This is a genomic window from Pseudomonas sp. LBUM1656 (genome assembly GCF_059716065.1).
In genome coordinates this window covers 2,294,468-2,523,050 of sequence record NZ_CP166800.1, presented here as the reverse complement: position 1 = coordinate 2,523,050, position 228,583 = coordinate 2,294,468, and the positions used below count along the sequence as shown (strand labels likewise).

Annotated in this window: 213 protein-coding genes, 3 tRNA genes and 2 pseudogenes (2 of these 218 cut by a window edge); 101 read left to right on the top strand and 117 right to left on the bottom strand. The window is 58.8% G+C overall.

Annotated features, from left to right (window positions below; all coding sequences use genetic code 11):
- The 3 genes from ACA072_RS11425 to ACA072_RS11415 all read right to left on the bottom strand — a co-directional run.
- Positions 1-680: the 5' portion of an HvfC family RiPP maturation protein gene (locus ACA072_RS11425; protein WP_497624385.1), read on the bottom strand. The gene continues 79 nt to the left of window position 1, outside the view; the window shows 680 of its 759 coding nt (coding positions 1-680); its start codon is at positions 678-680; the stop codon falls past the left edge of the window.
- Between the two features lie 3 nt (positions 681-683).
- Positions 684-1,511 (bottom strand): HvfB family MNIO-type RiPP peptide maturase, encoded by an 828-nt coding sequence (locus ACA072_RS11420; protein WP_497624384.1) that lies wholly within the window; start codon positions 1,509-1,511, stop codon positions 684-686.
- Between the two features lie 144 nt (positions 1,512-1,655).
- Entirely contained in the window at positions 1,656-2,990 is a 1,335-nt protein-coding gene (locus ACA072_RS11415; RefSeq protein ID WP_497624383.1) for an acetamidase/formamidase family protein, read from the bottom strand.
- A gap of 435 nt (positions 2,991-3,425) precedes the next feature.
- On the opposite strand from ACA072_RS11415, the gene ACA072_RS11410 reads away from it, so the two are divergent.
- Together ACA072_RS11410 and ACA072_RS11405 are read left to right on the top strand one after the other, a co-directional pair.
- A complete protein-coding gene (locus ACA072_RS11410; protein ID WP_497624382.1) occupies positions 3,426-4,472 on the top strand; it encodes a class I SAM-dependent methyltransferase in 1,047 nt (348 codons plus the stop codon).
- A 220-nt stretch (positions 4,473-4,692) separates the two neighbouring features.
- The gene (locus tag ACA072_RS11405) at positions 4,693-5,523 is read left to right on the top strand and encodes an NAD-dependent protein deacetylase (protein ID WP_497624381.1); all 831 of its coding nucleotides are present in this window, start codon (positions 4,693-4,695) and stop codon (positions 5,521-5,523) included.
- 121 nt (positions 5,524-5,644) lie between these two features.
- On the opposite strand, the gene ACA072_RS11400 is transcribed toward ACA072_RS11405, so the two are convergent.
- On the bottom strand, positions 5,645-6,547 hold the full coding sequence (locus ACA072_RS11400; protein WP_497624380.1) for a LysR family transcriptional regulator: 903 nt from the start codon (positions 6,545-6,547) through the stop codon (positions 5,645-5,647).
- Positions 6,548-6,698: 151 nt separating this feature from the next.
- On the opposite strand from ACA072_RS11400, the gene ACA072_RS11395 reads away from it, so the two are divergent.
- The 3 genes from ACA072_RS11395 to ACA072_RS11385 are packed head-to-tail and all read left to right on the top strand — an operon-like array spanning position 6,699 to position 9,289.
- A complete protein-coding gene (locus ACA072_RS11395) occupies positions 6,699-7,397 on the top strand; it encodes a CoA transferase subunit A (protein ID WP_131063187.1) in 699 nt (232 codons plus the stop codon).
- Between the two features lie 33 nt (positions 7,398-7,430).
- Positions 7,431-8,096, top strand: coding sequence for a CoA transferase subunit B (locus ACA072_RS11390; protein WP_010455523.1), 666 nt, complete (start codon positions 7,431-7,433; stop codon positions 8,094-8,096).
- 11 nt (positions 8,097-8,107) lie between these two features.
- Positions 8,108-9,289: an acetyl-CoA C-acetyltransferase gene (locus ACA072_RS11385; protein WP_497624379.1), complete on the top strand. Its 1,182-nt coding sequence runs from the start codon at positions 8,108-8,110 to the stop codon at positions 9,287-9,289.
- A 270-nt stretch (positions 9,290-9,559) separates the two neighbouring features.
- On the opposite strand, the gene ACA072_RS11380 is transcribed toward ACA072_RS11385, so the two are convergent.
- Entirely contained in the window at positions 9,560-10,162 is a 603-nt protein-coding gene (locus ACA072_RS11380) for an NADPH-dependent F420 reductase (protein WP_497624378.1), read from the bottom strand.
- Between the two features lie 112 nt (positions 10,163-10,274).
- Here ACA072_RS11380 and ACA072_RS11375 point away from each other — a divergent pair, with 112 nt between their 5' ends.
- Positions 10,275-11,168, top strand: coding sequence for a LysR family transcriptional regulator (locus ACA072_RS11375; RefSeq protein WP_497624377.1), 894 nt, complete (start codon positions 10,275-10,277; stop codon positions 11,166-11,168).
- Positions 11,169-11,286: 118 nt separating this feature from the next.
- Here ACA072_RS11375 and ACA072_RS11370 read toward each other — a convergent pair whose 3' ends face one another.
- From ACA072_RS11370 to ACA072_RS11360, 3 genes are all read right to left on the bottom strand, one after another.
- Positions 11,287-12,606, bottom strand: coding sequence for an Nramp family divalent metal transporter (locus tag ACA072_RS11370; protein WP_497624376.1), 1,320 nt, complete (start codon positions 12,604-12,606; stop codon positions 11,287-11,289).
- Positions 12,607-12,683: 77 nt separating this feature from the next.
- A complete protein-coding gene (locus ACA072_RS11365) occupies positions 12,684-13,208 on the bottom strand; it encodes a DUF3833 domain-containing protein (protein WP_462026706.1) in 525 nt (174 codons plus the stop codon).
- A 10-nt stretch (positions 13,209-13,218) separates the two neighbouring features.
- Positions 13,219-13,752, bottom strand: coding sequence for a chalcone isomerase family protein (locus tag ACA072_RS11360; protein ID WP_497624375.1), 534 nt, complete (start codon positions 13,750-13,752; stop codon positions 13,219-13,221).
- A gap of 164 nt (positions 13,753-13,916) precedes the next feature.
- Between ACA072_RS11360 and ACA072_RS11355 the strand changes: the two genes are divergently transcribed.
- The 4 genes from ACA072_RS11355 to ACA072_RS11340 all read left to right on the top strand — a co-directional run bounded on the left by ACA072_RS11355 (position 13,917) and on the right by ACA072_RS11340 (position 17,304).
- Positions 13,917-14,711, top strand: coding sequence for a hypothetical protein (locus ACA072_RS11355; protein WP_497624374.1), 795 nt, complete (start codon positions 13,917-13,919; stop codon positions 14,709-14,711).
- Between the two features lie 56 nt (positions 14,712-14,767).
- Positions 14,768-15,691: an aromatic amino acid exporter YddG gene (gene yddG, locus ACA072_RS11350; RefSeq protein ID WP_497624373.1), complete on the top strand. Its 924-nt coding sequence runs from the start codon at positions 14,768-14,770 to the stop codon at positions 15,689-15,691.
- Between the two features lie 81 nt (positions 15,692-15,772).
- Entirely contained in the window at positions 15,773-16,447 is a 675-nt protein-coding gene (locus ACA072_RS11345; protein ID WP_497624372.1) for a glutathione S-transferase family protein, read from the top strand.
- A 269-nt stretch (positions 16,448-16,716) separates the two neighbouring features.
- A complete protein-coding gene (locus ACA072_RS11340; RefSeq protein ID WP_497624371.1) occupies positions 16,717-17,304 on the top strand; it encodes a hypothetical protein in 588 nt (195 codons plus the stop codon).
- A gap of 3 nt (positions 17,305-17,307) precedes the next feature.
- Here ACA072_RS11340 and ACA072_RS11335 read toward each other — a convergent pair whose 3' ends face one another.
- The 3 genes from ACA072_RS11335 to ACA072_RS11325 form a co-directional block, all read right to left on the bottom strand.
- Positions 17,308-18,024, bottom strand: coding sequence for an alpha/beta hydrolase (locus tag ACA072_RS11335; protein WP_497624370.1), 717 nt, complete (start codon positions 18,022-18,024; stop codon positions 17,308-17,310).
- A gap of 183 nt (positions 18,025-18,207) precedes the next feature.
- The gene (locus ACA072_RS11330; protein ID WP_497624369.1) at positions 18,208-19,320 is read right to left on the bottom strand and encodes a succinylglutamate desuccinylase/aspartoacylase family protein; all 1,113 of its coding nucleotides are present in this window, start codon (positions 19,318-19,320) and stop codon (positions 18,208-18,210) included.
- 235 nt (positions 19,321-19,555) lie between these two features.
- Positions 19,556-20,335, bottom strand: a complete 780-nt coding sequence (locus ACA072_RS11325; protein ID WP_497624368.1) for an ABC transporter substrate-binding protein — start codon at positions 20,333-20,335, stop codon at positions 19,556-19,558.
- A gap of 245 nt (positions 20,336-20,580) precedes the next feature.
- On the opposite strand from ACA072_RS11325, the gene ACA072_RS11320 reads away from it, so the two are divergent.
- Positions 20,581-21,216, top strand: a complete 636-nt coding sequence (locus ACA072_RS11320) for a type 1 glutamine amidotransferase (RefSeq protein WP_497624367.1) — start codon at positions 20,581-20,583, stop codon at positions 21,214-21,216.
- A gap of 111 nt (positions 21,217-21,327) precedes the next feature.
- Here ACA072_RS11320 and ACA072_RS11315 read toward each other — a convergent pair whose 3' ends face one another.
- The gene (locus ACA072_RS11315; RefSeq protein ID WP_497624366.1) at positions 21,328-21,762 is read right to left on the bottom strand and encodes a rhodanese-like domain-containing protein; all 435 of its coding nucleotides are present in this window, start codon (positions 21,760-21,762) and stop codon (positions 21,328-21,330) included.
- A gap of 101 nt (positions 21,763-21,863) precedes the next feature.
- Here ACA072_RS11315 and ftrA point away from each other — a divergent pair, with 101 nt between their 5' ends.
- Positions 21,864-22,838: a transcriptional regulator FtrA gene (gene ftrA, locus ACA072_RS11310; protein ID WP_497624365.1), complete on the top strand. Its 975-nt coding sequence runs from the start codon at positions 21,864-21,866 to the stop codon at positions 22,836-22,838.
- A gap of 118 nt (positions 22,839-22,956) precedes the next feature.
- On the opposite strand, the gene cobF is transcribed toward ftrA, so the two are convergent.
- Complete coding sequence (gene cobF, locus ACA072_RS11305; RefSeq protein ID WP_497624364.1) at positions 22,957-23,712, bottom strand: precorrin-6A synthase (deacetylating); 756 nt, start codon at positions 23,710-23,712, stop codon at positions 22,957-22,959.
- Entirely contained in the window at positions 23,709-24,272 is a 564-nt protein-coding gene (locus ACA072_RS11300; RefSeq protein WP_497624363.1) for a histidine phosphatase family protein, read from the bottom strand. The genes cobF and ACA072_RS11300 overlap by 4 nt, the downstream gene beginning before the upstream one ends.
- Positions 24,273-24,613: 341 nt before the next feature.
- Between ACA072_RS11300 and ACA072_RS11295 the strand changes: the two genes are divergently transcribed.
- The 8 genes from ACA072_RS11295 to ACA072_RS11260 all read left to right on the top strand — a co-directional run bounded on the left by ACA072_RS11295 (position 24,614) and on the right by ACA072_RS11260 (position 32,815).
- Positions 24,614-25,468, top strand: a complete 855-nt coding sequence (locus tag ACA072_RS11295) for a MurR/RpiR family transcriptional regulator (protein ID WP_497624362.1) — start codon at positions 24,614-24,616, stop codon at positions 25,466-25,468.
- Between the two features lie 2 nt (positions 25,469-25,470).
- Positions 25,471-26,115, top strand: a complete 645-nt coding sequence (locus ACA072_RS11290; RefSeq protein ID WP_497624361.1) for a cysteine hydrolase family protein — start codon at positions 25,471-25,473, stop codon at positions 26,113-26,115.
- Positions 26,112-27,443, top strand: a complete 1,332-nt coding sequence (locus tag ACA072_RS11285) for a glutamine synthetase family protein (protein WP_497624360.1) — start codon at positions 26,112-26,114, stop codon at positions 27,441-27,443. The genes ACA072_RS11290 and ACA072_RS11285 overlap by 4 nt, the downstream gene beginning before the upstream one ends.
- A complete protein-coding gene (locus ACA072_RS11280; protein WP_497624359.1) occupies positions 27,427-28,179 on the top strand; it encodes an N-formylglutamate amidohydrolase in 753 nt (250 codons plus the stop codon). Before ACA072_RS11285 ends, ACA072_RS11280 begins: the two co-directional genes overlap by 17 nt.
- Before the next feature lie 56 nt (positions 28,180-28,235).
- The gene (locus ACA072_RS11275; protein ID WP_497624358.1) at positions 28,236-29,585 is read left to right on the top strand and encodes an APC family permease; all 1,350 of its coding nucleotides are present in this window, start codon (positions 28,236-28,238) and stop codon (positions 29,583-29,585) included.
- Positions 29,586-29,704: 119 nt separating this feature from the next.
- Positions 29,705-30,721 carry an arginine N-succinyltransferase gene (locus ACA072_RS11270; RefSeq protein ID WP_497624357.1) on the top strand — a complete coding sequence of 339 codons (1,017 nt, stop codon included), beginning with the start codon at positions 29,705-29,707 and terminating at the stop codon, positions 30,719-30,721.
- Positions 30,722-30,782: 61 nt separating this feature from the next.
- Complete coding sequence (gene astA / locus ACA072_RS11265; protein WP_497624356.1) at positions 30,783-31,817, top strand: arginine N-succinyltransferase; 1,035 nt, start codon at positions 30,783-30,785, stop codon at positions 31,815-31,817.
- Between the two features lie 128 nt (positions 31,818-31,945).
- Entirely contained in the window at positions 31,946-32,815 is an 870-nt protein-coding gene (locus ACA072_RS11260) for an isocitrate lyase/PEP mutase family protein (protein WP_094471765.1), read from the top strand.
- Positions 32,816-33,045: 230 nt separating this feature from the next.
- Here the strand turns inward: ACA072_RS11260 and ACA072_RS11255 are convergent, their stop codons facing one another.
- Positions 33,046-34,119: a diguanylate cyclase gene (locus tag ACA072_RS11255; RefSeq protein ID WP_497624355.1), complete on the bottom strand. Its 1,074-nt coding sequence runs from the start codon at positions 34,117-34,119 to the stop codon at positions 33,046-33,048.
- A gap of 195 nt (positions 34,120-34,314) precedes the next feature.
- Between ACA072_RS11255 and ACA072_RS11250 the strand changes: the two genes are divergently transcribed.
- The 3 genes from ACA072_RS11250 to hglS all read left to right on the top strand — a co-directional run bounded on the left by ACA072_RS11250 (position 34,315) and on the right by hglS (position 38,406).
- Positions 34,315-35,769, top strand: a complete 1,455-nt coding sequence (locus ACA072_RS11250; protein ID WP_497624354.1) for a flavin-containing monooxygenase — start codon at positions 34,315-34,317, stop codon at positions 35,767-35,769.
- 22 nt (positions 35,770-35,791) lie between these two features.
- Positions 35,792-36,739: an alpha/beta fold hydrolase gene (locus ACA072_RS11245; protein WP_497624353.1), complete on the top strand. Its 948-nt coding sequence runs from the start codon at positions 35,792-35,794 to the stop codon at positions 36,737-36,739.
- 281 nt (positions 36,740-37,020) lie between these two features.
- Positions 37,021-38,406 carry a 2-oxoadipate dioxygenase/decarboxylase HglS gene (gene hglS / locus ACA072_RS11240; RefSeq protein ID WP_497624352.1) on the top strand — a complete coding sequence of 462 codons (1,386 nt, stop codon included), beginning with the start codon at positions 37,021-37,023 and terminating at the stop codon, positions 38,404-38,406.
- A 164-nt stretch (positions 38,407-38,570) separates the two neighbouring features.
- On the opposite strand, the gene ACA072_RS11235 is transcribed toward hglS, so the two are convergent.
- Positions 38,571-39,248, bottom strand: coding sequence for a type 1 glutamine amidotransferase domain-containing protein (locus ACA072_RS11235; RefSeq protein WP_497624351.1), 678 nt, complete (start codon positions 39,246-39,248; stop codon positions 38,571-38,573).
- A gap of 7 nt (positions 39,249-39,255) precedes the next feature.
- Positions 39,256-39,390 carry a hypothetical protein gene (locus ACA072_RS11230; RefSeq protein WP_497624350.1) on the bottom strand — a complete coding sequence of 45 codons (135 nt, stop codon included), beginning with the start codon at positions 39,388-39,390 and terminating at the stop codon, positions 39,256-39,258.
- Positions 39,391-39,664: 274 nt separating this feature from the next.
- On the opposite strand from ACA072_RS11230, the gene ACA072_RS11225 reads away from it, so the two are divergent.
- The 16 genes and pseudogenes from ACA072_RS11225 to ACA072_RS11150 all read left to right on the top strand — a co-directional run bounded on the left by ACA072_RS11225 (position 39,665) and on the right by ACA072_RS11150 (position 57,220).
- A complete protein-coding gene (locus tag ACA072_RS11225) occupies positions 39,665-40,180 on the top strand; it encodes an Hcp family type VI secretion system effector (RefSeq protein WP_033058787.1) in 516 nt (171 codons plus the stop codon).
- Positions 40,181-40,311: 131 nt separating this feature from the next.
- The gene (locus tag ACA072_RS11220; RefSeq protein WP_497624349.1) at positions 40,312-42,354 is read left to right on the top strand and encodes a type VI secretion system Vgr family protein; all 2,043 of its coding nucleotides are present in this window, start codon (positions 40,312-40,314) and stop codon (positions 42,352-42,354) included.
- A complete protein-coding gene (locus ACA072_RS11215) occupies positions 42,347-43,225 on the top strand; it encodes a DUF4123 domain-containing protein (RefSeq protein WP_497624348.1) in 879 nt (292 codons plus the stop codon). Before ACA072_RS11220 ends, ACA072_RS11215 begins: the two co-directional genes overlap by 8 nt.
- Positions 43,226-43,399: 174 nt before the next feature.
- Entirely contained in the window at positions 43,400-46,840 is a 3,441-nt protein-coding gene (locus ACA072_RS11210; RefSeq protein WP_497624347.1) for a toxin VasX, read from the top strand.
- The gene (locus ACA072_RS11205) at positions 46,833-47,882 is read left to right on the top strand and encodes a DUF6708 domain-containing protein (protein WP_497624346.1); all 1,050 of its coding nucleotides are present in this window, start codon (positions 46,833-46,835) and stop codon (positions 47,880-47,882) included. The genes ACA072_RS11210 and ACA072_RS11205 overlap by 8 nt, the downstream gene beginning before the upstream one ends.
- A complete protein-coding gene (locus ACA072_RS11200) occupies positions 47,882-48,943 on the top strand; it encodes a DUF6708 domain-containing protein (RefSeq protein ID WP_497624345.1) in 1,062 nt (353 codons plus the stop codon). Before ACA072_RS11205 ends, ACA072_RS11200 begins: the two co-directional genes overlap by 1 nt.
- 12 nt (positions 48,944-48,955) lie before the next feature.
- Entirely contained in the window at positions 48,956-50,008 is a 1,053-nt protein-coding gene (locus ACA072_RS11195; RefSeq protein WP_497624344.1) for a DUF6708 domain-containing protein, read from the top strand.
- 27 nt (positions 50,009-50,035) lie between these two features.
- Positions 50,036-51,130, top strand: coding sequence for a DUF6708 domain-containing protein (locus ACA072_RS11190; protein WP_497624343.1), 1,095 nt, complete (start codon positions 50,036-50,038; stop codon positions 51,128-51,130).
- Between the two features lie 81 nt (positions 51,131-51,211).
- Positions 51,212-52,306, top strand: coding sequence for a DUF6708 domain-containing protein (locus tag ACA072_RS11185; RefSeq protein ID WP_497624342.1), 1,095 nt, complete (start codon positions 51,212-51,214; stop codon positions 52,304-52,306).
- A 110-nt stretch (positions 52,307-52,416) separates the two neighbouring features.
- Positions 52,417-53,606, top strand: a pseudogene (locus ACA072_RS11180) (RHS repeat-associated core domain-containing protein); the annotation flags it as partial.
- On the top strand, positions 53,579-53,980 hold the full coding sequence (locus ACA072_RS11175; RefSeq protein WP_497625061.1) for a hypothetical protein: 402 nt from the start codon (positions 53,579-53,581) through the stop codon (positions 53,978-53,980). The pseudogene ACA072_RS11180 and the gene ACA072_RS11175, both read left to right, overlap by 28 nt.
- 135 nt (positions 53,981-54,115) lie before the next feature.
- Positions 54,116-54,445, top strand: a complete 330-nt coding sequence (locus ACA072_RS11170; protein WP_497624341.1) for a hypothetical protein — start codon at positions 54,116-54,118, stop codon at positions 54,443-54,445.
- A 503-nt stretch (positions 54,446-54,948) separates the two neighbouring features.
- Positions 54,949-55,452 (top strand): hypothetical protein, encoded by a 504-nt coding sequence (locus ACA072_RS11165; protein ID WP_497624340.1) that lies wholly within the window; start codon positions 54,949-54,951, stop codon positions 55,450-55,452.
- An 81-nt stretch (positions 55,453-55,533) separates the two neighbouring features.
- Positions 55,534-56,004, top strand: a complete 471-nt coding sequence (locus ACA072_RS11160) for a hypothetical protein (RefSeq protein ID WP_497624339.1) — start codon at positions 55,534-55,536, stop codon at positions 56,002-56,004.
- 340 nt (positions 56,005-56,344) lie between these two features.
- A complete protein-coding gene (locus tag ACA072_RS11155; protein WP_497624338.1) occupies positions 56,345-56,668 on the top strand; it encodes a hypothetical protein in 324 nt (107 codons plus the stop codon).
- Positions 56,669-56,722: 54 nt separating this feature from the next.
- Positions 56,723-57,220: a hypothetical protein gene (locus tag ACA072_RS11150; protein WP_462026667.1), complete on the top strand. Its 498-nt coding sequence runs from the start codon at positions 56,723-56,725 to the stop codon at positions 57,218-57,220.
- A 101-nt stretch (positions 57,221-57,321) separates the two neighbouring features.
- Here the strand turns inward: ACA072_RS11150 and ACA072_RS11145 are convergent, their stop codons facing one another.
- The 9 genes from ACA072_RS11145 to ACA072_RS11105 form a co-directional block, all read right to left on the bottom strand.
- Positions 57,322-58,143 carry a VanW family protein gene (locus tag ACA072_RS11145; RefSeq protein ID WP_497624337.1) on the bottom strand — a complete coding sequence of 274 codons (822 nt, stop codon included), beginning with the start codon at positions 58,141-58,143 and terminating at the stop codon, positions 57,322-57,324.
- 351 nt (positions 58,144-58,494) lie between these two features.
- Entirely contained in the window at positions 58,495-59,079 is a 585-nt protein-coding gene (locus ACA072_RS11140; RefSeq protein WP_497624336.1) for a hypothetical protein, read from the bottom strand.
- 86 nt (positions 59,080-59,165) lie between these two features.
- The gene (locus ACA072_RS11135) at positions 59,166-59,339 is read right to left on the bottom strand and encodes a hypothetical protein (RefSeq protein ID WP_178082312.1); all 174 of its coding nucleotides are present in this window, start codon (positions 59,337-59,339) and stop codon (positions 59,166-59,168) included.
- 11 nt (positions 59,340-59,350) lie between these two features.
- A complete protein-coding gene (locus ACA072_RS11130) occupies positions 59,351-59,593 on the bottom strand; it encodes a hypothetical protein (protein ID WP_497624335.1) in 243 nt (80 codons plus the stop codon).
- 127 nt (positions 59,594-59,720) lie between these two features.
- Positions 59,721-60,776, bottom strand: coding sequence for a lipocalin-like domain-containing protein (locus ACA072_RS11125; protein WP_497624334.1), 1,056 nt, complete (start codon positions 60,774-60,776; stop codon positions 59,721-59,723).
- Positions 60,766-63,237: an ABC transporter permease gene (locus tag ACA072_RS11120; RefSeq protein WP_497624333.1), complete on the bottom strand. Its 2,472-nt coding sequence runs from the start codon at positions 63,235-63,237 to the stop codon at positions 60,766-60,768. Before ACA072_RS11120 ends, ACA072_RS11125 begins: the two co-directional genes overlap by 11 nt.
- Position 63,238: 1 nt before the next feature.
- Positions 63,239-63,907 (bottom strand): ABC transporter ATP-binding protein, encoded by a 669-nt coding sequence (locus tag ACA072_RS11115; protein ID WP_497624332.1) that lies wholly within the window; start codon positions 63,905-63,907, stop codon positions 63,239-63,241.
- Between the two features lie 103 nt (positions 63,908-64,010).
- Positions 64,011-67,304, bottom strand: a complete 3,294-nt coding sequence (locus ACA072_RS11110) for a hypothetical protein (RefSeq protein WP_497624331.1) — start codon at positions 67,302-67,304, stop codon at positions 64,011-64,013.
- A 185-nt stretch (positions 67,305-67,489) separates the two neighbouring features.
- Positions 67,490-69,187 carry a sulfatase-like hydrolase/transferase gene (locus ACA072_RS11105; protein ID WP_497624330.1) on the bottom strand — a complete coding sequence of 566 codons (1,698 nt, stop codon included), beginning with the start codon at positions 69,185-69,187 and terminating at the stop codon, positions 67,490-67,492.
- A gap of 388 nt (positions 69,188-69,575) precedes the next feature.
- Here ACA072_RS11105 and ACA072_RS11100 point away from each other — a divergent pair, with 388 nt between their 5' ends.
- The 17 genes from ACA072_RS11100 to ACA072_RS11020 all read left to right on the top strand — a co-directional run bounded on the left by ACA072_RS11100 (position 69,576) and on the right by ACA072_RS11020 (position 88,375).
- Positions 69,576-70,928, top strand: a complete 1,353-nt coding sequence (locus tag ACA072_RS11100) for a UDP-glucose dehydrogenase family protein (protein ID WP_497624329.1) — start codon at positions 69,576-69,578, stop codon at positions 70,926-70,928.
- Complete coding sequence (locus ACA072_RS11095) at positions 70,925-71,983, top strand: NAD-dependent epimerase (protein ID WP_497624328.1); 1,059 nt, start codon at positions 70,925-70,927, stop codon at positions 71,981-71,983. Before ACA072_RS11100 ends, ACA072_RS11095 begins: the two co-directional genes overlap by 4 nt.
- Positions 71,980-72,726, top strand: a complete 747-nt coding sequence (locus ACA072_RS11090; RefSeq protein WP_497624327.1) for a sugar transferase — start codon at positions 71,980-71,982, stop codon at positions 72,724-72,726. The genes ACA072_RS11095 and ACA072_RS11090 overlap by 4 nt, the downstream gene beginning before the upstream one ends.
- A complete protein-coding gene (locus ACA072_RS11085) occupies positions 72,727-73,374 on the top strand; it encodes a CpsD/CapB family tyrosine-protein kinase (protein ID WP_497624326.1) in 648 nt (215 codons plus the stop codon). It begins immediately after the preceding gene.
- 22 nt (positions 73,375-73,396) lie between these two features.
- Positions 73,397-74,422, top strand: coding sequence for a polysaccharide biosynthesis/export family protein (locus tag ACA072_RS11080; protein WP_497624325.1), 1,026 nt, complete (start codon positions 73,397-73,399; stop codon positions 74,420-74,422).
- A gap of 17 nt (positions 74,423-74,439) precedes the next feature.
- On the top strand, positions 74,440-76,032 hold the full coding sequence (locus tag ACA072_RS11075) for a GumC family protein (protein ID WP_497624324.1): 1,593 nt from the start codon (positions 74,440-74,442) through the stop codon (positions 76,030-76,032).
- Positions 76,029-77,117 (top strand): glycosyltransferase family 4 protein, encoded by a 1,089-nt coding sequence (locus ACA072_RS11070; RefSeq protein WP_497624323.1) that lies wholly within the window; start codon positions 76,029-76,031, stop codon positions 77,115-77,117. Before ACA072_RS11075 ends, ACA072_RS11070 begins: the two co-directional genes overlap by 4 nt.
- Positions 77,114-78,481: an O-antigen ligase family protein gene (locus ACA072_RS11065; RefSeq protein WP_497624322.1), complete on the top strand. Its 1,368-nt coding sequence runs from the start codon at positions 77,114-77,116 to the stop codon at positions 78,479-78,481. Before ACA072_RS11070 ends, ACA072_RS11065 begins: the two co-directional genes overlap by 4 nt.
- Positions 78,478-79,446, top strand: coding sequence for a glycosyltransferase family 2 protein (locus tag ACA072_RS11060; protein WP_497624321.1), 969 nt, complete (start codon positions 78,478-78,480; stop codon positions 79,444-79,446). Before ACA072_RS11065 ends, ACA072_RS11060 begins: the two co-directional genes overlap by 4 nt.
- Positions 79,439-80,575, top strand: a complete 1,137-nt coding sequence (locus ACA072_RS11055) for a glycosyltransferase (protein WP_497624320.1) — start codon at positions 79,439-79,441, stop codon at positions 80,573-80,575. Before ACA072_RS11060 ends, ACA072_RS11055 begins: the two co-directional genes overlap by 8 nt.
- A gap of 12 nt (positions 80,576-80,587) precedes the next feature.
- Positions 80,588-81,589 carry a polysaccharide deacetylase family protein gene (locus ACA072_RS11050; RefSeq protein WP_497624319.1) on the top strand — a complete coding sequence of 334 codons (1,002 nt, stop codon included), beginning with the start codon at positions 80,588-80,590 and terminating at the stop codon, positions 81,587-81,589.
- The gene (locus ACA072_RS11045) at positions 81,586-82,890 is read left to right on the top strand and encodes a lipopolysaccharide biosynthesis protein (RefSeq protein ID WP_497624318.1); all 1,305 of its coding nucleotides are present in this window, start codon (positions 81,586-81,588) and stop codon (positions 82,888-82,890) included. The genes ACA072_RS11050 and ACA072_RS11045 overlap by 4 nt, the downstream gene beginning before the upstream one ends.
- Positions 82,887-84,806: a hypothetical protein gene (locus tag ACA072_RS11040; RefSeq protein ID WP_497624317.1), complete on the top strand. Its 1,920-nt coding sequence runs from the start codon at positions 82,887-82,889 to the stop codon at positions 84,804-84,806. The genes ACA072_RS11045 and ACA072_RS11040 overlap by 4 nt, the downstream gene beginning before the upstream one ends.
- Positions 84,807-84,892: 86 nt before the next feature.
- Positions 84,893-85,582, top strand: coding sequence for an N-acetyltransferase (locus ACA072_RS11035; protein WP_497624316.1), 690 nt, complete (start codon positions 84,893-84,895; stop codon positions 85,580-85,582).
- A gap of 4 nt (positions 85,583-85,586) precedes the next feature.
- Positions 85,587-86,804: a GNAT family N-acetyltransferase gene (locus ACA072_RS11030; protein ID WP_497624315.1), complete on the top strand. Its 1,218-nt coding sequence runs from the start codon at positions 85,587-85,589 to the stop codon at positions 86,802-86,804.
- A complete protein-coding gene (locus ACA072_RS11025) occupies positions 86,776-87,567 on the top strand; it encodes a ChbG/HpnK family deacetylase (protein WP_497624314.1) in 792 nt (263 codons plus the stop codon). The genes ACA072_RS11030 and ACA072_RS11025 overlap by 29 nt, the downstream gene beginning before the upstream one ends.
- Before the next feature lie 115 nt (positions 87,568-87,682).
- Positions 87,683-88,375, top strand: coding sequence for a GNAT family N-acetyltransferase (locus tag ACA072_RS11020; RefSeq protein ID WP_497624313.1), 693 nt, complete (start codon positions 87,683-87,685; stop codon positions 88,373-88,375).
- Between the two features lie 293 nt (positions 88,376-88,668).
- On the opposite strand, the gene ACA072_RS11015 is transcribed toward ACA072_RS11020, so the two are convergent.
- On the bottom strand, positions 88,669-89,475 hold the full coding sequence (locus ACA072_RS11015; protein WP_497624312.1) for a class I SAM-dependent methyltransferase: 807 nt from the start codon (positions 89,473-89,475) through the stop codon (positions 88,669-88,671).
- Between the two features lie 179 nt (positions 89,476-89,654).
- On the opposite strand from ACA072_RS11015, the gene ACA072_RS11010 reads away from it, so the two are divergent.
- Positions 89,655-90,041 (top strand): hypothetical protein, encoded by a 387-nt coding sequence (locus ACA072_RS11010; RefSeq protein ID WP_497624311.1) that lies wholly within the window; start codon positions 89,655-89,657, stop codon positions 90,039-90,041.
- 3 nt (positions 90,042-90,044) lie between these two features.
- Here the strand turns inward: ACA072_RS11010 and ACA072_RS11005 are convergent, their stop codons facing one another.
- The 5 genes and pseudogenes from ACA072_RS11005 to ACA072_RS10985 form a co-directional block, all read right to left on the bottom strand.
- Entirely contained in the window at positions 90,045-91,472 is a 1,428-nt protein-coding gene (locus tag ACA072_RS11005) for a sigma-54-dependent transcriptional regulator (protein ID WP_497624310.1), read from the bottom strand.
- Entirely contained in the window at positions 91,441-92,934 is a 1,494-nt protein-coding gene (locus ACA072_RS11000; protein WP_497624309.1) for a sensor histidine kinase, read from the bottom strand. Before ACA072_RS11000 ends, ACA072_RS11005 begins: the two co-directional genes overlap by 32 nt.
- A 102-nt stretch (positions 92,935-93,036) precedes the next feature.
- Positions 93,037-94,068 carry an SCO family protein gene (locus ACA072_RS10995; RefSeq protein WP_497624308.1) on the bottom strand — a complete coding sequence of 344 codons (1,032 nt, stop codon included), beginning with the start codon at positions 94,066-94,068 and terminating at the stop codon, positions 93,037-93,039.
- Positions 94,069-94,094: 26 nt separating this feature from the next.
- Positions 94,095-94,394 (bottom strand): annotated as a pseudogene (locus tag ACA072_RS10990) (copper oxidase); the annotation flags it as partial.
- Between the two features lie 184 nt (positions 94,395-94,578).
- On the bottom strand, positions 94,579-96,027 hold the full coding sequence (locus ACA072_RS10985) for a sensor histidine kinase (RefSeq protein ID WP_497624307.1): 1,449 nt from the start codon (positions 96,025-96,027) through the stop codon (positions 94,579-94,581).
- Positions 96,028-96,319: 292 nt separating this feature from the next.
- Between ACA072_RS10985 and ACA072_RS10980 the strand changes: the two genes are divergently transcribed.
- The 4 genes from ACA072_RS10980 (at position 96,320) to ACA072_RS10965 (ending at position 101,947) form a co-directional block, all read left to right on the top strand.
- A complete protein-coding gene (locus tag ACA072_RS10980) occupies positions 96,320-97,666 on the top strand; it encodes a hypothetical protein (protein ID WP_497624306.1) in 1,347 nt (448 codons plus the stop codon).
- 35 nt (positions 97,667-97,701) lie between these two features.
- Complete coding sequence (locus ACA072_RS10975) at positions 97,702-99,948, top strand: Ig-like domain-containing protein (RefSeq protein WP_497624305.1); 2,247 nt, start codon at positions 97,702-97,704, stop codon at positions 99,946-99,948.
- Positions 99,949-100,009: 61 nt separating this feature from the next.
- On the top strand, positions 100,010-100,471 hold the full coding sequence (locus ACA072_RS10970) for a curlin (protein WP_497624304.1): 462 nt from the start codon (positions 100,010-100,012) through the stop codon (positions 100,469-100,471).
- Between the two features lie 27 nt (positions 100,472-100,498).
- Positions 100,499-101,947 (top strand): curlin, encoded by a 1,449-nt coding sequence (locus ACA072_RS10965; protein ID WP_497624303.1) that lies wholly within the window; start codon positions 100,499-100,501, stop codon positions 101,945-101,947.
- Positions 101,948-103,124: 1,177 nt separating this feature from the next.
- On the opposite strand, the gene ACA072_RS10960 is transcribed toward ACA072_RS10965, so the two are convergent.
- From ACA072_RS10960 to ACA072_RS10865, 20 genes are all read right to left on the bottom strand, one after another.
- Positions 103,125-103,991 carry a CsgG/HfaB family protein gene (locus ACA072_RS10960; protein WP_497624302.1) on the bottom strand — a complete coding sequence of 289 codons (867 nt, stop codon included), beginning with the start codon at positions 103,989-103,991 and terminating at the stop codon, positions 103,125-103,127.
- Between the two features lie 32 nt (positions 103,992-104,023).
- Positions 104,024-104,443, bottom strand: coding sequence for a curli assembly protein CsgF (locus ACA072_RS10955; RefSeq protein WP_497624301.1), 420 nt, complete (start codon positions 104,441-104,443; stop codon positions 104,024-104,026).
- Positions 104,440-104,832 carry a curli production assembly/transport protein CsgE gene (csgE, locus tag ACA072_RS10950; RefSeq protein WP_497624300.1) on the bottom strand — a complete coding sequence of 131 codons (393 nt, stop codon included), beginning with the start codon at positions 104,830-104,832 and terminating at the stop codon, positions 104,440-104,442. The genes ACA072_RS10955 and csgE overlap by 4 nt, the downstream gene beginning before the upstream one ends.
- Positions 104,829-105,368 (bottom strand): type II secretion system protein, encoded by a 540-nt coding sequence (locus ACA072_RS10945; protein ID WP_497624299.1) that lies wholly within the window; start codon positions 105,366-105,368, stop codon positions 104,829-104,831. Before ACA072_RS10945 ends, csgE begins: the two co-directional genes overlap by 4 nt.
- On the bottom strand, positions 105,343-105,717 hold the full coding sequence (locus tag ACA072_RS10940) for a type II secretion system protein (protein ID WP_042932745.1): 375 nt from the start codon (positions 105,715-105,717) through the stop codon (positions 105,343-105,345). The genes ACA072_RS10945 and ACA072_RS10940 overlap by 26 nt, the downstream gene beginning before the upstream one ends.
- A gap of 3 nt (positions 105,718-105,720) precedes the next feature.
- Complete coding sequence (locus tag ACA072_RS10935; protein WP_497624298.1) at positions 105,721-106,194, bottom strand: type II secretion system protein; 474 nt, start codon at positions 106,192-106,194, stop codon at positions 105,721-105,723.
- A 2-nt stretch (positions 106,195-106,196) separates the two neighbouring features.
- Positions 106,197-108,032: a secretin GspD/PilQ domain-containing protein gene (locus ACA072_RS10930; protein WP_497624297.1), complete on the bottom strand. Its 1,836-nt coding sequence runs from the start codon at positions 108,030-108,032 to the stop codon at positions 106,197-106,199.
- Positions 108,029-108,547: a hypothetical protein gene (locus tag ACA072_RS10925; RefSeq protein WP_497624296.1), complete on the bottom strand. Its 519-nt coding sequence runs from the start codon at positions 108,545-108,547 to the stop codon at positions 108,029-108,031. Before ACA072_RS10925 ends, ACA072_RS10930 begins: the two co-directional genes overlap by 4 nt.
- A complete protein-coding gene (locus ACA072_RS10920; protein ID WP_461958248.1) occupies positions 108,547-109,095 on the bottom strand; it encodes a GspMb/PilO family protein in 549 nt (182 codons plus the stop codon). Before ACA072_RS10920 ends, ACA072_RS10925 begins: the two co-directional genes overlap by 1 nt.
- On the bottom strand, positions 109,082-109,627 hold the full coding sequence (locus ACA072_RS10915; protein ID WP_497624295.1) for a PilN domain-containing protein: 546 nt from the start codon (positions 109,625-109,627) through the stop codon (positions 109,082-109,084). Before ACA072_RS10915 ends, ACA072_RS10920 begins: the two co-directional genes overlap by 14 nt.
- Before the next feature lies 1 nt (position 109,628).
- Positions 109,629-110,432, bottom strand: a complete 804-nt coding sequence (locus ACA072_RS10910) for a hypothetical protein (protein WP_497624294.1) — start codon at positions 110,430-110,432, stop codon at positions 109,629-109,631.
- Positions 110,413-112,119 carry a GspE/PulE family protein gene (locus ACA072_RS10905; RefSeq protein WP_497624293.1) on the bottom strand — a complete coding sequence of 569 codons (1,707 nt, stop codon included), beginning with the start codon at positions 112,117-112,119 and terminating at the stop codon, positions 110,413-110,415. Before ACA072_RS10905 ends, ACA072_RS10910 begins: the two co-directional genes overlap by 20 nt.
- An 84-nt stretch (positions 112,120-112,203) precedes the next feature.
- Positions 112,204-112,737: a response regulator gene (locus tag ACA072_RS10900; RefSeq protein ID WP_497624292.1), complete on the bottom strand. Its 534-nt coding sequence runs from the start codon at positions 112,735-112,737 to the stop codon at positions 112,204-112,206.
- A gap of 221 nt (positions 112,738-112,958) precedes the next feature.
- Positions 112,959-113,912 (bottom strand): peptidylprolyl isomerase, encoded by a 954-nt coding sequence (locus ACA072_RS10895; protein ID WP_497624967.1) that lies wholly within the window; start codon positions 113,910-113,912, stop codon positions 112,959-112,961.
- 14 nt (positions 113,913-113,926) lie between these two features.
- Positions 113,927-115,477 carry a cytochrome c/ABC transporter substrate-binding protein gene (locus tag ACA072_RS10890; RefSeq protein WP_497624291.1) on the bottom strand — a complete coding sequence of 517 codons (1,551 nt, stop codon included), beginning with the start codon at positions 115,475-115,477 and terminating at the stop codon, positions 113,927-113,929.
- 9 nt (positions 115,478-115,486) lie between these two features.
- Positions 115,487-116,110 carry an SCO family protein gene (locus tag ACA072_RS10885; protein ID WP_497624290.1) on the bottom strand — a complete coding sequence of 208 codons (624 nt, stop codon included), beginning with the start codon at positions 116,108-116,110 and terminating at the stop codon, positions 115,487-115,489.
- Positions 116,107-116,763, bottom strand: coding sequence for an SCO family protein (locus tag ACA072_RS10880; RefSeq protein ID WP_497624289.1), 657 nt, complete (start codon positions 116,761-116,763; stop codon positions 116,107-116,109). The genes ACA072_RS10885 and ACA072_RS10880 overlap by 4 nt, the downstream gene beginning before the upstream one ends.
- Positions 116,764-116,776: 13 nt before the next feature.
- Positions 116,777-118,729 carry a YncE family protein gene (locus tag ACA072_RS10875; protein WP_497624288.1) on the bottom strand — a complete coding sequence of 651 codons (1,953 nt, stop codon included), beginning with the start codon at positions 118,727-118,729 and terminating at the stop codon, positions 116,777-116,779.
- Positions 118,730-118,876: 147 nt separating this feature from the next.
- A complete protein-coding gene (mnxG, locus tag ACA072_RS10870; RefSeq protein WP_497624287.1) occupies positions 118,877-124,711 on the bottom strand; it encodes a manganese-oxidizing multicopper oxidase MnxG in 5,835 nt (1,944 codons plus the stop codon).
- Positions 124,712-125,142: 431 nt separating this feature from the next.
- Positions 125,143-125,751: a lytic transglycosylase domain-containing protein gene (locus ACA072_RS10865; protein ID WP_131059650.1), complete on the bottom strand. Its 609-nt coding sequence runs from the start codon at positions 125,749-125,751 to the stop codon at positions 125,143-125,145.
- A gap of 195 nt (positions 125,752-125,946) precedes the next feature.
- Here ACA072_RS10865 and gspG point away from each other — a divergent pair, with 195 nt between their 5' ends.
- The 3 genes from gspG to ACA072_RS10850 all read left to right on the top strand — a co-directional run bounded on the left by gspG (position 125,947) and on the right by ACA072_RS10850 (position 128,319).
- Positions 125,947-126,381, top strand: coding sequence for a type II secretion system major pseudopilin GspG (gene gspG, locus ACA072_RS10860; RefSeq protein WP_462026603.1), 435 nt, complete (start codon positions 125,947-125,949; stop codon positions 126,379-126,381).
- Between the two features lie 15 nt (positions 126,382-126,396).
- The gene (locus tag ACA072_RS10855; RefSeq protein WP_497624286.1) at positions 126,397-127,584 is read left to right on the top strand and encodes a type II secretion system F family protein; all 1,188 of its coding nucleotides are present in this window, start codon (positions 126,397-126,399) and stop codon (positions 127,582-127,584) included.
- Between the two features lie 150 nt (positions 127,585-127,734).
- Complete coding sequence (locus ACA072_RS10850; RefSeq protein ID WP_497624285.1) at positions 127,735-128,319, top strand: hypothetical protein; 585 nt, start codon at positions 127,735-127,737, stop codon at positions 128,317-128,319.
- A gap of 152 nt (positions 128,320-128,471) precedes the next feature.
- On the opposite strand, the gene ACA072_RS10845 is transcribed toward ACA072_RS10850, so the two are convergent.
- The gene (locus ACA072_RS10845; RefSeq protein ID WP_461958234.1) at positions 128,472-129,368 is read right to left on the bottom strand and encodes a LysR family transcriptional regulator; all 897 of its coding nucleotides are present in this window, start codon (positions 129,366-129,368) and stop codon (positions 128,472-128,474) included.
- Positions 129,369-129,588: 220 nt separating this feature from the next.
- Here ACA072_RS10845 and ACA072_RS10840 point away from each other — a divergent pair, with 220 nt between their 5' ends.
- Together ACA072_RS10840 and ACA072_RS10835 are read left to right on the top strand one after the other, a co-directional pair.
- On the top strand, positions 129,589-130,614 hold the full coding sequence (locus ACA072_RS10840; RefSeq protein ID WP_497624284.1) for an alpha/beta hydrolase: 1,026 nt from the start codon (positions 129,589-129,591) through the stop codon (positions 130,612-130,614).
- 246 nt (positions 130,615-130,860) lie between these two features.
- Positions 130,861-132,297, top strand: a complete 1,437-nt coding sequence (locus tag ACA072_RS10835) for a mechanosensitive ion channel domain-containing protein (RefSeq protein ID WP_497624283.1) — start codon at positions 130,861-130,863, stop codon at positions 132,295-132,297.
- 228 nt (positions 132,298-132,525) lie between these two features.
- Here the strand turns inward: ACA072_RS10835 and ycaC are convergent, their stop codons facing one another.
- From ycaC to ACA072_RS10795, 8 genes are all read right to left on the bottom strand, one after another.
- Positions 132,526-133,152 (bottom strand): isochorismate family cysteine hydrolase YcaC, encoded by a 627-nt coding sequence (gene ycaC, locus ACA072_RS10830; protein WP_497624282.1) that lies wholly within the window; start codon positions 133,150-133,152, stop codon positions 132,526-132,528.
- Between the two features lie 68 nt (positions 133,153-133,220).
- The gene (locus ACA072_RS10825; protein ID WP_497624281.1) at positions 133,221-135,059 is read right to left on the bottom strand and encodes an amidohydrolase; all 1,839 of its coding nucleotides are present in this window, start codon (positions 135,057-135,059) and stop codon (positions 133,221-133,223) included.
- Positions 135,056-135,649 (bottom strand): antibiotic biosynthesis monooxygenase, encoded by a 594-nt coding sequence (locus ACA072_RS10820; RefSeq protein WP_497624280.1) that lies wholly within the window; start codon positions 135,647-135,649, stop codon positions 135,056-135,058. Before ACA072_RS10820 ends, ACA072_RS10825 begins: the two co-directional genes overlap by 4 nt.
- The gene (locus ACA072_RS10815) at positions 135,642-136,058 is read right to left on the bottom strand and encodes a DoxX family protein (RefSeq protein WP_497624279.1); all 417 of its coding nucleotides are present in this window, start codon (positions 136,056-136,058) and stop codon (positions 135,642-135,644) included. Before ACA072_RS10815 ends, ACA072_RS10820 begins: the two co-directional genes overlap by 8 nt.
- Before the next feature lie 334 nt (positions 136,059-136,392).
- Positions 136,393-138,147: a hypothetical protein gene (locus tag ACA072_RS10810; protein ID WP_497624278.1), complete on the bottom strand. Its 1,755-nt coding sequence runs from the start codon at positions 138,145-138,147 to the stop codon at positions 136,393-136,395.
- Positions 138,148-138,319: 172 nt separating this feature from the next.
- Positions 138,320-138,679, bottom strand: a complete 360-nt coding sequence (locus ACA072_RS10805) for a DUF6124 family protein (RefSeq protein WP_497624277.1) — start codon at positions 138,677-138,679, stop codon at positions 138,320-138,322.
- Between the two features lie 1,020 nt (positions 138,680-139,699).
- Positions 139,700-140,620 (bottom strand): LysR family transcriptional regulator, encoded by a 921-nt coding sequence (locus ACA072_RS10800; protein WP_497451076.1) that lies wholly within the window; start codon positions 140,618-140,620, stop codon positions 139,700-139,702.
- Positions 140,621-140,654: 34 nt separating this feature from the next.
- A complete protein-coding gene (locus ACA072_RS10795; protein ID WP_497624276.1) occupies positions 140,655-141,647 on the bottom strand; it encodes an MBL fold metallo-hydrolase in 993 nt (330 codons plus the stop codon).
- A gap of 207 nt (positions 141,648-141,854) precedes the next feature.
- Here ACA072_RS10795 and ACA072_RS10790 point away from each other — a divergent pair, with 207 nt between their 5' ends.
- The gene (locus ACA072_RS10790; protein ID WP_497624275.1) at positions 141,855-142,295 is read left to right on the top strand and encodes a helix-turn-helix domain-containing protein; all 441 of its coding nucleotides are present in this window, start codon (positions 141,855-141,857) and stop codon (positions 142,293-142,295) included.
- A 194-nt stretch (positions 142,296-142,489) separates the two neighbouring features.
- On the opposite strand, the gene ACA072_RS10785 is transcribed toward ACA072_RS10790, so the two are convergent.
- The 3 genes from ACA072_RS10785 to ACA072_RS10775 form a co-directional block, all read right to left on the bottom strand.
- A complete protein-coding gene (locus ACA072_RS10785; RefSeq protein ID WP_497624274.1) occupies positions 142,490-143,932 on the bottom strand; it encodes a catalase in 1,443 nt (480 codons plus the stop codon).
- Positions 143,933-144,007: 75 nt separating this feature from the next.
- A complete protein-coding gene (locus ACA072_RS10780) occupies positions 144,008-144,832 on the bottom strand; it encodes an alpha/beta fold hydrolase (protein WP_497624273.1) in 825 nt (274 codons plus the stop codon).
- Complete coding sequence (locus ACA072_RS10775) at positions 144,829-145,440, bottom strand: flavodoxin family protein (RefSeq protein WP_497624272.1); 612 nt, start codon at positions 145,438-145,440, stop codon at positions 144,829-144,831. The genes ACA072_RS10780 and ACA072_RS10775 overlap by 4 nt, the downstream gene beginning before the upstream one ends.
- 421 nt (positions 145,441-145,861) lie before the next feature.
- Between ACA072_RS10775 and ACA072_RS10770 the strand changes: the two genes are divergently transcribed.
- Entirely contained in the window at positions 145,862-148,714 is a 2,853-nt protein-coding gene (locus ACA072_RS10770) for an ATP-binding protein (protein ID WP_497624271.1), read from the top strand.
- On the opposite strand, the gene ACA072_RS10765 is transcribed toward ACA072_RS10770, so the two are convergent.
- Positions 148,679-150,163, bottom strand: coding sequence for an ATP-binding protein (locus ACA072_RS10765; RefSeq protein WP_497624270.1), 1,485 nt, complete (start codon positions 150,161-150,163; stop codon positions 148,679-148,681). The genes ACA072_RS10770 and ACA072_RS10765 overlap by 36 nt on opposite strands.
- Positions 150,164-150,346: 183 nt before the next feature.
- On the bottom strand, positions 150,347-151,297 hold the full coding sequence (locus ACA072_RS10760) for a GlxA family transcriptional regulator (RefSeq protein WP_497624269.1): 951 nt from the start codon (positions 151,295-151,297) through the stop codon (positions 150,347-150,349).
- A 351-nt stretch (positions 151,298-151,648) separates the two neighbouring features.
- Between ACA072_RS10760 and ACA072_RS10755 the strand changes: the two genes are divergently transcribed.
- A complete protein-coding gene (locus ACA072_RS10755; protein ID WP_497624268.1) occupies positions 151,649-152,371 on the top strand; it encodes a pirin family protein in 723 nt (240 codons plus the stop codon).
- 160 nt (positions 152,372-152,531) lie between these two features.
- Here the strand turns inward: ACA072_RS10755 and ACA072_RS10750 are convergent, their stop codons facing one another.
- Complete coding sequence (locus tag ACA072_RS10750; protein ID WP_497624267.1) at positions 152,532-153,407, bottom strand: LysR family transcriptional regulator; 876 nt, start codon at positions 153,405-153,407, stop codon at positions 152,532-152,534.
- Between the two features lie 112 nt (positions 153,408-153,519).
- On the opposite strand from ACA072_RS10750, the gene ACA072_RS10745 reads away from it, so the two are divergent.
- Both ACA072_RS10745 and ACA072_RS10740 read left to right on the top strand, forming a co-directional pair.
- Positions 153,520-154,734 (top strand): YbfB/YjiJ family MFS transporter, encoded by a 1,215-nt coding sequence (locus ACA072_RS10745; RefSeq protein ID WP_497624266.1) that lies wholly within the window; start codon positions 153,520-153,522, stop codon positions 154,732-154,734.
- A gap of 156 nt (positions 154,735-154,890) precedes the next feature.
- Positions 154,891-155,889, top strand: coding sequence for an NAD(P)H-quinone oxidoreductase (locus ACA072_RS10740; protein WP_497624265.1), 999 nt, complete (start codon positions 154,891-154,893; stop codon positions 155,887-155,889).
- Here the strand turns inward: ACA072_RS10740 and deoC are convergent, their stop codons facing one another.
- Positions 155,890-156,573 (bottom strand): deoxyribose-phosphate aldolase, encoded by a 684-nt coding sequence (deoC, locus tag ACA072_RS10735; RefSeq protein ID WP_497624264.1) that lies wholly within the window; start codon positions 156,571-156,573, stop codon positions 155,890-155,892.
- A 127-nt stretch (positions 156,574-156,700) separates the two neighbouring features.
- Here deoC and deoR point away from each other — a divergent pair, with 127 nt between their 5' ends.
- Positions 156,701-157,465 (top strand): DNA-binding transcriptional repressor DeoR, encoded by a 765-nt coding sequence (deoR, locus tag ACA072_RS10730; RefSeq protein WP_497624263.1) that lies wholly within the window; start codon positions 156,701-156,703, stop codon positions 157,463-157,465.
- Here the strand turns inward: deoR and ACA072_RS10725 are convergent.
- Genes ACA072_RS10725 through rbsK (ACA072_RS10715) form a run of 3 tightly spaced genes read right to left on the bottom strand, consistent with a single transcriptional unit; the run spans position 157,458 to position 160,815 of the window.
- Entirely contained in the window at positions 157,458-158,516 is a 1,059-nt protein-coding gene (locus ACA072_RS10725; RefSeq protein ID WP_497624262.1) for an aldose 1-epimerase family protein, read from the bottom strand. The genes deoR and ACA072_RS10725 overlap by 8 nt on opposite strands.
- Positions 158,513-159,844, bottom strand: a complete 1,332-nt coding sequence (gene fucP, locus ACA072_RS10720) for an L-fucose:H+ symporter permease (RefSeq protein ID WP_497624261.1) — start codon at positions 159,842-159,844, stop codon at positions 158,513-158,515. Before fucP ends, ACA072_RS10725 begins: the two co-directional genes overlap by 4 nt.
- A gap of 44 nt (positions 159,845-159,888) precedes the next feature.
- On the bottom strand, positions 159,889-160,815 hold the full coding sequence (gene rbsK, locus ACA072_RS10715; RefSeq protein ID WP_497624260.1) for a ribokinase: 927 nt from the start codon (positions 160,813-160,815) through the stop codon (positions 159,889-159,891).
- Positions 160,816-161,161: 346 nt separating this feature from the next.
- Here rbsK (ACA072_RS10715) and ACA072_RS10710 point away from each other — a divergent pair, with 346 nt between their 5' ends.
- On the top strand, positions 161,162-162,115 hold the full coding sequence (locus ACA072_RS10710; protein ID WP_497624259.1) for an alpha/beta hydrolase: 954 nt from the start codon (positions 161,162-161,164) through the stop codon (positions 162,113-162,115).
- Here ACA072_RS10710 and ACA072_RS10705 read toward each other — a convergent pair.
- From ACA072_RS10705 to ACA072_RS10695, 3 genes are all read right to left on the bottom strand, one after another.
- A complete protein-coding gene (locus ACA072_RS10705; protein ID WP_497624258.1) occupies positions 162,087-163,901 on the bottom strand; it encodes an ABC transporter ATP-binding protein in 1,815 nt (604 codons plus the stop codon). The two genes, ACA072_RS10710 and ACA072_RS10705, sit on opposite strands and share 29 nt — an antisense overlap.
- A gap of 167 nt (positions 163,902-164,068) precedes the next feature.
- Positions 164,069-164,428 (bottom strand): DUF6124 family protein, encoded by a 360-nt coding sequence (locus ACA072_RS10700; protein ID WP_497624257.1) that lies wholly within the window; start codon positions 164,426-164,428, stop codon positions 164,069-164,071.
- Positions 164,429-164,830: 402 nt separating this feature from the next.
- Positions 164,831-165,844 carry an AraC family transcriptional regulator gene (locus ACA072_RS10695; protein WP_497624256.1) on the bottom strand — a complete coding sequence of 338 codons (1,014 nt, stop codon included), beginning with the start codon at positions 165,842-165,844 and terminating at the stop codon, positions 164,831-164,833.
- Positions 165,845-166,009: 165 nt separating this feature from the next.
- Between ACA072_RS10695 and ACA072_RS10690 the strand changes: the two genes are divergently transcribed.
- From ACA072_RS10690 to ACA072_RS10675, 4 genes are all read left to right on the top strand, one after another.
- The gene (locus ACA072_RS10690; protein ID WP_497624255.1) at positions 166,010-166,861 is read left to right on the top strand and encodes a 3-hydroxybutyryl-CoA dehydrogenase; all 852 of its coding nucleotides are present in this window, start codon (positions 166,010-166,012) and stop codon (positions 166,859-166,861) included.
- Positions 166,848-167,453, top strand: a complete 606-nt coding sequence (locus ACA072_RS10685; RefSeq protein ID WP_497624254.1) for a TetR/AcrR family transcriptional regulator — start codon at positions 166,848-166,850, stop codon at positions 167,451-167,453. The genes ACA072_RS10690 and ACA072_RS10685 overlap by 14 nt, the downstream gene beginning before the upstream one ends.
- A gap of 143 nt (positions 167,454-167,596) precedes the next feature.
- Positions 167,597-168,010 carry a VOC family protein gene (locus tag ACA072_RS10680; RefSeq protein ID WP_497624253.1) on the top strand — a complete coding sequence of 138 codons (414 nt, stop codon included), beginning with the start codon at positions 167,597-167,599 and terminating at the stop codon, positions 168,008-168,010.
- Between the two features lie 102 nt (positions 168,011-168,112).
- Positions 168,113-168,541, top strand: a complete 429-nt coding sequence (locus tag ACA072_RS10675; protein ID WP_497624252.1) for a YajG family lipoprotein — start codon at positions 168,113-168,115, stop codon at positions 168,539-168,541.
- 104 nt (positions 168,542-168,645) lie between these two features.
- Here ACA072_RS10675 and ACA072_RS10670 read toward each other — a convergent pair whose 3' ends face one another.
- The 3 genes from ACA072_RS10670 to ACA072_RS10660 all read right to left on the bottom strand — a co-directional run bounded on the left by ACA072_RS10670 (position 168,646) and on the right by ACA072_RS10660 (position 171,304).
- Positions 168,646-169,872 carry an RtcB family protein gene (locus ACA072_RS10670; RefSeq protein WP_497624251.1) on the bottom strand — a complete coding sequence of 409 codons (1,227 nt, stop codon included), beginning with the start codon at positions 169,870-169,872 and terminating at the stop codon, positions 168,646-168,648.
- Positions 169,873-169,888: 16 nt separating this feature from the next.
- The gene (locus ACA072_RS10665) at positions 169,889-170,908 is read right to left on the bottom strand and encodes an ABC transporter substrate-binding protein (protein WP_497624250.1); all 1,020 of its coding nucleotides are present in this window, start codon (positions 170,906-170,908) and stop codon (positions 169,889-169,891) included.
- A gap of 180 nt (positions 170,909-171,088) precedes the next feature.
- Positions 171,089-171,304 carry a TOBE domain-containing protein gene (locus ACA072_RS10660; protein ID WP_027921432.1) on the bottom strand — a complete coding sequence of 72 codons (216 nt, stop codon included), beginning with the start codon at positions 171,302-171,304 and terminating at the stop codon, positions 171,089-171,091.
- A 500-nt stretch (positions 171,305-171,804) separates the two neighbouring features.
- Between ACA072_RS10660 and ACA072_RS10655 the strand changes: the two genes are divergently transcribed.
- From ACA072_RS10655 to ACA072_RS10645, 3 genes are all read left to right on the top strand, one after another.
- Complete coding sequence (locus ACA072_RS10655) at positions 171,805-172,008, top strand: hypothetical protein (RefSeq protein ID WP_497624249.1); 204 nt, start codon at positions 171,805-171,807, stop codon at positions 172,006-172,008.
- A gap of 382 nt (positions 172,009-172,390) precedes the next feature.
- Positions 172,391-173,098, top strand: coding sequence for a metallophosphoesterase (locus tag ACA072_RS10650; protein WP_497624248.1), 708 nt, complete (start codon positions 172,391-172,393; stop codon positions 173,096-173,098).
- Positions 173,099-173,211: 113 nt separating this feature from the next.
- The gene (locus ACA072_RS10645) at positions 173,212-173,484 is read left to right on the top strand and encodes a hypothetical protein (protein WP_497624247.1); all 273 of its coding nucleotides are present in this window, start codon (positions 173,212-173,214) and stop codon (positions 173,482-173,484) included.
- A 290-nt stretch (positions 173,485-173,774) separates the two neighbouring features.
- On the opposite strand, the gene ACA072_RS10640 is transcribed toward ACA072_RS10645, so the two are convergent.
- From ACA072_RS10640 to thrS, 12 genes are all read right to left on the bottom strand, one after another.
- On the bottom strand, positions 173,775-173,981 hold the full coding sequence (locus ACA072_RS10640; protein ID WP_497624246.1) for a hypothetical protein: 207 nt from the start codon (positions 173,979-173,981) through the stop codon (positions 173,775-173,777).
- Between the two features lie 89 nt (positions 173,982-174,070).
- Complete coding sequence (locus ACA072_RS10635; RefSeq protein ID WP_497624245.1) at positions 174,071-174,394, bottom strand: hypothetical protein; 324 nt, start codon at positions 174,392-174,394, stop codon at positions 174,071-174,073.
- Between the two features lie 26 nt (positions 174,395-174,420).
- The gene (locus tag ACA072_RS10630) at positions 174,421-174,843 is read right to left on the bottom strand and encodes an RDD family protein (protein WP_497624244.1); all 423 of its coding nucleotides are present in this window, start codon (positions 174,841-174,843) and stop codon (positions 174,421-174,423) included.
- A 180-nt stretch (positions 174,844-175,023) separates the two neighbouring features.
- Positions 175,024-175,100, bottom strand: a tRNA-Pro gene (locus ACA072_RS10625).
- 89 nt (positions 175,101-175,189) lie between these two features.
- Positions 175,190-175,546: a MerR family transcriptional regulator gene (locus tag ACA072_RS10620; protein ID WP_003179985.1), complete on the bottom strand. Its 357-nt coding sequence runs from the start codon at positions 175,544-175,546 to the stop codon at positions 175,190-175,192.
- Positions 175,527-175,829 (bottom strand): integration host factor subunit alpha, encoded by a 303-nt coding sequence (gene ihfA / locus ACA072_RS10615; protein ID WP_002553164.1) that lies wholly within the window; start codon positions 175,827-175,829, stop codon positions 175,527-175,529. Before ihfA ends, ACA072_RS10620 begins: the two co-directional genes overlap by 20 nt.
- A 3-nt stretch (positions 175,830-175,832) precedes the next feature.
- Positions 175,833-178,214 carry a phenylalanine--tRNA ligase subunit beta gene (gene pheT / locus ACA072_RS10610; RefSeq protein WP_497624243.1) on the bottom strand — a complete coding sequence of 794 codons (2,382 nt, stop codon included), beginning with the start codon at positions 178,212-178,214 and terminating at the stop codon, positions 175,833-175,835.
- 26 nt (positions 178,215-178,240) lie between these two features.
- Entirely contained in the window at positions 178,241-179,257 is a 1,017-nt protein-coding gene (gene pheS, locus ACA072_RS10605) for a phenylalanine--tRNA ligase subunit alpha (protein WP_007905876.1), read from the bottom strand.
- Between the two features lie 109 nt (positions 179,258-179,366).
- Positions 179,367-179,723 (bottom strand): 50S ribosomal protein L20, encoded by a 357-nt coding sequence (gene rplT / locus ACA072_RS10600; protein WP_007905879.1) that lies wholly within the window; start codon positions 179,721-179,723, stop codon positions 179,367-179,369.
- Positions 179,724-179,751: 28 nt separating this feature from the next.
- On the bottom strand, positions 179,752-179,946 hold the full coding sequence (gene rpmI / locus ACA072_RS10595; protein ID WP_002553160.1) for a 50S ribosomal protein L35: 195 nt from the start codon (positions 179,944-179,946) through the stop codon (positions 179,752-179,754).
- Positions 179,947-180,005: 59 nt separating this feature from the next.
- Positions 180,006-180,557, bottom strand: coding sequence for a translation initiation factor IF-3 (infC, locus tag ACA072_RS10590; RefSeq protein ID WP_169857083.1), 552 nt, complete (start codon positions 180,555-180,557; stop codon positions 180,006-180,008).
- Positions 180,557-182,479 (bottom strand): threonine--tRNA ligase, encoded by a 1,923-nt coding sequence (gene thrS / locus ACA072_RS10585; RefSeq protein WP_010455934.1) that lies wholly within the window; start codon positions 182,477-182,479, stop codon positions 180,557-180,559. The genes infC and thrS overlap by 1 nt, the downstream gene beginning before the upstream one ends.
- Before the next feature lie 373 nt (positions 182,480-182,852).
- Here thrS and ACA072_RS10580 point away from each other — a divergent pair, with 373 nt between their 5' ends.
- Positions 182,853-183,155 (top strand): hypothetical protein, encoded by a 303-nt coding sequence (locus tag ACA072_RS10580; RefSeq protein ID WP_497624242.1) that lies wholly within the window; start codon positions 182,853-182,855, stop codon positions 183,153-183,155.
- A gap of 290 nt (positions 183,156-183,445) precedes the next feature.
- Positions 183,446-183,658, top strand: coding sequence for a cold-shock protein (locus ACA072_RS10575; RefSeq protein ID WP_007905882.1), 213 nt, complete (start codon positions 183,446-183,448; stop codon positions 183,656-183,658).
- A 72-nt stretch (positions 183,659-183,730) separates the two neighbouring features.
- Here ACA072_RS10575 and ACA072_RS10570 read toward each other — a convergent pair whose 3' ends face one another.
- Both ACA072_RS10570 and ACA072_RS10565 read right to left on the bottom strand, forming a co-directional pair.
- Positions 183,731-184,051, bottom strand: coding sequence for an I78 family peptidase inhibitor (locus ACA072_RS10570; RefSeq protein ID WP_497624241.1), 321 nt, complete (start codon positions 184,049-184,051; stop codon positions 183,731-183,733).
- A 167-nt stretch (positions 184,052-184,218) separates the two neighbouring features.
- A complete protein-coding gene (locus ACA072_RS10565) occupies positions 184,219-184,524 on the bottom strand; it encodes a hypothetical protein (protein WP_497624240.1) in 306 nt (101 codons plus the stop codon).
- A 132-nt stretch (positions 184,525-184,656) separates the two neighbouring features.
- Here ACA072_RS10565 and ACA072_RS10560 point away from each other — a divergent pair, with 132 nt between their 5' ends.
- Positions 184,657-184,869: a hypothetical protein gene (locus ACA072_RS10560; protein WP_497624239.1), complete on the top strand. Its 213-nt coding sequence runs from the start codon at positions 184,657-184,659 to the stop codon at positions 184,867-184,869.
- A gap of 31 nt (positions 184,870-184,900) precedes the next feature.
- On the opposite strand, the gene ACA072_RS10555 is transcribed toward ACA072_RS10560, so the two are convergent.
- The 8 genes from ACA072_RS10555 to ACA072_RS10520 form a co-directional block, all read right to left on the bottom strand.
- Complete coding sequence (locus ACA072_RS10555; protein ID WP_497624238.1) at positions 184,901-185,929, bottom strand: nucleoside hydrolase; 1,029 nt, start codon at positions 185,927-185,929, stop codon at positions 184,901-184,903.
- Between the two features lie 41 nt (positions 185,930-185,970).
- Positions 185,971-186,375 (bottom strand): D-ribose pyranase, encoded by a 405-nt coding sequence (rbsD, locus tag ACA072_RS10550; protein WP_497624237.1) that lies wholly within the window; start codon positions 186,373-186,375, stop codon positions 185,971-185,973.
- Positions 186,372-187,289 carry a ribokinase gene (rbsK, locus tag ACA072_RS10545; protein WP_497624236.1) on the bottom strand — a complete coding sequence of 306 codons (918 nt, stop codon included), beginning with the start codon at positions 187,287-187,289 and terminating at the stop codon, positions 186,372-186,374. The genes rbsD and rbsK (ACA072_RS10545) overlap by 4 nt, the downstream gene beginning before the upstream one ends.
- 24 nt (positions 187,290-187,313) lie before the next feature.
- Entirely contained in the window at positions 187,314-188,333 is a 1,020-nt protein-coding gene (locus ACA072_RS10540; RefSeq protein WP_497624235.1) for a LacI family DNA-binding transcriptional regulator, read from the bottom strand.
- Positions 188,334-188,336: 3 nt separating this feature from the next.
- Positions 188,337-189,314, bottom strand: coding sequence for an ABC transporter permease (locus tag ACA072_RS10535; RefSeq protein WP_497624234.1), 978 nt, complete (start codon positions 189,312-189,314; stop codon positions 188,337-188,339).
- Positions 189,311-190,864, bottom strand: coding sequence for a sugar ABC transporter ATP-binding protein (locus ACA072_RS10530; protein WP_497624233.1), 1,554 nt, complete (start codon positions 190,862-190,864; stop codon positions 189,311-189,313). The genes ACA072_RS10535 and ACA072_RS10530 overlap by 4 nt, the downstream gene beginning before the upstream one ends.
- A gap of 55 nt (positions 190,865-190,919) precedes the next feature.
- Positions 190,920-191,876 carry a sugar ABC transporter substrate-binding protein gene (locus ACA072_RS10525; RefSeq protein WP_497298508.1) on the bottom strand — a complete coding sequence of 319 codons (957 nt, stop codon included), beginning with the start codon at positions 191,874-191,876 and terminating at the stop codon, positions 190,920-190,922.
- A 188-nt stretch (positions 191,877-192,064) separates the two neighbouring features.
- Positions 192,065-192,502, bottom strand: a complete 438-nt coding sequence (locus ACA072_RS10520) for a hypothetical protein (protein WP_497624232.1) — start codon at positions 192,500-192,502, stop codon at positions 192,065-192,067.
- Between the two features lie 345 nt (positions 192,503-192,847).
- Between ACA072_RS10520 and ACA072_RS10515 the strand changes: the two genes are divergently transcribed.
- The 3 genes from ACA072_RS10515 (at position 192,848) to ACA072_RS10505 (ending at position 195,090) form a co-directional block, all read left to right on the top strand.
- Positions 192,848-193,936, top strand: a complete 1,089-nt coding sequence (locus tag ACA072_RS10515; protein ID WP_497624231.1) for an asparaginase — start codon at positions 192,848-192,850, stop codon at positions 193,934-193,936.
- Between the two features lie 169 nt (positions 193,937-194,105).
- Positions 194,106-194,396 (top strand): DUF1654 domain-containing protein, encoded by a 291-nt coding sequence (locus ACA072_RS10510; RefSeq protein ID WP_497624230.1) that lies wholly within the window; start codon positions 194,106-194,108, stop codon positions 194,394-194,396.
- Positions 194,397-194,400: 4 nt separating this feature from the next.
- On the top strand, positions 194,401-195,090 hold the full coding sequence (locus ACA072_RS10505; RefSeq protein ID WP_497624229.1) for an endonuclease: 690 nt from the start codon (positions 194,401-194,403) through the stop codon (positions 195,088-195,090).
- Positions 195,091-195,145: 55 nt separating this feature from the next.
- Here ACA072_RS10505 and ACA072_RS10500 read toward each other — a convergent pair whose 3' ends face one another.
- Together ACA072_RS10500 and ACA072_RS10495 are read right to left on the bottom strand one after the other, a co-directional pair.
- Positions 195,146-196,057, bottom strand: coding sequence for a siderophore-interacting protein (locus ACA072_RS10500; RefSeq protein ID WP_497624228.1), 912 nt, complete (start codon positions 196,055-196,057; stop codon positions 195,146-195,148).
- Between the two features lie 101 nt (positions 196,058-196,158).
- A complete protein-coding gene (locus tag ACA072_RS10495) occupies positions 196,159-196,524 on the bottom strand; it encodes an SPOR domain-containing protein (RefSeq protein WP_497624227.1) in 366 nt (121 codons plus the stop codon).
- Positions 196,525-196,774: 250 nt separating this feature from the next.
- Here ACA072_RS10495 and csrA point away from each other — a divergent pair, with 250 nt between their 5' ends.
- Positions 196,775-196,969 carry a carbon storage regulator CsrA gene (csrA, locus tag ACA072_RS10490; RefSeq protein WP_007938114.1) on the top strand — a complete coding sequence of 65 codons (195 nt, stop codon included), beginning with the start codon at positions 196,775-196,777 and terminating at the stop codon, positions 196,967-196,969.
- 193 nt (positions 196,970-197,162) lie between these two features.
- Here the strand turns inward: csrA and ACA072_RS10485 are convergent, their stop codons facing one another.
- Both ACA072_RS10485 and ACA072_RS10480 read right to left on the bottom strand, forming a co-directional pair.
- Positions 197,163-197,618, bottom strand: a complete 456-nt coding sequence (locus ACA072_RS10485; RefSeq protein WP_497624226.1) for a DUF2214 family protein — start codon at positions 197,616-197,618, stop codon at positions 197,163-197,165.
- Positions 197,619-198,032: 414 nt separating this feature from the next.
- Positions 198,033-198,227, bottom strand: a complete 195-nt coding sequence (locus tag ACA072_RS10480; RefSeq protein WP_497624225.1) for a hypothetical protein — start codon at positions 198,225-198,227, stop codon at positions 198,033-198,035.
- 184 nt (positions 198,228-198,411) lie between these two features.
- On the opposite strand from ACA072_RS10480, the gene ACA072_RS10475 reads away from it, so the two are divergent.
- Positions 198,412-199,977, top strand: coding sequence for a methyl-accepting chemotaxis protein (locus tag ACA072_RS10475; RefSeq protein WP_497624224.1), 1,566 nt, complete (start codon positions 198,412-198,414; stop codon positions 199,975-199,977).
- A 135-nt stretch (positions 199,978-200,112) separates the two neighbouring features.
- On the opposite strand, the gene ACA072_RS10470 is transcribed toward ACA072_RS10475, so the two are convergent.
- Together ACA072_RS10470 and ACA072_RS10465 are read right to left on the bottom strand one after the other, a co-directional pair.
- Positions 200,113-200,289 carry a hypothetical protein gene (locus ACA072_RS10470; RefSeq protein ID WP_497624223.1) on the bottom strand — a complete coding sequence of 59 codons (177 nt, stop codon included), beginning with the start codon at positions 200,287-200,289 and terminating at the stop codon, positions 200,113-200,115.
- Between the two features lie 140 nt (positions 200,290-200,429).
- A tRNA-Val gene (locus ACA072_RS10465) sits at positions 200,430-200,500 on the bottom strand.
- A 51-nt stretch (positions 200,501-200,551) separates the two neighbouring features.
- Between ACA072_RS10465 and ACA072_RS10460 the strand changes: the two genes are divergently transcribed.
- From ACA072_RS10460 to ACA072_RS10450, 3 genes are all read left to right on the top strand, one after another.
- Positions 200,552-201,508, top strand: coding sequence for a tyrosine-type recombinase/integrase (locus ACA072_RS10460; protein WP_497624222.1), 957 nt, complete (start codon positions 200,552-200,554; stop codon positions 201,506-201,508).
- A 621-nt stretch (positions 201,509-202,129) separates the two neighbouring features.
- Positions 202,130-202,834, top strand: a complete 705-nt coding sequence (locus ACA072_RS10455) for a hypothetical protein (RefSeq protein WP_497624221.1) — start codon at positions 202,130-202,132, stop codon at positions 202,832-202,834.
- A gap of 101 nt (positions 202,835-202,935) precedes the next feature.
- Entirely contained in the window at positions 202,936-203,793 is an 858-nt protein-coding gene (locus ACA072_RS10450; protein ID WP_497624220.1) for a hypothetical protein, read from the top strand.
- Positions 203,794-204,326: 533 nt separating this feature from the next.
- On the opposite strand, the gene ACA072_RS10445 is transcribed toward ACA072_RS10450, so the two are convergent.
- Positions 204,327-205,346: an HNH endonuclease gene (locus ACA072_RS10445; RefSeq protein WP_497624219.1), complete on the bottom strand. Its 1,020-nt coding sequence runs from the start codon at positions 205,344-205,346 to the stop codon at positions 204,327-204,329.
- A 521-nt stretch (positions 205,347-205,867) separates the two neighbouring features.
- The gene (locus tag ACA072_RS10440; protein ID WP_497624218.1) at positions 205,868-206,317 is read right to left on the bottom strand and encodes a hypothetical protein; all 450 of its coding nucleotides are present in this window, start codon (positions 206,315-206,317) and stop codon (positions 205,868-205,870) included.
- Positions 206,318-206,381: 64 nt separating this feature from the next.
- Here ACA072_RS10440 and ACA072_RS10435 point away from each other — a divergent pair, with 64 nt between their 5' ends.
- The 3 genes from ACA072_RS10435 to ACA072_RS10425 all read left to right on the top strand — a co-directional run bounded on the left by ACA072_RS10435 (position 206,382) and on the right by ACA072_RS10425 (position 208,466).
- Positions 206,382-207,188: a hypothetical protein gene (locus ACA072_RS10435; RefSeq protein WP_497624217.1), complete on the top strand. Its 807-nt coding sequence runs from the start codon at positions 206,382-206,384 to the stop codon at positions 207,186-207,188.
- Between the two features lie 302 nt (positions 207,189-207,490).
- Positions 207,491-207,706, top strand: a complete 216-nt coding sequence (locus ACA072_RS10430) for a hypothetical protein (RefSeq protein WP_497624216.1) — start codon at positions 207,491-207,493, stop codon at positions 207,704-207,706.
- A gap of 133 nt (positions 207,707-207,839) precedes the next feature.
- Positions 207,840-208,466 (top strand): recombinase family protein, encoded by a 627-nt coding sequence (locus ACA072_RS10425; protein ID WP_497624215.1) that lies wholly within the window; start codon positions 207,840-207,842, stop codon positions 208,464-208,466.
- Positions 208,467-208,775: 309 nt separating this feature from the next.
- Here ACA072_RS10425 and ACA072_RS10420 read toward each other — a convergent pair whose 3' ends face one another.
- A complete protein-coding gene (locus tag ACA072_RS10420) occupies positions 208,776-211,655 on the bottom strand; it encodes an SEFIR domain-containing protein (protein ID WP_497624214.1) in 2,880 nt (959 codons plus the stop codon).
- Between the two features lie 376 nt (positions 211,656-212,031).
- Here ACA072_RS10420 and ACA072_RS10415 point away from each other — a divergent pair, with 376 nt between their 5' ends.
- Both ACA072_RS10415 and ACA072_RS10410 read left to right on the top strand, forming a co-directional pair.
- On the top strand, positions 212,032-212,277 hold the full coding sequence (locus ACA072_RS10415; RefSeq protein ID WP_497624213.1) for a hypothetical protein: 246 nt from the start codon (positions 212,032-212,034) through the stop codon (positions 212,275-212,277).
- A 261-nt stretch (positions 212,278-212,538) separates the two neighbouring features.
- Positions 212,539-212,754, top strand: coding sequence for a hypothetical protein (locus tag ACA072_RS10410; RefSeq protein WP_497624212.1), 216 nt, complete (start codon positions 212,539-212,541; stop codon positions 212,752-212,754).
- Positions 212,755-212,816: 62 nt separating this feature from the next.
- Here the strand turns inward: ACA072_RS10410 and ACA072_RS10405 are convergent, their stop codons facing one another.
- From ACA072_RS10405 to ACA072_RS10395, 3 genes are all read right to left on the bottom strand, one after another.
- Complete coding sequence (locus ACA072_RS10405) at positions 212,817-213,137, bottom strand: hypothetical protein (RefSeq protein WP_497624211.1); 321 nt, start codon at positions 213,135-213,137, stop codon at positions 212,817-212,819.
- Positions 213,138-213,140: 3 nt separating this feature from the next.
- Positions 213,141-213,395, bottom strand: coding sequence for a hypothetical protein (locus ACA072_RS10400; RefSeq protein ID WP_497624966.1), 255 nt, complete (start codon positions 213,393-213,395; stop codon positions 213,141-213,143).
- Between the two features lie 952 nt (positions 213,396-214,347).
- A tRNA-Val gene (locus ACA072_RS10395) sits at positions 214,348-214,424 on the bottom strand.
- A gap of 183 nt (positions 214,425-214,607) precedes the next feature.
- On the opposite strand from ACA072_RS10395, the gene ACA072_RS10390 reads away from it, so the two are divergent.
- The gene (locus ACA072_RS10390) at positions 214,608-215,891 is read left to right on the top strand and encodes an NAD(P)/FAD-dependent oxidoreductase (RefSeq protein ID WP_497624210.1); all 1,284 of its coding nucleotides are present in this window, start codon (positions 214,608-214,610) and stop codon (positions 215,889-215,891) included.
- A gap of 121 nt (positions 215,892-216,012) precedes the next feature.
- Here ACA072_RS10390 and ACA072_RS10385 read toward each other — a convergent pair whose 3' ends face one another.
- The 5 genes from ACA072_RS10385 to ACA072_RS10365 form a co-directional block, all read right to left on the bottom strand.
- Entirely contained in the window at positions 216,013-216,984 is a 972-nt protein-coding gene (locus ACA072_RS10385) for an XdhC family protein (protein WP_497624209.1), read from the bottom strand.
- 1 nt (position 216,985) lies between these two features.
- Entirely contained in the window at positions 216,986-218,221 is a 1,236-nt protein-coding gene (locus tag ACA072_RS10380; RefSeq protein ID WP_497624208.1) for a c-type cytochrome, read from the bottom strand.
- 2 nt (positions 218,222-218,223) lie between these two features.
- Complete coding sequence (locus tag ACA072_RS10375) at positions 218,224-218,763, bottom strand: (2Fe-2S)-binding protein (protein WP_497624207.1); 540 nt, start codon at positions 218,761-218,763, stop codon at positions 218,224-218,226.
- A complete protein-coding gene (locus ACA072_RS10370; protein WP_497624206.1) occupies positions 218,756-221,587 on the bottom strand; it encodes a xanthine dehydrogenase family protein molybdopterin-binding subunit in 2,832 nt (943 codons plus the stop codon). Before ACA072_RS10370 ends, ACA072_RS10375 begins: the two co-directional genes overlap by 8 nt.
- 184 nt (positions 221,588-221,771) lie before the next feature.
- The gene (locus tag ACA072_RS10365) at positions 221,772-222,713 is read right to left on the bottom strand and encodes a LysR family transcriptional regulator (protein WP_497624205.1); all 942 of its coding nucleotides are present in this window, start codon (positions 222,711-222,713) and stop codon (positions 221,772-221,774) included.
- A gap of 125 nt (positions 222,714-222,838) precedes the next feature.
- On the opposite strand from ACA072_RS10365, the gene ACA072_RS10360 reads away from it, so the two are divergent.
- The 4 genes from ACA072_RS10360 to aldA are packed head-to-tail and all read left to right on the top strand — an operon-like array spanning position 222,839 to position 227,604.
- Complete coding sequence (locus ACA072_RS10360; protein ID WP_497624204.1) at positions 222,839-224,134, top strand: MFS transporter; 1,296 nt, start codon at positions 222,839-222,841, stop codon at positions 224,132-224,134.
- Positions 224,135-224,151: 17 nt separating this feature from the next.
- A complete protein-coding gene (rhmD, locus tag ACA072_RS10355; RefSeq protein ID WP_497624203.1) occupies positions 224,152-225,336 on the top strand; it encodes an L-rhamnonate dehydratase in 1,185 nt (394 codons plus the stop codon).
- 14 nt (positions 225,337-225,350) lie between these two features.
- Entirely contained in the window at positions 225,351-226,151 is an 801-nt protein-coding gene (locus tag ACA072_RS10350) for an aldolase/citrate lyase family protein (RefSeq protein WP_497624202.1), read from the top strand.
- A gap of 19 nt (positions 226,152-226,170) precedes the next feature.
- Positions 226,171-227,604 carry an aldehyde dehydrogenase gene (gene aldA / locus ACA072_RS10345; protein WP_497624201.1) on the top strand — a complete coding sequence of 478 codons (1,434 nt, stop codon included), beginning with the start codon at positions 226,171-226,173 and terminating at the stop codon, positions 227,602-227,604.
- A gap of 146 nt (positions 227,605-227,750) precedes the next feature.
- Here the strand turns inward: aldA and ACA072_RS10340 are convergent, their stop codons facing one another.
- Positions 227,751-228,583, bottom strand: partial view of a TonB-dependent siderophore receptor gene (locus tag ACA072_RS10340; protein WP_497624200.1) — the 3' end only. 1,591 nt of this gene lie beyond the right edge of the window; the window shows 833 of its 2,424 coding nt (coding positions 1,592-2,424); its start codon lies off the right edge, out of view — the gene reads right to left on this strand; it ends in the stop codon at positions 227,751-227,753.

Genomic DNA, 228,583 nt, shown 5'->3' with positions numbered 1-228,583 from the left:
CCAGCGGCCCCCGCCTCCACCGCCAACGCTTCCAGCTGCGCCTGCCCGTCCAGCTCGGGAAATTCCTCGATCCGCTGCAACAACCGCCACGCCAACGGGCTCAACTCGGAAAACTTCACGCTCCAGTCCTCGGCCCGACGCACCAACAATAACGTGGGTTGAGGCGGTGCAACGTCCGGCAGATGATCCGGCCCCACCAACTGCACCGGCCACGCATACGCCAACGACCAGGCCAACGGCGAAACCTGCAACGGTCGATCCAGCAACAACCCGGCATCGCTGACCGGCAACGGCTCAGCCTCGGATTGCTGCAAAGCCATTTCAACCCACTCGTAATGCGCCAGTTCGACCATGAATGGCGGCCACACACCCTCACTCAACGCTTGCGGCCCGGAGGCCAGGAACTCGACAAACTCCTGGGCGATTTCGCCGAATTTCGGTGTATGCGCGCGGTAGTCCCGCAGGAAGATCCGCACCAGCGAACGCCACTGCTCATCACCGAGAATCTTGATCAGCACCGGAAACGTCCCGCTGAGCAACGCCGACAGGTTGGCGAAAATCAGGTCGCGGTAAACCTGGGCTCGCGCAGTGTTCATTTCGCTGGGCGGCGCGCAGTGCTCGGGATCGCGCAGGTAAAGGCCCATTGCCGTTTGCTGTTGAAACAGACTTGGCTTATCCACGGTTCACCCCTCAGCCTGCAAACGGCGAATGGTCTGCAATTCCGCCACCAGTTCAGAGAACGCCGGGAAGTTGAAATCCCGCTCCAGCAACGTCGGTTGCGCGCCGAAACGTGCATACGCCTGCGCCAGCAACGACCACACCACCGGTTTCACCGACGCGCCATGGGTGTCGATTTTCAACGTATCGGACTCATCGAAGTGCCCAGCCACGTGCATCGCCACCACCCGACCCGCATCGATGCCCGCCAGAAAGGTCTGCGGATCGAAACCATGATTGATCGAGTTGACGTAGACATTGTTGACGTCCAGCAACAGGTCGCAATCCGCTTCACGTAGCACCGCGTTGGTGAACGTCACTTCATCCATGTCCTGCTGGGGCGCGGCATAGTAGGAGACGTTTTCCACTGCCAGGCGCCGACCGAGAATGTCCTGGGCCTGGCGGATTCGCGCGGCCACGTGATGCACCGCTTCTTCGGTAAACGGCAGCGGCAACAGGTCGTAAAGGTGACCGTCATCGCTGCAATAACTCAGGTGCTCGCTGTACAGCGGCACATTGTAGTGATCGAGGAACACCCGGACTTCCTGCAGAAACCCGACGTCCAGCGGCGCCGGTCCACCCAGCGACAGGGACAAGCCGTGGCAGGACAACGGAAAACGCTCGGCCAAGGCACGCAACGCATGACCGTGGGCGCCGCCGATGCCGATCCAGTTTTCCGGCGCGACTTCCAGAAAGTCGAAATCACCGGTACGGGCGGCCTGAAGGTCTTTCATTAAACCGCGACGCAGGCCAAGCCCGACGGTCGCTTTGGCTGAGGTGATGGGGGTCTGCATGGTGTCGATCTCTAGGGTTGCCAGTACGGAATCACAGTTAACCCAAGCGCTGTATCGGGGTTGTGTTCCGGTCCGGCGGTAAATCGCAGCGCTTGTATCGCCGGCGGGTCTGTACACAGTTCGGTACAGACCCTTCGGCAGGGGTTACGCCAGGTCGTATTTCTCGCGCACCAGATGGCCGATGCCGATGCGATCAAGCACGTTCATCGGGCACAGGAAGGTCACGCGGACGGTGCCCGGCAAGCGGCTGATGTCGATCGAGCCGGTGATGGTCGCGCGGTTGAGCACTTCGTCGTACGGCAGGCCAGTGACCGAAGCGGCGCGTTTCAAGCCGTTCTCTACGGCGACGTTGAGGTTCTCGCCGCTGCCGATAAAGGTGATCGGACCGCTCTGCTCGATGTCGTGCTGGCCCCAGCGCTCGCCCAGTTCGCGGACTTTCTGCCGCTGTTCGGCGTTCATCGGCCGCGCCATGGGTGGCAGATCGTCGAGGTTTTGCAGGAGGATCGGCCCTTCCAGTGTCAGGTTTTTCACCACCTGCACCACCACTTCGGTTTCCCCGGAGCAATCGGTGGCGTGCCCGGCGATCTCGCCATTGCCTTGCTGGGCGTGCATGTCGCCCATGTACACACCGGCCCCCGGCACTTTCACCGGGCAGATCAGGACGCAGCCTTCGCGAATCGAGTTGGTATCCATGTGGCCGTCGGTCTTGGCCGCGTGCAGTTCTTCGCGGGTCATACCGAAACGGTGCGGCGCGTTGATCAGGTATTGGCCGAAGTCGGCGCAGTTGTGCGAATCGGGCAAGTCACGGGACGGCGTGGTGCCGATGTTGCCAAGGAACGGCCGCATGTGCGCAGCAACGCCAGGGATATCGGCGCGGGCCAGGGACAGGATCGAATGCTGGGCAGCGAACTCGGGCAGCGCCGACATTTCCGAGGCATTGCCGGCCAGTGGGTTGGCGACCTCCTGATTGACCGTCAGGCTGACCTGGTTCTGCGCATCGAACACGATCACGTAGCCATGGCTGAAGCGAAACGCGCTGACCTCGGCACCACAGTTATTACAACGAATAGACTCTTCACCAATGCCTTCGACATGGCTGGCAGGGTGATCGGTGCCGCACTTGGAGCAGAATTTGGCGACGAACGGGTCGCCGTTGTAGCGCCCCTCAACAAAACTCATGACCCCGGACGACGTCGCCAGCGAAGTGACGCGCATGCGTTTGATCTTGATCGCCACCGCATCGCCGACTTCTGCACCGGCGATGGCCACCGGTTGCGTCACTTCGTGGCCGCCCTCAAAGGCCGGCGTGATCATCGGGCCCCAGCAGCCCGGCGGTGTGCCGGTGATCAAGGTGCCGCCGTCGGCGAGCGGGCCGAGCATCGGCTGGCTGGGGCCGATGAGGCCGTTGGTGTACTGATCGACGCGCAGGCTATTGACGGGAGTGGATTTCAGGTCGGTTTCAGGCAGGAGCGTGGTCATTATTGTTCCCTTCACGGTGTATAGGGTGCCAAGCGGCCTATGCAGTTCATCGCAGGTTTGTATCTGGGCTGTGTTCGGCGGTGGCGGGGAATGAACTGGAATGTGTCGGGATGCCGGTTAGATACAGTGCGATACACACCACCAATACCCTGTGGGAGCTAGCCTGCTAGCGATGGGCGTGAACGATGACGCCTGTTGTCTGAATGAACGCGGTGTCTGGACCTCCATCGCTAGCAGGCTAGCTCCCACAGGGGATCAGTGGTGTCTGGGAGATGGGCTTTCGTCGCTCCAGGCCGCGGCGCACGGGGCTCCGACTAAACTTACTGCACGCGGGACGTGCAGAGCGTCCTGTTCATTCCCACGACCACCGCCCAGGGGTGATCGCCTCGAAAAACAAGGCCTCTGGACCGTGATCCTGCTGAAGGAGCACACGTGATGGACGAGGCCAGACTCAACGATTTCATGGGCAAACTGGTGAGCGACATGGGCGGCGCGGCGATGCTCGCCAACGTCATCCTCGGCGAAGAGCTTGGCCTGTACCGGGCCATGGCCGACAGTCAGCCGATCACCCCTGAAGCACTCGCCGACAAAACCGGCTGCAATCCCCGTCTGCTGCGCGAATGGCTCAGCGCCCACGCCGCCTCCGGTTACATGGAGCACGAGGGCGGCCAGTTCCGCCTGCCCGAAGAGCAAGCCTTGGCGCTGGCGATTGAAGACTCGCCGGTTTACATCGCCGGTGGTATCGGCGTGGTTGCGTCGTTTTTCCATGACAAGGACAAACTGGTCAACGCCATGCGCGGCAACGGCGCCCTGGCCTGGGGCGATCACCATCCGTGCATGTTCAGCGGCACAGAACGATTCTTCCGGCCCGGGTACAAGGCGCACCTGATCGCCGAATGGCTGCCTGCCCTCGACGGCGTGGTCGCCAAACTGCAGTCCGGCGCCAAAGTGGCGGACATCGGCTGCGGCCATGGCGCGTCAACGGTGATCATGGCCCAGGCGTTCCCGGACTCGCGGTTCGTCGGTTTTGATTACCACGCACCGTCCATCACCGTCGCCACCCAACGCGCCGAAGAAGGTGGCGTTTCCGGGCGCGCCCGGTTCTTCCAGGGCACCGCAAAAAGCTTTCCCGGCGACGACTATGACCTGGTCTGCTATTTCGACTGCCTGCACGACATGGGCGACCCGGTGGGCGCGGCAAAACACGCTTATGAAGCGCTGAAACCGGACGGCACGGTGCTGCTGGTGGAGCCGTTCGCCAACGACTCGCTCGACGACAACGTCACCCCGGTTGGCCGGCTGTTCTACGCCGCGTCGACCTTCATCTGCACACCAAACTCGTTGTCCCAGGAAGTCGGCCTCGGGCTCGGCGCCCAAGCGGGCGAGGCGCGGTTGCGCAAGGTCTTCACCGAAGCGGGGTTCAAGAGTTTCCGGCGGGCCACGGAAACGCCGTTCAACCTGATTCTGGAGGCGCGTAAATAAGTACCGGCTGACGGATATTCACTGACGCCCCCTGTAGCAGCTGTCGAGTGAAACGAGGCTGCGATCTTTTGACGTTGGTTTTTAAAAACAAGATCAAAAGATCGCAGCCTCGTTTCACTCGACAGCTGCTACAGGGGATCGAGGGGATCGAGGGGATTGCGTTTGGGCAGGTTAGCAAGTGCTACCCTGCAGACACTCAAGGTCCACCGGAGTGTTGAACATGCTCGACGAACAACTCGACCGACTCCAGCGATTGATGGCCGAGCAGCCGTTCATGGTCCTGACCGGTGCCGGCATCAGCACCCCGTCGGGCATTCCGGACTACCGCGACAACCAGGGCGTGCGGCGCGGCCGGCAACCGATGATGTATCAGGAATTTCTCTCGGCTCCGGAATCACGCCGCCGCTACTGGGCGCGGGCGATGCTCGGCTGGCCGCGGGTGCGCCAGGCGCAGCCGAACGTGGCCCATGAAGCCCTGGCCCGTTTGCAAAGCAGCCGGCAGATCAGCGGGCTGATCACCCAGAACGTCGACACCCTGCACGATCAGGCCGGCAGCCATGACGTGATCGAACTCCACGGCAGCCTGCACCGGGTGCTTTGCCTGGACTGCGGACAGCGCAGCGAGCGGGATTCGATCCAGCAACTGATGGAAGCGCAGAATCCCTATCTGGCCGGGGTCGATGCGGTGCAGGCGCCGGATGGCGACACGTTGCTGGATCCGGCGTTTGAGGCGCGATTCCAGGTGCCGCATTGTCCGCATTGCGCGGGTGAGCGGATGAAACCGGACGTGGTGTTTTTTGGCGAGAACGTGGCGCAGGTGACGGCGGCCAAGGCGATGGCTGCGGTGGAACAGGCGGCGGGATTGTTGGTGGTGGGGTCGTCGTTGATGGCGTATTCGGCATTTCGTTTGTGCCGGGTGGTGGCGGATCAGGGGAAGCCGTTGATTGCAATTAATTTGGGGAAGACACGGGCGGATGACTTTCTCGACCTAAAGATCGAAGCGTCGTGTGAACAGCTGTTGCCCTTGCTGGCCCAGCGCCTGACCACTTGAAAACTGACGAAACCAAATCCCTGTGGGAGCGGGCTTGCTCGCGAAAGCTATGTGTCAGACAACATTAATGTCGACTGACACGACGCCTTCGCGAGCAAGCCCGCTCCCACAGTGACTGTGATCAGGGCATAGAAACTCGTTGGCCGAGGTTTTCGGCCTTGAGGATATCGAACAACGCCTGCGCCGCTGCCGACAGTTCCACCCCAGGCTTGGTCAGCACGCCAATCGCCCGCTCCACCACCGGGTCACGCAAGGTAATGCACCGCGCGCCCAGCTCGCGCATCTGCCCGGCACACAGTGCCGGCACGGCGCTGACGCCCAACCCACTGGCGACCATTCGCCCGACCGTCGCCAACTGATGGCTTTCAAACTCCACCGGCAACTTCATGCCCCGGGCCTGCAAGTGTTCTTCCAGCATCACCCGCACCGTCGAGGGGCGTTGCAAGGTAATGAACGGTTCCTTGAGCAAGGTTTGCCAATCGATGTCTTGCAGTGCGGCCAATGGAGAATCATCCGGCACCACGGCAACAAAACGGTCCATATACAACGGCGTGAATTGCAATGATGAACTCTGGGTCGGCTCAAACGCCACGCCCAGTTCCACCTGCCGGTCGCGCACCATTTCCAGCACTTGTTCGTTGATCACGTCGTTCACCGTGACGTTGACCTTGGGATAACGGGCGCGAAAGGTCTTGAGAATCGGCGGCAGCAGATTGCCGGCAAATGAGGGCATCGCCGCCAGGGTCACGCGGCCGCGTTGAAGGGTGAAACGCTGGCGCAGTTCATCCTCGGCGTTGTCCCAGTCGGCAATCAGCCGGCGCGCCAGGGGTACCAGGGATTCGCCTTCTGCCGTGAGCGCCACATTGCGCGTGTTGCGGGTGAACAGCCGGCCGCCCAGCCCCTCCTCCAAGGCCTTGATGGTCAGGCTCAAGGCCGATTGCGACAGGTGCAACCGCTCGCACGCCACGGCGAAACTCAGGCTCTGGGCGACGGCCAGGAAGGCGCGGATCTGCTTGACTGTCATGACCGCTGGCTCCAACGTAGTACAGATGATTGATTGGTGAGTTTTATCTATCAATCAACCTTAAAAATCAACTTAACAAATAAATCCTCCAGCGAGACACTCCTACCCCATACGGCTAGCCAGCCGCCCACAAAGAATAAAAGAGGTGCATATGGCAGGTTTCGACAAGCGCGTGAGTTCCTATGAGGAAGCTCTGGCAGGTCTTGAAGACGGCATGACCGTGATCGCTGGCGGCTTCGGTCTGTGCGGCATCCCGGAAAACCTGATCGCCGAGATCAAGCGCAAAGGCACCCGTGACCTCACCGTGGTTTCCAACAACTGCGGCGTCGACGGTTTCGGCCTCGGTGTACTGCTGGAAGACCGGCAGATCAAAAAAGTCGTGGCCTCCTACGTTGGCGAGAACAAACTGTTCGAAGACCAACTGCTCAAAGGCGAAATCGAAGTCGTCCTGACCCCTCAAGGCACCCTCGCCGAAAAAATGCGCGCAGGCGGTGCCGGCATCCCCGCTTTCTTCACCGCCACCGGTGTCGGCACGCCCGTTGCCGATGGCAAGGAAGTGCGCGAATTCCATGGCCGCCAGTACCTGATGGAAGAATCCATCACCGGTGACTTCGCCATCGTCAAAGGCTGGAAAGCCGACCATTTCGGCAACGTGATCTATCGCCACACTGCCCAGAACTTCAACCCGCTGGCCGCCACTGCCGGCAAGATCACCGTGGTCGAAGTCGAAGAAATCGTCGAACCCGGCGAGCTGGACCCGTCGCAGATCCACACCCCTGGCATCTACGTCGACCGGGTCATTTGCGGCACGTTCGAGAAGCGCATCGAACAGCGCACCGTGCGTAAGTGATCCCCAGCCCCCGGACCTGAAGGAAAAATAACAATGGCACTTTCCCGCGAACAAATGGCTCAACGCGTCGCCCGCGAAATGCAGGACGGCTTTTACGTGAACCTGGGTATCGGCATTCCGACCCTCGTCGCCAACTACATCCCTGAAGGCATGGAAGTCATGCTGCAGTCGGAAAACGGCTTGCTCGGCATGGGTCCCTTTCCTACTGAAGAAACCATCGATGCCGACATGATCAACGCCGGCAAGCAAACCGTGACCGCGCGCATCGGCGCGTCGATCTTTTCCTCGGCCGAGTCCTTCGCGATGATTCGCGGTGGTCACGTCGACCTGACCGTGCTCGGTGCCTTTGAAGTCGATGTGCAAGGCAACATCGCCTCGTGGATGATCCCGGGCAAGCTGGTCAAGGGCATGGGCGGCGCGATGGACCTGGTGGCCGGCGCAGACAACATCATCGTCATCATGACCCACGCGTCCAAGGACGGTGAGTCCAAACTCCTGTCCAAGTGCAGCCTGCCGCTCACCGGCGCCGGGTGCATCAAGCGTGTGCTGACCGACCTGGCTTATCTTGAAATCGAAAACGGCGCGTTCATTCTCAAAGAGCGTGCGCCGGGCGTCAGCGTCGAAGAGATTGTCGCCAAGACCGCCGGTAAACTGATCGTGCCGGATCACGTTCCGGAAATGCAGTTCGCTGCCCAGTGAGGAATCATTCCATGCAAGAAGTCGTCATTGTCGCCGCCACCCGCACGGCCATCGGCAGTTTCCAGGGTTCTCTGGCCGGTGTTTCCGCCGTTGACCTCGGCGCTGCGGTGATCCGCCAACTGCTGGCACAAACCGGCCTGGACGTTGCTGAAGTCGATGAAGTGATCATGGGCCAGGTATTGACCGCCGGTGCCGGGCAAAACCCTGCCCGCCAGTCCGCCATCAAGGCCGGCCTGCCCTTCACCGTACCGGCCATGACCCTGAACAAGGTCTGCGGCTCGGGCTTGAAAGCCTTGCACCTGGCCACCCAGGCGATTCGCTGCGGCGACGCCGACGTGATCATTGCCGGCGGCCAGGAAAACATGAGCCTGTCCAACTACGTCATGCCCGGCGCTCGCACCGGTCTGCGCATGGGTCACGCGCAAATCGTCGACACCATGATCAGCGACGGCCTGTGGGATGCGTTCAACGATTACCACATGGGCATCACCGCCGAAAACCTGGCCGACAAGTACAGCCTGACTCGCGAACAACAGGACGCCTTCGCCGCAGCCTCGCAGCAGAAAGCCACCGCCGCCATCGAAGCCGGGCGTTTTGTTGATGAGATCACGCCGATCCTGATTCCTCAGCGCAAGGGCGATCCGCTGTCCTTCGCCACCGATGAGCAGCCGCGCGCCGGCACCACCGCCGAAGCGCTGGGCAAACTGAAGCCGGCCTTCAAGAAGGACGGCTCGGTGACTGCAGGCAACGCCTCGTCCCTGAACGACGGTGCGGCCGCCGTGATCCTGATGAGCGCTGAAAAAGCCAAGGCTCTGGGTTTGCCCGTGCTGGCGAAAATCGCCGCTTACGCCAACGCGGGCGTCGACCCGGCGATCATGGGCATCGGTCCGGTGTCGGCGACTCGCCGTTGCCTGAGCAAGGCCGGCTGGTCCATCGACCAACTGGACCTGATCGAAGCCAACGAAGCCTTCGCCGCGCAATCCCTGGCGGTGGCCAAGGACCTGGAATGGGACTTGAACAAGGTCAACGTCAACGGCGGCGCCATTGCCCTGGGCCATCCGATCGGTGCGTCGGGCTGCCGGGTGCTGGTGACCTTGCTGCACGAAATGATCAAACGTGACGCCAAGAAAGGCCTCGCCACCTTGTGCATTGGTGGCGGTCAGGGTGTAGCGCTGGCCATCGAGCGGGCGTAAAGCGTTCAACAGACTGCGCGGGGACCCACGAAGAGCTGCCGCAGTCTGGCAAAACACCCGGTGTGACTCATGTCGCACCGGGTCCTACAGTTCACACATCTTTGCCGCGCCGCATACTGTGTAGCAGCTGGCGAAGCCTGCGTTCGGCTGCGCAGCAGTCGTGAACTCAGGCAATGCGGTGTATCAGAAAGACCATGTACTCAGGTTTCACGACTGCTGCGCAGCCGAACGCAGCCTCGCGCTGCTCGGCAGCTGCTACGGGTCGTGGTTTCAGGCAAATTTCACCAGGTTTAGCGTGGGCAATGGTCCGCCCGGAAACTGCGCCAGTCGCGCGCCGACACTCAATTCCCCAAGATCAATCCCGAAGAAGCCCAACCGCTCGGTCAACCCGATTACTTGAGCTTTCGACTCGGCATCGTTGCCAGACACAAACAGCACCCTTTGACCGCCCTCCGCCGCCGGATCGCTCTCCAGCAAACGCGCGGCCAGATGATTGAACGCCTTGACCACGCGTGCGCCGGGCACCCATTCGGCGAACACTTCGCTCGACATCCGCCCATTCAGATCAACCGCTTTGAACAACGGCGCCTCAATCGAATTGTTGGCGTCGATGACGATCCGCCCGCCGAAATCCGGAAGGCCGGCCAACGCGACCGGCAGCTTAGACCAGTTGACTGCCACCAGCACGATCGCTTGTGCAGCGGCTTCTTCACGGGTGCCGGCGCGTACCGTTGGCCCGAGTTCTTCCACCAGCGCGGCTAGCGTTTCTGGGCCACGACTGTTAGCGATCACAACTTCAATGCCTTTGCGTGAAAGCGCCCGGGCAAAGGCTGAGCCGATGGCGCCGGCGCCGATGATTCCAATTTTTTGCATGATGGTTCACTCCGAGGGTTTGTGGTTGAAGTGAATACTGCGCTTGCGATTAGGGCTTGATTAGAGGGTAATGCCTTGAATCATCTTCAAGCATTGCTATCAGGTGTCAGAAATGGAAACCCTCGCCAACCTTGAATCGTTCGTCCGCAGCGCCGAGACCGGCAGCTTTTCTGCCGCGGCCCGCTTGCTGGCGCTGACACCCGCCGCCGTCAGCCGCAACGTGGCGATGCTCGAACGAAACATCGGTGTGCGGCTGTTCCAGCGCTCGACCCGCAAACTGTCGCTGACCGAGGCCGGCGAGCGTTTTCTGTCGAGCATCGGCGGCAACCTGCAGGCGTTGCAATCGGCAATCAGCGCGATGAGCAGCGATCAGGGCGAGCCTGCCGGAGTGCTCAAGGTCAGCCTCGCGCCGACGTTTGGCATCGATCATGTGCTGCCGTTGCTGCCGGCATTTCTCACGCGATACCCACTGATCAAACCGGAATGGCATTTCGAAAACCGTCAGGTGGACCTGATTGCCGAGGGGTACGACGCGGCCATCGGCGGCGGCTTCGAGTTGACGCCCGGGGTCATCTCCCGAACCTTGGCGGCGGCGCATGTCGTGGCGGTGGCCTCACCCGGTTACCTCGCGCAGCACAGCCTGCCCGACAGCCCCGCAGACCTGGCCCGATTGAATGGCATCGTGATGCGTGGCACCCGCACCGGACGGATCCGGCAGTGGGTCATGCAGGATGGTGCGGGCAATGAGGCGCAGGCGATTTTGACCGAGAACATCGTGCTCAACGACCCGGCCGCCATGCGCGAGGCGGCGATCCTCGGCCTGGGCGTGTCGCTGCTGGTGTTGCCGGACGTGGCGGCGAATATCCAGCGCGGAGAACTGGTGCGCCTCCTGCCCGAGTGGCACGCCGACGCGGGGCCGATTTCGTTGTACTACCCGAGCCGGACGTTGATGCCGGCCAAGACCCGGGTGTTTATTGATTTTGTGGTGGATGCATTTCAGGAGTAGACCGCGTCTGATCGTTCCCACGCTCTGCGTGGGAATGCAGCCCGGGACGCTCTGCGTCCCAACCAAGGCCGAACGCGGAGCGTCCGTTGAGGCATTCCCACGCGGAGCGTGGGAACGATCATGCTAAGAACTGGAAGATCAACCAGCTATTCGCCCCGCTGATCACCACAAACAACCCCCAAGCCAACACCCGCGTCGGCCAGCGATTCACCAACGCCCCCATCAACGCGTGATCGTTGGTCATGCGAATCAGCGGATACAACGCAAACGGCAACTGCAAACTCAGCACCACCTGACTCAACACCAGCAACTTGCCAATCGCGTTGTCGCCCATCAGCCAGACGCCGATAAACGCCGGGATCAACGCCAGTCCCCGGGTAATCAGCCGCCGTTGCCAGCAAGGAAGCCGCAGGTTCAGGTAGCCCTCCATGATCACCTGCCCGGCGATGGTCCCGGTGAAGGTCGAACTCTGCCCCGACGCCAGCAACGCCACCCCGAACAACACGCTGGCCAAGGCGCCGCCCACCAGAGGATCGAGCAAGTGATAGGCATCCTGGATGTCCACCACATCGGTATGCCCGCTCTTGTGAAATGCCGCCGCGGCGAGGATCAGGATCGCCGCGTTGACCAGCAGCGCCAACGCCAGGGAGCCAATGGTATCGATGCGCGCCAGTTTGACCGCGTCCTGCTTGCTGGCCAGGTCCTTGCCGATCATTCGGGTCTGCACGATCGAGGTGTGCAGGTACAAGTTATGCGGCATCACCGTGGCCCCGAGAATGCCGATGGCCAGGTACAGCGGTGCGGCATCGCCGATGGCTGACAGGGACGGCGTGAAGCCCCGGGCCACGTCCGGCCAGTACGGTTTGATCAGCAGCAACTCGACGAAGAAACACACGCCGATGGTGCTCACCAGCACCAGCATGATTGCTTCCAGTCGGCGGAAACCGCGGTTTTGCAGGGCCAGCACCAATAGCGTGTCAAACGCAGTCAGCGCAATGCCGACGGTCAGCGAACAGCCCAGCAGCAGGTGAAACGCCAGGGCACAGCCGAGCACTTCCGCCAGATCGGTGGCGATGATCGAGATTTCCGCCAGCACCCACTGAGTCCGCGCGGTGCGGGTGCTGTAGCGCTCTCGGGACAGTTGCGCCAGATCACGGCCCGTGGCGATGCCCAGGCGCGAACACAAACACTGCACCACCATCCCCGCCAGACTCGCCAGCAGCACCACGAACAACAGGCTGTAACCAAACCGCGAACCCGCCTCGATGGCGGTCGCCCAGTTGCCCGGGTCCATGTAGCCGATGGACACCAGCAAACCAGGGCCGGCAAAGCGCAGGACCCGCTTGAAGAACGACGCACGCGGGTCAACGGCGACGCTGCCGGCCACTTCTGGAGGACAGAACGGCGCCGTGCCGACTTTGGGCAAACTGAATTTCACGCAAACATCCGTCGACAAGTGGAAAAGCGCAGCTTAGACGTTTCAGCCTGTGCGCCCAAGGGGCAAATGCCCGGGTATCAGGCGCCGTGTCGGCGGAAGAACAACGTCACCTGGCCTAACTCAACGCCGAATTTGGTCATGGCGGAGCGATTGGCCATGGTGTTTTCGTCCAGCAAGTACATCCAGTCGTCGAAATGCACCTGATAGACCTTGTCGTCTACCGGCAGGCTGAGTTCATAGCGCCAGTGCAAAGCGTTGCCGGCCACCTCACCGCGCGATTCCCCGACCACATCGCCAGCCGTACCGCGCCAACGACCCGGACCGTCAGGGTACAACGTCCAGACACGGGTCTGTTTCGTGCCGTCGCTGTAGGTAAAGGCTTCATGCATGATCAGGTTCTGGCCGTCCATTCGACTGTTGATCAGCACATGAAAGCGTTTGATCACCTCGCCCGAGCGTTTCTGGAACATTCCCCAGCCATCCACTCGCCCGACGAAGAACCCGGGCAGATCGAGCTTGGGGGTTTGCTCGCTGTAGCGCTGCACATCAACGCTGCAACCGGCCAGGCAGACGAACAACACCAACAGCAGTTTCTTCAGCATGTCATGCACCTCAAGGATTGACGCTGCCCAGCAACTGCTGGCGCAACTCGGGATTACGCGTACGTGGGTCGAGCCAGATAGCGAAAAAGGCCCGAGCGAATTGCGGGTCGTTCACGTCGTGTTGCGGCTGCTGGCCGACAAAGAACCGCGCGCCCTGTCCCGGCAAATAAATGCCAGTAATGCGGGTGCCGGCTTTTACATCGACGAACGACTGCTGCATCTGCACCTTCCAGCGCTCGAGCTGCTCGGTGCTGACCGAGGCGCCGGACAATCGCTTGATTTCATCGACACTGGCCTGCACCAGATCATCGCGGGAAATGCTGCGTTGATAGATCAGTTCCAGGGCAAACGGCTGGTCCAGCGCCAATGGCCGTGCCGCACTCCAGAGCCGGGCGTTGTAGACATCAAACCCAAACACCCGAAACTCGCCGGCGCCGATGATCTGCGCGCCGGGCACTGCCTCCTGCCAATTGGCCAGGGCCTGGGTGCCTAACAATCCCAGCAACAACACACTGTGGTGCAGGCGAAATCGGAGTCTGTTCATCGCGTTCTTTTCATCGTGGGCATCTGCTAAAAACTTATACGCAAAGCATCTGTTTGTACAACTATTTGAGCTACCAGCTTTGTATACAAAACTCCTTCATTTCTAGAGCAATCCAACGTCCACAGTGCTAACGTTGCCGCCTCACTCAGGTCGGAGACGCGTGCGTGTTGATGCTCAAACTGCTGGTGATCCCAGGCTTCCTCTTGTTGATTTCCCTTGCGGGCAAACGCTGGGGCCCAAGCGTGGCCGGTTGGCTGTCGGGCTTACCGGTGGTGGTCGGGCCAATTCTGTTCTTCCTCGCCATCGAGCAAGGCGAAGTGTTCGCCGCGCAGTCCGCGACGGCGGCGTTGTCGGCGATGTTCGCGATGATCGCCTTTTGCGTGACCTACGCCCAGGTCGCGCAACGGGCGGGATGGCCATGGGCGTTGACGATTTCACTGCTGGTCTGGGCCGCCGTGGCGGTGGTGCTGTCGCTGATCCCAGCCTCGCTGGTGTTCTCGGTGATCGCCGCCGCCACCGCACTGTTGGCGGCGCCGTACCTGTTTCCCAGCGTGCAACCCATCGTCTCCGGTCCGGCGCCGAAGTCCGACAAACTCGTGCTGCGCATGATTGCCGGCGCCCTGCTCACCCTCGCGGTCACGTTACTCGCCAGCACCGTCGGCGAAGGCTGGAGCGGTCTGCTCGCCGTGTTCCCGGTGCTCGGCAGCGTGATGGCGGTGTTTTCCCAGCAAACCCGAGGCCCGGCGTTTACGGCCGCATTGCTGCGGGCGACGGCGACGGGCATGTATTCGTTCGCGGCGTTTTGCCTGGTGTTGGCGCTGGCGTTGCCCGAGATGGGCATGAACGCTTTTGCACTGGGGGTTGCGGTGTCCGTGGGAATGCTGGGCATCACCCGGCGCTTGCTGGCGCGACCGGTCAACCCGACGACCGAGGCTGGACGAGCCGCGATCAAACGCTAAGCTCCTTCACATCCCGAGGGCCAGGATGTCGCCCGCTACGTGCTGAAGGAACAGACATGAGTCTCGCAACGTCGCTCGTCCGTAATCCCCATTCAGCCACCGCCGCTGGCGTGATCGCGATAGTTCTCTGGTCCTGCCTCGCGCTGTTGACCACCCTCACCGAAGGCATTCCGCCCTTTGAACTGCTGACCCTGAGCTTCGGCATCGCGTTTGCAGCGAGCCTGGTGATTCTGGGGCGGCGCGGGCTCGCCGGCTTCAGTAGCTGGCGACAACCCTGGGCGGTCTGGGTGACCGGGTTCGTAGGGATTTTCGTTTATCACGCGCTGTATTTCTTCGCGCTTAAAGTCGCCCCGGCAGCCGAAGCCAGCCTGATCAACTACCTGTGGCCGCTGTTGCTGGTGCTTCTTTCGGCGCTTTCGGCCGGGGAAAAGCTGCACAAACGACAAATGCTTGGCGCGCTGCTGGGACTGGCCGGCACGGCGTTTATCATGCAACAACACGGCCCGGAGGCTGGCGCATCGATGCCCATCGCCGGTTATCTCGCAGCCTTTGGCTGTGCGTTGATCTGGGCCGGTTACTCGGTGATCAACCGGCGGTTCAACGAGGTGCCCAGCAGCATTATTGGCGGGATTTGCGGTATGTCGGCCGTGTCCGGCCTGATATGTCACCTGGCCTTTGAAACCACGGTGCAGCCTGATCCCGGCCAATGGGCTGCGATTGTGGTACTCGGCCTCGGACCGGTCGGGCTGGCATTTCTTGCCTGGGACCACGCCACCAAACACGGCAGCCTGGCGACACTGGGGGCGCTTTCCTACCTGGCGCCGCTGATTTCCACGTTATTACTAATCGCCGTGGGACGCAGCCATGCCGGTCCGATCCTGATCGTGCCGGCCGTGTTGATCATCGCCGGGGCGGTGATTGCTACGTCGAGAGCAAGCGAAAGAGCCTCCGCAACACGTTCGATTATTCCGAACGAGTAGAGCAAGAAGCTCGTACGTCAATCGAATAGGTTTGCCTCACCATCAGCCTCAGTTCCTAACCCACTGACTGAGGCCTACACCATGAAATTCTTTTTCCACCCTTCGCCCAACCCGATGAAAGTTGCCCTGCTGCTTGAAGAACTGCAAACGCCCTACGAATTGATCGGCGTTGACACCTTCAAGGGCGAGCAACATTTGCCAGCCTTTTTGGCGATCAACCCGAATGCCAAGGTTCCGGCCCTGGTCGACGGCGATGCCACCGTGTTCGACTCCCAGGCCATCCTGCTGCACCTGGCGCAAACGCATCAGCGCTTCCTGCCGACCTCCGTCGCAGGGCAAGCCGAACTGCTGTCATGGCTTATGTTCATCGCCACTGGCCTGTCGCCGTTCTCGGGTCAAGCCGTGCATTTTCTGCACCACGCACCGGAAGACCTGCCCTACGCGAAAAACCGTTACCTCAAGGAAGTCGAGCGCCACTACCGCGTGCTCGACCAGCGTCTGGCCGATCATCAATACCTGGCCGGCGACACCTACAGCATCGCCGACATGGCGCTGTGGGGCTGGGCCAGCTACGCGCATTACATCCTCGGCGAGAACGGTTTGGCGGCCTACCCGAACGTCAAGCGTCTGTTCGATGAAATCAGCGCCCGCCCGGCGGCCCAACGTGCACAGGGTTTGAAAGAGAAACTGGTGCTGAAGGCCGAGTTCGACGAAGAAACCCGCCGCAACCTGTTTCCGCAGAATCAGGCGCAGTAGTTTCTGGGCGCGATAAAAACAACCCGTCGCGCCGCACTCTTGTAGCAGCTGCCGAGCAGCGCGAGGCTGCGTTCGGCTGCGAAGCAGTCGTAAATCCTGAATGCACGGTATTACTGAAACTGCGCGGTGCCTGATTTCACGACTGCTTCGCAGCCGAACGCAGCCTCGCGCTGCTCGGCAGCTGCTACAGGGCGGTGTGCGGCAGCTGCTACGAATCGTATTCCATGGGATGATTGCGGCGAATGCGCGATCATCCCTGGAGTTTTCGAATGTCATTGTTGAGTAAAAAAGCCGTTGTCCTGTTACTGACGGCGGCCGCCAGCCTGGGGGCCTTGAATGCCTATGCCGCCAAGGCCACTGCCAGCGACAAAGCGCCTGCACAAGAAGTCTCGATGCTCGGCGGCAAGTTCAAGTTCACCCTGCCCAAGGGCTTCATCGCCAACCCGTTGCCCGCCGGCGACGCGGCGACCGGCACAGCCGGGGCCACGGGCACCATGTACACCAATGCGGCCACCAAAACCGTAGTGATCGCCGCTGAAAACACCATCCCCGGTGGCGCCAACGTCAAGGACAACGACGGTCCGTTCCTCGACTCGGCCGCAGCCGACTTCGCCACCGAACAAGCCAAGGCACTGCCGGACTTCACCAAGCTCAGCGAAAAAAGCCTGACTCAGAAAGGCACCGGCCTGGGGCTGCGGCAGATCGACAGCACCGCCACCCAGGGCGGCGGCAAAACCCTCGACACCACGCTGATGGCCGCGTCCAACACGCGCATGGCGATCGTTCAGGTGATTTCCCGCCTCAGCGACAATGGCGGCCACGAAACGTTGGTCAAACAGATCGTTACCGGCAAATAAGACTCAACGATTGAGGCGCTGCAACCAGGCGCTCAAGTCCTGCATCTCGGTGGCACTGATGCTGTGACCGACGCCCGGGTAGGCATGAAACTCAGGCTTGAGTGACAGGCTCTGCAACAGGCTGTTGGCCTCGGTGCCGTCGATGTAGGGCAAGCGTTTGTCTGCCGTGCCATGACCGATGAAGATCGCCAGCTTCTGGCGTTTTTCATCCGGTTTGAGTTCTGACCTCAGCACCGGCAGAATCCGCCCGCTCAGCGCCGCAATCCCGCCCACCGCCTCGGGATGACGCAGCGCCACCTCGTAGGACATGATCGCGCCCTGGCTGAAACCGACCAGGAACACCTTGTCGGGTTCGGTGTGATATTTCTTCGCGGCCTGTGCGATGAACTCCAGCAGCACCTGGCCGCTGGTCTTCAGATCATCGGTCTCACCGTTGTAGGCCCCGTTGCCCTTCTCGCGAAACCACTTGTAACTGCCCTCCTCCATCACCATCGGCGCCCGCACAGACAGGAAGTTGTATTGCGCCGGCAATTGATCCTTGATGTCGAACAGGTCCTGCTCGTTACTGCCGTAACCGTGGAGGAAAATCACAAGGGGCTGGTGGCGGGATTCGGGGTTGGCCTGCTCAAGATATTTGAGCGGCAGATCGGTTTGCAGCGGGGTTTGAGCGTGGACGGCGGCGGACGCCAGGAGTATCAGCAGAGCGAGAAACTTCAACATAAACCTTCCTTCACACGTGCAGGATTCGGGGAAGAGCCTAACACTGTGAAGCTTGCCGGGGGACATTCGGCGTTGCTGATGCAGTCATCGCGGGCAAGCCCGCTCCCACAGGTTTTGTGAACACCGCAAAAACTGTGGGAGCGGGCTTGCCCGCGAAGAGGCCCGAAAGAACAGCGACAATCCTCAGTCGTTTACCAGTTTGCCCACCCGAATCGGCTCACGCCCCGCCACCTTCGCCTGCCACGTGCCCGGCTGCGTATATCGCCCGCGATCAATCGCAAACAACACGCCGCTGGTCCCGGCGCGCACGGTGGTGACGCGGTCGCTCAGCGGATCAACCACTTCAAACAGCGCATCGCCCTGCTCCACCCACTCACCCGAATCACGCAGAAAACTCACCACCCCGTGATGCGGCGCGAACAGGTATTCGGTGCCCTCGAACGGCATGCCTTCGCAGCACTCGCTCGGTGCCGCAGGCCAGGTGTTTTTGATGAAGCCCTGCTCGGCGAGGAACCCCAGAATCGCCTCGCAATTCGCTTGGGCCTGATCAACCCGGGTGTCGCCCATGCTGCCCAGTTCCAGCGTCGTCGCCAGGTTGGCCGGGGGAATCGCCGCCTCAGGGAAGGCCCGCGCCAGGCGCAACCACGGCGAGGAACAGGACTCATCAAATGAACTGCCGCCGGAATCCTCACACAGCAACGCCACCCCGGCCTTCAGGCGCGCCGCCAGGGATTGCCACTGCGGCCAGTGTTGCGGCAAGGCGTAGAGATGAATCGCTGCATCGAAATCGCAATGCAGATCCAGCGTGATATCGGCATCACAAGCGTGGCGCAGCAGCAAGCGGTGCATGGCTTCGAGCTGCGAGGCCGGTGCCGGCAGGTCGTCGAGGACCTGGCCCATGGTCTGGCGAATCAGCGTGATGTTGGCCTGTGCATCGTGACCCAAACGGTCACCGATCAACGCGGCCACCGGTGCGCTGAGTTCAACGAAAGAGCGGTTGAAGTTCTTGCCGCTGCCCAGTTCGAAACGCCCCATGTGGCTGCCTTGCAGGTGCTGATCAAGGCCGATCGGATTGGCCACCGGCACCAGTTCGATCACGCCTTGCAACTGCCCATTGGTTTCGAGTTCGGACAGACGCTTTTTCAGTTCCCAGGCCGTGCGCATACCGGGCAATTCGTCAGCGTGCAGGCTGGCCTGGATGTAGACCTTGCGAGTGCCGGCGCCATAACGAAACACGCTGAGGGTGCGTTCGGTGCCCAGGTGGCTCCAGGGCAAAGGATGGTCGATGCGTTGCATGGGAACTCCGAAGTAAGAGGCACTTAGATCACCCTGTGGGAGCGGCGGTGCGGCGATCCGACTTGCTCGCGAAGGCGTCGTGTCAGTCGACATTGATGTTGCCTGAGACGACGCCTTCGCGAGCAAGTCGGATCGCCGCACCGCCGCTCCCACAAGGGATCTCCATTTCAACAGAGAGCGCGCATAAAAAAAGTGGCAACCGCGTCAACGGTTGCCACTTTTTTGAACGGCGTGATTAATGGCCGTAAACGTCAAAGTCGAAGTACTTGTCTTGCACTTGCTTGTACTTGCCGTTGGCGCGGATTTCGGTGATGGCGGTGTTGAATTTGTCTGCCAGAGCGGTATCGCCCTTGCGCACCGCAATACCGGCGCCGCCGCCGAAGTACTTGGCGTCTTCGTAGGTCGGGCCAACGAAAGCGAAGCCTTTACCGGCGTCGGTTTTCAGGAAACCGTCGTCCAGGTTGACCGAGTCGGCCAGCAGCGCGTCAACGCGGCCGGAGACCATGTCCAGGTTAGCTTCCTGCTGGGAGCCGTAGCGAACCAGGTTGATGCCGGCCGACACCAGCACTTCAGTGGCGAAGCGGTCATGGGTACTGGCGCGCAGCACACCGACTTTCTTGCCCTTGAGTTCGGTCAGCGGGTCCTTGATGTCGGTGCCGGCCTTCATCACGAAACGTGCCGGGGTGTGGTAGTACTTGATGGTGAAATCGACGTTCTTTTTGCGATCGTCAGTGATGGTCATGGACGACAGGATCGCGTCGATTTTCTTCACTTTCAGTGCCGGGATCAGGCCATCGAACTCTTGCTCGACCCAGGTGCACTTCACTTTCATCTGCTCGCACAGCGCGTCGCCGATATCAACGTCGAAACCGGTGAGCTTGCCGTCAGGGGTTTTCATCGAGAATGGCGGGTAACCGGCTTCGATACCGATGCGGATCGGCTTGGCGTCATCGGCCACAGCGGTCAGGGACAACATCGACAGTGCCAGGGCACCAAACATCACTAGCTTCTTCATTTATAACTCCTGTGTGCGGAGGTTTTTATTGGCAGCTTTCGAATGACTTTCGGTCGGTGAAGATCGAAGTGGCCGGCAGTCTAGAGCGGCTTTCAGAGGGCAAATTGTGTTTAAGCGACAAATACTTATAGATAAGTGGCCGACCGATTCAAAGCCCTTGAAGCGTGCGCCAAGGCGGTGCAAGGACTGTAGGACAAGCCCTTTTTTCAGACAAAACCTACACGCAAAAACTACAGAGAGTACCGATGCCCACCTTGAATCTGATCCAGCACCACCCCGCCGAAGGTCCAGGCGCCATTGCCGATTGGGCAACATCCCGAGGGGTGACGCTGAACGTCTTTCGTGCCGACCTCGGCCAGTTGCCGCCGATGAGTGCGGCGCCCGTGATTGTGTTGGGCGGGCCTTATGAATCCAATGCCGGGCCGGCATGGCTGGAAGCAGAACGGCAGTGGCTGGCGGCGAGCCTGGATCAGGGCGCGGCGGTGTTTGCGATTTGCCTGGGGGCGCAGTTGTTGGCGCTGAGCCTGGGCGGGAAGGTACGGCGGATGGATCGGAGCGAAACCGGCTGGACCCCCGTGACGTTCGTCGATGGCCAGACGCTGAAGGTGCTGGAGTGGCACGAAGACGCGATCGACTTGCCGCCTGATGCGCAATTGCTGGCCAGCAGTGATCACTGTGAACAGCAGATGTATCGCGTGGGACCGACGCGGGTGGGATTGCAGTTTCATCCGGAGTGGGATGCGGCGTCGGTGGCGAGGCTTAATGAACACTTTGCCGAGGAATCACCGTTGCCCCGAGGGCAACAGGACAGCGTCGCCTACGCAGCCGTGAACCACTGGTTGCAGGCGACGCTGGATGGGTGGTGGGCGGCGGCGAATTAAAGAAGCAAGATCAAATGATCGCAGCCTCGTTTCACTCGACAGCTGCTAAAGGTCTACGCGATCCCCTGTAGCAGCTGTCGAGTGAAACGAGGCTGCGTTTTTTCGACTACATCAACATTCACAACCGATGATGGTGGTGGCAGGCCGTTGCACCGCAACACTCAATTCCAACCCTTCATCCAGCCACCCGGTCACGCCGCCAATCATCTCCTTGACCGGATAACCCAGCGCCGCCAGTTTCACCGCCGCTTTGTGCACACCGTTGCAGTGCGGCCCGGCGCAATACACTACAAACAAGGTGGAGGTCGGGTAGTTCGCCAGGCTCTCGGCGGTGAGCAGTCGTCCCGGAATGTTGATCGCGCCCGGCACATGCCCGCGTTCGAACGCCAACGGGCCGCGCACGTCCACCAGGACAAAATCAACATCGCCGGCCTGTTGGCTGCTGTACACGTCGGAACAGTCGGTTTCATAGGTCAGAAGGTTGCTGAAGTGCATCAGGGCAATGGCCGAAGGGGCTGCGGGAATGGCGCGGACCAGGCTGGTCATGGCTGTACTCCAAAGTGTTGAGTGGGTGTGAGAAGACTTTATCCACCCGACGCTTGCGGCTACAGTGGCGGACAAGACACTCACCGGGAACTTTCCGCCAAATGCAGCCTAGCCCTGGATTGGTCGCGATTCTGGCCTACGACGGCCTCTGTACTTTTGAATTCGGCATCGCCGTGGAGATCTTTGGCCTGGCGCGGCCGGAGTTCGATTTCCCTTGGTACGAGCATCGCATCGTCGCCGTGGACCAGGGCCCGATGCGCGCCATGGGCGGCATTCAGGTGCTGGCCGATGGCGGCATGGAACTGCTCGAAGACGCCCGCACTATCATCATTCCCGGCTGGCGCGACCGACATTCGCCGGTGCCGGAACACTTGCTCGCCGCCCTGCGCCAGGCCCATGCGCGGGGTGCGCGGTTGCTGTCGATCTGCTCCGGCGTGTTTGTGCTGGCGGCCACCGGTCTGCTGGACGGTCACGGCGCCACCACGCATTGGCGCTACGCCGCTGAGTTGGCTGAACGTTTTCCGAATATTCTGGTGGACCCGGACGTGCTGTACGTCGATTCCGGCCAGTTGATTACCTCGGCCGGCAGCGCGGCGGGGATTGATGCGTGCCTGCACCTGGTAGCACGGGACTTCGGCACGCAGGTGGCGAACTCGGTGGCGCGGCGGCTGGTGATGTCGCCGCAACGCACCGGCGGGCAAGCGCAGTTTATTCCTACACCCGTCAGTCCAACGCCGCGCAGCGATTTGTCCCGCGTCATGCAGTGGGCGCGGGAGCGCTTGCACGAACCGCTGGAAGTTCGCGAACTGGCGAGCGAGGCAGCCATGAGTGAACGGACCTTTCTGCGCCGGTTTACCGAAGCCACGGGCATGCCGCCCAAGGCGTGGTTACAGCATGAGCGGCTGGCGCGGGCGCGGGAGTTGCTGGAGAGTACCGGGCAAAACACAGACCAGATTGCCGAGCAGTGTGGTTATCGGTCGGTGGAGAGTTTTCGGGTGGCATTTCGTGGGGTGGTGGGTGTGCCACCGTCGGTGTATCGGGAGCGGTTTGGGCGTGGGGTCAAGGCCATAATTTGAGGTGTATTGAAGGGCCCTTTCGCGAGCAAGCCCGCTCCCACAGGGGTTCTGTGAACACCGCAGATCCAGTGTGGGAGCGGGCTTGCTCGCGAAGGGGCCCTCAAATACACCAATGTCCTCAAGGCTTACGCAACAAATAGGTATCCATAATCCACCCATTCGCCACCCGCGCCGCCTTGCGCACCCGCTCGATCTCATCCGCCACGTCCTTGAGCTTGCCGCTGATCAAAATCTCATCCGGCGTCCCCAAATAAGCCCCCCAGTAAATCTCTGTCTCCTGATCCGCCACCTGATGGTAGGAATCTTCGGCATCGAGCATCACCACCAGGCTGTCGGCATCGCTCACCTGCCCCGCCGCCAGCCGTCGGCCGGTGGTGATTTCAAGTGAGCGGCCGATGCGATTCAGCGGCACCTTGTGCTGCGCCGCCAGCGCCTGAACGCTGGTGATGCCGGGGATCACTTCATACTCGAACGCACAGCGGCCCGAGGCCAGGATCGCCTGCAGAATCCGCAGGGTACTGTCGTACAACGCCGGATCGCCCCACACCAGAAAACCGCCGCACTGGTCATCGGACAGTTCTTCAGTGATCAGCCGCTCGAAGGTCTGCTGCTTGGCGAGGTTCAGTTCTTCGACGCTGGTCTTGTAGTCCACCTCCCCGCGCTCACGCTCCGGGCTGTGGGCTTCGACGAAGCGGTAGTCGTGATCGGTGATGTAGCGCTCGCAGATTTCACGGCGCAGGTCGATCAGTTTGTCCTTGCTCTGGCCCTTGTCCATCAGGAAAAACACGTCGACAAGGTTCAGCGCCTTCACGGCCTGCATCGTGATGTAGTCGGGGTTGCCGGCGCCGATGCCGATGACCAGAAGCTTTTTCATCCAATGACTCCTTCAAGCAAACGCAGCCGCCAACGGCCAGTGAACTGCAGCTCGATAGTCGATAACGGTTCGACGTCAATCAGGTTGAACGCCTTGGCTTGCAACACCTGGGTCAATGCGGCGCGAATGACAAAGGGATGGGTGATGGCAAGAATAGGCCCCGGTGTTGCCTCAATGGACTGGAGCCACTGCGCCATGCGTTCAGAGAGCTGCGCGACAGACTCACCGCCATGGGGTGCCGAGGTCGGGTCGTCGAGCCAGGCTTGCAGGGCTTCGGGCTCGGACTTTTGCAGGTCATTTATCCGCACCCCGTTCCACCGTCCGAAGTCGCAATCCCTCAGCGCCGAGACGATTTCAACATCATGGCCAAACAACTCGGCCGTCTGCTGCGTACGCAACTCCGGCCCACAGAGCACCCGAGGCGCCTTTTCGAACTGGCGGCTACGCGAACCTTTCGCCGATTGCCCATAAAATTCGACCGGCTCATTTGTAGGAAAACACGCTAATTTTTGTGCGACGGTTCTAGCGTGGCACATCAGGGTCAAACGTGTTGTCTGCACGGACTGTCACCCTTTTGAAGAAATGGAAAACGGCACGATGCCGCTAATAATTAGGCAATTGTGCCGCAAGATGCTTGATCCAGGGCGTTTCGTTTGAACCAGCACCGACGGGACGCGGGATCACTTGACCATCGAGTTTCGTCTATCTCTGACACCCAGATAGGCGATGGACTACAACGCCAGTCGCACTCCGCGTAGCCCATGGCGCACGGGCTTTTCGCCCTCTTTTGGCCCCTGGATAATCCATGGAAAAATTCACTAGACATGTAGCGTGCACTACATAAATACTGTTTTAGCAATTTATGAAACAAAATCGACACACCCATCCAGCAGGAGCCCGGATGCCCTCTCTCAGAGACCTGATCACCGATCCCGGCCTGGACCTGACGCCGTCGGAACGCAAAGTCATCCGTGCCTTGCTGGATCAGTACCCGCGTAACGGATTGGGCCCCATGTCTCGTCTGGCCGAACATGCCGGTGTCAGCGACCCCACCATCGTGCGGCTGGTGAAAAAACTGGGTTACAGCGGTTATGCCGATTTCCAGGATGCCCTGCTCAGCGACATGGACCATCGCCTGCGGTCCCCAAGCGCCCTGTTACAGCTTCGTTCCCATTTGCAGAAAGGCGACGCCTGGAGTCATTACCTCGCGGACAGCCATCGCGCGCTGGTGGATACCCATGCGCTGACCCAGCCCGAAGACGTGCGGATTCTGGTGGAGTGGCTGCTCGACACCCGCCATCAGGTTCACTGCTTTGGCGGACGCTTCAGCAGTTTCCTCGCCAATTATTTGCTCAACCATTTGCGCCTGCTGCGCCCGGGCTGTTTCGCCCTGGAAGACAACGCGCAACTGCCGGACCGGCTGTTCGACGTGCAGCGCCAGGACGTGGTGCTGGTGTTCGACTATCGCCGCTACCAATCACAGGCCCTGCGCGTGGCCCATGCGGCGAAAAGCCGATATGCCCGCGTGGTGTTGTTCACTGATATCTATGCTTCACCGCTGCGGGAAATGGCCGACCTGATCATCAGTGCGCCGGTGGAATCAGTGTCGGCTTTCGACAGCATGGTCCCGGCACTGGCCCAGGTCGAGGCGCTGATTGCCTGCCTGACCCTGCGCAGCCCGGAGCTGGCCGATCGCCTGGAAGGCATCGATGCCCTGCGGACCGACTTCGACACCCACCTGCTGGAGGATAAATAAGGATGTTCACGCTCCCCCACCACTCGCCCCGGGACTTGCCGTTCACTGCCGATCACACCGCGCTGTTGCTGGTGGACATGCAGCGTGCCTGGCTCGAACCGCAGTTCGACCCGCACCTCAACGGACCGGAAGGCGAATACTTCCTGACCCGCACCCACATGCAGGTGGTGCCCAATCAACGCCGGCTGCTCAGCGCCTTTCGCAGTGCGCGGCAAAACGTGCTGCACACGATCATCGAAAGCCTGACCGCCGATGGCCGCGATCGCTCGCTGGACCACAAGCTCTCGGACATGCACTTGCCCAAAGGCAGCGTATCGGCGCAGATCATCGACGACCTGACGCCGACGGAAAACGAAATCGTCCTGCCCAAGACCTCCTCCGGGGTGTTCAACTCCACCAACATCGACTACGTGCTGCGCAACCTTGAAACACGGCACCTGATCATCGCCGGCATCGTCACCGACCAGTGCGTGGACATGGCCGTGCGTGACGCCGCGGACCGCGGTTATCTGGTGACGCTGGTGGAGGATGCCTGTGCGACCTACACGCCGGAACGTCATCTAGCCTGCCTGAACGCGATCAAGGGTTATTGCTGGATCACCGACACCCAGACTGTGCTCGGCCGGTTGCAGGAGTTACAAGCATGAGCGAACGCCTGTCGCCGCTGCCCATGACCACCATCGTCACCACCGACCTGATCGGCGTGACCCGTGGCCGCTCGTTTCCCACAGACGAACTTGAGCACTACCTGGCGACGGGCTGCGGCTGGGTGCCGGCCAACAGCGCCCTGACCCCGCAAGACATCATCGCCTCCACCAACCCGTGGGGCGCTTATGGCGATCTGCGCCTGATTCCCGACTTGAGCAGCCGGGTAACGGTCAGCAACGGCCCGGATGTCGCGGCCCCGGCGCTGGACTTCATTCATGGCGACATCCGTGAAACCGATGGCCGCCCGTGGGGCGCCTGTCCGCGTACGGTGTTGCGCAATGAAGTGGAGCGATATCGCGCCGAACTGGGCTTGCAGGTTAATGCCGCGTTCGAACATGAATTCAACCTGGACAGCGGCGCGGCCGATCAGCTGGCGTTCTCCCTTGAGGCACAGCGTCAGGGCGCCGAATTTGGTGGCTGGCTGCTCAGTGCCCTGCGCGCTGGCGGCGTCGAACCGGAAATGTTCCTGCCCGAATATGGCAAGCATCAATACGAAATCACCTGCCGACCCGCCCTCGGTGTGGCGGCGGCGGACCGTGCGGTGAACGTGCGCGAAATCACCCGCGAGATCGCCCGGCAGATGGGCCTGGACCTGAGCTTCGCGCCCAAGACCTCCGAGCATGCCGTGTGCAACGGCGTCCATCTGCATGTCAGCCTGCTGGACCTGGATGGCCGGCCGCTGTTGTACGACGCCGGCACGATCAACGGCCTGTCGACCCTTGGCCAGCACTGGGCCGCCGGCATCCTGCATTACTTGCCGGCGCTGTGCGCATTTACCGCACCGACACCGGTGTCCTACGAGCGTTTGCAACCGCATCACTGGAGCGCGTCCTACGCCTGCCTCGGTCAGCGCAACCGCGAAGCGGCCCTGCGGATCTGTCCGACCGTGAGCTTGGGTGGAAAATCCGTGGCGGCGCAATACAACCTGGAATTTCGCGCCATGGACGCCACGGCCTCGCCGCACCTGGCCATGGCCGCACTGCTGATTGCCGGTCGCCTGGGCATCGAGCAACGCCTGGCCTTGAACGCGATCACCGATGAAATCCCCGATTCACTGAACGAAGAGCAACGCCAGGCCCGCGGCATCGTCGCCCTGCCCGCGTCCCTTGCCCAGGCGCTCGAGTGCCTGCGCAACAGCGAGGCGCTGATCGAAGCCCTGCCGAACGCATTGATGGACACTTGGTTCGCCCTTAAAGCCGAGGAGCTGACGCTGACGGAACAGCTGTCGCCCGCCGAACGCTGTGAGCACTATGCACGCCTGTACTGAATCCGCTGAACTCGGCCTTTTTACCGAGCCCGCGTACACCCTGAGCCGCGAAGACTCGGCGCACCCGTTGATTCTGGTGTGCGAACACGCCAGCCGTTTTATCCCGGCCGGGTTAAATGACCTGGGCCTGAGTCATGCAGCGGCCCGCGAGCATATCGCCTGGGACATTGGCGCACTGGCGCTGGCTGAGAGTTTGTCCCAGGCACTGGGTGCAACATTGCTCGCGGCCAATTACTCACGGCTATTGATTGACCTCAATCGTCCGCTGGGTGCACCGGACAGCATTCCACCCCAGAGCGAGATCTATCAGGTACCGGGTAACCAGAATCTGGACGAGGCCACCCGCGAGCATCGCCGCGAATGCCTGTTCAAACCTTTTCATGACCGGCTGCAGGGCTTGATCGATCAGCGTGTCGCCCAAGGACGGACGGTTCGGCTGGTCGGCATTCACAGCTTCACCCCGGTTTACCACGGTCAGCCGCGCGCACTGGAAGCCGGTGTGCTGTTCGGCGAAGCCAAGGGCTACGCCCAGCGATTGATTGACGGGTTGAGCCAGCACCCCTTGAAGGTCGCCGGCAATCAACCGTACAAAATCAACCCGCTGGGCGACATGACGGTGCCGGTGCATGGCGATGCACGGGGACTGGAATCGGTGTTGATCGAGGTGCGCAACGATCTGCTGCGCACACCTGAAAACGTCAATCGCTGGACGGCTTACCTGGCACCGCTGTTGTAAGAAATCGCAGCAAACTCGCAGCGTGCAGCTGCTTTCATCCCAAGGAGAAGGGCTTCATGGAAATAGAAGAATTCGGTTACAAGCAGGAGTTGAAACGTAGCCTGTCGCTGACCGACCTGGTGGTGTACGGGATGATCTTCATGATCCCCATCGCCCCGTTTGGTGTGTACGGTTACGTCAACGCCGAAGCACCGGGGATGGTGCCGCTGGCCTACATCATCGGCATGGTCGCGATGCTGTTCACCGCCCTGAGTTACGGCAGCATGGCGCGGGCTTTTCCGATTGCCGGCTCGGTGTATTCCTACGCACAACGTGGCCTCAACCCGCATGTCGGGTTCATCGCCGGATGGCTGATGCTGCTCGATTACCTGCTGATTCCGCCGCTGCTTTACGTGTACGCGGCCATGGCGCTGAATCACCTGTACCCGGACATCCCCAAAGTGGGTTTCATCCTGGCGTTCCTGGTCAGCGCGACCTTCGTCAACCTGCGGGGCATCACGTTCACTGCCCGCATGAACATTGTCTTTCTGCTCGCGCAACTGGTGGTGCTGGGGATCTTCCTGTTCTACGCCTGGAATGCGCTGCACAGCGGCGGCGGCAACGGCCAGTTGACCCTGGCGCCGTTGTACAACCCCGACACCTTCAATTTCGCCCTGCTGATGCAAGCCGTGTCGATTGCGGTGCTGTCCTTCCTCGGTTTCGATGCGATTTCAACCCTCGCCGAAGAAATCAAGGGCGACCCGGGCCGTAGCGTCGGCAAGGCAGCCCTGATAACGCTGCTAGTGATGGGGGTGATCTTCGTCGTGCAGACCTGGATTGCCACTGACCTGGCGGCCGGCATGGGCTTCACTTCCGCCGACACTGCGTTCTATGAAATCGCCGAAATCGCCGCCGGCAGCTGGCTGGCCACCCTGACCGGCGTGGCCACGGCCCTGGCCTGGGGCGTAGCGGTCGCCATCACCTCGCAAGCGGCGGTTTCGCGCCTGCTGTTCGGCATGGCCCGGGACGGCAAACTGCCAAAAGTGCTGGCGAAGGTTCACCCGAAACACAACACGCCGTACCTGAGCATCTACCTCGTGGCCGTGTTGTCGCTGGTGATCTGCTACCTGTTCATCAACTCGGTGGACACCCTCACCTCGCTGGTTAACTTCGGCGCGTTGAGCGGTTTCATGCTGCTGCACCTGACCGTGATCAACTACTACTGGCGTCGGCAGAAGTCCGGCCAGGTGATCCGTCACCTGATCTGCCCGGGGATCGGCTTCATCATCGTCGCGGCCATCATGTACAACATGGGCGTCGATGCACAAAAACTCGGCCTGATCTGGATTGCCCTGGGCCTGGTGTACCTGTTTTTCCTCAACAAGCTGGGCGCCAGCACGGCGTTGCCCGATCCGAGCAACGGCTGACAAGAAAAAGAGCGGCGTCTGACAAGAAATCAGGCGACCGCCGATTTAATGCGTGGAAACCGACAGTGATAGTCAGGTTCGGCACACACCGCCGAACCCTTTGATACAGGAGTACATCCATGCTGGTCTTACGCCCAGTCGAGTTAACCGACCTGCCCCAGTTGCAACAACTGGCGCGCGACAGCCTGGTGGGTGTCACGTCCTTGCCGGACGACACTGAACGCCTGCGACTGAGGATTCTCGACTCCTGCGCCTCGTTCGACAAAAACGTCGAGGTGCATGGCCCGGAGAACTATTTCTTCGTGCTTGAAGATCTCGCGGCCCGGCGTCTGGTGGGTTGCTCGGAAATCCTTGCCACCGCCGGCTTCAACGAACCGTTCTACAGTTTGCGCAACCGTCACTTCACCAGTGCCTCACGGGAGCTGAACATCGAACACGGCGTGCCGGCGTTGTCGTTGTGCCAGGACCTCAGCGGCCACACCTTGCTGCGTGGTTTTCATATCGACACGGCGCTGGTGCGCACAGCGTTTTCGGAGTTACTGTCCCGGGCGCGCCTGTTGTTCATCGCCGCCCATTCCCAGCGCTTTGCCGAAGCGGTGATCACCGAGATCGTCGGCTTCAGCAGCGAGGAGGCGCAGTCACCGTTCTGGGATGCGCTGGGCAAACATTTCTTCGACTTGCCCTACGCCGAGGCCGAGCGGCTATGCGGTCTGGAGAGCCGGACCTTCCTCGCCGAACTGATGCCGCAATATCCGATCTATGTGCCGATGCTGCCCCAGGCCGCACAGGATTGCATCGGCCGGATTCACCCCGACGGCCAGGAGGCCTTCGATATCCTTGAGCGCGAGGGATTTGAAACCAACAGCTACGTCGACCTGTTTGATGCAGGTCCGACGCTGTATGCGCGCACGTCGAACATTCTGTCGATCGCGCAAAGCCTGACCGGCACGGTGCAGTCGGCTTCGCCCATTGAGGCGAGCGGCCGTTACCTGGTGAGCAACGATTCGCTGAAGGATTACCGCGCCATCGTCGCCGAGCTGAATGTCCAGGCCGGGCAACCGGTGGGGTTGAGCGCCGAGATGTGCGCCGCCCTGAACGTCACCGATGGCAGCCCGATCCGGCTGATTGCCCTGTGAGCATCACCCGGCCCCGTGCCCAACGACAGCGCCCGAACTGGCGCGAAGAAGGAGCTGCATCATGATTGTCCGCCCGGTTCGCGTGACTGACCTGCCCGCCTTGATGGATCTGGTGCAACAGGCCGGCCCCGGCTTCACCACCCTGCCGGCCAACGAAGAACGCCTGGTGCACCGGGTGCGTTGGGCGCAGCGGACCTTCGCCGAACAAGTCGAGCGTGCGGATGCCGATTACCTGTTCGTGCTGGAAGATGACGACCAGCAAGTGGTCGGCATCAGTGCGTTGGCCGGCGCCGTTGGCCTGCGCGAGCCCTGGTACAACTATCGGGTCGGGCTGACGGTCAGTTCGTCGCCGGACCTGGGTATTCAGCGGCAGATCCCGACGCTGTTCCTGAACAACGAAATGACCGGCCAATCGGAAATCTGCTCGCTGTTCCTGCGCCCCGATCAACGCCATGGCAGTAACGGTCGGTTGCTGTCCCTGGGACGCCTGCTGTTCGTGGCCGAGTTCCCGCACCTGTTCGGCGACAAGCTGATTGCCGAACTGCGCGGCAGCGCCGACGAACAGGGCTGTTCACCGTTCTGGGACAGTCTGGGCCGGCACTTCTTCAAAATGGACTTCAGCCACGCCGATCACCTGTCGGAGCTGGGCAGCAAATCGTTCATCGCCGAATTGATGCCACGCCAGCCGCTCTACACCTGCCTGCTCACGGAACAGGCCCAGGCCGTCATCGGCAAGGCACACCCGAACACCGAACCGGCGCTAAAGATTCTCAAGGCCGAAGGTTTTGTGCATCAGGGTTACGTCGACATCTTCGACGCCGGCCCGGTGATCGAGGCCCCGGTCTCGAAAATCCGCACCGTTCGCGACAGCCAACCGCTGGTGTTGGCCATCGGCACACCTGACGAACAGGCCCCGGTGTGGCTGATCCACAACCGCCGCCTGGAAAACTGCCGCATCACCACCGCCCAGGCCCGGTTGGTAGGCAACAGCCTGATCGTCGACCGACTCACGGCCAAACGCCTGCAACTGCAACCGGGGAATTCGGTGCGGGCGGTGCCGCTGCCTATTCGACAGCAGCAGGCTGTTGCGGCGTAATCGATTGTGTTCCAGCCGCTGCGTAAATTCGTCATCATCTTCCCCTCGCGCGCGTGATAGCCTTTTGTTCCTTCGGCGTTGACACCTTTGCTCAAGCCTTTCCATTCCTTTGTATTGGTGGAACTCATATGTCCAGGCTTTCTCATCAAGATTTGCGCCGTAACTTCCGCGAGCTGTTTGCTTCCAACGCCTGCTACCACACGGCGTCGGTCTTCGACCCGATGTCGGCCCGCATTGCCGCTGACCTGGGGTTTGAAGTGGGAATCCTCGGTGGTTCAGTCGCTTCGTTGCAGGTGCTGGGCGCCCCCGACTTCGCCTTGATCACCCTCAGCGAATTCGCCGAACAGGCCACACGCATCGGCCGTGTCGCCCAATTGCCGGTCATCGCCGACGCTGACCACGGCTACGGCAACGCCCTCAACGTGATGCGCACCATCGTCGAACTGGAACGCGCCGGCATCGCCGCGCTGACCATCGAAGACACCCTGCTGCCGGCACAATTCGGCCGCAAATCCACCGACTTGATCGGCGTCGCCGAAGGTGTCGGCAAGATTCGCGCGGCGCTGGAAGCCCGGGTCGACTCGGAAATGGCGATCATTGCGCGGACCAACGCCGGGATCCTGCCGGTTCAGGAAGTCATCAGCCGTACCTGCCATTACCAGCAGGCCGGTGCGGACGGGATTTGCATGGTGGGCGTGCGGGACTTCGATCACCTCGAACAGATTGCCGAACACCTGACCGTGCCACTGATGCTGGTGACCTACGGCAACCCGGCGCTACGCGACGACAAACGCCTGGCCGAACTGGGCGTGCGCGTGACCATTGACGGTCATGGCGCGTACTTCGCGGCGATCAAGGCGACTTACGACAGCTTGCGCGAACAGCGGCAGATCTTTACCCAGGCTTCGGATTTGAGCGCAACCGAGCTGACTCACACGTATACGCAGCCTGAGGAATACATCCGTTGGGCGGAAGAGTTTATGAGTGTGAAGGAATAGCAGTCAGCTGACGTATTTGTAGCGACTGCAATGGCCCCATCGTCGGAACGCCGCCCGGAGCCGGCTCACTCCTACATTGTGATCTCCTGTGAACACAAGTCCTGTGATCGAACGGGATCTAATGTGGGAGCGGGCTTGCTCGCGAAAGCGACATTTCATTCAACATCAATGCAAGCTGACCCACCGCTTTCGCGAGCAAGCCCGCTCCCACAGGGTATGTGTGCAGGCCTTCAGACCGGGTCGAGCAGTTCGTGTCGGGGCTGGCCGTCGACGCGGCAGATAACGCGGTTACGGCCGGTGCTCTTGGCTTCGTAAAGCGCCTGGTCGGCATCGTTGAGCCACTGGGTGGCGTCGGTGTGCGTCGGGCTAAACGCCGCCAGGCCAATGCTCAGGCTGACTTTCAGCGCCGGGTCCTGCTCGTAGCCCAGGGTCGCGAAGCGGTCACGCAAGGCGTCCATGGCAGCCGCCGCGCTGTTGAGGGGCAAGTCCGGGAGAAGCACGCAGAATTCGTCACCGCCATAGCGCCCCGCCACATCAGTCGCCCGCAGGTTCTGCTTGAGCATTTTGCTCAGCTGTCGCAACACAATGTCCCCGGCGACGTGGCCGTAGGTGTCATTGATGGTTTTGAAATGGTCGATGTCGATCAACGCAATCGCCCCGCCCTGTTGCTGACGATGGCAACGCTGGAATTCAACTTCCAGCTGGTCTTTCCAGGCGCCATGGTTCAGCAGGCCGGTGAGGCTGTCTGTTCGGCTCAAGGCCAGCAGTTCGCGTTTGTGCCGGCCAAGGGTGGTGGCTTGGCGAAAGCAGATCCAGCCAAGCGCCAGGGGATACAGGATCAGCAGGGGCAAACAGGCGTACAGCTGCAACGGACTGGTTTGCGCGAAGAACGCCGGGGTGAAAATCAGCATGCCGACACCGATCCCGAGAATCTGCGCCGCCGTGCCCACCAACAGGAACCGCAAGCCGCCGATCGCCACGTTGTTCATGGCCATCATGGACAGCGTCGCCGCGCTCGGCAGCGGATTGAAGTGCATGGCGGCGACCCAAAAGCCGCCGAGAAAGGCGTCGACCAGGATGTTGCGATGCTCGGCGTGAAAGGGCACCTTCGCCCGACGCGCCCATTGATAGGCAACATGCGGCCAGAGCACGCCATTGAACAGCATCAGCCCCCAGACCCACGGCGCCGGGTTGAGTGGATACATCGCCGCGCTTACGCACATCAGCCCCAACGCCAAGCCCAGGGCCCGCGATGTATAGAGCCTCCTGGCCATTGAAAGTCCTTTTCCTCCCGTTTTTCCCATAAGGGCCTCTGCGTCACAGAACGGAACCAGCCAACACACGGGTTGCGGGTGTGCTGGGAGTCTATCAGGGCAACGTTAAATAGCCATCACCGGCGGGCAGCCTGAATCCGACGCAGCCCGCGACCACACGTTATGTGTGCAATGTTTGGGCTATACATGAAGGGAGAATCAGATAATCGATAAAAAAGGAGGCCCATGCAGACCTTTCAAGTGTTGATCATCGGCAGCGGTTTTGGCGGTCAGTGCGCGGCGATCAATTTGCTCAAGGCAGGCATCGACGATTTTCGCCTGCTGGAACGACGAGACTTCTTTGGCGGTACCTGGTGCCAGAACACCTACCCCGGCGCGGCCGTCGATGTGCCCTCGCCGCTCTACTCATTGTCCTTCGCGCCTTACCGCTGGACGCAAATGTTCGCCGAACAGGCTGAACTGCACCACTACACCCAGTACGTGGTGGAGCACTTCGGCCTGCGGGACAAAGTCGAGCTGCAGGCCAATGTCGAGCACATCGAGTGGGATGCCGACGGCCAACACTGGGCGGTGCACACCGGCGCCAAAGGCACGTTTTACGCGCAGTTCCTGATCAACGCGACGGGGCCGTTGAGCCAACCCGTCGTCCCTCACTTCGAAGGCCAGGAGCGCTTTCAGGGCAAGACGTTTCACACAAACAACTGGGATCACACCTTCGACTATCACCACAAACGCGTCGCCATCGTTGGCAGCGGCGCCAGTGCGGCGCAGGTGATTCCGGCCATTGCCCCCGACGTCGAGCACCTGCACGTGTTCCAGCGCACGCCGCACTGGGTACTGCCACGCGCCGACCGTACGTTTGGACCCTTCCAGCGGTGGCTGTTGGGCCTCAAACCGGCGTACAAACTGCTGCGCTGGATGCTCTATTGGCAGTTCGAATCCCGTGTCATCGCCTTCAAATACTCGAAACCGGCGATCCGCATGGTCCAGCAACATGCCCTGCGCTTCCTCAAGCGTCAGGTGCCCGACCCGCAATTGCGTCGAAAACTGACGCCGGATTTCACCATCGGCTGCAAGCGCGTGATTGTCTCAAGCACTCTTTACCCGGCGCTCGGCCGCCCCAACGTGACACTGCACAGTCGCGAGCAAGGCATCGCGTCCATTGACGAAACCGGCATCGTCACCCAGGACGGTCAGCACATCGACCTGGACCTGATCGTCTGGTCCACCGGGTACGATGCCACCGACGGGGTGATTTCCTACCCGGTCACCGGCAAAAACGGCACCCGGCTCAAAGACGTCTGGGCCCGGTTCCCGCGGGCTTATCTGGGTACCAGCCTGCCGGACTTTCCCAACCTGTTTATCGTCACCGGGCCCAACACCGGCATCGGCCACACCTCGGCGCTGTTCATCATCGAATCGCAGATGAATTACATCCTCGACTGCATCCGCACGCTCAAAGAACAGGGTTTGCGCAGCATCGAAGTACGCCCCGAGGCAGAACGTACCTACACTGAGATGATCCACCGCGAAATGGAGCGCACCGTGTGGAAGTCCGGAGGCTGCCACAGTTGGTATCAAAGCAAGAGCGGTCATGTGATTGCCATGTTTCCGGGGTTCAGTTTCAGCTACCACCGGTTGACCCGGGCCCTGAAACCCGCTGACCACATTTTGTCCTGATCACGTAAAAGGAAGATGCCTGATGCTTGTGTTGGTTGTCCTTATCGCGGTTTTTGTGGCCTGGAGCTGGCTGAGTTACCCAGCCATCGGTCACTGGCTCTATGACCTGAATATGGCCTTGGAGGCCAAGCTGTATCGGCTGCACAAAATTGTCGTACCGATCACGGAAATGACCGTCTCGACCTGGCAAGGCGGGCCGTACGAAGCGTCCAGCAGCGTGCTGATGCTGCACGGCTATAGCGCCGACAAAAACATCTGGCTGCGCTTCGCCCGGCACTTTGTCGGCAACTATCGGGTCATCATCCCCGACATCGCCGGTCATGGCGAAACCGGCTTCAAGGCCGGTGGCGGCTACGACATCCCGCTGCAGGCCAAGCGGATGATCCAGTTGCTGGACGTTTGCGGGGTCGAGAAAGTCCATGTGATCGGCAATTCGATGGGCGGCTACATCGCTGCGTGGCTGGCGGCGACTTACCCGGACCGAATTGCCTCCGTCGCCCTGATCGACCCGGCCGGCGTCACGTCTCCCGAGCCCAGCGACCTGGAGCGCCATTTGGCCAAGGGGCACAACCCGTTTTTGATTCACTCTCGGGAAGAGTTCCAGCGCTTCTACGCCATGACCATGGCCGAACCACCGTGGGTGCCCGGCGTGGTGCTGGACGCCATCGCGCAGCGTTATATACAGAATCGCGATGAGCTGGAGGAAATCTTCAACGACTTCCGTGCCAGCCCGCCGATGGAGCCCAAACTTCCCGACATCAAATGCCCGGCGCTGCTACTGTGGGGGCACAAGGACCGTCTGATCGATGTCAGCAGCGTCGCGGTGTGGAGTAAAGGCATCGCTGATCTGCGCGTGGACATCTGGGACCACATTGGCCATATGCCGATGGTCGAACAACCGGCCAATACGGCGCGGTTGTATGGGGAGTTTTTGGGGTCGCTGCGCTCGGAAAGCCGTTCTCACCAGTAGTCCCCGAGATCGTGTAGCAGCTGCCGAGCTGCGCGAGGCTGCGTTCGGCTGCGGAGCAGTCGTAAAATCAGGCAACGCGCAGTTTCAGTAATTCCGTGCATCCAGGATTTACGACCGCTTCGCAGCCGAACGCAGCCTCGCGCTGCTCGGCAGCTGCTACAAGGGCGGTTGTGCGTCAGTCCTTGGCAGAATGAAGTCCGTCAGAAACTTCGTTTGTCGGCGTTGCAGAAGGCTGCGATCTTTTCCCACATCCTTCTCGTTACCGCGCCAGGAATTTTTTCATGAGCCACCCAAGCTTCGTCAGCCCTGACCTGATCCGCCAACGCTTCTCCAAAGCGATGTCCGACATGTACCGCGAAGAAGTGCCGCTGTACGGCGCGCTGATGAATCTGGTGGAGCAGACCAACCGTCACGTGCTGGACAGCGACCCGCAGGTAGCCCGTCAACTGAGCAGCACCGGCGAAATCGAGCGGCTGGACCTGGAGCGTCACGGCGCGATCCGCGTCGGCACCGCAGGCGAACTCGCCACCCTCGCCCGACTGTTCGCGGTGATGGGCATGCAGCCCGTGGGTTATTACGATTTGACCCCAGCCGGCGTACCGGTGCACTCCACCGCGTTTCGCGCCGTGCACGAAGCCGCCCTGCAGGTCAGTCCGTTTCGGGTGTTCACCTCACTGCTGCGCCTGGAACTGATCGAAGACCTGGAACTGCGAGCCTTCGCCCAGTCGGTGCTGGATAAGCGTCAGATATTCACCCCGACCGCGCTTTCACTGATCGACCGCGCTGAAACCGAGGGCGGTCTGACCGAACAAGATGCCCAGGACTTCGTCGAGCAGGCACTGGAAACCTTTCGTTGGCACCACAGCGCAACCGTCACCGCCGAGCAATACCAGAAACTCAGCGCGCAGCATCGACTGATCGCCGACGTGGTCGCGTTCAGAGGCCCACACATCAATCACCTGACACCGCGCACCCTGGACATTGATATCGTCCAGGCGCAAATGCCCGCCCACGGCATAACGCCCAAAGCCGTCATCGAAGGGCCACCCCGCCGCCAGTGCCCGATCCTGCTGCGTCAGACCAGTTTCAAAGCGCTCGACGAACCGATTGCCTTCACCGATCAAGCCGAGACTCGCGGCAGTCACAGTGCCCGCTTCGGTGAAATCGAACAGCGCGGCGCAGCGCTCACCCCGAAAGGCCGGGCGCTTTACGACCGTTTGCTCAACGCCGCCCGTGATGAGCTGAAGGACTTCCCCAACGAGGCCAATGCAGAACGTTACAACGCGCTGATGGCTCAGCACTTCAGCGAATTCCCTGACACCTACGAAGGCATGCGCCAACAGGAACTGGCGTACTTTCGCTACTTCCTCACGGAAAAAGGCCTGGCGGCGGACGAGCTGAAATCATTGCCACTGGAAACGTTGCTCAGCGGCGGCTATTTGCGGGTTGAACCGTTGGTGTATGAGGATTTTCTGCCGGTGAGCGCGGCGGGGATTTTTCAGTCGAACCTGGGGGATGCGGCGCAGGTCAATTATGGCGTGCATTCGAACCAGCAAGTGTTTGAACAGGCGCTGGGGCGGCCGACCATTGACGAATTGGGGCTGTATGCCGAGACCCAGCGGCGCTCGATCGAGCAGTGTTTTTCCGCGTTAAGCTCCACTATCTAGGCGCGGCACGGACCTGTAGCAGCTGTCGAGCCTGCGAGGCTGCGTTCGGCTGCGAAGCAGTCGTAAATCCGGTAAACGCAGTTTATCTGAAAAACCGCAGTGCCTGATTTCACGACTGCTGCGCAGCCGAACGCAGGCTGCGCCAGCTGCTACAAGTCCTGTGTTTACTTCAGTTTTGCCAACAACGCCTCAGCCGCAGCCTCGGACGACGCCGGGTTCTGCCCGGTGATCAGCAAGCCATCGGTCAGCACATAACTCGCCCAATCCGCGCCCTTGGAATACTCTCCCCCCTTCTCCTTCAGCATGTCCTCCACCAGAAACGGCACGACATTCGTCAGTTGCACCGCCTCTTCCTCAGAATTGGTGAAACCCGTGACTCGTTTGCCTTTGACCAATGGCTGGCCATCCGCACCTTTGACATCACGCAACACACCCGGTGCATGGCAGACTGCCGCGACCGGTTTACCCGCTTTGATGAACGCTTCGATCAGCGAGATCGAATAGCTGTCTTCAGCCAGATCCCACAGAGGCCCATGACCGCCGGGATAAAACACGGCGTCGTAATCCTCGGGTCTGACGGTGCTCAACACAGCCGTAGACGCCAGCGCTGACTGCGCCGCGGAGTCTTTGCGAAAGCGATCAGTGGCAGCCGTCTGTGCATCCGGCTCGTCGCTTTTCGGGTCCAGCGGCGGCTGGCCACCCTTGGGCGAAACCAGGGTCAGTTGAGCGCCTGCATCCTTGAAGGCGAAGTACGGTGCGGCGAATTCTTCCAGCCAGAAGCCGGTTTTCTTACCCGTGTCACCCAATTGATCGTGGGACGTTAAAACCATCAGGATTTTCATGTCGTTCTCACTCCACTTCCAGGTTGTTCGGACGCTCGACGGCGCTGTTTTTATGGACCACCCGGCCCGTCGATTCGTTGCACCGGATGCGCGAAGCCATCGACTGATAGCCCCAAGCCTTGATGCGCAAGAAGTTGCGCACCCCTTATGTCGAATGACCCTTGCGAGGCGCTGATCGCCCAGCCTGTCAGGCCTTCCAGTCGAGTGCGCAAGAAGTTGCGCAGTGGTGCGCAAGTTCTTGCGCACATTCCTTCGAGTTTCTGACTGGACCTCTTTTCAAGGCCCACAAAATAATCTCAACCACTTGATTTACATAGCTTTGTTCATTTCTGGCACGGACCTTGATAACAGTCATGCACCCACCGGGCGATACCGCCTCCCGGGCACTCTCACTTTATTCAGCAAGGAGCACATCCATGGCTACTCCAGCGTACATGTCCGTCACTGGCGAAAAACAAGGTCTGATCACCGCCGGCGCATTCACCGCCGACTCGGTTGGCAACACTTATCAAGAAGGTCACGAAGACCAGGTCATGGTTCAGGCTTTCAGCCACGACGTGATCATCCCGCGTGACCCACAGTCCGGCCAACCGACCGGTCAGCGCGTTCACAAGCCAGTCGTGATCACCAAGGTCTACGACAAGGCTTCGCCACTGCTGCAAGCGGCTCTGACCTCCGGCGAGCGCATGAGCGAAATCGTTATCCAGTGGTACCGCACTTCGGCTCAAGGTACCCAAGAGCATTACTACACCACCAAACTGGAAGACGCGATCATCGTCGCCATCAACAACAAAATGCACAACTGCCAGGATCCGTCGAACTCCCACTTCACGCACCTGGAAGAAGTGCAGTTCACCTACCGCAAAATCACCTGGACCCACGAAGTATCCGGTACTTCGGGTTCCGATGACTGGCGTCTGCCGGTCGCCTGAGTCAGGCCGACCGTCTAAAGCATCGGCCAGCTCTGCTGGTCGATGTTGTTTCCGCCCTTCCAGAATTTCGCGTCCGTTGACCCGGTTTCCGGGTGTCAGCGCATGCCGCAGCACTGCACGAGGAACAAGGGATGTTCGCGCCGGCCAATCAAACTCACTTTGCCCTGACCATCGAAGGTCTTTCCAGCGACTTCCAGGTCCTTTCCCTGCATGGTCGGGAAGCCATCAGCCAGCCTTTTGTGTTTGAGGTGGAACTGGTCAGTGAACAGCCGTCCCTGGACCTCGAGACCCTGCTGCACAAACCGGCCTTTTTGCAGCTCTCGCCTGACGGCAGCGGCATCCATGGCCAGATCTATCGCGCAGCCCAGGGTGATTCCGGCAAACGCCTGACCCGCTACGCGGTGACCCTGCGCCCGCAACTGTCCTACCTCGCGCACCGCATCAACCAACGGATCTTCCAGAACCTCAGCGTGCCGAAAATCATCGGTATGGTCCTCGAAGAGCATGGCATCCAAAGCAATGCCTATGAATTCAAAGTCGGGGCGATCTATCCCGAGCGCATTTACTGCGTTCAGTACGATGAATCGGACCTGCAATTCATCCAGCGCCTGTGCGAGGAAGAAGGTATCCACTACCACTTCCAGCACAGCGCCACGGCCCACAAACTGGTGTTCGGCGACGACCAGACGGTGTTCCCGAAACTCGCACCCGTGGCCTACCAGCAAGACTCCGGCATGGTCGCCAACGACCCGGTGATCAAGCGCTTCGACCTACGCCTGGAAACCCGCACCAGCCGTACCACCCGCCGCGACTACGACTTCGAAAAACCGCGCATCACCCTCGAAAGCGAAAACCGCGGCGACGCTCTGCCCGACCTCGAAGACTACGACTACCCAGGCCGTTTCATCGACCGTGAGCGCGGCAAACACCTGGCCAAGCGCAACCTGGAACGTCACCGCAGCGACTTTCAATTAGCCGAAGGCAAAAGCGATCAGCCGTTGCTGGTCAGCGGCCACTTCCTGGCCCTGACCCAACACCCGAAAGCCAAATGGAACGACCTGTGGCTGCTGACCGAAGTCCTCCACGAAGGCAAACAGCCGCAAGTGCTGGAAGAGTCAGTCACCAGCAACACGACCAACCTCAAGGGCGATTTCCACCAGGGCTACCGCAACCGCTTCCAGGCCACCCCGTGGGACGTGCCGAACCGTCCGCCGCTGACGCAAAAGAAGCCGCGCATCCTTGGCAGCCAAAGTGCCGTGGTCACCGGGCCCAAGGGTGAAGAGATCCACTGCGATCAGTACGGCCGCGTCAAAGTGCAATTTCACTGGGACCGCGAAGGCCAGGCCGACGACAAGACCAGCTGCTGGCTGCGCGTCTCCTCCGCCTGGGCCGGCGCCCACTACGGCGGCATCGCCATCCCGCGGATCGGCATGGAAGTGCTCGTCACCTTCCTCGAAGGCGACCCCGACCAACCGCTGATCAGCGGCTGCCTGTACCACAAGGAAAACGTCGTTCCTTACCCGCTGCCGGCAAACAAAACCCGCAGCACCTTCAAAACCCTCAGCTCCAAGGGCGGTGGCGGCTTCAACGAACTGCGCATCGAAGACAAAAAAGGCCAGGAACAAATCTTCCTGCACGCCCAGCGCGACTGGGACGAAAACGTCGAACACGACCAGAAAATCCGCGTCGGCAACGAACGCCACGACACCGTCGAGAAAAACAGCTACAGCGAATTCAAGGCCGAAGAACACCACACCGTCTACGCCGACCGCAAAGTAGAGACCCGGGCGAACGACCACCTGACCGTCGGCGTGAACCAGCACATCAAGATCGGCACCGGGCAATTCATCGACGCAGGCCAGGAAATCCACCTGAGCAGCGGCATGAAAGTCGTGCTCGAAGCGGGCAGCGAACTGACCCTGATTGGTGGCGGCAGCTTCATCAAGATCGACGCCAGCGGCGTGACCATGAGCGGGCCGGTGATCAATATGAACTCCGGGGGTGGGCCGGGTAGCGGGACGGGAGCGGCGCCGTTGTTGCCGGGGCCGTTGAAGCAGGCGGATGCGGACAAGGCCGGGCAATTGTTGGTGCCGGCACAGCGTCAAGCATTGATGCAGAAGAAGCCGATCTGCGCGATCTGCGAAAAGGCCAAACTGGAGGCGCAAAATGCTTAAGTCCGATTGGCCCCTGGAAAATGGGCTGCCTCAAGGATTGCCGTGGAATGGCACGGTCGGTTTGCTGCTGGATGGCGTCAGCGTCGAAAAACTGCCCCAGCACCTTTATCAATGGTCGGACGATCCGGTTTTCGAGCCACTCTACCTCGGCACGCAGTGGGCCGAGTTGGGCGACGTTTCGCCGTGCCTTGTCCAGATAAAAACCCAGAACAATCCCATCCTCGCGAAGTTTCTGGCTGAGCCCCGCCAGGAGTGGGGCTACCTGGTGTTCAGCGATCAACCCTGGGCGCAAATGGTCGAACACTTCCGCTGGCTGACCAGCGTCATGCACCCTCAGGGTGAAGAAGTCCTGCTGCGCGTCGCCGACCCTGCCGTGGCCCACGCATTGCTCAGCCACGCCGAGAGCTTCAAGGACCCTACCCTGTTCGGCCCGTGCTCACAGATCGTCACTGCCGACGCGGCGCTGGGCTGCTGGCACATCAACCAGCGACCGGGCAAAGCCCCCGAGCCCAACCACAGCAAACGCTACCGCTTGAGCGACGAGCAACTCAGCCAACTGGACGAAGTGAATTTCCGCAGCATCGTCCTGCGCCTCGACCAACACATGCACGAATACTTTCCGTCCTATCAGGCACAATCGATGCCGTTGCAGCGCTGGGAACACCTGCACGCATTGGCATCGACCTCGTACGATCGCGGCTTCAACACCGAACTCGACATCACACTTTATGCCAACATTCACGGGTTTCTCGGTGAGCGAGCGCTGGAGGAACATCCCGACCTGGATGCAATACTCAAGACCCCTTCGGAACAAACGCCCGCTCAACGACTCGAACGGGTCGCCGATATTGCCCAGGAACGGGCCACATGACCGGATTGAGAGCGCTCCAATGAGCATCACTCTTTGCCTAACAGGCAGCTTTTTGTGAGACTGCGCCGCGCGTTGGCAAAACCCGCCGGTAGCCGTACTCACGTCATCACCAAGAATTGAGCAAGCGGGCGAGCCGAGCCGCCCTTGCTACCCGATGCTGGAAAGGAATTCCGAATGAGCCAGACAGGTAAGAATCCAAACGCAGTCGACTTGCCCCGCACCGATGGCAAGTGCGCCACGGGCGGTTGCCCGCAGATGAAGCAGAAGCTTCAACTGATTCCCCTGCGCTATGGTCTTGTCGAACGGCTCGACCCTTCTGCTGAAATCTCGCTACCTTACAAAACCGTCTCTCGCCCACTGGGTATTCGCCTGCTGCGTGATGGCTGGCTCTACGTCATCGACAACACTACTGGCTATCTGCACGAATACGAAGTCAAAAACGGCGTCGTCACCAAGTGCATCTGGAAAGGCAAAGAAGCCACTCAAGACAAGCGCACGGGATCCGCAGGCGAAAACGCCCTGATCTTCACCCGTGGCAGCGCCCTGCACATCGCCTATGCCGAAGTCCAATGGACCGCCGCCAAGTGCTCGCAAATGCTCAAATCGAGCAAAGAGCGCGACCTGTTCATGCAGAAGGTGAACCTCGCCAAAGGCGACGTTGAAAAAGGTGGCCCAAACCTGCTGACTGATAAACAGGCTGAAAAATGGATCGCAGAGGTCGCGGAGAAACCCGCTACACAAGCACCGCCAGCGGGCGCGCACCCCGAGGAAAGTAAGGACTACATCTGGGAAGACCAGAAGGATCTGTTCAAGGCGACTCAACTCGGCACGATAAAGAAGTCGTTGCTGGCCGCCTATGAAAAAGACCATTTCTTTTTGGTGTTCAAAGACAGTATTGGAGTAATGCGTGATCTTGCCGAGCAGCAGGATAAAGTGGTCGGCTGGATCGATGAATGGGTACTCAAGGAGAAAAACGACCTTAAGTACTCCATCGGTAATTACATCGAAACGCTCATGGTGGTTAGTGAAAAATCTGCCCGCCAGGCAGGTACCAGCGATGCGTTGTTCGAAAAAACCACACCAGAGCAACGACAAAAAATCTATGACTACGTTAATTCACGAAATGAATACGACGGAGCCAGAACCAGCACGACAGATCTGCCACAGAGAGTGAGCCGGGTTCGCGTACCCAACCCAAAGGTCGGCGCCGCTTACAAGGTCATGAACACCAAAAAGCAGGAGATGATCGACTCCCTTGGCAAAAGTCTCTACAGCGATCTGGAAGATGACATTGAGGTGCTGGAAGACAAAAGCCATGCCGCTGTGCAAGGCAAAGGCTTGGGCGCTCGTGGCATTCACGACCTCGTCCGCTACGAGGAAATGAACAAATACCTGGAAACCGAGCGCTCGCACTTGAAGCGCTGGACCTCTCGACTCAACCGCATTACTGACGACCGGGTGGGGTTGTTTACCAAAAGCGAATACCACATGAGTGCGTGGTATTTCGATGCGGATGTTCCTGATCAGTTGATGTCGACACTAATCACTGAACAAAACTGCGTTCGAGATATCTGTCGGACCGATGAGAGTCTGAGGGCACTAGGCGAATACTTTCATGGAGCTCCATACTTTGTTCTGCCAGGGTTCGCCAGTCGGCTTGATACGGATTTTCTGTTTAAGAAACATGGAGACTTACTCAAGTGGTTCGACGACGCCAGAAACCTGGAAGCCGGCCTCAGCGATGTGCAAGTACGCGTCAACGAAATGGGCGCGCTCCTTGGGAACCATTGGGCAAACAGTCCCGATTTAAATCCAAATGCTTTAGCAGCAAGTCACATTGTTAACGCTGCATATGATCCTGCGATTGCATTACGTTTACAGGACTGGCTGGCAGAGTTACAAAAGCAATTAGATGGCCCTGGCCTACAAGCGCACTTGGATAAACTATCAACATACAGCAATCGCGGACAACGACTGGGTGCTCTATACGCCTTAAAACAAGGCGGAATCAAATTAAAAGTTGCAAACAAAGACGATGTGGATCTATTTATAAAACGAGTTACGCTACATGCTAAGCATATAGAAAAACATGAATCATTAATTATCAATCGGGACAAACAGAAGGCCCTGAGCAAAAAAACCAGCCTTAGCCCAGCAGAGAGAAATGTTGCGAACAATGAAAAAATTCGGCTAAACAATCTTTTATTGCCGCTAGAAAACGAAATCAAGGCGTTAAATCACCAAATAAAAGAATCCACTATCCCGACTGACAAACTCGCTAAAGGCCAAATAGGCCTTCAAACCCCGCTAAGCCCAGCTCAACAAAAAATGTTTGACGACGAGGTAAATCGTTTGAAAATGGGCGCAGGGAAGAGCTTTGGGGAGACCGGAGTCGGGACTGCGGCACTTAAAAGCAGCATGCTTCCCATGGCTGCGTTATTCATGCAAGTATGGAATTTAAAAGAAGCTCTCACGACATGGAGAAAAATCTCTGGAGCTCCTTCTCTTAAAGAAAGAGTTATTTTCATCGGCGCAGTAACTGGCGCAGCAGCATCTGCCATTTCCGTTTATCAGAACGTGCACATAACTATTGTAGACAAAGCGTTTCACGCCACTAAAGCAAGTACTTCTGGGCAGGGAGGAACACTTTTTTCTGTAAAACTTGGAAAGTTAGGACTCGGGCTCGGAGTACTTATATCTCCACTTGCTCTTATAAACTCAATTGGTACGGCATGGGACAATTGGAGCAAGTGGGCCGACGCTCTTCGTACAGGGACAACTGGAGAACAAGCTGGTGCACTTTTGGCTCTGACAGGCGACATCGGCAGTGTAGGTGTGAACGCTGCTATCACTGTTAAAATGTCGAAAGAAATAGGCTCGCTCGGTTGGCAATTTTTCATGTCCCCACCCGGCTTAAAAGTAAAAGCACTGAGTACTGCATGGAGTGCTAACGGTCTGCGATTTTTCAGCTTTGCGGGTCGCCTGACGCCATGGTCTTTAGCACTGTCTGCCTTACAATTGGGCGGGGAGTCTATCTATAACTATTTCAACCTCGACGACCAACAAAACTGGATGCTGCATAGCTGCTGGGGCAAAGAGAATAAAAACTGGGATATGGATGCCCACAAGCAAGGCCTGGCGGAGTCCAATCTCAGACCAGTTATTACTGACTTAGGTCTTAGCGAAAAAAATAAGGGAACTACACCCGTACGCACACTGCTCTTGACATTCCCAGGATTAAGCTTAGATGAACTAAAAGAGCATCCAATTCGGGTTCAAGCTGAGCTATCTGCGCAACTGAATCGTAACGCCGCAGATGTGGGCATTGATGTCAGAGATGGATTAAGCTTAGCAAATATTAACCCCCTTATCGCTCGGCTCGTCGTACCTGAAAACTGGTGCGGTGAGCAATCTCAACTTAAACTGCGATTGAGTGTTCAGCCTGACATTGCGAATGCCCCCCTGAAAGCTACGGACGAATACCTGTATTACCCCGTATCTTTAAGTTTTCTTGGGGCTGGAAAAAATAGCGTCGTTAATGGCGAGCCATCCGTCCGAGCCAGTCGAACACCATTACAGTGGGTCGACGTAAAACCGGAGCATCTACATGTTTGAAAACAAATATGATCGGCTGCCTCACGCAGGTGATGTCGAGAGAGAACCGGGGACTGAGATAGTCTATTTATCACCAAAACCGGTACCGACCGGAGTGCTACCTTTCAGTGCGCGCCAACTGCACCGCTATGCCAATGAAGTTTTCTTAGACTTTGCCATCTCCCGAGGAAGTTTTGAGTTTATGGCCCGAGCAGGAATTGGGGCGGTGATGTTCCTGTTAATTTTTCTTTTTTTTACAACGGGGTTTGGGTCTTGGATAAGAAGAGATGTAGAGCCGTTTTGGAGTAGTTGGCTTGATTTCTTTACAAGCATTGCGGTTTGGGGTTTTGTGGGAGCACTTGCAACTCTTTACCTTTGCGTATTTTTCTTTGCAATTCGCCAAGCCAGCAATCAACCTCCCATACGCTTCAATCGCCAACGTCGGGAAGTTGTTTATGTTCCCAAGAAGGGAATGACCCCTCGTTATGTGCCGTGGGAAGAGGTTATCGCGAGCGTTTCAGTTAGCAAGCTGATCACTCAATATGCTGTAATCCCCGAGTTCAAACTAATGATCGGACTTCGCGACAAAAATGGCGATGTGCTTTGGGTCAGTGTTCCAAGTGGAAATTTGAACCAAGCCATAGCTGAGTGGGAGGCCATACGTGTCTATATGGAGGAAGGGCCTCAAGCGTTACCCATGGAGCAATCAGATGAATTCGAAGCAGGATCAGTCGCGTATTTCCATATGTGTAGACAAGGATACCGTTCTCATCATTCGTTCCTACGGTATATCTGGGGATTTTTGATTATTCAGTTTTTCAGTGGCTGGACGATACCTTGTTACATCGCAGCCTGGATCAATAACCGCCCCAAAGCCGCCTTCCCTAAAGAAATCCTGGAATGGTCAAGACCTCTCCCCCTCGAGCAACACGCTATGCCAAGCGAAGCGTTGCTCAAGGAGAGCGCCGAAATCAGGAAGGCCTTCGCCAAAGGTCAGAACCTGTTGGATTACTTCAAGGTGAAGTTTGCAGAGCCATCTCGCGAGCCCGAGTCCACCAATTGATGAATAGTGCCTTTGACGATAAATACGACCGACTTCCTCACGCCGGAGACTTCGAAAAAAAATCCGGCATTGAAGTGGTTTATATTTCGCCACGGCCCATCCCCACAGGAATGCCACCGTTTAGTGCACGTCAACTGCATCGTAATGCGAACAAAACTTTTCTGGACTTCGCTATCGGGCAAGGTAATTTTGAATTTATGGCACGAACCGGCATCGGGTCGATAATGCTAATCGTGACACTATTATTCTTTTTCTCAGGATTCGCGTCTTGGATTAGAAGATATGAAGAACCTTTCCTTTTTGCTTGGTTGAAATTTTTCTTCAACCCCGTGCTGTGGTCGATTATCGGAGCAATCTCTCTAACATACATTTATTTTTTCTTTCAGGCAGCTCGCCAAGTATCTATTCACCCACCCATCCGTTTCAATCGAGAGCGTCGCGAAGTTGTATTCATCCCCAAAAAAGGCGATAACCCGCGCTATATACCTTGGGAGGATGTCATTGTTTGCGTATCTGTTGGAAAGCTCATTACTCAATATTCAGTAATGCCTGAATTTAAATTACTGATTGGCTTAAGAGATGCCAACACAGGTGATGTGCTGTGGTCTGTGATCCCGAGTAGCAACTTGAGTCTTGCCATTTCTGAGTGGGAGGCAATTCGTGTCTACATGGAGGAAGGAATGGTTTCCTTACCACCAGATCAATCAGATGAGCTTGAGGAAGGTACTGTCGATTTTTTCCATCTATGCCGTCGCAGCTACCGTGCAGATCACTCCTTCGTACGTTACGCCTGGGGCTTTTTGACGATCCAGTTTTTCAGCGGTTGGACGTTGCCCTGCCACATCTCTGGCTGGGTAAACAATCGGCCTAAAGCAGGGTTCCCTAAAGAAGTCCTCGACTGGTCAAAACCTCTACCCGCCGACCAGCATGCTATGCCGAGTGAAGAACTGCTCAAAGAAAGCGCCGAAATCCGGAAGGCCTTCGCCAAAGGTCAGAACCTGTTGGATTACTTTAAGGTGAAATTTTCCGAACCGAACCAAGAGACTGAGGCCACCACCTGATGAGCCGTTTTGTTGAAGCATAATTACGATCGACTACCTTATGCCGGAGACTTTGAGAAAGAGTCCGGCACTGACGTTGTCTATATATCGCCAAAACCACTCCCCACAGGTCTACCTGCTTTCAGTAGCCGCCAATTGCATCGTGACGCCAATGACGTTTATCTCGACTTCGCCCTCACTCGAGGAGCCTTCGCATTCATGGCAAGAGGAGCCATCGGCTCGGTAGCTTGCATGCTGGTCTTCTTTTTCTGTGCCTCTATTCTTGGCGCGTGGCTACGCACCCATCACCAACCTTTTTTGATTGGTTTCAGTAATCTTTTCATGAGCTCGGTGGTCTGGGGATTTCTTGCTTTTCTAACCATCATGTACCTCTGTATTTTTTACTACGCAGTACGCCAAGTCAGCGCCCACCCTCCAATTCGTTTCAATCGCCAGCGTCGGGAAGTCGTGTATGTACCTTACAGAGGCGCGAAACCTCGGTATGTCGCTTGGAAAAGTGTGATCGCATGCGTCTCTGCAGGTAGGCTTATCACTCAATATGCTGTCATGCCCGAATTCAAACTGATGATGGGATTACGCGATGCCAGCAGCGGGGATGTACTTTGGGTCACTGTGCCCAGCGGGGGCCTGAATGAGGCTGTCTCCGAATGGGAAGCCATTCGCGCCTACATGGAAGAAGGCCCTTCAGCACTCCCAACGCCTCAACCGGAGGAGTTTGAAGAGGGTACTGTCGCTTACTTCCACATGTGCCGTAAGGGATATCGCTCCGATCACTCCTTTTTTCGTTACGCTCTTGGCTTCTTGATGATTCAATTCCTCAGCGGTTGGACGTTACCGTGCTACATCTCCGGCTGGGTCAATAACCGCACTAAGGCTGGCTTTCCCAAAGAAGTCCAAGACTGGTCAAAACCTCTTCCCGCTGACCAACATGCCATGCCTAGTGAAGAACTGCTTAAGGAAAGCGCCGAAATCAGGAAGGCCTTCGCCAAAGGCCAGAACCTGCTGGATTACTTCAAGGTGAAATTTGCCGAACAGGATAAAGAGCCTGCAGTGGACGCGTCCTAGGCCTAACATATTTTATGGTTATCCTGCATGACACCTACATCTACGCAGTACGACGAGCTCGATATTCAACAGCAGTGCCCTGTCGCAGGGGAAACTCGTCGTTTTCCCACAGGCGAAACATTGTTCCTCTCTCCACTGCCGGTTCCCACCGGACAGATTCCAATGGATCTAGGGGGTAGCTTCATCGAGGTCAATGAGACCTATCTCGATGTAGGTAGCACCAACTTTGGCAAGGCATTTCAGGCAAGAGCGATGATCGGCCTTTTTATGGGTTTTATAATTGCCTGTCTATTAGTTTTACCGACGATCATGGGCTTTTCGACATTCAACAATCCATTTGGCCGTGATTTCTATTGGTATTTCAGCGAGTTCTTTGAGTCGGGTTTATATATTTCAGGATGGGGAGGAACAGCGTTCGCGGCCCTTGGTTTGTACGTCGTCATAAGCACGACAAGAAAAAAATCTCAAACCCGCCCTATACGCTTCAACAGGCAACGCCGTGAGGTCTGTTTTTTCGCGGACGGGTCTGATGAGCCTGTGATTCAGCCATGGGAAGGGATGGTGTCCTGGCTATCGGTCAGCACTGGTGTTACCGGTGTAGGCGTCATGAGCACTTATACATTCGGCATGGCCTTCGACGATCTTAAAGCCGATACCGTGCATTTTGTAAACCAAGGTGTAATGACCCCAACTCATGGTTTGGGCAAGTGGGAAGCGATCCGCCTCTACATGGAAAAGGGACCGCAATACTGCCCGAATAAAGCACCTTACGAGGGTCGCCATACTTTCGATCAAGAACGTGCAAATATGCACGAGGAGTACCAACACAACGAGCGTTCCGCTCTGAGCGTTGGCTGGTGGTATTTTTCTCATGCAATCACTTTGTGGCGCTTTCCGTACTGGGTAGCAGAATGGGACCATCGTTTCAGCATGAAATCTCTACCTGCATCCATTGCCGAATGGTCCAAACCTTTGCCTTCTGAACAATGGGCCAAACCAAGCGCCGCTCTGAAAGAGCAAACCATGAAAATCGAAAAGGCCTTTACTCAAGGACAGGATTTCATGGCGTACTTTAAGGCCAACCTAAACGAAACCAAGGCAGAAGAATCAACAAATAATTGAATGGAAACGATGAGTCACGTCCTTGATGCATAAATTTAATCGACTACCTCATGCTAGAGATGCATTTTATGGTTATCCTGCATGACACCTACCTCTCCACAGTACGACGAGTTCGATATTCGACAGCAGCGCCCCGTCGCTGGTGAATCTCGACGTTTTATTACTGGCGAAGCAGTATTTTTCTCGCCACTCCCCGTCCCTACCGGCCAGATCCCAATGGATTTGGGGGGAAGCTTCCTTGATGTCAACGACACTTACCTGGACGTAGGTAGCAGTAACGTCAATAAGGCATTCCAAACCAGGGTTATGATCGCAAGCAGCATGCTCATACTGATTGTGGGTTTAATAATCGGCCCCTTCATCGCCGGGCTAATGAGTTTTGGTGATCCCTATGGCAGATCATTTACACATATTTTCATAGAGTTTTTCCCTACCGGCGCAGCAATCGGCGCTTGGGGAGCAGCAGGAGCCACAGTTCTGGGGCTCTACGTTGTCATCAGCACTACTCTAGCCAAAGTCCGTACCCGCCCGATACGCTTCAATAGACAACACCGCGAAGTCTGTTTTTTTGCTAATGGGTCTGACGAGCCGGTCATCCAACCTTGGGAAGAAATGGTGTCCTGGCTTTCTGTCAGTACTGGTGTGACTGGGGTCGGCGTCATGAGTACTTATACGTTTGGCATGGCATTTGACGACCCTAAAACAGATACCGTCCATTTTGTGAACCAGGGAGTAATGACTCCAGTTCATGGTTTGGGTAAATGGGAGGCGATACGTGTTTACATGGAAAGAGGACCACAACACTGCCCCGGTAAAGCACCGTACGAAGGCCGCCATACATTTGATAAAGAGCGCGGGGATATGATTGAGGAGTACCAACACAACGAACGCTCCGCGTTAGGTGTTGGCTGGTGGTATTTCACTCATGTAATCACTTTATGGCGCTTTCCGTATTGGGTTGCTGAATGGGACCATCGTTTCAGCATGAAATCTCTACCTGATTCCATTGCTGAGTGGTCCAAACCGTTACCCTCTGAACAATGGGCCAAACCAAGCGCCGCTCTAAAAGAGCAAAGCATGAAGATCGAAAAAGCCTTCGCGCAAGGGCAAGACTTCATGACGTACTTTAAGGCCAACCTAAACGAAGCCAAGGCAGAAGAACCAAAAAATTATTGAACGGAGTTGGTTAGCCGTGTCCACGCATGAATACAGTCGACTACCCCGCGCCGGAGAATTTCGATTCAGGTCCGGCGTAAAGTAAACGTCGACGACGGCCCCTAGCCTAAGAGTATGACCTGCAAGACCGCCTGATCACCGAACACCAGGGTTGGGGCACCACGCGTTACGAGTACGACAAACTCGGCCAACTGAGCCACTGCCGCCTCCCCGACGGCAGCAAACTCGACTACCGCCACCAATCCGGTGGTCGCCTGAGCAGCATCGACCTCAACGGCTCACGCCTGACCACTCACCAGTTCAGCGCCGGCCGCGAGCAGCAACGTCAACAAGGCCTGCTGCTCAGCCAATACCAGTACGACGAACAAGGCCGACTGCAAGCCCACACGGTGGGTCAGCAAGATCGCAACCTGTTCCAGCGTCGCTACGCCTACGATGCCAATGGCAATCTCGCGGGTATCGACGACAGCCGCAAAGGCAATCGCAGCTACCACTACGACCCGCTCGACCGCCTGATCAACGTCCGTGGCACCACCCCGGAAAGCTTCGCCCACGACCCGGCGGGCAACCTCCTGGGCCAGGGCGACCAGCCAACCGCAAACCTGGCCAACGTCAAAGGCAATCGCCTGCTCATGCAAGGCGACCGCCACTACGACTACGACGCCTACGGCAACCTGGCGCGCGAACGTCGAGGCACCGGACAGAAACTCTTCACCGAATACCGTTACGACTGCCAACACCGCCTGATCGGCGTCAGCCTCCCCGGCGGCAGTAATGCAACCTACCAATACGACGCCTTTGGCCGCCGCATCGCCAAAACCGTCGATGGCCACACCACGCAATTTCTGTGGCAGGGCGAACGCCTCATCGCCGAAAGCGCCGACAACCGCTATCGCAGCTACATCTACGAACCGGGCACCTTCCGCCCATTGGCCATGCTCGATGGCGAAGGCCCGCTCAAAGCCGAGCCGTTCTACTACCAACTCGACCACCTCGGCACCCCGCAGGAACTCACCGACTACAGCGGCCAGATCATGTGGTCGGCGCAATACCGCGCCTACGGCAACCTCGCCACCCTCGATATTACCGAAATCGACAACCCGCTGCGCTTCCAGGGTCAGTACTTTGACGGGGAAACGGGCTTACATTACAACCGGCATCGCTACTACAATCCGGGCACCGGGCGGTACCTGACGCCGGATCCGATCAAGCTTGCGGGTGGGTTGAATAACTACCAGTACGTGCCTAACCCTACGGGGGTGGGTGGATCCGTTGGGGTTAAATAACTGCCCTGGCGCAGATGGTTGTAAGCCCGATAGGGCAATAGAAACCCCAGAAGCACAAGCCAAAGTAGACCCGGGTGATCCTGGCATACCAAGCGCAAAAGTTCTTCAAGCAAGACAACGCCAAGCTCAGATGTTAGAAGACAATGTTGGGTACAACATTAGCCCAATAGCTTGGGATAAATACCCAAGCATCGGAAGAGACGGATCCTTTATTTCTGACAAAAAAGGCATCAGCGATCTAGTTGGAGATTTCTCAGCAAATGGAAAAATGACACTGAGCAAAGACCAAATTCTCAATTTAGAAGCCGCATTTGGACTAGAAAAAGGAAGCCTTCAGAATGGCTTTAAAATCAGAAAAATTGATGGTATCCAAGATACGCTCGCCTAGAAGTCCACTTGCAGGTAATGAAAAATTTGAAGGCCCAGGAAACCATCTACCGGGAGGGGCGCCAGAGATGGTAATCGATTCTATCCCTACTACCGATGCGCCTGGTGTGTCTACCATGACAGAGATTTTACTGAAATGAATATAATCCATGCCTATGTCACAAAATCCGACAGCGATTTTGTTAGAGTTAAAATTCTAGAGGCTAAAACCAAAGAAAAACTTATCGATATTGGCTTTACAAATGATATCGATCTTAACGAATATAAAATCAACACACCAACCGATGAAAAAAAAGCCGAAGTATTTAACAAACTAAGAGAACTTGATTTTTATTTTTCTGATGGTAGAGAGTGGTGTCCTGCAGAAGTATTTGAGTACTTAAGAGACAAAGGACTTCTAAATGGAAAATTCAAGATGATCAGCTGGACTGGCCCTGACAAATACATGATCACACTCGACAAATGAACCGCAGAAATTCAAATAAAAACAAACAAGCGGGACAAACAAGAAAAAAGCGGAACGATTTATTTTAATGAAAGAAATAAACCTTTCCCGTTTTTGCTTTACCTTGTTGATAGACCCAAAGCCAGAGTTTCATATTGGGCGGACGAGAGAAATAAAATTAAGTAAAAATCATTTGCCGACACTTATAGAAAATATGGTTACAGAGAACAACTACAACTTCATTTAGATAACCAAAAGATAAACCCAGATGATGCAGATAAACTTCCGGAAAGCATGAGAACTTTTTACGTAATTGCCAAGAAAAACATGGAACCAACGAGCCGACAGAGTTCTTCAAAGTTCAAGGGCAATATTTCTCCCGAGATCCTGACTGGGGAGACCACCTCTACATCAACAACTGGCAGGGGCTTTGCGGGCACCTTAAACTGAAAGACAGCGAACCAAAAAAAATAGCTTTAATTGGATCAGAGAATATCACCCATGACAGGCGGGTGGGGACGTTGTTGAAAAACTTAGACGGGCGAAAACTAAACCCAATGAAAACCACGTTCGAAACTGCCTTAGATCAACATGAGATCTCCGAATTCTTCAAAGGAAATGGTATCTACTTTGCTAGAGGATCCGACTGGGGTGATCATCTATATGTAAGCAACTGGGCCGAAATGTGCGGCGTACTTGAAACCCAAAAAGCTGCGCAGAGCTTATTGTCGACTATATTTGAAGAGTACGCGAGATACCTCAATGAAAATTACGAAGACGCTGAAGGTCTACTTTCAAACATAACAGCATATTGCATAACCAGACAAAAATTCCCATTTCTATCCGCCGACAACTACGACCTGATCAAGAGTCTCGACAACAAAAGTAAAGAAAATATAGGCCGCCTATTTAGACTTTTAAGAAAAGAGCACGATATAAAAACCAAAGACCTACAAATGCTTTCGTTCGAAAAACGACTTCAAAAACTAAAAAGCAACGGCTGCTCCATTGATCTTGAAAATCTTTAAATGACAGAAATTTGCCCTCATTTTTTTAAAATCAGCCCCCTCTTTAACCGAAGCCAATTTTTATGAGTGGGAACATCTTCAATGATCAGCAATTTTGAAAAAGCATTAAACAGAGATGAAATCCCAGACTATTTCAGAGGATCCGGCATCTATTTCACAAGAGATCCCGACTGGGGTAATCAACTACACATCATCAACTGGCAAGGGCTTTGCAGCTTTCTTGAGACACAAAAAAATCCCGTGTCTATTCTAAAAAGCGCGTTTGAAAAATACGTAATTACCGTAACAAACAGTCTAGAGGACGCAAACGACCTTCTCGAAAATATAGGGTGCTATTACTATATGCGAAAAAAGGCACCCGTCTTATCTGAAAACAGGTTTGACCTAATCCTCGATATGTCTAGCAATGAAAAGCAGACAATATCTAAAAGCATGGAATTTCTGCATCAAGAAATAAATAAAACGACGAACGCGCAGGACATTGAGCTTTACAACCGGCGACTGTCAAAGCTTATTAGTGATGGCGGCCCTAGCGATATCGCGAATCTTTAGAGAAAAAATGAAATTCCATGACACGCTAACAAGCATTACCGAGCGCTTCTCTATTGGTATAGAACTGGAAACTGGAACACCCTATGTCTCGATACCCTTCAGCAGTCGTCTGGTGGAGTACGAAGAGTACTATCAGATAGGTGGAGTTGCTTATGAACTCTACATGTCTGATCCAACTGCAGCGTTAGAATTTGTTAAGCTCTGCAGGAACCGGGAAATCGACTAGATGCTCATCTATGCGCCCGGCACAGATCGTGGAGAGGCTACATAAGCTCTGAAAAACTCAAAAAATATCATAATCCGGGTCTCAAATGGCTTCACACATGACAGGAGTCTACCGATGCCTTTTGCCGATCTGCAAAATGCGATTAAGCGTGCCGGGTTCACCGTCATCGAGTTCTCGGACCAGCGCGCATTTTTCGGCTGTTGGTCTTTGACTGTCGAAGGCCATGGAACAACCTACCTGATCGTCAATGAAGGACGCGAAGGCTGGATGATGTTTTATCGAGCGAGTGCAGTCGATGCATTTACGGAGCTGGATAAGAAAGAATCGGCCTGGATGGACGATGCCGATAAGGTAGCCCAATGTCTGACTTGGCTCTCTGACTGTCTGTGCCCCACAAAACGAGAAAATTCCGAAAAGCAGGAAAAGCAGGAAAAGTGAGACAGTCGCCACTTGCAGAACGCCTACCTATCAATCAAACAAGCAGGATCTCTCGTGAATAAGCACCAGATCAGTCTTTCAAACGGATGGATTGCAGAATTCGAGAATCAGGGCGAATTTCGCATGTCAGCTGAAGGCTGGAATTTGGTTCTGCAAGGACCGGATCAGCGAAGCATCCAGTACTTCAGAGACAAAATCATTGTGGTGAACGATGACGATGGTGCGCAGGCAAAATCATGTATTCGGCTCTCAAATGATGGCGTTTACGGCTATTTGAGCACGGGGCTGGATCAAGGTTGGGTGATCGATTTTGCGCGAGGCATGATCGCTCCGCACAGGGTAAGCATCTCCCACAGCCATGACGGATACGATGAAAGCATCTCGATGTACGAACAACCTGCCTTCAAACGTGCACGCGAATATATAAGTGTTAAAGGCAAGTACATTTATCTGACTTTCCCCCTCACTAAAGATGAAGATTTCCCGAAGGTATGGGAGGAATATCTACGGATTCGGAGACGGCAACTGGATGAGCTTTACTTCAGGAATTGATCCGGATGTACTGGCTCAACCCTATCGACTAGTGCTTCGCCCCCCCCAAAGCTCTATCGACTTCCAAACAAAAACGGGCAATTTTAAAATCACCCGTTTTTTTATACATTCACGACCAACAAACTCTCCTCAACCTCATACTTAACAACCACCCGATTCTTATAAAGCCGTTCATTCTCCAACACCTCACTCCCCTGCCCCTTACTCCTCACCTCCCGCCAAATCTCATTCTCCCGAAACACCCGCCCACCCTCGCGCAAAAACCGATGCCCAACCTGATAAACGTGATACCGATACTCCCGCACCCGGTCACACAACAACTCCCCTTCCAACTGCTGTTCCCCAACCTTTAACTTCAATTGAAAATGCCGGTCCGTCGGGTTATGCAGCACCAGATCAATGTAGTTGTAAAAAATCGCCGCCCCGGAGCCGAACGGCAACACCCGCCCTTCGTCAGGAAACGGATCGAAGCTGTGGTTTGACCGTTCAACCACCACTAGCGGCGAGTGAATGGCCATCCAGTGAATCAGGTTGCTCAGTTGGCAGATGCCGCCGCCGATGCCGCTGCGGGCTTCACCAAATGACAGTTCCATGCCTTCGACGTAACCGCGTTTGCGGGTCGGTCGGCCGACCAGGCGGCAGAAGGAAAAGTATTCGCCGGGCGCGATGACTATGCCGTTTATTGATGAGACGGCCCGTTTGAGGTTGATGACTTTGTTGTGTTGCAGTGCAATATCGGAGTTGCCGAGTTTACGAATCAGCTTGGAGGTGTGTTTGAGGTAGCGAAAGGGCAAGCGGGATTCGGTGTTGATCGAAACGGCGTATTGCCGGCTGGAGAAGCGCCAGGCTATTTGCCGGAACAGTCTTTTTTGCCACACGCGCAGCCAGTAGAGGGCCGGGTGATAGAGGGAGAGTGGTTTCATCCGTGTCAGAACGGCGGCGGCCGTTTTCATCCTTGATGTGAAAAGTGCCGCGCATCTTAACGTATTGCCGCAGGTGTGTACTGCCCCGAGGAGGTGTTCGCCCAGTGTAATGGCCTCGGCAATCCATGCACTGGTAAAGAGCCCTGCCACTGGGCGAACGGGAAGTATTTTAATGGAAGTCGGGAAAGTTGTCCGTATACATAATCATGAAATTTATCGATACCACCTTAATTAAATGTCACTTCAAATATGATTTGTACGACAACAAAAAACTCACTAGATAGACCATTAAAACTGATTGTTCTTATACAAAAAAGTTGTACAAGAACAATCAAACTATAGAGCTAATACTCAGCTTTCGTGTTTGCTCGTCACTGTCAGTATGTCGGTGTAGGTCACTACGACACTTTGTCCAACTTTCAGGTCTTTCAATTTTGCTTGAACTTCGGGCCGTACGACGTCGATGGTCTTGGACTGGCCGGCAGGGTTTTCGAAGGTCACCTGGTTTTTCTTCAGGTCGATTTTGGTGATTTTCAGCTGAACCTGCACCTGGCGGTAGGCTTCGCCGCCCGGGTTGTCGCTGCCGGGGGCGGCGCGGACTTCGCCGGCACGCTCGACTGTACCTGGCAGGCCTTTGTCGACATCAGTGTCGAGGTAGGCCGCGACGGCGCTGGTGACCTTGATGTCGACTTGATCGCCGACTTTCAGGTTGGCGAGGTTTTTCGCCTTTTCGGTCAGTTGCACATGGACCTGACGACCTTCCGGCCCTTCCAGGACAACTTGGCGATTAGCCGCATCGACCGAAACAACTTTGGTGGTGACCTGATCCGCTTCCACAACGGCAGACAGCGGGATGTCCGCGGCCATGGCGCCAAGGCTGGTAGCAGACAGCAAGGTAGCGAGGGTAATGGCTTTGGTCAGTGCGTGAAGTTTCATAGGCGGTACATTCCCTGTGATGAATGGCAGCAGACGGCTCTGGCCCGAGGGTCAGCGCCGACTGTGCAATTCAGCATAGACGCAGTTCAGGGAGTTTTTGCAGTTTCTTGCGCGGTGGATTCGCCGCTTTGCGTGCCCTTGCCGCTTTCCTTGCGCCGGGTCGGATCGGTGGGGCGCAGGGCATCGTTGTCGCGCTCGACTTCGCCCGGTGGTCGCGGTTCGTCGGGGTGTTCTGTGGTGTCAGGTGACTGGGGTTTCATGGTGGTTCTCCTCAGGCGTCGGGATCATCAACCTCTTGGGCGACGTTCACCGCGGGCGAGTCTTTGTGGGATTGCTCGGCCTTGGCCTTCAAGGCCTGCCATTGCTCCAGGTCGATGGCGCCCTGCCCCAGCAAGTCGTCGGCCACCCGCAGCAGTTCGCTGTAATGGGCGTCGGGGGATTGCTGCCAGTAGGCCTTGTCTTCGAACAGGCGCTGCCAGGAGTCGAGGTCGGGTGGTTTTAGGTCTTCGCTCATGTGAGGGCTCCTGCGGGGCGTTCGTACGGTAGAGGCTTGCGCGGCGTTTGGAGTTCCGGCGGATTTGGTGGGGAGCAAGATCAAGAACTCGCAGCCTCGTTTCACTCGACAGCTGCTACGGGGAGTTTTAGTAGCCGGTCATTTCGAGGTAGCCGGTGCCGCCGTTGAATTGCACCGGGCCTTCCCAGTAAGGAATGCGCAAATCCATCCAGGCATTGGGGTTGAGCGCTGTGATGGTGATGTCGAGCTGTTTGGCAGGGATTTTGATCGACCAGCGCACCGGAATGTCACGCCCGGCGACCTTGGCGGTGTCTTGCGGCGTGAGGCTGATATCGGTGGCGTGCAACAACTGGGTCTTGCCCTGGGCGTCGATCCAGGTGCCGGTGAGGTAAGGCACGCCGTCCTTTTGCCGCATGCGGTAAAGCATGACCTGTTCGCCGCTGTCCAGGTGCAGCGAAAACCAGTCCCAGCCTGTTTGATTGACGGTCAGGGGCTGGCTGCTCCACTCGCGATCAAGCCAGGCCGGACCACTGACCTGATAAGTCTTTCCATCAATTTCCAGCGTCCCACTGGCCTGGAAAAACGGCTGGCTGTAGTAATACGACGCCTGCCCTTGTTCGGATTTCTGACTGAAACCCTTGTCGCCTTGAAGCACCAGCGGACGTGTGGACGTCAGCCGCAATTGGTAACTGAAGCCCTTGTCCCGAGCGCTGAGTTGCAGATCCGCCAAGGCATCGGCGCCCTGACTGCTGAAGCGCCAATCGTCGATCCAGGCATTGAACGGCGCAAGGCTCACACCCGCCTGACCCACGCCACCACGGGCGTAGCGTTCGGCCGCGTGATGGGCGGTTGCCGAGGTCACGGCCGCGTGCCCCAGCCAAATGGTCTGATTGCCCCAGCCCGGCTGCTCCGGAACAGCTTTCAACGCGCTGCGAAACAACGTCCATTGCACGCCAAACTCGCGGCCCTGATCGTCCTTGAGATTGGCGGTGACGTACCACCATTCGATGCGAAAACCGTCATGCGGCCCATGATCGGTCGGGAAGTTGAAGACCCGACCGGGCACCACCGGAGTAAACGCGGAGGCCTCACCGCCGAGCCCGGCGAAGCCTTTATCGTCAGGCGCCGAGTTGTCGCAGCCGCTCAACAACGCCAATAGCAACACAGCGACCTTAATCCTCATGAGCAAACGTCCTCAGCAGGTCCGCCGGTTGCGTGCGATACAGCGAATACAGCGGCCACGCCGACGCCAGCAAGGTCGCGAGCAACGCCAGCCCCATCAACTGCAACAGCTGCAGCGGAAACACGCGCAACGGCAATCGCCAGCCAAACGCCTGCACGTTGATCACCGTGTCCAGGCACCACGCCAAGGCGATCCCCAGCGGCAACGCCAGCACCAGCGTCAGCACCGCCAGCAACCAGGTCTGCCCAAGGTTGAGCAACATCAATTGCCGGCGCGTCACGCCCAGCGCCCACAGCGGCGCGAGCTGCCCTAGGCGGCTCTGGCTCTGGGTCAGCAGGCTGATAAACAGCGCCACACCGGCGACGGCCAGGGTCAGACTGTTGAGCGCGGCGGTGGCGGCAAAGGTGCGTTCAAACACTTGCGTGGACCAACCCTTGAGCCGGGCCTGATCGACGATTCGGCTGTCGTCCAGGGTGAAGCGGACTTGCAGCGTTTTGAGGAACGGCGCAATCAACGCCGGCTCGATGCGCAGGTTGAAACGATTGGGCGTGAGCTGCGGCCAGCCGCGCAGCAGATGGCTGGCGCTCACCAGAAGGTGGCCCTTGGGATTGCCGTAATCAGCATAGATCCCGACGATCCGCGGCGACCACGGGCCGCCGGGCGTGGGGATGGTCAGGTGGTCGCCGAGCCGCACCTTCAAGCGCCGGGCCAGTTGCTCGCTGAGCATCAGCGCATCGTCCTTGGCCAAACGGTCCCAGGGATTGTCGCCCAAGGCTTCCAGCAGCGGCCAATGCTGACGATAGGTCGGGTGATCGATCACGCCGAAGATATCCGCCGGCCAGCCTTGCAGCTGGATCGACACCTGCCAGTTGGGCAGCACGGCGGTCAATGAAGGCTGCTGTTTGAGCCAGCGGTGAAGCTCTCGGGACTGCGCCGGGTTTTGCGGATTGACGTAGAGTTCGGCAGTCAGGCGTTGTTCGAGCCAGTCGCTGAAGGTCTCGCGAAAACCGGCGGTCATGCTGCCGGCGCCGATGTTCGCCGCCAGTGCCAACAGCAGCGCCATCAGTGCCAGGCTCAGCGCGGGAAGTTGCTGACGGCAGTCAGCGAGAAACCATTGGCCGAGCACCGAATGACTGCGGCTCAGTGCCAGGTTCAAGACCAGATTGAGCACCACTGGCAAGGCCAGGGCGGCACCGATCAACAGCGCCGCCATCAGCACGAAACCACTGGCCAGGCTGTCCCCCCAGAACAAGGCAATGAGCGCGATCACAGCGGCCATTGCCGCGACCCAACCCTGACGGCGTAACCAGCGCGCATGAGCTTGATGCCAGGCTTGCGGATCGGCCAGGGCCAGCAACGGCAAACGCGCCGCCCGCAACAAACTGCTGGCTCCGGCCAGCAGCGCGCCGAACAGACTCAGGCCGACTCCGCTGAACCACCACCACGGGCTGAGGCTTAACTGCCCCGCCACTTCGGCGCCATACAAACCGCGCAGGCTGGCGGCCACATCCGGCAGCAGCACGCTGGCCAGCAGGTAGCCGCTGGCGACACCGGCAATGCCGCCGATCAGCGCCAATGCCCCGAGCTCAACCGCCAGACCGGTAATCAACATGCGTGCGCTAACCCCGCAGGCGCGCAGGGTTCGGAGCAATCCTCGGCGTTGCTCCAGCGCCAGCCCGATCGCGGCATGAACGATGAACAGGCCGACCACGAACGACAGGAACCCCAAGGCATCGAGGTTCAAATGAAAGCTTTCGGTCAGTCGCGAGAGGTTGTTTTCTTCACCGCTGGTTTTGAGCTGCAACTGGCCTTTGTATTGGTCGGGCAGTGCCGCGCTGAAATCCTTGGGCAACAACAGACGCGACAGTTGCTCCGGCAGACCGAGAATCTGCTGGGCGTAGCCGATGTCGACCAGCAACAGGCCAGGGGCCATGTCGGTTTGAACCTGCAGTGGCGGTAATGCCACACCGCTCACGCTCAGAGGTTGTTCGCCTTCTTGCAGCCCCAACGCCTGCAAGGTCTGCGGTGAAATCCAGGTGCGGCCCGGAGGGGTGAAAAACTCGACAATCTGCTCGATCGCCAACGACCGCCCCGCCACCGCCGAGCCCGCCGGTAGCGACACCGGTTCGATGCCCATCAGCTGCAAGCGCTGGTCTTCATGGCCCTTGAGCGTCACCCGTCCTTGCAGCACCGGCGAGACCGGCCAACCGGCGCGGCGCAGGTCGACAAACAGTTGCTGGGAGAAAGTCGCACCACTCGGCGAGCTGAGACTGGCCTGCGGTTCGCCGCCGATCAACTGACTGGCGCGGGCATAGCTTTCCCGCGCCTGGCTGTTCAGCGCCTCTACGCCGGTCAGCAAACTGGTGGCGAGCCAGAGTCCGGTCAGTACACTGAAAAATTGCACCGGGTGCTGCCGCCAATGGCTGAGCAACGCCCGCAACGTTTCGCGAAAGACGCGCACCTCAGCGCTCACCCGCGCCAGCCAGACGGCCGCGGTGCAGCACCACCTTCTCCGCCAGGCGTGCGGCAACGCGGTGGCTGTGAGTGACCATCAACAAAGTGGTCGGACTGTCGGCGAGCAATTCCAGCAGCAACTTCAACACTTCATCGCTGGTGGCTTCATCGAGACTGCCGGTGGGCTCGTCGGCCAGCAGCAATTTGGGCTTTGACGCCAAGGCGCGGCCCAACGCGACGCGCTGCTGTTGCCCACCGGAGAGCTGTTCCGGATAACGCCGCAACAAATCACTCAAGCCCAGTCGCTGCACCAGATGCGCTTGCCAGCGCGGATCATGCCGCCCCGCCAGTCGCGCTTGAAAAGCAAGATTGTCCTCGACCCGCAGGCTGCCGATCAGGTTGAACTGCTGGAACACCAGGCCGATTTCGGTCCGCCGCCAGTTCGCCAGTTGCCCTTCGCTCATCTGGTCCAGACAATGTTCACCGCTTTGAATGCTGCCCTGATCGACCTTGTCCAGCCCTGCGATCAAGTGCAGCAAGGTGCTCTTGCCGCTGCCCGACTCACCCATCAGCGCCAGGCTGCTACCAGGTTTCAATGTCAGGTCGACACCTCGCAGCACCGGCAAAGGACCTTGCGGAGTGGCGTAGCTTTTGAAGACGCCTTGGACCTGAAGCATGGGATCACTCGTTTTGATCAGGGTGACCCAAGGATAGCGGACGCGAGTAATGAAACGCACATGCTTAAATTGGCGGCGTCACTTAGACGCCGCAGGTGCAAACTCAAGCCACTTGCATTGCACTGGCTGGCGACTGCTGGATCGGGCAAGGTTTCTGCCACATGACAAATAGCGTATCGACCGCACCACTCCCCCGTTCATAGGCATCGAACGACGCCGTGATTTTGAGTCCCGCCCCCTGCCAGGACTGTGGTTGATGCCCCGCTGATGAACGGCGTGAATAAGCGGAGTAACCGTGGTTCACAAAGTGTTCACTGATGCTCTTCGCGATCCCATCGTGGTTGGATAGAACATGGAGGCCACCATTTTCCGGGAAGGCCACACAAGCCAGCTTATTGTCCAAGGCAATACGATGGGCGACGTCAAAAAACGCACTCACGATCGATTCACTGGTGTAACTGGACATCGCCGGTTCAGTGGGATTGATAGCGCGGATGATGAGGCTTGGCACTGTGGGGTCGAGCGCCGGCAGCACCTCAATGTAAATCATCGCCATGCCCACAACTTGCCGTGAGCCGCGATCAAACACCACCAGATGCGAGTGACGCTTTTCATACCACATCTGCTTGTTGTATCGAGTACAGAGCTTCGTCGCCTCTTTCGCAAAAAAAGCCGCCGGATGCTTTGAAACAACCGCTGATAACTGCGTCTCTTGCTGCTCGTCAGCCTTCTGGGTGAATTTGCCTTGCTCCTTCGCAACCCATGCCGCATATCGACTCAAGACCTTTTTGCGAGTACGAGCCAGCGCCCTGGAAAGCCTGGTTCGTCCATCGTTGGCTGCACCCGCCGTGTCGTTCAAAAGTCGGGAGGCAAGGTAAGCCGCATCTTCATCGCTGAACCTTTGAACAAATTCATCGGTATGGGCATCCAGTGCATCGCCCAGGTTGACCATCAATAACGTGTGCAGCGCTTCGATGCGCTGATGCGCAACCGGGCTTTCTTCATCAATGTTGGTGAGTGCTTCAAACCCGATACGGTTCCATTGGGCAACGGTACTATCGGCATCGCCCGCCGCCAGCAATACGCCAAGATGGGGAACCAACATATGAATATCCGCCGATACCTCATCCAGATAGCGCGCTTTCAGATTCTTGCAGGCATCAAAGATGTGCTTGAAGTCACCCGGTCTGAAGCGTTGGGAGAATTGGCTGGCATTGACCAGCGCTTGCAGTCCTCTGCGGTCAAGAACCGCTTTCAGTCGCCACTGCGCGCATCGCCAGGTCATGCTGTAACTATCACGTAGCGTGAGATGCGACACGTGCTGTTCGTGGCCAATCAGTTCCCCCCACTGAGATCTCACCGTATGCGGGTCTGTTCGGTAAATCAGTGCGATAGCGTCCGCCTGCAACGTGTTCAGTTGATCGCTGGTGGGCCCACGACCAGACATCAACTCATCCAGCAAAGGCATCAAGCGATCAATCTGCAGGTCAATCTCGTCAGGGGTCTCCCAGGCGCTCTCCAATAAACTGCACAGCAGCACACCTTTTGTTCGGGCCAGGATCGGAGCCAGCATTGGCAGCAATACCTGACGCTCCTCAAGGCGGGTGGCTTCCATGGTCTGACGATAGGCTTCTCTGACGGTTTCCTCTTCGTTGTAAGGCCAGGGTCCCAGCAATGCCTGGACTCGTTGAGTGACCGCAGCATTGATGCTCTGCTGATTAGCCTCGAACAAATCGAAGGTCTTGCGCTGATAGGCATCGTTCAGCAACACCTTGTCCAAGGCATCGAAACCACCCCATCCGCGCCACTCCTTGATACCTCTAATGTTCTCGTCGTACCAGACCCGAATCAACTTGAAGGTGTCCAATTGCTTTTCCGAGACCACATAGTGCAACAACTCCCGGCCTACACGGACGAGTTTCAGGGCCTGTCCCAGGCTTCCCAAATCTCGTATTTCGACGGCACCCACCAAATACTCAAGCGCGTCCAGATTGCCCCCCGCGCTGGCCTGCTGAACCCAGGCTGCAACGGACTCAAGGGAAGCATTGCCCTTGCGCTCTTCCACAATCATCAGCAATCGATCCAGTGTTTGCGGCGCTACACGTTCGTAACTCCCCATGAACGCCATGACTGCCTCCGCCGAGCCATGTCCCCGTTGCGTCATGACTTGCAAATACGCCGCCAGATCACGGCCGTTTTGCAGATAGGGGGTGCAGAGCGCCAGTTGCTCGATGGTCAGACAATGGGGTGCAGAAGACAGCAGTGTCAGCTCTGCCAGCGGTGCTGGGGAGACTTCACGTCGAGCCAATGCAATCAACAGAGACTGGCAAGCAGCGATCCCGGCAAGATCAGCGCCAAGCGCTCGCAATCCGATGACCAGTTCACGGGACAAATCGTACCGGCACTCCAGGATGGGCTTGAATTGGCCAACCTCTTCACTGTCTTGCACTCCGACAGCTTCCAGCAGGAACCGCCATTGCGTCGATTCAGTCGTCCACAGAGATTCGCCAACACACTCAAACACCTGCGACAGATTGTCGATGCCTGCACCCAGTAACAGGTCGATGGTGGTTTTCAATCGTTGAGAATTGAAGCGATGAGTGACGAATCGGAAGATGCCCGCGATCTGCTTTCGCGAGACATCATGAGTCATCAATAACTGAGTCAGCCCTCGGGCTTCAGTGGCTTCATCTTGCGCAAGTACGTCCATGGAGCGGTGTGCGAAGCCATGCGTTTGAACCCAGGACAACTCGTCGGGGTGGCGAATAACACCTTCCTCAACGAACATTCGCACGATCGGACCGCTGGGTCTCGGGTACCGGTCAGCGAATGCATGAACGATTTCCGATGGTTGGCGCACGCCCATCAACAGCAGCGCTTTGATCAGATCCTCATCAAGATGCTTGAGCGCCTCAAGCTCGCTGACCGAATGCGCGGTTTCAAGACACCGGAAGGTGAAATCCAGAGACGATGTGAAATACCAATCCCCTCTCAGAGTACGCTGGATCAGCAGATCAAAAATATAGGCTCGTCCCTCGTGCGTACCTATCTGACCCAAGAGTTTCTTCGCGCGCCGGATAGCCAGGTGTTCCGGCAAAAAAAGCCACACGGTCTGTCCTGCTCTATTCCACTTATCGACAGTCAACGCCAACGAAGACGGAATGCCTAATGCACGGCGAACAGCATGCTCCGATTCAGGGGATGAAACGAGGAAATGCTTAACATGGCGGCCAACGTATGCACGAAAAATCTTGATCGTTGCACGCAGCTCGGTGAAGGGAAGCACTGGCTCGTCAGAGTAAAGAAACCGATCAGTACTTTTATCACCCCGTTCTTGCATCGCAAGCATCTTGCTTCGAAACTCGCGGTACGCGATGTGTTCATCCGTATGGCTCAATCCATTTCTCCTCAACGCTCCATTCACACGTTCTTGTGTGGTCGGGACCAGTTTCGCAGAAATGAAAATGAAGTGCAGGCGCGAAAGATCGCTGGCGCCTTGCCAATGAGCCCAATAGTGTCAGCAATGTAGGTCGACGCATCTCCAAACCAACAGAATTTTCGCAGTGCCCGACGTGCAAAACCTCACTGCCCCGCCGCCACACTCGTCGCCGCCTGACCCGGCGTCACAATGCTCTTCAGATCAATATGCTTCCACTCAGGCTTGGCTCCCAGCCGCGCATTGAACCGATAGTTGAACGTAAAGTCGTCCGCCGTCGGCACGCTCAACGGCTTGCCATACACCGCCTCGATCCCCGTCAGGTCATAGCCCATCAACTGCAACAGCGTCGGGAAGATGTTGTAGTGACTCGACCGGTCCTTGTTCGCGGTCAGCGCTTTCTGCCAATCCAGTGTGCGCAACTGATCCCCTTGAATCACCACCAGCGGCACCAGGCCCTCCTCCTGCACCGGATCACCGCCACAGTGCAGATTCAACCCGGGATTGCCCCGTTCATGCAGGTCCTGCCCATGGTCCGAGGTGTAGATCAGCAGCGCATTGCTCATGTCCGCCTGGGCAAACACCCGTGAGAAAAACTCCCCGACGTTCCACAGCAACGTGTTTTTGTAGGCATTGCGGTAGAGCACCCAGTCATCCGGCTGACCGTTGAAACCATCGCGCTTGCCGGTGTCCGCGATTTCGACAAACTGGCCCCGAGGCAAGGTCGGACGGTAGGCCATGAACGCATCCGGGTATTTGTCGTGCACAGGGAAATGCGCGCCCACCTTGTTGACCACCACCAGTTCCGGCTTGCCGTCGTTGAGCAGTTCGATCAGCTTCGCTGCGGCCGCCATGTCGCGGTCGCGCACGCTGGTCTGGTCGAATTGCACGAACTCGTCGATGTCCTTTTTCTCGGTTTCGTTCATCAGGTTCTGCAAGTTGCCGCCGGTGCGCTGAGCGTCGATGTACACGGTGCGCAGGCCAGCCTTCTTCGCGTACTGCCAGATCGACGGCAGAGTGCTGTTAATGCGCATGTAGTCGGCGCGGGTGCCGCCGTAGCGCAAGGTGATGTTGGTGTCGGCGCTGCAATTGGCAATGGACGCGGCGTAACCGTAGTTGAAGATCGCGACGCCCGGGCGCGGTTCCTTGAGGTTGCTGTGCACGCCAAACGGCGCGTTGATGTCCAGGTAGTTGCCGGAAATGCTTTCGTCGATGATCAGTACGATGTCATGCCCCGGCGATGAATCGTTACGCGCCAGCTTCACCGGCTCGCGCGGGCCGACCGTGTTGTGCAGGGCTTCATAGGTGAACAGGTTCAAATAGGCCAGCGGCGTGTACATGATCGGCAGGCCACGGGCGCCCTCGCCCGCTCGCACGAACAACACCGCACTGAGCAGCAACACCCCGAGCACCGGCGCCGCCACCAGCAACGCGCCGGGCAGCGGCATGCGCCGACGCGGCTTGAGCCCGATGCCGAACAGCAGCAGCAAGCCGCCGAGCACCCCACTGATGATCGCGTCGCGGTACTGGTACACCGCCTCCTGGATGAACCCGCCGGAGTACACCATCGACACAAAGCTGCTGTAGGTCAGGTAATCGGCCGTGACGCGGGTATAGACATCGAAAAACACCGCCGAGACAAACATCGCCAGGGCGAACACATGACGGATCAGTGTCTGGCGGATGTACGCGGTCATGAAAAGCGCCACGGTCAGCGCGATAAACATCCCGCCAAACAGCAGCACCGGGAAACCGATCCCCATTGCGCTCAGGCGTTCCAGGTAATAGTCGTAGTTCTTAACTAAATAGAGAACTAAGAGCAGTTCTTTGAGGTATCGAATCATAGTATTTCCGATGCTCGCGGCCGTCCGTTGGCCAATAGATTGTCGGCCATTTTTTGACACTAGCACCGGGCCATCAAAGCGCAAGAAATGTCGGGTTTTTACACAAAGCGTCAAAAAAACGTTGACTCAAATCTGACACACCTGACCGGCTGTAACCCCCGTGTTTCAAGCCCTACGACCGTTTATCGTTTTCTTCTAAATGTGAAAAACCCGTCAAAACCGCGGCAAATCCAGCAGTGGCAAGCACTTGATGGCAAAACGCCCCAAAAATGGGCCTGTTATAGCCACTTAACATGTCATTTTGCTGACACGTTTTCCCAACGCTGGGCTATACCCCTTTTGACAGTCTTATTTAAGTTCTTTCAACCGTCTTACGAGGCACGCCAATATGGACGTGAGCGTATTTGGTACGGGCTACGTCGGCCTGATACAAGCAGCGGCACTGGCCGATGTCGGACATCGTGTCTTATGTGTCGACATCGATCCGAACAAGATCAAGCAACTGCAACAGGCCGTGCCGCCGATCAGCGAACCGGGGTTATCCGGCACGCTGGAAGAGAACATCAAGGCCGGTCGTTTGCTGTTCACGACCCAGGCCAGCGATGCGGTCGAACACGCCGAACTGATTTTCATCGCCGTCGGCACGCCCGCCGATGAAGACGGTTCCGCCGACCTCAGCCACGTGCTGAATGTGGCCCGCCAGATCGCCAGTTACATGGAGGCCGATCGCACCCTGATCATCAAATCCACCGTGCCGGTCGGTACCGCAGACCAGGTGGCCGCCGCCGCCAACGAAGAACTGCTTCGTCGTGGCAAGAGCGCCCTGAATGTGCGGGTGGTCTCCAACCCCGAATTTCTCAAGGAAGGCAGCGCCCTCGCCGATTGCATGCGCCCGGACCGGATCATCGTCGGCACCGACGACGAGGAAGCCCGCGGCCAGCTGAGCGAGCTCTACGCACCGTTCTGCCGCAACCATGAAAAGATCATGTTCATGGACAACCGCAGCGCCGAGTTGACCAAATACGCGGCCAACGCGATGCTCGCCACGCGCATCAGTTTCATGAACGAACTGGCCAACCTCACCGAACTGCTGGGGGCTGACATCGAAGCGGTGCGCAAAGGCATCGGTTCCGACCCGCGCATCGGTTATCACTTCATCTACCCGGGTTGCGGCTTCGGTGGCTCGTGCTTCCCCAAGGATCTGCGCGCCCTGCTGCACACTGCCGAACACAACGGCATGCCATTGCGCCTGCTGCGCAGTGTCACCGACGTCAACGACAGCCAGCGCCACATCCTCTTCAGCAAACTGAAAGCGCAATTCCCCAACGGTCTGGCCGGCAAATCCATCGCGATCTGGGGCCTGGCGTTCAAGCCCAACACCGATGACATGCGCGAAGCACCCAGCCGTTACCTGATGGAAGCGCTGTGGGCCGAAGGCGCGAGCGTGCAGGCTTATGACCCGGAAGCCATGTCCGAATGCCGGCGCATTTACGGCTACCGCAATAACCTGCACCTGTGCGCCACCCGCGACGACACCCTGGAAGATGCCGACGCACTGGTGATCTGCACCGAGTGGAAGAATTTCCGCGTAGTCGACTTTGACTTGCTGGCGAGCAAACTGCGTTCGCGGGTGATCGTCGACGGTCGCAACCTCTACAACCCGGAACAGGTCGCGGCGGCCGGCTTGCACTACAGCGGCATTGGCCTGCGGCACATCGTTCCCGAGGCGCCGCGGCCATGAAGATTCTCGTCACCGGAGCGGCCGGTTTCATTGGTGCCCATTGCGTGTTGCGGCTGATCCGCGACGGGCACCAAGTGTTCGGCCTCGACAACTTCAACGATTACTACGACCCGCAACTCAAACACGACCGCGTGGATTGGGTGCAGGAGCAGGTTGGCGCTTTCCAGCTCGCGACGGTTGACCTGGCCGACGGTCCGGCCATCGAGGCCCTGTTCGTCCGTGAACAACCCGAGGTGGTGATTCACCTCGCGGCCCAGGCCGGGGTGCGTTACTCGCTGGAAAATCCTCGGGCTTACCTCGACAGCAATTTGAGCGGGTTCCTCAACATCCTCGAAAGCTGCCGCAACCACCCGGTCAAACACCTGATCTACGCCTCGTCCAGTTCGGTGTACGGCGCCAACCAGCACACGCCGTACTCGGTGAAGGATGGCGTCAACCACCCGCTGTCGCTGTACGCCGCGACCAAGAAAGCCAACGAGCTGATGGCCCACAGCTACAGCCACCTGTTCGGCATTCCCTGCACCGGCCTGCGTTTTTTCACCGTGTACGGGCCTTGGGGTCGGCCGGACATGTCGCCGATCCAGTTTGCCCGGGCGATTGCCGAAGGGCAGCCGCTGAAGTTGTTCAACTACGGCGAACACCAGCGCGATTTCACCTACATCGACGACATCATCGAAAGCATCGCGCGCCTGATCGAGCGTCCACCGCACGCCAACACCGAATGGGACCGTGAACAACCGGACCCGGCCAGCAGCATGGCGCCGTGGCGGATCTTCAACATCGGCGGCCAGCACCCGGTGGAGCTCAAGGATTACCTGGCGCTGCTGGAAAAACACCTTGGACAAAAAGCCCTCGTCGAGTTGCTGCCGCTGCAGCCGGGCGACGTGCTCAACACCTGCGCCGATGCCAGCGACCTGGCTCGGGCTACCGGATTTCAGCCTTGTATCGAGCTGGATGAGGGACTCGGGCGCTTCATCGCCTGGTTCCGTGATTACTACCCACTGCCTATCGCCCACGCGCCGCTAGCGGCTGAACTTCAGCGGAGGATTCTATGACTGGACATGAAAAAACGGTGCCCCTGCAACAGATGCGCCGAGACAAGCGCCTGGACCCGGAGCACCGAATGCGCCTCGACACCGCGATCCATATGCAGGGTCGTGGCTGGATGACCGGCCGTGACGGCGGTCGGCCGTGGACGCTGTCGCGCACCAACCGCGTGGTCGCCTGCTTTGGTGCGCTGGTGATTCTGCTGCTGATCTCGCCCATCCTGCTGGGCCTGGCACTGGCGATCAAATTCAGCAGCCCGGGACCGGTGATGTTCGTGCAAAAACGCACGGGCTACCGCGGTCGCAAGTTCGGCATGTACAAGTTCCGCACCATGGTGGCCAACGCCGAGGAGCTCAAGGAGTCCCTGCGTCACCTGAACAAGCATGGCGCGGACGCGATCGATTTCAAGATCGACAAGGACCCGCGTATCACCGGCATCGGCGGTTTCCTGCGGCGCAGCAGCCTGGATGAGCTGCCGAACCTGTTCAATGTGGTGATGGGCGACATGCGCCTGGTGGGCCCGCGCCCAACCTCGTTCAACGCCTACCGCTACAAGGACAACCACCTTGCACGCCTGAGCATCTACCCCGGCATGACCGGCCTGTGGCAGATCTCCGGGCGCAGCAATATCGACTTCGACCAGCGCGTTGAGTTGGACCTCAGCTATATCGCCGAGCAGAGCCTGTTGCTTGATCTGAAGATCCTGTTGAAAACCCCCTTCAAAGTATTCAGCGGCCACGGAGCGAGTTAAATGGACGGTTCATCAGCCAAAAGCCTAAGCATTGCCAACCCGAGCGAGTCCAACCTGACTTCGACCGTGCTCGATCAAGATCTGCGGATCCTATTTCTGACCGCCGCCAACCCCGGCGCAGGTACAACCACCAGTGCCCTGGCACTGGCCAGCCAACTGGCGCAAATGAGCAGCGGCGAGGTGCTGCTGGTCGATGCGAGCCAGTCGGCGACCAACCTCACGCAGCAGATGGGGCTGACCAAGGAGCGCGGTTTTCGCGACCTGCTGTTCAACACCCAGAACCCGCCTCTGCTGCAGGACTGCGTGGTGAACGTGTCCAGCCTGCCCTTCCACATCCTGCCCAACGGCCGGTTTGTGCGCGGCACCGAACACCTGACACCCGAACGCCTGGGCCCGTTGCTCGATCAGCTCGGCAGTCAGTATCGCTTTGTGGTGATCGACGGTGACGCGGTGTATTCCGCCGCCGACACCATGATCATCAGCACCCAGGTGGACGGCGTGATCATGGTCGTACGCTCCGAAGACACGCGCTGGGAAGTGGCCCAGGCGGCGGTTCAGCGCCTGACCCAGGCCGGCGCGAAACTGGTCGGTAGCGTGTTCAACCGACGCAAGTACTACATGCCGAAGTGGCTCTACAAAAACCTGTAAGCAATCGCCAAAGGATGACGACATGAACGCCAAAATGCTTGTCCTGCTGTTGCTGCCGCTTGCAGGTTGCTCCAGCACTTCCGAAACCCAGACCATGCCGGTGAATATCCTCACGGCCTCACCGGCCAACGCCCAGGCCACCGACATGCCCAAGATCGAACAGACCTTGCGGCCACAGGATGTGCTGGACGTGATCTTCCACATCAGCACCAGCGGCTCGGACGCCTACCGCATCCAGTCCGGTGACCAGATCGGCCTGAACTTCACCGCCGCCAGCCAGCTCAACGGCAATCAACTGGTGCTGCCCGACGGCACCATTGAACTGCCGGGCGCCAACACCTCGGTGAAAATCGCCGGGCTGACGTCCGAACAGGCACGTGAGGAAATCCAGCGTGCCTACCAGCGCAAACAGCTGTTCCAGCCTAACCGCAACCAGCTGGCCGTGCAGGTCATCAGCCCGCTGAGCAACGAGTCGAACCTCAAGAGTGCCCTGAACCACCCCGCGACCGGCATGAGCCGGGAGATCACCGTGGGCACCGACGGCTACGCCAGCTTCCCGGAAATCGGCGCCGTGCCGCTGCAAGGCATGACCGTCAATCAACTGGAAACCTTCCTCAATCAACGCTACGCGAAGCTGCCGGGGCGGATGACCGTCGACGTGCTGCTGAAGTCCACGGCGGGTAACGAAATCTATGTGCTGGGCGAAGTGGGCCAACCGGGTTCCTACCCGATCCGCCGGCCGGTCTCGGTGCTTGAAGCGCTGACCCTGGCCCGAGGCTCCAACGTCAAGGCGCGGCTCGATTCGGTGATGATCATGCGCCGCAACGGTAACCAGGTGCAGGCCGTGCGCTACGACGTCGAAAAGGCGTTGGCCGGCGATGCGTCGCAGATTGCGTACCTGCAACCGGACGACATGCTCTATGTGCCCAAGACCAAACTGGCCAGCGCCGGTGAGCTCGCGCGGCAACTGGCAGACGTGGTGTTGTTCCAGGGCGTGGGCTTCAGCTTCGGCTACCGCGTCGACAACAAAGACAGTGACAGCAACTAACTCTCAGGTGACCGACCATGAATCCAAAGGAAAACTACCTGCACGAGTTCTTCAGGATTTTTTTCGCCAACAAGCAGTTGGTGAAACGAGTCTTCCTGATCTTTGCAGTGATCGCCCTGGTCTTGCCGCTGATGCTCAAGCAGAGCTTCGATATCACCGCCCAGGTGATCGTGCAATCCAAAAAACTCTCACAGGGAGACGCCACCACATCCCTCAATCAGGAGAACGCCTCGTTCATTCCACCGTCCCTGGCGGACATGGAAACCGAGAGCAATATCCTGCGCTCACCAGCCTTGATCCGGCAGACCATCAGCGAGTTGCGCGACAAGGGTGAGTACACGCCCACCCCTGGCGTCTTCAACAAACTGGTGACCCAGCCGTTCAAGCAGTACGTGACCACGCCGCTGCGCGAATACGTGATCAACCCGATGAAAGACGCGTTGGGCCTGGAAACCGATCCGGTGCGCGACACGGTGCTGGATGCACTGACTCAACAGGCAATGGACAGTCTGAAAATCGAGACCCTGCCAGGCTCCAACGTGATCTCCATCATCTACAGCTTTGACAATCCGACCCAAGGCACCAATTTTGTCGCCGCCTTGCTGCAGAACTACCTGACCAGCCGTCAGGAACTGCAATCCATCGACTTGCCACAATCGTTCTACGAAACCAAAAAGAAGCAGTACCAGGTTCGACTCGATGGCCTGGAAGGCACTCGGCTGGCCTTGCTTGAAGAGGTCGGCTCGTCCGATCCAAAGGAAGAAATCACCTTCCGCCTCAACGCCATCAACACCGAGGAGCAAGCGCTCAACCTGTACCGCGACCGCCTGTTGCAAAGCCAACGCTGGCTTGATTACCTGAAAACCAGCCTGGCCGCTGCCAGCAACTCCAAACTCAACGACTACACCTTCCCCTACACCTTCACCACCACCGTAGATAACGTGGCGTTTGAAGATCGCGAAATCAAACAGATGGGTGAGGCCCTGACCACTCAGGTCAGCCGCTACATGAACGACCTCGCGATCTTCCAGCCAAGCAGCGAACCGATGTTGCTGACCCGCGAGCAAATCGCCCGCACCCGTCAGCAGTTTCTGAAAGTGGTCAGCAACCGGATTCAGGAGCGCACCACCGACCTGGCCGTTGTCAGCTCAGTGATCAACCAGAAAACCGCGCGCATTGCCGAGTTCAAGGAACGCATCCACCAGTTGCAGAAAACCCAGAGCAAGCTGCGGCAGATGGACACCGAGATCAACGGCTTGCACGCGGCGTTCGCGACTTACGCCCAGCGCTTCGCCGAAAGCAGCACCTCTCGCTCGCTGGACAACGACCTGTCCAACGCACGGGTACTCAGCCCGCCGTATGAGCCGACCGAAGCCGCGTTCCCGAAACCGATGCTGATCATTCCGTTCGGCTTGTTCACCGGTCTCTTGCTGGCGATTGCCCTGGTCTACGTGCGTGAGTTCTTCGATCACCGTTTCAAACACCCAGCGCAAATCACCCACGAACTGGGCTTGCCGGTGCTGTTGGTGATCAACGATCAAAACGTGGAACCGACCAATCCACACAGCAACTGGTCCGTACCTGGCCTGGTGCATTGGGTGCGCAATTGAACGCGCCGCTCATCCCTTCCCTGCCGATCATTCATTTGCTCAGCAGCGGCGGCTTCTACGGGGCTGAGCGGATGCTGCTGGACCATTGCCTGGCGACGCCGGGGCAGCACCAGGTGCTGTTTCTCGATGCGCCGCCAGAGTTGATCGCGCGGTTTCGCCAGGCGGGGGTCGACTGCCGGGGTTGCGCGGGGCTGGGGGAATTGCTGGCGCATTTGCGCCAGCGCCGGGCGGAACGGCCGTTGATCAATACGCACAATTTCAAGGGCCTGTTGTTTGGCTGGGTGGGCGCAACGCTGTTGCGCCTGCCGCTGGTGATTACGCAGCACGGTTTCACACCGCGCAGTCGCAAGCAGAAGTTCTACACCTGGCTGAGCCTGCAACTGTGCCGCACTGCGTCGGTTAATCGCGTGGTCTGCGTCGCAGAAAGCATCGCCGTGCTGTGCCGTGAGGCCAGCGTCAGGGCGGAAAAGCTGCAAGTGATCCCCAATGGTTTACCGGCGGCTACCGGACTGCCGCCGCACAACGTGGACCGCCAGCGTTGGCTGGCGGGTTACGTCGGGCGGTTGAGCAGTGAAAAAGGCCCGGACTTTTTTCTCGATGCGCTGATTCCACTCTGCCGGCAACATCCGCAACTGGACGCCGTGATGCTCGGCGACGGCCCGGAACGGGAGACGCTGCTGGCGCGCATCAACGAAGCCGGTTTGCAAGACCGCATCACCCTGCCCGGTTACCAGACCGACATGAGTGTGTGGTGGCGACAACTCGATGCGCTGGTGATCAGCTCGCGCACCGAAGGCACACCGATGATTCTGCTCGAAGCGATGCAAGCCGGCGTGCCGGTGGTGGCGTTTGGTGTTGGCGGGATTCCCGATGTGCTGCAAGACCGGCACAACGGCCTGCTGGCGACACCCGCCGACAGCGTTGCCCTCGCCCGCCAGATCGGTTCGTTACTGAATGAACCGGCCATGGCTCGCGAACTGATCGACAACGCAAAACGTACGCAATTGGACCGTTACGACCTCAAGGCCCTGGCCGAACGCTGGTCGCAACTTTATCTCCGTACTGCACGGGAGGCACGCGCGTGATCTTTCCGCTCTCGATCGTCAGTTTGTTCGGCCTGGTCTGCCTTGGTTTGCTGGCCAGCCCTTATCCGTTTCTGGCGCCGGGGGCGGTGCTGGGCCTGGTCGGTGTCGCGCTGCTTTACCGAAAACCCACCTGGGGTTTGCTCGGGATTGCGGCGCTGGTGCCGTTCGAAGGTTTCTTCAAGGACAGTTCGTTGTCGGGCACCAAGTTCCTCGGCGCGTCACTGGCCGTGATCCTGATGCTGCAACTGGCCATCCACCAGATTCCCTCCGAACGCCTGCGCAGCAACATCTGGCGCTACCTGATCTGGTTCATGGTCTTGTACCTGCTGAGCGTGATCAACACCGACAACATGGGGATGTCGATGGGGCATCTGCGGGAGCTGAGTGTCGGCCTGGTGCTGTTTGTGATCACCCTGCTGATCGGCCGCGAGATGAACATGAACCTGTTCGCCAAAATGGTCACTATCAGTGTCACGGCGACCTGCGTGCTGGCGATGTTCTCCAGTAAATATCAGGACCAGGGTCGCGCTGCCGGCCTGCTGGAAGACCCGAACGCCTTTGCCATGCTGATCGCCTTCGCCGTGCCACTCGCTTTGCTGCTGGTGGTGCGCAGCCCGCACTTCCTGCATCGGGTGTTCTGGGTCGCTTGCTGCATTTTGCTGCTGGGCGGCATGACCAAGACCGAATCCCGTTCGGGGCTGGTGGTGCTGTTCCTCAGCCTGATGATCGGCGTCTGGCACTACCGCCTCGAGCTCAAACGCATCCGTCCACGGCATCTGGGGTTTGCCATGCTGGGCCTGGTGATCGTGATTCCGCTGGCCCTTTATGCGATGCCGAAGGGGTACATCGAGCGCATTCAGTCCTTGAGCATTTTGAGCGCCGGCGCCAAGAGCCAGGACCAATCCCTCGGCCGTCGCGCCTCGTACATTGTGGTCGGCGGCGAGATGATCCGCGAGAACCCGCTACTGGGCACCGGGCCCGGCACATTCCCGCTGCACTACGCCACCACCGGTTACGCCAAGGCGTTTTCGGCCAACCGCAAAATCGGTGACCTGTACCGTCGCGCCCACAACACCTACCTGGAAATCTTCAGTGAACTGGGGATTCCCGCCGGCCTGTTGTTCGTCGGCATGCTTGGCCTCGGCTTGTACAACCTGGTCTGCGCCCGTCGTGCATGGATACAGCGAAGCAACCGCGAGCAAGCGGATCTGCTGACGCACCTGAGCATGAGTTTCCTGTCGCTGGCCCTGTTCCTGATGTTCCTCAGTGCACCCAACCAGAAGTACGTGTGGATCATGCTCGCCCTGACCAGCGTGCTGCGTTTGAAAGCCGAACAAAGCCCACTCGCGGAGGCCAAGGCATGAGCCGCATCAGTATTGTCATCCCGATGTACAACGAAGCCCACCACATCGCCCGGACACTGCTGGCTGCGCAACGCGCCGCCATCGCCGCCGGGCTGGAATGTGAGCTGATCGTCGCCGACAACGGCTCCGAGGATCAGGGCCCACACATTGCCCGGCAAATGGGCGCGCAAGTGCTGGTGCTGCCGGGCTTGCTGATCGGCGCCCTGCGCAATCGCGGTGCCGCGGTCGCCACCGGCGAATGGCTGGCCTTCATCGACGCTGATGTCGAGATGCCTGAGGACTGGCTCACGTTGTTGCTGAAAATAGAGCCCGCGGTTCAAGTCGACGTCCTTGGGTTGGACCTGCACACCCCGGCCGAAGCCCCGTGGTATGCCAACGCCTGGCAACGCCGCACCTTGCGCCCGAACGACGAGACAGTGCAAACGGTGCGCTGGCTGCCCAGTTCCAACCTGTTGATGCGCCGCCCCTGGTTCGACAAGGTTGGTGGCTTTGATGAAAACCTGCGCACCGGCGAGGACAAGGATTTCACCATGCGCCTGTCTCACGCAGGCGCCCGCCTGCTGTCGGTCAACCAGACCGTCGCGCTGCATTGGGGGTATGAGTGCAGTTGGCGTGAATGGATGGGCAAGGAATTCTGGCGTCAGGGCAGCCATCTGCAGCTCCTGCGCAGCCACGGGATGAGTCTGCGGTTGCTGCGCTTCCCGTTGATGTCACTCGCCGCCTGGTTCCTGGATTTCCTGGCGATCTCCGCCCTGCTCGATGGCTTCCCTCATCATGCGGCGCTGATGTTGCTCCTCACCAGCATTCCAGCGCTCGCCTTGAGCATGCGCCAGACCTTCAAACACCGCGATCTGCTGTTGACCTTACAACTCTGGGGCCTGCACTGGTTGCGTCTGCACCTGGCCGGCGCCGCGTTCATCCTCAGTCTGTGTCATTGGAAAGCCAGGAGGCCTGCCCGTGGCTGAATTCATTTTCTGGTTGTGCCTGTTGTTGCCGGTCTACGCCTACCTGGGTTATCCGCTGCTGCTGACGTTACTGGCGCCATTGTTTGCGGCGCGGCGTCATGCAGCGCCGGAGCCGATGAACATCAGCATCGTGATTGCCGCGCACAACGAAGCGCGGCACATCGAACACAAGCTGCGCACCCTGCTCGCTCAGGATTACCAGCCAGCCTCGCTGCAGATCATTCTGGCCAGCGACGGTTCGACCGATGACACCGTGGCCTGTGCGCGCAAGGTCATCGACCCGCGCATCACTATTCTCGACCTGCCCCGCCAGGGGAAGGCCGCGACCCTGAATGCCGGCGTTGCGTTGAGCACCTGCGATATTCTGGTGTTCACCGATGCCGACAACCAATGGTCCCGCGACACCCTCGGCCACCTGCTTGCGCCCCTGTGCGATCCACAGGTCGGCGCTTGCGCCGGGCACATGGTGATCCCGGTCACCGGCGGTGGCCTGAGCATCGGCGACAGCCTCTATCGGCATTACGAAGGCTGGCTGCGCCGCGTGGAAAACCGCACCGGCTGCATGGTCTCCGCCGACGGCGCCCTGCTCGCCCTGCGCCGCGAGTTGTTCCAGGACGTGCCGGCCGAGGTCAACGATGACTTCTTCATCAGCACCTGCGCGCCGGTGGCGTTCAAACGCATTGTCTATGTGCCCGAGGCGCAGGTGATCGACCACGGCGTCGATGAAGCGGACAAACAATTCCGTCGTCGGCAGAGGGTCACCGTCGGGGGGCTGCAAAGCCTGGCCCAGCGCAGCGAGCTGCTCAATCCGCTGAAACATGGCCTGTATTCGATTGCGCTGATCAGCCACAAACTGATCCGCCGACTGGCGCCGATCCTGTTGCTGCCGCTGCTGCTGAGCAATTTCTGGCTGTGGGAAGAACACGGTTTCTATCGCCTGAGCCTGGTCGCGCAACTGCTCGGTTACGCCGTGGCCATCGCCGGCCTGCTGGATTCGCAACACCGGTTGCCCAAACCCTTCCGCCTCGCCGCGTTCCTTCTGGTGACCCTCGCCGGGATGAGTATCGGTCTGTGGCAGTTCCTGCGGGGGCAGCGGTACGCCCAGTGGAACCCTGAGCAAAACCGTTGAAAGGACTGAGCCATGGCGATCAAACAATTATTAAAACGTACCAGTGGCTGGCTTTATCTCAACTCCCCGGTGGGTCGCAATCAGCTGCAAGGCGCCGGTGTGATCCTGATGCTGCACCGGGTGCTGGCCAACGACCACGCCGCCGACCTGCCGCACCGCAATGAGCTGTGTGTCGGGCCGAAAGCCTTCGAACACTTGCTGGTGTGGCTGAAAAAACACTTCGACTGCGTGTCGTTGATGGACATCTTGCAACCCGGCAAGGTGAGATCGGATCGGCCGAAAATCACCCTGACCTTCGACGACGGCTGGCGCGACAATGCGCTGAATGCCTTCCCGCTGCTGCAAAAATACCAGGTGCCGGCGAGCATTTTTCTCTCCACCGATTTCATCGGCAGCCGCCAGCGGTTCTGGTGGGAAAGCATCGGTGAAACCCTCTGGGGCAGCCACGGTGAACGGGCCCGGATGCAATTGATCGACTGCCTGAAAGAGGTTGGTCGGCCATTGCCGGTGCCCTTCGATGAACTGGATATGGAACGTCGCAGCCTGGCCTTGCTGCATTTTCTGCAAAGCCTGAAAACCCTCAGCCCAGCTGAGCTGAATCGCCTGACCGATGAGTGCCCGGACGAGTCATTGCCCCAGGCGCTGGACTGGCATCAGGTGCGCATGCTGGAAGCCTCGGGGCTGGTGCGTTTCGGCCCGCACGGCGCCAGCCATTCGATCCTCACCGGGCTCGACGATCAGCGTTTGCATGAAGAACTGAGCCGCAGCCGCGATGCCTTGCACAATGGCTGCAACCGGCCGCTGCCGGTCTACTGCTACCCCAACGGCGACAACGATGCGCGGGTGCGCGAGCACGTGGCCGACCATGATTTCCCGTTCGCCCTTGGCACGGGCACCGGGATTTATCGTGGCGGTGATGATCCCTTGAACCTGCCACGCTTCGGCGTCAGTCAACGGGTGGCGCGTAATCCGCAGCTGCTTTCGTGGCGCCTGTACCGCGGGGCACGCGCATGAGCCGTAGCCATTACCTGAAGCATCTGGCCCTGAGCATGGGCACCAAACTGGCGATGATCGGTTTGCGGCTGATGCGCAACGTGTTGCTCGCCCGGATCCTCGGCCCGAGCGAACGGGGCTTGTTTGCCCTGCTCAGCACCCTGCCCGACCTGATCAGCGCCGCCACCAGCGGCGGGCTGAATTCGGCGGTGGGGTTTCAGGCGGCCAAGCAACGGCCCATGGGGTTGCTGCTGAGTCAGGTGCTGGTGTTCGGTTGCCTGCTGGCGGGTCTCTTGACCTTGCTGGTGGTCGCCCTGGTGCGCGAGTTCGGCAACGAACTCGACATCACCACGCAATTGGGCCTGCTCGCCTGGCTGTTGCTGCTGGCGGTGCCGTTGACGGTACTCAAGAGCGGACTGCTGACGTTGCATAACGCCTCCGGCGGCGTGGTGGCGTTCAATGCGTTGCGCCTGGTGGAATCCCTGGCGCCGCTGCTGCTGTTTCTCGCCTTGTTCTGGATGTGGAAAGACTCGGCACTGGAAGCGGCGCTGATCAGTTGGCTGGCAGGCATCAGCCTGGTGGTGCTGGCGGGCTGGTTCTGGCTCAAACGTGCTCAGCCCCTGAAATTGCAATGGGACCGCGCCAGTCAGAATGAGCTGCTGCGCTACAGCGCCCGCAGCCATCCCGACCTGCTGTTCCAGCAAGTGATCCTGCGCTCCGATTACCTGTTCATCGGCGCCCTGCTCGGCAGCACCGCGCTCGGTCATTACGCCATGGCCAGCGCCGCCGCCGAGTTGCTGCTGATCGTCCCGGAAGCGGTGACCACACCGTTGATGAAACGCCTGCTGCAACAGGAAGAAGGCATCGACAAGGTTACGCCGCTGGCCCTGCGCCTGACCGCCACGGTGATGCTCGGCGCCTGCATAACCATGGCCGTGATCGGCGAATGGCTGATCGTGACGCTGTTCGGCGTGGCCTATCAGCCCGCTTATCCCGCGTTGTTGGCGCTGCTGCCGGGCCTGTTGGGCCTGTGCTACGCGAGCATCCTGCGCCTGGACCTGCTGGGCAAGAACCGTCCCGGCACGATCTCGCTGTTGATGGGCCTGGGTGCGTTGCTGAACCTGGCGCTGAACCTGGTGTTGATTCCGGCGTACGGGATTGTCGGCGCGGCGGCGGCATCGTCCATCGCCTACGTCGCTGTGACCCTCGCGCTGCTGGTGATGTACTGCCGGTTGAGCGGCGTGCCGGTCTGGCAAACCCTGATCATCCTGCCCAGCGATGTAGCGCCGATGCTGCACATGCTGCAACGGAAGTCGGCATGAAACGCCTGGCGCTGCTGTTGATCCTGGGCCTCGCGCTGAGTGCCCAGGCAGCGCCCATGCGTTGGGCCGATATTCGCGACGGCAGCCTCTACCTGCAAGCGGATCGCCCCGATACCCTGACCATTCGCTGGGCGCCGGCGTGGCAGGCGGATGCCAACGAAGAACGCCTGTACCTGCTCGATGGCCAGGGCAAACTTCAGGGCGAGCGCCTGATCGCCGCCAGTGAATCACGCGGCAGTCAGAGCTGGCCGTTGGCGCCGAGTGCCTCAAGCTATCAGCTGGAAATTCCGGGCTACAGCTTCCGTCGCTACCGGGTGGAACACGACGAGCGCACGATGGCGCTGTTTGCCCCGGCCAAGGTGCATTTCAGCGCCGAAACCCACAACGGCGATGAGCTGTACTTCAAGGTGGCGCCGGGTGAACACGCGGTGCTGGCCGGCAAGTTCCACGGCGGTGTCAGCGCCCTGCAAGCGCAACGCGTGGGTGACGGCAAACAAGTGGCGCTGGCGCTGAAACCGTATCGCGGCTATTGGCAGTTCGACAAGGTCGAGTTGCCAATAGCCACCGAGCCACAGGTCTGGCGCCTGCGCCTGCAGGGCAGCGGCAAAGTGGCGTTCTGGCTCGACGGCACCGCGAACCTGTTCGCCCAGAACCCGCAACAGCTCAAACCCCTGCGCGAGGACGATGGCCAGGTCCGGCTGACGTTGCACAACAAGATGCTGGGGCCGACACCGAACCTCGGCATCGCCCTGCCCTACGTCAAGGTGCCGGAATCGAGTTATGCCGTACTCGATGCGCTCAAGCCACAGGCGGGGACTTATTACAGTTTCGTCGACATCACGGCGAAGAACCCGCATTACGAAGATGATTTCCGTCGGCTGTATCAGGACCGCTTCGGCATCACCCAGGACATCACGCTGTTGGCCGGGAGCCAACGCCAGGCGGACTTGCGCGCCGACGCCATGAGCAACGCCGGGCTCGACGCCTGGCTCGTCGCGACCCGTGCCCTCGGAGGCAAAGGCACGCACTACATCGGTTTTGCCGACGAGCCAAACCTCAACTACCCGGACTACGCCCACTACCAAAGCATCTTCAACAGCATGGCCCGGCAAGTGCGCAGCAACCCTGCCAACGCCAAGGCCGGCGTACGCATCGCGATGCCCGCCAGTTCACGGCTGATCAACGGCCCGTTTGCCGATAACGCCGCCGACAAACGCGGCATCGATTGGGCCAAACGCTTGCTGGCCGAATCCGGCGAGAACATCGATGCCCTGGCCTGGCACGAATGGATGATTCGCGACCTGCTGGCGACACGGGTCTACCGTGACAGCGTGCGCCGTGCTGCCGACCTGGTCGGCCTCGACGCCCAGGGCCGGCCGCGCAAAGCCTTGCTGCTGGACCAGACCAACATGTCCAGCGGTTCCAGCCTCAGTCCTTACGATCAGGAAACCCACTTCGCCTCGTTGTGGTGGGCGTCGGTCGTCATCAACTCGTCCCAGGACGGTTTGTTGGAGATGCTGAGCTGGTTCCAGGCCGCCGACGAACCGAACTACCCCAAAGGCATGTTGCGCGTGTTTGGCGACGATCGCTTCGAGCTCAAGCCCGTCGGCCTGGCCCACCAGTTCATCCGCCAGAACTGGCTGCACGACGTGATGCTCCTCGATAACGACGCCTTCGAGGTCGACGCGCTGGCCATGGCCGAGGACCAGAAACGCGGCCTTTTGGGCGTCAATAAAGCCACGCGCTTGCAGCGTGTGTCCCTGACCGGAGTCCAGTGTCCGCTGGTCAACGGTTCACTCCGCTACTTCGGCGCCGACAACCGAGCCCGCGACGCACCATTCAATTGCCAGGACGGTCGCGTCAGCTTCGAGCTGCCAGGACGGACCCTGTTCAATCTCAGCTGGAGCGCCTCATGAATTGCCAACTATTGCATTGCGACCCCGGCCATTGGCCGCACCTCGCATCACTCCACTTACGGCCCAGACCGTCAGGAGTCAATAACATGAGCGTTTTGCAGAAACTAATCCGACACATACGACAAAAAGGCTGGCGTGCCACCCTCATTAAAATCTGGAAGCACTACGTGTTTTCCCACCAGGAACTGTTGTGGATGGAACGCGATCTGGTCAGCCCGGTGCCGCCGTACAAACTCAGGCCTTACCCGCCGCTGCAAGTGGTCGCCATCACCCCGGAGAACGCCGTGGCCTTCACCCGTTACTTCGGTGACCGCGTGGACACCATGGCCGAGCTGGCCCGCGAAGGTTACACCGGGCAGATGCACCTGGACGACAAGGGCGACGCAGTGGCTTTCATCTGGGGCGCCGCACGCAACTATTACGACAAGCACTATTACGGCTGCTGGTTCCCGGTGAAAGAAGGCGAATTCTTCGAATTCGGCGGCGAACTGACCCGCGCGTACTGGGGCACCGCGCTGTCGATGGACCTGCAGACGGAATTGTGGAAAGCCATGTTGGCCCAAGGCTGCCACACGGTGGTGGATGTCTGTGAGTCCCACAATGTCCCTGCTCTCAAGCTACATATACGCACCGGATACCAGGAACAACGGCGGATCATGAACGTCTACGAGCTGTTTGGCCGCTGGCGCTTCTACCGCGAAACCCATTACAGCGGCTCACGCCTGGATGCCTTGCGCAAACCGGCACGTGAATCCGCCACAGCAGCGGTGACCTGACCCTATGGCAGCACGATTCGAATGGCGCACTTCGCTGTGCGCCGCTGACTTCCCGGAAACGGCATATGAAGCGTTGCGTCTGCGCGTGACGGACCACACGCCGTTCAACACCCTGGCCTGGATGCGCGCGTCCGAACAGGCACTGACCACCGGGCAACGCTTGCATGTGTTGCTCGGCTGGCAGGGTCATGAGCTGGTCTTGTGTTTGCCGTTGGTGGCCTCTGTCGAACGTTTCGCCAGGCTGCCGTTTCGCGTGCTGCATCACCTTGGCTATCCCCTCGCCGACCGCCTCGCGCTCCTCGCAAAAACGGACTCGGAGAATATCCGCAAGGCACTGATCGAGATCCGTCGACAGCTGCCCCATGCCCTGCTGCAACTCAACGAATTGTCGGAACCGGTCGGCGAAGAAAGCGCGCTGACCGAGTGGATGACCCACAGCTCGACCGGTGAACGACGCCTCAGCTGTCGGGTGCCAGTGCACGTGATCAGCGACGCGGATCACCAGGAAGTCTCGGGGGACCCACGCTACAAACTGCGTCGCGCACGCAAACGCATTGCCGCGTGTGGCGCTGTCGTTCGGCGGATCACCCCCGATGCGTCGACCATGGGTCCGTTGTTGCAGGCTATCAGTGAAGTCGAAGCGGTCAGCTGGAAAGGCGATGAAGGCGTCGGGATATTCGCCGACGAACGCCACCGACAATGGATGGACCGTGCCTTCACCGCCCTCGCCGAACAAGGGCTGGTGCGGGTCGTGGTGCTGGAACTGGACGGGCGCTGCATCAGCTACCGCCTCGGGCTGCTGGAACAAGGCCGGCTGTACGATTACAACCTGGCGTTCCTGCCGCAGTACGCCGATCTGGGCAGCGGTCGGGTGCTGCTTGAAGAGTGGATTCGCTGGGGACTGGACGAACACTGGCGCTGGATCGACGCCTCGCGGGTGAGCCTCGACAACTCCAGCCATCAACTGCACGAACGCATGACCGGTCAACTGGAACACTGGCGCTGGAGTTTCTATTCCTGGCGCCCCAGCGGCCTGGCGTTGGGCCTGGCCTTGAGACTTTGGCAACGGCTCAAACCCTTGTTGCAGAAACGGCGAGTCAAACGCGCGGCAGCGGCAGTTGCTGCCAAACCGGAACCCGTCGCCACGGTGGTCAAAGCGGCGGTGCCAACCGACACAGACAGGGAGATCGACCATGCCTCGCCAAGTCATAGTCAACGCTGACGATTTCGGTCTCAGCCCGTGCGAAAACGCGGTGATCCTCGGTGCTTTCCAGGCCGGGGTGATCAGCTCCGCCACGGCCATGGCCAATATGCCGGCATTCGAAGCAGCGTGCGTCATGGCCCGGCATCCGTTGCTCAAGGACCGGATCGGCCTGCACTTCAACCTGACGTACGGGCGTCCGTTGAGTTCTTCGATTCTGGGTCGATCGAACTTCTGCGACAGCAATGGTGTATTCGATCTCAACCTGGCCCGCCACCGCCTGTGGCTGAGTCGCCGGGACCGCGACGCGGTGTTGGAGGAGCTCAAGGCGCAATGGCAACGCTGCGTGGACAACGGCGTTCGGCCCAGCCACATCGATTCCCATCAACACGTCCACAACATCTGGCCCATCGGTGAGATCGTCGCCCGCTTCGCCGCCAGTCAAGGTGTGCCGGTGCGCCTTGCACGCAATCTGGGGCAGAACCTGAGTTTGCCCAAGCGTGTGTTCAAGACCTTGCTCAATAATCGTTTGCAAAGTTTGGCGGGTGTGACCGCCGATTATGTGTGTACGCCGGTGGACCTGCGCAATGAGGCAATGCCGACCGACGGCTTGCTGGAAATCGTGGCTCATCCGACTCAGTTGGGCGCGGATTTCGGCGATGCCTACTTGCAGACGGAAGAGTCGCTAACCCTTGTTCTAGAGCGGCGCCTTCAGGGTGTGCCGCGGGTTTCCTATGGCGCTGCAAACAGCCATTTGGTGACAGGTGAAACCGCGCTCGAATGAGTTACATACGTTGCAACATATTCCGAGCCGGCGCTTTGACATGAACTTTCAAGCTTGATCTATACACAACAAAAGCGTTTCCACCCACACCCTGGCTTTGGCTAAGGAGAGCGTCATGAGCATCATCGAAAAGCTTCGCGAACGCATAAAACAAAAGGGCTTGAGCCGTACGTTCAACACGCTGTGGAAACGCTACGTGTTCTTCCACTGGGAGCTTTTATGGATGGAACGCGACTTGGTCAGCCCGGTGCAGCCGCACAAACTGCGTCCCTATTCGGGACTGCGCATGGTGAACATCACCCCGGAAAACGCCAGCGCTTTCGGCAAGCATTTTGGTGACCGCGTCCAGACCATGGCCGAACTCGCCACCGAGGGTCACACCGGGCACATGTATCTGGACGAAGAAGGCCACGCTGTTGCGTTCATCTGGGGCAGCATCCGCGACTACCACGACCGTCACTATTACGGCTGCTGGTTCCCGGTCAAACCGGGTGAGTTCTTCGAGTTCGGCGGCGAAATGACCCGCCCCTACTTCGGCACCAGCCTGTCGGTGGATGCTCAGGTAGCCCTCTGGGCGGCAATGGCGGCCCAGGGCTGCCACAAGGTGGTGGACGTCTGCGAAACCCACAACATCCCGGCGCTGAAGCTGCACATCCGCATGGGTTATCACGAACAAGGTCGCGTCACCCACGTCTACGGCCTGTTCGGCCGCTGGCGCTTCTACCGCGAAACCCGCTACTCCGGCTCAAGGCTTGATCCGCTGCGCAAACCGGGACGGCCGGTGGTGACGGGGGCGGCGAACGCCTGATTACTGGACCAGAGACCGAGTCGCGGCCATCGCGGGCAAGCCCGCTCCCACAATAGATCTTCAGCGCACACAGATTTTGTGTTCGACTGGAATCAAATGTGGGAGCGGGCTTGCTCGCGAAGACGGTGGCACATTCAGCATTAATGTGACTGACAGATCGCTTTCGCGAGCAAGCCCGCTCCCACAGTAGATCTCCAGCGCACACGGGTTTGTGTTCGACGACGATCCAATGTGTGAGTGAGCTTGCTCCGGGCGGCGTTCCGACGATGGCGTCAGTGGGAACAACACCTTTCTTACCGCTTCACCACCACCAACGTAAAACACATCGGCAACTGCGCCGTCTGCTTCTCGTACCGGTCATAGAGTTCCTCGCGGTTGGAATGCGGGTATTCCTTGAAGTGGCTGATCTGCAGCCCCGCCTCGATGGCGCCGGTGAAGATGGCGCCCAAGGTGTGGACGAACCAGTAGGACGACGCGGCCTGCTGGTCGACTTTGCCTTCGTAGACGATCGGCTGGTCCTGCACGAACGGCTCGCTGCGAAAGTACGAGCTGTCCAGGCGATAGGGATCGGCGGCCTCAGGGTCGACCATTTCCAGGAAGGGATGGGTTTCGTACACCACCAACGCACCGCCGGGCTTGAGGGTCTGCGCAACATGGCGGAAGAATTCGCCGATGTCGGGCATCCAGTTCAAGACGCCGATGGTGATCAGCGCCACGTCGAAGCGGTCATGAAGCTCAATCGGCAGGTGATGAATGTCGGCCTCGATGAACCGGGGCTCATGGGGTGACAGGCCAGCCAGTTCTCGCGCCTGATCGAGAAACGCCCCGGACTGGTCAACGCCCACCACGCTGCGCGCCCCCAGCGCAAACAGCGAGATACTTTCCCGCCCGTTGTTGCAGCCCAGTTGCACCACGTCCTTGCCATCGACGCCGACCTGCTCCAGCACACCGCGGAGTGTGTCGTCTATGCAGCAAAAATCGCGATGACTGACCGCCTTCACCAGGGCCTGCCAATCGGGGGTGTCTTTGTGGTGTCGGGCGGAATCGTTCCAGGCATCGCGGTTGCTGGCGATGGCGTTTTCTTTGGTCGGCATTTCCATTGCGCACTCCAGATTTCGGCTCTTGGTTGACCGGCACGAGTCTAGACCAGGGTGCTGAGAAACCCCATTGGGCGTTTGTTGGAATGTTGTAATCCGGGCATCGCGAGCGCGAGCCTGTACGGCAGCTATAGTTAATGGCCTTGGGGAAGTGCGGGACAACCGATTTCGCAGGTGTTGCCATGAAAACAACTGATCTGACGCTGCTGTTCGCCCTTAGCCTGACCGCCATCACCGGCGCCCACGCGGACGATACGCTGACACCCACCACCGATTACAGCAGCAACTTCAACTATTACGGGGCTGACCAGCCCTTCGCCCACCCGGTGCCGCCCTCCCTGAGTACGGTGCCACCTCGGTCATACATCCCGACGGCCCCTCAGGATTTCATCCCGATTGCCAGCCAGCATGAGTTCTACGACTCAGTATTGCCGACAGTCGCGGATGCCTCCGTTCGAGTGTTCATCCGCTCCTACGATCCGGAACGCGGCGTCTACGTCAACGAGGAAGTCTTCGACCCCCGGTGCGTGCTTGAATGCCTCAGCCGTCAAAGTGTTACGTTGCAATAAGGCTCACCACTGGCGTTTATCCGGGCGCGCGAGGCCGAGTTTTTCGATCCGGTAACGCAGCATGTCGCGGCTCAGGCCCAGCAGCCGTGCAGACTTTGTGACGTTCCAGTCGGTCTTGTCGAGCATCTTGCGCACCATGTCGCGCTCGACTTCCGGCAGGTTCATCGACTCGGTGCCGTTGTACACCGGACGCGGCTCGTGGTGCTGTGCTTCCTGCAGGATGATCGGGTCATCCACCAGGCTCAGGCACACGTTCAGCTGATGGACCGCAATCGTATCGCTCTGCGCCAGCAGCACGGTTTGCTCGAGCATGTTGCGCAATTCGCGCACGTTGCCCGGCCAGCTGTAGCTGAGCAGCAATTCTTCAGCCTGATCGCTGAAATGCAGGTTCGGTTTGCCATAGCGTTTGCCGTGGATCGCCAGGAAGTGCCGGGCCAGCAGCAAGATGTCTGCGCCACGGGCATACAGGCGCGGAACCTTGATCGAAATAATGCGCAAACGGAAGAACAGGTCACGACGGAACTTGCCCTGTTGCACCATCTGTTCGAGGTTGCAGTTGGTCGCGCTGATCACCCGCAAATCGACCTTGCGCTCCTTCACCGAGCCGACCCGGCGAATGGTGCGGTCTTCCAGCAACTTCAGCAGTTTGGCCTGCAGCAGCAGATCCATTTCACCGATTTCGTCGAGAAACAGTGTGCCGCCATCAGCCGCTTCCACCAGGCCAAGACGACGGTCCTTGGCGTCGGTAAAGGCGCCCTTCTCGTGGCCGAACAGTTCCGACTCCACCAGATTGGAAGGAATCGACGCGCAGTTGAATTCAATGAACGGGCCCTTGGCGCGCGGGCCGTCAAAGTGCAGCGCCCGGGCCACCAGTTCCTTGCCGGTCCCGGTCTCGCCTTCCACCAGCACCGGCGGCAGGTCGGTGTTGGCCATGCGCCGCTCGGCGTCGAGCAACTGGGCGATGGTGTTTTTCAAGTAGTGCATCGGAGCCGATTCGCCAATCAACGCCTGTACGCCTGACTTCTGCGCCTCGCGCTCCTGATAAAACGACAGCGTGCGCTCCATTCGATCAGTGGCCAGGGCTTTGTCCAGCAACAACTTGAGCTCCGGCAAGGCCACCGGTTTGGTGACGTAATGAAAAGCGCCCTCTTTCATCGCCACCACGGCATCTTCGACATTGCCGTAGCCGGTCATCATGATCACTTTCAGATCCGGCGCGCTGATACGCAGCTTCTGGATCAGGTCGTGACCGCTCATGCCCGGCAGGGAGTTATCGGTCAACACCACATCAGGGGTGAACGTACCCAGTTTATCCAACGCCTCTTCAGCCGAGTGGCAGACCGTGACCTCGAAGTCTTTGCGCTCCAGGTAGGTCTGAATATTCTCGGCCAGGAGTTCATCATCCTCGACCAGCAGTATGCTGTGCTCCATAGTCCCCTCCCGTTGCCACTTTGAAATTGAGACAGACGCGGGTTCCTTCCTGCTCCTGGCTCGTCAGTTCGACCGAGCCTTCGAAACGCTCCATTATTCGTTTGACGAGGGCCAGGCCAACGCCCAACCCTCCCTGTTTGGTGGTGAAAAACGGCTTGAAGACCATCTGTTGCTGCTGCTTGGTCATGCCTTTGCCGGTATCACTCAAGGTCATCCGCACCTGTCCGGATCGGGGCTGTTCGATATCGATACTGAGCATGCCGCCCTTGGGCATGGCCTCCAGGGCGTTGGCAAACAGGCTATTCAGAATTTGTGTGAGCAGCACCTGTTGGCTGACGATCGGTGGACAGGTTTGCGGTGTGAAGCGCACTTCCACGTTCGAGCGTTTGATCAGTGCGTCGAAAGCACTCAGGGTGTCATCGATGGCCAGCACCAGGTCCACCGTTTCGTAGTCGTCGTTCATGGGCCGCAACGACACCAGCAACTCGCGAACCCAGCGCGACATGCGATCGACCTGATTGATGATGTCACCAATGTTCTTTTGCGCATTCTGGCTGGCGATTTCCTGGGCCAGTTCGGCGCTGGAGCGAATGTTCGCCAGCGGATTGCGCAAGCTGTGGGCGACCGCCGAGGACATTTCCCCCAAGGCGACAAAGGTCTCGTTAGTGATCAGTTGTTTCTGCTGGCTCTGCAGCAGCATGGACGCACGCCGCACAATCCAGAACAACCCAAGGTAGATGACCAGACCACCGATCAGGGTCGCCAGCCAGATTGCCCTGAAGCCACGCTGAATGCGCTCTACCAGATCCACCGGCTCCTTGTAGATCTCGACCATGGCCATGACTTTGCTTTTGTCGGCATTGAACATCGGGATGTAGTTTTCGATGAACAGGTGTTCGGGCTCACGCAGTAGTTTCTGCTCTGGACGCTCGTCGTCGATCTCGTGGTAACTGGTGGACACCGCTTCCTTCATTTCAAAGGATTCGTCGAGTTCATCATCGTTTTCGATGCGCACACCGATCAGCTGCGGGTTGGTCGACCAGACCACGGTGCGATCCAGGGCATACACGTTGGCCAACAAAATATCCGGCAGATGTTTCACATGATCGAGGAACTCGCCGCGCGAAGACGCACGCGCTATCGGGGAGACGTCGGGATAAGCATTGTCATCGCGCGGGTCGAGCATTTCACCCATGGTTCTGATCGGGTTGATCGAGGCATGGCGGATTTCCGCATCGCCGATGGCCTGGACGAATTGCGCGGTCAGCATGGAGTCGCGTTCGATGCTTTCGGTGACCACGAAGCGCGTGGAAATGTAGCCGAGCCCCAACGCCACGGCGCCAATGATGAAAAAGCTGCCAAAGGAAAACCAGCGCAGCAGATTGAACTGTCCGCCCCGGCTCGGCTTCCCTGCTGCCGGTGTGTCCGGCGCAGGAAATTTTTGTTGTTCCAGCGTCTGCATGAGAGTGTCCTGGAGACTTGCATCAAGCCTTTTCAGCCGCGTCAGGGATCAGTGTAGGTGGCATTGATCGTGGTTGACGGCTTCACTGATAGTATTTCGCCGCTATGGCACCTGCGCCGCTTGCAGCGGTTGTTGACGATCGGTTTCTTCCTGCAAAAACCCCATAATTGACTGCGCCGCGTTCTCGTCCAGACGCAGGTTGGGCATCGGGATTCTGTCGAAACGTTCAAACAGCTCCACCGCGATCGGGTCCTTTTCCGCGAGCATGCGGTCCGGCTCACGAATCCAGCGACTGAGCCAGACCGGGTCGCGCCGGCGAGTCACGCCGATCAGGTCCGGGCCGATGCTGCGCAGACCGATGCCCTGCCCGTCCATCGGCCCCAGGCTGTGGCACGACGCGCAACGGGTGCGAAACAGTTCTTCACCATTGCTCGGCGGGCGAATCTCGGGCGCATCGGCGTAACTTTCTCCAACGCTGGGCTTCTTCCAGTTCTGCAAGGTGTTGGCCAACTGATCGGCGAGGATCCACGGGTTCTCGAACGGCGAAGCCTTCATCCAGCGCCCGGTGCTCTGGTTGCCGACGATCAGGCTCAGGTTGTGGTCCTTGTTGCGTCCGTTGTCGACGCCGTCGATGAACAGGCCGAGTTTTTTTCGCAGGTCGGTGACCGCTTCGAATTCACCGGTCAGGAACTTCCAGCCCGGCCCGACCTTGAAGCGTTGTGCGTAAGCCTTGAGCACCTCGGGCGTGTCGCTGAGCGGGTCGATGCTAATGGAGTAGAAGAAGACGTCCTGGCCGACGCGGTCGCCGAGTAATTTTTGCACCTGACGCAGGCGCGCGGTTTCCAGGGGGCAGGAGTCGCTGCAGGTAGTGAATATGAAATTGATCACCACCACCTTGTCCTTGATCAAGTCATCGAAGAACCGCAGCTGCCGACCGTCCTGATCGGTCAGCAGGGTGTTGGGGAAGTAATCGCTGCCCCAGGGTGTCGCCGATTCCGTCGGCGACAGCTTGCCTTCGTGAGCGAGCAGCAGCTGAAGGGCCAACAGACAGGTGACCACGACCAGAATCAGGTGCATGCCCAAGGCGCGTGAGCGCGGCGTATGCGCTGGTGTGTCGGCTCGGCTGCGCTTCATTTTTTCACCGCCACGTGTGGGCCGAAGGTCAGCCCCGGTTGAAGCATAAAGGCGTCGAGTGCCGAGCTCGGTGGCGCACTGCGGACCGCATTGATGGGGTTCTGCTGTGGCAACGGGCCAACGGCCGCCAGTGGGGTGGGGTAATTGAAACGGGTCTGCACCGACGGCGGCAGGATGTTTTCCTTGCGCGTCGTGTCTCGGTTGCCTTTGACGTCATCGATGGGGCTGGCATGCAGAGTCGCTGTGCCCAGCGTCATTGTGAGCAGGACGCTCAGAGGCGTTATCAGGCTGACCCATTTGAAGGGGTGCCGCGCTTTTCTGTCCATCACCAGCCGCCTCGAAGTCGTGAAGGAGGTAGTGGTGGTTTTGCAAGGACCTCGCCAGATCTGTAACAGATTTGTACAAGAGCAATAACACTGACAAAACAATGGCTTATCAACATCAATGTGCCATGACCTGGGGAACAACCGGGGCCCCACACCCGCTAACGGGGAAAGTTCATACCCATTGTCAGGGAAAACGTTGGAACGACAGACGGACAGACGTGCCTTCGCCTTCACGGCTGCCCAGGGTCACCGCGCCGCCAAAACGCTCCATGATCCGCTTCACCAGCACCAGCCCGACCCCCAGCCCGCCTTGCTTGGTGGTGAAGAACGGCCGGAACGCCATGCTGCGCTGTTCTTCGTTCATGCCCTTGCCGGTGTCACTTACGACGACGCAGATGCCCCGGGTATCGGTCGGCTCCAGGGTGATGGTCAGCGTGCCGCCCCGGTCCATCGCTTCCACGGCATTGGCCAGCAAACTGTTGAGGATCTGCGTGAGCTGCACCTGCTGGCTCAACACCATCGGCGTCTCTTGCGGCTCGAACACCACCTGCACCCCGGCCTTGGCAATCTGATGCTCGAAGGCCATGAGGCTGTCATGCAACGCCGCCACCAGGTTCACCGGCTCGGCCTCGTCGTTGAGCGGGCGTAACGACTGCAGCAATTCCCTGACCCACTTCGACATGCGATCCACCTGACCGATGATGTCGTTGATGTTCTTGTGGGCCGGGCCACTGTCGAACTCCAGGGCCAGCTCGGCGCTGGAGCGAATGGTTGCCAACGGGTTGCGCAGGCTATGGGCAACTGCCGATGACATTTCCCCGAGCGCGACAAAGGTTTCGTTGGTGATCAGTTGTTTTTGTTGGGTCTCCAGCAGGATCGCTGCCCGCCGCACGATCCAGTACAGCCCCAAATAGATAAGTCCGCCGCCCAGGGCGGTGGCCAGCCAGATCAGAGCCAAGCCGCGCTCCATGCGGTCGATCAGGTCCTTGGGTTCCTTGTAGATTTCGACCATCGCCGTGACGGTATCGCCATCGGCATCGAACAGCGGAATGTAGTTCTCAATGAAGATGTAGTCCGGCGGCGTGACGAACTTCTGCTCCATGCGGCTTTTGTCGACGCTGTGGTAACTGGCCGACACCGGCGTCTTGGAAGAAAAGGCCTGGTCGAGGTCGTCATCGGTATGGATCGTGGTGCCCATCAGTGTCGGGTTGGTGGACCAGATCACCATGCGGTCAGGGGCATAAATGTTGGCCAGGATCACGTCGGGCAAGTGCTCGATATGGTCGAGGAATTCGCCACGGGCACTGGCCCGGGCCAGTGGGTCAACGTCGGGAAAGTCTTTGTCTTTGCGCGGGTCCAGCAGCTCGCCCATGGTCCGCACGTTGGGGATCGAGACATGGCGAACCTCGGCCGAGGCAATCGCCTGGATGAACTGGGACGTGAGCAACGCATCGCGCTGCACACTTTCGGTAATCACAAAGCGCGTGGACACCGCGCCCAGCGCGACCGCCACCGAGCCGATCACCGCCATGCTGATAAGCGAGAACCAGCGCAGCAGGTTGAACGGCTGTTTGCGCGAGCTCAAGCGGACATCGCCCTCTTCTTTCTGGAGGGTTGTGATCTGACTGGTCATGGACATTGTTCCCGGAAAGTCCCTATAGGGTTATAGCCCACTGTCTGGTGTTTGCCCGACTTCGGGTTTCGTCTCCCCCCACCGATCCCCCGCGCACCCCACTGCCCCCACCTACCCCCAATGCTGGGGACAGTCGCCCGCTCGCGCCCTCGGCGCCGCGAAACCGTTTGCGCGCTACACGCCCTCGCTGCGGGCCTCTGCCGGCCGTTTTCAAAGATTGGTATGGAAGTTGCCGAAGCCCTCTCGACTGACCCATCCCTACGGGGCAGGTACTTCGATAGAGGGAATACTCATGCACCCTTTACTGTCCAAAACGGCGGCCGCTCTGGTCGTCAGCGCTTTAGCCCAAGGTGTTGCCCAGGCAGCGCTGTTTGCCGTAGACCCCGGTCCCTATGTGCCAGCCAACGGCTCGTTCGCCGCCTGGTATCAGGACAGCCATGGCCGAACCCTCGATCTGTGCCTGTCCAAGGCAGTCAGCTCCAGGGTTGCCAGTACACCCGGCGCGCCGTCCTACATGTGCCTGTTGGGCGCGACCCCCGGGGTTTTCGACGACACGCAACCCATCGTTTTCCCGAGCAACTTTCCCGATGAGTCGTTCTGGTTCACCGGCGACGGCTCAATCGTCGATGCCGCACGGGGCATCGACCTGACCTATGTCAGCGCGGTGGAAGCCGCCTTCGCCGCGGAAGAACCGGTAGAAGGCGACCAGGTCAGTTTTGGCCGCATCCGCATTCGGGTGGACGTGCCCACCGCCGGTGTTTACACCATCACCCACCCCTACGGCGTTGACATCTTTGACGTTCCCGCCGGTGGGACTCGCGCCATCAACATGACCCGCGACATCGGCATCGGCACGCCGAAAACCTACGACGGCGCCCTCAAGAGTGACATCGGCCCGTTCCTGCGCAGCGTCAACGGTCCTTACACCGAGACCAATCCGGTCACCGGGGAGGCCGAGCGCTTCGTTGGCGATCCGAATCTGGAAGAAGCCTTCACCGGCAGCCCTTTCAATACCAACTACATCCGCATCGAAGGACCGAACGGTCTGGACTTGCGCACCACGGTCATGGCCATTTCCGGCAAGTTGTCGACCGTGGTCCGGCCAACGCCGATGATCACCGAGCGCAGCACTTACTCGCGCAAGGCCGGTGAAAGCGCACCGGTGGCGCAACAGGATGTGTTCGTCATGGCCCCGCCGCCACCGGCCACTGTGACGCTGGACAGCAACAGCCCGGTACTGAACCTGACCGAGGCTGATACCTCCGGCCACTGGTACGCCCAGTCCGCCACCAACCCGACGTTGCCAAGCAACCTGGTGGTGACCGCCGACAACCACCTGGCCATTCCCACCAGTACGCCGACCACACTGTCGATGCCACTGACGGACCTGGTGGTGATCCAGACCGCCCAGTACAGCTTGAGCACCGCGCAAATCACGGTCGTGGCTTCGACCAGCGATGAAACCTCGCCACCGGTACTCACCGCCACCACCGGCACTGGTGTCGCCATCGGCGCCCTGAGCGGCGATGGCGCAGTGAAATCCCTGGCGACCGGCATCTCGCCGATTCCCCCGGCCAAGGTTCGAGTGACGTCATCCAATGGCGGCAGCGACACCGAAGAAGTGGTCATCGTGCAATGAACGCACTCATGCCCAGATCCTCATCAGGAGGCATCATGAACAAATTGCCACGCCTGGCGCTCAACGCCCTGGGACTGACTCTATCGCTGTCCGGCAGCGCTTTCGCGCAGCTCAATGCCGTCGACCCCGGCCCCTACACCTTCGCCACCGGGAAATTCCCGATGTGGTATCAGGACAACAATCTGCTGTCGCTGGAACTGTGCCAGTCGCGGGCGACCAGCTCGCGGTCGCCGGGTGCACCGGGCGCGCCTTCCTACATGTGCATCCTGAATCCGGAACCCGGGGTCTACGACGACACCCTGCCAATGGTGTTTCCGGATAACTGGCCACCGGAAACGTTCTGGTACCTCGCCGAGACCAGCATCGCCGATGTCGGGGGTTATGGCGTGGATGCCTACGTGGCCGGGATCGAAGCGGCATTCGCGTCCGAAAACCCTGTCGACGGCGACCAGGCAAGCTTCGCGCGGATTCGTCTGCGGGTGAACGTGCCTGTCGCCGGGACCTATACCATCACCCACCCGTACGGCGTGGACACGGTCAACGTCACCACACCTGGCCGTCGGGCGATCAACATCACCCGCGACATCGGCATCGGCGCACCGGGCAATTTCTCGGGTGCCCTCAACGGAGAGGTCGGGCCATTCCTGCGCAGCGTCAACGGCCCCTACACCGAGGTGAACCCGGACACCGGCGCCATCGAGACGTTCGTCGGCGATCCGAACCTCAGCGAAGCGGTCACCGGCAGCCCGTTCAATAACAACTTCCTGCGTGTGCAAGGGCCGGCCGGGACCATCCAGACCACCCTCTTTACCGTGTCCGGCAAAGTCCTCGACAACCGTGCGCAAACCCCGGTGGAAATCGGCCGCGCCACTTACCGCCGCACCTCTTCCGGCCCGGGCACCAGCAGTACCCGGGTTGAAGTGTTTGGCAAATCAACCAACGGCTCGAGCCTGTGCTTCCGCGAAACCGTGGCCCTGGTAGTCGGACCACCGCAATCGCCCTGCCTGATCAACATGCTCGGCGACAACAATGGCCAGTTCTTCGGCCATCGCCTGACGGGCTCCACCGTGCCTTCGGTGGTGGTGGTCACCGCCACCAACCCGGCCGGCACTACCCGGCCGACGGCAGTGTCGAGCAAGGTCACCGACGTCGTGAAAGTCCAGACCGCTCGTTACAACTGGAGCAATCACAGCCTGCTGATCGAAGCCACCTCGTCCGACGAAGTGGCGGTGCCGGACATGGTCGCTCAGGGTTATGGACGTCTGTCGAAAACCGGCACCCTGCAACGACTGACCATTGCCGACCTGACTCAGCCACCGGCTACCGTCACGGTCAAATCCGCCTCGGGCGGCAGTGACACCGAGCCTGTCGTGGTGGTCGGGGCTGCTCCGGAAAGCGGTGAGAACCAGGCGCCGCTCTCGGTCGCCGACACCGGCAGCACCAGCTTCGGCGTGCCGCTGACCCTCAACCTGCTGGCCAACGACAGTGACCCAGACGGCGACACGCCGCTGAGCATCACGGCGCTTACCCCACCGGGTGCCGGGCAAGGCACCGTGGCATTGAGCGGCACGGCCGCGGTGATCTACACCCCACCTGCCGTGGTCAATGCACCGCTGACAGCGACCTTCACCTACAAGGCTCAAGACGTCAAAGGCCTGGCCTCGACCGCTCCGGCGACCGTGACCATCACCGTGGCGCCTAACCAGTCTCCGGTGGCCGTCGCCGACAGCATCGCAACCCTGGGTGTGGCGGTTCCGATCAACGTGCTGGCCAACGATACCGATCCGGAAGGCAACGTGCCGCTCACCGTCGCCAGCATGATCCCACCGGCAGCCGGTCGCGGCACCGTCACCACTGACGGCACCGTCATCACCTACACCCCACCGCCGACGGTCACCACGGCCTTCACCACCACATTCACCTACATCGCAAGGGACAGCTTCGGCGCCCTGTCGACGCCGGCGACGGTCACGGTGCAAGTCTCGCCACGGCCTGCTGCGGAGAACTTCGCAGTGACCACGGCAGCGGTGTCGGCCCGTTCCAATAACCGCTTCACTTGGGACTTTGCGGGCACCTCATCGGTGATCACCGGCAACACCATCACCGTACAGGTCACCACCCCGACCGGGCTGGTCACCCTGGGCACCACGACGGTGCCAGTGACGGGTCGCTGGCGGTTGACGGTGAACAACAGCACCACGGTGATCCCGTCGGCCAACCCGACAGCGACCATCCGCTCGTCCCAAGGCACCGTGCGTACGGTCAACATCATCGCCAACTGAGCCCCCGCCCCACCCGCCGTTTTCGGTGGGTGGGGCCGGCCTCTTCCCACAGGACAACGCCATGAAAATGCCGACCGCCGCCCTGCTCTGCCTGCTTCTGCTTTGCAGCAGTGCAGGCGTGCGCGCCGACGATTTGATGGAGAACGACGACCTGGCACCTTCCGCCGACCTCGGCGAGTTGCCTCCACCGGTGGGCCAGCACGCGTTGATCGACCAGAACGGCCAGGCCAACGTGGCGCTGGTGCAACAGAACGGCCAATCGTTGCTCGGCACCATCGTCCAGTCGGGCAGTAACCAGGAAGCCTGGATCCTGCAACAAGGCAGCGACCTCATGGCAATGATCACCCAGCAAGGTTCCGGCAACGCCGCCTCAATCACCCAGAACGGCAGCCATAACCGCGCGCAGATTTCCCAGAACGGTAATAACAACGACGCCAGCATCGACCAGGCCGGTACGGGGCTTTCAAGCGCCGTGACCCAGTCGGGAAACGGCATGAGCGTTTCGGTCAAACAGTATCGCTAAAGCACTGCACCCCTTGGAGGTTTCATCATGTTCAAACTGACGCCCCTCACCGCCGCCATCCTGGTCATGGTCAGTGCCCAGGCGATGGCCGACGACAGCGTTTCCACCCAGGCCCAGCTCGGTACCGCCAACGTCGCCGACGTGAAACAGACCGCGGCCCCGTTCAGTACCGCCACCCAACAGCAACTCGGTCAGGGCAACGATGCCGCGGCGGTGCAAGACACCGCCACCGGCACCATCACCCAGGATCAGGTCGGCGACTACAACGCCGGTTACGGCGAGCAACTGTTCGAGAACGGCAGCACCATCGTCCAGCAGCAGGTCGGCAGCTTCAACACCAGCCATGCCAGCCAGTCGATCGGCATGGGCGAAAACCAGGCGCGGCAACAACAGACGGGCAGTGGCAACTTCTCGTTCCTCTATCAGGACAGCCAGGAAGCCACCAACGCCCAGACCTTCCAGTTCGGTGACGCCAACGAGGCCAATATCGAGCAGATCCAGCTGGGCATTGCCAACAACGCGACGATCATCCAGTACGGCACCGCCAACTACGGCACCGCCGAACAGATCGCGCACATGGGCGGCGAGATCGGCATCAACCAGGCCGGCGAAGGCAACTACGCCTATGGCGACCAGCGCGACGGCAACGGCGGCGTCATCACCATCAACCAGTTCGGTGATTTCAACGGCAGTGAAGTCTGGCAAGGCGCACAAACCGCGAGCGAGGCCACCGTCAACCAGTACGGGCAAACCAACGAAGCTGTGGTCGACCAGAGCTTCGGCCAAAACAACAACGCCCAGGTCCTGCAAGTCGGCGACGTCAACGCCATCTATGCTGACCAGTTCGACTCCGTCGGCTCTGTGCTCGGGCTGTACCAGCAAGGCACCGGCAACGTGCACTTCACCTACCAGAGCGGCGACAGCCATGTGCTGACCGCCACCTCCGTGGGCACCGAAAACAAGGTCTACGCCAGCGACTGGAAAGGCCCGCAACTGGGCGGCCAATTCGGCAGCAACCAGATTGCAACCGTCACCCAGGCCGGCAACGGCAACATCGCCAGCTTCAAACAGGATGGCGTTGGCCACATCATGACCACCAACCAGACCGGTTCCGGCAACAAAACCACCGTCAGCCAGGCTGAAAACTACAACGAGCTGTACTTCGACCAGAACGGCAGCGACAACATCCTGATCGCCGACCAGCGCGGCACCACCAACCTGGCCCAGGGCACCACCAACGGCACCGGCAACACCACCGAGTTCGACCAGTCCGGCACCGGCAACCAGGCGTTCACCACGCAGCTGTATGGCAGCGACAACATGATCACCGTCAAGCAGGCTGACACCATGAACGTGGCGTACGTGACCCAGGGCGGCACCGGCAACACCGCCAGTGTCGATCAGAGTGGCGTGACCCAGACGGCGACAGTTCAACAGATGGGTGCTGACAACCGGGCGACTGTGCTGCAGCAATAATCGCAAGGCATAAAAAACCGCGGTCCTTGGGGGAGGGTCGCGGTTTTTTTTGTGCTTGATGCAGAGGTGTCTGCTTTGAAGCCACCATCGTCGGAAGCCGCCCGAAGCCAGCTCGCCCCCACATTTGATCTCCATGGGACACCGATTTTGTGAACGACGAAACTCCCCTGTGGGAGCGAGCCAGCTCCGGGCGGCGTTCCGACGATGACGGAGTGTCAGCCGACATCAATGCTTAATGAAACATGGCAATCGCCAGCAGGCTGGCTCCCACAGGGATTGGGTACATCCGGGAATTGGCGCGCAACGCTTCATCGCTTGTGAGGGTTCCTCACGAGACAAACCAGCGGTGCGCCCCCTATTCTCATGTTTCTTACCATTGAACTTGGTCAACAGGATGGCAAACGGTATCACTCGACTGATGCTTGAAAAGAGCGCCTACCAGGACTTCCATGCAATGCATTGCACAGGAAGCTTCAGCGGCCAGCGTTTGGGCCAAGCGTTCTACAACCACTTCAAATTGCACCGACTTTCTGACCAGCAGCGATTAGCTGGTTTGTATGAAGCTGATGGAAAGTCGGCACTCAAGATAATTGAGCGAGTATTCACATTCAGTTAGTACCTGGTTATGCCTGCGAGAAATTGGCCGGCTATCAGGCCGCCATTGCAGCGATGCGGCGACCCGACAAGCCAGCTCCCACAATGGATCGGCGTACACCAGCAAAAAACAGGTTGGCTGTCAGGCCGCCTTCGCGGGCAAGCCTCGCTCCTACAGGTGTTCGGCGTACACCCGCTTTTCACCACTCAACAGGCCGAGCGTTAGCTCGCCTGCAGCTCTTGATCTTGATCTTGCTTTTGATTTTGATCTGCCCGCCCCTTCGGTAGGCCGAGTGGAGGCGTTCATCTGGGGGGTGGGCGCGCAGCGCCGTGCGGCGAAGCCGCACACATCGAGAGGAGGTTGAAGCGAAGCCAACCGGAGGCGATGCCCCCAGATGAATGCCGGAGCGAGGGTACGCCGAGCCTAGGCGAGGGGCCGGACGCTGGGGCGAAGCCTTTTGGTTCCTTTTTGGCGTTTGAAAAAGGGACTCGCCGTAAGGGCGAAACCATAAGCAGGCGTTACCGCAACAATGGATATGTACTCAGTCAACAAGAACCAGGTCGGCCCGAAGGCCGCCTCGGCTCACTCCTCCTCCGCCTCAGGCACAACCTTGGCCTGAGTCAGATAACGATCCAGCGTCGCATTGTTATCAGGCGAAGAATTATCCCCCGCTACCTGCCACAATTTCCGCTCAATCCCCTGGGCCAACAGGTGCCCGACGGCCGACTCGATCGCCGACAACACACACAATTGCGCCGGCTCGTTAGTGGTGTAACCCACCTCTGCCTCAAGCAACTTCTTGAACTCGATAAACTTGAACACCCCGGCACTGCGGCCCACCGAGTAAATCGTCTTGCTGGTCATCACATTCGCCAGCACCTGCCCACTGCGCACATCCACCGCACGAAGGTTCACCGACACCTGGTCCACCCGATACTCCCGGGAAATATCAATCCCCAGATACCGCGCCCCTTCCCCGCCGCTGCGCACGTTGGTGTCATAGGCAATGATCCCGCCTTCCAGCATCAGGTTCGCCGCCTGCAACGGTGGCAGCTCACCCTGAATATTCACCGGCGTATTGGGCTTCTTCTGCGAGGCGCGGATGATCTTGCGCTCGGTCAGCAGGTTCTGCAGCCCTTCACGTTCCAGTACCACAAACCAGCCGCTGGCCTGCAACGCGTCCATCAACATGCTCGCCGCGCCCTGGGTGACGCTGGTCGAAAACGAACTGGCCGGGGTCGGTTTGTACTGCCCGGTCTGGTCCCGGAAGCCGTACACCACCGCCATCAACCGGCCCTTGGGTCGTGGCATGTTGATCAAGTCGTAATAAGTCGACGCCCGAGGTGTCAGGGTCGGTGATTCTGTGTCCTGCTCGGCGCCCACATTCTCGCGCAAACTGCACCCTTGCAATGCCGCCAACATCAGCCCCAGCGCTATTATTTTTTTCATGTCCGTCTCTCCCCATCCGACCCGTATCCCCGTCAAGGGGCGAGGCCATTCACCTGGATTTCCGAAATTTCACCGGTCGCTCGGTCGGTCACTTCAATGGTCAGTGCACCCGAGTCGTCGACGACGTTGACGATAAAAGCGTCGGTGGACAGGCTCCCGGTGTTGCCCGTGGAGATGTTGTCCAGCAACTGCCCCAGCAGCCGCGATTGCAACTGGCTGGTGAAGCGTTCGAGGGCCGAAGTCCCGGCCACTGACGTGCGGTTTTTCAGGTCTGGATCGTCGTAGTCGTTTTGCGCCTGTGCGTTGTTCAGCAACCAGGTGCCGTTCAACGGGTTACCGCCGAACGAAGGGTTGATGGGCGTGTAAACCAGCTCCGTGGCGTGCACCAGGCTGCAACTGCTTAGCCCGATCAACCAGAGCCCGAGGTTCCGTGAGACAGTTTTCGTTTTCATAATTCGTCCCTCTCAAGGTCCGTAGTGTCTTGCAACAAGGCTTCCAGCTTGCGCTGGACAATCTGTCCGCGAACCCAGTCGGCGGCGTCATAAGCCTCGTCCTTGAGTTCCACGGTGTTCGGCGGCAGGAAGCGCCGATAAACCAGTCGCTGTTGATATTCCACGGCCACCAGGCTGCCCCAGCGTGCCGAAGGTCGTTCGCGTACCACCAGGTTGAAATCCATCGGGCTGGTGGCGCGCAGGCGTTCACTGAACGAGTAGTAAAAGTCGTGGCCGATGTGCGAGATCGTGTCGTCGACGATGAAACCCTTCATTTCGTCTTCCTCGCTGGCGCTGGCAAACATCGCCACACACGCGAGGATCAGCGCCGACAGCCACTGGCGGTTCATGGCGTCACCGCCTGGGGCGATGCGGATTGGCTTTTCGCCGGGCCCGAAGCGCCATCGAGGAAGGCTTTCTCGGCCACGAACTGCCAGTCCTTGTAGCTCGCCATGCCGGTGAAGTCCGACCACTGGCTGGGAAAATCCGACTGCTTGAGCGGCAGGTCCGTGGAAGGACTGTTGAGGCCGGTGATGCGCCCGTCGAACCCGCGCATCAAGGTCCATTCACCGCCGCCGATCGGGTCCGGGTACAGCTGGCGAATGTGATGTTTGGGCGTTGGAAAACGCTCGTCCTGCAACAGGTCTTCAAGCTCTTTCGGGTACTGCGCCAGGCCCGGCGAACTGCGGTAATAACTGCGCAATGCCTGGGCGTATTGAGTGCCAACCCACAGCAACTGGCGTTCGCGATCACGGCGCGAAGCGGTGGACCACAACTCGCCAGCACTGGCCAGGCCCATGCCCATCACCATGATCAGAAACAGCACGCCCAGGTAAGTGAACCCGGCCTCGTCGGCGGGCTTACCACTCGGAATAAAGGCTGCCATCACGCGCCCTCCCTGTGGCACCGCTTTTGATATCGGCGACCCCGCCCGGTACGCCGTCCGGCGGCGCGACCAGCACCCAGAGGTCCTTGCGTTCGGAAATCGGGTCCATCGGCGGGTTGCGCAAGTAACGCTGCTCCACCAGTTGTTCCAGGGAATCGGGGTAGCGCCCGGTGTCGCCGTAGTAGTGATCGAGGGCTTCGCGCATGGCCGACAGGCTCTGGCGCAACGTGGTTTCTTTCGAGGCCTCGAGGCTGTTGAAATAGCGTGGCAAGGCGATGGTCATCAGGGTCGCGATGATTGCCATGACCACCATCAGTTCCAGCAGGGTAAAACCCTTTTCCCGACGCATGATTCACCACTCCTTGTACGCGATGCCGTTGAGACCCTTGCCGCGGGCATGGGAGTAAACGTCGAAGACGTCTTCGCCCTCCCGTGGGTTTTGAGCCGTACTGTCGTAAGAGCGCAAGCCCCAGCCACCGTCGTCGTCACGCTTGACCGGCGTCAGCGGGTCATGGGGCACGCGCCGCAGAAAGTAGAACTTGGCACCCTTGGCGCTGCGCACATCACGCACGCCTTCCACCAGCACTTGCAGGTTCGGTGGATAGCCGCTGCTGTTGAGCGACTTCTCGATGTAACCGGCGTCGAAGGCGCGTTTGTAGGCGTCGATGGCGTCGCGGATCTGGTACAGCGCCGTGCGTAATTGCTGCTCTTTGCCCCGGCGCACCACGGTCTCGGTCAGTGGCGCGGCCATGCCGGCCAGCAGGCCGATCAGGGCCAGCGTCACCACGACTTCGATCAGGGTAAAACCACGTTGCGAGGCGTTCATGATCAAGGCTTCTCGACGACAACAGGGGTGGAATTGGACGCAACCGGCCGATCGATGTGTTCGTTCTGAATCGGCGCTGGCATCCGGCGGTCAGGCGCCTGGATGTGCATGCTGGTTTCGGTGCCGGTGGGGAATTCCATGTCCGACGGGCTCTGGTACGGCAGGTTGCGCACGATCCGAGGTGTAATGGAGAGCACCAGTTCCGATTTGCCGACGGTGTCCTTGTTGCTGCCGAACAACCGGCCAAGACCGGGGATGTCGCCAAGGCCCGGAATCTTGTTGCCCGTGGCGCCATGGTCGTCGCGCATCAGGCCGGCCAGCACCTGGGTTTCGCCGTCATGCAGACGCAGGGTGGTCTGGGCATTGCGGGTATCGACCTGCACCGGAATAGTGCCCTGACGGGTCGGTTCCAGCGGTGTGGCGTTACTGACTTCCAGGGCGATCTTGATCGCCACTTCATTGTTCAGGTGCACAGTCGGCTGCACCTCGAGCTTCAGACCGACGTCCAGGTAGGTGACGCTTTCGGTGATGACCGGACCCTGGGTCGACGGCACCGAAGTGGCGCTGATGATCGGCACCCGCTGACCGATGTGGATGCGCGCCTGTTCACGGTTGCTGACGCGGATCACCGGGCTGGCCAGGGTGTTGATGTCGTTGTCCTGGGCGTTGATCTTGGCCTGCGGCGACGGCGAAATGGTGATCCGGCTGGAGTTGATGCCTTTGAGTTGATCGAGCAGGGTCACCGCCGAGCCGTCGCTGTTGACCACGCCGAAGGTGTTCGGCCATTGCAGGCCAAGGTCGAGGATGCGTTGGGTCGCGACTTCCATCACTTCCACTTCCAGCACCACCTCCGGGTTGGACTGGTCTTGCGATTGCAGGAGTTTCTCGGCCATGCGCACGGCGTCTTCGCTGTCGCGCATGGTCAGGGTATTGAGGCGTTCATCGACGAACACGTCACGGGTCTTGAGCATGGTCTTGATCATGTTCAGCGCGGTGTTGGCATCGATGCTGGTCAGGTAGAAGGTGCGCATCACCAGCTCTTGGTAATCCTTGAGCTTCTGCGGCGAATCCGGGTAGATCAGCAAGGTGTTTTCGTTCACCACTTTCTGGTGCAGCTGGTTCTGTTGCAGCAGCAGTTCCACGGCGTCTTCGATGCGCACGTCACGCACGAAGATGGTGGCTTTCATGTCGGGGCGCAGATCTTTGTCGAAGATGAAGTTCAAACCGGCGACTTGGGAAAGCACTTCGAAGATGGTTTTCAGGTTGGCGTCGCGAAATTCCAGGGTCACCGGGCGGTCGAGACGGGTGCGCAGTTGCGGGTAAGGAATCACGTTGCGGCTTTGCACCAGACGGATATTGCTTTGCAGCTCCAGGGCGCCTTCATTCTTGGGGTCCAGTTCGAGGATCTGTTTGACCTGGCGATCGGCGCCGTAAATGTCGCCGCGACGCAGGTCGCCCCGGGCGAGTTCGAGTTTGTCATCGAGACTGCGCATGTGTTCGAGTTGGCGCAGGGAGTCCTGGGCCCGACGGTTGTTCGGTTCGATGGTCAGCACCCGGCTATACGCCATGCGAGCCGACGCGAAATCACGCTGGGCGCGATCCATGTCGCCCTGGGTCAACAACGCCGTGACTGCACGAGCACGGCCGCTGGTCAGGGCCAGGTGCAGTTCGGTGTTGCGAGGGTTTTCCTTGAGCCCCTCCTCGATACGGGCGAGGCCGGCTTCGTACTGCCCCGACGCCATCAGGTCGGTCCCCTCCTCTTTGGCAACCTGCGCCGAGCTGCACGCGGCCAGCGCTGCGCATACACAAAGGTTCAACAGCAAACGGGAACTGTTCATTGCGTGCTCCCCACAGACAAGGTCTGGGACAAATGCAGAGGCAGGTAGACAAAGCTGAGTTCCACATCGGAAATCCCCTCGATCCGCCAGGTGTCGTCGATCACATCCCCTTTGCGTACGACGTATATTTTTTCGCCGTTCTGCAAAAACACTTGCAGGTCGGAACGGTCATGGAGCTTGCCGACGAACTGGAAAGGCATCGGCGGTACGCTGGGGACTGGCACCACCGGGGTCTGGTTGACGGGTTGTTCGGTGACGCTGGCCAGCGTCGGTGCAGCCTTCCAGCTGCGAGCGGCGAACAGATCGCCGGACGGGCTCAGGTCTTTGATCACCGCCGGTTTGCCACTGGCTGCAACGGCCGGCAGCGTGCCGCGGGTTTTGCTTTTGGCGGGCGTTGTCGCGGTCGCGACCGAGGCATCGCTTTCGTCCGACGGCATGAAGTAATCAGGCCCCCAGGTCAGCGCCGCGGCCACGCCGAAGAACGCCACCCAACCCACTACGCGCTTGGTATTCATCATGACCTCGACAGGTAAAGGGTCATGCGGATCCGCCCGGTCAGGTCGGTGTCGGCGATCTTTTTACGCTGGAACTCCACGTCCTCCACCACCACGGCCGGCAACTGGCCGAGCAACGCGTGCAGGAAGCGCCGCAGTTGCGGGTAGCTGCCACGCACCGGCAGCAGAATCTGATAACGGGCCAGATGAGTCTTGGGGTCGATGCCCAGCGAGTATTCACCGCGGGCCAGGGTGATGTGTTCCTGGGCCGCCAGCGCGTAAATCTTGTCGATGGCCACGGTGGCTTGTGGCTGCGAGGGCAACTTGCTGCGGAAGTCGTCGAGCTGACGTTGCGGCACCACCGGGGCGGCGACACTGCCGTCTTCAACCTTGGCCAGGTATTCGCCGGCTTCACGGGTCTGCTGGCTGAGGGTTTGCAGCGAGTTCCAGTCCGGCATCAGGCCACCCAAGGCCCAGGCCAGCGCCAGCAGCAACATCGCCAACCCTGCCAGGCCGGGCACGCCCAGGCCTTGCAGGTATTCGTGGACGATCAATCTAGAGATTTGCATCGCCGATCTCCCAGCTAGCCGACAGGTTGAATTGCACCGGTTGTTCCGGCGATTTCACGACGATTTCGTGGCTGAGCAGCGACACATCGGAGAGCTCGTCGCTGGCTTCGAGGCGGCGGTGGAAGTCGAGCATCGCTTCCAGGTCCCGTGCCTCGGCGGTGATGCGCACCTGGCCCTTGCGGGCATCCGGGGTCAGGGTCAGCAAGGCGACGTTGTCGCGGGGCATGGCTTCGAGCATGGCGAACAGGCGCTCCCAGGGCCGGCGCAGTTGCTGCGAGACCTTGCGCATTTCCGCCAGGTTCTGGGCCTGCTCGCGGGTTTCGGCCGGGCTCAGGGTGACTTTGCTGCCGGTGTCGCCGGTGAGTTCGCGCTGGGCGTTTTGCAGATGGCCTTGCTGTTGCGAGGCCTGTTCGGCGACGTGCTGCTGGGCGACAAAACAGGTCACCACCAGCATCACGCCACCTGCCAGCAGGCTCCAGCCCAATGGGCCCGAGCGGCGGCGTGGCTGGAAGTCGAGCGTCAGGGCGCGCATGTCAGGCCACCGCCCGGGACATCACGTACAAACAATCATGTACGGCTGTCCGGTCTTCTTCGAGGGTGCGCAAATGCACACCGGGTACGTCGGGCTGCACATCGATACGGGCCGGCGCGTGCAGGTAAACGTTCAGCGGCCGTTCGCTGGTGGAGGCCTGCAACTGGCTTTCCCGGCCGATCAGCGCGGTCAGTGCGGCATCGCTGTCGCTGCTGCCCACCGAACGCACCGAGGTCCAGCGCCCTTCCCTGGCCAGCAGCAAGACACTGCGCACCGGCTCGGCGACCACGAACAGGAAGTCGCCGGCGTCGAGGCTTTTATCGAAGTGATTGAACGCCGCCATCAGGTACGGCTGCACCGACCGCAGGCGCAAGCCGCGACCGCTGACCAGGCTGCGCAGACGCGCCAGCAAGTCTTGCGGCAGCGCGGTGGCGATCCGGTCGTACCCCGCCGGTTCAGCCGACAACACCATGCTCCAGGGGTGGGTCGGTACGCCGTAGAGGTCTTCGAAACACAGTTGGGCAAACCCGAGCAATTCGTCAGGGCTGGTGATTTGTTCGCTCCAGGGCACCAGGCAGAAGCGGCTGAAGTGACCGGAGACCACCACGCTCAATTCCGCACCGGCCGGCGCGTGTTCGCCCAGCAAGCGGTCGAGGGTTTCGAGGGCGACGGCCCAGGCATGGAAGCCTTCGTCGATAAAGCCGACGCTGCCCAGCCACAGGGTGTCGCCACCCTTGCGCTGGCCCAGGCCGACACCACTGGCGCCGAGCACGGCGACATAACGATCACGAGACAAAAGTGACACGATTGATCTCCTCGAGCGTGGTCCGCCCCTCTTGCACCAGTTCCAGGGCCGACTCGCGCAACAAGCGCAAGCCACGTTTGCAAGCGTGTGCCTTGATCTTCGAAACCGGTTGGCGCTCGACGATCATTTGCCGCAGTTCGTCGTCCAGGTGCAGCAGCTCGGCAATCGCAGTCCGCCCGCGATAACCGGTGCCGCGGCAATGGCCGCAGCCTTTGCCATGGACGAAGTGGTAGTGATCGACCTTTTGCGGATCGAGCCCGGAAAGTCGCAGTTCTTCATCGGTCGGGTTGCTCGGCGCGCTGCAACTGGCGCACACCAGGCGGATCAGCCGCTGAGCGAGCACGGCGTTGAGGGCCGAGACGAGGCTGTAGGGGTCGATTTCCATCTGGGTGAAGCGGCCGATCACGTCGAACACGTTGTTGGCGTGAATGGTGGTGAACACCAGGTGCCCGGTGAGGGCCGATTGCACGGCGATCTGGGCGGTATCGGGGTCGCGGATTTCACCAACCATGATCTTGTCCGGGTCGTGACGCAGGATCGAGCGCAGGCCACGGGCAAAGGTCAGGCCTTTCTTTTCATTGACCGGGATTTGCAGCACGCCCGGCAGTTGATATTCCACCGGGTCTTCAATGGTGATGATCTTGTCCACGCCGTGGTTGATCTCGGTGATCATCGCGTAGAGGGTGGTGGTCTTGCCGCTACCGGTCGGGCCGGTCACCAGCACCATGCCGTACGGTTCGGCGGCCAGCCGGCGCAGTGCACGCAGGGTTTCGTCTTCAAAGCCCAGGGCCTGCAATTGCACGCCGCTGACCTTGTCCGCCAAGTCCTGTTTGTCGAGGACCCGCAGCACTGCGTCTTCGCCAAAAATGCTCGGCATGATCGACACCCGAAAGTCGATCTGGCGGCCGCTGATGCCGATCTTGAAGCGACCGTCCTGGGGCACGCGTTTTTCGCCGATGTCCAGTTCGGCCATGACTTTGACCCGGGAGATCACCTGCTCGGCGAACTCGCTGCCCTGGATCTTGCTGATGTTGTTCAGCACGCCGTCGATCCGGTACTTGATCACCAGGCCGCTGCCGGTGGTGCCCAGATGGATGTCGCTGGCGTGCATTTTCAGCGCGTCGTAGAGGGTCGAGTTGACCAGTTTGACGACGACGCTGGCGTCTTCGCTGATGCTGGTCAGGGACAGGCTTTGCAGGGTATCGATTTCGACATTGGCGTCGGCCTGGGCGTTGAGCGATTCCACCGCGTGGAAGCTCTCTTCGTGACGCGCCAGATAAGCTTTCAGGTCGTCGGCATGCACCAGGTACAGCGGAGCGCCGTGCAGGCAGTCATCGATCCAGGCCAGGCGCGAGGTGTCGAACGGGTCGGCAAACACGCCAATGACCGCATCGTCGTGACGCAGCAGGATGAATTCGCGCTTGAGGCATTGGGCCAGGGTGACCCGGTCGAACACCGGGGTGGCTTGAAACAGGGTGTCGGTGTCGAGCACCGGATAATGCAGGGTAGCGCCGAGGCACTGGATGAAAGGCATGGGGGCCAGGTTGCACAACACCCCGAGGGCCTCCAGAACCCGCTCGCCGGAACTGGTTGCCCGGGCCCGGGCCTGGGCCAGTTGTTCACTGGAAAAGCGCGAAGGTACACATTCCAATTGCGCCGGTTCTACGGCAAGGGATAGACGGTCCATGGCATGCTCTCCAACGCCGGGGGCTTTGAGCCCTGTCGACGCGGCGAGCAATTACGGCATGTACCGGAACGGCTTGTCGCGCCACTACTCCCCGGTGAGCAATTGTTCGTCGTCTGGTGCCTTGGAGGTCGATGAACTTCGTCGACGATCTGCCAGCACCCAACTGCCATCGTACAACTGCAGCGGGAAGCTTTCGGTCCTGCTCTGGCGTCGTTCGACGAATCCTTCGGATGGGCTCGCGCCTGTTCGGTTTTCCCGCTCCATCCCTAGAAGGTCACAGACTGCACGGGCCAATTCCGCCAACGGAAACGGTTTGAACAGGATATGGCTGACTCCCAGTTGCCGGGCCCGCTCACAGACTTCAGCGGTTGGGTGCCCGGTAATCAGCACAAAATGGCACTTCCTGTTCTGGCGGACGGCATCGAGCACCTCAAAGCCTTCCATATCGGGCAAGCGGTAATCGAACACCATCACATCGGGTGCAAAACGTTCGACTTCGTCGATTGCCTTGGCACCGTCGTGAACTATCCGGACTTCCAGTGCTTGCGCCTCGAGATAATTCTTGAGGTTATCCGCCAGCAGCTGTTCGTCTTCAACAACCAGTACTTTGTTTAACAAGGTGGACTCCTTGAAACCGCAGGTCCGATATTCGTGCCTGGGAGTACGCGCCTTAATTAGGCTAACGCACACTTCATGCCAGACTGAGCGCCGGTTTTCGACCGCTTCATCTCTATGATTTTCATGAAAAAATCTTTTCGTTCAGGAACCCCGTCCCCCAAAGGCGGGGAAGCGCTCGAATTTGCCCTGAAGCTTTCCCCACATTTGGGGGGGGGGACGCTTCAATCATCGTCAATCCGTTCGATACGATTGCTGGATCGCAGCTGCGCCAGAACCTGTAGACGAGCCTGATCCTTTTGCTGTCGGGCAAGGTAAGCCCGAACCATTTCAAGCCCCTGAGATTCTGAGACATCGGCTGCCTCCTGGTGGTTCTGCAAGTAAATCAAATGCCAGCCCAATGGCGTGCGCACCGGCGCGCTGACCGCCCCCGGCGCCAGAGCAAATGCCGCAGCTTCGAATTCCGGCATCATGCGCCCACGAGGAAAATAGCCCAGATCCCCGCCTTCGGTGGCGGAAGCATCTTCGGAGCCGGCCCGGGCAACGCTGGCAAAGTCCTCGCCCTGGCTGATTTTCACCCGCATCTCCTCTAAGCGTAGCCGGGCTGCTTCAACTGTGGTGGCATCGGCGCCCTGAGGCACTTTGACCAGGATGTGCCGCGCCTGGATTTGCTCCGGCGTGCTCATTTCGGCGCGATGCTCCTCGTAGAACGCGCGGACCTGTTTTTCGTCAGGCTCAGCCGCCTGGACCAGCTCGGCAAACACCTTTTGTGCCGCGAGTTCACGGCGCGTGTATTCGATATAAGTGGCTTCGTCGAAACCGGCGTCTTCGAGGCGACGGGCGAACACCTCGGCGCCACCGATCGCTTGCCGCGTCTGCTCGACCTGGCTTTGCACCACTTCATCGCTGATCACCACCCCGCGCTTGCGCGACTCCTGCCACAGCAACTCTTTGTCGATCAGGGCGTCCAGGGCTTTCTGGCGCAATTGTTTGTACGCCGTGGGGTTGCGAATGCTGCCCACCGCCCGGCCCTGGTCCTCCAGATACTCGGCGAAATAACGTTCCAGACGAAATTCGGAAATGACCTCGCCGTTGACGCGCGCGGCAGCCGGGCCATTGCTGGCGAGCACAATGGGGCCCCACAGCGTCAGAAGGATCAGCAGCGTGTTGAGTTTCATCATCAGGCCTCCCGTCAGGGTGTCGCGGCAATGGGCTTGTACGGTGCGACCAGATAGAAGCGCTGGTCGGGCAAATCTACGGTGACGATGTGGGCACCGCTCAAGCCGAGTCGGCGGCCGGGACCGAAGCTGAGCAGCGGGGTCAGCCCGGTGTCGAAATCGTGCAAGCCTTCCAGGGCGCTGATGAGCTTCTCGCGGCTGGCGTCGCGCCCGGCCTGCTTCATGCCTTCGCTTAGCAGCAGCATCGAGCTGTAGGCGCCGACTTGCAGCACCGCGTGCTCACCGCCCAGCCCCTGGTGCTCGCGTAATTGCGTCAGGGCCAGGCGTCCGGCCAGCGTCCAGTCACTGGGCACGAACGGATACGCCAGAAACACCCGCCGGGAAAAATCACTGGGCACTTGAAACAGGTCACCGGCCACCTGATTCGATGCGGCGAACAGGTAGGGCACCTGCCCCGCCGTTTGCAAGCGCTCGGCGAGGCGACTGAATCCGCCGCCGCTGCCCAGGTAAAACACCGATCGCGCGCCCAGCGGCAACTCGTCCTGCGCCGAGGTGTAGGCCTGCAGCCGCACTTGCTGCCAGGCGTGATCTTGCAGGTACTGGCCGAGGGTCTGCGCCGCCAGCCGTTGGCTCGGTTCATCCGAGTAGGCGATCAGCGTCGGCCCCTGGAGCACCCGCAGACTGGCGGCGCCGTAGTCGGCCAGGGCGATCAGTTGCTCGCGGAGCCCGGACAGCGGTTCGAAAATCTGCCGACTGGCCGGGGCCATGCCCTGCAGTGAGAGCGGCCCGATCAGCGGAATGCCGGCGCGTTCCAGTCGCGTGACCAGTTCGGTGTCGAGCGCGGGTGCCAGCGGCGCGATCAGGGCGAACACCTGCTCCTGTTCGATCAAGCGGTCCAGCGCCTGTTCGGCACTGGCGCGGTCCGGGCCCGGGTCGAGGATGGTCAGGCGCAGTTGCCGGCCATGAATCCCGCCCGCCTGGTTGATCCGCGCCACGCTGCCCTTGAGCACCGCCGCCACCGTCGCGCCCTCCGTACTCAGCGGTCCCTGTCGCGGCAACAAGGTGCCCAGGTGCAGGCTGTCGGCGGTCAACCCCGGATCGCGGTCTTCGGCCACGCGCTTGAGGTAGGCCGTGAGGTTGCGCTGGTCATTCATCGACAGCACGAACCGTGGCATCGCCGGGTCCAGTCGATTGTTCGCCGAATCACGCCCTTCCTGGATCGCCCGGGCCAGTGAGCCCTCGGTGTAGGCCGGGTAATTGCGGCCGTTGACCTGTTGCTGACCGTAGCTGCTGGAGAGGCGCAACCAGCTGATGTCTGGAGGCCGTACCCCGCCTTCGGGTCGTCCCTGGGCATCGGCGCCATGGCAATTGGCGCAGGGAAGGCTGGTGGCCGGCAGCAGCATGTCCGCCGCGCCCACCCGCGCCATGATCGGCTCACCGCTCCCGGACACGCCCTCGCGATACAGCCGTTTACCGGCGTTTTCGCTGGGGGTCAGCGGCAACGCATTGGCGCAGAGGCTGACGCCGCCAAGCAGTAGCAGGCTGAGGACGAGGGCGGTTTTCATGGCGGCCGCTCAACGACCGGCCACGGGCATTGTCAGCAACTGCAAGCGCTGGGCAATGGCGGCGGCCGGTGCATCGGGACGGATTTTGCTCCAGCGCTTGTTGGCCACGTCACCGACAATCAGCTGCGTCGAGTGCTGCTCGGGGGTCGGCACAATCTGGCCGATGCGCCCCAGTACAAGGTCCATTTGTGCCTTGTCGCCGGTGAGAAAAAGCCAGTGGGGGCCATCGACGCCCTGCTTCAAGGTGTAAGCCTTGAGTACCGCCGGCGTATCGCGCAGCGGATCACTGGTAAGGGAGATAAAGGTGATGCCGTCGGCCTTGTCGCCCAGTACCTCGCGAACTTCCTTGAGTTTCTGGGTGATTAGCGGGCAGGCATCGTTGCAACTGGTGAAAATCACGTTCAGCAGCACCACGCGGTTTTGCAGCGCATCACTGTAGAAGCGCAGCGTGTTGCCGTTCTGGTCCTGTAACGGCGTGTCGGTGAACCAGGTTTTCGCGTCCCGGGTCCCACTGGCCGGTTGCTCGGCGGCGGCCACCGCCGGTGCCGGCTCCTGGTGTCCTTCGTGGGAAAACGCCATAAAACTGATCACGCAAAAACACATCGTCAGGAAGATCAATGCGAGGGCTTTCATGGCTGATGCTCCATGGCAATGGCAGTGTGTTTGGCGTGGGCTTGGCGCTGGCCGCTGAGTTTCTCGACTTCACGTGTGAGCACCGCCGGGTCGGTAAATCCGTAATAACGCGTCCAGTGGCGGCTGTTGCCGTCACCGACGAGGATCAGCGGCTGATGGCTTTTGAAGTCACCGCTGAAAGAGCCGAGGCCCTTGAGGGTTTCGTTGATCGATTGCGAGCTGCCGGTCAGCCAGCTCCAGCCCGGCCCCTTCTGGAAGCTGCGGGCGTAGTCGTTGAGGCGCTTGGCGTCATCGCGCTGCGGGTCAATGCTGATCGACACCAGTTGCACTTCTTCGCCGACCCGGGCGCCGAGTTGCTTCTGCACCTTGCCCATGATCGAGGACACCACCGGGCACACCGTGGTGCAACTGGTGTAGATGAAACTCATGACCACGATCTTGTTGGTCACCAGATCCTTCTCGAGTCGCACCGGTTTGCCGTTCTGGTCCACCAGCGCGACGTCGGCGAATTTGACCTGGGCGCTCTCCGAACTGGCGCTTTTGGCCGGCATGTCGTGCCCGGCGTGTTCATCCGCCGAGTGCGCCAGGGCCTGGCCGATGCCGACGGCCAACAGGCAGAGCGTCAGCAGTCCACGGTGTGCGAATCGATTCATGTCGGTTTCCTCTTCAGTGGGCATCGCCGGGCAACACCCGAACGCTGGCAAAGGTCTTGTCATCGAAACTCGCGCCAAGGGACGCCGCGCGAACGTGCAGGTACCAGGCGCCGTTCTGGTCGAGGGTCACCGGGGCTTCGTAGATGCCGTTGCCCACTTCAAGGGCGGCGACGTGTTGGGCCCGGGAAGTCGGGGCGCGGAAGTAGCGCACCTGAACGTCCTTGACCCCGCTGCGCTGTGCCTTCTGCTGGCCCTGGACGATGCGAAACCGCACGGTGTAAGGGCTGCCGAGGGCGGCGGTGGATGTGTCGAGCATGAACTCGACTTTTGGCACGCCTGGGAGTTTTGCGAGGTTCTTGTCAGGCTCAACCAGCGCCGTGAAGCAATGGATGATGTTCGGTTGGTTGAGCAGGAACGCCACGTCGAAACGCCCGGCGACTGGAAGCTTGATCCGCGAACTGTAGAGCCCGGGCTCGATCTCGCGCAGGCTGCGGTCGATGACCATGGCCGCGCGGGCCACCTGCCCGCGATTGGGGTAGCCGGACATCGGTGCGTTCATGCCTTCGGCGTAGAAGTAAGTGGTGTTGTCCACCGGGTTGACCACGAACACCGCGTTGTCGTCCCGCGACACCGCCAGGCTTGAGGCCAACGGCAAATCACCGGCCAGCCGTGGCGCCTGAGGCCCGGCTTCGAAGCCCTGGCTGATTGGCGTGCGGCCTGCGCCCAACGACGAGAGATTGATCATGGTGACCTTGGCCGACGCCAGCCCGCGGATGTAGGCGTAGGCCTTGGTGAACACCACTTGGTAGGGTTCGGCGGACACGTCCAGTTCATGGATCATCGAATCGGTGGCCGCGTCGATCACCGCCGCCTGGTTTTCCAGGGTGTTGAGGGCGATGCCGAAACGCCCGTCCGCGCTGAACCCCATCGGGCCCAGGCCCTGCTTCATCTTGATCACCCGCCGAACCGCGAGGCTGGCGGTATCGACCACGGTCACAGTGCCGTCCTTGCCGTCGGCGACATACACCGCCTGGGACAGTGGTGAGTACGCGACCGAGAGCGGGTGCGAGCCGGTCTTCAGTTGTTTGCTGATGGTCAGGCTGGCGATGTCGATGATGCTCAGCGTGCCGTCATCGCGGTTGCTGACAAAGGCAAAACGGCTGTCTTTGCTGAAGGTGATTTCGTGGTGCCCGGCGCCAGTGGCCAGGTGTTTAAGCGGCTTGAGGCTGCGGGTGTCGATCACCGTGACCCCGGACTGCTCGGCGGTTTTGGCATTGTTGCCGACCCACAGCAGGCGCTCGTCCGGCTGCAAGGCCACGCGCACCGGGTTGCTGCCGGCGGCGACCGAGTCGATCATTTTGAACTGCTCGCTGTCGATCACCGCCACTTCATCGGCGGTCGGCATGGAGACGAACACCCGTTTGTTGTCCTTGGGCGTGGTCCAGTCCATCGGCGGTTTTTTGATGTCGATGCGCGCCATGGTGCTGGTGATACCGCCCACTGACACCGACGGATCGACCACCGAGACGCTGGCGTCGCGGTTCATCACCAGCAGGAAGTAGCTGTTCAGATCGAGCATCGGCCGTGCGCCGATGCTGGATTTCAGGAAGACTCCGACCCTGGCTTTGCAGCTCTGCTCGCGGCCCTGGGCCTTGTCGGCAGCGACAGTTTCCGGATCGAGCCAGGCACCAGGATTGACGCCAGACAATGGCTGTCCCGAGGCACTGTCGCTGACGCGGAACTGCACGTCGGCAAACTCGCCTTCACGCAACACGCCGTCCGCGGAAAGTGGCTTGACCTCAAGCGCCACCGAAACCCCGTCACGGGAGAGGTTCTGACTGCTCCAGGTGTCCGGTAGAGCGACCTGGCTCAGCAGGTTGGGCGGCGCGGTGCGCCAGACGCCGAAGCTGATCAGCGCGACCCCGACGGCCAGCACGCAAACGGCGAATCCGATAGTCCTGTTCATAACACTCTCCCCTTACAGATCTGTGCCTGCCTTGTCCCTTGTGGGAGCGGGCTTGCTCGCGATGGCTTCATTCGCCTCACCGCAGAAACCGAGGTGAATTCATCGCGAGCAAGCTCGCTCCCACAGGTGTTGCGCTCGCTTCCAGTCCTACGGTGCCGGTGCCGGCTCAGGTTCGTTGGTCACCCGCAGCAACCCCCAAAGCCCGGCGGTGTTGCCGTAGGCACCGTAGTCGCGGTACAGGTAATCGCCCGGTATCGCGTTGCTGCCCCCGGCGCTCGGGTGCATGAAGCTGAAGTGCGCCGCCGGCAGGATGCTTTCACGAGCGCCGATGTACATCGACATCGGGTTGTAGCCAAACCGCACCGACCCCACCCCTGGCGTGGACATCGGATAACCACCGGTATCGCTCTTCTCCGACTGGAACGGGTTGACCGACCAGACGTGACCGTCCAGTTGGAAGGTCGTGCCGCGACTGCCACCGCTCGGCATCATGATGTGGGTGCGGAACGGTTGCCCCGGTTTCACATACAGCACCGGTGTCTGAGGATCGCCCCCGATCAGCGCATTGCTATACGCCATATGCGCGTTAGGCACGTCACCGTAACCGGCACCGTCGGCGTGCCCGAACGGCGCGTCCGGCGCCAACCCGAAGCGGAACCAGATCGGCTCGGCCTTGTAGTTGATGGCCATGCTCGAGTTGTCCTGTGGATCGGTCGGTACACCGAACCCTTCGGCGGCAATGCCTTCCACCGGCCGACCATTGGCCCAGCGGATGTTCAGCGCTTTCTGCCAGACCATCGCAAAGTCGCGGTAAGTGGTCTGCCCTGGCGCCGTGACCGTTGCGTTGGTTTTACGCGCATCCTCAACCCAGGTTGCGCCCACCGGCAGGATCGTCATCGCCCCACCCAAGCCTTTCTGCGGTTGTTTGATGAGGTCCGCCGGGGTGATATTCAGTCCGCCGAACTCCACCGCCGTGGCGTTGATGTTGTCGACACTGCGGCCCAGTTGCGTGACCGGTTTACCTTCACGTTCCAGGTGCCCGGCGTAGTACTGATAAGTACGGGTCGGGTACGCGCCGCTGTTGCCGATGCGTGGTGGCACGGTCTGGATCGGGTTGGCGCCGACGTTGGTGCCATCGGATTTGGTGATGTCGTACGCCAGCAGTTGCGCGTGCAGACCCACGTGGCTCGACGGCCGCATCAGGTTGTTGGTGAAGATGGTCGAGCCCTGGCCATTGTTGCGATCACGCTTGACCAGCCCTTGCATCACGGCCGTCTGGGTCAGGTCGGGCATGATCACAGGCAAGCGGTTTTCCAGGGTGACGTTGATGCAGTCACCCGCCGCTGCGCGCAATACCAGCGGCTCCACCGGTACACCTGGTTTCATTTTGCCGGTGACCGGATCGAGGTCGGATTTGCGCACGTACAGGATCGCAGTCGGATCGTGCAACGGGCCGCTTTGACCACCGACGGTGATGGTTTCGCCATCTTCAGGATCGACCACGGTGACCTGCGGGATATTCACCGGACGCGAGTTGAACACCAGGGTGCCACCCGCCGGATTCAACGGCCCGCCCACGTGTTGCCCGATGCCGGCCGGATCGCCGATGGTCAGGTTCAACGGATTGCGCAGGATGTCGTTGGCCAGCGCCGCAACCACTTCATAGTTGCGTTGCACGGTCGGCCGGGTGCCGATGCCATTGGGGTTAGCGCTGATCCGAGGGCAGGAACCATCGAATGCCACGGTATTGCGCATGCCCGCTGGTTTAGGGTTGTTCGGCACGGCGAACAGATCGCTGCGCTGGGCCGTGTAGTTGCGCATCACGCCCCAGATACCGTTCCAGTAACCTTCAATCGAAGCGTCCATCGAGTACAGGTAGTCCCCCGTGGTCGCCGCCGAACTGGAGAGCATCGAGACCGGCGCATTGAAGCCCATCTGTTCGGAGATACCGACCATCTGCGACGCGCGCCAGCCGGAGTTGGAGCTGTTGCCGAAGCCGGAACCGCTTTGCAGCCATTTCACGCCGTGCAGGGTCACGTTGTGCTCTTCTTCGTGACCGCCGGCATGCACCCGCAGCCGCACGTTGTCACCGGTGTAGGTGCGCAACATCGGGGTGAACGGGTCACCCGGTTCCGCACCACCACGGTTGACGTGTGGCGGGAACAGGGTGGTGCCGCCGGTTGGGCCGGTGGCCGCGGTGACGAGGTTAGGCGCCAGGTTCATCGCCGGGATGGCGCGGTCGGTGCGGCTTTGCATGGCGTACGCCAGGTCGCCGCCGAGGCCGTCGGCCTGCATGCCGCGCTTGCCGTCCGGGCCGACCTTGTTCGGGTCGTACACCCGCAGGGCCAGCGGTTCGTTGCGGTAGTTGACCACGAACATGCCGGGGTCATCGACCGAGATCGCCTGTGGGCATGGCCGAGTCGGACAACCCGGCACCATGCCGCCCTGCACTTCGATGATGCCGTCGAGCAAGGTGCTGGCGTTGTTGCGCACCGGCGGATTGATCGCGTAGCGGAAGCTGTCCGCGGTGGCCGGGAAGGCTTGCGGATTAGGCACGCCGTTAGGACCGGCGCCCACATACACACCGGCTTCATAGGCGTGCTGGAAGTCGCTGTACTCGAGGAAGAACTCACGGAAGCTGTCGTTCTTGCCGTCGCCGTCGATGTCACCGGTCGAGATCACCGCTTGCCACGACGTCGGCCCGCCGTCCTGGCGCGCGCCGCTGTACAGCGGCTCGCCGGTTTCAGCGTGGAACCAGGTGGAACCGGCCGGTTCAGCCAGCACGGTGGCGTACAGACCAATCTGTTGGTGAGTCGATGGGCCGAGGTGGTCGTGGGTGAAAATGGTCCCCAGGCCACGGTCGACACCTTTGGCGTTCACCACCGGATCGACAAACCAGCGCTGCATCGCGGTGCGCGCACCCACCCAGTCGGCCCGGCCAAATTGACCGAAGTACGGGTGATTTTTGGCTTTCGGACAGGCCGGGGTGCCGTCCCGTGGGTCGGTGCCTTCGCATTGGTTGAACTCGCGAATGGCGTGGATGCGTTCTTGCACGGCCCCCGGGGAAAGCACGCCGTCTTCGTAGTTCCAGCCGTTGGCCGAACCGTCGGCCGCCGTCAGGTCCCATTTCGGCAGGTGAATGTGCTGGCCGATCACGTCGGTCGGCGTGCGCACCTGATAGTCGTCCATCTCATAGGTGGCCGGCACCAGGTTGGTTTGCTGGTATTGCACGCAGTCGAAGGTGTTCATGCGCATCACCAAAGGCTCTGGCGGACGCTGCTTGGTGATCACCGGCCAGGCGTCTTCCCACAGCGCCAGGATGCGCGCTTGCGGGAAGTGGTAGCCGACCTTGTTGTAGACCGCATCGAACTGGATGTTCGCCGCTTTGTAAACCCGTGGACGGTCGGCGGTGAACGTCGAGGAACCGGTGTAAGACATGCCGTCGACCCGTTCGCCGCTGGCAAACTCGCCGGTGCCGGCGCTGCTGGTCAGGCGTTTTTGCCGGTCATCCATGCACGGTTCGTAGTACGGCGCGCCGGCAATCGGCAAGGCACCGTTGGTGCGGAAGGCCTTCGCCACGATTTGATTACCGGGCAGCACGGCAAAACTTGGATGGTCTTTTTTGGCGTGGAAGGCCATGGCCGCCTGTTCGACTTCGGTGCCCTCTTCCGGCATGTAAATCGGTTTGGCGCGGGTCACTTCCTTGGAGAAATCCAGGGACGTGGTAATGGTGTTCGCCACGCCACCGGCGGAGAAACCGTCCAGGGAATGACGCCCCAGGCCGCCGTCCCAACCACCGGACGAAGCCGGGTCGAGGTTGGCCCACAAGGCGTTGCCACTGGTTTTCAAGGACTGAGCCTTGGCTGCGTCGAGCATGTCCAGCGGTGGGGTTGGTGGACGTTGGCCGACCGACGTTTCCATGCCGCCGATCCAGAACGGATAGCCAGGGTTTTTCAGGCTGCCGTCGGCATTGCGGTTGGCTTCGCTGCGATCCACCAGGGCCAGGGAACCGATGGCTTGAGCGCCGCCGCTGCCGCCGTGATGTTCGCCGTCGTCATCATCGTCGTCATCGTCGTCATCGTTAGCGGCAACCAGGGTTTCGCCGATTTTCGGCACCACCGCGACCTTGCCTGGCATCGGCGCCATGGCTTTGCCCGGCAACGGCACGACCGCAGGGATCGGTGTACCGGCAACGATTTCGCCATCGGGCAAGGCCCGGGCGCCCGCCGCCGGTTTGCCGCTGCGCAATGCGTAGGGCTCGCTGTGGTAACCGTCGGTGCCTTGTTGCGAGACTTCGAGTTTGGTGCCTTCTTCAAACACGTCGTGTACCCGCCACATGCTCCACATGCCTTGGGCAAAGTGCGGGTAGAAGTGGCAGTGGTAGATCGCATCACCGGCGACGCGGTTGCGGTTACCCGAACCGCCGTTGGCGATTTCATAGGTGTAGCCGGCGCCCGGACCGATGCCTTGGGCATCCACATAGTCGGAGTTGTCGTCGTTGGGGTTGAACAGCCACTGATGGCCGTGCAGGTGGAAAATGTGCTGCTCATGGCCGTTGTGGGTGTTGCGAAATTTGATGAAGTCACCGATGTAGCTGTGGTTGACGTTGGATGGCTCGGACGGATACAGCGCCATGGTCGCCTTGACGCCGATCTGGTCGGCGCGCGGGACCTGCCCCGGAAGAATGCCTTCCAGGCCGGCGTTGGCCGGTACGTCCACCAGCATCGCGACGTCGCCGACGGTGTGCGAACTGAGGAAAAATTCTTCATAGGCGCAGGACAGGCAATCGTGCATCGGCCCGACGCCCAACCGGTTGGCCACCACCTCGGCGCCCATGCCGCCGGAGCCGTAGTTGATCATGAACGAATCGCGGGTCGGCTCCAGCACGTGGGCCATCACCGGGTCCGCCCAATACGCGGGGAATGCCTGGGTTGCGGCGGTTTCATCCTGGAATTGCGAGGCGAAATCGCGGAACGGTTCCAGCCGATTCGGGATCGCCGGGTTGCGTTTGCCGACGGATTCCAGCGGATAGGTCGACGGCGGGAAGCTGCCGTCGGCGTTGCTGCCCATCACAATCGCGTCGCTTTCGCTGGAAATGATTTCATTGCCGTCGACCATGTTGATGATCGGCGTACCGGCCTTGCCTTCACGGATCCACGGCTCGCGCTGCGGGTAACGCGCCTGGTAATCGACGATCGGTTGACCGGCCGGCGTGCGGCCGGCGCTGGCCAGGCGCATCTCTTCTTCGGTCACGGTGTTGCGGTAGCTGCGGCCGCCCTTGGGCACCACCACCACTTGGCCGAACAGCCCGTTGGCAACGTTGCCCGCATCGCCTTCACCACCGAAGGTCGCACCACGGCTGCTGGCGGCGAACGCACCTTCGCGCTCAGCAAACAAGGTGTAGGAACGGGTGCCGCCGGGGGCGACCAGCGAATTGCCGTTGCGCCCGGTGTACGAGGCGATGTCGTCGATGCTGTTGACCGCTTGCATGCCGTTGACCTGGAAGCCGACATGGCGGTCAGCGACCTGCTCATCGACTTTCCAGTCGTCTATTGCACCGATTTCGACTTCACCCTCAATCTCGCCCTCTTCCTCTCCCCCGTCTTCGTGGCTGCCTGGGTTGGCCTGATACGCCAGCAGGTTCTGCAGGTTGATGGTCAGGCAGTCGCCGGCAGCCACACGCAACACCAAGGGGCGTGGACGCTTGTCGGGCCGCAGCGAGACTTTGCCCGGCACTGCCGCGCCGCCCTGGGCCAGGGACACATTATGATCGTCGACCACGTCGCGGCGCAGGGCGAACATCATGCCGTTGACGTTCTGCGCGCCGAGGCGGTTGAACATCAGCGGCTGATCCAGCGCCACGACGTTCGCCACCAGATTGCGCTCGCAACGCAGGGCCGCCTCCGCCAGCTCGATGCCGAACATCGACACCACCAACAGCGCAAATTTGAACAGGGACGGAGCGTACGGTATGCCGGTCATGATCACGGGCCTCGCTGTGGGTGCTCACAGGGAATAATTCTCGACAAATCCCCTTGAGCAATCCGCATGCCATAAAAAATTCAGTTATTTTTCAGCCATTTACAGCAACGATTTAATAACTCGGGGGATATACCCCATTTATTCCCCACTTTTCCGGGTGGATGCCAACCTCCACCCAACAACTCAAATCCCGTAGCAGCTGTCGAGCTTGCGAGGCTGCGTTCGGCTCGGGCCGCGTTCGGACGAAGCAGTCGTGAGATCCGGCAACGCGGTGTTTCAGGAAAACTTCGCGCGCAGGTATTACGACTGCTTCGTCCGAACGCGGCCCGAGCCGAACGCAGCCTCGCAAGCTCGACAGCTGCTACGGGGCGAATGCGGTCTTCGGTCGGTGGTACGGATCGGGTTGCCCCACATATGGGGGATCCCCCCCATCACAGCGGGGCATCCATGGCCAGGCCCTGCAAGCGGCGGTATTGGCGTAAGACACTGGGCACATAACGCTGGGTTTCGGCGAACGGCGGGATCACCCCGCCACGGCTCAGCACCGCTTGTGGCCCGGCGTTGTAGGCGGCCACGGCGAGGGTGATGTCGTTGTCGAACAAGGTCATCAGGCGCTTGAGGTATTTGGCGCCGCCCTGGATGTTGGCTTTGGGGTCATAGACATTCTTCACGCCCATTTCCCGCGCGGTATCGGGCATCAATTGCATCAGCCCACCGGCCCCTTTGGGAGAGGTCGCATCCGAGTTGTAGCGGGACTCTTCGCGGATGACGGCGTGCAACAACGCCGCCGGCAATTCGTTGGCCGTGGCGGCCGCCGAAACCAGCTCCGCATAAGGCTGTCTGGCAATCATCTGGGGCTGCTGATCGAGGCCGACCAGCGAGGATTGGGGCTCGTGAATGACCCGTTCATAGGTGCGGCCGGGACGGTGAACATTGGACAGCACGTAGCTGCCCTTGGCGTCCACGGAAACGAACACATCGGCCTGTGCGACGCTCGTCAGCAGCAAGCAGCCGAGCAGTCCTGTGGTGAGTGTTTTCATTATTTTGCCTCCCCTGCCCGGCCCCGAAAAATGGGGGTATTGCCCCAATGGCCGGTAGTAAACAAGCCATACGCAAGCACTGTGCCGAAAGCGCAAAGGCCCGTAATACAGGGGTTACAGAAGCATGTCCGGGGGTGAGCATGGCAATTGCATACGCCTTCAGGGCGACCCTTCTGCCGACTGTGTGAGGTCATCATGAATCAGCGTTTGCGTTCCGCCCCGCGTACCCAAAGCGGGTTCACCCTGCTCGAACTCTTAGTCGTACTAGTGGTGCTGGGGCTGTTGGCCGGCATCGTCGCGCCGAAGTATTTCGCCCAACTGGGCCGCTCCGAAGTGAAGGTGGCCAAGGCGCAAATCGAAGGCCTGGGCAAGGCGCTGGACCTGTACCGTCTGGAGGTCGGTCATTACCCGTCGACCGAACAGGGTTTGCAGGCGCTGGTCATTGCGCCCAGCGATGAAACCAAATGGACCGGTCCTTACTTGCAGAAAAAACTGCCGCAGGATCCGTGGGGCCGTAACTACAACTACCGCTACCCCGGCGAAAACGGCGAATACGATCTGCTGTCCATGGGCAAGGACGGCCAACCCGGCGGCGAAGGCGAAAACGCCGAAGTCACCAGCTGGCAATGACGGGGAGTGGCGACTATGCGCTTTCATCTCAAGGCAGTGGGCAAGGCCGGCGTGGTCTCGATGACCGTCGAGGCGCCCGGCCACAGCGAAGCCCGGCGTATCGTCGAAGACCAGGGCTTGCGGGTGGTCAGCCTGCACGTCGAACGGCACTGGCGCGCGTTGCGCCTTCGACAGCGCGAGACCTTCAACCTGGTGTTGTTCAGCCAGGAACTGACCACCTTGCTCAATGCGGGCCTGCCGTTGATCGATGCGCTGGAAAGCCTGGCGGAAAAAGAGAACGCGCCGCAGGCCCGTAAAACCTTGAGCGAACTGGTGCGCCTGCTTTATGAAGGCAAATCGTTTTCCCAGGCATTGGCCCAGTTGTCGGCGGTGTTCCCTCCGCTCTATGTGGCGCTGGTGCAGTCCAGCGAGAAGACCGGCGCCGTGGGCGATGCCCTGGGCCGCTATGTCAGCTACCGCCAGCGCATGGACGAGGTTCGGCAAAAAATCGTCAGCGCTTCGATCTACCCTCTGCTGTTGCTGGTGGTGGGCGGTGGCGTGGTGTTGTTCTTGATGGGTTACGTGGTGCCGCGCTTCAGCCTGGTGTTCGAAGGGTTGGGGTCGAATTTGCCGTGGCTGTCACAAGTGCTGATGAGCTGCGGGATGTTCCTGCACGCCCACCAGGGTGAATTCTTCGGCACATTGGGAGCGATTGTCGTCGCCCTCGGCTTCCTCCAGCGCCAACCGGCCTTTCGCCGGGGCGTTGACCGGGTGATCGAAAAACTGCCGGCGGTTCATCAACGCATCTTCATGTACGAACTGGCGCGCTTCTACCGCTCACTGGGCATCCTGCTGCAGGGCGGCATCCCCCTCGTCACGGCCATGGGCATGGTCCGCGGCCTGCTCACCCCCGCCTCCCGCGTGCGCCTCGACCAGGCGTGCGAGCGAGTGCGCGAGGGGCAATCGCTGTCGGCCGCGCTGGAACTCAATCACCTGGTGACTCCGGTGTCCCTGCGCTTGCTTAGAGCGGGCGAACAATCCGGCAACCTCGGCCAGATGATGGAGCGCAGCGCCGACTTCTACGACGAAGAAATCAGCCGCTGGATCGAATGGTTCGTGCGGCTGTTCGAACCGTTGCTCATGACCTTCATCGGCCTGCTGATCGGGGTCATCGTGATCCTGATGTACATCCCGATCTTCGAGCTGGCCTCGAGTATTCACTGACCCGCTGGAACGGGGTCGAGTCGTACCGTTCATCGTTCATCCACGTTGCAACTGAATTAATCGGCGCGCTGCGGTGTTCACCCAATGAATCGAGCAGCAAGTTGCATTGTTCATCAACGTTCCAACCTGAATAAGAAGACGGAGAACGACATGCACATCAACAAGCTTTTACTGGCAGTTGCTATTGGCGCAGTTCTGTCGGCGTCTACCGTATTGATACCGGACAGTTTGTCCGGGGTATCGAGTGCCCAGGCCAAGGATGGTGGTAGTGGCGGGGGTGGAGGTGGTTCTGGTGGCGGCGGTGGCGGAGGTCATGGCGGCGGTGGTTCTGGCGGCGGTGGCGGCGGTCACGGCGGCGGTGGTTCTGGTGGCGGTGGAAGCGGTGGCGGCGGCAACGGCGGTGGTCACGGTGGAAGCGGCAGTGGCGGCGGTGGCAATGGCGGCGGTCATAGTGGAAACGGCAGCGGCGGCAACAGCGGCAGCGGTCACAGCGGCAGCGACCATAGTTCGGGACATTCCGGCAACACCGCCTCATCCTCCTCCGGACGCAGCGGCACTCACTCCGAACCGGGTGACGATCACGGCGTCCATCGTTCTGGTGAAATCGGCGACGACCACGGCGTCCATCGCTCCGGCGAAATCGGCGATGACCACGGCGTCCATCGCTCCGGCGAAATCGGTGATGACCACGGCGTGCATGTCGGTGGCGAGCCAGGCGATGACAAACGGACCTGACAGTCACTGACCTTCAAAACTCCACAAATCCCCTGTGGGAGCGGGCTTGCTCGCGAAAGCGGTGGCTCATTCAACATAGATGTCGACTGAACCACCGCTTTCGCGAGCAAGCCCGCTCCCACACTGGATAGTGCAAACCACAAAACAGTGCTCTACAACCCACCCTCAACCCTATCCAGCCGCTCGCGCAAAAACTCGATCAACGCCTGCACCGGCCGCGAACTCTGACGGTGCTGCGGATACACCGCCGACAACGTCAGCGGTTGCGGACGAAACTCGTCCAGCACCGGCACCAGACGGCCCTCCTTCAGCGCCGAACCGACAATGAACGTCGGCAAATACGTAATCCCCATCCCGGCCACCGCCGCGTCCTTGAGCAACTCACCGTTGTTGACCCGCATCCTGCCCGTGACGTTGACGGTCAGCGGTTTGCCCTGCCCTTCAAAACGCCATTGCACCTGACGCCCGTGGCCATACGGCAAACAGTCATGGCTGTGCAAATCTTCAGGTTTGAGCGGCGTGCCGCGCTCGGCCAGGTAAGCCGGGCTGGCGCAGTACACGCGCTGGATGGAGGCGATACGGCGGGCGATCAGGGTCGAGTCCTCAAGGATGCCGATGCGCAACGCCAGGTCGTAGCCCTCGCTGAGCAAGTCCACCGGACGATCGCTCAGGTCCACTTCCACCGTCACATCGCGATAACGCTGCAAAAACAACGGCAGCAGACACCCCAGGTGCGCCAAAGCAAACGATAACGGTGCGCTCACGCGAATGGTGCCGCGCGGCTCGGTGGTCTGACCGGCGATGCCCTGCTCCACCTGCTCGACTTCACCGAGCAGGCGTAACGCCGACTCGTAATAACTCTGGCCCAGCGGGGTCACGTCCAGCCGCCGCGTCGAGCGATTGAGCAAACGCACGCCCAGGCGCTCTTCGAGCTGCATCAGGCGACGGCTGACGAACTGCTTGGACAGGCCTAATTGATCGGCGGCCGAGGTGAAGCTGCCGGAGTCCATGACCTGGCAAAAAATACGCATATCTTCGAACGGGTTCATTGTCACGCCTTGGTTGACAGTCAAACACTTTATAGCCGCTTTTTCCCTTGCTGGCACCCTATTAATCTGTGTTCCAACCCAACACCTGTAGGAGCTGTCGAGTGAAACGAGGCTGCGATCTTTTGACTTTGATTTTTAAAGACAAGATCAAAAGATCGCAGCCTCGTTTCACTCGACAGCTGCTACAGGGACCGAACACACAATTAAAAAGGAATTGACCATGAACATCGTCAACAAAACCCTGACCGCCTCCCTCCTCGCCCTCTCCATCGGCAACGCGTTCGCCGCCGGCAGCCCGGGCGTCGAACACAACACCCAGGCCTTCCTCGAAGCCCTCGCCGCCGGCGGTGGCAAGCCGCTTGAGCAACTGAGCCCAAAGGATGCCCGTGCGGTGCTGACCGGTGCGCAAAATTCGGTGAAGGTTGATCTGTCGGGTGTGGATGTCAGCGACCGGGCGATCAAGGTCGACGGGCAAACCATCAACCTGAAAATCGTCCGGCCGGCCAAGGTCAAGGTCAAGGGTGAATTGCCGGTGTTCATGTTCTTCCACGGTGGCGGCTGGGTGCTGGGCGATTACCCGACTCACCAGCGTCTGATCCACGATTTGGTGGTCGGCTCCGGCGCCGTCGCAGTGTATGTCGATTACACGCCGTCGCCGGAAGCGCACTACCCGACCGCGATCAACCAGGCCTACGCCGCGACCCGTTGGGTGGCCGAGCATGGCAAGGACATCGGCGTCGATGGCAAACGCCTGGCGGTGGCCGGCAACAGCGTCGGCGGCAACATGGCGGCGGTCGTGGCCTTGATGGCCAAGGAACAGAAAACCCCGGCGCTGCGCTTCCAGTTGTTGATGTGGCCGGTGACCAATGCGCAGTTCGACAGTGGCTCGTACCAGCAATTTGCCGAAGGCCATTTCTTGACCAAGGGCATGATGAACTGGTTCTGGGACAGCTACACCACGGACCAGGCCGAGCGCGCGCAGATCCATGCCTCGCCGCTGCAAGCCAGTGCCGAACAGCTGAAGGGCTTGCCCGCCGCCCTGGTGCAAACCGCCGAGTTCGACGTGTTGCGTGACGAAGGCGAAGCCTACGCCCGCCACCTCGACGCGGCCGGTGTGCCGGTCACGGCGGTGCGCTACAACGGCATGATCCACGACTTCGGCCTGCTCAACCCGCTGAGCCAGATTGCGGAAGTGAAAGCGGCGGTTCGCCAGGCGGCATTGGAGCTCAAGACGCACTTGAACTGAGCCCCTCCCCCTCGCCACACAGCAATGTGTGGCGAAGCTGCTTGCCCCTGTAGCAGCTGTCGAGCACCGCGAGGCAGCGTTCGGCTCGGTCCGCGCTCGGGCGAAGCAGTCGTGAAAACTGAATGCGCGGTCCTCCTGACAAACCGCGTTGCTTGATTTCACGACTGCTGCGCAGCCGAACGCTGCCTCGCGGTGCTCGACAGCTGCTACATGAATCGAAAGCGTTCTTTTAGTCGGAGTTTCCCCATGTCCTTTATCCTCGCCCATCTGCTGTCCTGGAGTGCCCTGCTGCTGGTGATCGACGCCGTGCTCTGGCACCTCGCGCCGTTCAAACACCGCGTCACGCGGGTTGGCGTGCGGCTCGCGCTGTTTGTGATGTTCAGCGCGCTGGTGATCAACGCCGGTGTGAGCCCGTTGCAGGCGCCGCTGCTGGCCGAGGACCGTGTCGCGCAATTGGGCGCCACGGCGTTGGGGATTCTCTGGTGGTTGTACGCCGCACGGGTGCTCACCGAAGTCATCGGCTTGGTGCTGATGCGTCGCATCGGTCACAGCGGTCGCCTGTTGCAGGACGTCATCGGTGCGCTGGTGTTTCTGATCGCCATCGTCGCGGCGGCCGGTTATGTGCTGGAGCTGCCGGTGAAAGGATTGTTGGCGACGTCCGGCGTCGTGGCCATCGTCGTCGGTCTGGCGTTGCAAAGCACCTTGAGCGATGTGTTTTCCGGGATCGTGCTCAACACCACCAAGCCGTATCAGGTGGATGACTGGATCATGATCGATGGCGTCGAGGGCAAAGTGCTCGACATCGACTGGCGCGCCACCCACCTGCTGACCAGCGCCGGCAGCACGGCCGTGGTGCCGAACTCGGTGGCGGCCAAGGCGAAAATCGTCAATCTCAGTCGGCCGAACAACATGCATGGCGTATCGATCAGCATCCAGGTACCCAACCACATTCGCCCGCGTCGGGTGCTGGATGCACTGGAGCGCACGCTTCAGGGCAGCAGCAGTTTACTGCTCACCCCGGCGCCGAAAGCAGTGCTCAAAGAGGCTGGCGAAACCATGTCCGAATACGTGGCCAGCGGTTTTATCACCGAGCTCGGAAAGAAAAGCGACGTGCGTAATCAGCTGTTCGACCTGGCGCATCGGCACCTCGAAGCGGCGGGGATTTCGCGGCAGATCGATGGCGTGATTGAGCCGACAACCCGCGCGCGGGCGTTGCTGGATGAAGTGAAAGTCTTCCGTTCCCTGAGCGAAGATGAGCGCGATCAGATGGCTCAGTCGATGGTTGCGCAGCAATACGCGGCCGGCCAAGTGGTGCTGGAATTGGGCGAAGTGCCGGACAGTTTGATGGTGATTGCAACCGGTGTGGTCAGCGCTACCGTGCCGGACGGCGCCGGGCAAACCGAAGCCGGACGAATGGGGCCGAGCGAGGTGATGGGTGAGCAAAGCATCCTCACCGACACGCCGTCCCAGGCCACCTTCACCACATTGACCTCGTGCATCATCTACCGGATCGACAAAACCCTGACCCGTGGCTGCATGGAGCGACAGGTTGAAGTGGGTCGGGCGTTGAACAAGCTGCAGGCGGTAAGGCAACAGAACAGCCGGTTGGCGTTGATGGCCAAACCGGTGCAAATCAAGAAAAGCGGTTTCCTGAGTTGGCTGCAAAAACGCCAATCGGTGTGACGGACCACACTGTTTCCTGTAGCAGCTGTCGAGCTTGCGAGGCTGCGTCCGGCTGCGAAGCAGTCGTAAAACCTGAGTGCGAGTTTTTTCTGACGCACCGCATTGTCTGAACTGACGACTGCTTCGCAGCCGGACGCAGCCTCGCAGGCTCGACAGCTGCTACAAAAGCTCATTCGCCAGAAAGAAAAATGCCCGCACAGTCGCGGGCATTTTTGTGGATCGCCGGGCTTACTTCGCAGTCAGCACCGAGTAGCTGTTCATCAGGTTGCGATAGTTCGGAATGCGCGGCGACAGCAGGTTCGCCAAGCCTTCCATGTCGTTGCGCCAGTCGCCTTGCAGCTCGCAGGCCACCGAGAACCAGTTCACCAGTTGTGCACCGGCCGCCGCCATACGGGCCCAGGCTGCTTGCTGCACGGTTTCGTTGAAGGTGCCCGAGGCGTCGGTCACCACAAACACTTCAAAACCTTCCGCCAGCGCCGACAGCGTCGGGAACGTTACGCACACGTCGGTCACCACACCGGCGATGATCAGTTGCTTGCGGCCAGTCGCCTTGACTGCCTTGACGAAATCTTCGTTGTCCCAGGCATTGATCTGGCCTGGACGCGGGATGTATGGCGCGTCCGGGAACAGTTCTTTGAGCTCAGGCACCATCGGGCCGTTCGGGCCGTTTTCGAAACTGGTGGTGAGGATGGTCGGCAGTTTGAAGAACTTGGCCAGGTCCGCAAGGGCCAGCACGTTGTTCTTGAATTCGTTCGGCGAGAAATCCTGGACCAGCGAGATCAGGCCCGTCTGGTGGTCGACCAACAGGACAACGGCATCGTCTTTGTTCAGGCGTTTGTACGGAACGTTGCTCATGTGAAACTCCTCGATGGATGGGTATTACGCAGGGCGCCGACGCGCTGCATCGGCGCTGATTGTGATTGTCAGAACGCGAAGCACGAGCAGCCGAACGCGCCCCAGAAACCGGCGAAATCGCTGACCGGCGCGTTCGATAAACGGGCCTTTTCATGACTGTGGGAATGCACGCCGCACGGCCCGCTGCAATGGTGAACCTGCGCCTGCATCGGCGACGTCGGACGCCAGTGACCCGGCACCTTGACCACCGGCGACCAGTCCGGCAGCACCGGCACGCTGGCAGGTCCGAGTTTTTCGAAATCTCCGGCGGCGTACACCACCTTGCCGCCAACCACGGTCAACACCGATTCGATCCACTTGATCGCTTCTTCATCGACGCTGAAAAAGTCCGCGCTCAGGGCCGCCAAGTCAGCCAGTTGGCCGACCTTGATCATGCCTTTCTTGCCCTGCTCGGAAGAGAACCAGGCGCTGCCGTGGGTGAACAGCTCCAGCGCGGTCTGCCGCGAAAGCCCCTCGGCATGCAGTTCCAGCCCGCCGACAGTGCGACCGCTGACCATCCAGTACAGCGAGGTCCACGGGTTGTAACTGGACACTCGCGTCGCATCGGTGCCGGCACCAACCGGTACACCTTCGGCCAACATGCGCTTGATCGGCGGCGTGGCTTCGGCGGCTTTGGCGCCGTAACGCTCGACAAAATATTCGCCCTGAAACGCCATGCGATCTTGAATCGCGATACCACCACCCAGCGCCCTCACCCGCTCGATGTTCTGCGGCGTGATGGTTTCAGCATGATCGAAAAACCACGGCAAACCGTTGAACGGAATGTCGCGGTTGACCTTCTCGAACACGTCGAGCATGCGGCTGATGGATTCGTTGTACGTGGCGTGCAAACGGAACGGCCAGCGCTGCTCGACGAGGTGGCGGACCACCGGTTCCAGCTCGTCTTCCATGGTTTGCGGCAGGTCCGGACGCGGCTCTAGGAAGTCCTCGAAATCCGCCGCCGAGAACACCAGCATTTCCCCGGCGCCGTTGTGCCGCAGGTAATCGTCGCCCTGATGCAGGGTCACGCTGCTGGTCCAGTTCTTGAAGTCGGTCAGCTCTTCTTTCGGCTTCTGCGTGAACAGGTTGTAGGCGATGCGAATGGTCAGTTGCTGGTCCTTGGCCAACTGCTCGATCACCTGGTAATCGTCGGGATAATTCTGGAAACCGCCGCCGGCATCGATGGCGCTGGTCAGGCCGAGGCGATTGAGTTCGCGCATGAACTGGCGGGTCGAGTTGACCTGATACTCCAGCGGCAACTTCGGCCCCTTCGCCAGCGTCGAGTACAAAATCATCGCGTTGGGACGCGCCACCAGCATGCCGGTCGGCTCGCCGTTGCTATCGCGCACGATCTCGCCACCCGGCGGATTCGGCGTGTTGCGGGTGTAACCGGCCACGCGCAACGCGGCGCGGTTGAGCAAGGCGCGGTCGTACAAATGCAGGACAAACACCGGTGTGTCCGGCGCGGCCTGATTGAGTTCTTCGAGGGTCGGCATGCGCTTTTCGGCGAACTGGAATTCGTTCCAGCCACCGACCACGCGCACCCATTGCGGCGTGGGCGTGCGATCGGCCTGGTCCTTGAGCATGCGCAAGGCATCGACCACCGACGGCACGCCCTCCCAACGCAGTTCGAGGTTGTAATTCAGACCGCCACGGATCAGGTGCAAGTGCGAGTCGTTGAGGCCGGGGATGACGCAACGGCCCTTGAGGTCGATGACCTGGGTGCCCGAGCCGCGCAGGGCCATGGCGTCGGCATCGGTGCCGACCGCGACGAAGCGACCCTCGCTGATCGCCACCGCACTGGCGCGTGGGTTTTCACGGTCAACGGTATGGAATTGGCCATTGAATAAAATCAGATCGGCGTTCATCGCGTTTCCTTGGAAGGAGTGGAATGGGACAGCCAGGGCGCGAACAGACGCGTCGCCATCGGCATGAACAGGTACACCACCGAGACGACGATGGTCAGCGTGATCAGAAACGTGGCGATCACGTAATTGGACAGGATGGTGTTGAGTTGCAGCAGCGGGCCCCAGAGCAGCGGCACCAGCAAGGTGTGCGGCAGAATCACCAACAACGTCACCACGGCCTGTTTCCAGCGCGGCGGAGGTGGCGAAGCAGCGTCGGCTTGCGGCGCGAACCAAAATTCATTGACCGGGTTGACCTCGGTCTGGTCGCCATCAGCGAGCATCGGCGTGGCTTCGTTGACCAGTGCCAGACGTTGCGGCGAATCGAGCCAGTGCTGCATCGCCTCGGTGGTGCAAAAGCGCAGCACGCAGGTGTACATGTCGAGGCCGGCGTTTTTACCGCGCATCACATCCACGCCCAAATGCCCGTCCTGCTGCCCGGCGATGCTGACAATGTTGCGCAACCAGGCTTCGTAGGGCACTTCAAAACCGGCCTTGACCCGGTGCTTGATCACCAGGGTCACGACTTCCTCGAAACGATTGGATTCAGGCATAACGCAAAGCTCCGGCGAATCGGACATTGAGCGCCAGCCGTCCTGGCCCGGCGATAAAAAGGCTGGTGAACACAATCAACAGCAGCCAGCCGAACTGCCCTTCGTCGAGGCTCCATTGCGCATGCACCACCAGCAGCGCGACCAGCAACACCGACAAAATCGGCAGGCACGCCAAGCGCACCAACACCCCGGCGATGATCAGCAACGGGCACAGCACCTCGGTAAAAATCGCCAGCAGCAGCGTGACGTTCGCACCCAGGTGGAATGGGTCTTCGATGACTTGCAGTTGAGCGCTGTAGTTAAGCAGCTTCGGCAAACCGTGCACCCACAGCAGAAACAAACCGCCACTGACCCGTAGAAAAAGCAGCCCGAAATCCTGGGCCCGTTCATCCCATCGCGACGTATTCATGGGCTCACCTGCACAAATGAAAAACTACCGGCGTCGTTGCGCCGGAACTTCATTTGATAGTGCCGGTGTGGGGGCGGAAAAAATTGGATATACGTGCTCTTTTTGCGACGTGCTCCAATCTGCAATCCACCGAAGATCCCTGTGGGAGCGGGCTTGCTCGCGAAAGCGGAGTGTCAGTCAACATCATTTTCTATGACCCACCGCTTTCGCGAGCAAGCCCGCTCCCACAGGGAACTTTCATTGCTGGAAGGTTTCTGTCAGGCACAAAAAACGGCCTCTACCGAGACCGTTCTTTTCAATGGATCGAAACCGCGGGTAATGACGCTGGCCCTGATTAAGGAGTGGCCCTAACGGTATATTCACGGGCATCAAAGACCACCGCCGTCGCGGGTTCCGGAACCTGATCCATATTGACACTGAAGCGAATGGACAATTTGCTGCCATCTTTCAATTGCTGCAGATAGCTGTACGCAATTGTAAGTCTGTAGCTATTGGACGTGGCCCAACTCCGATAAACCGTGTTGTTCGTGCCGGTCCATAGGGTGAGGTTGTGGACGCCGCTGGCGTTCTCGCCCTTCAGATCCAGCCAGACACGTTGTCCAGTGGCAATATGCGGCCAGCCGCCAAACTGGAGAGTTGCACCCTCTATTACGTCTTGCAGAACCAAAACGCTTGTACCGTTGGCCTGGGTAATCACCGGAGCAACAAACGCAGCCGCCGGAAGATTGAGTACGTTGACCGGAAACGGTTGCGAGGTCACCGGAGGCGATACGCCACGTTCATAGGTGAAGGAAATCTCCACCGTTTTACCCAGGCTAAACGCCACCAATGAAACGCGCAGCGGTATTTCCATAGGACCCGTACTGACAGCCACGAACGTGTTCGTAATCTGCGAACCCGCCGCTGGCGTACCTCGCGCGGCGGTCCAGGTCACCCTGATCCTGTCGGAGGGTCGAATGTCGTAGTTCACCACTACGGTAAGACTTTGCGTGACTGCTAGAGGATCCAGATTAAAGTTATCGGCCGATTCTTTGATCCACAGCTGACGATCTTGCTTCACCGCGTTGATCGTCCATCGGTTGGACACATCACCATTGCCGTACAAGGCTTGGGCCGTGAATACGTGTAATCCTTCAGTCAATCCGGTCACCCGGTGGTTCCAACTGCCGGAATCCGCCCTGACCGTACCTTGCGGGGTTGGCCCGTCATGGATTTCTACCTCTTCGCCCTCCATGGCAGTACCTTCTATCGTCACGCTGGCGTGCACGGTATCCCCCCCATCATCGATGTCCTGACCGAGAGGATCTTTCACAGACAAAATCACCGGGGGTACCGATGCGTTTGTTCCGACGATGTAGTTTCGTGGCGCAAACTTCAGAGCCGAAGCTACATCCTGGTTGCCATCCAAAGTCGCCATGAACTCCAATATCAATAGGCTGCCACCCCTGAGTCCCTTGAGCGGGGCGCCGTCATGGTTTTGCGCGTGAAAGCCTCTAAGGATAAAGGGCTGATCGACTATGGTGCTCGGCCAGTACAGGACGTCGAAAGCGCTGCCGTTGGCGTTAGTGCCTCTGAGCCGCAGACAGAATTTTTGATCGTAAGCAATCAGAGGCCATCCGTTTATCCGCAGGGTGAATTCAGTCAGATTATTCACATCCAGTACCAAACCTTCGCCAGCGTTGTCCGCCTGCGGAATAAACGGTCTGGGCAAATCGCCTTGTGCCAGGGGCAGCACATACAAAATCAAGGGCTGCGAGGTTTGGGGCTCCGAATCACCGCTGATGACGGTGTAGGTCAGCATTACTGTCTGGCCCAGATTGTAGGTCACCAGCGAATTGGGAATTCGAAGCTCCATGGGACGTGTGTTACCGACCGGGACGAAGTCCGAGGTGTATGAACCTTCAGCCGGAGTGCCCGGCGCCCCCTGCCACCTCACGCTGATCCGGTCCGTGGGTTGCATTTCATAGTTCACAACCACAGTAAGGGTGTGCCTGACCGGCACGGGATTCAGTAGGGTGAAGGCCGGGTTTTCCTTGATATGCGGGGGCGGCAGGTCGTTGGTGAGCACGGTAACCGGACTATTCATCATTCATTCTCTGTGCGTGATTGACCTCGCCCCCTTAGGGTGCTGGCCTATCTCACACCGGATAGAGAACATCCGCTACTGTCAGAACTTACAGGTCGACCGCTTTTACCGACGAATGGTATGAGGACCAGACATAAAAAACGGCCCCTGCCGAGGCCGCTGTTTCAATCAGAAGCTACCGAGGATCAACACTGTCCAGCGCCCGATTCACCGCCAGCTCAGCCAGCATGATGACCTGCTGAATGCCCAGCATCGCATGCCGCTGCGGCCCCTCCAGATGACCCGCAAAATCACTGGCCAGCACACTCGCCGACGCCAGAGATTCGCAAGCGTGGGCCAACAGGCTTTCGTTATCGATATCGGGGGCGATGATGAACATTGTGCTGGGCTTCCTGATGACGGGGGCTTTCAGGGCAGACGGATTGAGGTAGTGATCCAATGCGCGGTCAGCGGCTTCGTTGAGTTTTTTTGGATCGAGGGGATCGTAGGGGGAAACGTCGTCGGCTTCCGGGGGATTGGGTGTGGCTTTGAACATGGTGAATCTCCGTTATACCTGATGGAACCACCAGCACCTGTCGCTAAACAAGTAAGGGTGGCGGCTGTACGCAGGTTAGCGAACCGAGAGGTATAAGACCCGGCAGACCCGAGGGCCTCCCGCGCACAGCCACCATATCGAAACTGCAGACATGGAACGCCTGCAATAAGAGGGAGCGTTGTTGCGCTTATACCTGTTCAGGTCGCTAAACCCGATCGCTGATTGGCAGCGATGCGGAAACGATAAAGACCAAGGTCAAAGCACACAAGCCGGCGGATTCTGGCGCAGTCGTAGGCAACGGCGCAAGGATCTGTAGCTTTCAGGACGTAACGTTAAACACCATTAAACACAGCCCTCGAATCATCACATTTCCCCTGTGGGAGCGGGCTTGCTCCGGGCGGCGTTCCGACGATGGCAATGGATCAGCCAACATCAATGCTGAATGACACACCGCCATCGCGAGCAGGCTCACTCCTACAGTGGAATGGTGTGTACCTGAAAGAGACTGGTCGGCTTTTAGGCCGCCTTCGCGGGCAAGCCCGCTCCCACAATTGATCGGCGTAAACCTCGCGCTTCTCACCACTCAACAGGCCGAGCGTTAGCTCGCCTGCAGCTCTTGATCTGGCTTTTGATTTTGATCTGCCCGCCCCTTCGGCAGGCCGAGTGGAGGCGTTCATCTGGGGGGTGGGCGCGAAGCGCCGTGCGGCGAAGCCGCACACATCGAGAGGAGGTTGAAGCGAAGCCAACCGGAGGCGATGCCCCCAGATGAATGCCGGAGCGAGGGTACGCCGAGCCTAGGCGAGGGGCCGTACGCTGGGGCGAAGCGTTTTGGTTCCTTTTGGGCGTTTGCAAAAGGGACTCGCCGTAAGGGCGAAACCATAAGTGGCCGTTACCGCAGGAATGGATATGTACACCTGAAATAGATTAGTCGGCTGTCAGGCCGCTATCGCGAGCAGGCTCACTCCCACAGTTGGATGGGGCACAGAAAGGGGAACTTGGTCGGCCCGAAGGCCGCCACGTTCAAGCCGAAACCGGCAAAGGCCTCGACATGAAATCACTGATCCGCGACCGCAACCACCGCTCCGCCGGATCATTGTCATGCACCCCACTCCAGGCCATCGACAACTGCGCCGCATCAATGGGAAACGGCGGATCCTCCGCCCGTAACGCACACCCTTCAACCAACGCACATGCCGCATAATCCGGCACCGTGGCAATCATCTCGGTCCCGGCCAGCAACGCCCGCAACCCGCTGAACTGCGGCACGCCCAATACCACGCGGCGGCTGCGTCCGACCTTGGCCAGATCCAGATCGATGTTGCCGCTCAGGTCGCCCGAGAACGACACCATGGCATGCGGTCGTTCGCAGTATTCGTCGAGCGTCAGCGTCCCCGGTCGCTTGTCCCCGCGCAGCACTTTGCAGGGAATGTCCCGCAACTTCTTGCACTTGGCATTCGCCGGCAGATCCGTGGTGTAGCTCACCCCCACGGAAATTTCCCCAGAGGCGAGCAATGCCGGCATCAACAGATAGTTGGCGCGCCGCACCACCACCACGATCCCCGGCGCCTCTTCCTGCAATTGCCGCAACAACGGCGGAAACAAACCGAACTCGGCATCGTCCGACAGCCCAATGCGGAACACATCGCAACTGGTCGTCGGGTCGAATTCCTTGGCGCGACTGACCGCCCCGGAAATCACATCCATCGCCGGTTGCAGCTCCTTGAGAATCGCCAGCGCCCGCCCCGTCGGCTCCATGCCGCGGCCATTGCGCAGCAACAACGGATCGTCGAACAGATCCCGTAACCGCCCCAGCGCCGCACTCACCGCCGGTTGCCCCATGAACAGTTTTTCGGCCACACGGGTCAGGTTCTTTTCGAACATCAACGCTTCGAAAATCACCAGCAGGTTCATGTCGACGCGACGCAGATCGTTACGGTTCATAGGCACGGTTTCCTTGTGTGTTCAGCCGGGGACTTTACTCGATCAGCGGTACTTTGGCCGCACGTTTGTAAGGACCGTATTCGACCGGCACCCACTGAAAGTGCTTGCCCTCTACGGCGATGTGGCCGATGCCCGGAAACGGCAAGTGCGCCGCCGTCACCCAGGTCTTGCTCGCCGCCGCAGCGCTGAACACCTTGGCGCGGCTCTTGATTGCCTGCTGGCTGTTGACGTCAAAACCGATCGACACTTGCGGATGCTCGAACTGCACCGCAAGGTTATGCACCAGATCGCCCATGAACAGAATGCTCTGGCCCTGCGAGGTGAAACGGTACGTGGTGCTGCCCGGCGTGTGCCCGCTTTCCAGCTCGGCCTCGACCACGCCCGGCACCGGCGACTGGCCGGCGGCGAAGGTCTTGAAACGCCCTTCGGCCACATACGGTGCGGTCGAGTCCTGGGCGATTTTGAAGTACGGCCTGGCGCCCTCGGGGGCCTTGGCGAGGGCCTGCGGATCCAGCCAGTAATCGGCCTCTGCCTTCGCCGCAAAGACCGTGGCGTTGGCAAAAATCGGTTTCTGTTGACCGTCGACCAGCCCGCAGACGTGGTCCAGGTGCAGGTGGGTCAAGAGGATCGTGTCGACTTGTGCAGGCTCGTAACCGGCCGCTTTTATGTTGTCCGAGAGCATGCCGGCCGTTTCGCCGATGCACTGGCCGGCGCCGGTGTCTACCAGGATCAGTTGTTTGCCGGTGTTGATCAGAAAGGCGTTGAACGCAGTCTGCACGCCTGGCGTTTCAATCGAGCGACGGGCCAGCAGCGCGCGGATCTGACTCTGGGTCAGGCCCTTGAGCAGTTTGGGCGACAGGTCGTTGTAGCCATCGAACAGTGCCGTGACTTCGTAATCGCCCACCGCCAGGCGGAAGTAGCCCGGCACTTGGGTGCCGACCTGCGCCGGAGCCTGAGCCTGAGCCGAGGCAATACCGGACGCCAACGCAACCGCGAGCCCCAGCGCGCAAACCAGAGAATGTTTCATGCCTTCACCCTTGATCGAGTCAGAAAAGCGGCGAGGTAAACGCCGCCAGATGACGTCGATTGTGCACGGGGCGTGGCCATGGAAATTGCAGTAATGTGCTGAGTTAGCGCTGTTGTCATCCCTGAACACCGACGGAATTAACAACGTTTAACTCGCCTGTCAGAGCCCTGCGACCAAGAATGAAGCTCACCGACACGGACATCTGTCATGGCCTCTTCCCAGCAAATCCTCGCCTGCGCGACTGTCACTGAAACGCGAAAGAAAACCACCGGTGGCCTGACCCCGTGGCGCGAAAGCCTGGTCAAGCAGCTGATCCTCGAACGCCTGGGTGAAACCGTTGAAGTGACCGAACTGGCCCGCGCCTGTGCCCTGTCGCGCAGCCATTTCTCCCGCGCGTTCAAGTGCAGCACCGGGCTCTCACCGCAAGACTGGATTCGCCACCAACGCATCGCCCGCGCCAAGCAATTGATCCAGAGCACCGACCTGACACTGACGCAAATCAGCCTCGAATGCGGCTTCTGCGACCAGGCGCATTTCTGCCACATCTTCACCCGCAGCGAAGGGATCAATCCGTTTGCGTGGCGCTGCCGTGCGGTGCGCGCCCTGCCCCAACGCCCAGTCTGCACCGCTCAGCTTCACGCACAATAAAGTCCAACACCGCACGACTCTGTAGCAGCTGCCGAGCCTGCGAGGCTGCGTTCGGCTGCGAAGCAGTCGTGAAATCAGCCAACGCGGTGTTTCAGGTAAACCGCGTACTCAGGTTTCACGACTGCTGCGCAGCCGAACGCAGCCTCGCAGGCTCGACAGCTGCTACGGGGCCTTGCGTTGCGACGTGGGTTGCGTCAGCCCAACGGGGACAGGCGCTCCAACGCTTCTGCCACGCCAAACCCATACGCCGGATCAGCCTTGCTGCAGTTGTCGATATGGCGCTGACGAATCGCCTGCGGCACGCCGTTCATGGCCCGTGCGGTGTTGTCGAACAGCAGCTGTTTGCGCACCGGATCGAGCAAGCGGAACAGGTTCCCTGGCTGCTCGTAATGGTCCTCTTCCAGCCGATGATCGTAGTGCTGCGCGAAGCCTTCCAGCGGCAGCGGCGGCTCGGCCAGTTCCGGTGAGTCCTGCCACTCGCCCACACTGTTCGGGAAGTAACTGGCGGTGCCGCCGAGGTTGCCGTCGGTGCGCATGGCGCCGTCGCGGTGGTAGCTGTGGGCCGGGCAGCGCGGTGCGTTGACCGGGATGTGATTGAAGTTCACCCCCAGGCGATAGCGCTGCGCATCGCCATAGGAAAACAGCCGCGCCTGAAGCATGCGGTCCGGCGAGAAGCTCACGCCCGGTACCACGTTGGCCGGCGAGAACGCCGCTTGTTCGATCTCGGCGAAGTGGTTTTCGGCGTTGCGATTGAGTTCCATGGTGCCGACTTCGATCAGCGGAAACTCGCCGTGGGGCCAGACTTTGGTCAGGTCAAACGGGTTATGCCGATAGTTGATCGCCTGCTCTTCTTCCATCACCTGGATACACAGCTTCCAGCGCGGGAAGTTGCCCTGCTCGATGACTTCATACAGGTCCCGCAGATTGCTTTCGCGGTCCTTGCCGACCACCGCCGCCGCCTCGGCGTCCGAGAGGTTTTCGATGCCTTGCTGGCAGACAAAGTGAAACTTCACCCACACCCGCTGGTTGTCGCGGTCGATCAGGCTGAAGGTGTGGCTGCCGAAGCCGTGCATGTGGCGGAAACTGGTGGGAATCCCGCGATCGCTCATGACGATGGTCACTTGGTGCAGCGCCTCGGGCAGCAGGGTCCAGAAGTCCCAGTTGCTGGTGGCGTTGCGCAGGCCGGTGCGCGGGTCGCGCTTGACCACGTGGTTGAGGTCGGAGAAACGCAGCGGGTCGCGGAAGAAAAACACCGGTGTGTTGTTGCCGACAATGTCCCAGTTACCTTCGTCGGTGTAGAACTTCACCGCGAAACCACGAATGTCGCGCTCGGCATCTGCCGCGCCGCGCTCGCCGGCCACTGAGGAAAAACGCACGAACAGCGGCGTTTCCTTGCCCACAGAGCTGAAGATATTGGCTTTTGTGTAACGAGTAATGTCGTTGGTGACGGTGAAGGTGCCATAGGCCCCCGCGCCCTTGGCATGCATGCGCCGCTCGGGGATCAGCTCGCGATCAAAGTGGGCAAGTTTTTCCAGCAACCAGATGTCTTGCAGGAGCGCCGGTCCACGAGGGCCGGCGGTCTGGATATTGAGGTTATCGACCACCGGGGCGCCGGTGGCGTTTGTGAGCTTTTTCATGAACTTGATCTCGATGGTTGTTTGCTCTCATCAGGAGCGAAAACCGGCGCGGATCTACGCCCGCGCCGGGGTACATCAACCCTTGAGGAAGCCCAGCAGATCAGCGTTGAGCTGATCCTTGTGGGTATCAGTCAAGCCGTGAGGGGCGCCCGGGTAGACCTTCAGCGTAGAACCTTTCACCAGTTTTGCTGAGGCGATGCCCGCTGCTTCGATCGGCACCACCTGATCCGCATCGCCGTGTACCACCAACGTCGGGATGTCGAACTTCTTCAGGTCTTCGGTGAAGTCGGTTTCGGAGAACGCCTTGATGCAGTCGTAGGCGTTCTTGTGGCCGGCCATCATGCCTTGCATCCAGAACCAGTCGATCATGCCCTGGGACGGCTTGGCGTCCGGTTTGTTGAAGCCGAAGAACGGCCCGCTGGCGAGGTCGATGTACAGCTGCGAACGGTCGGCCAGGGACGCCTGGCGGATGCCGTCGAACACCTCGATCGGCAGGCCGCCAGGGTTGGCTTCGGTCTTGAGCATCAGCGGCGGCACCGAGGAAATCAGCCCGGCCCTGGCCACACGACCGGTGCCGTGGCGACCGATGTAGCGCGCCACTTCGCCGCCGCCGGTGGAGAAGCCGAACAGCACGGCGTCCTTAAGGTCGAGCAACTCAATCAACTGCGCCAGGTCATCGGCGTAAGTGTCCATGTCGTTGCCGGTCCATGGCTGGCTGGAGCGGCCATGACCGCGACGGTCGTGGGCGATCACCCGGTAGCCTTTGGAGGCCAGGAAGATCATCTGCGATTCCCAGCTGTCGGCGTTCAGCGGCCAGCCGTGGCTGAAGACGATGGGTTGGCCGGTGCCCCAGTCCTTGTAGTAGATCTCGGTGCCGTCTCGAGTGGTGAACGTACTCATGCGATATCTCCTTTTGCGAGTGTTGGGTTGGATCTAATCGGTGAATGAGCCATGCGTTCGGCCAGACGCGCCACCCGCTCGCCCAGATGAGCGGCGGTGCAGCGATCTTCGGCAGGTGGGGCGAGATCGGGGGACTGTTCGACATTCGACTGGGCCATGGCGCCGAGCGAGCTTCCGAGGCGATTCATTTGCCCATCGAAGGCGCCCGTGGGGGAGCGCGCCGGCAGCAGGTCGAGGCCGACCCAGATCATCGAATGCTGCGCGGCGAACACCGCCATTTGCAGCAAGGTGTTGAGCTTGTCGCCGCACAGGCAGCCGGAATTGGTGAAGCCGGCGGCCAGTTTGTCGCGCCACGGCTGGGCGAGGTAGAACGCCGCCGTGGACTCCATGAAATTTTTGAACGATGCCGACGCGCTGCCCATGTAGGTCGGGGCGCCGAAGATGATGGCGTCGGCGTCGTGCAGCCGGTCCCAGTGCTGCTCCACCTCGTCGACCGGAATCAGCAGGCAGGTGCTGCCCACGTGGCGTTGCACCCCTTGGGCCACGGCTTCGGCCATGACCCGGGTGTGCCCGTAGCCACTGTGATAGACCACCACCACGCTGCTCATTGTGGCGTCCTTTGTGGGAGCGGGCTTGCTCGCGAAAGCGGTGTGTCAGTCACCAACAGTGTTGAATGTGACACCGCCTTCGCGAGCAAGTCGGATCGCCGCACCGCCGCTACCACATTGGTCGGCTCTTGGCTGACTGACATGGGTCCCTGCCTCCCTGGAACTTGAAGGATGAGAGTTTTGGGCGTAGACCAGACGCAGGACGAGTTAAACGTTGTTAATTTTCATTGGCGCGCCAAAAGCCTCAACACCTGCTTTGCTGCGGTTGCACCCAATAAATACGGCGCCCGCCCGTCGCACCGGGTACAGGCAGTCGCCGCGAACACCCGACAGTTACCCAAACCCTCGTTGCGTTGATGGAAAAACCTGAGGAATATGCTCGAAAACCGCGTACTAGACGGATGCAAGCAGGAGCGACACGTTGACCCTTTCCCCCGAGCAGGCCATTCATTTCGGCCCCTACCGGATCTATCCCGGACAACGCCTGGTGCTGGAGGCCGACCAGCCCCTGCGCCTGGGTCGGCGCGCCATGGATATTCTGTTGATCCTGCTGGAGCACGCCGGAAACGTGGTCAGCAAACAGCAACTGATCGCCGGGGTCTGGCCTAACAGCGTCGTCGAGGACATCAACCTGCGCGTGCACATGGCGGCGCTGCGTAAAGCCCTGGGCGACGGCCAGGCCGGCCAGCGCTATATCGTCACTGTCGCCCAGCGCGGCTACAGTTTTGTCGCGCCGTTCTCGCTGGGACCGATCGAGCAACCGCTCGCCAGCAAAGGGATCGAGCCGAGCGCCCATAACCTGCCCATCCGTCGCACGCGCATGATCGGTCGCCAATTGCTGGTCGAAAGCCTGGTCACGCAACTGTCACGCCAGCGCTTCATCACCCTCGTCGGCCCCGGCGGCATCGGCAAGACCACGGTGGCGCTGCGCGTCGCCGAACTGTTGATCGGTCGCTATCGGGACGGCATTCGCCTGCTGGACCTGGCGCCGATCAATGACCCGACGATGATCACCACACATCTGGCCACGCTGCTGGATTTGTCCCTGCATGGCGCCGAACCGACGGGCAGCCTTGCCGCGTGCCTGCGCGAGCGGCAGATGTTGCTGGTGATCGACAACTGCGAGCACCTGCTCGACGCCGTCGCCCTGCTCTGTGAAAGCATCCTGCGCGCCGCGCCACACGTGCACATCCTGGCCACCAGCCGCGAGAGCCTGCGGGCCGAAGGTGAGTTCGTCCAGCGTCTCGAATCCCTCGACTGCCCACCGCCCATCGCGGTGCTGGACCGCGCTCAGGCGCTGACCTTTTCTGCGCTGCAATTGTTTGTCGAGCGAGCCATGGCCAGCCATGACAGTTTCGAGCTGAGCGATGACGAGCTGCCGCTATTGATTGAAATCTGCCACCGTCTGGACGGCATTCCGCTGGCTATTGAACTGGCGGCAGCCCAAGTCGGCAACTTTGGACTGAGCGGATTGCTGACGCAGCTGCAAGGCAGTTTTCGCCTGCTCACCCAGGGCTGTCCGTCGACGCTGGGCCGACACCAGACCCTGCGCGCCACACTCGACTGGAGTTTCGAACTGCTGAACGCCTGCGAGCAAACCTGCCTGCGCCGACTGGGCGTGTTCAGGGGTAGTTTCACGCTGGAGTCGGCGGCAGCGGTGATCGTCGGCGACCACATCGAGCCCGGTGTGGTGTTTGGTTCGATCACGCAACTGGTGGCCAAGTCGTTGCTGAACGTGGAAGTGGGCGACGAAGAAGTGTTCTACCGTTTGCTCGACACCACCCGCAGCTATGCCCTGGAAAAACTCGACCAGACCGCCGATTTGCAGGACACGCGAAAACGTCACGCCGAACGTTGCCTGGCCTTGATGCATCAGGCTGAAACTGACTGGGAGCTGATTTCCACCGACCTGTGGATCGAGCGTTACGCCCGCAGCCTGGATGACATTCGTTCGGCCCTCGACTGGGGCTTGAACGCTCAAGGTCCGCAGGCACTGGCGATCCGCTTGACGGCGACCTCGACGCCACTCTGGCAGGAACTGTCGCTGCTCAAGGAACACGGCGTCTACGTACGCAAGGCGCTGGCCTTGCTTGAGGCGGCGCCCGAGCCCTGCCCTCATCTGCAGATGACCCTCAAGCTGGCCCTCGGCAGCTCCTGTTACCACACTCAGGTCTGCGCGACGGAACCCATCGAGGCGTTCGTCAGCGCCAGAACCCTCGCCAGACAGTGCAACGATTTAGCCGGTCAGTTGCAGGCGGTGTCCGGGCACATGGCGGTCAACCTGTGTTGCGCCAATTACCAAACGGCTCTGGAACAGAGCCGGCAATTTGATCGATTGGGGCTGCACGGCGATGCGGTCTTGTCCCTCAGCATGCATCGCTTGCGGGTGCTGGCGTTGCACTTTACCGGGGACCAGCAGCAGGCGCGGATGAATGCCGAACAGGTCCTTCAACGCATGGCCCAGAGTGGCCACCTCAACCGCTTCACCTACGGCTTTGGCGTGCACTACGATCAGAGCGTCGCCGCCCTGACGATTCTGGCGCGCATCCTCTGGTTGCAGGGGCAACCGGAACAAGCCTGGCGCACCGCCCGGCAAGCGCTGGACATCGCGATCCAGATCAACCATGGCACGTCCATCTGCTACACCCTGGCGCTGGCCGGTTGCCTGATCGCTCACTACAACGGCGACAACCGTACGGCTCGTGATCTCTTGCGCCTGCTGCTGGAGCAATCACAGAAACACTCGGTTCTGCTGTTCTACACATGGGCCCGGCACTATGCGCAGGTGATCGACCGCGCCGAGGCGCACTTGCCTCTTCAACCAGGCGTGGGGCTGATCAAGGACATCATGGTCACGCTGGACAGCGGTTTCGTCGATGACGCCCTGATGCAACGGGCCGACGCCGGTACGGCAGGCTGGAGCACGGCGGAGATATTGCGCGCCAGGGCTGATGCATTGTTGGCGGAGGATAATCAGCCGGAGATGGATTGCCTGGGCGGACGCCATCGCGAGCAGGCTCGCTCCTCCACGGCCGTCGCAGCCGAGGAGATATTGCTTCGGGCTTTGAATGTGGCCAAAAATCAGGGCGCGCTGGCCTGGGAACTGCGCAGTGCCACCTCGCTGGCGCAACTGTGGCAGCGCGAGGGACGGCATCAGCAGGCGCATGAACTGCTGGCACCGATCTACCACCGCTTCACCGAAGGTTTTGCCACGCCGGACTTGAGCAAAGTCCGTCGGTTACTCGACGAGCTCCATGGGCAACTGCAAGCCTGAGACCCAGCGCGCACGACTGATGTAATGCGAGTAGCGCCTCTCGAACATCCGCAGGTGGCCGCTGTGCTCGAGTTTCTCCAGGGCATAGGTGCGCGTGGTGTTGAGCAAGCGATAACGGGTGGTGCCGTTGACCTGGTCCATCGAGAGCAACGACTTGGCCACCAGGCGCTGCACCAACGCCGCCAGTCGATTAGGCTTGAGCACCTCGCAACTGCTCACGCCAATTGCGGCATCGAGGGTGAAGGACATTTTGAAAACCGAGAGGCGCTGCAACACGGTTTGTTCCAGAGCGCTCAGCCTTTCATAACTCCAGTCCAGCGCGGCCTTGAGGGTCTGGTGTCGGGGCTCGGCCGTGCGCCGGCCCTGGGTCAGCAACTGAAAACAATTATCCAGCTGGGCCTGCAAACCGACCAACGCCAGCGCATCGATCTGCGCCGCTGCCAGTTCAATGGCCAGTGGCAAACCGTCGAGCCGCCGACAGATTTCCCGCACCGCCTTGAGGTCCTGTTCGCGCAAGGCAAACCCTTGTTGGCGGTTGCGGGCGCGACTGACGAACAGCTGCACCGCTGAATAGCCCATGGCCTCGGCCACGCTGTGCAACGCCGACGCGGGTGGCACCGCCAGAGACGGCAAGCGCTGGACGGTTTCCCCCGCCGCCAGCAGCGGTTCGCGGCTGGTGACAAGGATCGACAGCCGAGGCGCCGGCGCCAGCAAGTCCTCGACCAACGTCCGGCAGCGCTCCAGCAAGTGTTCGCAGTTATCGAACACCAGCAACGTATGCCGTTGCGCCAACACGTCCAGGGTCGTGCCGATCTCCAGTTCAAGGGTCTGAGTCAGATGATCAACCACTCGCGCGGGGTCATCGAGCGCTGCGAAATCCACCAGCCACACGCCATCCTCATAGTGCTGCAACAGCAGTTCGGCGACGCGCAATGCCACGGTGGTCTTGCCGATGCCGCCGGGGCCGACCAGGGTCATGAGGCGCCGCACCGGCAACTGCCGGACCAGACTGCCGACAATCGAATCCCGACCGGTCACCGGTGTGAGCCGTGCCGGCAGGTTGTGCCGATGTTTTTGCGCGGTCTCGATCGAGACCAAGGTACCCGCAGGCACCGGCTCCACCGGGGCGATAAAGCTGTAGCCGCGTTGGGGAATGTTGACGATATAGCGTTGGCCGTTCAGCCCGTCGCCAAGGGCCCGACGCAGAGCCGCAATGTGCACGCGCAGGTTGATTTCTTCGACCACCGACGTCGGCCAGACGTGGGTAATCAGCTCGTCCTTGCTGACCACCTGGCCGGCGCGCTCGACCAGCACCTGGAGGATATCCAGAGCCCGGCCGCCCATACGCAACGGCCGATCACCGTCCAGGATCAGCCGTTGCCGCAGGTGGAATGCGTAGGGGCCGAACCGCAGCACCGTATCGCTGTTTAAATCTCTGAGGCTGTTCATGCACGTTTGCGTGCTGAAAACCTGGCCCGGCTCATAGCGCAAATATCCATCGCACCCGCCCTCCAGGCTCCCGCACCTCCATTGCAAAGAGTTCACGGGTATCTTGGCAGGCCTCGGTGACGGTACAACTACCGCGGTAGGAGCGTCACGGCCATTGCGGTGCGCACAACGGCCAAGACCGCTCTAGCTGAACTGTTCGCGGTATTGCGTCGGGGTCAGACCGAGTTTTTCGGCGAACAGAAAGCGCATGTGCCGTACGCTGCCAAAGCCACTTTTAAAGGCCACGGTTTTGAGCGGCAAGTCGCTGGTTTCCAGCAGGTTTCGGGCGCAATCGATACGCGCGCTTTGTAGAAACTCCATGGGCGTCATGTTCACGTCCCGGGCAAACATCCGGGCAAAGTGCCGCGTACTCATGTTCGCCAGTCTGGCCATGCGCTCAATGCTGAAGGCTTCATCGAGGTGTTCGAGTACATGGTTCTGCACGCGGGTGATCGGCGTTTCCTGCGGTGCGACGGTGGCCATCAACGGGCTGAACTGCGCTTGCCCGCCCTGACGCTTCATCACCACCAGCAACACTTTGGCCACGTCCTGGGCGACTTTCTTGCCGTGGTCTTCGGCGACCACCGACAGCGCCAGGTCGATGCCGGCGGTGACGCCGCCGGAGGTGATGAGGTTGCGGTCCTGAACATAAATCTGATCGGTCTCGACCGTCGCCTTGGGAAAGCCTTTGATCAGCCGCTCGGTGTAATGCCAGTGGGTGGTGACGCGATAGCTGTCCAGCAGACCGGCATGCCCCAGCACAAAAGCGCCGGTGCAGATCGAGCCGTAGCGCTCGGCGCGACTGACAGCGGCTTTGAGCCAACACAGCAATGGTGGATGTTTTTCGTTGTAGGCGCCCGGGCCGCCCGGCACCAGCAACAGGTCATAGGCGTGATCGGCCTGATCGATGTGCAGATCGGTCTGCACGCTGACGCCATTGGAAGCACGCAGCGCGCCGTGTTCAGTGCCGATGGTCGACAGCTCGTAACGGTCGTCCGCTGCGAGGTATCGATTGGCGATGGAAAACACTTCCATGGGCCCGGCCATGTCGAGCAGCAGAAAGTCCGGAAACAACACCATAGCCACGGTTTTCATGGGTTCAAAATCACTGAAGTCAAAAGAAAATCCATCCGCCAAACACCAATCCCCTTGTGGGAGCGGGCTTGCTCGCGAAGGCGGCGTCACATTCAGCATTGTGGGTGACTGATACACCGCATTCGCGAGCAAGCCCGCTCCCACAAGGGTTTCGTGTTCGGCAGATAAGGGATGCTGTGCATTATGGCCAATGTCCGGCGTCAGCGTCGGAGGAAAATGCCTGATTGCCCAATGATCACTGTCAACCTGAACGCGACAGCATTTCAATTTCCATCTACTTATTGCACCAGCCAGTAACCATTAACCTTCTCCTCACTCGGACGAATCAACGTCCCCACAGGAGATTTCATCATGCTGACCCTTCGCAAAGCCTCCGATCGCGGCGCCGCCAATCACGGTTGGTTGAAGTCGTTCCACACCTTTTCCTTCGCCAACTACCGCAACCCGAAAGAGCAGGGTTTTTCCGACCTGCTGGTGATCAACGATGACCGCGTGGCGGCCGGTAAAGGTTTCGGCCAGCACCCGCACCGCGACATGGAGATTTTCTCCTACGTGCTCGAAGGTGCCCTGGAACACAAGGACACCCTGGGCACCGGTTCGGTGATCCGCCCCGGTGACGTGCAATTGATGAGCGCCGGCAGCGGCGTGGCCCACAGTGAATACAACCATTCGGCCACGCGGCCGGTGCACTTTCTGCAAATCTGGATCGTGCCGGAAGTCAGCGGCGCCAAACCGCGTTATCAGCAAGAGCACTTCAGCACCCAGAAAAAACGCGGGCGCCTGCAACTGATCATCTCCCCCGACGGGGCCAAGGGTTCGCTGAAGGTGCGTCAGGACGCACGGGTGTATGCCGCGCTGATCGACGGCAAGGAAAGCGCCACGCTCGAACTGGCCGCCAACCGCTACGCCTATGTGCACGTGGCCCGAGGCAGCGTCGAACTCAACGGCATGCAGTTGCAGGAAGGCGATGGTGTGCGGGTTCGTGATGAGCAGGTGCTGGCGTTGAGCAACGGCGTGGATGCCGAGGTGCTGGTGTTCGATTTGCGGCCGCAGGAACTGCCGGAAATGCCATGACCCCCACGCGATCCCTGTAGCAGCTGGCGAAGCCTGCGTTCGGCTGCGAAGCAGTCGTAAACCCGGCACATGCGGTGTGTCATGAAGACCGCAGTGTCTGGTTTTACGACTGCTTCGCAGCCGAACGCAGGCTTCGCCAGCTGCTGCAGGGGGTTGCGTGTTATTCGCCGGTACCGGAAAACACCGCGACAATTTCATCGATGACCGCACGAACCCGGGCGGTATGCCGCAAGTCCGCGTGGGTCACCAGCCAGACGTCATACGTCACCGGTCGCGTGCGCTCCGGCCACAGCCTGACCAGCCCGTCCCGCTCCCCCATGTACACCGGAATTTCCCCGACCCCGAGCCCCGCCGCCAGGGATCGGCGCACCAGCAAACTGGAACTCAGACTGGCCACAATCCGCCCACGCCCCAGCGGTTCTGAAACCAGCGTCATGTCTTTGTTGCCCTGCAGATACGGCTGATACACCACCAGATCATGCCCCTCGAACCCCGAGCCCGGCGATGGCATGCCATGGGCGTCCACATACTCCTTAGAAGCAAACAAGCCCACCGGCCAGCGCGCGATGCGGCGGGCGATCAGATCCGGATTATCCGGCCGGGTGTTGCGCACGGCGATGTCGGCTTCGCGTTTGGCCAGACTGAGAATCTGCGTGGAGGCGTCCAGCTGCACGCGCACGTCGGGGTGCTGTTCATGCAAGTGAGCAATAGCCGGAATCAGGAAATCGATGGCCATGGAGTCGGTGGTGCTGACCCGCACCAGCCCGGTCAGTCGGTCGTCGAGCCCTTGAATCTGGCGCTCCAGCTCCAGCGCCGAATGCTCCATTTTCTCCACGGCCGGCAGCGCCGCCTCCCCCACCGCTGTCAGCGCATAGCCTTCAGATGTGCGCAAGAACAGCGTCGCACTCAACGACTTTTCCAGCGCCGTGATCCTTCGGCCGACCGTGGCCTGATCGACCCCCAATACTCGCGCCGCGCCCCGCAGCGTCGACTCTCGGCACACCGCCAGAAACACCCGTGCGTCATCCCAATTCATGCCATTCCCTACCGATGCATATTCGCATCACCATAACGCATAATCGCTGCGTTATTGCATCAACCGTTCGGGATAGTCTGGAGGCCAAGCAAAACCTCTCAGGACGTTTCCCATGCACAGCACATCGACCACCCCGCGCAGCGCGATCTGGCTGCCGATCTTCGCCGGCCTCGCCGCCAGCCTGGTCAGCATCGGCCTGGCGCGATTTGCCTACACGCCGCTGATTCCTTCGTTGATTCAGGCGCACTGGTTTTCCGCCAGCGACGTGGTGTACCTCGGCGCCGCCAACCTCGTGGGTTACCTGATCGGTGCGCTGATCGGCCGGCCACTGGCCAACCGCACGTCGAACAAAACGGCGTTGCGCCTGATGATGTTGGCCGTGACCTTGTCGTTTTTCGCCTGTGGTTTTCCGTTGTCGGTGAGCTGGTTCTTCGGCTGGCGACTGCTGTCGGGCATTGCCGGTGGCGCGATCATGGTGCTGGTGGCCGCGACGGTGTTGCCCCATGTGCCGGCGTCCCGCAGAGGTTTGGCCAGCGGTGCGATTTTCCTGGGCATCGGATTGGGCATTGCCGGCTCGGGAACGATTGTTCCGCCGCTGTTGAGCCTTGGGTTGCAGCAAACCTGGTTTGGCCTCGGGCTGCTGTCACTGATTCTGACAGCCGCGAGTTGGTTCGGCTGGCCGAAAGAGGCGCATCATCAAGCCGTTGAAGTAGCGATCGAGAAAACCACCACGCCGACCGATTCAGGGGTTTACCTGTTGTTTGCCCAATACGCATTCATGGCCGCCGGGCTGGTGCCGGCGATGGTTTTTTTGGTGGATTACGTGGCCCGCGGACTCGGCGCCGGGCCGCACGTCGGCGCGCTGATCTGGGTGATGTACGGACTTGGCGCGATCATCGGGCCGGTGAGTTACGGTTTTCTGGCCGATCAACTCGGTGCGAAATTGAGCATCCGACTGGTGCTGGTGGTGCAGGCGATTGCCGTTGGCCTGTTGTCGATTTCCAGCTCGTTCACCGCGCTGGCGGTGTTGGCCGTGATCCTCGGTTCGTTCCCGCCGGGCATCGTTCCATTGGCGCTGGCGCGGGTTCATGAACTGCTGCCGAACCATCATCAGCAGCAGATCGCCTGGAGCCGTGCGACGGTGTCGTTTGCCACGTTTCAGGCGATTGCAGGGTTTGCGTATTCGGCGCTTTTCAATGCCAGCGGTGGGCAGCATGGGTTGTTGTTTGTGATTGCGGCGGGCGCGATTGTGGTTGCGCTTTTGCTGGAACAGGCCATGGGTTTGCTGAATCGTCGCCATCAGCTGATTGCAGTGAGTTGCCCATGAAGATCAAAAGATCGCAGCCTCGTTTCACTCGACAGCTCCTACAGGAAATCGCGTTGCAAATGTAGGAGCTGTCGAGTGAAACGAGGCTGCGATCTTTTGATCTACCGCGTGAAGACGCGGTCCCACTTACTGAACACTTCTCAACAGGACTTCAACATGACGCTCCCCCAATCCATGACCCTGATTGAAATCACCGAACCCGGCGGCCCCGAGGTGTTAAAGCCGCGCCAGGAGCCGATGCCCACGGCCGGCGCAGGCGAAGTGTTGATTCGCGTGCACGCCGCCGGGGTCAACCGGCCGGATGTGATTCAACGCGCCGGCAAGTACCCGATGAAACCCGGCATGAGCCCGATTCCCGGGCTGGAAGTGGCCGGTGAAGTGGTGGCCATCGGCGCGGGCGTCAGCGAATTCATCGTCGGCGACAACGTCTGTGCGCTGACCAATGGCGGCGGTTACGCACAATATTGCGTTGCGCCGGCCAGCCAGACGCTGCCGATTCCTGAAGGGATGGATTGGGTTCAAGCGGCGGCGGTTCCGGAAACCTTCTTCACGGTCTGGGCCAATCTGTTCGACCTGGGCGGCGCCAGCAAAGGCCAGCGCGCGCTGATTCACGGCGGCACCAGCGGCATCGGCACCACCGCGCTGATGCTATGTCGCGAATTCGGGGTCAAGGCGTTCGCCACGGCGGGCAGTGAGGAAAAGTGTGCGGCGATCCGTCAGTTGGGCGCCGAGGCGATCAACTACCGCGACCAGGATTTCGTTCAGGTCATCGCGGAAAAAACCGCCGGCAAAGGCGTCAACGTGATCCTCGACATCATGGGCGGCTCGTACCTGAATCAAAACATCGCGGCACTGGGCATGGAAGGTCGCCTGGTGATGCTCGGCTTCCTCGGCGGCGCACGCGCCAACGATGTCGACCTGATGGCGATCATGGGCAAACGCGCGACCATCACCGGCTCGCTGATGCGCTCGCGCACCCGGGAAGAAAAAGCCTCGATCGCCGAACAGCTGCGTGAATACGTGTGGCCTGTACTCGCCGCCGGGCGTTGCCTGCCGATGATCGACAAGGTTTACCCGTACACCGACGCGGCGCAGGCCCATGCGCGGATGGAAGCCGGCGATCACATCGGAAAGATCGTGTTGCAGGTGGACTGATCAGTAGCCCTCGCCGGCCGATTTTGCGCCGCTGATGATCGCAATGCCCGAGCTGGTGCCCAGTCGCGTGGCGCCGGCTTCGATCATCGCCAGTGCGGTCGGGTAATCGCGTACGCCACCGGAGGCCTTGACGCCGATGTCAGGCCCGACGGTGCGGCGCATCAGCGCAACATCTTCCACGGTGGCGCCGCTGCGGCTGAAACCGGTGGAGGTCTTGACGAACGCGACCTTCAGCTCACGGCAAATCTCGCAGGCCTTCACTTTTTCCGCATCGGTGAGCAGGCAGTTTTCCAGGATGACTTTCAACGGCACCTTGCCGCACGCCTGCAACACCTGGGCAATGTCGTCGCGCACCTGATCGAACAAGCCGTCCTTCAACCAGCCGATGTTCAACACCATGTCGACTTCCCCGGCGCCGGCGGCAATCGCCCGCTCGGCTTCAAACGCCTTGCTGTCGCTCATCCCGGCGCCCAGCGGGAAGCCGACCACCGCGCAGATATTGACGCGTTGGCCTTCAAGGCGCTGCGCGGCATGGGGCACCTGCCCCGAGTTCACGCACACTGAATAGAAGCCGTGTTCGGCGGCTTCGCGGCACAACGCGGCGATTTGCTCGCGGGAAGCATCGGGCGCCAGCAAGGTGTGATCGATGTACTGCGCCAGCGCTTTGGGTTCTAGGTGTGCCATCGCAAAAACTCCAGTTTGTATATTCAAATGCCCCTGCGCCACAATCGAGGGTGATTCGCGCAAAAACGTTACTAAAATCACAAATAATGTTACTTAAACAACACCAACAATCAACCCCGGAATGCCTGTGGACAGTAAAAAAGCCGAGCGTCTCAAGCTGATTCAACAAGCCCTGCAAGACCAGAGCGCCATTCATCTGCGCGAGATGGCGGCGTTGCTGGACGTGTCCGAGATGACCCTGCGCCGCGACCTCAGCAAATACACCGACCACCTGCGGCTGCTCGGTGGCTACATCACCAAGATCCACGATGGCAACGAGCCCGGCGATTACCGCGTGGCCGAACAGGACACCCGCCACGTCGAGGAAAAACGCCGCATCGGCAAACTCGCCGCCGGGTTTATCCAGCCGGGCGACACGGTGTTTTTCGACTGCGGCACCACCACGCCTTTCGTGGTCGACTTCATCCCCGACGAGCTCGAATTCACCGCGGTATGCAACTCCCTGAACGTGCTGCTCAAACTGTCGCAAAAACCCAACTGCCATATCGTGGTGTGCGGCGGCACGTTCCACCGCAAGAACCAGGTGTTCGAGAACACCACCGAGAGCGGCATCCTCGACAGCGTGCGCCTGACCTGGGCCTTCGTTTCCGCGGCCGGCATCAGCCAGGACTTCGGCGTCACCTGCTTCAACTTCAATGAAGTGGAGGTCAAACAGAAGGTCCTGCGCCAGGCGCAACAGCGGCTGCTGCTGGCCGACCACAGCAAGTTCGACACGGTACGCACGGCGCATTTCGCCAACCTTGAGGATTTCCAGTTCGTGGTCAGCGACAAGAAAATCCCCAAGGCTTACCGCGACGCCATTACTGCCAGCGGCGCGCAATTGATCATCTGATCAAGGCCTGTTGCTCCCCCGCGCTGAGGTAGCCGGTGGTGACGCTGAAATCCGCCGTTGCCCCCGCCGCCAGTGAACGCACATGGCCCTTGGCGGACTCGGCGCGGTAGCCTTCCGGCTCGCAGGTGGACGGCAGCACGAACGCCGCCACTTGCTGATCGGCGTTGTGCAGGATCCAGCGCGCAGCATGCTCGAATTGCTCCGGGCGGTAACGGGTATAGAACGCCGCACCGTCCGGATGACTCAGCAGAAAATGCGCATGACCGCTGTCGTCTGCCCGGACGCCGTCGAAGAAAAACACGATTTCGGGGTCGTAGAGATGTGGCTGATCCAGACGGTTGAATTGCTCCGGTTCTTTCCCCAACGCCTGCATGTATTCGGTCCAGGCCGGCGTCGGTTTCACGTGGGCCGGCACGCTGCTGCGTAAGCGCACTCGCTCGAAACCCAAAGGCTCGAGGAAACGGGCGCCTTCGACATAGGCGTAATTCATGTGCGCCATGTACATCAGGTCCATCGGCTTGCCAGCCAGATTGGTCACCTGCATGGCGATGTCGAACAGACCTGAATCAACGCGCAAGGTCACGCTGGGCGTGGCGAGATAACGGTCACCAAACCCCTGCGCATATTCGTACTCGCCAGCCAATCGAAGATAACCGCCAGCGCTGTCTTCACCGACCTCCAGCCAGGCGCGATCCATCGCCGCACAGGGCATCTCGCCGTGCAGCGGATGATCGTCCTCGGGGCTCGGGCAACCGTTGCGCAGCAGGCCGCTGTGAAACATAAAACAGCCATAGGTTCCGATCACCGTCGGGCTGGGTTTGGGCTGGCTGAACAGGTTGCTCATGGTCAGATCACAACCGTCGAACACCGCAGACCAGATCATCTGCCCCCGATACGGCAGCACCACTAGACTGCCGCGACTGTTGGCCAATTCCAGCGCCAGCACGCCACTGGGATAGACCCAGGAACTGACGGTGAATGCTTTCGACTCCAGCAAGGTTTTGCGCGCCTCGCCGAACTGCGACGGTTGCAGATTGATCCGCGTGTTCATGAAGCCACCACCGCACCCACGGGTGCCCGCTCGCTGGCGGAATGACGCAAGCAGCGCACTGCGTACATCACGATCACGATGAAGCACAGTAGCGGCACGCTGTAGGCCAGCTGCATGTTGCCGCCGCTGAAGTCGGACAGCAGGCCTTGGAAGATCGGGATCACCCCGCCACCGACGATGCTCATCACCAGCAGCGAACCGCCGACGCCAGTGTCTTCACCCAAGCCATCAATGGTCAGGCCGTAAATGGTCGGCCAGCACGGACCGAGGAACACGCTGACGCCCACCGCCGCATAAACCGCCGTGATGTTTGGCACCAGAATCGTGTACGCCAGCAACACGATGCACAGCACGCCGTACACCGCCAGCACCTTGGCCGGGTGCAGTTTGCGCATCAGCACGTTGGCGATCAGCTTGCCGACAAAGTACGCGGCGAACGTGGTCAGCAAAAACCACGACGCACTGCGTTCGTTCATGCCGCCCAACTGCATCGCCAAACGAATGGTGAAACTCCAGACACCGACCTGCGCACCCACGTACAGAAACTGCGCCAACACACCAAAGGTGAAACGCTTGTTGCGCCACAGGCGGGAAAGGCTTTGGCCAAGGCTGGCGGTTTTCGTGCTGCTCGGCTGATTGCCCTTGCACTTCGGAAACCGGGTGATGGCGATCAGGATGAACATCAGCACCAGCACCGCGATCATCCATTTGTACGGCAACAAGGTGGACTGGATCATTTGCAGCTGCTGGACCGCCGCGTCCGAGGCGCTCATTTGCGTGAGCTGCTCGCGGGTGGCATCGGTGTCCTTGAACATCACGAAGCTGCCGACATACACCCCGGCCATCGCGCCGAACGGGTGGAAGGTCTGGGAAATATTCAGGCGACGGGTGCCGGTTTCACGCGGGCCCATCAGCGTCGAGTAGGTGTTGCACGCGGTTTCGAGAAACGACAGCCCCGCCGCAATCACAAACAGCGCCAACAGGAACATGCCGTACTTGGCGGTCGAGGCCGCCGGGAAGAACAGCAGGCAACCGAACATGTACAACATCAGGCCGATGAGGATGGTGGTCTTGTAGCTGAAACGGCGGACCACCAGCGCGGCCGGAATCGCCACGAAGAAATAGCCCAGGTAAAACGCCGATTGCACAAACGCAGTCTGGAAATCGCTGAGCAGAAAGGCCTTCTTGAAATGCGCGATGAGCACGTCGTTCATGCTCGCGGCCGCCGCCCACAGCGCGAAGATGCTGCACAGCAAAATGAAGGCGAACCAGGGCGTGCGGTTCAGGTAGAAACCATCGGCCGTCTGTTGGAGCGGAGGCTTTGTCATTGTTGTTCTCCGTGGTGAGCGTTGAGGGGTAAATCAGCTCGATTTCAAGCGCCGAGTTGGCGCTGGAATTCAGCGAATGCAGTGGCGTCCGGGTAGGAGGTCTGGGTGCCCAGCCCGGTGACCGAACAGGCGGAATAGGCCACGGCCTGGGTCATGGCGGCGCGGATGTCGCGGTCGCGGCTCCAGTGATGAATGAAGCAACCGATGAAGGCGTCGCCTGCCCCGGTGGTGTCGCGTGCGGCGACGGACAGGCCGGGAATCTGAAACTCGCCCTCCTCGCCGACGTACAGCGCGCCTTGCTGGCCGAGGGTCACGATCACGTGGCGAATGCCGCTGGCGACCAGTGTCTGCGCGGCTTTATGCGCCGACTCTGGCGAGTCCACTGTCTGGCCGGTAATCAGCGCCAGCTCGGATTCGTTGGGCACCAGGAAATCCAGTTGCGCAAGGTGTTCACGGCTCAGTCCGGACAAGGCTGGTGCCGGATTGAGCAGCACAGGGATGTTGTGCGCACGGCCGAATTCGATGGCGTGGTAAACGGTGTCGACGTTGATTTCCAGTTGCAGAACGATCAGCGAGCACTCGCGCAATGCCTGCACGGCGGCGTCGATATCGGCCGGGACGAGATGCGCATTGGCGCCTTTGACGATGAGGATGCTGTTGTGCGAGTCGGCCTGGACGAAGATCGGCGCCACACCGCTGGACACGCCGGTTACGCGCTGCACGTAGCGAGTGTCGATGCCAAAGCGTTGGAAGTTGGCCAGGGTGTTGTCGGCAAACATGTCATCGCCGACCTTGGTGAGCATCAGCACATCCGCCCCGAGCTTCGCTGCGGCGACCGCCTGATTGGCGCCCTTGCCGCCACAACCGAGGGCAAATCCCGGCGCTTCGAGCGTCTCGCCCTGGGCCGGCATGCGGTCGATGTAGGTGATCAGATCCACCATGTTGCTGCCGATGACTGCGATCTTGCTCATTGCTATCCCACCTTGATCCGGCTTGCCAGACTGATGCTGGACGTTGTTGTTTTGTTATTTAAATAACATTTTGTGTGATTATTCAATCTTTTTGTTGAGTGGGGTTTGATGCAAAGACGAATGGCTTTGCGCATGGCTTTGAAGATGTGCGGGCAGGAATGGCCCCATCGCGGGCAAGCTCGCTCCCACAATGGAATGCGTACTCTGTGGGAGCGGGCTTGCCCGCGATGACGCCAGAACAGTCACCGTCCAAGCCAGCCATTCAAACGACTGTCGAATTTATCCCCACCTCCCCCCACGCATCTGTTAAAACCCGAACTTTCCTTTTCACCCTCCGGACCTTTGCATGTTTTCAAACCTGATGAGCCGCCTGAGCCGACGCTGGCTACCCTGGTTGTGCATGGCCGCGCTGGTCGTCGGCTTGCCCGTGGGTTGTGGCGTTCTCAAATACAAAGAGCGCGAGTTGCTGTTCCGCATCGAGCCGGGTACTGCCGGCTGGTATCGCGGTTTGCCTAAGGACGTTCAGGAATTCGATATCAAGCCTGCCAGCTTCAAGACCGGGCAAAACCTGCATGCCTGGTGGTGGCCGGCCGCGCGTCGCGATGCGCCGTCGATCCTGTATTTGCACGGTGTGCGCTGGAACCTGACCGGCCAGGCCTTCCGCATCGAGCAATTACGGGCGATGGGCTATTCGGTGCTAGCGATCGACTACCGAGGCTTTGGCCAGAGCAAGGGTGATCTGCCGTCGGAAGCCAGTGTCTACGAGGACGCCCGCGTCGCCTGGGAGCGCTTCAAGGCGATGCAACCGGACGCCAACAAGCGTCTGATCTACGGCCATTCCCTGGGCGGCGCGGTGGCCATCGACCTCGCGGCAGACCTGGCAGCGCAAGCGAAAAAGGACCATAGCGCAATACCGGTGCGCGGTCTGGTGATCGAGTCCACGTTTACGTCGCTGGGCGATGCCGTGGCGCAAGTGGCCGACAGCAACTTGCCGGTGAAATGGCTGCCGGTGCGCTGGCTGCTGTCGCAGAAATTCGATTCCATCGACAAGATCGTCGACATCGACATGCCGTTATTGGTGGTGCATGGCCTGGCCGATCCGTTCATGCCCTCGCGGTTCAGCCAGCAGCTGTTCAATGCCGCCAGCGAACCCAAGCGCCTGCTGTTGATCCCCGGCGGTACGCACAACAACAGCATGAGCCTGGGTGGCAGCCAATATCGCCAGGCAATCGAGAACTTGATGAAGGCAAAACCGGCGCAGGTGGCCGGGTCTAGCGATAACCACGGGCTTGCAGGTTGAACAACTGCGAGTAACGCCCGCCCGCGGCCACCAGACTGTCGTGATTGCCGCGCTCCAGGATCGATCCCTGATCCAACACGATGATGTGGTCGGCATTGCGCACGCTGGAAAAACGGTGGGAGATCAGCAACGTCATTCGCCCTTCCGTGTGCTCGCTGAAATGCTCGAACACCGCTGCTTCAGCAGCCGGGTCGAGTGCCGAGGTCGGCTCGTCCAGAATCAGGATATCGGCGTTACGGCGCATGTAAGCGCGGGACAAGGCGATCTTCTGCCACTGCCCGCCCGATAACTCCTGGCCACCGGCAAACCAGCGTCCCAATTGCGTGGCGTAGCCTCGATCGAGCCCCTCGATGAACGGCGCGGCCATGCCTTCGGTGGCTGCTTCTTTCCAGCGTTGTTCATCGTTGAATGCCAGCGTATCGCCGACGCCGATGTTCTCGCCGACTGAAAACTGATAGCGGATGTAATCCTGAAAAATCACCCCGATGCGCCGGCGCAGCGCGTCCTCTTCCCACGCCTGCAAATCACTCCCGTCGAGCAAAATGCGCCCGTGATCGGGGCGATACAAACGGGTCAGCAACTTGATCAGCGTGGTCTTGCCCGAACCGTTCTCCCCCACCAGCGCCAGGCTGCGCCCCGGCACCAGGTGCAAGTCGATGCCTTCAAGGGCGGCCCGACTCGCACCTGGATAACGGAAACCCACGTTCTCGAATCGCAAACCATCACCAGGCACCGCGCCCACCGTGAGGTGCCCGGCATCGGCCACCACCGGTTCGGCGAGGTATTCGTAGAGGCTCGACAGGTACAACCCATCTTCGTAGAGACCGCTGATGGCGCTCAAACTGCTGCTCACCGCCGTCTGCCCCTGCTTGAACAGCACCAGGTACATGGTCATCTGCCCGAGGCTGATCTGGCCGTGAACGGCATCGACCACCACCCACGCATAAGCCAGGTAAAATGCCGCGGTGCCCAGCAAGCCCAGCACAAATCCCCAGCCATCCCGGCGCAACGTCAGCCGACGGTCCTCGGCATAGAGCCGGGCAAACGTCTCGCGATAACGCTTCAACAGCAGCGGCGCGAAGCCGAACAGTTTGACCTCTTTGATGTAGCCCTCATGAGAGAGCAGCGTCTCGATGTAATTCTGCTGCCGACTCTCCGGCGCCCGACGCGTGAACAGCCTGAACGCATCCCCGGAAAAATGCGCTTCGGCGAAAAACACCGGCAACGCGCCCACCACCAGCAGCACCAGTGCCCACGGCGAAAAATGCACCAGCAACACGCCGAAGCTGATCAACACGATCAGATTCTGGATCAGCCCCAACGACTTCATCACCAGCGCCAAGGGCCGCGTCGACGCTTCGCGCCGCACCCGCACCAACTTGTCGTAAAACTCGGAATTCTCGAATTGCACCAGCGACAACGTCTGGGCCTTCTCCAGAATCATCGTGTTGACCTTCTGCCCCAACTGCACCCGCAACAACGACTGCTGAACCGACAGCGCCCGCTGAGTCCCGGACAGCAACGCCAACACACCAGCCTCGAACAACACATAACGCACCACCGGCCACAACGGCGCACTGCCCTGCTGCGCGTGCAATTGCATGGCGAAAACCACTGCATCGACGATGCGTTGGCCTAGCCACGCGGCCAGAGCCGGGAGGACACCGGCGATCAGGGTGGCCAGGACCAGGCCGAGGAATAGACCGCGAGAAGTGCCCCAGACCAGGAGCAAGGCGCGTCTGGCCTGGTCGAGTAATGAGGTGACGCGGGAGAGGGCCGCAGGCATGGGGTGATGGGCTCGGCAGATGAGGGTCGCTAATCACGACAATGTCGCCATGGTACGTCAGCCAGAAATGTCACAGGCGAGAAACACTGTGGCGAGGGGGCTTGCCCCCGTTGGGCCGCGCAGCGGCCCCAAAAATGAGACCACTGCACCGCTCAACGAGTTACCGACTACCTGGACAGATCAATCTTATCCAACACCCGGTTCGCCGTGATCTCCGCCACCATAATGCTGTTGGAAATACCCAGCAGCGCATAACGCGACTCGCCCTCCAGATGATCCACCAACTGATGCACCATCACATCGACCGAGGCCAGCGTCTCGACCAAATAAACCGCCAGGGTTTCGGCCGTAACCTCGGGGTCCACGGAAAACAGGCTGCTGCGTGTTCGCGGCGTGGCTTTGATGTCGGCATTCGACGGAAAGTGGAAGTCGAGTGCCCGCTCGGCAGCCTCGTTGAGCTTCTTTGAATCGGGTTCGTACGGGGACGCCGGATCGGTGTCCGGCGGATTGGGTGTTACCTTGAACATTGGCTCTAACCTCATCTATGAGTGAGGCTGCAACCGATTCGCTACTAAACGAAATGGAGGCAGCTGTGCACAGGTTAGTAGACCGATGAGCCAAGAAATCGGCGCACCCGAAGGCGCCCTGCGCACAGCCACCATCAGGAGCAGGGATGGGAATTCCCGACTGATAGAGACATCGTGCGACTTGACTGCAACGGGCTACTAAACCCGACCACTGATGAGCAGTGGCAGGGAAACGATAGAGTCCGGGGTCAAACCGCACAAGCCGGCGGATTCTGGCGTAGCCGTAGGCAACGGCGCAAGGTTTTGTAGCTTTCAGGACGTAACCTTGATGGATTTTAAACAAGCGCATTTTCATGGTTAAACAACCGAGTCAGCTGCCCACAAAGTGCCCGCTCAAAACGCTCATTGGGAATCCTGAAACCGCGCCCGATACCGCCCCGGACTCTCCCCCGTCCACTTCTTGAACGCCCGATGAAACGCACTCGGCTCCTGAAACCCCAACTGTTCAGCAATATCGCTAATACTCGCCCGACTCTCACGCAACTGCTCAAACGCCACCCCGCGCCGCACTTCGTCCTTGATCTCCTGATACGAACAGCCTTCCCGCTCCAGTTTGCGGCGGAAGGTGCTGGGGCTCAGGTGTTGTTCCAGGGCGAACGCCTGCAAGGTCGGCCACTGGCTGTAATGGCTGTTACGCAGGCGCTGGTGGACTTGCGACGCCAGGCCATGCTGGTTGCGAAAACGGATCACCAGCCAATGCGGTGCCGTACGCAAGAACACTTTCAGCGAGGCCAGGTCCTGGACCACCGGCAGGCGCAGGTAGTGGCTGGCGAATTCGATTTCGGTGCGTTCGGCGCCAAAGGTCAGATTGGGGCCCCAGAGCAATCGGTCGTCGCTGAGGGAAACGCGCTCATGGCGAAAGTCTGCGCGGTCGATGGGAATGCGTCGCCCGCCGAGCCAGCACAGCAGACTGATCATCAACACCAGAAACGTCTCTTCACCGAAACGGCTGGCGTCTTCGTTTTGCGCGTGGGTGTCGAGGCTGATGATGGCGCGTTTGCCGCGCACGGTCAGCGTGCCGCGAAAGTCGCGCAGGAACAGGGCGAAGTTGGCCAGGCATTGGCGCATGGCTTTGTGCAAGTCGGGTTCCTGGATCAAGCCGCGGCAGATCAACGCGAAGCTGCCGGGCGGCATGCCGTGGGAGTCGAGGCGGAAGAATTCATCGTTCAATTCGCGGATCTGAATCAGCCACAGCGCGGCAAACGCGCTCGCCGGTACGCGTGCGGTCGGCTGCTCGATCAATGCCGGGTCGATACCCGCCTCTTCCAGCGCAGCTCGCGAGCGCTGTGGATTGTGCCCTTGCCCATGGATCATCGCCTGCACGAAGTAGGCCGCCACCGAGTCCTTTTCCCGCATTTGAACGCTTCTCTCCCCATCGCCCGAATGGCAAAAAACACCAGCACCGTTGAACAGTTGCGGCATAGGACAACCGCCCTGCCGGTTCTAGACTCGCGGCCAATAGTACGCCTTCGGCCGTTGCGGCGGCCAAGGTATCGCAAGGTTGATCGGAAGGACGGGTACATGAATCTGCAAAACATTGGCGTGATCGGCGCGGGCACCATGGGCAACGGCATTGCACAAGTCTGTGCGCTGTCCGGCTTCAACGTGACCTTGATCGACATCTCCGATAGCGCCCTGCAAAAGGCCCTGGCCACCGTCGGCAAGAACCTCGACCGGCAGATAACCAAGGAAACCCTGACAGAGTCGCAAAAGCTCGACGCCCTCGCCAGGATCCGCACCAGCACCGATTACAGCAGCCTGCAGAACGTGCAGATGGTGATCGAAGCTGCCACCGAAAACCTCGACCTGAAACTGCGCGTGCTGCAACAGATCGCCGCGCAAGTCAGTGCCGAGTGCGTGATCGCCTCCAACACTTCGTCGCTGTCGATTACGCAACTCGCCGCCAGCGTCAGCCAGCCTGAGCATTTCATCGGCCTGCACTTCTTCAACCCGGTGCCGGTGATGGGCCTGATTGAAGTGATCCGCGGCCTGCAAACCAGCGACGCGACCCACGCCCTGGCGCTGGACATGGCCACCACCCTCGGCAAAACCGCGATTACCGCTGGCAACCGCCCGGGCTTCGTGGTCAACCGGATTCTGGTGCCGATGATCAACGAAGCAATCCTGGTGTTTCAGGAAGGCCTGGCCAGCGCCGACGACATCGACGCCGGCATGCGCCTGGGCTGCAACCAGCCGATTGGCCCGCTGGCATTGGCGGACCTGATTGGTCTGGACACCGTGCTAGCGATTCTCGAAGCCTTCTACGATGGCTTCAACGACAGCAAATACCGCCCCGCTCCATTGCTCAAGGAAATGGTCGCCGCCGGTTACCTGGGACGCAAGACAGGACGTGGCTTCCATGCCTATGCCTGAGCGTTGCTCACGCTTCGCCGAGTACCGGGACAAAGTGCTGGAGTTGTTCGCCAGCAAAGGGTTCGGGCAGGTCGGCATGCGTGAGCTGGCAACGTGCCTGGGGTTATCCCCGGGCTCGTTGTATCACCATTACCCGAGCAAGCAGCACTTGCTGCTCGACCTGATCGAGGAGTTCTACGAAGAGCTGCTGTCGACCCTCGGGCGCATCGATCAAAAGGCTTCGGCCAAACGCGACAAACTGCCCAACCTGATCCGCGCACACCTGAATCTGCATCGGGAAATGCCCTGGCATTTTCGCCTGGCGGAGCGCGACAGCGGCTGCCTGAACGAAGAGCAACAAGCGCGCGTTCGCCAGTTGCGCGAGCAATACGAACGCAAGTTGCTGAAGATGCTCGGCGCCCCGTCCCGCCTCGGCGAACAGGGTTTGATCGCCGCCGGACACGCCATCGCCAACTTGCTCAACAGCGCACCCGGCTGGCTCGGGCAACATCCGCTGGAAGAAGCGCAGCGTGATGAGCTGCTGGAAAACATGGTGAGCGGCGCTGTCGAACGCTTGCTGCGCCCGTCATCCAGCGTGCGCGCGGTGGCCTGAAGTTTTCAGGCAATAAGCCTCCCCGCTTACATAGGAAAAACGTCTAAACAAATCCTGCACAACCCCGCCTCTAACGCTTTGCTATTTGGAGTCAATTCAAAGGCCAAAGTGGGACTCCAGTCCCTCGGTTACCGGGAGCAAATATGAAAATCAATCCCTACCTCATCTTCAACGGCGACTGCAAAGCCGCCTTCACCTTCTATGAGCAAGCCCTGCAAGGCCAGATCGAAATGATGATGACCTTCGGCGAAAGCCCGGCGCGCGAGCACTTTCCTGCCGACCTGCACAACCTGATCATCCATACCCGTCTGGCGGTGGGTGACCAAGCGATCATGGGCTCGGACACCACACCTGATCGCCCTACCGATGAAATGAGCGGTTGCTCGGTCTCTCTAAATGTCGACAGCATTGCCGAAGCTGAACGTGTCTTCGGCGCCTTGTCGGAAGACGGCAGCGTGCAAATGCCACTGGAAGCCACCTTCTGGGCGGCCCGCTTCGGGATGCTGGTGGACCGCTTCGGTGTGTCGTGGATGGTGAATTGCGAAAAGGATCAGTGACTGTTCAGGTATGAAAAGGCCCGACCTGAATGGGCTGGGCTTTCTGGAAACTCCCGGACCGTCTGCTACCGTCAACAGGCCGGCTCTTTGGAGGAAATCACCATGCCTGCTCATGACGCGCTCTGGTCCACCCGTTTGAAATTGTCACTGCTGGCGGCAGGGCTTGTCGCCACCCTGCTTGCGCTGAGTGGTTGTGCCACTGTCGATGCGCGGACGACTGCTTATGTGGGCGTCGAGCATCCTGCGCCGACGCTGGCCAGCGAGGTCGTGGTGTTGCGCACCGAACCGCTTCGTCCGCATATCCGCTTGGGTGAAGTGCTGATCGATGCCAGCGTCGATCCCGCGCCGCCCATCACTCAGGTAGAAGAAAAACTGCGGGATGAGTCGGCCAAGCTCGGTGGCGATGCCGTGGTGGTGGTTTACGACCATATCCAGCCGATGGGCGCTTATGTCAACGGGCCGCTATGGGCTCGCGATGTGAGGACTATTGAGGGGCGCAAACTTAAGGGGATCGTGATCAAGTATCGGTAGATCAAGAGATCGCAGCCTCGTTTCACTCGACAGCTGCTACAGAGCACACGCATTTCCATGTAGCAGCTGTCGAGTGAAACGAGGCTGCGATCCTTGCGCTTCGACTACCCTTTCACGCACACCACCTGACGCAAGGTGTGCAGCACTTCCACCAGCTCGCGCTGGGCGTGCATGACGTGGTCGATGTCTTTGTAGGCCATCGGTATTTCATCAATCACTGACGCATCCTTGCGACATTCGACGTGGGCGGTGGCGCGGATCTGGTCTTCGACGGTGAACAGTCTTTTCGCTTTGGTGCGGCTCATGACGCGGCCGGCGCCGTGGCTGCAGGAGCAGAACGATTGCTCGTTGCCGAGCCCGCGAACGATGAAACTCTTCGCGCCCATCGATCCCGGAATGATCCCCAACTCGCCCTTCTGCGCCGACACCGCGCCCTTGCGGGTAACCAGAATCTCCTGGCCAAAGTGCCGCTCTTTTTGCACGTAGTTGTGGTGGCAATTCACCGCTTCCAGGGCGACTTCGAACGGTTTGCTGATTACTTTGCGTGCTGCCTGAATCACCGCGTGCATCATCAATGCCCGGTTCTGTCTGGCGAAATCCTGGGCCCAACCGACGGCTTCAACGTAATCATCGAAATGCCGGCTACCTTCCTCGAAGTAGGCCAAGTCACGGTCCGGCAGATTGGCGAGGTGCTGGCGCATGTCGGCCTGGGCCAGTTGAATGAACAGGTTGCCAATGGCGTTGCCGACCCCACGTGAACCGCTGTGAAGCATGAACCAGACACGGTTGGTTTCATCCAGGCACACCTCGATGAAATGGTTACCGCTGCCCAAGGTGCCCAAGTGCCCGCGATTGTTGGTGTTGGCAATTTTCGGGTACTTGTCGGTGATCGCCTTGAACCGCGGGTTCAGCGCGGCCCAGGCATGATCGGCCTGTTTCGGAACGCTGTCCCAGGCACCTTTGTCCCGCATGCCACGACCGACGGTGCGACCATGGGGCACCGCTTTTTCGATCGCACAGCGCAAACCATGCAGGTTGTCCGGCAAATCAGCGGCGGTCAGCGAAGTACGCGCAGCGATCATGCCGCAGCCAATGTCCACGCCGACGGCGGCCGGAATGATCGCGCCCACGGTAGGAATCACACTGCCGATGGTCGAGCCCTTGCCCAGGTGCACGTCGGGCATCACCGCCAGGTGTTTGAAGATGAACGGCATCTTCGCGGTGTTGATCAATTGCTGCCTGGCTTCGTTTTCTACCGGGACGCCTTCGGTCCAGAGTTTGATCGGTTTGCCGTTGGCGACTTCCAGCAGTTGGTAGCTCTGCATTTGCATGATGTCCGGTCTTTTCTCAACTGCCTGCACCGCCATGTGCTTCCTCAAAGAAATAGTCTTTCCAGCTGTCAGCCTTGTTTTTCAGCACGCCAAGCGACTGCAGTTGCTCGGCGTAGATAAAGGTGCGTTGTGGCACCACGGTAAAGTCGATTTCGGGATCGGCGACAATTTTCTCTACCAATGGCAAGGATAGTTTCGATTGCTCCACGCGGATATAGGTCTGTGCGGCTGCGGGCTTATCGGCCTTGATGATTTGCTCGGCCTCGGCCAGTGCTGCGTAGAACGCCTTGTAGGTTTTCGGGTTTTCGTCGTGGAATTTTTCAGTGGTGTACAGCACGTTGAACGTGGCCTGGCCACCCAACACGTCGTAGGAACTCAGCACCTTGTGCACGTTGGGGCTTTGCAATTCCTGGTACTGGAACGGCGGGCTGGAAAAATGCGAGTTGATCTCCGAGCCGCCGGCAATCAGCGCCGACGTCGCGTCCGGGTGGGCCAGGCTGATCGATATGTCGTCAAACTTTTTGTAATGCTCGGCGCCAAACTGCTTGGCCGTTTCGATCTGCAACGTGCGTGACTGGAAACCGACACCCGCCGCCGGTACGGCGATGCGATCCTTCTCAGTGAAATCCTTGAGGTTCTTCACATTCGGATTATTGGTCAGCAGGTAGTTGGGCATCGACCCCAGCGATGCGATGGCCTTGACGTTTTGCTTGCCCTTGGTCCGGTCCCAGATCGTCAGCATCGGCGGCACGCCGGCCGACACCACATCCAGAGCACCGGCCAGCAGCGCCTCGTTCATTGCCGTGGCACCGGAGATGCTGTTCCAGTCGACCTTGATGTCGAGGCCCTGCTCCTTGCCATGTTTCTCGATGAGCTGCTGATCGCGCACCACATCCAGAATCAGGTAACCGATGCCAAATTGCTGGGCAATGCTGATTTTGCCCTCGGCCTGAACGCCGCCGCTGAGTAACGCACTCATCGCCGCCACGGAGGCTGCCAACAGGGTCAACGGGGAGCGCTTGAAAGGAGTCGCCATGAAAACCTCAATGTGATGGGTACACAGAACCTGTGGGAGCGTGGCTTGCCCGCGAAGAACGATGACGCGTAATACCTGAAAAACCGCGGGGCATTCTTCGCGGGCAAGCCACGCTCCCACAGGATTTTCGTCGTTATCGACATTCGCAAGGCCGCAGATATTGAATTTCGAACGGGCTCTTCAGAGCTTGGCGATAGAGACCTCGGTGGATTTGACGAAGGCAATCACTTCGCTGCCCACTTTCAATTCAAGGTCGCGAACCGAGCGGGTGGTGATCACCGAGGTAACAATGCCGGACGCGGTTTGCACGTCGATTTCGGACACCACTTCGCCCTGCACGATTTCCTTGATGACGCCCTTGAACTGGTTGCGGACGTTGATCGCTTTGATGGTCATGTTGAGGCTTCCTGTCTGGTGTCGGACACATCCGCATGGATGCGCAGGCCTTTAAAGTGCACCACCTGGATCAGCAACAAAAGGAATATATAATTATCTATTTATATCTTTATGGAATATCAAGAACTCAGCGCAGGCTCTCCCAATCCTGAATTTATGCTGCTCTCCTTCTCGATGCCCTGGCCCGACAATGTGTGCACGGCTTGACCGCGAAGGCGTGCTTGAGGACGCCTTCGCCGGTAAGCCTGGCTCCTACAAAGTGAGAATGCAAACCGCCCGACTAATCGGCATTAGCCGGGCGTTTTGATGCCTGCCTGGACGATCAGCAGGTGGAGCACAGTCCGCTACAACCATTCGTCGTATAGGAAAACCCTGCGCGCAAAAGGCACCCCTGTCTGGCTTAGGGATTGCACAAGCCGGTCTTGGCAGCCGCAGAACGACGTAATTCTGACGCGGCAGCAATCTAATTAACGCTTGGTCAGTCCCCCCGGAGATGTAACGTGTCAACTCTCAATGAAATCGCAGTGAACCACGCGAGAAAAATGGCTATGGCAAAAGCAGCAGAGTCGACCGGGCTGAGTGAGCGACACCTTCAAATCGTCGGTAGCGTCGAAATCCGCACCCCTGATGAACAGTCGCAGGTTCCACTGCACTTCATCGCTGTGGCGCAGGACAACCACCTCACCCAGGTGGCTGGCTACTAACGCTGCCCCGGACGAAAAAAAAACCGGCGCACTGGAAAATGCCGATCAGTTAAGCAATTTCCGCGACAACGCAATTTTGTAGCAGCTGGCGAAGCCTGCGTTCGGCTGCGTAGCAGTCGTAAAATCAGACGATGTGGTTTATCAGAAGCACCGCATGCTCAGGATTTACGACTGCTGCGCAGCCGAACGCAGGCTTCGCCAGCTGCTACAGAGACTGCGTTACGGCTTAAATGACTGGCATTAGGCGCAATGTCGGGTTTTTCTTTATGTCTTTGTGATCAACCCGAAGCCCTGCCACCAAGCCTTGCCCACGATTTGCGCCGACGCGGCCTAAACTCAAATGACCACTAGCTCGCCGGCGATTGGCGGATGAGGCACTGCCATGTTCGAAGTCTCAGAGTTGACGCGCGTAAAGCACTTCGCCGCAAACACTGTCGGCAGGGATTTCGCCGTTGGTGACATTCATGGCCACTTCACTCGGTTGCAGGCTGCGCTGGATGCAGCCAGGTTCAACCGCTTGGTCGATCGCCTGTTCAGCGTTGGCGATCTGATTGACCGCGGGCCCGAATGCCGTGACGCGCTCGATTGGCTGGACAAGCCATGGTTCCAGGCAGTGTGCGGCAACCATGACGACTACGTGGTTCACTTCGATAGCTGCGACGTCGATAGCTGGATCTACAACGGCGGCTTATGGTTCACGGAGCTATCGCTGTCCGAGCAGAAAGAATTCGCGGCGAAGTTTGTCGAACTGCCTATCGCAATCGAAGTCGAAACGGCACAGGGCCTGATTGGCATCGTGCATGCCGATTGTCCGTTTGCATCATGGGAGCAACTGCGAGAGGAACTGGAATCGCCAGAGAGCAGCCAGCGCCTGATGCAGGTGCAGCATCGTTGCATGTGGTCACGAAGCCGACTCGAGCAGAGAGAGATGCAGGGTGTTGAGGGATTGCGTGCGTTGATTGTCGGGCATACGCCAATACATAAGCCCGTCAGGCTTGGCAATGTGATTCATATCGACACCGCTGGCTGGAAGCCGGATGCGGGCTATTTCACCCTTTTGGATCTCGATACGCTCGAAGCCGCGGCTTGACGTTTTTTTGTCAATTCAGGTGTCCCTCCCTTGTACCGCTCGTCTTGGTATCAGCACGTTCATCCTCCGCACTCTTCAAATGCATACATCCACTCGCACGGTAGGTGCAAACCATGAACAGCAAAATTGCCACTCTTATGCTCGCGGGACTCCTGTCGATCTGCTCGATCTACTCGCTCGCGGCCGAGAAGGTCACGGAGGACGCGACTATCCCACCGAGTGCTCTTCCGGGGCTTAACCAAGGGAGTGAGTCCAACAAGGAAAAGGCTGACAAAAAGGGTGAGGAAGCTGCGGGGTCTAATTCGGGTGCGGAGTCGCAGGAGATGGAAAAAGATGCCGCTAGCTCGAGTGGCTCGGGCAATGAAGAAACAAAGCCGAAGCAATAAGCGGTGAGCCCTTTGGCGGGTGTTGCGCAAGTCTGAAACAAGGAAGGCAGACAGTATTCACCCGCGTGCGCCCGCATAAAGTTGGTTCAAAGCTATTAGCTCAAACACAGCGACCATCACACAGAATGCGACAAATCCTCGCGTGAAAACCCTGCGAGGTTTTTCGTAAGGCGGAATATTACCGAGGCCGCCGAGGAGGTCGGACAAAAGTTCAAGTAGCCACATCAGATATCTGCTTTAGTTGCCTGTTCGCCCAGGTTTTGACTGGCTCGCCGATTGATTCGTCCGTATTAATGGAGAGTCCCAACCCTGCGGCTCTCCCCAATCCTGATCCGGTCCAGCGCTCGGTTTAAAGCATCCAAGGCATCAAGGAGCGCTTTCGCTTCTGCTTCCCGGCCGTCACCCCAAAGGCGTTCTGCCAGGTTGTTCAAGGCCTGGATGGAGCGCTCGATTTCAGCTGCAGTCGCTGCTTTGCTTTCCGGCTGTTTCTTCAGCATTGAGTAACCCTTTTGTAGGGCGGTATTTGCCGTCAGTTGTCAGTTCAAGAGTATTCGGCACTAGAAGATATTGATCTGATCCGTTGAGCTTATAAAGCCAGCCACGGTTGTCTTTCCGCTCTGGTGCAGCTTATCGCGATCATACGCTGGTGGAGGGCTATGGCCCTCGAAGGCTCTCGAGACGGGAACAGTGACGAAACACCCATCGCATCGCCAGAGCCCAGCAGCTCGAAGAGATACATATTGCTGAGGTTCTTGCATTGCTCCAGGCGGTCAGCCTCGGTCGTGGGCATTGGCACCGCTTCGACCTGCTTCTCAAATTCAGTCTTTTCCTTTGGGGCACTGCTACAACCAAAGAGAAACATCGCCAGCAAGAGACTCGCAATTTGAGGTGTGCATATCTTCAATTCCATTTGAGTCCGGCGCCGATGATTCATCTTTATTTGGACCGAATCACGATCGTGGATGCGAGCATGTCGCCCAAGCGTTTCCGTGAGCCAAAAAAAATGAATATCCAGTCAAAAATACTCAGGAAAGGCGTCGTGATGTTTCGCATGAAAGATTGATAGAGATTACAGCTGAGGTAGCTGCGCTCATCAATCACTGACATGCCCAACAACTTTTTACCAAGGCTTTGGCCGTTCGGCATTGCATCGGAAAACAGGTAATACGCTACGCCAGAGCCGAGAGCGAGCGCGCCGACCACAGTAGACGGCAAGCCAACAAAATCGGTTGATCGCCCTATGAAGAAAAAGAGAAATACAGTGATTATGGAGTCAATCATTTGTCCTCCCCATCGACGCCCCAGACCGGCCAGGTTCTTGGGCTTCTGATACTCGACTTGGATATTGCTGACTTCCATGCGCTGCCACTCCGTTGGTATATGGATCAGAGATATCGGCACCGCCCAAAAAATATTTAGCGCACCCGACCGAAGCGCTGAAAAACGTTGGGCCAAAGGTAGTTCTGCGCGGGTTTTGCGCAGACACAAAAAAGCCGATCTATCTGATCGGCTTAAGTGTCTGATTTTACTCAGCGAATATGGTCGGGACGGAGTGATTCGAACACTCGACCCCTAACACCCCATGCTAGTGCGCTACCGGACTGCGCTACGCCCCGACTAGGCGTGAAACTCGTTCCTCTTCTCGAAGAACGCTCAAGAATATATCGCAAGCGTTTGAAAACTGGAAGTATTCAAACGCAGGAAATTATTTCTTGAGGACAACCAGCACATCTTCCAACTCGGCAATCATCTGCCGAATCATCTGTTTGTATTGGGTGGTGTCGTCTTTGGCTTCGTCACCGGACAAACGCAAACGTGCGCCGCCGATGGTGAACCCTTGATCGTAAAGAAGCGCGCGGATCTGCCGGATCATCAGCACGTCTTGGCGCTGATAATACCGGCGGTTTCCGCGGCGTTTGACGGGGTTGAGTTGAGGAAACTCCTGCTCCCAATAGCGCAGCACGTGCGGTTTTACGGCACACAGCTCGCTGACTTCACCAATGGTGAAGTAGCGTTTGCCTGGGATGACGGGTAGCTCGTCGTTATGACTTGGTTCCAGCATAAGCCTCAACTCGGGCCTTCAACTTCTGCCCTGGACGAAAGGTGACCACACGGCGAGCCGTGATCGGGATTTCTTCACCCGTTTTCGGATTGCGGCCAGGCCGCTGGCGTTTGTCCCGAAGGTCGAAATTGCCGAAACCGGACAATTTGACTTGTTCGTTGTCTTCAAGAGCGTGCCTGATTTCTTCAAAAAACAGTTCGACCAATTCCTTGGCCTCCCGTTTATTCAGGCCCAGCTCCTCATACAGACGTTCCGCCATCTCAGCTTTCGTCAGAGCCCCCATACGTCACTTCCTTAACGTGGCGTTCAACCTTTGTTCGAGCGAGGTGAGGATGTTTTGCGTCGTGGTATTCACCTCATCGTCATTAAGAGTGCGCGATGGATGCTGCCAGGTCAAGCCGACTGCAAGGCTTTTTCTATCAGGATCAATGCCTTTACCCTGATACACGTCAAATAGCCTGAGGTCTGTGAGCCATTCGCCTGCATTTTCACGGATTACGTCCAGTACGGCACAGGCCGCAACGTCCGTAGCCGCAATCAGCGCCAAGTCACGACGCACTTCAGGAAAGCGTGATAACTCCTGGAATTTAGGCATTTTTCCCAATGCCACTTCGGCCAGAACCAGCTCGAAGACGAAAACCGGACGGTCGAGACCAAGGGTTTTCGACAATTCAGGGTGGATAGCGCCGACGAAACCGACCAGGCGTCCTTCACGTTCGATGCGCGCGGTTTGACCCGGGTGCAACGCAGGGTGTTTGCCCGGCACGAACGTGAACGAATCCAGTGCACCAGCAAAGCCCAGCACCGCTTCCACGTCGGCTTTGACGTCGAAGAAATCCACGACATCGCGACCTTGAGCCCAGCCTTCTGGCAGACGGCTACCGCAAACAACACCCGCAATCATCGGCTCTTGCTTCAGACCATCCAGCTGCCCCACGAAACGCAGGCCGCTTTCGAACAAACGGACGCGATCCTGCTGACGGTTCAGGTTGTGCTGAAGCGCCTTGACAAGACCGGGCCACAGGGACGAGCGCATGGCCGCCATGTCGTTCGAGATCGGATTGGCCAGCAGCAGCGGCTCGACACCCGGATTAAACAACTCGAATTGTTTCGGATCGATGAAGCTGTAAGTGATCGCTTCCTGATAACCACGCGCCACCAGCAGACGACGCAGCTCAGGCAGATCGCTACGCGCTTCCGCCTTGGCTTGTGGCGCCAGGCGAGCTTGCGGGTAACGAACCGGCAGACGGTTGTAACCGTACAGACGAGCCAGCTCTTCGATCAGGTCGACTTCCAGACTGATATCGAAGCGATGGCTTGGCACTTCAACGCGCCACTGCCCTGCCCCATCGGCAGCAATTTTCAGGCCCAGGCCGCTGAGCAGGCGCTCGACTTCGACCGACTGCATTTCCATGCCCAACATCTGAGTGATGCGCTGCGCACGCAGGGTGACCGGAGCAATCTTCGGCAGGTGCTGTTCGCTGACGGTTTCGATGATCGGGCCAGCTTCGCCGCCAGTGATTTCCAGCAGCAGGCCAGTGGCGCGCTCCATGGCTTCACGGGCCAGCTGCCAATCCACGCCGCGCTCGTAGCGGTGCGAGGCATCGGTGTGCAGGCCGTAGGAACGGGCCTTGCCAGCGACGGCGATTTGATCAAAAAACGCGCTTTCCAGGAATACGTCACGCGTGGTCGCGGTGTTGACACCGCTGTGCTCGCCCCCCATGACGCCGGCGATTGCCAACGCGCGGGTGTGGTCGGCAATCACCAGCGTATCGCTACGCAGGCTGACTTCCTGACCATCAAGCAACACCAGCTTCTCGCCTTCTTCGGCCATGCGCACGCGAATGCCGCCATTGATTTCGGCGAGATCGAAGGCGTGCAGCGGTTGACCCAGTTCCAGCATCACGTAGTTGGTAATGTCGACGGCAGCGTCGATGCTGCGCACGTCACCACGACGCAGGCGCTCGACCATCCATAACGGCGTAGGCTTGGACAGATCGACGTTACGGATCACACGACCCAGGTAACGTGGGCACGCGGCTGGCGCCAGCACTTCGATCGAACACACTTCGTCGTGCACGGCTGGCACGGCAGGCACCACCGGACGGGTGACTTCAGCGTCATACAGCGCGCCGACTTCACGAGCCAGACCGGCCAGGGACAGACAGTCGCCGCGGTTCGGGGTCAGGTCGACCTCGATGCTGGCATCGTCCAGGCTCAAGTATTCACGAATGTCCTGACCGACTGGCGCATCGGCCGGCAATTCCATCAGGCCATCGTTGCCTTCGCCGACTTGCAGCTCGGCTTGCGAGCACAGCATGCCGTTGGACTCGACGCCACGCAGCTTGGCTTTCTTGATCTTGAAGTCGCCCGGCAGTTCGGCACCGATCATGGCGAACGGGATCTTCAGGCCCGGGCGCACGTTTGGCGCACCGCACACAACCTGGAAAGTCTCCGAGCCATTGCTGACCTGGCAAACGCGCAACTTGTCGGCGTCCGGGTGCTGCTCGGTGCTCAGCACCTCACCCACGACCACGCCACTGAATTCACCGGCGGCCAGCGTAACGCTATCGACCTCAAGACCGGCCATCGACAGACGAGCAACCAGCTCGTCGCGACTTACCTGCGGGCTTACCCAGCCACGCAGCCATTGTTCACTGAATTTCATCCTGCTCTCCTAAGAATTCGTTACGACTAGCGAAATTGCGCGAGGAACCGCAAGTCGTTGTCGAAGAACAGACGCAAGTCGTTCACGCCGTAACGCAGCATGGCCAGACGCTCAACGCCCATGCCGAAGGCAAAGCCCGAAAACTCTTCCGGGTCGATCCCGGACATGCGCAGCACGTTCGGGTGAACCATGCCGCAGCCCATCACTTCCAGCCAGCCAGTCTGTTTGCAGACACGGCAGCCTTTACCGCTGCACATCACGCATTCCATATCAACTTCGGCGGACGGCTCGGTGAACGGGAAGTACGAAGGACGGAAACGCACGGCCAGTTCTTTTTCAAAGAACACGCGCAGGAACTCTTCGATGGTCCCTTTAAGGTCGGCGAAATTGATGTCGCGATCAACCAGCAGGCCTTCGACCTGGTGGAACATCGGCGAGTGGGTGATATCGGAGTCACTACGGTACACACGGCCTGGGCAGACGATGCGAATCGGAGGTTGCTTCGATTCCATGGTGCGGACCTGTACCGGCGAGGTATGGGTGCGCAACAACATGTTGGCATTGAAATAGAAGGTGTCATGCATCGACCGGGCCGGGTGATGGCCTGGGATGTTGAGCGCTTCGAAGTTGTGGTAGTCGTCTTCGACCTCAGGGCCTTCGGCGATGCCGTAGCCAATGTGGGTGAAGAACTGTTCGATACGTTCCAGAGTACGAGTAACCGGATGCAGACCACCCGAGGTCTGGCCGCGGCCAGGCAGGGTCACGTCAATGGACTCGGCAGACAGTTTGGCGGCCAGGTCGGCCTCTTCAAACAGTGCCTTGCGGGCATTGAGAACCTCTGTGACACGCTCCTTGGCAACGTTGATCAGGGCGCCGACTTGCGGACGCTCTTCTGCCGGCAAATTCCCCAGGGTCTTCATCACCTGAGTCAATTCACCCTTCTTGCCAAGGTAGTGAACCCGGATTTGCTCCAGGGCATTGATATCTTCAGCGCTTTGCACAGCCTCTAGTGCTTGAGAGACGAGCGCGTCCAGGTTTTCCATGTACAGACTCCAGATACAAAATAGGGGAAGAGCTTGAAGGCTCTTCCCCTATTTATGACGTTTAACACCTGGCCCCACAGAGGTGAGGCCGGGTGACTGTCGGGGGTACTTAAGCCAAGGTGGCTTTAGCTTTCTCGACAATCGCAGCAAACGCCGCTTTTTCGTTCACTGCCAGATCAGCCAGAACCTTACGGTCGATCTCGATGGACGCTTTTTTCAGGCCGGCGATGAAACGGCTGTAGGACAGACCGTTGATACGTGCACCAGCGTTGATACGAGCGATCCACAGAGCGCGGAACTGACGTTTTTTCTGACGACGGTCACGGTAGGCGTATTGGCCTGCCTTGATTACCGCTTGCTTGGCAACACGGAATACGCGCGAGCGAGCGCCGTAGTAGCCTTTAGCAAGTTTCAGAATTTTTTTGTGACGTTTACGGGCAATGACGCCACGCTTTACACGAGCCATGAGTTACTTCCTCTATTCTTGACTAAAATTAACGAAGGCGCAGCATGCGCTCGACTTTTGCCACGTCAGACGGATGCAGCAAGCTGCTACCGCGCAGTTGACGCTTACGCTTGGTCGACATTTTAGTCAGGATGTGGCTCTTGAAAGCGTGCTTGTGCTTGATACCGTTAGCAGTTTTCAGAAACCGCTTAGCAGCACCACTTTTAGTTTTCATCTTTGGCATGTTCGGTACTCCGCATTCAGTTGATAAACATAATCAGAAGGCCTGCCGTGCCCTATTGATTACTTCTTCTTTTTCGGGGCGATGACCATGATCAGCTGGCGTCCTTCCATCTTAGGATGCTGTTCGACCGAACCGTACTCGAGCAAGTCACCTTCAACTCGCTTGAGGAGTTCCATCCCCAGCTCCTGGTGGGCCATCTCACGGCCGCGGAATCGCAAGGATACCTTGGCCCTGTCCCCATCACTCAGGAAACGTACCAGGTTGCGCAGTTTTACCTGGTAATCCCCTTCCTCCGTCCCTGGACGAAACTTGATTTCTTTAACCTGGATCTGCTTCTGGTTTTTCTTGGCCGCGGCAATCTGCTTCTTCTTTTCGAAGATCGATTTGCCGTAGTCCATCAGTTTGCAAACAGGGGGTACTGCATCGGCGGAAATTTCCACCAGATCCAGCTTGGCCTCTTCAGCCTTAAGAAGCGCGTCTTCAATTGACACAATCCCAAGCTGTTCACCTTCAGCCCCAATTAACCGAACCTCGCGTGCCGAGATATTCTCGTTGATCGGGGCTTTCGGTGCAGCTCGTTTATCTTGTCTCATTTCACGCTTAATAGTAATTACTCCGAATCTGGGCGACCACGCCGGGAAACCGCTTGCGCGAGAAACTCAGCGAACTGGGCGACGGGCATCGAGCCCAGGTCAGCACCTTCACGAGTACGCACAGCGACAGTCTGCATCTCGACTTCCCGATCTCCGATAACCAAGAGATAAGGAACCTTGAGCAAAGTATGCTCGCGGATTTTAAAGCCGATCTTTTCATTTCTCAAGTCAGACTTGGCACGAAATCCGCTTTCGTTGAGGGTTTTTTCAACCTCGGCGGCAAAATCGGCCTGTTTGTCAGTGATATTCATGATCACTGCCTGGGTCGGAGCCAGCCACGCAGGGAATGCACCCTCGTAGTGCTCGATCAGGATTCCGACGAAACGTTCGAAGGATCCAAGGATCGCCCGGTGCAACATAACCGGATGCTTGCGACTGTTGTCTTCAGAGACGTATTCGGCTCCCAGACGGACAGGCAGGTTAAAATCGAGCTGAAGGGTACCACACTGCCAGACTCGGCCGAGGCAATCTTTCAGCGAGAATTCGATTTTCGGACCGTAGAATGCACCCTCGCCCGGCTGCAAATCGTACGGCAAGCCAGCGCTATCAAGGGCTGCAGCCAGTGCAGCTTCGGCGCGATCCCACAATTCGTCGGAACCGACGCGTTTTTCCGGACGAGTGGACAGCTTCATCTCGACGTCTTTGAAGCCGAAGTCGGCGTAAACGTCCATGGTCAGCTTGATGAACGCAGCGGATTCGGCCTGCATCTGCTCTTCAGTGCAGAAGATGTGGGCGTCGTCCTGAGTGAACGCACGCACGCGCATGATGCCGTGCAGCGCACCCGATGGCTCGTTACGGTGGCAAGCACCGAATTCGGCCAGGCGCATCGGCAATTCGCGGTAGCTTTTCAGGCCCTGATTGAACACTTGCACGTGGCAAGGGCAGTTCATTGGCTTGATCGCGTAGTCGCGGTTTTCCGACTGCGTGGTGAACATGTTGTCGGCGTAGTTGGCCCAGTGCCCGGACTTCTCCCACAGGCTGCGGTCAACGACTTGCGGAGTCTTGATCTCCAGATAGCCGTTGTCGCGCTGAACCTTGCGCATGTATTGCTCGAGCACCTGGTACAAAGTCCAGCCGTTCGGGTGCCAGAACACCATGCCCGGCGACTCTTCCTGGGTGTGGAACAGGCCCAGGCGCTTGCCAATCTTGCGGTGATCGCGCTTTTCAGCTTCTTCGATGCGCTGGATGTAAGCTGCCAGCTGCTTCTTGTCCGCCCATGCGGTGCCGTAAACGCGCTGCAATTGCTCGTTTTTGGCGTCGCCACGCCAGTAGGCGCCGGACAACTTGGTCAGTTTGAAGGATTTCAGGAAACGCGTGTTCGGCACGTGCGGACCGCGGCACATGTCGACGTATTCTTCGTGATAGTACAGGCCCATGGCCTGTTCGTTCGGCATGTCCTCGACCAGGCGCAGCTTGTAGTCTTCGCCACGGGCCTTGAACACTTCGATCACTTCGGCGCGCGGAGTGACTTTCTTGATCACGTCGTAATCTTTTTCGATCAGCTGCTGCATGCGCTGTTCGATGGCAGCCAGGTCGTCCGGAGTAAATGGACGCTCGAAGGCGATGTCGTAATAGAAGCCTTCGTCGATGACCGGACCGATGACCATCTTGGCCGTCGGGTACAGCTGCTTGACCGCATGGCCAACCAGGTGGGCGCAAGAGTGGCGAATGATCTCCAGCCCCTCTTCATCCTTTGGCGTAATGATTTGCAGCGTGGAATCGCTGTCGATGATGTCGCTGGCGTCGACCAGCTTGCCATTGACCTTGCCGGCCACGGTGGCCTTGGCCAGACCTGCACCAATGGATGCGGCGACCTCGGCTACGGAAACCGGGTGATCGAATGAACGTTGACTGCCGTCGGGAAGAGTAATAGTTGGCATGGCGCCTCCTCTCCTAGTGGTGACCCCTACCAAAGGTCACGTGGGTTGGGATGAGCCAGTACAAGATCCGATCCAGGCCATTCAATGACGAACGCCTGCCTTACAGCGGCAGGAGCCTTGCGGCCAACCGGAAAACCGAACCAGAGTGACTGGGATTCAAATCAGGGTTATTCGCGCACCTGCCGCTACCGGGACTGAAGGTGATCCGGAGCCTGCAAACGCCCGAGCGAGGCATGCTAGCACAGATGAACGGTCGTCGATGCAACGAGGCTTTATGCCGGGGCAAATCATGCAATTTATGCCAGAGTGCTGAACTTGAACCCCGCTTTACCCCTCAGATAACAAGACATTGACCCACAAGGAGCATCCCAGCATGCGTCTGAATCGTTTGTTCGCCGTCGTCGCCCCCATCGTTCTGCTGCTGCCACTGGCCGCCCACGCCGATTGGCCCAAGGGCGAGCGCGATAAATACATGGCTCAATGCACACAGGCTGCGACCCCGCAGATTGGTGCTGCCGCAGCGAAGGCTCACTGCGCTTGTGGTGCTGATGCGATCAAATCGTATCCGGCTGGCGATATCCAGGCATTGATGGACAACAAGGCCAACCCGCAATTGCAACAGAAAGCACTGGGACAGATCGCCAAATGCAAGGCCGATGTACCAGCAAAAAAGTGACAAAAAAGTCCTTTTGACTCAGCTTATCGCTGATAAAAAGCGCTGCATTTGAGCTTTTTCGTACGATTTATGCAGGTTTTACAGGTTTTTTTATCGTCTTTACTTTCGGCTGAAAGCCTTGTAAAACGGGGCTTTCAGCTACATCAAGCAGCAAACGGAACGCGACTGTAGGGCAAACAGCACGTCCGGGGGGCTCCCAAAGCGAACATTTCGACTATGATACCCCGGTGTGCCCAGTTGGCCTGAGCAGCACAGCACTACTGAAAATATATGTTTCTTGGAGATACACCATGTCTAATCGCCAAACCGGCACCGTTAAATGGTTCAACGATGAAAAAGGCTTCGGCTTCATCACTCCTCAAGGTGGCGGTGACGACCTGTTCGTACACTTCAAAGCTATCGAAAGCGACGGTTTCAAAAGCCTGAAAGAAGGCCAAACCGTTTCCTTCGTGGCTGAGAAAGGCCAAAAGGGTATGCAAGCTGCACAAGTCCGCGCTGAGTAATTTTCAGCCGCACTAAAAAAACCCCGTCCATGTGACGGGGTTTTTTATGGGCGAAGCAAAAGCCTGAAGCGATCAGCCGCAGTTGACGCGGGTGACCACCCGACTGGCATCGGTGTTCAGGTTCAGGCGATCGGAGCGGTACTCCAGGGTCACCATATCGTTCGGCGACAGGAAACGTGCGTTCTGTGCACCTGCGCGGGTACGCGCCTGCTCCAGCAATGCGGGCGAAGCCGGTTTGCCGATGGCGAATTCGGCAGCCTTTGCCTCGCAACGGCTGTGGCCAGTGTCAGTCGTCGCTACAGGGTCTGCTGCCGATTCGGTGGACGTACTGCTGCAACCAGCCAGCAGAGTGACGGCGAACAATGTACCCAATGACGCGAACTTCCAAGGCATGAAGCCTCCTTTTTTCCAATTGTTAAGCTGAGATCTTGCGACCGCCAATCCGGCATTTGGTTTCAAGGTGAGTGACATCACCCTGCCGTCGAACCGTACGAGCGGCGAGTTTGCCTGAGCCTCGCACTGTCGTTCATCACTCAATCGTGACTGAATATGAACAACCCTCAATAGACATCGATGTAATCGAACGGCGGGTTCGGCCAGTTCTCTTTCAACGCATTGAAGATCTGCATGACCCAGACCTCGTCACTGGCCGCAACCAATCCTACATAACCGGAACCCTTGGCCCACGTCTCCAGGCGAAACAGCAGCCCGCTGATATCGGTGCCGCCCACGACGCCCGATGAAATATAGGCAATGCCGCCCTTGGTTACCCGCAACTGCGTGTGTTCGTCGTCACTGGCAGAAGCCAGCAGCTGGCGCACCGCCTCCAGGGTCAAGCCTTCAGGGGAGTTCAAATCGATCTGCACAGCGCGGTCCTTGAAAATCCGTCAAAGACCAAGTGTCGCATAGCCCTCCTCTCATGCCTAAGTCGGAGTGCCAAACGCTGCGCAAAATGGTTAACTCGGCACTCAGACTTTCCCGACTTCACGAGCGCCATCATGTCCACCATAAGCATCGACGCCAACATCACCGTCAAGTGGCCGCAGGGTCACAGCTCTTACAGCCCGGGCAGCCCGGAAGAGTTCGCAATCATTGGCATCGATCTATTGGTCAAGGAACTGGGAACCGAAGCGGCCAGTAAATTCATCGCGCAGATATTCGAGAAATATCCCGCCGACTATATGGGCCTGACAGAGAACGAGCGGGCGTAAACCCGCAGGCTGGCACCTGCGGGTGCATGGCTTACTTCAGGCGAGCCAGACGCTGGGTCAGCAGGTCGAAGAAACCCTGAGCATCGCCGCTTTCCACCCAGAAAGCGTTCTTCGGCGCTTTCAGGCCGTCATACCAGTCGACGATGGTTTGACCGAAGGTCGGGCCTTCACGGCTATCAACGACCACGTTGACCGAACGACCAGTGAACAATTCAGGCTTGAGCAGGTAAGCGATGACGGTGGCGTCATGCACCGGGCCACCCGGAATACCGTAGTGCTCCATGTCGCCTTTGACGTACTCATTGAGAATATCGCCCACCAGCTTGCTGGCATTGTTGTTGATCGCTGCGATCTGCTTCAGGCGCGCGTCACTGGTGAGAATCTTGTGAGTCACGTCCAGCGGCAGATACGTCAGCTTCACGCCGCTTTTGAGCACCACTTCCGCAGCCTGCGGATCGGCGAACAGGTTGAACTCGGCCACCGGGGTGATGTTGCCGCCGTTGAAATGCGCGCCCCCCATGATCACCACTTCCTTGATGCCCTGAACGATTTCAGGCTCCTGGATCAGCGCCAGGGCCAGGTTGGTCTGTGGACCGAGCATGGCGATGGTGATGCTGTGGGGCTTGGCGCCCTTCAAGGTGTCGATCAGGTAATTGACCGCATTGCCTTCGGCCAGGCCTTTCTTCGGTTCGTGCACGGTAACGCCCGACAAGCCTTCCTTGCCATGGATGTTCTCGGCATAGATCGGCGTGCGCATCATCGGTTTCGGTGCGCCCGCGTAGACCGGCACCTCCTCGCGCCCCGCCCACTCACGGGCCAGTCGCGCGTTTCGCGAAGTCTTGTCCAGCCGCACGTTGCCAGCAACGGTGGTCAGCGCTCGAATGTTCAACTCCTCCGGCGATGCCAACGCGAACAGCAAGGCGACTACGTCATCGGCACCGGGATCGGTGTCGATGATCAAATCGATCTTTTCCGCCGCCTGGGCGCTCGTTGCAGTAATCAGGGACAAAAGCAGCAGACTCCGGAGCAGGTGGTGCAGTTTTTGAGCATAGCGGTGCATATCGCACTCCTTGTGCGTGGGGAAACAAAATGTGTGTAGCGCTAGAACGTCACCCCCGATACCAGCACGATGTTGCAGTACGGCGCGCATTCGCCGGTACGAACAATCGCTCGTGCCTGTCGGCTGAGGACTTTGAATTGGTCATGGCTGAGCAGCTCACGCTGGCCCAGCGCGCCTTTGGCGTTCAGCTCATCCAGCGAGCTCAAGGCAGGCGGTTGTTTATCCAGAATCTCCCGGGCCAGCACATGGCGCTCAACCTGCATTTCGCTGAGTACAACCTTCAAGGTGCTGACGAAATCCGGAATGCCCTGAGTCAGGGCCAGGTCGATCAGTTCGACGCCCGGCGGGACCGGCAGGCCGGCATCGCCGATCACGACAATATCGCCGTGACCCAGGGATGCGATCAGCCGCGACAGTGCGACGTTGAGCAAGGGTGTCTTTTTCATGGTGCTTTGAACGCCTGTACATCGGACAAGGTAGGAATCGAGGGTTGCGCGCCGGCACGGGTGACCGACAGCGCCGCAGCAACCTGACCGAAACGGATCGCTTCAGCTTCGGTTTTGCCGGATGCCAGCGCAGCGGCAAACCCGCCGACAAAAGTGTCGCCAGCCGCCGTGGTATCGACAGCCTTCACCTTCGGCGCAGGGAAATGCTCGAAGCCTGTACCGTTGGTGAACAGTGATCCTTGAGCACCCAGGGTGATGATGACCTTTGCGGCGCCCAATGCGATCAAGCGGGTTGCTGCGGTTTCGGCGGACGCAAGGGAGTCCACCGGCAAACCACTGAGGGCCGAGGCCTCGCTTTCATTGGGAATCAGGTAATCGATGGACGCATACCAATCCTCCGGCAGCGGGCGACTGGCCGGCGCCGGGTTGAGGATGACGATTTTGCCCAGCTCTCGGCCGCGCTTGAGGGCATGGCCCACCGTGGCATCCGGCACTTCCAGCTGACAAATGATCACGTCCGCCGCCTGCAATACCGCATCGAACTGGTCGATGACTTGCGGCGTCAGCGCACCGTTGGCACCGGCGACGATCACGATTGCGTTCTGGCTATTGTCATCGACCACAATCAAGGCCACGCCACTGGAACCCTCGACCGTGCTGACGGCCTGGCAGTCGATCTGCTCGGCCAGCAGCGCCCCGCGCAATTCGTCCCCATAAGCATCGCTGCCGACACAACCGACCATCGACACCTGCGCCCCCAGCCGCGCCGCAGCGACCGCCTGGTTCGCGCCCTTGCCGCCGGAAACCGTGGCAAACGACTCGCCGATCAGCGTCTCACCGCCACGGGGCAGCCGTGGAGCCCGGGTCACCAGGTCCATGTTCAGGCTGCCTATCACCACTACTTTTGCTGGCATACATCACTACTCGTCAATTCGGTTTCAGCGGTATTCATCGAACACACCGGCGAGCGGCGCAGTCGATTCTCGCAGGACAATACTGGGCGTCACGATCCGTTGATCGGTGGCCATGTCGGGTTTTGCGATCCGGCGTAACAGAACCTCGGCCGCCATTTCACCGAGTTGCAGGATCGACTGGCCCACGGTGGTCAGCGCCGGGTAGACATAACGGCTCATCTGGATATCGTCGAAGCCGATTACCGACAGTTCGGTGGGTACACGCACATTGCGCTCGGCTGCCGCTCGCAGCACGCCGATACCGATCATGTCGTTGCCGGCGAAGATCGCGCTGGGCGGGTTCTTTTCCAACAGAATCGCGGCGGCGTTGTAACCGCCGGTGCTGGTGAAGTCGCTTTCCAGCATGCGCTCGGGATGCACTTCGACGCCCGCCTCTTTCAAGGCACGGCAATAACCGGCCAGACGCATCTGCGCCACGCTGGTGCCCGCCGGGCCGCCAATGGTGGCGATGTCCCGATGGCCAAGCTCCAGCAGATGCCGGGTGGCCAAATAGGCGCCATATTCGTGATCGATGCGCACCAGGTCGGCATTCACACCTGCCAGACCGCGGTCGACGATCACCATCGGCGTGCGCACGCCCGCGAGACCTTCTGCCAGCCCCGCGTCGCCACCGGCCGAGGCCACGATCAATCCGTCGATGCGTTTTTCCAGCAACACGCGCAGGTAGCTGCGTTGTTTGTCCGGGTTGTCGTCGGAGTTGCAGAGGATCACGCAATAGCCGTTACGCTCGCAATAATCCTCGATGCCACGGGCCAGCTCGGCGAAGTACGGGTTGAGGCTGTTAGGCACCAGTAAACCGATGGTCGCCGTGGTCTTGGCTTTCAATGAACGGGCCACGGCGCTCGGCACGTAGTCCAGGGTTTTGATCGCCTCCTCGACTTTTTTTCGCACCACTTCACTGACCGGCCGGGTCTTGTTCACCACGTGGGAAACCGTGGTGTAGGAAATCCCCGCGAGTGCCGCTACATCCTTGATCGTTGCCATGACTCAGGTCCGCCGGCTTGCGCGCTGACTGCGATAAGTATCAAGCACCACCGCCACCACGATCACTGCGCCGGTGATGATGCGTTTGGTTGGCTCGGTCGCGCCGATCTGCGCCAGGCCCGCCGCCAATACGGAAATAATCAGAACCCCGAAGAACGTGCTGATCACCGAACCACGGCCACCCATCAGACTGGTGCCACCGATCACCACCGCAGCGATCACTTGCAGCTCCAGCCCGGAACCGGCATTCGGGTCCGCCGCTTCCAGACGGGAAATCTGGAACAGCGCGGCAATCCCGGCCAGCAGCCCCATCAGACTGAATACCAGGATCTTGTAGGGTTTTGGATTGATCCCTGCCAGACGCACCGCTTCTTCGTTGGTGCCGATGCCGATCAGGTACCGACCAAACACGGTACGGGTCAACACGGCCTGAGCGACGATGATGATCAGCAAGGCAATGATGAACGACGGCGAGATGCCAAAGGCGATCGGGTTGGACAGCCAGGCGAAGGCGTCACCGATATAAGCCGTGCGCGAACCGGTCATCTGATACGCCACGCCGCGGGCCATTTCCAGCACGCCGAGGGACACGATAAACGATGGAATTCGCCACGCCACGGTGATCGATCCGGTGATAGTCCCGGCCAATGCCGCAATTGCCATCCCGAGCAGCGCTGCAGGCAGGACGCTCCAGCCCCAGCCGAGAATCGCCACGCTGACAGCCGACGCCGCGAGCGCCAGGACCGAGCCGACCGACAGGTCAATACCGCCGATGATCAACACGAACGTCATGCCGACCGCCAGCACCATCAAATCGGGAATCTGGTTGGCCAGGGTGCTGAACGTGTCGTAAGACAGGAAATGGCTGCTCAACACCGAGAACAGCGCGACCATCGCCAGCAAGGCACCGGCCAGGCCCAGATAGGTGCCCAGGCCGTAGAAATTGCCACTACGTTTGCCGGCGGAAGATGCAGTTTTCATGAAAGGTCCCTAGGCGCTGCTTCGTTGAGCAACGCATCACGTTTTTGGTAGCCGGCGAACGCGGCGGCAAGCAAATCATCCTGAGTCCAGCTGTCGCGCTCGAAGGTCTCGATCAGGCGCCCCGCCGACAACACACCGATCCGGTCGCAGATCAGCATCAGTTCACGCAGGTCGCTGGACACCACCACCAGCGCTTTGCCCTGTCGGGTCAGCTCACCGAGCAGTGCATAGATGTCGAACTTGGCGCCGACATCGATGCCACGGGTCGGCTCATCGAACAGCATCACCGAACAGTCACGCTCCAGCCAACGGCCGATCACGACCTTCTGCTGGTTGCCCCCCGACAGCTCGGAGACCAGTTGCGTCGGGCTCGAACTGCGGATGCGCATGGCGTCGATCTGACGCTGGGCCAGGGACATTTCGTCAGCGTTGTTGACGATGCCACCACTGGAAATCACCGGCATGTTGCCCAGCGCGATGTTGGCGCTGATCGACTGGGTCAGCAGCAAGCCTTCGCCTTTGCGGTCCTCGGTGATCAGGGCGATGCCATGACCGACCGCATCGGCCGGCGAACGAATACTCACCACTTGAGCCGGCGAACCCAGTGCGACAGTGCCGCTGTCCGCGGTGTCGGCACCGAAGATCAGGCGCAGCAACTCGGTCCGCCCTGCCCCGATCAGTCCGGAAATTCCGTAGATCTCACCGGCGCGGACTTCAAAGGACACGTCGCGCACTTTGTCCGAGCGGGTCAGCCCTTTGACCGTCAACGCGGGAGCGCCAATCTTGCGCGGGCCCAGGTCAATGTGTTCGCCGAGTTCACGGCCAACCATCAGGGTGACCAGTTGCTCGCTGTTGTAATTGGCCATCGGCTCGACGCAGACCAGATTGCCGTCGCGCAGTACCGCAATGCGCTGGGCCACTCGCGCCAACTCTTCGAGGCGGTGGGAAATGTAGATAATCGACACGCCGCGCGCTTGCAGGCGGGTGATTTGTTCGAACAACATTTCGACTTCGCGGGCGGTCAGCATCGCGGTCGGCTCGTCGAGGATCAGCACATGACAATCACCGATCAGGTTGCGCGCGATCTCGACCATTTGTTGGTGGCCGATGCCGAGTTCGCCGACCAGGGTGTCCGGGTCGATCGCGTCGAGCCCGACCTGGGCCATGGCCTCGATCGCGGCTTTGCGCAGTTGCTTGCGGCTGATCCAGCCACCATTGCTCGGCAGATTGTCGAGAAACAGGTTTTCCGCCACCGACAGGGTCGGCAATAGATTGAGTTCTTGCATGACCATGCGGATGCCCAGGTCTTCGGCCTGGGTACGGCTGCCGGGGCGGTAATCCTGCCCCTGAAACTGCATGTGGCCGGTGGTCGGTGTGACCAGCCCGCCAATGATTTTCGACAGCGTGCTTTTGCCGGCGCCGTTCTCGCCGGTCAGCGCCAGCACTTCACCGCGCATCAGCGTCAGGTCAATGCCGGTCAGGACAGGTTGGGCGTAGGTCTTGCCGATGCCGCTGACCGAGAGGACAGCGTTCGGGGCGGAAACTGACATAAAACTCTCCATGCGCTCGCCCGGACGGGCGAGCACCGTTGTGTCGCCAGAAGGGTTACTTGGTGACCAGCTCTACCGGAGTTTCGATCACGCCGTTGGCGCCGCTGTCGACCTTCTCGCCCTTGATGATTTTCAGCGCAGTCTCGATACCGAACACGGCTTGCTTCGCCGCAAACTGGTCAGCGGTCGCCAGGACCCGGCCGTCTTTCAACATTGGCTTGATGGCGTTGATGTTGTCGTAACCGACCACTTGCACCTTGCCGGCCTTGCCTGCCGCACGCACGGCAGAAACCGCACCAACGGCCATGCTGTCGTTACCGGCCAGCAGCGCTTTGACATCCGGGTACTCGCTGAGGATGGAGGCGGCAACCTTGTTGCCCTTGTCGATCTCCCAGTCACCGGACTGCAACGAGACGACCTTGATCTGCGCCGCTTCCATCGCGTCTTTGAAGCCAGCGGTGCGGGCCTGGGCGTTGGTGGTGGTGGACACGCCTTCAATGATGCCGACTTCGTCACCGGCCTTCAGTTGCTTGGCCAGGTACTCGCCGACCAGACGCGCGCCTTTGCGGTTATCCGGGCCTACGAACGGGACGGTGATGTTCTTGCTTTTGACCACGGCCGGGTCCAGCTGGTTATCGATGTTGATCACGGTGATACCGGCATCGATGGCTTTCTTGATCACCGGAACCATGGCCTTGGAGTCGGCCGGGGCGATAACCAGCGCATTGACCTTGGCCAGAATCATTTGCTCGACGATGCGCGTCTGGCCAGCGGTATCCGTTTCGTCCTTGATGCCGTTGGAGATCAGTTCGAAATCGCCGGAATGGTCTTTTTGATACGCCTTGGCGCCGTCTTCCATGGTCAGGAAGAACTCGTTGGCCAGGGATTTCATGACCAACGCGACTTTGGGTTTTTCAGGCGTCTCGGCGAAAGCCGAAGAGACAGGCAGCGCGGCGGATGCAGCGGCCAGCATAGCGACAGCAAGAAGACGTCCAGCGAATGGCAGCTTCATGGGTTCACTCCGATCTTATGATTATTGTGAGCAACGCTTGCGCTGGCGTAAGCTTCATTGCGTCCGTCAATGGACCGAGCCATCAAAGACAGCGCGCAAACGTTTGCGTAGACCGAACTATGCGAACCCTGCTGTGATTTGTCAACGACCTGTTTTGTGTCTCGATTGGCATAAACCAACCCTGCACGTCACGCGGTCGTGCTGACCAGAGCACCAGTGCTGGAGTCTTTGGCCAATTCTTTCACCAGATTGCCCGCCACCTGGGCCAATGCGCCATTGGTCTCGGCGATCTGCCCCTGGATCGACATGACAGCGGTGGTTTTTGCTTCCTCGGTTGGGTAGGACGCTGCCTGAGCGGCCGCCAATTGCTGCTGTTGTTCGCGCAATTGTTGTTGCAGTTCCTGCATGCGCTTGAGCAGCACCTGCACCGCAATACTTTGGCTGCTTTTGCTCTCGGATTTGCTTTCGGCCTGAGTAGCACCACCGGTTCTGACCTGATTCTCTTCTTTTCCAGTCAGTTGCGTCGACGTCTCTTCCGTCGCTTCGCTCAAGGCATTGATCGTTGACGGGGTCTTGCCTCCGATATTGACTGCACCCGCATTTGGAAAACCGACAAAAAAAGACATGTGAACTCCCGAAAAAAAATCCTTGAAGGGGCATCGACCTGTGCGCGAGTTTCTTTAGCACTGATTTTCTTTCTGGCAAGGCGATGTCTTCACCAGAAGTCGTAGGCCTTTTCGGAGAGCCGAACGCGAAACCTCAACTTATTCGGAAACCCGGACACGAGTTTGTTTAACGCTGGTAATCCATTGGAGAAATATTGATATAAATCATCATGTTAAAAGTTTTTCTCATTCAACGTAGGGCTGGTACAGATCCTGCTCTTTACCTACACCCCAGGCGTTCAGATCTGCCTGGGGCGTATCTAGATGAACTTGCATCAGCACCGTCTCACTACTAGAGAGAAAATAATGAAATCTGCCTTCAACACCTTTATTCCGGGCGCTTTGGCCCTCCTGCTGCTCCTGCCTACCGCTCTTCAGGCAAAAGAAGTCGAAACCCAACAGAAACTGGCCAACGTGGTGATCCTCGCCACCGGCGGCACCATTGCCGGCGCCGGCGCGAGCGCCGCTAACAGCGCGACCTATCAGGCGGCAAAAGTCGGTATCGAGCAACTGATCGCCGGGGTTCCGGAGCTCAGCCAACTGGCCAACGTTCGCGGCGAACAGGTCATGCAGATCGCCTCGGAAAGCATCACCAACGAAAACCTGCTGCAACTGGGTCGTCGCGTCGCTGAACTGGCCGACAGCAAAGACGTCGATGGCATCGTGATCACCCACGGCACCGACACCCTGGAAGAAACTGCCTACTTCCTGAACCTGGTGGAAAAAACCGACAAGCCAATCATCGTCGTCGGCTCCATGCGCCCGGGCACTGCAATGTCGGCTGACGGCATGCTGAACCTGTACAACGCCGTCGCCGTCGCCAGCAGCAAAGACGCTCGCGGTAAAGGCGTGCTGGTGACCATGAACGATGAGATCCAGTCGGGTCGCGACGTCAGCAAAATGATCAACATCAAGACCGAGGCGTTCAAAAGTGCCTGGGGCCCGCTCGGCATGGTGGTTGAAGGCAAATCCTACTGGTTCCGCCTGCCGGCCAAGCGTCACACCATGGATTCGGAATTCGACATCAAGAACATCAAGAGCCTGCCTGACGTCGAAATCGCCTATTCCTACGGCAATGTCAGCGACACGGCCTACAAGGCCCTGGCTCAGTCCGGCGCCAAAGCGATCATCCATGCTGGCACCGGCAACGGTTCGGTCTCCTCGCGCGTGGTCCCTGCCCTGCAAGCCCTGCGCAAGGACGGCGTGCAAATCATTCGCTCGTCCCACGTCAATGCCGGTGGTTTCGTCCTGCGTAACGCCGAACAGCCTGACGACAAGTACGACTGGGTCGTGGCACATGACCTGAACCCGCAGAAAGCCCGCATCCTGGCCATGGTCGCGCTGACCAAGACCAACGACAGCAAAGAGCTGCAGCGGATGTTCTGGGAATACTGATTCACCCTCGCCCGACCGTGTCCGGCCGGGCACTGCAATCACCACTCGCCAGCCTTGGCGAGTGGTTTACGCCCCTTCCGATATTCCGATAAAATTTTTCCCTTCTTCCTACACCAAACGGAAAAAACTGCTGTCAGAGGATTTTCTTGAATTTTAAGCAGTTGCGAAAATGCTTACAGTTAAATACTGTATGCACGTACAGCTTAATAAGGATAATTCCGTGGCTACCCCCTCTGCCTCTCCTGACGCCTATCAACGCATGGGCATTCGCGTTCAGAAAATCATCAATTCTCCCACCGCTCAGAAAGCCAAAGCCGCACTGATATTCCGTCTACCGGACGAACCTGTGGATGAGTGGGAGCAATTGCTCGAAGAAATCGATGAGAACGACAACGTCACCCTCGCCTATCGCGACGATGGCGGTGTGCAGATTTTCTGGGTAGTGCCGAAGGAAGATTGAGGCAATGAGTGTCCGCTGGTTTGCTTTGCTGTTTCTGTTCATCACCCTCGGCGCCCAGGCTGGCGCCCCACGCACCTTCAACGAAGCCAAGAAAGTCGCCTGGAAGCTCTACGCGCCGCAATCCACCGAGTTCTACTGCGGCTGCAAATACACCGGAAACAAGGTTAATCTCGCGGCGTGTGGGTATGTGCCGCGCAAGAACGCCAAGCGCGCTTCCCGCATCGAGTGGGAACACATTGTGCCGGCCTGGCAGATCGGCCATCAGCGTCAGTGCTGGCAAGAAGGCGGGCGCAAGAACTGCACGCGCTACGATCCGACCTATCAAAAGGCCGAGGCTGACTTGCACAACCTGGTGCCGAGCATCGGCGAGGTGAATGGCGATCGCAGCAACTTCAGTTTCGGTTGGCTGCCGGTGCAATCAGGTCAATATGGCTCGTGCCTGACCCAGGTCGACTTTAAGGCGAAGAAGGTCATGCCCCGCCCTTCCATTCGCGGCATGATCGCCCGGACGTATTTCTACATGAGCAAACAGTACGGTTTGCGCCTGTCGAAACAGGATCGCCAACTGTACGACGCGTGGAACAAGACCTATCCGGTCGAAGCCTGGGAACGCCAGCGCAACCAGAGCGTGGCGTGCGTGATGGGTCGCGGCAACGAGTTTGTCGGGCCCGTGGACATGAAAGCCTGCGGTTGATCGACGCGAAAAACAAAAAGGCCTCGGGTGGTTATACCCGAGGCCTTTTTCGTTTCTAGCCGCCGCTTTTGTTGTAGCGCCAGTAGCCCATCAGATTGAGTGACTCCCGAGCGATGCCGCGCTCCTTGATCAAGTGTTTGCGCAGGCTCATCACGGCCACCGTTTCTCCGGCGACCCAGCCGTAGAAACCATTACCGGTCGAGTCGGAGGTTTCCCAGAGAATCTCTTCGTCGACATCGACTTCCGTCAGCTCCACTGCTTCATGAGCCTGCGAAGAAGTGACCGGCAGATCCGCCTGACGGACCGCTTCAACCATCAGCTCACCCGCTGTCTTGCCGCTGGAGTGATCCCGGACCAGCCACTGCACCGACAGACCTGGCCACTCAGGAATCGGCAATGCGTCTTCTGCGCTGTCCACCTCGAAAAATGCCTGAGTCATCGGCGGCTCAGCCAGGACGGCCATCTCGTCCAGGATACCGAGAGCGGCGGGCAATGCAGTGGCGTCGGCCACCAGCAACAGTTGCTTGAGCCTGTGAGGCGGCTTCCATTCGAAGCCTCCCGCGTCTTGCGCTGAAAACTGACGATCAGGTGCGACGATCTGGATAGGCTCGCCTGCTACTGCTTGTATTGCCCAACGGGAGGCGGGACCGGTTTCACCGTGCAATACGAAGTCGATGTCCACTTCGCCCTGCTCGGCCCGCAAATGTCGAATGGTGTAAGTACGCATCGCCGGACGCTGGGCGGCCGGCATTGAACGGTAGCGCGCATACCAATGCTGGTCATGAGCCAGCCTGGCCGGCGACCCATCTTCAGCTGGAAAGAACAGCTTTACCCGCTGATCCGGCGCCCAGGTGGCCATTTCGTTGACCATCGGACCGGTCAGGGTCACGCGCATCAAATGCGGGCTGAGGGTCTTTTTGTGTGCCAGGACCGCGTCGAAGATTTTGTAAGGGGTGGCGGAGGCCATGGAGAGCTCCTTCTGGGAATCGACAGTGACTACGCTAAGAGACGAGTCAATGTGGATCCCCTTTAAGGGGCTTCGACAAAAGGCTTGCGGGAAAAGGGCTGTTACTGGGCGACGGCACGCTCAAGCACCAGCAGTTCGATGTTCTGCTTCTTCGCCCGGGTAATCGCTGCAGCTACCTCGGCCTGCTTGGCTTCAGCCTCGACTTTCGAATTGAATGGACCGAGCAGAATCCGGGTCTTGCCGTTTTCCTTGACGACGCTGGACATAAAGCTGTGTTCGATCAGCCAGCCGCTCAGGTCGCTGACAGCCTGTGGCGTTTCGCCTCGCACTTCGAGATCCCATTGCGGCCCGGTGGCTGCCGCCGGTGCGGAAACGACTGCCGGCTTCGGCTTTTGAGCGTCAACGCCCTTACCTTGATCGCACCCAACCAACGCCAGTACCGCGATTACCAAGACCATTTTGCGCACAACGTGTCCCTCTGAATGCTGAAAGCGGCGATTTTACCATTCATGAATACTTCCCGAGTGCCGCAAAATGGGAGCAAAACAACGAGAATGATGGTTGCGGCCTCTGTATAGTTACGCCTTGGGAATTAATGCAGCATCTGCGCGTCAGAAAGAGGCACCCAAACCGTGAGACTTCGCACTAATCTATACATACCACCGACCTCTGCACTGTTCGAATCAGGTGCCCTACAAAGCAATCAAGGAGAAGACCATGCTGATACTCACCCGCAAAGTCGGTGAAAGCATAAATATCGGTGACGACATTACGATCACCATTCTGGGCGTGAGCGGTCAACAAGTCCGCATCGGCATCAACGCGCCGAAAGACGTCGCAGTGCATCGCGAAGAAATCTACCAACGCATTCAGGCTGGCCTGACCGCCCCAGACAAGCCACAAACTCCCTGAATCCTGTTGCAGTCAGTAGCCAGCCCGTTCAGCCCCGGACAACGGCTGGCTAAAGATTCAAGCGTCGTGTCGCCATCTGTTCATCCGTTCGCCCCTTCCTGCCAAAACGTGAAGCCGATATTAACTGCACGTCCCCTGCCCTGACTGTCAGACGTTTCGGATTAATCCCGAGGAAGAACGCGATCAGACCCGGCTAACCAAACGTTACGCCGCGCGCCATGCCCGTGGCAGCCACGACCATCAGCAACACCAGTAGCCCTTCGACATGACTGATCCGTGCAAACAGCTTCGCGCGCCCGGTGTCGATCGCCGCGCCACGGCTCAGTGCGATCCGCCATTTGATCAGCGTGATCATTGGCGCCACTTCAAGCAGCAGGATCAGAACGAACAGCGTCATCTTGAGATGGAACAAGGGCTGGTGAAGGTAGTAGTCAGTACCTTTTTCGTACCCGCCAAAGGCCCGCATCCCACCGGTGATCAGGAGGAGAACGGCAGAAACACCCCACAGGTTATCGGCCATCAACACACGACGAGCCTCCCCCGCTCCGGCTGCCAGACAGCTGAATGCCGTGCCCCGCGTCAGTACCGCCCAGAACCCCAAGGCAAAAGCCAGCAGGTGAATTGCCGCAAGCGACCAATGAACCAGCATCGATAGACTCCCATCAGACTGAGTTTGAGTTTGGCCAGTCAGTAGTAGTCTAAAAAAAAGGAACGCGCTTGCGTTGGAGACGGTGTTTTCGGGATAGAGGAGGAACAGCGGGAGCCGCACAAAGGACGCTTGAACGTCGGGGGACAAATTTCAGGCAAAAAAAAATCCCAAGCAGCTGATGGAAGCTTGGGACTTAAAAATGCATAAACCGTGGTGGTGAACGCGAAGCAATCTTACCTAAAACCGACAGTTGTAACAATATATTTTGAGGACCGTTCGGTTAATAAATTTCATAAGTGGTTAAATATCCACACTATTTTTGTGGAACTTGAACAAACCTGCAAAGACCTGTGTCGCAACTGACTTTTTCTCAGAGCGCCAAACAGAGAGCCCAGCACGAGGGCTGGGCTACGGTTATTTTCTGCTTTCCATCATTTTGTCAGCGAGCGCCTTGGCTCTTTCAATCAACAGATTTTGCCTGTCCTCGTGAGTAGCCCCTCCTACAACCGGGGCCGTCAGGTTGCTTTCCGCAATCAAGGCAGCGCAGAAGTATTGATCCCAAACAGCCTTGCTCTCAGACGCCTGTTTGTTCATTTGGTCGGCGATCATATGCGGCTCCTTTTGGTGAGGTAGCACCGCTATCTTACGCCTGAATCGCAAACAAGCTCAGCAGCTGAAGAGCAGAGCAAGCGCGCCGACATTTCCGACGCACGACAGGTTCATTTCCAAGAACTCGTTAACCTTTTGCAAATTCTTGCCGATGTCTCTGGCTCAGGGCATAGGAGCAACACAGATGAGAAATAATCAACCCGTCACACAACGCGAGGTTGCCCTTGGACCTCAACAGAAACTCATCTCGACAACGGACTCACGAGGGGTCATTACTTACTGCAACGACGCCTTCGTAGAAATCAGCGGTTTCAACAAGTCAGATCTGATTGGCGCGCCTCAAAACATCGTTCGTCATCCTGACGTACCGTCCGCCATATTTGCCCATATGTGGAGCGCCCTCAAACAAGGCAAACCTTGGATGGGCATCGTCAAGAACCGCTCCAGGAACGGCGACCACTACTGGGTCAACGCCTACGTCACACCCGTTTTTGAAGGTAGCCAGGTCGTTGGTTTTGAGTCGGTCCGGGTAAAACCGAGCATCGAACAAATCCGCCGCGCCGAGGCCCTCTATAAACGAATCAGCCTGGGCAAGTCGGCAGTTCCCGGCAGCGACAAATGGCAACCCGCCTTGATGGACTGGCTGCCGTTCCTGGCCATGGGTTTAGTGGGTACTTTGGGCGGTGTTTTCCTCAGTCCTCCCTTGGCAACATTGGTAGCTGTAGGGGTATCGGCTCCAATGGGCCTGATTGCTTCGCGCCGGCAAAAGCGCGGTTCGCTGCATCTGCTGGAAATGGCAGAGGCTTCCACTTCCGACCAACTGATCGCGCAAATGTATAGCGACGAGCGGGGTCATCAGGCACGCCTTGAAACGGCCTTCGTGAGCCAGGCATCACGCCTCAAGACTTGCCTGACACGGTTACAAGACACCGCAGAGCAGCTCACCGGGCTGGCCGGGAGATCGGATGCGCTCGCCTCCGACAGTTCCCGTGGACTTGATCGCCAACGCATCGAGACCGAGCAGGTATCGGCCGCCGTCAATCAGATGGCAGCGACCACCCAGGAAGTCGCAAGCCATGTCCAGCGCACCGCCGACGCCACCCAAGAAGCCAACGTGCTGACAGGCCGTGGACGCGACGTCGCCCGTGACACGCGCGACGCCATTCAGCGCCTCTCCAATGTGGTAGGCGAGACAGGCCAGACCGTCGCGCAACTGGCTAAAGACAGTAACGAAATCGGGACGGTCGTCGATGTGATCAAAGGCATTGCCGATCAAACCAACTTGTTAGCGCTGAATGCTGCAATTGAAGCTGCACGCGCAGGAGAAATGGGCCGAGGTTTCGCGGTCGTCGCGGACGAAGTGCGCCAATTGGCACAGCGCACAACTGAGTCGACTACCCAGATTCACGGCCTGATTTCCAAGCTACAGGTCTCTTCAAACAATGCCGTGAAGACTATGGAAAGCGGCCAGCGTCAGGCCGAGGAAGGGGTTGCGTGGGTGCTGGAGGCCGACAAGGCCCTGATCGGTATCAGTGAAGCCGTCGCCAACATCACGGATATGACAACCCAGATAGCGGCCGCGACTGAAGAGCAATCGGCCGTCGCAGAGGAAATCAGTCGCAACATCACCACCATCGCAACCCTCGCCGATCAGACGTCTGAGCAAGCCAGGCATTCCGCCGAGGTGACCAAGGAATTGACACAGACGGCTAAAACCCAGTATTCGCTGGTTGAGCGCTTTAACCGATAACCCCTGCTCTGACTGATCCGGGAGCGAAATAGAAAAAGCAGGATGATCAATCCTGCTTTTAAGACAGTAACCTGATGATTTCTCCGAATCGGCTTTGGCGTCAGCGCATTGGCAACTGCAGTACGGCCGAAAAGCTCACTTATTCCTCTGCATCCAGCCGATCAACATAAAAGCGAGCCCTGGAATGAGCAGCCCGGGCGCCATGTAACTGAACGTCGCTTCGCTCAATAGACCGGTCAAGCCAAAGCTGAATCCACAGATTGCCAGCGGGATGCCGGTTAAAAACATCGGATTTCGAAATGCCTTATCCATAGCAATATCTCCTTTAGAATTTCGCCGACCGGACTATACCGTCTGTCGGTGAGTGCCGGGAATTGCTAAACACCAGACAACAAAAAAGGGCCCACCTTTCGGTGAGCCCTTCTAGACCGCCCAGCAGAGCGGATTTTGTTTGGTAGGCGCGATTGGACTCGAACCAACGACCCCCACCATGTCAAGGTCTGCTTGAGCAAGCTGCAAGCCTTGGTGCTCAAGGGTTTCACAGAACGCCCATTCACATTATGAGGCGTCAAAAATGGCCAATTTCCGCTTACTTCCGTCCGGCAACTGGAATGCTCAGGTACGGGTAAAGGGTAAATCTCCACAGTCGAAAACCTTCAGCACCAAAGCTGAAGCAGAGTCATGGGCGAGCCAGGTTGAAGCTGTGACGATGGATCGCAAGCACCACACCATTTACACGCTGGGCATGACTTACTGCGAAACGATGCTCAAGGGAAAAGGCAGCTACGACCACGCACTGAAAATCGTGGAGCATCTGGGCAGACACTTCACGCTACCCATTCACGAAATCACGCCCCAGATGATCAACGACTTCAAGATCATGAGATTGAAGAAGGTGAAGCCAGCCACATGCAGAATTCAACTCGCCTTCATGTCGCGGTTCTACCGATTCGCAAAACGCGGCTTGCTGATCGACATTCACAACCCTGTAGCTGATATCGCACTACCGAGGCCAGACCGGTCTTCTGACAAGGTGATCAGTGCAACCGAGCTTGAGCGACTGCTGGCAAAGTTATCTCCCACCATGAAACCCATCATTGAGTTGGCATATGAGACTGCGATGAGACGGTCTGAAATCCTGAAGCTGACCAAGGACTGCCTGCACCTCAAAGATCGTATTGCCGATGTGATCGACGGGAAGAACGGTACACGATCAGTTCCCCTCACCCACCGAGCCGTTCAGATTCTTGAGCTGGCCCACCTGTGGGCCACTGTAGAACGCCACCCAAATGGACTGCTATTCACTGTCACTCCACACGCCGTATCTCAGGCAGTGCGATTGGCACGAGTCAAGGCTGGCTTAGACAGTAGTGTCCGGCTGCACCAGCTCAGGCACACCAGAATCACCAATGTCGCCAAGAAGGGCTTCAACAACGCACAAATCATGATCGTCTCAGGCCACCGAGATACACGATCCGTTGCCCGGTACTCCCATTTGAATGTCAGGGATGTTCTGCACCTTATTGATTGACCAACCGGATCGGCCGCCAGCCTCGATTAACTGAAAGGTTGGCGACCCCGAAAACTCGTTAGAAACCATCGATAAACCCAAGCATAACCTGCACTGGATTCGTCATACCCTGAGGAACAACTGTCGTTCAGCCCAGTGTTTACGGGCTTACATGGCGGTCTGGACTAAGCAGGGCGCTTCCACTCCGCTGGAAACTGGTTTATGCAAAATGGCACGGCGCTATGGGGCTCTGAAATGATTCGCTTCCGGAACAAAGTTACAACCACATCTGAGCGCCTGCCGCAACAACTCCTTGACAAGCGGCACGTAGTTGTGAAACTATACGCATCTGCCACAGCGGGCAGAACAGATCGCCGAGAAACCTCTACGTGGCCAGTGCTGAAAATGCACGAAACCGCAGGAGGTTTTTTAACGCCTGAATTTCGGCTGACCACCGCCTGACGGTCACAGCAGATCATGAGAAGCCCCATGACAAACGCAATCGAAGCAACATCAACATTGAGGTCGACGACATCGAATAGCTGAGTTCCTGCTCCTCCGTAGTGAGAAGAATGACGAGCCCGATGCCGACCAATGTGTCGGTTTTTTTATGCCCATTTTTTAACTGAACGGAGCTACACCATGCAACAACACAGCATCTATGACGTCACCCGAACCATTTACGTGCTACCCAGCGTCGCTGGAATCCACCTTGATTACAGTCTTGGGGAGGAGCTTCCACTCTTCGCACCACCGAAGGATGAGCGGTTGTCCTATGGCGTTGGCTACAACTCTTACCGCCGACGCAAAGCATTGGGGCTCCCCTACTTCAAATCCGGAAAAGGAACTCCGTACAAGACGTGGGCAAACATGATTCGGCGGAACTATGGTCCCGAGAAACCCGCGTACGTTGGATGCCGCGTTTGCCGGAAATGGCACGACTATCAGGAGTTCGCAGCTTGGTACTCCGTGCAGCCATATGCCTTTGAGGCTGATGCGGAGCTGGACAAAGACATTCTGGACCAACTGAACCCAGAGTACTCACCAGAGCATTGCTCGGTAGTTCCGAAGCTGATCAATCAGATTTTCAGGGACACCCGAAGTCGTCGAGGGATACTGCCTATCGGAGTGTCAGTGGCGCCAGCCGGAGTCGGATTTGTGTCTGTGCTTTCGATGCACGGCAAGCCTGTTGCACTGGGGAAATTCCATGACATCACTGAAGCTTTCAGAGCATACCAGTCGGCCCATCAGGCGTACTGCAATCAGTTGGCAGATAGCTACGAATCAAAACTTGATGCCCGCGTGATCAAACGACTTCGAACCTGCTCCCGTCACATTCGGGACTGATTCAAGTCCCACCCAAGCACCACCGCAGGCCGACGCCTGCGGCAACCACTACTAACGAGGCACACGCCTATGAAATGAACTTGAATACAGGAGAACCATCCATGCCACACCCATTTGTTCTGAATTTGATCCCCACCTCATCCAATGACGAGTTGGCTACTGTAGCTGGAGTCGTACCGCCCCCAACAAAATCGGATTCTGGCCACCTCCTTGATGCACCGACGACCGAAGAGCAGGTTGTGCAGCTGCGACGGGACGGCCTATCCATTGCCAAAATTGTGAAAGCCACAGGACTGCCTGAACGCAAAGTCAAAGCTCTGACCAAAGATGTGCCAATGGGAATATCTACGCCCTTTGATAAATCCGTGAGTCGAATTTATGACCTCGCGACTCGCCCTCAAGGAATCAAAGACCACGAGCTTCGCGGCATCCTGCATCAAGAATATGGTTGTAAATGGGATACTTCTGAAGGGTGTTATTACAGCAGTTTCGACGCAGCCGTGATCAAGCGAGTCAAAGAAAGGGTGCGACAGCGTGCGTCCAAGGAGCACTCAAACGTCATCTTCGTAATGGACTGGGTAGATGAAACGGCGCCAACCGGAAGCCGTCTTTTCCTCGAAAACTCTGCACTCAATTTGATGTGCAGGATAGATGAGTGCGTCAATCAGTTCATGGAACTTCATGGAACTCGTGCCGCAGAAGACAGTGAAGATGCCGACTTGGCACGACGTAAACAGGCATATGCTGCTCGAATGCATATTCTTAAGATCGTTAGCGGGCTTGGTGCGGAACCAGTCGCCAAACTGCTTGTGCGAACGACTGCCGTGACCAACTCATTGGATGGTGTTTCAGACATGAGCGGCCCACAAGCTAAGGGCTCACGAGACGAGTACTTTCCAGAACCCTCGTACAATGATCCGTTTCTGGAGTATGTCGAGTCTCAGGGTTGGCTGGGATAAGCGACCTAACACGTAGAAATCTGACCTGTCCGGTTCACGCCCACCATATGTATAGGGTCGGACACCGGACGGGAAGCTCACAATTACACGCGAGTGAATTTTCACCAGTACCAGCGTTTCTGCATCGTCCCGATTTCGGATCAGCACACCAGTAAATTAATTGGAATCAACACACACCCAAGCTCTTGCTCTTGATCTGCTACACCGAAGGTGACGTGCAATAACTGTCAGCACCCAATGACGGGATTCCCCTGAATGCGGACGCATTCGGTTACGCACCAACAATCAAGAAATATCAAGATCACAAGCGAAGAGCTGAATTTGTGTAAATCTCGTGTACTTACTGGAGTACATCCGAAGGAATGTCGGCGGTCACGCCATAGCTGAATCAAAATGAAAGCTTCCGCTTTCGGTGCGTCCAACCAGCGGAGCTGAAGTGGATCCCGCTCAAAAATAATGCTTTGGGTTTGCACGACTAAAGCCTATGGCCTATGGCCTATGGCCTATGGCTTATTGCCTGAAATCACGTCCAGTCATCCCGGTGATTTTTGGTGCGAGAGCCTGCCCTTTGGCACCATTTGAAGTGTTTGGATTCGAGCGGCAACGATCTCTAAGCAGCGCGCTTGTAACTCGACCCAACCAACACCGAAATGGGCTTGACGATGAGCATCGGCAGTTAGGGCGATGACATTCTCAACCGTATCAAGGCCACCCTCTGAAAGAGGAATGATGTGATGCGTTTCTAGATAGATTCCACCGTTGCTCATGGAGAAGCCGGGAACCCCGGTTAGCTCACAGACGCCTCCTGAACGCTCCAACACTCGACGACGAACACTTGGATCGCGATACCGCTGCACACCATTATAGGTATACGTAACAGGCCGCTCATCAGTAGTGAATTGATCTACTACCGAAGCATCTTTCACCACTTCAACTTCCAGCTGCATTCGAGTTTCATCAACTCCAGCCGTTTTAGCAACAATACCCAGTGGAGCAGGATTACTACGAACCAGAGAGAACGCCCCTGTCTCCTCTTCGAACGACTCTACGAACCACGGCTGATCATCCAATTGGCGCCCAGTCGCTCGATCATGCTTTGCTCGTTCATCTTCCGTCTCACGCTCACGAACAGGTCCTGTCACGATTACTACCCGAACAGGAGTGGTGTTCATGTAGGCTAGCTGGACTGTAGTGCTGAAATGCTGCGCACGATTGATCCGTGGGTCTTTGATCGTTCGATTTCGATTCTTGGGGTCTTTTTCAAGCTGCTGGATCAAGGTATCGGCATATGCTCTCAGATTTTCTGAAAAGCAAATACGCCCTTCACTGTCGACATGCAATCCTTCCCACCAAACACACAACAGCAGGATGTTTCTGTCGGCGCTTCGAAAAGACCATTCATAACAGTAGCCACCATTTGATTGAGGCAGGGTTACTGGTCGGCCATCCGTCTTCCTGAAGCTCCACTCATTAACGTCTATCCCTGCACTCTGAACACAGTCAATGATCATCCACTTGCCAGTTGGTCGAAGCGTTTCAAGACCAATGCCCATTCCCTACTCCCTGTACGCCAATGCCTTATCATGACGATGATACCAGCGAATCATCAAACGACCTCAAGCGATGCCATCTAGGCAGGCAGCATCTGGGATCATGTAACTAGCCGTTGCGATTTTCTGACCCTCTGGCGGGCTGATGCGATGTTAAGGGCGAAGCCCAGCCATCATTGCATTTCGGTGGTCCCGAGGAGTGTGGAAGGAGCACATACGTGAAGACGAAAAAGAGAAGCCCTATAAAGAAGATCTACGGTGTTTCCCGCATTGAACGGCAGTTCAAGGGTGTGGGCGGATTGATAGATATCAATTCATCCGCCAATCTCTTTCGGTTGCAACTTTAAGGCTGCTGCCTACGATGGGATAACGTTTGAAGGGGTTTGCTGTTTAGAGCTCCGCTCTGTGCAACTGCTCTATACGGTATCTCGTCGGTGCAAGTCGCGGTGACTAATACACAGCGTGAGCTATGAATAGTGTTGCCTGTGAACGGGAGTTCACAACAGTAGTAGCGATGGAGAGTGTCACACCTTCCTAGGGCGGAAGCCTCGGTACACCCACATGATGATCAATCCAATCCCGTACAGCGATAGGCAGCCGCCTAGCCACATGGCAAATAACAACGCGATCTGTTTGGCTTGAGTCAATGGCAGATTGTTCAGTTCCTCCTGGTAGTCGTCTTCAACTTGTTGAATGGCTAACTTCACTTCGTCCACCGTACGGAGGTGGTTTGTTCGAGCTGAATACAGTATTCCCGGAACGGCGTCTTTGTTCGGGTGCTGGAGATCTCCAAGTTTGGCGTGATAACTGATCATCATTTGATCGTGGTAGTCCTGAATATCGCCAGACCTGCTGACTTCTTTCACGCCGAAGCCGGTAGTCGCGATTGCCGTTATCACGCTCACCACCACCCACAACCGTTGCCACCCATTCATCCCGTTCTCCTTGTCCATGTAGTTTGAGTCAGTATCCATGATGGCGATCAGCCCAGCCAGTGCGGCTACAATGTTGCCATCTCACCAACAGGGACGCTGCCTCATGACGAAGAATGACAAGAAGAAGCGTAGGAAAGGTCAGGTAACGATTCCACGGGACCACTACGTCTACGGGCACACTCCCGGCAAGGTCGAATCACTCACTGTGGAGATGGACCCAGTGACGCAGCAACTGAGTGTCCGTGAGGTTGATCCCAGCAGTATCAGGTATCAAATTACGTACGTGCGGGAGAAAAAGGATGACAAGGTTCTCTATTCAGCCCCAGCTGATGAGTTCTCGATGTCCTTGGATCATTACGAAGAACTCAAGGCTCGCTTCGATTACCTGATGGCTGTAGATACTAATACGCTAGACGAAATCCATCAGGGTTATCGGGTCAGCGCTTGTTGCATTTACGTGGTGCAGGATCATCTCAGTTCTCTGAATGCTGAGAGTCGCTACGTCCACCACGCCACCTTCCTCATCTTGAACACTGATCATCACGCCAAGAGTGAGCCGATTGGATGGCACCTAGCGATTACACGGAGCATCCACCCGCTGATGCAACACAGCAGAATCGGAATGATCGTTGATAGTGAATTGGGTAAACATATCGACATCAACGCCGGGAGGGAGCCGTATTACGCAACAAGCCACCTGCCGCCCAACCTGAAATTCCTGTACGCCTCAAGTGATGGTTCAGCGACGTTTGCAAACGCAATGATTCAGAGCTGTGATACCGGTGCCAAGGCCGTGTTGAATGAGTTCAAGAAGAAGGGTGTAGCCGATGTACTCAGGCACAAGCCAATCGAGGTTGGTACGGCGCTGTGCGTTCGGGTTGTATCCAGTCGGCCAGATGGAAAACCCTGAAAAAATCTCGATTAACTCAGCATATCCCCTACGGTTTTCACACGATTGACCTGGGGCGAAGTGGGTGCCCACGGCTGAAGCCCGCATTCCGTAAGGGTCTTTGTCTCCGTTTGCGAAGCAGGGTGCATCTATGGCGTTCAAACTGAGTTTTTTTGCAAGGGATTGGCATATTTCATCCGTAATCCTCTACTTCGTGCAAGGGAATGGCAATCCCTCGTGTTGAGCTGGCGTGTCGCCTCGGATTCCAGCAAGTGCTCTGAACTGGTCTAGGCTGCTGGTTCTCTCGATCAAGGATGAACACCATGCCAAACAGCTCAGATGCCAACATCGCCACTGCAGACGTACTAACTCTCTTGCTCCACAACCAGCACGCCTTAGCCGCTGCAATTGAAGAAGTGGCCGTATGGGCTAAATCCACCGGTTCAAGCGAAGCCCATGAAAACACCTTTACTGCATTGGAAACTCTCGATGCGAACGCGTCCGCTATCACCGCTGGAATTCTCAAGCTCCGCCAATAATCGCTATCAAAAAAGTAGACCTATCCGGTAGCGCGATAGCGGTCAGAAAAATGCTATCAAAAGTCTATTGTGAAAAGCCATATGATTAATTTATCATTTGACTATCAGTCGGAATGACAAAGGATAGCCAGCGATGAATGCTCACTTGTACCTCCGTGCATCGACCAAAGACCAAGACGCCAACCGTGCAAAAGTTGCCCTTGAATCGTTTGCAAACGAAAAGGATTTGAACATAGTTGGCGTGTATGCCGAGAACGTCAGTGGCACCAAGCTCAATCGCCCTGAACTGCTCGCCTTGCTCGATAATGCCGAAAAAGGAGACGTGCTATTGGTCGAGTCTGTAGACCGCCTGAGTCGCCTCTCAGAAGCTGACTGGGACACTCTCAAGTCCACTATCAAGGACAAGGGGTTGCGTTTGGTTGTAGCTGATCTGCCTACCAGTCACATGCTCGTTGAAGCAAAGGGAATCACAGGTCAAATCATGGATGTGATCAACAACATGCTGATCGATTTGATGGCCACCATGGCACGATTGGATCAGGAAAAGCGTGTGGAACGCATCAAGCAAGGTCTGGAGAACAAGCGTGCTGCTGATCCTGAATGGAAGCCAACAGGCAAAGGCAGAAATACCGTCAAGTGGGCGGAGGTACAGTCACTAATGCAGGAGCATCCAACCATGTCTGCTGACAAGATCGCTAAGCTAGCGGACTGCGGTGTCGCTACGGTGTACAGGATCAAGCGTGAAGCAGTGAAAGCATGATACAGGCTCAAATTGAGATATTTCTATCCAAGCTGTGGGCACATAACTCACAGTTTATTTTTAAAAAGCTTCGTTTTTCATTTGACCACACTTGCACTGGGTGAAGCACCTCAAACATTTACACCAGTTTATTTTCCCCAACTAAAAACTAAACGGACACCGAACCACTCAGGGAATTTTGGCCCGAACAAGGTAAAGGGCTTACTACGGATCGTGAAAAATCCGTTCAGCCCCTGAAGGTTACGAACCTAGTGATTAATTTCACACTTCGAACTATTAACTCCTTGATCGAAAAACGATCAATACAAACTACTCCATTAAATAATTAATAAACGCTTTTATTCTTCCATCTATAAAATTGTCGTTCAAGAATTTAAATACACTATCTTGATACTCATCTGAAACAATATAAAATTTATCGATATTTTTTATTACCGCCAATTTTAAAATACCCATTCTTAAAAAAGAATCAAAGTTTCTTTTGCTTAGCTTTTCAAGCTTTCCAGAAAATTGCATATACATCAGCTTTTGATCTATGAAAGATGCACCTTTGTAGAAGCTTCTGAAAAACTTCTTAAGCTCTGACTCACAGAGCATCCTATTGCTTTTGACCGTGCTTTCAATTAAAGCTAAGGTGTCCGTCAGGTCCCCGAGCTTACAAGTACTATCAAACATCGAAGACTCAAAAGTTTCGGATGCGTAATTTCCACCTGTATTTGAAAACTCCGAATAATAAAACTTCGCACCAGAGAATCGCGAAGTTATAAAATTATCATAATTGTAAAAACCGCTATTCCAAATTTTAAGATTGGAAAAATCTAATGATGGGTAGTCCCCATAGATAAAAACGCCTTCAATTTTTGAATCTATTTCTAGATCAGGGACCACCTGATACAAATCTCGAATTTTTCGAGAGAGCTCACTTCTACTGTAGGTTCTGCACTTGGAGTAAATCGACAGCAGCGCCCCTATAGCTTTTTTAATAGTTTCAGACTCCCGCACATCGACTTTACCTTGCCCTAGTAAAGATTTAGCACTTTTGAGCATTTCTTTGACAGAGTCATGTAAAACTTCCGCTTGTTGCTTTGAAAAGTACAGAGTAACGTCAGACAATGACTGCTTATCCGCCACTTGAGCATTGGCTAAGCACTTCAATAATTCTTTGCCCGTCGAGCGCCGAAGGATTCCAGCGATGACAAATAACGACTTAAAATAATCATTTAGAAATTGATATCTAAATCTGAGATAATCCCCCTCTTTGACAAGAAGTGGGTTTATTTCGATCTTAGAGTAAAGCTCACTTGCTTGACTATCGTAATATATCCAAAGTTTTTCTTTCAGCTTTTCAACTGGTATAATTTCGCCATATTCAACTGCCAACTCGGAAAACAGCTCTATAAAAGAACTGGTGTCCAGTTCAATATCGTGGCGTGTTTTTTCTCTTCGTAAGACGGAGTATATTATCAGATCAGTTAGAGTCGAGTTACAAGGATAATTGCGATCTTCGGAAGATATCTCGAATGCAATTTGCTCGCTTTGCCCCAACTGCTCCTCGAAAATAGTCGACACCATATCGACAAAGAACGGAATAATCCGTTTATTGTGATCTCCAAACTGATCTAGCTGAGTTAAATACTTTTCAAACAGGTCATTAACTTCATCATTTTTGCTGTATTTAGAAAATCGCTTCCTTATATACTTCGCACGGGAGGACTCGTCAAAACCTAAAAGCTCATGACAATCAATACCAAACTCATCTAGTGCGACATTTTCTAGAAACGACATGTTCCTAGAGGTTAGGATAACTTGACTACGCCCCATCTGCTGATGGGCTTCGCTGATAGAAGATAAAAACGAAAGCAGATTAAATCGATCCTGTAATATAGAAACAAATTCGTCCAACCCGTCAACGATAATTACAACTCTCCCACATAGCAGACACAGTTCAAATTGATTCCTATCATACACATACTCTATTTTATTAATCTGGGCATGAAGATCGTACAAATCATATACAGATTTAATTTCCACATTACCCAAAAACTCACTCGAAAAGTTATTTCGAAGCGATTCCGCCTTTATGAGTATGACAGCGCTTTGGCCTAAAGATTTTTGCTGCAACGCGATTGCGAGCTCATGGCAGAGGGTGCTCTTCCCCATGCCACCAGTTGCAGTAATGAGCTGCCCAGAGGATGCAGTATCCGAATTTAATTTATCTACGAGATACTTGTTTGCAGAGTCCGACTTTTCCCCCTCAAGCCCCAGATGCAATAAAGCCTGATCCGTGTAAAATTTATTTTCTCTTACGGCGGTTGAAATCCGCAAGCCATCGTCAATACAGTACTCCCATATAAATTCCGAATAAGTTAAATCTGCCACATCAATATCAAATCCATTCTCAGCTAGAAGTCGCTGAACCAATACATCGTCGCCCTTGGCTGGCCTTAGAATAGTTAAATTATTTATACTTAGCTTTTTCAAAGCAAGTTGCTGACAGAATCTATTGATAGTCTGGCTTATTGTAATATTCGGGTAAAGAATTAAAAAATATGAAGGAAAAGGGGTTCTAACCTCCCAAAGTTCGAACTTTATTCTATTGCCACCTGATCGATCTGTCCCTGTGGCGGTATCAATGATAGCTGTACGTTTCGAGTATTTTAGTTTGAGAATATCTTCCACACGAGTAAAGTCATAATGAGCAACTCCTCCCTCTAGAGTTTTTCGCTTCTCTGGACGACTCTTTTTGTTTTTTCTACTCAAATTTTTGATTAAAAAACTCAGACTTTTTGCATAGAGATCATCATCGTGAAAATCAACTCGAAATTTACCTTGCAAATAAAATGGCGTACTATACTTCTCTCGCGAAACAACTAAAATATTGCTTGGATTTCCTTTTTCTGACTCCTCCCAATGTCGAATAACTGTCAGGTAGGTTTCTATTCCAACGCCACCAGATCGAGACTCTGCCTTAGTTTTGTACTTCTCGGTACAAACCACTATTATTACATCCGAATCTCGAACCGCCGACTCCATAAATAGATTTTTGTCGGAAAAACTGTCCAAATCAAACATATCAATAGTAACATGAAACTCTTTATATTCATCCAGATCGGTAGCTAACCGTTGTACCCAAGCTTGATGATCGTCGCCATCCCAACTGTAACTGATAAATATTTTTATTGGATTCATAGCACCTTCCCTGTATGAGTCAAGCCGAGCCGAGCCTTACAAGGGCCCTAAGCTGTTATTTTTACATCATAACGCGAGAAAGTGGCGCAATGCCATTTCACTTAGCATATAACGATATCTCACAGCCACTCCGACGGCAGCTAGAGCTCGCTAGAGCTCGCTAGAGCTCGCTAGAGCTCATCGAGACTGAGCCTGCACCGAGGGATGGATGTGATTTTAATTACTTTTATATGCATAACGGAGAGATAGCGAGTCGAACCCTAGGCATCGGTGAAGGCACACGGATTTCGAATCCGTCCCATTCGGCCACAATATCTCCAACGTCAAACCATGGATGGTGATGCAGTTGCAGTGAAGAAGGTGCAGGACCGTTCTGATGCCCCCCCCCAAAGGCCATGCTGACGCTGACATTGCGGCTGCCAATGATCAACGCATGAAGAACGTGAAAGCACATCAAGCAAACGTACAGCCCCATCTGCTCGCCTTCCTGCACAACAAAATGAATACACTTCATTCAGTAGCTAATTGCCGCAACTCCAAGGGTTTGCGTACCGCTCGTGGAAGCGAGTTCACACCAACGGCAGTACGTCGCTTGACGCTCGCTTTCAACGTCTCGTTCTGAGGCTGTAGGACCTTCTGGCGACCTATCATTATTTTGAGATTTGTCGAGTTTCCAGTTGGCCTACTCGCGCATTGCTTAGCACCTGGGACACGACGACCGTTTTCAGAATGGAGGGGGGTACCTTCCAAACTCGGGGCCATTATTTTTGGCGGGAATTTGGGAAGCCGAATCAGAAGTGCCATCGCGTTTTTCGCCGGGACTGGGAAATCAAGTTCGAACCGAGCTACGATCTTCATTCGACGCAATCAAGGACGACGCCTCATGACTGGCAGCAACGAAACGATGGCCGACGCATTAGAACTGCTTCTTCTCAACCAGCACGCAATCGCTGCGGGACTTGAGGAAGTGGCGTTGTGGATCGAGGCACGCGGCTTTCTGGATACTCACGACAACATCACCACCGCATTGGGAACGTTAGATTTGAATGCAGACGCGATAACCACAGCTATAGAGAAGCCGCGTCAAAACCATCAGTAGTTACAAATTAGATGGCCAGATGTGAAAAACCCCACCGGAGTGGGGTCTGAAGCCGTAACCACCTACCTCAATCGCAGGAGTGCCTCCGATAGCAAGCCTGTGGATACGCCATCTTTCTTCCACTCAATGGGCGGCTGCTCACCCACCATCACCAGTGCCTCGTAGTTTCGAATCCCTGCGGTACTAGCAGCAAGCGCAACATGCTCTCGCATAATCCTCTCCGCATCGGCTGCGGTCGTGCCCGGAGTAAATTGAACCCTCCAGACAGTGGTCAGCTTGCGTTTGACATAATGATGGGCATCAAGCACACGCTCAAATGTCTTTCTCGCTTCTTCCGGCACATATCCGTTCAAATCAACAGTGAGAATCGCATGAAGGGTCATGATTCATTCCCCCCGCGCTTTGTTGGCTTGAGAGACAACCGAACCAGCAAGGGTCTTTGTCTCTTCACTGTACTTCTCACTCTGAAGCACCCGACCTGCTTTCGCTTCCATCTCAGCACTCGTTTGCTTACCACTATTGGCTTGGGCCAACGTGGAGGCAGCGAGACTTTTGGCAATTTTAGAGGCATGAGGATCGCGGAGGGTTTCGGAAGCCAGCTTGGCAACCTTCGCGGAGGACTGCTTTGAATTACTCGGCATGACGTTTTTACCTTTGTAGCAAAGGAAAGAAATGTCAGCCCCAAGCATTGCCGGCCAGCAGAGAGCGGTTGACGATGACGTCAATGTTTGGCTCAATGCATTCCCCCTAGGGCTAACGTAATCGCTACTGTTTAGCTTTAGTTGGTGCGGATGGTTGTGTTCTAAGTTGTGGAGACCGAAGCACGACCATTCGCAGACTTTTCTAAGCACCTCATTCGAGGTCAGCAGCTAACGGCAAACCCCAATATGTAGGGTTTTTTCGCCGCTTACGCCCAGCATATTGCGTTTCGTGTGACAATTGCAACGTACTACCTGGGACTAGACAGTGCGTAAATTGTGGATAACCCCTGCAAGCCCCGTGCCGACTAGGGCGAGACGCTTAATATTTTTTTTCAGAAGGCGTGTGATCGCCGTACTGGTACACCATTTCCCCCGCTTCCTTGTCCCTCTCCCGCCTGTATAAATCGCTCAGCGTCCAACGCAATCGCTCATGCTCAACCTTGAGCGTTCCTAGCTCCCTGCACGCCTGACGGCACATCGATATCAGCCCGGATAACTCCTTTTGTGTGCGCTCCGAAGATTCCGGCGAGTCAGCTCAAGCTCCGAGCACAACAAGTCGCATTGATGCTTCAGCAGCTCTTCATGTGAGGGCAAGCCAAGCTCAAACCCCGCCTCATCGATTAGTTCGTCTTTCATTTTGGGTAGCGCCATATACTGTACGTGCATACAGTACAGTTTGAAAAACGCTCGCTCAAGCGGGAGAAGACAGGTGGTGGAGAAGACGGGATACAGAGGAAGGATTGCGTATGAGAAGAGGCTGATTTGGTCGTTCACATTGCCCAGTGTGAACGAAGCCTATATTTTGTGAACGTTCTGAAGAAATCCAAGGCAACAAAAAAGGGCTCACCTTTCGGTGAGCCCTTCTAGACCGCCCAGCAGAGCGGATTTTGTTTGGTAGGCGCGATTGGACTCGAACCAACGACCCCCACCATGTCAAGGTGGTGCTCTAACCAACTGAGCTACGTGCCTGCTGTGAGGCGGCATTCTACGGAATTCCGGAGGGGTGTCAACACCTTTTTTCGAGCTAACCCTATGAATATGCAAAATATTTAATTTCGCGGCGGTTAAGAAGATTTTCGGGTGGCTGGCGGCCGATTTTTAACTCGGGTAGGATCGATGCACTCGTAAAATATATTAAACAGAGGCAGCCGGATGTCGAACACCCCCTACCCCGAATCCTATTACGCCGCGTCGGCCAATGCGGTTCCGCCGCGTCCGGCCTTGCAGGATGACGTAGAGACTGATGTCTGTGTGATCGGCGCCGGCTACACCGGGCTGTCCTCTGCCCTGTTTCTGCTGGAGAACGGTTTTAAGGTCACGGTGCTGGAAGCCGCCAAGGTGGGCTTCGGCGCGTCGGGCCGAAACGGTGGCCAGATCGTTAACAGTTATAGCCGTGACATTGATGTGATCGAGCGCAGTGTCGGTCCCAAACAGGCTCAGTTGCTGGGGCAAATGGCGTTTGAGGGCGGACGGATCATTCGTGAGCGGGTCGCCAAATATAATATCCAGTGCGACTTGAAAGACGGTGGCGTGTTCGCCGCCATCACTGCCAAGCAGATGGGGCATCTGGAATCGCAGAAACGCCTGTGGGAACGTTTTGGTCATACGCAGCTTGAGTTGCTCGATCAAAAGCGTATCCGTGAAGTGGTGGCCTGCGAGCAATACGTCGGCGGCATGCTCGACATGAGCGGCGGTCACATTCATCCGCTTAACCTGGCGTTGGGCGAAGCAGCGGCAGTCGAGTCGCTGGGCGGCACGATTTATGAGCAGTCGCCGGCGGTGCGCATCGAGCGCGGCGCAAATCCGGTGGTGCATACGCCACAGGGCAAGGTCAGGGCCAAGTTCATCATCGTGGCCGGTAACGCCTACCTCGGTAATCTGGTGCCGGAGCTGGCCGCCAAGTCGATGCCCTGCGGCACTCAGGTCATCACCACCGAACCTTTGGGCGATGAATTGGCCAAGCGCCTGTTGCCGCAGGATTACTGCGTCGAGGACTGCAATTACCTGCTCGATTACTACCGCCTGACCGGCGACAAGCGTCTGGTCTTCGGCGGCGGTGTGGTCTATGGAGCGCGGGATCCGGCGAACATCGAAGCGATCATCCGGCCGAAAATGCTCAAGGCCTTCCCTGAACTCAAGGACGTTAAGATCGATTACGCCTGGACCGGCAATTTCCTGCTGACGCTGTCGCGCCTTCCTCAGGTCGGACGCATCGGCGACAACATCTACTATTCCCAGGGCTGCAGCGGCCACGGTGTGACGTACACGCACCTGGCGGGCAAGGTGCTGGCCGAAGCGTTGCGTGGTCAAGCCGAGCGTTTCGACGCGTTTGCCGATCTGCCGCACTACCCGTTCCCCGGCGGACAATTGCTGCGCACGCCGTTTGCCGCGTTGGGCGCATGGTATTACGGGTTGCGGGACAAGTTTGGGTACTAAGCAACAGCGCAATACCCTGTGGGAGTGAGCCTGCTCGCGATAGCGGTGTATCAGACAACACAACGGTCAACTGACATACCGCCTTCGCGAGCAAGCCCGCTCCCACAGGGAACAGTGGTGTTTATAGTCGATCCCGCGCGATGCCGCTGCGGATTCGCAGGATGTCGGCGAGTACGGCGAGGGCAATTTCCGCCGGTGTCTTGCTGCCGAGGTTCAGCCCGATCGGCGCATGAATCCGCGCCAACTCCGCGTCTCCCAACCCACCAATCCTGCGCAATCGCTCGAAGCGTTTCTGCGAGGTCTGCATCGAACCCATCACACCGATGTAAAACGCCTCGGTACGCACCGCCTCCATCATCGCCAGGTCGTCGATCCGCGGATCGTGAGTCAAGGCCACCACCGCGGTGTCGCTGTGGCAGCCGCCGTCAGCAATGAACACCGACGGTAATTGACGACGAATCTCGACATTTTCCAGCACGACACCTACCAACACCTCGTCGCGCGGATCACAAAGAATCACCTCGAACCCCAGGCCAACCGCAAACTCCGCACACGCCTGCGCGACGCTGGAATACCCCGCCAACAACAAACGCTGAGCCGCACCGATTCGCACGCGCACCCGGTCAATCTCACACTCGACACGCACACCCTGCTCACGGTCAGTGAACAGACTGCGCGCACCACTCGCCAGATCGACCTCGCGGATTAGCCGACGCTGACCGAGCAACGCCGACTCCAGTTCCCGCAGATGAGCCTGAGCCTCGCACTCGGGTTCGAGCTTCTCCACCAACACATCAAGCACACCGCCGCAGGGCAGGCTCACACGAGAACGCGGATCGTCGCCTTCGCCATAACGAACCACGCTGACCGCCTCAACAAACGCCCCTTCGGCGACGCGTTCGAGAAAATCTTCCTCAACGCAGCCGCCGGAGAGCGAGCCGATCCAGTGCCCATCGGCGTTCACCGCCAGCAACGAGCCCGGCGCGCGCGGCGCAGAGCCATAAGTGGCGAGCACCGTACACAGCCAAATGCGCTGGCCAGCCGCCGACCATTCAAGCGCCCGTCGCACGACCTGCAGATCGAGATGCTGCATGTCAGTGCGCCTTGTGCTCGAGCGGCGGTGCGTCGGCCCGCAACGTCTGCACGTCGCTCACCGCCAGATCACCCGACTGACCACCCCAGCCCTGACGCAGGTAGTTCAGCAGATCAGTGAGTTGCTCGTGGCTGAGTTTCCCGGCAAAACCCGGCATCGGCTGCATGTGTTCGAACCCGGCGAATTTCTGCTCACCGATACCATCGTCGATCACCCGCACCAGGTTGCGCGGATCTTCCAGACGCAACGTGGTGTTGCCGCGCATGGCCACGGCGATGTGCGGTTTGCCTTCGCCGCCGACCGCGTGACATCCGGCGCAGACGTTCAGGTAATCCTGGCGACCGCGTTGAGCGCTGGCACTGAGCTTGTCCAGTGGCACGTCGGTCAGCACCTTCGCCGCCGGCGGTTGATCGCCGAGCAGGAAGGTCGCCATCGCCGCCAGGTCCGGGTCATTGAGGCCTTGGGTGCTGTTATGGAACACCGGGAACATCTCGTTGAACATCGTGCCTTGTGCGCTCATGCCGTGCTTGAGGAACGAACTCAGGTCCTGAGGATTCCAGCCGCGAGCGGCCAGGTCATTGGCCAGCAGACTGGGCGCCAGGTAGCCGTTGAGCAGGCCGCCGGTCATGCGTTTGTCCTGCTGCATCGCGCCCGGCAAGCCGCGCGGGGTGTGGCATTCGCCGCAGTGACCGAGTACGTCGACCATGTACTGGCCGCGCTTCCAGGCTTCGCTTTTGCCTTCGGCCGGTTCCAGTTTCACGTCCTTGCCGTAGAGCATGTTCCAGCCCATCAAGCCCAGGCGCACGTTGAACGGAAAACTCAGGCGGGTGACCGGTGCTGCACGCTCGATTGGCTCGACGGTTTTCAGGTAGGCGTGAATCGCGTCGGAATCGGCGCGCGGCATCAGGTGATACGAGGTGTAAGGCATCGCCGGATACAGGTTCGCGCCATCGCGACGCTTGCCTTCCGTGAGCGCGGCGAAGAACTCGTCATCGTTGTACAGACCGATGCCGTGCTCTTTACTCGGGGTGATGTTGGTGCCGTAGATCGTGCCGAACGGCGAGACGATCGGCAAACCGCCCGCGTACGGCGCGCCACCCGGCGCGGTATGGCAGGCCATGCAATCCGCCGCGCGAGCAAGATAGGCACCGCGAACCACTTGATCATCCGCATGAGCCAGCAATACCGGCGCAGCCAGACCAACCGCCAACGCCAGGCGGGACAGTAGATTTTTCATCTTTAACCCTCCTTGACCAGGCCGAGATCGGTCAGCACGTTGCGGGTCGCGCTGTAGTAGCGCACATAGCCGGTGCAGCGGCAGATGTGGTGACCGAGGCTGTCCTCGATGACTTTTTCCAGCTGGCTTTTGCCGATGGGCTGACGCTGCAGTTTCTCCACCAACACCGTCGCGGCATTCACAAAACCCGGTGCGCAATAGCTGCACTGGAAGGCGAACTCATCGACGAAACGCTGTTGAATTGGATTGAGTTCGATGACTTGGCCCTGCTCATCGCGGGTCGCGTGGCCTTCGATGGTTCGCACCTTTTTGCCTTCGAAATAGTGCGCGCCGGTGATGCACGTGCGCACTTCTTCGCTGGTGCCGTCCGGGTTATCCACGATCACTACGCAAGCGTGGCAAATACCTTGGCCGCAGCCGAGACGCGAGCCGGTGAGGTTTTTGTATTCGTGCAGGTAGTCGATCATCGGCAGGTCATCAGGGATGTCCACCGGGCCGACGGATTGACCGTTGAGGGTCAGTTGAAGCGGACGGTTAGCCATTGAGGGCCTCCTTGATGCGTGCGGAAGTGATAGGCAGGTCGCGGACCCGTTTACCGATGGCGTGCGCCACGGCGTTACCGATGGCGCCGACCACCGGGATCATCACCACTTCGGCGATGCCCTTGGATGGATCGCTCGGCGACAGCGGCGGCAGGATCTCGGCCGTCTGTTTCCAGACCGCAACGTGGCGCGCCATCGGCAAGCGGTAACGGTTGAAGTTCCAGTCGCCCTCCCCCGGCCCGCCTTCGTACAGCGGCATCTCTTCCATCAGCGCATGGCCAATACCCATGGCGATTCCGCCTTCGAGCTGGCCCTTGACCAGTTCTTCCACCAGCACCCGACCGCACTCGACCCACGAGTGATGGTTGAGCACTTGAACTTCGGCCGAACCCTTGTTCACTTTCAATTCCACCAGCGTCGCGACCGGGCTGTAGTAAGTCACTGCCGCGTTGTTCAACTGAGTGTCCGGGTAATGGATGTTCTGGCGGTCGAGCAGGTGGAAACCGGCGCTGTTCATCTGCGCCTTTTTCACGCTCGGAGCGCCGTCACCGTACTTCACCGCCAGACCATCAAGGGGCAATCGCTCGCGCACGCCGTCGATGCTGAACTCGGCCTCGGCCCAGCTCCAGCGGTTGAAACCGTGCACCGTCGCGCCGGTCACCATGCCTTTTTCGTGGACATGTTTAGCCAGCTGTTCGAAGCTCAACGGCTGCATGCCGTTGGCGGTGAGTCGGCCGTCAACCCAATGCGCGTCTTCGCGGCGTACCACATACGGGTTGGCCTGGCCGCCGTAAGGGCCTTGCCCCCAAATCTGCAACGCCGCCGGCCATAAACCGTGGTTGAACAGCACTCGCGCTGCTTCACGGGTGGCGTGGCTGAAGTAGTAGGCGGAGTTGGTTGCCGATGAAGCCGACGCAAGCTTGCCGACCCAGCGCGGATTGCGCAGGAAATTGTCCTGCTCGGCCTGGCTCATGATGTACGGGTTGCCGCCGGTGATCAGCTGCAACTCTTTCCATTCGGTCTCGCCGGTCTTCACTTCAGTCGCCGGGACGCCGAGGAAATCGGCCACGACCAAGGCTTGCGAGGTGGACATGCCGGTGCCGATTTCGATACCGATGTGGCGCAGGGTGATGTGCCCTTCAGCGGTGAATTCGATGCTGGCCATCGGCGCTTCGGAACCGGTACCGAAGTCTTTCTGGCAGATGGCGAAACCAACGCCGTACCAGTTATCCGGGTCCTGGGCTTCGCGCTGCTTTTTAATCGCGTCGCGGTTCTTCCAGACTTCGTGCACGGCTGCCTTGTCGAGGATCTCGTGCAGGCGCAACGCACCCGCCGGCACCGCACCCTGGGTGTTTTTCATGCCCGAGACCATGGCGTTTTTCTTGCGCAGATCAATGGCGTCGATGCCCAGGCGATCGGCGATTTCGTCGACCATCATCTCGGTGGAGGCCATGCTTTGCAGCGTGCCGTAACCGCGCATCGACCCGGCTTCGACGGCGCGGGAATGGTAGGCGGTGACCTGCAAATCGTTCTGCGGCATGTAGTAGATCGACTGCGCCGCCGTGGCGCCAACCGCCGCTACCGATGGGCTGTAGTTAATCCGTCCGCCGCCGTCGACGTTCATCTCGGCGCGGAAAATCTTGAAGCTGTGGTCGGTCTTGTCCACCGCCAGTTGATAGCGGATATCGAACGGGTGACGCTTGATGCCGCTCTGGAACTGTTCGTAGCGGTCGTTGGCCAGACGCACCGGCACACCGGCGCCGTACAACGCCGCCAGGGCCGCGTAGTACACGAAAATGTTGTGGTCTTTGGAGCCGTAGCCGACGGTGTAACCGGGGTGCATGTTCAGGTTGGCCAGGCCGAAACGCGACGGCGCGATCATCTTCGCGGTTTCGGTCGCGGTCTCCAGCGGGCACTGGGTGGCGACGACAAAATGCAGGGTCTTGGTCGCCGGGTCGTACCAGCCGTTGCCGTTGTCCGGCTCCATGGCGGCCGGTTCGATCGACGGGGTTTTGTAGCGTTCGTCGAACACCAGCCAGTTGTCTGGTGGTGTGTCGATCTGCTGCTTCATGCGCTCGGCGTAAAACAGCCCGCGCTCGGTCAGGTTGCCATGCAGGTTCGGCTGGGAATTCCACACCGGACGCCGATTGCGCAGCATCGGGAACAGGATCGAATCCTTGAGGCTGGCGAATTCGTCTTCGTCCGCGGAGGTCGCGCCGCCGACGCGCACGTAGCGGAAACTGCCGTAGGGATCGCCTTCGTAGAACGGCACTTTGTCGCCGTAACGAATCGCTTTGTCATTGAACTTGAGCTTGGCCTTGGCCTGACGGAAACGCTCGAAGTCGTTCCAGATCAGGATCGCCACCGGGTGCCCGATAAACATCGGCACCTTGCCCTCCGGCAGCAGCGGATCGGGAGCGTGCTCTTCCGGGAAAGCGATGCCGTCCTTGTCCAGGTCGGCGGCGGTGACGATGCGGTCCGGCTGCAACTCGGCGCCGAGCCACGACAGGTCATAACCTGCGTAGATGCGATCGGCCTTGGTGGTTTTCAGCAGCATGGCGTGGCCTTGCTGCTGCGGCCAGCCCGGCATGTCCTTGGCGCGGATGTCGCGAGCAAAGACTTTGCTGCCGCAGACCTTGGACAAGGCATCGTTACGCGAGCGCGCCTTGCCGTTGTTGCCGAGCCATTGCTCGGACGGCACGGTCACGCTGTTTTCCATCAAGGCCGCCAGCGCCTGACTGCTGAGCGGTGTAAGCGTCACGCTCACACCCGCCACCAGCCCGCCCTGAAGGAACGAGCGCCGGGATATTTCACGGTTGGACATGGATCATCCTCTGGGCGGTTATGGGTCCGCCCTTGTGGTTATGTTCTGGGGATCTCGAGTCTTGCAGAAGCCCTTTTTGACGATACAAAGGGCTGTGTTGACAGTGCAAAGCTGACCGAAAGGTTAACTTTATAGAGTTATGCGCTTTTAGAAAACAACGGGTAACAAAAATCTGACCGAATAATCAGAAAGCCGCCGCTTTTCGGCGGAGCAAATCGATGAACAGACCCAACTCCCGGCTGATGTGTTCGCCCTTGCGCAACAGCAATCCGAACGGCGCCAGTTGCACATCCAGCTCTACGGGCAGTGCCACCACCAGGCCCATTTTCAGGTAGTCGCGCAACGCGGTTTCCGAGAGCACCATGATTGCGTCGGTCAGTTGAATCAGTTGCTGCATGGAGTAAACCGAGCTGCACTCGATGATGTCGGCAGGTGTCGGCAGGGCCAGGCGCTGCAAGGCTTGATCCAGTCCAATGCGCGCCGGACTGGTTTCCGGCTGGAGGATCCATGGCCAGCCGCTGACCAATTCCGACAATTCAAGTTTTTCCCGTTGCGCCAAGGGATGCCCGGCATGAACCACGACCAGCAGTCGTTCGTTGCCCAGCTGTTCAAACTCGTAATGTTCACTGTCGGTGGCGGCGTTGCGCCGGGCGATGGCGAGGTCAATGCGGCCCTGCTCCAGGAGCTGGATCACCTGGTCGCTGGTGTCGCCCATGATGCGAATTCGCAGCTGCGGATTGAGCGCCTTGATTTCGGCAATTGAATCCATCACCAGGTCCGGTGCGGCGCCCATGATGGTGCCGATGGACAGATAACCGTAACCGCCCTGCTGCCGCGCGATCAGGTCTTCGGCGCAGCGGTCGAGGCCGCTGATGGCTGACTCGGCGAAACGAATCAACTCACTGCCCAGTGCCGTTGGCCGCATTCCGCGCGGCAGGCGCTCAAACAGGTCGCAACCGAACATGTCTTCAATCTCATGCAGCATCCGGGTCGCCGCCGGTTGCGACATGTTCAGGCTTTGCGAGGCACGGTGCAGGTTCTGACTGCTGCTGAGGGTCACCAGCATGTGCAAATGCTTGTAGCGCAGGCGGTTGAGCAGGCTGCGGGAGATGATCGGCGTGGTCATGGCGGGCCTTTGTTATCGATACCTTGAGGGTATCAGTTGTGAGCTAGATTCGATTTGTAACGCATCGATCCACGGCCGTACAGTCTTTCCCATAAGAACAAATGCCCTACCAAAGGAAAACTGCGATGAAGACTCTACCCGCGCCTCTGCTCGCCAAAATTTCCTGGCGGCTGCTCCCGTTCCTGCTGCTGATGTACATCATGGCCTTCCTCGACCGCGCCAACGTCGGGTTCGCCAAGCAAGCCTTCCAGGCCGACACCAACATCAGCGACGCCGCGTTCGCCTTCGGCGCCGGGGTGTTCTTCGTCGGTTACGCGCTGCTCGAAGTGCCGAGCAATCTGATCCTGCACCGTGTCGGCGCCCGCCTCTGGATGTGCCGGATCATGGTCACCTGGGGCCTGGTCTCCGCCGCCATGGTCTTCGCCCACACCGAAACCAGCTTCTACGTCCTGCGCTTTTTGCTGGGCGTAGCCGAAGCCGGTTTCTTCCCCGGCGTCATCCTTTACCTCACCTATTGGTTCCCGAGTGCCGCTCGCGGTAAAGCCATGGGCTTCTTCTACTTCGGTGCGCCGCTGGCGTTCATCTTCGGCAGCCCGCTGTCCGGCCTGTTGTTGGAGCTGGACGGATTTGCCGGTGTCCACGGCTGGCAATGGCTGTTCGCGGTTGAAGGCCTGATGGCCACGGCGGTGGGTGTCTGGGCCTATTGGTATCTGGACAATCGCCCTGCCGATGCCAAGTGGCTGACGGTTGAAGAACGCCAGCAAGTGCAAGGCATTCTCGATCAGGAAGACAGCCACAAACAGAACCACGGACGCAGCCTGCTCAACGTCTTGAGCCAGCCGTCAGTGCTGTACCTGTGCCTGATTTACCTGCTGATTCAGGCCAGTGTCTACGGCGTGGTGTTCTATCTGCCCACCCAGGTCGGCGGACTGTTGGGGACCAAGGTCGGGCTGATGGTCGGACTGGTCACAGCGATTCCCTGGATCTGCGCGATCGTCGCGGCGTACCTGATCCCCGGCTACAGCGACCGCACCGGCGAACGGCGCCGCACCGCCTGCCTGACCTTGCTGATGTCGGCAGCCGGGATCGCCTGCTCGGTGACCTTCGCCAGCCCCTTCCTCGGCATCGTCGCCCTGTGCTTCGCCGCTTCCGGTTTCATCGCCGTGCAACCGGTGTTCTGGACCTTCCCTTCCAGCTACCTCGCCGGCAGCGCCGCTGCGGCCGGGATTGCACTGATCAACTCGTTCGGCGCCCTCGGCGGCTTCATCGCCCCGGTGCTGAAGAACTGGGCCGAAGGCGCATTCCAATCACCGGCCGCCGGTTTGTATGTGCTGGCCGGCACCACTGTCATCGCCGCGTTGCTGGTGCTGGGCATCCGTTCGCCCGTCCAGAAATCTTCCAACAAACCGGCCACCGTTTAAACCTGAGGAGTCACACCATGGGCATTCCAACCATCAAACACGTCCGCGCTTTTACGTTGAGAGGCGGCGGCGCGGATTATCACGATCAGGCGGACGGCCACTGGATCGACGATCACATTGCCACGCCGATGAGCAAATACCCCGAGTACCGCCAGAGCCGCCGCACCTTCGGCATCAACATGCTCGGGACCCTGGTGGTCGAGATCGAAGCCAGCGATGGCACGGTCGGGTTTGCCGTGACAACGGGTGGCGAGCCTGCCGCGTACATTGTCGAGAAACATTTGGCGCGCTTCCTCGAAGGCGCACGGGTCACCGATATCGAAAAAATCTGGGACCAGATGTACCAGTCGACGCTGTATTACGGGCGCAAAGGCATCGTGATCAACACGATCTCCGGCGTCGACCTGGCGTTGTGGGACTTGCTCGGCAAAATCCGCAAGGAACCGGTACATCAGTTGCTCGGCGGTGCGGTGCGCGACGAATTGCAGTTCTACGCCACCGGCGCCCGCCCGGACCTGGCGCAGAAAATGGGTTTCATCGGCGGCAAGATGCCATTGCACCACGGCCCGGCCGAAGGCGAAGAAGGCCTGCGCAAGAACCTCGAAGAGTTGGCCACCATGCGCGAGCGAGTCGGCCCGGACTTCTGGCTGATGCTCGATTGCTGGATGAGCCTGGACCTCAACTACGCGACCAAACTGGCGGTCGGCGCCCACGAATATGGCTTGAAGTGGATCGAAGAAGCGCTGCCGCCTGACGATTACTGGGGTTACGCGGCCCTGCGTAACAACGTGCCCAAAGGCATGCTGGTGACCACCGGCGAACACGAAGCCACCCGTTGGGGCTTCCGCATGCTCCTGGAAATGGGTTGCTGCGACATCATCCAGCCAGATGTTGGCTGGTGCGGCGGCATCACTGAACTGGTGAAAATTTCCGCCTTGGCCGACGCGCATAACGCCCTGGTCATTCCCCACGGCTCTTCGGTGTACAGCTATCACTTTGTCGCCACCCGACATAACAGCCCGTTCGCCGAGTTCCTGATGATGGCGCCGAAAGCGGATGAAGTGGTGCCAATGTTCCACCCGCAATTGCTCGGCGAACCGGTGCCGGTGAATGGCCGCATGCGCCTGTCGGCACTCGATCAGCCAGGGTTCGGCGTGACGCTCAATCCGGAATGCCAACTGCATCGGCCGTATAACCGCTGAGAAAGGAACCCGACATGAAAATGCCTCACAACGCTTTCAAGGCTGCCCTGAAAAACCCGGCGACCCAGTACGGCATCTGGGCCGGATTCGCTACCGGCTACGCCGCCGAGATCGTCGCCACCACCGGCTACGACTGGATGCTGATCGACGGTGAACACGCGCCCAACACGGTGCCCGGCGTACTCGCGCAATTGCAGGCGGTGGCGCCCTACTCCACTGCGCCTGTCGTGCGTGCGGTGACGGGCGATGCCAACCTGATCAAGCAACTGCTGGATATCGGCGCGCAAACCCTGATGATTCCGATGGTCGAAACCGCGGAACAAGCTGCTGGCCTGGTGCGCGCCATGCGTTACCCGCCGCATGGTATTCGCGGCGTCGGCGGCGGCCTGACCCGCGCAACGCGCTGGGACGGCGTGCCGGATTACCTGAACACCGCCCATGAGCAGTTGTGCCTGATCGTTCAGGTGGAATCGCGCACGGGTGTGGAAAACGTTGAAGCGATCGCCGCCGTTGAAGGTGTCGACGCGGTGTTCATCGGCCCGGCGGATTTGTCCATTGGCCTCGGCCATGCCGGCAACCCGGGTCATCCAGAGGTTCAGGAACGCATTCAACACGCGGTAAAAGCAACCCTCGCGGCCGGCAAGGCCTGCGGCATTCTCGCGCCTAACGAAGAGGACGCGCGCCGTTATCAGAGCTGGGGATGCCAGTTCATTGCGGTGGCCATCGACATCAGCCTGCTGCGCCAGAGCGCCATGGCCACCCTCGCGCGCTATCGCACACCGGCCACCGAGCACGCGCCGTCGCGTACCTATTGATCAGCCAAGGAGTCGTCCCATGTCGTCCGTGCCTGTCTACGAAAACTTCATCAACGGCCAGTTTGTGGCCAGTGCTGCCCATCTCGATGTGATCAACCCGGCCACCGGCGCCGTACTGTCGAAAGTCCCGGCCTCGACGGCCGAAGACGTCGACCGCGCCCTCGCCGCCGCCCGCGCTGCGCAAAAAGACTGGTCGCGCAAACCGGCGATTGAACGCGCCGGGCATCTGCGCCGGATCGCCGCCAAGCTGCGGGAGAACGTTCAGCATCTGGCGCGCACCATTACCCTGGAACAAGGCAAGGTCAGCGGTCTGGCGGAAGTCGAAGTCAACTTCACCGCTGACTACCTCGACTACATGGCCGAGTGGGCCCGACGCATCGAAGGCGAAATCATCACCAGCGACCGCCAGAACGAAAACATCTTTCTGTTTCGCAAACCATTGGGCGTGGTCGCCGGGATTCTGCCGTGGAATTTCCCGTTCTTCCTGATCGCCCGCAAGATGGCCCCGGCGTTGCTGACCGGCAACACCATCGTGATCAAGCCCAGCGAAGAAACCCCGAACAACTGCTTCGAATTCGCCCGGCTCGTGGCCGAAACCGATCTGCCGCCCGGCGTGTTCAACGTGGTCTGCGGCGATGGCCGGGTGGGCGCGGCGCTCAGTGCGCACAAGGGCGTTGACATGATCAGCTTCACCGGCAGCGTCGACACCGGTTCGCGAATCATGGCGGCCGCTGCACCGAACATCACCAAGCTCAACCTGGAACTGGGCGGCAAGGCGCCGGCCATTGTGTTGGCGGATGCCGACCTCGATCTGGCGGTGAAAGCCATCCGCGATTCACGGATCATCAACAGCGGTCAGGTGTGCAATTGCGCCGAGCGGGTGTACGTCGAACGCAAGGTCGCCGATCAGTTTATCGAACGCATCGCAGCGGCAATGAGCGCGACCCGTTACGGCGACCCGATTGCCCAGCCGGAGGTCGAAATGGGCCCGCTGATCAACCGTCAGGGCCTGGACAGCGTTAACCGCAAAGTCCGCACGGCGCTGAGCCAGGGTGCGAGTTTGATCAGTGGTGGGCAGATTGCCGATCTACCGAACGGCTTCCACTTCCAGCCCACGGTGTTGGCCGGGTGCCGCGCCGACATGGAAATCATGCGCGAAGAGATTTTCGGCCCGGTGCTGCCGATCCAGATTATTGACGACCTCGACGAGGCCATCGCCCTGGCCAACGATTGCGACTATGGCTTGACCTCGTCGATCTACACCCGTGACCTGAGTAAAACCCTGCACGCGATGCGCGAGCTGGATTTTGGCGAGACCTACGTCAACCGGGAGAACTTCGAGGCTATGCAGGGCTTCCATGCCGGGGTGCGTAAATCCGGGATTGGCGGCGCAGATGGCAAGCATGGGCTGTATGAGTACACCCATACGCATGCGGTGTATTTGCAAGGCTGAACCTGGCGGCGTTGCTGATGCCGCCATCGCGGGCAAGCCCGCTCCCACAGGGGATTGGTGTTGTGCATTAAATCTATGCAACAACGCAAAACCCATGTGGGAGCGAGCCTGCTCGCGATGGCGTAAGGTCAGCCATTGAGATGCCGTCAGAAGTCGACCGTCGCCGAAAGCAGGTAGGTACGTGGCGTTGAAAGCGTCAACCCAGGCTCGCTGTCATCCGAAGCCCCAGCCGAACTCCAGTAGCGCTTGTCTGCCACGTTCTCGATATTGGCGCGCAATGTGATGTTCTTTTCCTCGACCTTGAACGCGTAGCGTGCGCCCACGTCGAAACGCTCCCAGGAATCGATTTCCTTGTTGTTGGACTGGTCCAGGTATTGCGAGCTGGAATAGATGCCACGGCTTGTGAGAGTCAGGCCCTGAACAGTCGGCACGTCCCACTCGGCGCCGAGGTTGACGTTGTATTTCGGCGTGGCCGGCGCACGGTTGCCGTCGAAAGTGCCATTGGCGGTGTTGGTCAACTCGCTGTCGATGTACATGACACCACCGAGCAGGCGGAAACCGTCGAGCGGTTCACCGAACACACTCAGTTCCACGCCTGTGTTCTCACGCTTGCCATTCGGGCCGAAGACCCGCGTCGTGGCGTTGGTCTCGTAGGCTGGTTGCTTGATCCGGAACACTGCGGCGGTCACGGCAAATGCACCCGCGTCATACTTGGCGCCGACCTCGACCTGGCGGCTGATGAACGGCGGGAAGATTTCGTCCTCGTTCACCGACGTCGACGGCGCGATCTTGCCCTGGCTCAGGCCTTCCATGTAGTTGGCGTACAGCGACAGTTTGTCGGTCGCCTTGAACAGGATGCCGCCAGACGGCGATACCTTTTCCTCATCGTAGGCGGTGTCGCCTTTGACATTATCCGACCAGTCGTCAACCTTCACGCGCTGCCAGCGGGCGCCGAGGGTCAACAGCAAGCGGTCATCGA

Coding starts and splice junctions, on each gene's coding strand:
- ACA072_RS10745 (WP_497624266.1), top strand. CDS start 153,520: ATGCACAGCACATCGACCACCCCGCGCAGCGCGATCTGGCTGCCGATC.
- csgE (WP_497624300.1), bottom strand. CDS start 104,832: ATGAACCGCCAGTGGCTGTCGGCGCTGATCCTCGCGTGTGTGGCGATG.
- ACA072_RS11210 (WP_497624347.1), top strand. CDS start 43,400: ATGAGCCAGACAGGTAAGAATCCAAACGCAGTCGACTTGCCCCGCACC.
- ACA072_RS11140 (WP_497624336.1), bottom strand. CDS start 59,079: ATGAAACTTCACGCACTGACCAAAGCCATTACCCTCGCTACCTTGCTG.
- ACA072_RS10935 (WP_497624298.1), bottom strand. CDS start 106,194: ATGAACGCCTCGCAACGTGGTTTTACCCTGATCGAAGTCGTGGTGACG.
- ACA072_RS10895 (WP_497624967.1), bottom strand. CDS start 113,912: ATGAAACTCAACACGCTGCTGATCCTTCTGACGCTGTGGGGCCCCATT.
- rpmI (WP_002553160.1), bottom strand. CDS start 179,946: ATGCCAAAGATGAAAACTAAAAGTGGTGCTGCTAAGCGGTTTCTGAAA.
- ACA072_RS10650 (WP_497624248.1), top strand. CDS start 172,391: ATGTTCGAAGTCTCAGAGTTGACGCGCGTAAAGCACTTCGCCGCAAAC.
- ACA072_RS11015 (WP_497624312.1), bottom strand. CDS start 89,475: ATGGAAATGCCGACCAAAGAAAACGCCATCGCCAGCAACCGCGATGCC.
- ACA072_RS11130 (WP_497624335.1), bottom strand. CDS start 59,593: ATGAGCGAAGACCTAAAACCACCCGACCTCGACTCCTGGCAGCGCCTG.
- rplT (WP_007905879.1), bottom strand. CDS start 179,723: ATGGCTCGTGTAAAGCGTGGCGTCATTGCCCGTAAACGTCACAAAAAA.
- ACA072_RS10415 (WP_497624213.1), top strand. CDS start 212,032: ATGCCCCCCCCCAAAGGCCATGCTGACGCTGACATTGCGGCTGCCAAT.
- deoC (WP_497624264.1), bottom strand. CDS start 156,573: ATGGCACACCTAGAACCCAAAGCGCTGGCGCAGTACATCGATCACACC.
- ACA072_RS10525 (WP_497298508.1), bottom strand. CDS start 191,876: ATGAAGCTGCCATTCGCTGGACGTCTTCTTGCTGTCGCTATGCTGGCC.
- ACA072_RS11170 (WP_497624341.1), top strand. CDS start 54,116: ATGAATATAATCCATGCCTATGTCACAAAATCCGACAGCGATTTTGTT.
- ACA072_RS11190 (WP_497624343.1), top strand. CDS start 50,036: ATGACACCTACATCTACGCAGTACGACGAGCTCGATATTCAACAGCAG.
- ACA072_RS10675 (WP_497624252.1), top strand. CDS start 168,113: ATGCCTGCTCATGACGCGCTCTGGTCCACCCGTTTGAAATTGTCACTG.
- ACA072_RS10455 (WP_497624221.1), top strand. CDS start 202,130: ATGCAACAACACAGCATCTATGACGTCACCCGAACCATTTACGTGCTA.
- ACA072_RS11395 (WP_131063187.1), top strand. CDS start 6,699: ATGGCAGGTTTCGACAAGCGCGTGAGTTCCTATGAGGAAGCTCTGGCA.
- pheS (WP_007905876.1), bottom strand. CDS start 179,257: ATGGAAAACCTGGACGCGCTCGTCTCTCAAGCACTAGAGGCTGTGCAA.
- ACA072_RS10840 (WP_497624284.1), top strand. CDS start 129,589: ATGAACATCGTCAACAAAACCCTGACCGCCTCCCTCCTCGCCCTCTCC.
- fucP (WP_497624261.1), bottom strand. CDS start 159,844: ATGACAAAGCCTCCGCTCCAACAGACGGCCGATGGTTTCTACCTGAAC.
- ACA072_RS10915 (WP_497624295.1), bottom strand. CDS start 109,627: ATGCGCGCCCTGACGCTCGACTTCCAGCCACGCCGCCGCTCGGGCCCA.
- ACA072_RS10580 (WP_497624242.1), top strand. CDS start 182,853: ATGCGTCTGAATCGTTTGTTCGCCGTCGTCGCCCCCATCGTTCTGCTG.
- ACA072_RS11345 (WP_497624372.1), top strand. CDS start 15,773: ATGAAATTCTTTTTCCACCCTTCGCCCAACCCGATGAAAGTTGCCCTG.
- ACA072_RS10890 (WP_497624291.1), bottom strand. CDS start 115,477: ATGAAAACCGCCCTCGTCCTCAGCCTGCTACTGCTTGGCGGCGTCAGC.
- ACA072_RS11205 (WP_497624346.1), top strand. CDS start 46,833: ATGTTTGAAAACAAATATGATCGGCTGCCTCACGCAGGTGATGTCGAG.
- ACA072_RS11075 (WP_497624324.1), top strand. CDS start 74,440: ATGAATCCAAAGGAAAACTACCTGCACGAGTTCTTCAGGATTTTTTTC.
- ACA072_RS11125 (WP_497624334.1), bottom strand. CDS start 60,776: ATGAGGATTAAGGTCGCTGTGTTGCTATTGGCGTTGTTGAGCGGCTGC.
- ACA072_RS11035 (WP_497624316.1), top strand. CDS start 84,893: ATGAGCGTTTTGCAGAAACTAATCCGACACATACGACAAAAAGGCTGG.
- ACA072_RS11060 (WP_497624321.1), top strand. CDS start 78,478: ATGAGCCGCATCAGTATTGTCATCCCGATGTACAACGAAGCCCACCAC.
- aldA (WP_497624201.1), top strand. CDS start 226,171: ATGTCGTCCGTGCCTGTCTACGAAAACTTCATCAACGGCCAGTTTGTG.
- ACA072_RS11360 (WP_497624375.1), bottom strand. CDS start 13,752: ATGAACAGACTCCGATTTCGCCTGCACCACAGTGTGTTGTTGCTGGGA.
- ACA072_RS10795 (WP_497624276.1), bottom strand. CDS start 141,647: ATGAAACATTCTCTGGTTTGCGCGCTGGGGCTCGCGGTTGCGTTGGCG.
- ACA072_RS11020 (WP_497624313.1), top strand. CDS start 87,683: ATGAGCATCATCGAAAAGCTTCGCGAACGCATAAAACAAAAGGGCTTG.
- ACA072_RS10475 (WP_497624224.1), top strand. CDS start 198,412: ATGAGAAATAATCAACCCGTCACACAACGCGAGGTTGCCCTTGGACCT.
- ACA072_RS10835 (WP_497624283.1), top strand. CDS start 130,861: ATGTCCTTTATCCTCGCCCATCTGCTGTCCTGGAGTGCCCTGCTGCTG.
- hglS (WP_497624352.1), top strand. CDS start 37,021: ATGAGCCACCCAAGCTTCGTCAGCCCTGACCTGATCCGCCAACGCTTC.
- ACA072_RS11390 (WP_010455523.1), top strand. CDS start 7,431: ATGGCACTTTCCCGCGAACAAATGGCTCAACGCGTCGCCCGCGAAATG.
- ACA072_RS11325 (WP_497624368.1), bottom strand. CDS start 20,335: ATGAAGAAGCTAGTGATGTTTGGTGCCCTGGCACTGTCGATGTTGTCC.
- ACA072_RS11315 (WP_497624366.1), bottom strand. CDS start 21,762: ATGACCAGCCTGGTCCGCGCCATTCCCGCAGCCCCTTCGGCCATTGCC.
- ACA072_RS10845 (WP_461958234.1), bottom strand. CDS start 129,368: ATGAACCCGTTCGAAGATATGCGTATTTTTTGCCAGGTCATGGACTCC.
- ACA072_RS10725 (WP_497624262.1), bottom strand. CDS start 158,516: ATGAACACGCGGATCAATCTGCAACCGTCGCAGTTCGGCGAGGCGCGC.
- ACA072_RS10540 (WP_497624235.1), bottom strand. CDS start 188,333: ATGGCAACGATCAAGGATGTAGCGGCACTCGCGGGGATTTCCTACACC.
- ACA072_RS11225 (WP_033058787.1), top strand. CDS start 39,665: ATGGCTACTCCAGCGTACATGTCCGTCACTGGCGAAAAACAAGGTCTG.
- ACA072_RS10850 (WP_497624285.1), top strand. CDS start 127,735: ATGCACATCAACAAGCTTTTACTGGCAGTTGCTATTGGCGCAGTTCTG.
- ACA072_RS11275 (WP_497624358.1), top strand. CDS start 28,236: ATGGAAATAGAAGAATTCGGTTACAAGCAGGAGTTGAAACGTAGCCTG.
- ACA072_RS11320 (WP_497624367.1), top strand. CDS start 20,581: ATGCCCACCTTGAATCTGATCCAGCACCACCCCGCCGAAGGTCCAGGC.
- pheT (WP_497624243.1), bottom strand. CDS start 178,214: ATGAAATTCAGTGAACAATGGCTGCGTGGCTGGGTAAGCCCGCAGGTA.
- ACA072_RS11220 (WP_497624349.1), top strand. CDS start 40,312: ATGTTCGCGCCGGCCAATCAAACTCACTTTGCCCTGACCATCGAAGGT.
- ACA072_RS11080 (WP_497624325.1), top strand. CDS start 73,397: ATGAACGCCAAAATGCTTGTCCTGCTGTTGCTGCCGCTTGCAGGTTGC.
- ACA072_RS10885 (WP_497624290.1), bottom strand. CDS start 116,110: ATGAAAGCCCTCGCATTGATCTTCCTGACGATGTGTTTTTGCGTGATC.
- ACA072_RS11285 (WP_497624360.1), top strand. CDS start 26,112: ATGAGCGAACGCCTGTCGCCGCTGCCCATGACCACCATCGTCACCACC.
- ACA072_RS11040 (WP_497624317.1), top strand. CDS start 82,887: ATGAAACGCCTGGCGCTGCTGTTGATCCTGGGCCTCGCGCTGAGTGCC.
- ACA072_RS11135 (WP_178082312.1), bottom strand. CDS start 59,339: ATGAAACCCCAGTCACCTGACACCACAGAACACCCCGACGAACCGCGA.
- ACA072_RS10535 (WP_497624234.1), bottom strand. CDS start 189,314: ATGAAAACTGCATCTTCCGCCGGCAAACGTAGTGGCAATTTCTACGGC.
- ACA072_RS10995 (WP_497624308.1), bottom strand. CDS start 94,068: ATGAAGCGCAGCCGAGCCGACACACCAGCGCATACGCCGCGCTCACGC.
- ACA072_RS10470 (WP_497624223.1), bottom strand. CDS start 200,289: ATGGATAAGGCATTTCGAAATCCGATGTTTTTAACCGGCATCCCGCTG.
- ACA072_RS10640 (WP_497624246.1), bottom strand. CDS start 173,981: ATGCTGAAGAAACAGCCGGAAAGCAAAGCAGCGACTGCAGCTGAAATC.
- ACA072_RS10925 (WP_497624296.1), bottom strand. CDS start 108,547: ATGAATACCAAGCGCGTAGTGGGTTGGGTGGCGTTCTTCGGCGTGGCC.
- ACA072_RS11105 (WP_497624330.1), bottom strand. CDS start 69,187: ATGATTCGATACCTCAAAGAACTGCTCTTAGTTCTCTATTTAGTTAAG.
- ACA072_RS10740 (WP_497624265.1), top strand. CDS start 154,891: ATGACGCTCCCCCAATCCATGACCCTGATTGAAATCACCGAACCCGGC.
- ACA072_RS11255 (WP_497624355.1), bottom strand. CDS start 34,119: ATGGGAAAAACGGGAGGAAAAGGACTTTCAATGGCCAGGAGGCTCTAT.
- ACA072_RS10875 (WP_497624288.1), bottom strand. CDS start 118,729: ATGAACAGGACTATCGGATTCGCCGTTTGCGTGCTGGCCGTCGGGGTC.
- ACA072_RS11335 (WP_497624370.1), bottom strand. CDS start 18,024: ATGTTGAAGTTTCTCGCTCTGCTGATACTCCTGGCGTCCGCCGCCGTC.
- ACA072_RS11155 (WP_497624338.1), top strand. CDS start 56,345: ATGCCTTTTGCCGATCTGCAAAATGCGATTAAGCGTGCCGGGTTCACC.
- yddG (WP_497624373.1), top strand. CDS start 14,768: ATGAGTCTCGCAACGTCGCTCGTCCGTAATCCCCATTCAGCCACCGCC.
- ACA072_RS11115 (WP_497624332.1), bottom strand. CDS start 63,907: ATGCTTCAGGTCCAAGGCGTCTTCAAAAGCTACGCCACTCCGCAAGGT.
- ACA072_RS10965 (WP_497624303.1), top strand. CDS start 100,499: ATGTTCAAACTGACGCCCCTCACCGCCGCCATCCTGGTCATGGTCAGT.
- gspG (WP_462026603.1), top strand. CDS start 125,947: ATGAATCAGCGTTTGCGTTCCGCCCCGCGTACCCAAAGCGGGTTCACC.
- ACA072_RS10760 (WP_497624269.1), bottom strand. CDS start 151,297: ATGAAAACCGTGGCTATGGTGTTGTTTCCGGACTTTCTGCTGCTCGAC.
- ACA072_RS10985 (WP_497624307.1), bottom strand. CDS start 96,027: ATGACCAGTCAGATCACAACCCTCCAGAAAGAAGAGGGCGATGTCCGC.
- ACA072_RS11340 (WP_497624371.1), top strand. CDS start 16,717: ATGTCATTGTTGAGTAAAAAAGCCGTTGTCCTGTTACTGACGGCGGCC.
- thrS (WP_010455934.1), bottom strand. CDS start 182,479: ATGCCAACTATTACTCTTCCCGACGGCAGTCAACGTTCATTCGATCAC.
- ACA072_RS10460 (WP_497624222.1), top strand. CDS start 200,552: ATGGCCAATTTCCGCTTACTTCCGTCCGGCAACTGGAATGCTCAGGTA.
- ycaC (WP_497624282.1), bottom strand. CDS start 133,152: ATGAGCAACGTTCCGTACAAACGCCTGAACAAAGACGATGCCGTTGTC.
- ACA072_RS10680 (WP_497624253.1), top strand. CDS start 167,597: ATGAAAATCAATCCCTACCTCATCTTCAACGGCGACTGCAAAGCCGCC.
- ACA072_RS10500 (WP_497624228.1), bottom strand. CDS start 196,057: ATGGCCTCCGCCACCCCTTACAAAATCTTCGACGCGGTCCTGGCACAC.
- ACA072_RS10370 (WP_497624206.1), bottom strand. CDS start 221,587: ATGTCCAACCGTGAAATATCCCGGCGCTCGTTCCTTCAGGGCGGGCTG.
- ACA072_RS11215 (WP_497624348.1), top strand. CDS start 42,347: ATGCTTAAGTCCGATTGGCCCCTGGAAAATGGGCTGCCTCAAGGATTG.
- mnxG (WP_497624287.1), bottom strand. CDS start 124,711: ATGACCGGCATACCGTACGCTCCGTCCCTGTTCAAATTTGCGCTGTTG.
- ACA072_RS10350 (WP_497624202.1), top strand. CDS start 225,351: ATGAAAATGCCTCACAACGCTTTCAAGGCTGCCCTGAAAAACCCGGCG.
- ACA072_RS11090 (WP_497624327.1), top strand. CDS start 71,980: ATGACTGGACATGAAAAAACGGTGCCCCTGCAACAGATGCGCCGAGAC.
- ACA072_RS11400 (WP_497624380.1), bottom strand. CDS start 6,547: ATGACAGTCAAGCAGATCCGCGCCTTCCTGGCCGTCGCCCAGAGCCTG.
- ACA072_RS10410 (WP_497624212.1), top strand. CDS start 212,539: ATGACTGGCAGCAACGAAACGATGGCCGACGCATTAGAACTGCTTCTT.
- ACA072_RS11030 (WP_497624315.1), top strand. CDS start 85,587: ATGGCAGCACGATTCGAATGGCGCACTTCGCTGTGCGCCGCTGACTTC.
- ACA072_RS11270 (WP_497624357.1), top strand. CDS start 29,705: ATGCTGGTCTTACGCCCAGTCGAGTTAACCGACCTGCCCCAGTTGCAA.
- ACA072_RS10365 (WP_497624205.1), bottom strand. CDS start 222,713: ATGACCACGCCGATCATCTCCCGCAGCCTGCTCAACCGCCTGCGCTAC.
- ACA072_RS10940 (WP_042932745.1), bottom strand. CDS start 105,717: ATGCGTCGGGAAAAGGGTTTTACCCTGCTGGAACTGATGGTGGTCATG.
- ACA072_RS11010 (WP_497624311.1), top strand. CDS start 89,655: ATGAAAACAACTGATCTGACGCTGCTGTTCGCCCTTAGCCTGACCGCC.
- ACA072_RS10420 (WP_497624214.1), bottom strand. CDS start 211,655: ATGAATCCAATAAAAATATTTATCAGTTACAGTTGGGATGGCGACGAT.
- ACA072_RS10505 (WP_497624229.1), top strand. CDS start 194,401: ATGAGTGTCCGCTGGTTTGCTTTGCTGTTTCTGTTCATCACCCTCGGC.
- ACA072_RS10865 (WP_131059650.1), bottom strand. CDS start 125,751: ATGAAAACACTCACCACAGGACTGCTCGGCTGCTTGCTGCTGACGAGC.
- ACA072_RS10390 (WP_497624210.1), top strand. CDS start 214,608: ATGTCGAACACCCCCTACCCCGAATCCTATTACGCCGCGTCGGCCAAT.
- ACA072_RS10705 (WP_497624258.1), bottom strand. CDS start 163,901: ATGCCTGCGGCCCTCTCCCGCGTCACCTCATTACTCGACCAGGCCAGA.
- ACA072_RS11025 (WP_497624314.1), top strand. CDS start 86,776: ATGCCTCGCCAAGTCATAGTCAACGCTGACGATTTCGGTCTCAGCCCG.
- ACA072_RS10480 (WP_497624225.1), bottom strand. CDS start 198,227: ATGATCGCCGACCAAATGAACAAACAGGCGTCTGAGAGCAAGGCTGTT.
- ihfA (WP_002553164.1), bottom strand. CDS start 175,829: ATGGGGGCTCTGACGAAAGCTGAGATGGCGGAACGTCTGTATGAGGAG.
- ACA072_RS10425 (WP_497624215.1), top strand. CDS start 207,840: ATGAATGCTCACTTGTACCTCCGTGCATCGACCAAAGACCAAGACGCC.
- ACA072_RS10400 (WP_497624966.1), bottom strand. CDS start 213,395: ATGCCGAGTAATTCAAAGCAGTCCTCCGCGAAGGTTGCCAAGCTGGCT.
- ACA072_RS10665 (WP_497624250.1), bottom strand. CDS start 170,908: ATGGCGACTCCTTTCAAGCGCTCCCCGTTGACCCTGTTGGCAGCCTCC.
- ACA072_RS10960 (WP_497624302.1), bottom strand. CDS start 103,991: ATGAAAAAAATAATAGCGCTGGGGCTGATGTTGGCGGCATTGCAAGGG.
- ACA072_RS10660 (WP_027921432.1), bottom strand. CDS start 171,304: ATGACCATCAAAGCGATCAACGTCCGCAACCAGTTCAAGGGCGTCATC.
- ACA072_RS10670 (WP_497624251.1), bottom strand. CDS start 169,872: ATGCAAATGCAGAGCTACCAACTGCTGGAAGTCGCCAACGGCAAACCG.
- ACA072_RS10620 (WP_003179985.1), bottom strand. CDS start 175,546: ATGCTGGAACCAAGTCATAACGACGAGCTACCCGTCATCCCAGGCAAA.
- ACA072_RS10930 (WP_497624297.1), bottom strand. CDS start 108,032: ATGAACAGTTCCCGTTTGCTGTTGAACCTTTGTGTATGCGCAGCGCTG.
- ACA072_RS10645 (WP_497624247.1), top strand. CDS start 173,212: ATGAACAGCAAAATTGCCACTCTTATGCTCGCGGGACTCCTGTCGATC.
- ACA072_RS10685 (WP_497624254.1), top strand. CDS start 166,848: ATGCCTATGCCTGAGCGTTGCTCACGCTTCGCCGAGTACCGGGACAAA.
- ACA072_RS10800 (WP_497451076.1), bottom strand. CDS start 140,620: ATGAACCGTAACGATCTGCGTCGCGTCGACATGAACCTGCTGGTGATT.
- ACA072_RS10435 (WP_497624217.1), top strand. CDS start 206,382: ATGACGAAGAATGACAAGAAGAAGCGTAGGAAAGGTCAGGTAACGATT.
- ACA072_RS10440 (WP_497624218.1), bottom strand. CDS start 206,317: ATGGATACTGACTCAAACTACATGGACAAGGAGAACGGGATGAATGGG.
- ACA072_RS10375 (WP_497624207.1), bottom strand. CDS start 218,763: ATGGCTAACCGTCCGCTTCAACTGACCCTCAACGGTCAATCCGTCGGC.
- ACA072_RS11380 (WP_497624378.1), bottom strand. CDS start 10,162: ATGCAAAAAATTGGAATCATCGGCGCCGGCGCCATCGGCTCAGCCTTT.
- ACA072_RS10485 (WP_497624226.1), bottom strand. CDS start 197,618: ATGCTGGTTCATTGGTCGCTTGCGGCAATTCACCTGCTGGCTTTTGCC.
- astA (WP_497624356.1), top strand. CDS start 30,783: ATGATTGTCCGCCCGGTTCGCGTGACTGACCTGCCCGCCTTGATGGAT.
- ACA072_RS10920 (WP_461958248.1), bottom strand. CDS start 109,095: ATGCAAATCTCTAGATTGATCGTCCACGAATACCTGCAAGGCCTGGGC.
- ACA072_RS11280 (WP_497624359.1), top strand. CDS start 27,427: ATGCACGCCTGTACTGAATCCGCTGAACTCGGCCTTTTTACCGAGCCC.
- rbsK (WP_497624236.1), bottom strand. CDS start 187,289: ATGCCAGCAAAAGTAGTGGTGATAGGCAGCCTGAACATGGACCTGGTG.
- ACA072_RS10385 (WP_497624209.1), bottom strand. CDS start 216,984: ATGCAGCATCTCGATCTGCAGGTCGTGCGACGGGCGCTTGAATGGTCG.
- ACA072_RS10790 (WP_497624275.1), top strand. CDS start 141,855: ATGGCCTCTTCCCAGCAAATCCTCGCCTGCGCGACTGTCACTGAAACG.
- ACA072_RS11405 (WP_497624381.1), top strand. CDS start 4,693: ATGCTCGACGAACAACTCGACCGACTCCAGCGATTGATGGCCGAGCAG.
- ACA072_RS10690 (WP_497624255.1), top strand. CDS start 166,010: ATGAATCTGCAAAACATTGGCGTGATCGGCGCGGGCACCATGGGCAAC.
- ACA072_RS11420 (WP_497624384.1), bottom strand. CDS start 1,511: ATGCAGACCCCCATCACCTCAGCCAAAGCGACCGTCGGGCTTGGCCTG.
- ACA072_RS11085 (WP_497624326.1), top strand. CDS start 72,727: ATGGACGGTTCATCAGCCAAAAGCCTAAGCATTGCCAACCCGAGCGAG.
- ACA072_RS11145 (WP_497624337.1), bottom strand. CDS start 58,143: ATGAAACCACTCTCCCTCTATCACCCGGCCCTCTACTGGCTGCGCGTG.
- ACA072_RS10405 (WP_497624211.1), bottom strand. CDS start 213,137: ATGACCCTTCATGCGATTCTCACTGTTGATTTGAACGGATATGTGCCG.
- ACA072_RS11295 (WP_497624362.1), top strand. CDS start 24,614: ATGCCCTCTCTCAGAGACCTGATCACCGATCCCGGCCTGGACCTGACG.
- ACA072_RS11005 (WP_497624310.1), bottom strand. CDS start 91,472: ATGGAGCACAGCATACTGCTGGTCGAGGATGATGAACTCCTGGCCGAG.
- ACA072_RS11290 (WP_497624361.1), top strand. CDS start 25,471: ATGTTCACGCTCCCCCACCACTCGCCCCGGGACTTGCCGTTCACTGCC.
- ACA072_RS11045 (WP_497624318.1), top strand. CDS start 81,586: ATGAGCCGTAGCCATTACCTGAAGCATCTGGCCCTGAGCATGGGCACC.
- ACA072_RS10530 (WP_497624233.1), bottom strand. CDS start 190,864: ATGTCAGTTTCCGCCCCGAACGCTGTCCTCTCGGTCAGCGGCATCGGC.
- ACA072_RS10880 (WP_497624289.1), bottom strand. CDS start 116,763: ATGAATCGATTCGCACACCGTGGACTGCTGACGCTCTGCCTGTTGGCC.
- ACA072_RS10905 (WP_497624293.1), bottom strand. CDS start 112,119: ATGGACCGTCTATCCCTTGCCGTAGAACCGGCGCAATTGGAATGTGTA.
- ftrA (WP_497624365.1), top strand. CDS start 21,864: ATGCAGCCTAGCCCTGGATTGGTCGCGATTCTGGCCTACGACGGCCTC.
- ACA072_RS10970 (WP_497624304.1), top strand. CDS start 100,010: ATGAAAATGCCGACCGCCGCCCTGCTCTGCCTGCTTCTGCTTTGCAGC.
- csrA (WP_007938114.1), top strand. CDS start 196,775: ATGCTGATACTCACCCGCAAAGTCGGTGAAAGCATAAATATCGGTGAC.
- ACA072_RS10955 (WP_497624301.1), bottom strand. CDS start 104,443: ATGAAAACGAAAACTGTCTCACGGAACCTCGGGCTCTGGTTGATCGGG.
- ACA072_RS11330 (WP_497624369.1), bottom strand. CDS start 19,320: ATGCAACGCATCGACCATCCTTTGCCCTGGAGCCACCTGGGCACCGAA.
- ACA072_RS10810 (WP_497624278.1), bottom strand. CDS start 138,147: ATGATGAATAGTCCGGTTACCGTGCTCACCAACGACCTGCCGCCCCCG.
- ACA072_RS10380 (WP_497624208.1), bottom strand. CDS start 218,221: ATGAAAAATCTACTGTCCCGCCTGGCGTTGGCGGTTGGTCTGGCTGCG.
- ACA072_RS10445 (WP_497624219.1), bottom strand. CDS start 205,346: ATGGGCATTGGTCTTGAAACGCTTCGACCAACTGGCAAGTGGATGATC.
- ACA072_RS10360 (WP_497624204.1), top strand. CDS start 222,839: ATGAAGACTCTACCCGCGCCTCTGCTCGCCAAAATTTCCTGGCGGCTG.
- ACA072_RS11185 (WP_497624342.1), top strand. CDS start 51,212: ATGACACCTACCTCTCCACAGTACGACGAGTTCGATATTCGACAGCAG.
- ACA072_RS11365 (WP_462026706.1), bottom strand. CDS start 13,208: ATGCTGAAGAAACTGCTGTTGGTGTTGTTCGTCTGCCTGGCCGGTTGC.
- ACA072_RS11250 (WP_497624354.1), top strand. CDS start 34,315: ATGCAGACCTTTCAAGTGTTGATCATCGGCAGCGGTTTTGGCGGTCAG.
- ACA072_RS10515 (WP_497624231.1), top strand. CDS start 192,848: ATGAAATCTGCCTTCAACACCTTTATTCCGGGCGCTTTGGCCCTCCTG.
- ACA072_RS10575 (WP_007905882.1), top strand. CDS start 183,446: ATGTCTAATCGCCAAACCGGCACCGTTAAATGGTTCAACGATGAAAAA.
- ACA072_RS10560 (WP_497624239.1), top strand. CDS start 184,657: ATGTCCACCATAAGCATCGACGCCAACATCACCGTCAAGTGGCCGCAG.
- ACA072_RS10510 (WP_497624230.1), top strand. CDS start 194,106: ATGCTTACAGTTAAATACTGTATGCACGTACAGCTTAATAAGGATAAT.
- ACA072_RS10855 (WP_497624286.1), top strand. CDS start 126,397: ATGCGCTTTCATCTCAAGGCAGTGGGCAAGGCCGGCGTGGTCTCGATG.
- cobF (WP_497624364.1), bottom strand. CDS start 23,712: ATGAAAAAGCTTCTGGTCATCGGCATCGGCGCCGGCAACCCCGACTAC.
- ACA072_RS10815 (WP_497624279.1), bottom strand. CDS start 136,058: ATGAATACGTCGCGATGGGATGAACGGGCCCAGGATTTCGGGCTGCTT.
- ACA072_RS10785 (WP_497624274.1), bottom strand. CDS start 143,932: ATGAAAAAGCTCACAAACGCCACCGGCGCCCCGGTGGTCGATAACCTC.
- ACA072_RS10630 (WP_497624244.1), bottom strand. CDS start 174,843: ATGGAAGTCAGCAATATCCAAGTCGAGTATCAGAAGCCCAAGAACCTG.
- ACA072_RS11235 (WP_497624351.1), bottom strand. CDS start 39,248: ATGAAAATCCTGATGGTTTTAACGTCCCACGATCAATTGGGTGACACG.
- ACA072_RS10825 (WP_497624281.1), bottom strand. CDS start 135,059: ATGAACGCCGATCTGATTTTATTCAATGGCCAATTCCATACCGTTGAC.
- ACA072_RS10975 (WP_497624305.1), top strand. CDS start 97,702: ATGAACAAATTGCCACGCCTGGCGCTCAACGCCCTGGGACTGACTCTA.
- ACA072_RS11000 (WP_497624309.1), bottom strand. CDS start 92,934: ATGCAGACGCTGGAACAACAAAAATTTCCTGCGCCGGACACACCGGCA.
- ACA072_RS10980 (WP_497624306.1), top strand. CDS start 96,320: ATGCACCCTTTACTGTCCAAAACGGCGGCCGCTCTGGTCGTCAGCGCT.
- ACA072_RS11160 (WP_497624339.1), top strand. CDS start 55,534: ATGATCAGCAATTTTGAAAAAGCATTAAACAGAGATGAAATCCCAGAC.
- ACA072_RS10820 (WP_497624280.1), bottom strand. CDS start 135,649: ATGCCTGAATCCAATCGTTTCGAGGAAGTCGTGACCCTGGTGATCAAG.
- rbsK (WP_497624260.1), bottom strand. CDS start 160,815: ATGAGCAAGATCGCAGTCATCGGCAGCAACATGGTGGATCTGATCACC.
- rbsD (WP_497624237.1), bottom strand. CDS start 186,375: ATGAAAAAGACACCCTTGCTCAACGTCGCACTGTCGCGGCTGATCGCA.
- rhmD (WP_497624203.1), top strand. CDS start 224,152: ATGGGCATTCCAACCATCAAACACGTCCGCGCTTTTACGTTGAGAGGC.
- ACA072_RS11245 (WP_497624353.1), top strand. CDS start 35,792: ATGCTTGTGTTGGTTGTCCTTATCGCGGTTTTTGTGGCCTGGAGCTGG.
- ACA072_RS11095 (WP_497624328.1), top strand. CDS start 70,925: ATGAAGATTCTCGTCACCGGAGCGGCCGGTTTCATTGGTGCCCATTGC.
- ACA072_RS11050 (WP_497624319.1), top strand. CDS start 80,588: ATGGCGATCAAACAATTATTAAAACGTACCAGTGGCTGGCTTTATCTC.
- ACA072_RS10520 (WP_497624232.1), bottom strand. CDS start 192,502: ATGTCTTTTTTTGTCGGTTTTCCAAATGCGGGTGCAGTCAATATCGGA.
- ACA072_RS10570 (WP_497624241.1), bottom strand. CDS start 184,051: ATGCCTTGGAAGTTCGCGTCATTGGGTACATTGTTCGCCGTCACTCTG.
- ACA072_RS10805 (WP_497624277.1), bottom strand. CDS start 138,679: ATGTTCAAAGCCACACCCAATCCCCCGGAAGCCGACGACGTTTCCCCC.
- ACA072_RS11100 (WP_497624329.1), top strand. CDS start 69,576: ATGGACGTGAGCGTATTTGGTACGGGCTACGTCGGCCTGATACAAGCA.
- ACA072_RS10635 (WP_497624245.1), bottom strand. CDS start 174,394: ATGGAATTGAAGATATGCACACCTCAAATTGCGAGTCTCTTGCTGGCG.
- ACA072_RS11415 (WP_497624383.1), bottom strand. CDS start 2,990: ATGACCACGCTCCTGCCTGAAACCGACCTGAAATCCACTCCCGTCAAT.
- ACA072_RS11410 (WP_497624382.1), top strand. CDS start 3,426: ATGGACGAGGCCAGACTCAACGATTTCATGGGCAAACTGGTGAGCGAC.
- ACA072_RS10780 (WP_497624273.1), bottom strand. CDS start 144,832: ATGAGTACGTTCACCACTCGAGACGGCACCGAGATCTACTACAAGGAC.
- ACA072_RS11200 (WP_497624345.1), top strand. CDS start 47,882: ATGAATAGTGCCTTTGACGATAAATACGACCGACTTCCTCACGCCGGA.
- ACA072_RS10555 (WP_497624238.1), bottom strand. CDS start 185,929: ATGCACCGCTATGCTCAAAAACTGCACCACCTGCTCCGGAGTCTGCTG.
- ACA072_RS10765 (WP_497624270.1), bottom strand. CDS start 150,163: ATGAACAGCCTCAGAGATTTAAACAGCGATACGGTGCTGCGGTTCGGC.
- ACA072_RS11260 (WP_094471765.1), top strand. CDS start 31,946: ATGTCCAGGCTTTCTCATCAAGATTTGCGCCGTAACTTCCGCGAGCTG.
- ACA072_RS10750 (WP_497624267.1), bottom strand. CDS start 153,407: ATGAATTGGGATGACGCACGGGTGTTTCTGGCGGTGTGCCGAGAGTCG.
- ACA072_RS10710 (WP_497624259.1), top strand. CDS start 161,162: ATGTTTTCAAACCTGATGAGCCGCCTGAGCCGACGCTGGCTACCCTGG.
- ACA072_RS10775 (WP_497624272.1), bottom strand. CDS start 145,440: ATGAGCAGCGTGGTGGTGGTCTATCACAGTGGCTACGGGCACACCCGG.
- ACA072_RS10695 (WP_497624256.1), bottom strand. CDS start 165,844: ATGCGGGAAAAGGACTCGGTGGCGGCCTACTTCGTGCAGGCGATGATC.
- ACA072_RS10755 (WP_497624268.1), top strand. CDS start 151,649: ATGCTGACCCTTCGCAAAGCCTCCGATCGCGGCGCCGCCAATCACGGT.
- ACA072_RS10945 (WP_497624299.1), bottom strand. CDS start 105,368: ATGGCAGCCTTTATTCCGAGTGGTAAGCCCGCCGACGAGGCCGGGTTC.
- ACA072_RS11375 (WP_497624377.1), top strand. CDS start 10,275: ATGGAAACCCTCGCCAACCTTGAATCGTTCGTCCGCAGCGCCGAGACC.
- ACA072_RS10700 (WP_497624257.1), bottom strand. CDS start 164,428: ATGTTCAAGGTAACACCCAATCCGCCGGACACCGATCCGGCGTCCCCG.
- ACA072_RS11385 (WP_497624379.1), top strand. CDS start 8,108: ATGCAAGAAGTCGTCATTGTCGCCGCCACCCGCACGGCCATCGGCAGT.
- ACA072_RS10430 (WP_497624216.1), top strand. CDS start 207,491: ATGCCAAACAGCTCAGATGCCAACATCGCCACTGCAGACGTACTAACT.
- ACA072_RS10450 (WP_497624220.1), top strand. CDS start 202,936: ATGCCACACCCATTTGTTCTGAATTTGATCCCCACCTCATCCAATGAC.